General features: G+C 54.0%; 192 protein-coding genes, 7 tRNA genes and 5 pseudogenes (2 of these 204 only partly in view). 138 read left to right on the top strand and 66 right to left on the bottom strand.

Annotation, left to right across the window (positions count from 1 at the left end):
* Together pepB and sseB are read left to right on the top strand one after the other, a co-directional pair.
* Positions 1 to 82, top strand: partial view of an aminopeptidase PepB gene (gene pepB, locus J4728_RS08350; protein WP_208211579.1) — the 3' portion only. Its footprint begins 1,202 nt before the window's first position; only the last 82 of its 1,284 coding nucleotides appear in the window; its start codon lies off the left edge, out of view; its stop codon occupies positions 80 to 82.
* A gap of 106 nt (positions 83 to 188) precedes the next feature.
* Positions 189 to 965 (top strand): enhanced serine sensitivity protein SseB, encoded by a 777-nt coding sequence (gene sseB, locus J4728_RS08355; protein WP_001533245.1) that lies wholly within the window; start codon positions 189 to 191, stop codon positions 963 to 965.
* Positions 966 to 1,001: 36 nt separating this feature from the next.
* On the opposite strand, the gene timP is transcribed toward sseB, so the two are convergent.
* The 3 genes from timP to sseA all read right to left on the bottom strand — a co-directional run bounded on the left by timP (position 1,002) and on the right by sseA (position 3,291).
* Positions 1,002 to 1,118: a small toxic inner membrane protein TimP gene (gene timP / locus J4728_RS24285; protein ID WP_350028759.1), complete on the bottom strand. Its 117-nt coding sequence runs from the start codon at positions 1,116 to 1,118 to the stop codon at positions 1,002 to 1,004.
* A 415-nt stretch (positions 1,119 to 1,533) separates the two neighbouring features.
* The gene (locus J4728_RS08360; RefSeq protein WP_000355343.1) at positions 1,534 to 2,202 is read right to left on the bottom strand and encodes a DUF5066 family protein; all 669 of its coding nucleotides are present in this window, start codon (positions 2,200 to 2,202) and stop codon (positions 1,534 to 1,536) included.
* A 246-nt stretch (positions 2,203 to 2,448) separates the two neighbouring features.
* The gene (gene sseA, locus J4728_RS08365) at positions 2,449 to 3,291 is read right to left on the bottom strand and encodes a 3-mercaptopyruvate sulfurtransferase (protein WP_000205251.1); all 843 of its coding nucleotides are present in this window, start codon (positions 3,289 to 3,291) and stop codon (positions 2,449 to 2,451) included.
* Between the two features lie 208 nt (positions 3,292 to 3,499).
* Between sseA and J4728_RS08370 the strand changes: the two genes are divergently transcribed.
* The 21 genes and pseudogenes from J4728_RS08370 (at position 3,500) to shdA (ending at position 48,536) form a co-directional block, all read left to right on the top strand.
* Positions 3,500 to 8,434 (top strand): alpha-2-macroglobulin family protein, encoded by a 4,935-nt coding sequence (locus tag J4728_RS08370; RefSeq protein WP_208211580.1) that lies wholly within the window; start codon positions 3,500 to 3,502, stop codon positions 8,432 to 8,434.
* Complete coding sequence (gene pbpC, locus J4728_RS08375; protein ID WP_208211581.1) at positions 8,435 to 10,750, top strand: peptidoglycan glycosyltransferase PbpC; 2,316 nt, start codon at positions 8,435 to 8,437, stop codon at positions 10,748 to 10,750. It abuts the gene before it with no gap.
* Between the two features lie 155 nt (positions 10,751 to 10,905).
* A complete protein-coding gene (locus J4728_RS08380) occupies positions 10,906 to 13,284 on the top strand; it encodes a DmsA/YnfE/YnfF family dimethyl sulfoxide reductase (protein WP_001521637.1) in 2,379 nt (792 codons plus the stop codon).
* Positions 13,281 to 13,910: a DMSO/selenate family reductase complex B subunit gene (locus J4728_RS08385; RefSeq protein WP_000077436.1), complete on the top strand. Its 630-nt coding sequence runs from the start codon at positions 13,281 to 13,283 to the stop codon at positions 13,908 to 13,910. Before J4728_RS08380 ends, J4728_RS08385 begins: the two co-directional genes overlap by 4 nt.
* Complete coding sequence (locus tag J4728_RS08390) at positions 13,903 to 14,712, top strand: dimethyl sulfoxide reductase anchor subunit family protein (RefSeq protein ID WP_020839166.1); 810 nt, start codon at positions 13,903 to 13,905, stop codon at positions 14,710 to 14,712. The genes J4728_RS08385 and J4728_RS08390 overlap by 8 nt, the downstream gene beginning before the upstream one ends.
* On the top strand, positions 14,712 to 15,575 hold the full coding sequence (locus J4728_RS08395) for a 4Fe-4S binding protein (RefSeq protein WP_208211582.1): 864 nt from the start codon (positions 14,712 to 14,714) through the stop codon (positions 15,573 to 15,575). Before J4728_RS08390 ends, J4728_RS08395 begins: the two co-directional genes overlap by 1 nt.
* 120 nt (positions 15,576 to 15,695) lie before the next feature.
* Positions 15,696 to 16,127 (top strand): nucleoside-diphosphate kinase, encoded by a 432-nt coding sequence (gene ndk, locus J4728_RS08400; RefSeq protein ID WP_000963846.1) that lies wholly within the window; start codon positions 15,696 to 15,698, stop codon positions 16,125 to 16,127.
* 206 nt (positions 16,128 to 16,333) lie between these two features.
* On the top strand, positions 16,334 to 17,500 hold the full coding sequence (locus J4728_RS08405; RefSeq protein WP_208211583.1) for a bifunctional tRNA (adenosine(37)-C2)-methyltransferase TrmG/ribosomal RNA large subunit methyltransferase RlmN: 1,167 nt from the start codon (positions 16,334 to 16,336) through the stop codon (positions 17,498 to 17,500).
* A gap of 291 nt (positions 17,501 to 17,791) precedes the next feature.
* Positions 17,792 to 18,796, top strand: a complete 1,005-nt coding sequence (gene rodZ / locus J4728_RS08410) for a cytoskeleton protein RodZ (RefSeq protein WP_001090898.1) — start codon at positions 17,792 to 17,794, stop codon at positions 18,794 to 18,796.
* Positions 18,797 to 18,822: 26 nt separating this feature from the next.
* Positions 18,823 to 19,941, top strand: a complete 1,119-nt coding sequence (ispG, locus tag J4728_RS08415) for a flavodoxin-dependent (E)-4-hydroxy-3-methylbut-2-enyl-diphosphate synthase (protein ID WP_208211584.1) — start codon at positions 18,823 to 18,825, stop codon at positions 19,939 to 19,941.
* 110 nt (positions 19,942 to 20,051) lie between these two features.
* A complete protein-coding gene (gene hisS / locus J4728_RS08420; RefSeq protein WP_001107141.1) occupies positions 20,052 to 21,326 on the top strand; it encodes a histidine--tRNA ligase in 1,275 nt (424 codons plus the stop codon).
* Between the two features lie 13 nt (positions 21,327 to 21,339).
* Positions 21,340 to 21,960 (top strand): YfgM family protein, encoded by a 621-nt coding sequence (locus J4728_RS08425; RefSeq protein ID WP_080088690.1) that lies wholly within the window; start codon positions 21,340 to 21,342, stop codon positions 21,958 to 21,960.
* A gap of 10 nt (positions 21,961 to 21,970) precedes the next feature.
* On the top strand, positions 21,971 to 23,149 hold the full coding sequence (gene bamB / locus J4728_RS08430; protein ID WP_023218396.1) for an outer membrane protein assembly factor BamB: 1,179 nt from the start codon (positions 21,971 to 21,973) through the stop codon (positions 23,147 to 23,149).
* Between the two features lie 118 nt (positions 23,150 to 23,267).
* On the top strand, positions 23,268 to 24,740 hold the full coding sequence (gene der / locus J4728_RS08435; protein WP_000249411.1) for a ribosome biogenesis GTPase Der: 1,473 nt from the start codon (positions 23,268 to 23,270) through the stop codon (positions 24,738 to 24,740).
* An 88-nt stretch (positions 24,741 to 24,828) separates the two neighbouring features.
* On the top strand, positions 24,829 to 25,050 hold the full coding sequence (locus J4728_RS08440; RefSeq protein ID WP_000406466.1) for a zinc ribbon domain-containing protein: 222 nt from the start codon (positions 24,829 to 24,831) through the stop codon (positions 25,048 to 25,050).
* A gap of 345 nt (positions 25,051 to 25,395) precedes the next feature.
* Positions 25,396 to 27,588 carry an intimin-like inverse autotransporter SinH gene (gene sinH / locus J4728_RS08445; RefSeq protein ID WP_000252217.1) on the top strand — a complete coding sequence of 731 codons (2,193 nt, stop codon included), beginning with the start codon at positions 25,396 to 25,398 and terminating at the stop codon, positions 27,586 to 27,588.
* A 57-nt stretch (positions 27,589 to 27,645) separates the two neighbouring features.
* Positions 27,646 to 28,605, top strand: coding sequence for a SinI family autotransporter-associated protein (locus J4728_RS08450; RefSeq protein ID WP_086811672.1), 960 nt, complete (start codon positions 27,646 to 27,648; stop codon positions 28,603 to 28,605).
* A gap of 119 nt (positions 28,606 to 28,724) precedes the next feature.
* A pseudogene (ratA, locus tag J4728_RS08455) lies at positions 28,725 to 34,322 on the top strand (DUF823/DUF824 repeat adhesin RatA).
* Positions 34,323 to 34,487: 165 nt separating this feature from the next.
* Positions 34,488 to 41,795, top strand: a complete 7,308-nt coding sequence (gene ratB / locus J4728_RS08460; protein ID WP_208211586.1) for a DUF823/DUF824 repeat adhesin RatB — start codon at positions 34,488 to 34,490, stop codon at positions 41,793 to 41,795.
* Between the two features lie 14 nt (positions 41,796 to 41,809).
* Positions 41,810 to 41,896 (top strand): annotated as a pseudogene (locus J4728_RS08465) (IS1 family transposase); the annotation flags it as partial.
* Positions 41,897 to 42,455: 559 nt separating this feature from the next.
* Positions 42,456 to 48,536 (top strand): annotated as a pseudogene (gene shdA / locus J4728_RS08470) (fibronectin-binding autotransporter adhesin ShdA).
* A 161-nt stretch (positions 48,537 to 48,697) separates the two neighbouring features.
* Here the strand turns inward: shdA and xseA are convergent.
* Complete coding sequence (gene xseA / locus J4728_RS08475; protein WP_208211588.1) at positions 48,698 to 50,047, bottom strand: exodeoxyribonuclease VII large subunit; 1,350 nt, start codon at positions 50,045 to 50,047, stop codon at positions 48,698 to 48,700.
* A 160-nt stretch (positions 50,048 to 50,207) separates the two neighbouring features.
* Between xseA and guaB the strand changes: the two genes are divergently transcribed.
* Both guaB and guaA read left to right on the top strand, forming a co-directional pair.
* The gene (gene guaB, locus J4728_RS08480) at positions 50,208 to 51,674 is read left to right on the top strand and encodes an IMP dehydrogenase (protein ID WP_000944174.1); all 1,467 of its coding nucleotides are present in this window, start codon (positions 50,208 to 50,210) and stop codon (positions 51,672 to 51,674) included.
* Between the two features lie 69 nt (positions 51,675 to 51,743).
* Positions 51,744 to 53,321 (top strand): glutamine-hydrolyzing GMP synthase, encoded by a 1,578-nt coding sequence (gene guaA, locus J4728_RS08485; RefSeq protein WP_000138293.1) that lies wholly within the window; start codon positions 51,744 to 51,746, stop codon positions 53,319 to 53,321.
* 348 nt (positions 53,322 to 53,669) lie between these two features.
* On the opposite strand, the gene leuE is transcribed toward guaA, so the two are convergent.
* Positions 53,670 to 54,314, bottom strand: coding sequence for a leucine efflux protein LeuE (gene leuE, locus J4728_RS08490; RefSeq protein WP_208211590.1), 645 nt, complete (start codon positions 54,312 to 54,314; stop codon positions 53,670 to 53,672).
* A 418-nt stretch (positions 54,315 to 54,732) separates the two neighbouring features.
* Between leuE and J4728_RS23935 the strand changes: the two are divergent.
* A pseudogene (locus tag J4728_RS23935) lies at positions 54,733 to 54,876 on the top strand (hypothetical protein); the annotation flags it as partial.
* A 78-nt stretch (positions 54,877 to 54,954) separates the two neighbouring features.
* Here the strand turns inward: J4728_RS23935 and J4728_RS08500 are convergent.
* Positions 54,955 to 55,146, bottom strand: a complete 192-nt coding sequence (locus J4728_RS08500; protein ID WP_000075924.1) for a YfgG family protein — start codon at positions 55,144 to 55,146, stop codon at positions 54,955 to 54,957.
* 178 nt (positions 55,147 to 55,324) lie between these two features.
* On the opposite strand from J4728_RS08500, the gene J4728_RS08505 reads away from it, so the two are divergent.
* Positions 55,325 to 55,462: a hypothetical protein gene (locus tag J4728_RS08505; RefSeq protein WP_001540598.1), complete on the top strand. Its 138-nt coding sequence runs from the start codon at positions 55,325 to 55,327 to the stop codon at positions 55,460 to 55,462.
* Positions 55,463 to 55,558: 96 nt separating this feature from the next.
* Positions 55,559 to 57,772 (top strand): sensor domain-containing phosphodiesterase, encoded by a 2,214-nt coding sequence (locus J4728_RS08510; protein WP_000773647.1) that lies wholly within the window; start codon positions 55,559 to 55,561, stop codon positions 57,770 to 57,772.
* 35 nt (positions 57,773 to 57,807) lie between these two features.
* On the opposite strand, the gene ppx is transcribed toward J4728_RS08510, so the two are convergent.
* From ppx to purM, 4 genes are all read right to left on the bottom strand, one after another.
* Entirely contained in the window at positions 57,808 to 59,349 is a 1,542-nt protein-coding gene (gene ppx / locus J4728_RS08515; protein WP_208211680.1) for an exopolyphosphatase, read from the bottom strand.
* A gap of 4 nt (positions 59,350 to 59,353) precedes the next feature.
* A complete protein-coding gene (ppk1, locus tag J4728_RS08520; RefSeq protein ID WP_000529555.1) occupies positions 59,354 to 61,420 on the bottom strand; it encodes a polyphosphate kinase 1 in 2,067 nt (688 codons plus the stop codon).
* A gap of 188 nt (positions 61,421 to 61,608) precedes the next feature.
* The gene (purN, locus tag J4728_RS08525) at positions 61,609 to 62,247 is read right to left on the bottom strand and encodes a phosphoribosylglycinamide formyltransferase (protein ID WP_001028589.1); all 639 of its coding nucleotides are present in this window, start codon (positions 62,245 to 62,247) and stop codon (positions 61,609 to 61,611) included.
* Entirely contained in the window at positions 62,247 to 63,284 is a 1,038-nt protein-coding gene (gene purM, locus J4728_RS08530; protein WP_000130477.1) for a phosphoribosylformylglycinamidine cyclo-ligase, read from the bottom strand. Before purM ends, purN begins: the two co-directional genes overlap by 1 nt.
* A gap of 413 nt (positions 63,285 to 63,697) precedes the next feature.
* On the opposite strand from purM, the gene upp reads away from it, so the two are divergent.
* From upp to J4728_RS08545, 3 genes are all read left to right on the top strand, one after another.
* Complete coding sequence (gene upp, locus J4728_RS08535; RefSeq protein WP_000706208.1) at positions 63,698 to 64,324, top strand: uracil phosphoribosyltransferase; 627 nt, start codon at positions 63,698 to 63,700, stop codon at positions 64,322 to 64,324.
* 87 nt (positions 64,325 to 64,411) lie between these two features.
* The gene (gene uraA, locus J4728_RS08540; protein WP_000198335.1) at positions 64,412 to 65,701 is read left to right on the top strand and encodes a uracil permease; all 1,290 of its coding nucleotides are present in this window, start codon (positions 64,412 to 64,414) and stop codon (positions 65,699 to 65,701) included.
* A 94-nt stretch (positions 65,702 to 65,795) separates the two neighbouring features.
* Positions 65,796 to 66,497 (top strand): DnaA inactivator Hda, encoded by a 702-nt coding sequence (locus tag J4728_RS08545; RefSeq protein ID WP_061835882.1) that lies wholly within the window; start codon positions 65,796 to 65,798, stop codon positions 66,495 to 66,497.
* A gap of 26 nt (positions 66,498 to 66,523) precedes the next feature.
* Here J4728_RS08545 and arsC read toward each other — a convergent pair whose 3' ends face one another.
* A complete protein-coding gene (arsC, locus tag J4728_RS08550) occupies positions 66,524 to 66,883 on the bottom strand; it encodes an arsenate reductase (glutaredoxin) (protein WP_000132648.1) in 360 nt (119 codons plus the stop codon).
* Between the two features lie 39 nt (positions 66,884 to 66,922).
* Positions 66,923 to 68,386: a beta-barrel assembly-enhancing protease gene (gene bepA, locus J4728_RS08555; protein WP_000489630.1), complete on the bottom strand. Its 1,464-nt coding sequence runs from the start codon at positions 68,384 to 68,386 to the stop codon at positions 66,923 to 66,925.
* Between the two features lie 207 nt (positions 68,387 to 68,593).
* Here bepA and J4728_RS08560 point away from each other — a divergent pair, with 207 nt between their 5' ends.
* The 4 genes from J4728_RS08560 to J4728_RS08575 all read left to right on the top strand — a co-directional run bounded on the left by J4728_RS08560 (position 68,594) and on the right by J4728_RS08575 (position 73,606).
* Complete coding sequence (locus tag J4728_RS08560) at positions 68,594 to 69,661, top strand: AI-2E family transporter (protein ID WP_000892057.1); 1,068 nt, start codon at positions 68,594 to 68,596, stop codon at positions 69,659 to 69,661.
* A gap of 276 nt (positions 69,662 to 69,937) precedes the next feature.
* A complete protein-coding gene (locus J4728_RS08565) occupies positions 69,938 to 71,125 on the top strand; it encodes a sugar diacid recognition domain-containing protein (protein WP_001533732.1) in 1,188 nt (395 codons plus the stop codon).
* Positions 71,126 to 71,192: 67 nt separating this feature from the next.
* The gene (locus tag J4728_RS08570) at positions 71,193 to 72,461 is read left to right on the top strand and encodes a GntP family permease (RefSeq protein ID WP_000200859.1); all 1,269 of its coding nucleotides are present in this window, start codon (positions 71,193 to 71,195) and stop codon (positions 72,459 to 72,461) included.
* Positions 72,462 to 72,466: 5 nt separating this feature from the next.
* On the top strand, positions 72,467 to 73,606 hold the full coding sequence (locus J4728_RS08575) for a glycerate kinase (RefSeq protein ID WP_208211592.1): 1,140 nt from the start codon (positions 72,467 to 72,469) through the stop codon (positions 73,604 to 73,606).
* A 46-nt stretch (positions 73,607 to 73,652) separates the two neighbouring features.
* Here the strand turns inward: J4728_RS08575 and bcp are convergent, their stop codons facing one another.
* Together bcp and J4728_RS08585 are read right to left on the bottom strand one after the other, a co-directional pair.
* Entirely contained in the window at positions 73,653 to 74,123 is a 471-nt protein-coding gene (gene bcp, locus J4728_RS08580; RefSeq protein ID WP_001068686.1) for a thioredoxin-dependent thiol peroxidase, read from the bottom strand.
* Positions 74,123 to 74,695 carry a glycine cleavage system transcriptional repressor gene (locus J4728_RS08585; RefSeq protein ID WP_000189061.1) on the bottom strand — a complete coding sequence of 191 codons (573 nt, stop codon included), beginning with the start codon at positions 74,693 to 74,695 and terminating at the stop codon, positions 74,123 to 74,125. Before J4728_RS08585 ends, bcp begins: the two co-directional genes overlap by 1 nt.
* Positions 74,696 to 74,840: 145 nt before the next feature.
* Between J4728_RS08585 and dapA the strand changes: the two genes are divergently transcribed.
* The 5 genes from dapA (at position 74,841) to tmcA (ending at position 80,686) form a co-directional block, all read left to right on the top strand.
* Positions 74,841 to 75,719, top strand: coding sequence for a 4-hydroxy-tetrahydrodipicolinate synthase (dapA, locus tag J4728_RS08590; RefSeq protein WP_000494020.1), 879 nt, complete (start codon positions 74,841 to 74,843; stop codon positions 75,717 to 75,719).
* A gap of 16 nt (positions 75,720 to 75,735) precedes the next feature.
* Positions 75,736 to 76,770: an outer membrane protein assembly factor BamC gene (gene bamC, locus J4728_RS08595; RefSeq protein ID WP_000331877.1), complete on the top strand. Its 1,035-nt coding sequence runs from the start codon at positions 75,736 to 75,738 to the stop codon at positions 76,768 to 76,770.
* Between the two features lie 174 nt (positions 76,771 to 76,944).
* On the top strand, positions 76,945 to 77,658 hold the full coding sequence (gene purC, locus J4728_RS08600) for a phosphoribosylaminoimidazolesuccinocarboxamide synthase (protein ID WP_001171630.1): 714 nt from the start codon (positions 76,945 to 76,947) through the stop codon (positions 77,656 to 77,658).
* 130 nt (positions 77,659 to 77,788) lie between these two features.
* Positions 77,789 to 78,652: a neutral zinc metallopeptidase gene (locus tag J4728_RS08605; protein ID WP_023203851.1), complete on the top strand. Its 864-nt coding sequence runs from the start codon at positions 77,789 to 77,791 to the stop codon at positions 78,650 to 78,652.
* A 15-nt stretch (positions 78,653 to 78,667) separates the two neighbouring features.
* Entirely contained in the window at positions 78,668 to 80,686 is a 2,019-nt protein-coding gene (tmcA, locus tag J4728_RS08610; protein WP_208211595.1) for a tRNA cytosine(34) acetyltransferase TmcA, read from the top strand.
* Between the two features lie 26 nt (positions 80,687 to 80,712).
* Here the strand turns inward: tmcA and J4728_RS08615 are convergent, their stop codons facing one another.
* The 3 genes from J4728_RS08615 to J4728_RS08625 are packed head-to-tail and all read right to left on the bottom strand — an operon-like array spanning position 80,713 to position 82,428.
* The gene (locus J4728_RS08615; protein ID WP_000383839.1) at positions 80,713 to 80,913 is read right to left on the bottom strand and encodes a YpfN family protein; all 201 of its coding nucleotides are present in this window, start codon (positions 80,911 to 80,913) and stop codon (positions 80,713 to 80,715) included.
* Between the two features lie 27 nt (positions 80,914 to 80,940).
* Entirely contained in the window at positions 80,941 to 82,068 is a 1,128-nt protein-coding gene (gene dapE / locus J4728_RS08620) for a succinyl-diaminopimelate desuccinylase (protein ID WP_001277825.1), read from the bottom strand.
* A 3-nt stretch (positions 82,069 to 82,071) separates the two neighbouring features.
* Complete coding sequence (locus J4728_RS08625) at positions 82,072 to 82,428, bottom strand: ArsC family reductase (RefSeq protein WP_000631923.1); 357 nt, start codon at positions 82,426 to 82,428, stop codon at positions 82,072 to 82,074.
* Between the two features lie 412 nt (positions 82,429 to 82,840).
* Between J4728_RS08625 and ypfM the strand changes: the two genes are divergently transcribed.
* The gene (gene ypfM, locus J4728_RS08630) at positions 82,841 to 82,900 is read left to right on the top strand and encodes a protein YpfM (protein WP_001386977.1); all 60 of its coding nucleotides are present in this window, start codon (positions 82,841 to 82,843) and stop codon (positions 82,898 to 82,900) included.
* Between the two features lie 101 nt (positions 82,901 to 83,001).
* Here the strand turns inward: ypfM and acrD are convergent, their stop codons facing one another.
* Both acrD and narQ read right to left on the bottom strand, forming a co-directional pair.
* The gene (gene acrD / locus J4728_RS08635; RefSeq protein ID WP_208211597.1) at positions 83,002 to 86,115 is read right to left on the bottom strand and encodes a multidrug efflux RND transporter permease AcrD; all 3,114 of its coding nucleotides are present in this window, start codon (positions 86,113 to 86,115) and stop codon (positions 83,002 to 83,004) included.
* Positions 86,116 to 86,299: 184 nt separating this feature from the next.
* Positions 86,300 to 88,000 carry a nitrate/nitrite two-component system sensor histidine kinase NarQ gene (gene narQ, locus J4728_RS08640; RefSeq protein ID WP_000216817.1) on the bottom strand — a complete coding sequence of 567 codons (1,701 nt, stop codon included), beginning with the start codon at positions 87,998 to 88,000 and terminating at the stop codon, positions 86,300 to 86,302.
* Between the two features lie 185 nt (positions 88,001 to 88,185).
* On the opposite strand from narQ, the gene aegA reads away from it, so the two are divergent.
* On the top strand, positions 88,186 to 90,147 hold the full coding sequence (gene aegA / locus J4728_RS08645) for a formate-dependent uric acid utilization protein AegA (RefSeq protein ID WP_001078920.1): 1,962 nt from the start codon (positions 88,186 to 88,188) through the stop codon (positions 90,145 to 90,147).
* Between the two features lie 447 nt (positions 90,148 to 90,594).
* Here aegA and pbp4b read toward each other — a convergent pair whose 3' ends face one another.
* Positions 90,595 to 91,893: a penicillin binding protein PBP4B gene (gene pbp4b, locus J4728_RS08650; RefSeq protein WP_000673293.1), complete on the bottom strand. Its 1,299-nt coding sequence runs from the start codon at positions 91,891 to 91,893 to the stop codon at positions 90,595 to 90,597.
* 203 nt (positions 91,894 to 92,096) lie between these two features.
* Between pbp4b and nudK the strand changes: the two genes are divergently transcribed.
* The 3 genes from nudK (at position 92,097) to J4728_RS08665 (ending at position 94,198) form a co-directional block, all read left to right on the top strand.
* Positions 92,097 to 92,672, top strand: a complete 576-nt coding sequence (gene nudK / locus J4728_RS08655; RefSeq protein WP_208211599.1) for a GDP-mannose pyrophosphatase NudK — start codon at positions 92,097 to 92,099, stop codon at positions 92,670 to 92,672.
* A gap of 124 nt (positions 92,673 to 92,796) precedes the next feature.
* Positions 92,797 to 93,840 (top strand): DUF1176 domain-containing protein, encoded by a 1,044-nt coding sequence (locus J4728_RS08660; protein WP_001270672.1) that lies wholly within the window; start codon positions 92,797 to 92,799, stop codon positions 93,838 to 93,840.
* Positions 93,841 to 93,967: 127 nt separating this feature from the next.
* On the top strand, positions 93,968 to 94,198 hold the full coding sequence (locus tag J4728_RS08665; protein ID WP_000700635.1) for a hypothetical protein: 231 nt from the start codon (positions 93,968 to 93,970) through the stop codon (positions 94,196 to 94,198).
* A 62-nt stretch (positions 94,199 to 94,260) separates the two neighbouring features.
* Here the strand turns inward: J4728_RS08665 and tkt are convergent, their stop codons facing one another.
* Positions 94,261 to 96,261 carry a transketolase gene (gene tkt, locus J4728_RS08670; RefSeq protein WP_208211601.1) on the bottom strand — a complete coding sequence of 667 codons (2,001 nt, stop codon included), beginning with the start codon at positions 96,259 to 96,261 and terminating at the stop codon, positions 94,261 to 94,263.
* 19 nt (positions 96,262 to 96,280) lie between these two features.
* Positions 96,281 to 97,231 (bottom strand): transaldolase, encoded by a 951-nt coding sequence (gene tal / locus J4728_RS08675; RefSeq protein ID WP_001072435.1) that lies wholly within the window; start codon positions 97,229 to 97,231, stop codon positions 96,281 to 96,283.
* A gap of 271 nt (positions 97,232 to 97,502) precedes the next feature.
* On the opposite strand from tal, the gene maeB reads away from it, so the two are divergent.
* The 18 genes from maeB (at position 97,503) to eutR (ending at position 114,988) form a co-directional block, all read left to right on the top strand.
* Complete coding sequence (gene maeB / locus J4728_RS08680; RefSeq protein WP_208211603.1) at positions 97,503 to 99,782, top strand: NADP-dependent oxaloacetate-decarboxylating malate dehydrogenase; 2,280 nt, start codon at positions 97,503 to 97,505, stop codon at positions 99,780 to 99,782.
* A gap of 415 nt (positions 99,783 to 100,197) precedes the next feature.
* Complete coding sequence (gene eutS / locus J4728_RS08685; RefSeq protein WP_001031445.1) at positions 100,198 to 100,533, top strand: ethanolamine utilization microcompartment protein EutS; 336 nt, start codon at positions 100,198 to 100,200, stop codon at positions 100,531 to 100,533.
* Positions 100,534 to 100,545: 12 nt separating this feature from the next.
* Positions 100,546 to 101,025 carry an ethanolamine utilization acetate kinase EutP gene (gene eutP / locus J4728_RS08690; protein WP_000820751.1) on the top strand — a complete coding sequence of 160 codons (480 nt, stop codon included), beginning with the start codon at positions 100,546 to 100,548 and terminating at the stop codon, positions 101,023 to 101,025.
* Positions 101,003 to 101,692 (top strand): ethanolamine utilization acetate kinase EutQ, encoded by a 690-nt coding sequence (gene eutQ / locus J4728_RS08695; protein WP_000733864.1) that lies wholly within the window; start codon positions 101,003 to 101,005, stop codon positions 101,690 to 101,692. Before eutP ends, eutQ begins: the two co-directional genes overlap by 23 nt.
* Entirely contained in the window at positions 101,689 to 102,492 is an 804-nt protein-coding gene (gene eutT / locus J4728_RS08700) for an ethanolamine utilization cob(I)yrinic acid a,c-diamide adenosyltransferase EutT (RefSeq protein WP_000997656.1), read from the top strand. Before eutQ ends, eutT begins: the two co-directional genes overlap by 4 nt.
* On the top strand, positions 102,489 to 103,505 hold the full coding sequence (gene pta / locus J4728_RS08705; RefSeq protein ID WP_023203843.1) for a phosphate acetyltransferase: 1,017 nt from the start codon (positions 102,489 to 102,491) through the stop codon (positions 103,503 to 103,505). The genes eutT and pta (J4728_RS08705) overlap by 4 nt, the downstream gene beginning before the upstream one ends.
* Before the next feature lie 40 nt (positions 103,506 to 103,545).
* The gene (gene eutM / locus J4728_RS08710) at positions 103,546 to 103,836 is read left to right on the top strand and encodes an ethanolamine utilization microcompartment protein EutM (RefSeq protein ID WP_000387716.1); all 291 of its coding nucleotides are present in this window, start codon (positions 103,546 to 103,548) and stop codon (positions 103,834 to 103,836) included.
* A 112-nt stretch (positions 103,837 to 103,948) separates the two neighbouring features.
* Positions 103,949 to 104,236, top strand: coding sequence for an ethanolamine utilization microcompartment protein EutN (gene eutN / locus J4728_RS08715; protein WP_001522340.1), 288 nt, complete (start codon positions 103,949 to 103,951; stop codon positions 104,234 to 104,236).
* Positions 104,237 to 104,247: 11 nt separating this feature from the next.
* Positions 104,248 to 105,651 (top strand): aldehyde dehydrogenase family protein, encoded by a 1,404-nt coding sequence (locus tag J4728_RS08720; RefSeq protein ID WP_001075640.1) that lies wholly within the window; start codon positions 104,248 to 104,250, stop codon positions 105,649 to 105,651.
* A 10-nt stretch (positions 105,652 to 105,661) separates the two neighbouring features.
* Positions 105,662 to 106,501 carry an ethanolamine utilization protein EutJ gene (gene eutJ / locus J4728_RS08725; protein ID WP_000929676.1) on the top strand — a complete coding sequence of 280 codons (840 nt, stop codon included), beginning with the start codon at positions 105,662 to 105,664 and terminating at the stop codon, positions 106,499 to 106,501.
* Complete coding sequence (gene eutG / locus J4728_RS08730) at positions 106,491 to 107,678, top strand: ethanolamine utilization ethanol dehydrogenase EutG (protein WP_208211605.1); 1,188 nt, start codon at positions 106,491 to 106,493, stop codon at positions 107,676 to 107,678. The genes eutJ and eutG overlap by 11 nt, the downstream gene beginning before the upstream one ends.
* Positions 107,679 to 107,797: 119 nt before the next feature.
* Complete coding sequence (gene eutH, locus J4728_RS08735) at positions 107,798 to 109,024, top strand: ethanolamine utilization protein EutH (protein WP_000512359.1); 1,227 nt, start codon at positions 107,798 to 107,800, stop codon at positions 109,022 to 109,024.
* Positions 109,021 to 110,424 carry an ethanolamine ammonia-lyase reactivating factor EutA gene (gene eutA / locus J4728_RS08740; RefSeq protein ID WP_001097530.1) on the top strand — a complete coding sequence of 468 codons (1,404 nt, stop codon included), beginning with the start codon at positions 109,021 to 109,023 and terminating at the stop codon, positions 110,422 to 110,424. Before eutH ends, eutA begins: the two co-directional genes overlap by 4 nt.
* Before the next feature lie 11 nt (positions 110,425 to 110,435).
* Positions 110,436 to 111,797, top strand: a complete 1,362-nt coding sequence (gene eutB, locus J4728_RS08745) for an ethanolamine ammonia-lyase subunit alpha (RefSeq protein WP_000769990.1) — start codon at positions 110,436 to 110,438, stop codon at positions 111,795 to 111,797.
* 18 nt (positions 111,798 to 111,815) lie between these two features.
* The gene (gene eutC / locus J4728_RS08750) at positions 111,816 to 112,712 is read left to right on the top strand and encodes an ethanolamine ammonia-lyase subunit EutC (protein WP_000372354.1); all 897 of its coding nucleotides are present in this window, start codon (positions 111,816 to 111,818) and stop codon (positions 112,710 to 112,712) included.
* Between the two features lie 9 nt (positions 112,713 to 112,721).
* Positions 112,722 to 113,381 carry an ethanolamine utilization microcompartment protein EutL gene (gene eutL, locus J4728_RS08755; protein ID WP_001111056.1) on the top strand — a complete coding sequence of 220 codons (660 nt, stop codon included), beginning with the start codon at positions 112,722 to 112,724 and terminating at the stop codon, positions 113,379 to 113,381.
* A gap of 12 nt (positions 113,382 to 113,393) precedes the next feature.
* Positions 113,394 to 113,888 (top strand): ethanolamine utilization microcompartment protein EutK, encoded by a 495-nt coding sequence (gene eutK, locus J4728_RS08760; RefSeq protein ID WP_000606266.1) that lies wholly within the window; start codon positions 113,394 to 113,396, stop codon positions 113,886 to 113,888.
* Positions 113,889 to 113,935: 47 nt separating this feature from the next.
* The gene (eutR, locus tag J4728_RS08765; protein ID WP_000753665.1) at positions 113,936 to 114,988 is read left to right on the top strand and encodes an HTH-type transcriptional regulator EutR; all 1,053 of its coding nucleotides are present in this window, start codon (positions 113,936 to 113,938) and stop codon (positions 114,986 to 114,988) included.
* A 199-nt stretch (positions 114,989 to 115,187) separates the two neighbouring features.
* Here the strand turns inward: eutR and J4728_RS08770 are convergent, their stop codons facing one another.
* The 4 genes from J4728_RS08770 to amiA form a co-directional block, all read right to left on the bottom strand.
* The gene (locus J4728_RS08770) at positions 115,188 to 116,465 is read right to left on the bottom strand and encodes a DUF1963 domain-containing protein (RefSeq protein ID WP_000344437.1); all 1,278 of its coding nucleotides are present in this window, start codon (positions 116,463 to 116,465) and stop codon (positions 115,188 to 115,190) included.
* A gap of 128 nt (positions 116,466 to 116,593) precedes the next feature.
* A complete protein-coding gene (locus J4728_RS08775; RefSeq protein ID WP_001194344.1) occupies positions 116,594 to 116,923 on the bottom strand; it encodes a hypothetical protein in 330 nt (109 codons plus the stop codon).
* 20 nt (positions 116,924 to 116,943) lie between these two features.
* Positions 116,944 to 117,843 carry an oxygen-dependent coproporphyrinogen oxidase gene (gene hemF, locus J4728_RS08780; RefSeq protein ID WP_001619258.1) on the bottom strand — a complete coding sequence of 300 codons (900 nt, stop codon included), beginning with the start codon at positions 117,841 to 117,843 and terminating at the stop codon, positions 116,944 to 116,946.
* A gap of 2 nt (positions 117,844 to 117,845) precedes the next feature.
* Positions 117,846 to 118,715: an N-acetylmuramoyl-L-alanine amidase AmiA gene (gene amiA, locus J4728_RS08785; protein WP_000102880.1), complete on the bottom strand. Its 870-nt coding sequence runs from the start codon at positions 118,713 to 118,715 to the stop codon at positions 117,846 to 117,848.
* Between the two features lie 212 nt (positions 118,716 to 118,927).
* Here amiA and J4728_RS08790 point away from each other — a divergent pair, with 212 nt between their 5' ends.
* The 10 genes from J4728_RS08790 (at position 118,928) to cysM (ending at position 127,409) form a co-directional block, all read left to right on the top strand.
* A complete protein-coding gene (locus tag J4728_RS08790; RefSeq protein ID WP_000406008.1) occupies positions 118,928 to 119,353 on the top strand; it encodes a GNAT family acetyltransferase in 426 nt (141 codons plus the stop codon).
* The gene (locus tag J4728_RS08795) at positions 119,340 to 119,789 is read left to right on the top strand and encodes a DUF2919 domain-containing protein (RefSeq protein WP_000842938.1); all 450 of its coding nucleotides are present in this window, start codon (positions 119,340 to 119,342) and stop codon (positions 119,787 to 119,789) included. The genes J4728_RS08790 and J4728_RS08795 overlap by 14 nt, the downstream gene beginning before the upstream one ends.
* Positions 119,790 to 119,850: 61 nt before the next feature.
* Complete coding sequence (locus J4728_RS08800) at positions 119,851 to 120,426, top strand: RpoE-regulated lipoprotein (RefSeq protein WP_080214629.1); 576 nt, start codon at positions 119,851 to 119,853, stop codon at positions 120,424 to 120,426.
* Between the two features lie 94 nt (positions 120,427 to 120,520).
* Positions 120,521 to 121,420 (top strand): porphyrinogen peroxidase, encoded by a 900-nt coding sequence (yfeX, locus tag J4728_RS08805; RefSeq protein ID WP_000084583.1) that lies wholly within the window; start codon positions 120,521 to 120,523, stop codon positions 121,418 to 121,420.
* Between the two features lie 237 nt (positions 121,421 to 121,657).
* A complete protein-coding gene (gene ucpA / locus J4728_RS08810; protein WP_208211607.1) occupies positions 121,658 to 122,461 on the top strand; it encodes an SDR family oxidoreductase UcpA in 804 nt (267 codons plus the stop codon).
* Between the two features lie 157 nt (positions 122,462 to 122,618).
* Entirely contained in the window at positions 122,619 to 123,635 is a 1,017-nt protein-coding gene (gene cysP / locus J4728_RS08815) for a thiosulfate/sulfate ABC transporter substrate-binding protein CysP (protein WP_080214630.1), read from the top strand.
* Complete coding sequence (gene cysT, locus J4728_RS08820; RefSeq protein ID WP_000881746.1) at positions 123,635 to 124,468, top strand: sulfate/thiosulfate ABC transporter permease CysT; 834 nt, start codon at positions 123,635 to 123,637, stop codon at positions 124,466 to 124,468. Before cysP ends, cysT begins: the two co-directional genes overlap by 1 nt.
* Positions 124,468 to 125,343, top strand: a complete 876-nt coding sequence (gene cysW, locus J4728_RS08825) for a sulfate/thiosulfate ABC transporter permease CysW (RefSeq protein ID WP_000852705.1) — start codon at positions 124,468 to 124,470, stop codon at positions 125,341 to 125,343. Before cysT ends, cysW begins: the two co-directional genes overlap by 1 nt.
* A complete protein-coding gene (gene cysA, locus J4728_RS08830; protein WP_208211610.1) occupies positions 125,333 to 126,430 on the top strand; it encodes a sulfate/thiosulfate ABC transporter ATP-binding protein CysA in 1,098 nt (365 codons plus the stop codon). Before cysW ends, cysA begins: the two co-directional genes overlap by 11 nt.
* A gap of 67 nt (positions 126,431 to 126,497) precedes the next feature.
* Positions 126,498 to 127,409 carry a cysteine synthase CysM gene (gene cysM, locus J4728_RS08835; protein ID WP_208211612.1) on the top strand — a complete coding sequence of 304 codons (912 nt, stop codon included), beginning with the start codon at positions 126,498 to 126,500 and terminating at the stop codon, positions 127,407 to 127,409.
* A 130-nt stretch (positions 127,410 to 127,539) separates the two neighbouring features.
* Here cysM and J4728_RS08840 read toward each other — a convergent pair whose 3' ends face one another.
* Genes J4728_RS08840 through ptsJ form a run of 4 tightly spaced genes read right to left on the bottom strand, consistent with a single transcriptional unit; the run spans position 127,540 to position 130,557 of the window.
* The gene (locus J4728_RS08840) at positions 127,540 to 128,079 is read right to left on the bottom strand and encodes a transglycosylase domain-containing protein (RefSeq protein WP_001540567.1); all 540 of its coding nucleotides are present in this window, start codon (positions 128,077 to 128,079) and stop codon (positions 127,540 to 127,542) included.
* 12 nt (positions 128,080 to 128,091) lie between these two features.
* Positions 128,092 to 128,472 carry a YfeK family protein gene (locus tag J4728_RS08845; RefSeq protein WP_000710730.1) on the bottom strand — a complete coding sequence of 127 codons (381 nt, stop codon included), beginning with the start codon at positions 128,470 to 128,472 and terminating at the stop codon, positions 128,092 to 128,094.
* A 58-nt stretch (positions 128,473 to 128,530) separates the two neighbouring features.
* Positions 128,531 to 129,250 (bottom strand): type 1 glutamine amidotransferase, encoded by a 720-nt coding sequence (locus J4728_RS08850; RefSeq protein ID WP_001625560.1) that lies wholly within the window; start codon positions 129,248 to 129,250, stop codon positions 128,531 to 128,533.
* A gap of 14 nt (positions 129,251 to 129,264) precedes the next feature.
* Positions 129,265 to 130,557 carry a transcriptional regulator PtsJ gene (ptsJ, locus tag J4728_RS08855; protein ID WP_208211614.1) on the bottom strand — a complete coding sequence of 431 codons (1,293 nt, stop codon included), beginning with the start codon at positions 130,555 to 130,557 and terminating at the stop codon, positions 129,265 to 129,267.
* Positions 130,558 to 130,639: 82 nt separating this feature from the next.
* On the opposite strand from ptsJ, the gene pdxK reads away from it, so the two are divergent.
* Positions 130,640 to 131,506 carry a pyridoxine/pyridoxal/pyridoxamine kinase gene (pdxK, locus tag J4728_RS08860; protein ID WP_208211616.1) on the top strand — a complete coding sequence of 289 codons (867 nt, stop codon included), beginning with the start codon at positions 130,640 to 130,642 and terminating at the stop codon, positions 131,504 to 131,506.
* Positions 131,503 to 131,742 carry a hypothetical protein gene (locus J4728_RS08865; protein WP_000844541.1) on the top strand — a complete coding sequence of 80 codons (240 nt, stop codon included), beginning with the start codon at positions 131,503 to 131,505 and terminating at the stop codon, positions 131,740 to 131,742. Before pdxK ends, J4728_RS08865 begins: the two co-directional genes overlap by 4 nt.
* A gap of 149 nt (positions 131,743 to 131,891) precedes the next feature.
* Here J4728_RS08865 and crr read toward each other — a convergent pair whose 3' ends face one another.
* From crr to cysZ, 5 genes are all read right to left on the bottom strand, one after another.
* Positions 131,892 to 132,401: a PTS glucose transporter subunit IIA gene (gene crr / locus J4728_RS08870; protein WP_000522253.1), complete on the bottom strand. Its 510-nt coding sequence runs from the start codon at positions 132,399 to 132,401 to the stop codon at positions 131,892 to 131,894.
* A gap of 40 nt (positions 132,402 to 132,441) precedes the next feature.
* A complete protein-coding gene (gene ptsI / locus J4728_RS08875) occupies positions 132,442 to 134,169 on the bottom strand; it encodes a phosphoenolpyruvate-protein phosphotransferase PtsI (protein WP_000623118.1) in 1,728 nt (575 codons plus the stop codon).
* A gap of 48 nt (positions 134,170 to 134,217) precedes the next feature.
* Positions 134,218 to 134,475 carry a phosphocarrier protein Hpr gene (gene ptsH, locus J4728_RS08880; RefSeq protein ID WP_000487600.1) on the bottom strand — a complete coding sequence of 86 codons (258 nt, stop codon included), beginning with the start codon at positions 134,473 to 134,475 and terminating at the stop codon, positions 134,218 to 134,220.
* A gap of 383 nt (positions 134,476 to 134,858) precedes the next feature.
* Positions 134,859 to 135,830, bottom strand: coding sequence for a cysteine synthase A (gene cysK / locus J4728_RS08885; protein WP_000036904.1), 972 nt, complete (start codon positions 135,828 to 135,830; stop codon positions 134,859 to 134,861).
* 163 nt (positions 135,831 to 135,993) lie between these two features.
* Complete coding sequence (gene cysZ / locus J4728_RS08890; protein WP_080205950.1) at positions 135,994 to 136,755, bottom strand: sulfate transporter CysZ; 762 nt, start codon at positions 136,753 to 136,755, stop codon at positions 135,994 to 135,996.
* 231 nt (positions 136,756 to 136,986) lie between these two features.
* Here cysZ and zipA point away from each other — a divergent pair, with 231 nt between their 5' ends.
* The 3 genes from zipA to J4728_RS08905 all read left to right on the top strand — a co-directional run bounded on the left by zipA (position 136,987) and on the right by J4728_RS08905 (position 140,280).
* Positions 136,987 to 137,973, top strand: coding sequence for a cell division protein ZipA (zipA, locus tag J4728_RS08895; RefSeq protein ID WP_000983126.1), 987 nt, complete (start codon positions 136,987 to 136,989; stop codon positions 137,971 to 137,973).
* A gap of 71 nt (positions 137,974 to 138,044) precedes the next feature.
* A complete protein-coding gene (ligA, locus tag J4728_RS08900; protein ID WP_208211618.1) occupies positions 138,045 to 140,060 on the top strand; it encodes an NAD-dependent DNA ligase LigA in 2,016 nt (671 codons plus the stop codon).
* Between the two features lies 1 nt (position 140,061).
* Positions 140,062 to 140,280 (top strand): DUF3820 family protein, encoded by a 219-nt coding sequence (locus J4728_RS08905; protein WP_001519708.1) that lies wholly within the window; start codon positions 140,062 to 140,064, stop codon positions 140,278 to 140,280.
* Here J4728_RS08905 and J4728_RS08910 read toward each other — a convergent pair.
* Positions 140,277 to 141,275: a bile acid:sodium symporter family protein gene (locus J4728_RS08910; RefSeq protein ID WP_000765580.1), complete on the bottom strand. Its 999-nt coding sequence runs from the start codon at positions 141,273 to 141,275 to the stop codon at positions 140,277 to 140,279. The two genes, J4728_RS08905 and J4728_RS08910, sit on opposite strands and share 4 nt — an antisense overlap.
* Before the next feature lie 89 nt (positions 141,276 to 141,364).
* On the opposite strand from J4728_RS08910, the gene J4728_RS08915 reads away from it, so the two are divergent.
* Positions 141,365 to 142,291, top strand: coding sequence for a LysR family transcriptional regulator (locus J4728_RS08915; protein ID WP_001109831.1), 927 nt, complete (start codon positions 141,365 to 141,367; stop codon positions 142,289 to 142,291).
* 61 nt (positions 142,292 to 142,352) lie between these two features.
* Here the strand turns inward: J4728_RS08915 and J4728_RS08920 are convergent, their stop codons facing one another.
* Complete coding sequence (locus J4728_RS08920; protein ID WP_000722926.1) at positions 142,353 to 143,114, bottom strand: outer membrane protein; 762 nt, start codon at positions 143,112 to 143,114, stop codon at positions 142,353 to 142,355.
* Positions 143,115 to 143,369: 255 nt separating this feature from the next.
* Between J4728_RS08920 and xapA the strand changes: the two genes are divergently transcribed.
* The 4 genes from xapA to J4728_RS08940 are packed head-to-tail and all read left to right on the top strand — an operon-like array spanning position 143,370 to position 146,667.
* On the top strand, positions 143,370 to 144,203 hold the full coding sequence (xapA, locus tag J4728_RS08925; protein WP_208211620.1) for a xanthosine phosphorylase: 834 nt from the start codon (positions 143,370 to 143,372) through the stop codon (positions 144,201 to 144,203).
* A gap of 54 nt (positions 144,204 to 144,257) precedes the next feature.
* Entirely contained in the window at positions 144,258 to 145,514 is a 1,257-nt protein-coding gene (locus J4728_RS08930; RefSeq protein WP_000513241.1) for a nucleoside permease, read from the top strand.
* A gap of 58 nt (positions 145,515 to 145,572) precedes the next feature.
* Positions 145,573 to 145,731, top strand: a complete 159-nt coding sequence (locus tag J4728_RS08935) for a XapX domain-containing protein (protein WP_000658727.1) — start codon at positions 145,573 to 145,575, stop codon at positions 145,729 to 145,731.
* A gap of 51 nt (positions 145,732 to 145,782) precedes the next feature.
* On the top strand, positions 145,783 to 146,667 hold the full coding sequence (locus J4728_RS08940; protein WP_208211682.1) for a LysR family transcriptional regulator: 885 nt from the start codon (positions 145,783 to 145,785) through the stop codon (positions 146,665 to 146,667).
* A 243-nt stretch (positions 146,668 to 146,910) separates the two neighbouring features.
* Here J4728_RS08940 and J4728_RS08945 read toward each other — a convergent pair.
* The 4 genes from J4728_RS08945 to J4728_RS08960 form a co-directional block, all read right to left on the bottom strand.
* Positions 146,911 to 146,986, bottom strand: a tRNA-Lys gene (locus tag J4728_RS08945).
* A 4-nt stretch (positions 146,987 to 146,990) separates the two neighbouring features.
* Positions 146,991 to 147,066 (bottom strand) — tRNA-Val (locus J4728_RS08950).
* Positions 147,067 to 147,107: 41 nt separating this feature from the next.
* Positions 147,108 to 147,183 (bottom strand) — tRNA-Val (locus tag J4728_RS08955).
* A 45-nt stretch (positions 147,184 to 147,228) separates the two neighbouring features.
* Positions 147,229 to 147,304: transfer RNA gene (locus J4728_RS08960), tRNA-Val, on the bottom strand.
* 258 nt (positions 147,305 to 147,562) lie between these two features.
* Here J4728_RS08960 and gltX point away from each other — a divergent pair.
* A complete protein-coding gene (gltX, locus tag J4728_RS08965) occupies positions 147,563 to 148,978 on the top strand; it encodes a glutamate--tRNA ligase (RefSeq protein WP_208211622.1) in 1,416 nt (471 codons plus the stop codon).
* Positions 148,979 to 149,031: 53 nt separating this feature from the next.
* On the opposite strand, the gene J4728_RS08970 is transcribed toward gltX, so the two are convergent.
* Together J4728_RS08970 and J4728_RS08975 are read right to left on the bottom strand one after the other, a co-directional pair.
* Positions 149,032 to 149,424, bottom strand: coding sequence for a MerR family transcriptional regulator (locus tag J4728_RS08970; protein WP_000826514.1), 393 nt, complete (start codon positions 149,422 to 149,424; stop codon positions 149,032 to 149,034).
* A gap of 1 nt (position 149,425) precedes the next feature.
* The gene (locus J4728_RS08975; protein ID WP_000472034.1) at positions 149,426 to 149,788 is read right to left on the bottom strand and encodes a MerR family transcriptional regulator; all 363 of its coding nucleotides are present in this window, start codon (positions 149,786 to 149,788) and stop codon (positions 149,426 to 149,428) included.
* 221 nt (positions 149,789 to 150,009) lie between these two features.
* Between J4728_RS08975 and J4728_RS08980 the strand changes: the two genes are divergently transcribed.
* The 3 genes from J4728_RS08980 to J4728_RS08990 all read left to right on the top strand — a co-directional run bounded on the left by J4728_RS08980 (position 150,010) and on the right by J4728_RS08990 (position 152,583).
* Positions 150,010 to 150,085, top strand: a tRNA-Ala gene (locus J4728_RS08980).
* A 42-nt stretch (positions 150,086 to 150,127) separates the two neighbouring features.
* Positions 150,128 to 150,203 (top strand) — tRNA-Ala (locus tag J4728_RS08985).
* A 190-nt stretch (positions 150,204 to 150,393) separates the two neighbouring features.
* Positions 150,394 to 152,583, top strand: coding sequence for a sensor domain-containing phosphodiesterase (locus tag J4728_RS08990; RefSeq protein ID WP_001112946.1), 2,190 nt, complete (start codon positions 150,394 to 150,396; stop codon positions 152,581 to 152,583).
* 52 nt (positions 152,584 to 152,635) lie between these two features.
* Here J4728_RS08990 and nupC read toward each other — a convergent pair whose 3' ends face one another.
* A complete protein-coding gene (nupC, locus tag J4728_RS08995) occupies positions 152,636 to 153,838 on the bottom strand; it encodes a nucleoside permease NupC (RefSeq protein WP_000376347.1) in 1,203 nt (400 codons plus the stop codon).
* Positions 153,839 to 154,180: 342 nt separating this feature from the next.
* On the opposite strand from nupC, the gene J4728_RS09000 reads away from it, so the two are divergent.
* Complete coding sequence (locus J4728_RS09000; RefSeq protein ID WP_000131735.1) at positions 154,181 to 155,422, top strand: Nramp family divalent metal transporter; 1,242 nt, start codon at positions 154,181 to 154,183, stop codon at positions 155,420 to 155,422.
* Positions 155,423 to 155,482: 60 nt separating this feature from the next.
* On the opposite strand, the gene ypeC is transcribed toward J4728_RS09000, so the two are convergent.
* Both ypeC and mgrA read right to left on the bottom strand, forming a co-directional pair.
* Positions 155,483 to 155,809: a DUF2502 domain-containing protein YpeC gene (ypeC, locus tag J4728_RS09005; protein WP_000490091.1), complete on the bottom strand. Its 327-nt coding sequence runs from the start codon at positions 155,807 to 155,809 to the stop codon at positions 155,483 to 155,485.
* Between the two features lie 113 nt (positions 155,810 to 155,922).
* Positions 155,923 to 156,921 carry an L-glyceraldehyde 3-phosphate reductase gene (gene mgrA / locus J4728_RS09010; protein ID WP_000640277.1) on the bottom strand — a complete coding sequence of 333 codons (999 nt, stop codon included), beginning with the start codon at positions 156,919 to 156,921 and terminating at the stop codon, positions 155,923 to 155,925.
* 179 nt (positions 156,922 to 157,100) lie between these two features.
* Here mgrA and J4728_RS09015 point away from each other — a divergent pair, with 179 nt between their 5' ends.
* On the top strand, positions 157,101 to 158,753 hold the full coding sequence (locus J4728_RS09015; protein WP_080214918.1) for an alpha-keto acid decarboxylase family protein: 1,653 nt from the start codon (positions 157,101 to 157,103) through the stop codon (positions 158,751 to 158,753).
* A gap of 19 nt (positions 158,754 to 158,772) precedes the next feature.
* Here J4728_RS09015 and J4728_RS09020 read toward each other — a convergent pair whose 3' ends face one another.
* Positions 158,773 to 160,008 carry an ion channel protein gene (locus J4728_RS09020; protein WP_208211625.1) on the bottom strand — a complete coding sequence of 412 codons (1,236 nt, stop codon included), beginning with the start codon at positions 160,006 to 160,008 and terminating at the stop codon, positions 158,773 to 158,775.
* Between the two features lie 203 nt (positions 160,009 to 160,211).
* Here J4728_RS09020 and glk point away from each other — a divergent pair, with 203 nt between their 5' ends.
* Complete coding sequence (glk, locus tag J4728_RS09025; protein WP_000170376.1) at positions 160,212 to 161,177, top strand: glucokinase; 966 nt, start codon at positions 160,212 to 160,214, stop codon at positions 161,175 to 161,177.
* A gap of 722 nt (positions 161,178 to 161,899) precedes the next feature.
* On the top strand, positions 161,900 to 163,138 hold the full coding sequence (gene alaC / locus J4728_RS09030) for an alanine transaminase (protein WP_000763118.1): 1,239 nt from the start codon (positions 161,900 to 161,902) through the stop codon (positions 163,136 to 163,138).
* 49 nt (positions 163,139 to 163,187) lie between these two features.
* Here alaC and ypdK read toward each other — a convergent pair whose 3' ends face one another.
* Entirely contained in the window at positions 163,188 to 163,259 is a 72-nt protein-coding gene (gene ypdK, locus J4728_RS09035) for a membrane protein YpdK (protein ID WP_010723117.1), read from the bottom strand.
* A 402-nt stretch (positions 163,260 to 163,661) separates the two neighbouring features.
* Positions 163,662 to 164,582 carry a kdo(2)-lipid IV(A) palmitoleoyltransferase gene (gene lpxP, locus J4728_RS09040; RefSeq protein WP_000484428.1) on the bottom strand — a complete coding sequence of 307 codons (921 nt, stop codon included), beginning with the start codon at positions 164,580 to 164,582 and terminating at the stop codon, positions 163,662 to 163,664.
* A 521-nt stretch (positions 164,583 to 165,103) separates the two neighbouring features.
* Here lpxP and J4728_RS09045 point away from each other — a divergent pair.
* A complete protein-coding gene (locus tag J4728_RS09045) occupies positions 165,104 to 165,346 on the top strand; it encodes a YfdY family protein (RefSeq protein ID WP_000639889.1) in 243 nt (80 codons plus the stop codon).
* 275 nt (positions 165,347 to 165,621) lie between these two features.
* On the opposite strand, the gene pgtP is transcribed toward J4728_RS09045, so the two are convergent.
* Positions 165,622 to 167,013: a phosphoglycerate transporter PgtP gene (pgtP, locus tag J4728_RS09050; RefSeq protein WP_000955747.1), complete on the bottom strand. Its 1,392-nt coding sequence runs from the start codon at positions 167,011 to 167,013 to the stop codon at positions 165,622 to 165,624.
* A gap of 435 nt (positions 167,014 to 167,448) precedes the next feature.
* Here pgtP and pgtC point away from each other — a divergent pair, with 435 nt between their 5' ends.
* From pgtC to pgtE, 4 genes and pseudogenes are all read left to right on the top strand, one after another.
* Entirely contained in the window at positions 167,449 to 168,642 is a 1,194-nt protein-coding gene (gene pgtC / locus J4728_RS09055) for a phosphoglycerate transport regulator PgtC (protein WP_000467983.1), read from the top strand.
* Positions 168,639 to 170,652: pseudogene (gene pgtB / locus J4728_RS23940) on the top strand (two-component system sensor histidine kinase PgtB). Before pgtC ends, pgtB begins: the two are co-directional and overlap by 4 nt.
* Positions 170,642 to 171,889, top strand: coding sequence for a two-component system response regulator PgtA (gene pgtA, locus J4728_RS09070; RefSeq protein WP_208211684.1), 1,248 nt, complete (start codon positions 170,642 to 170,644; stop codon positions 171,887 to 171,889). Before pgtB ends, pgtA begins: the two are co-directional and overlap by 11 nt.
* Before the next feature lie 267 nt (positions 171,890 to 172,156).
* A complete protein-coding gene (pgtE, locus tag J4728_RS09075) occupies positions 172,157 to 173,095 on the top strand; it encodes an omptin family outer membrane protease PgtE (RefSeq protein WP_000716009.1) in 939 nt (312 codons plus the stop codon).
* Between the two features lie 156 nt (positions 173,096 to 173,251).
* Here the strand turns inward: pgtE and J4728_RS09080 are convergent.
* Together J4728_RS09080 and J4728_RS09085 are read right to left on the bottom strand one after the other, a co-directional pair.
* Positions 173,252 to 173,326, bottom strand: a tRNA-Arg gene (locus tag J4728_RS09080).
* Positions 173,327 to 173,401: 75 nt separating this feature from the next.
* Complete coding sequence (locus J4728_RS09085; RefSeq protein ID WP_208211629.1) at positions 173,402 to 174,343, bottom strand: formate/nitrite transporter family protein; 942 nt, start codon at positions 174,341 to 174,343, stop codon at positions 173,402 to 173,404.
* 288 nt (positions 174,344 to 174,631) lie between these two features.
* Here J4728_RS09085 and mlaA point away from each other — a divergent pair, with 288 nt between their 5' ends.
* The gene (gene mlaA, locus J4728_RS09090) at positions 174,632 to 175,387 is read left to right on the top strand and encodes a phospholipid-binding lipoprotein MlaA (protein WP_000776787.1); all 756 of its coding nucleotides are present in this window, start codon (positions 174,632 to 174,634) and stop codon (positions 175,385 to 175,387) included.
* Between the two features lie 60 nt (positions 175,388 to 175,447).
* On the opposite strand, the gene fadL is transcribed toward mlaA, so the two are convergent.
* Entirely contained in the window at positions 175,448 to 176,755 is a 1,308-nt protein-coding gene (fadL, locus tag J4728_RS09095; RefSeq protein WP_023139370.1) for a long-chain fatty acid transporter FadL, read from the bottom strand.
* A 370-nt stretch (positions 176,756 to 177,125) separates the two neighbouring features.
* On the opposite strand from fadL, the gene J4728_RS09100 reads away from it, so the two are divergent.
* From J4728_RS09100 to sixA, 4 genes are all read left to right on the top strand, one after another.
* Positions 177,126 to 177,410, top strand: a complete 285-nt coding sequence (locus tag J4728_RS09100; protein WP_000030904.1) for a YfcZ/YiiS family protein — start codon at positions 177,126 to 177,128, stop codon at positions 177,408 to 177,410.
* 177 nt (positions 177,411 to 177,587) lie between these two features.
* Positions 177,588 to 178,898, top strand: coding sequence for an acetyl-CoA C-acyltransferase FadI (gene fadI / locus J4728_RS09105; RefSeq protein WP_001248132.1), 1,311 nt, complete (start codon positions 177,588 to 177,590; stop codon positions 178,896 to 178,898).
* Positions 178,898 to 181,045: a fatty acid oxidation complex subunit alpha FadJ gene (gene fadJ, locus J4728_RS09110; protein WP_208211632.1), complete on the top strand. Its 2,148-nt coding sequence runs from the start codon at positions 178,898 to 178,900 to the stop codon at positions 181,043 to 181,045. The genes fadI and fadJ overlap by 1 nt, the downstream gene beginning before the upstream one ends.
* Positions 181,046 to 181,253: 208 nt before the next feature.
* Positions 181,254 to 181,739, top strand: coding sequence for a phosphohistidine phosphatase SixA (sixA, locus tag J4728_RS09115; protein ID WP_001195800.1), 486 nt, complete (start codon positions 181,254 to 181,256; stop codon positions 181,737 to 181,739).
* 99 nt (positions 181,740 to 181,838) lie between these two features.
* On the opposite strand, the gene smrB is transcribed toward sixA, so the two are convergent.
* Positions 181,839 to 182,390: an endonuclease SmrB gene (gene smrB / locus J4728_RS09120; RefSeq protein WP_208211634.1), complete on the bottom strand. Its 552-nt coding sequence runs from the start codon at positions 182,388 to 182,390 to the stop codon at positions 181,839 to 181,841.
* Positions 182,391 to 182,555: 165 nt separating this feature from the next.
* Between smrB and prmB the strand changes: the two genes are divergently transcribed.
* The 6 genes from prmB to J4728_RS09150 are packed head-to-tail and all read left to right on the top strand — an operon-like array spanning position 182,556 to position 187,102.
* Complete coding sequence (gene prmB / locus J4728_RS09125) at positions 182,556 to 183,488, top strand: 50S ribosomal protein L3 N(5)-glutamine methyltransferase (RefSeq protein WP_001650203.1); 933 nt, start codon at positions 182,556 to 182,558, stop codon at positions 183,486 to 183,488.
* A 35-nt stretch (positions 183,489 to 183,523) separates the two neighbouring features.
* Positions 183,524 to 184,609 (top strand): chorismate synthase, encoded by a 1,086-nt coding sequence (aroC, locus tag J4728_RS09130; RefSeq protein WP_000918457.1) that lies wholly within the window; start codon positions 183,524 to 183,526, stop codon positions 184,607 to 184,609.
* A gap of 3 nt (positions 184,610 to 184,612) precedes the next feature.
* Positions 184,613 to 185,437 (top strand): penicillin-insensitive murein endopeptidase, encoded by an 825-nt coding sequence (gene mepA / locus J4728_RS09135; RefSeq protein WP_000750429.1) that lies wholly within the window; start codon positions 184,613 to 184,615, stop codon positions 185,435 to 185,437.
* Positions 185,437 to 186,246, top strand: a complete 810-nt coding sequence (locus tag J4728_RS09140) for a sulfite exporter TauE/SafE family protein (RefSeq protein ID WP_000368599.1) — start codon at positions 185,437 to 185,439, stop codon at positions 186,244 to 186,246. The genes mepA and J4728_RS09140 overlap by 1 nt, the downstream gene beginning before the upstream one ends.
* Entirely contained in the window at positions 186,246 to 186,794 is a 549-nt protein-coding gene (locus J4728_RS09145) for an elongation factor P hydroxylase (RefSeq protein WP_001089211.1), read from the top strand. Before J4728_RS09140 ends, J4728_RS09145 begins: the two co-directional genes overlap by 1 nt.
* A gap of 32 nt (positions 186,795 to 186,826) precedes the next feature.
* Complete coding sequence (locus tag J4728_RS09150; RefSeq protein ID WP_000559749.1) at positions 186,827 to 187,102, top strand: YfcL family protein; 276 nt, start codon at positions 186,827 to 186,829, stop codon at positions 187,100 to 187,102.
* A 51-nt stretch (positions 187,103 to 187,153) separates the two neighbouring features.
* Here J4728_RS09150 and mnmC read toward each other — a convergent pair whose 3' ends face one another.
* A complete protein-coding gene (mnmC, locus tag J4728_RS09155) occupies positions 187,154 to 189,154 on the bottom strand; it encodes a bifunctional tRNA (5-methylaminomethyl-2-thiouridine)(34)-methyltransferase MnmD/FAD-dependent 5-carboxymethylaminomethyl-2-thiouridine(34) oxidoreductase MnmC (RefSeq protein WP_208211636.1) in 2,001 nt (666 codons plus the stop codon).
* Between the two features lie 159 nt (positions 189,155 to 189,313).
* Here mnmC and fabB point away from each other — a divergent pair, with 159 nt between their 5' ends.
* Together fabB and J4728_RS09165 are read left to right on the top strand one after the other, a co-directional pair.
* Positions 189,314 to 190,528, top strand: a complete 1,215-nt coding sequence (fabB, locus tag J4728_RS09160) for a beta-ketoacyl-ACP synthase I (RefSeq protein WP_000817161.1) — start codon at positions 189,314 to 189,316, stop codon at positions 190,526 to 190,528.
* Between the two features lie 97 nt (positions 190,529 to 190,625).
* Positions 190,626 to 191,282 (top strand): CPBP family intramembrane glutamic endopeptidase, encoded by a 657-nt coding sequence (locus tag J4728_RS09165; protein WP_001142900.1) that lies wholly within the window; start codon positions 190,626 to 190,628, stop codon positions 191,280 to 191,282.
* Between the two features lie 66 nt (positions 191,283 to 191,348).
* Here the strand turns inward: J4728_RS09165 and J4728_RS09170 are convergent, their stop codons facing one another.
* From J4728_RS09170 to J4728_RS09180, 3 genes are all read right to left on the bottom strand, one after another.
* Positions 191,349 to 191,867, bottom strand: coding sequence for a YbjP/YqhG family protein (locus tag J4728_RS09170; RefSeq protein ID WP_208211638.1), 519 nt, complete (start codon positions 191,865 to 191,867; stop codon positions 191,349 to 191,351).
* The gene (locus tag J4728_RS09175) at positions 191,867 to 192,235 is read right to left on the bottom strand and encodes an NlpC/P60 family protein (RefSeq protein ID WP_000118258.1); all 369 of its coding nucleotides are present in this window, start codon (positions 192,233 to 192,235) and stop codon (positions 191,867 to 191,869) included. Before J4728_RS09175 ends, J4728_RS09170 begins: the two co-directional genes overlap by 1 nt.
* Positions 192,236 to 192,403: 168 nt before the next feature.
* Complete coding sequence (locus J4728_RS09180) at positions 192,404 to 192,652, bottom strand: transcriptional regulator (protein ID WP_000433424.1); 249 nt, start codon at positions 192,650 to 192,652, stop codon at positions 192,404 to 192,406.
* 172 nt (positions 192,653 to 192,824) lie between these two features.
* Between J4728_RS09180 and J4728_RS09185 the strand changes: the two genes are divergently transcribed.
* Positions 192,825 to 193,199: a hypothetical protein gene (locus tag J4728_RS09185; protein ID WP_001051266.1), complete on the top strand. Its 375-nt coding sequence runs from the start codon at positions 192,825 to 192,827 to the stop codon at positions 193,197 to 193,199.
* A gap of 179 nt (positions 193,200 to 193,378) precedes the next feature.
* Positions 193,379 to 194,557 (top strand): MFS transporter, encoded by a 1,179-nt coding sequence (locus J4728_RS09190; RefSeq protein WP_001625453.1) that lies wholly within the window; start codon positions 193,379 to 193,381, stop codon positions 194,555 to 194,557.
* Here the strand turns inward: J4728_RS09190 and flk are convergent.
* A complete protein-coding gene (flk, locus tag J4728_RS09195) occupies positions 194,554 to 195,555 on the bottom strand; it encodes a flagella biosynthesis regulator Flk (RefSeq protein ID WP_208211640.1) in 1,002 nt (333 codons plus the stop codon). The genes J4728_RS09190 and flk overlap by 4 nt on opposite strands.
* Before the next feature lie 103 nt (positions 195,556 to 195,658).
* Between flk and pdxB the strand changes: the two genes are divergently transcribed.
* The 9 genes from pdxB to purF all read left to right on the top strand — a co-directional run bounded on the left by pdxB (position 195,659) and on the right by purF (position 204,815).
* The gene (gene pdxB / locus J4728_RS09200) at positions 195,659 to 196,795 is read left to right on the top strand and encodes a 4-phosphoerythronate dehydrogenase PdxB (RefSeq protein WP_000699178.1); all 1,137 of its coding nucleotides are present in this window, start codon (positions 195,659 to 195,661) and stop codon (positions 196,793 to 196,795) included.
* A gap of 67 nt (positions 196,796 to 196,862) precedes the next feature.
* Positions 196,863 to 197,876, top strand: a complete 1,014-nt coding sequence (locus J4728_RS09205; protein WP_208211642.1) for an aspartate-semialdehyde dehydrogenase — start codon at positions 196,863 to 196,865, stop codon at positions 197,874 to 197,876.
* Positions 197,876 to 198,688 (top strand): tRNA pseudouridine(38-40) synthase TruA, encoded by an 813-nt coding sequence (truA, locus tag J4728_RS09210; RefSeq protein ID WP_000016631.1) that lies wholly within the window; start codon positions 197,876 to 197,878, stop codon positions 198,686 to 198,688. The genes J4728_RS09205 and truA overlap by 1 nt, the downstream gene beginning before the upstream one ends.
* A gap of 48 nt (positions 198,689 to 198,736) precedes the next feature.
* Positions 198,737 to 199,396 (top strand): DedA family protein, encoded by a 660-nt coding sequence (locus tag J4728_RS09215; RefSeq protein WP_000364318.1) that lies wholly within the window; start codon positions 198,737 to 198,739, stop codon positions 199,394 to 199,396.
* 149 nt (positions 199,397 to 199,545) lie between these two features.
* Complete coding sequence (gene accD, locus J4728_RS09220; protein WP_000118383.1) at positions 199,546 to 200,460, top strand: acetyl-CoA carboxylase, carboxyltransferase subunit beta; 915 nt, start codon at positions 199,546 to 199,548, stop codon at positions 200,458 to 200,460.
* 67 nt (positions 200,461 to 200,527) lie between these two features.
* Complete coding sequence (folC, locus tag J4728_RS09225) at positions 200,528 to 201,796, top strand: bifunctional tetrahydrofolate synthase/dihydrofolate synthase (RefSeq protein WP_000792287.1); 1,269 nt, start codon at positions 200,528 to 200,530, stop codon at positions 201,794 to 201,796.
* A complete protein-coding gene (gene dedD / locus J4728_RS09230; protein WP_000157036.1) occupies positions 201,786 to 202,460 on the top strand; it encodes a cell division protein DedD in 675 nt (224 codons plus the stop codon). The genes folC and dedD overlap by 11 nt, the downstream gene beginning before the upstream one ends.
* A gap of 311 nt (positions 202,461 to 202,771) precedes the next feature.
* Positions 202,772 to 203,260, top strand: coding sequence for a colicin V production protein (gene cvpA / locus J4728_RS09235; protein ID WP_000262102.1), 489 nt, complete (start codon positions 202,772 to 202,774; stop codon positions 203,258 to 203,260).
* Between the two features lie 37 nt (positions 203,261 to 203,297).
* Positions 203,298 to 204,815: an amidophosphoribosyltransferase gene (gene purF, locus J4728_RS09240; protein ID WP_000334205.1), complete on the top strand. Its 1,518-nt coding sequence runs from the start codon at positions 203,298 to 203,300 to the stop codon at positions 204,813 to 204,815.
* 35 nt (positions 204,816 to 204,850) lie between these two features.
* On the opposite strand, the gene J4728_RS09245 is transcribed toward purF, so the two are convergent.
* Positions 204,851 to 206,278 (bottom strand): sigma-54 interaction domain-containing protein, encoded by a 1,428-nt coding sequence (locus J4728_RS09245; protein WP_000168925.1) that lies wholly within the window; start codon positions 206,276 to 206,278, stop codon positions 204,851 to 204,853.
* 210 nt (positions 206,279 to 206,488) lie between these two features.
* Between J4728_RS09245 and J4728_RS09250 the strand changes: the two genes are divergently transcribed.
* From J4728_RS09250 to hisP, 10 genes are all read left to right on the top strand, one after another.
* Complete coding sequence (locus tag J4728_RS09250; RefSeq protein ID WP_208211644.1) at positions 206,489 to 207,886, top strand: alanine racemase; 1,398 nt, start codon at positions 206,489 to 206,491, stop codon at positions 207,884 to 207,886.
* 90 nt (positions 207,887 to 207,976) lie between these two features.
* Positions 207,977 to 209,398, top strand: a complete 1,422-nt coding sequence (locus J4728_RS09255; RefSeq protein ID WP_000072512.1) for an APC family permease — start codon at positions 207,977 to 207,979, stop codon at positions 209,396 to 209,398.
* Position 209,399: 1 nt separating this feature from the next.
* Complete coding sequence (locus tag J4728_RS09260) at positions 209,400 to 210,503, top strand: alanine/ornithine racemase family PLP-dependent enzyme (RefSeq protein ID WP_000281907.1); 1,104 nt, start codon at positions 209,400 to 209,402, stop codon at positions 210,501 to 210,503.
* 63 nt (positions 210,504 to 210,566) lie between these two features.
* The gene (locus tag J4728_RS09265) at positions 210,567 to 211,973 is read left to right on the top strand and encodes an amino acid permease (RefSeq protein WP_000380346.1); all 1,407 of its coding nucleotides are present in this window, start codon (positions 210,567 to 210,569) and stop codon (positions 211,971 to 211,973) included.
* A gap of 26 nt (positions 211,974 to 211,999) precedes the next feature.
* Entirely contained in the window at positions 212,000 to 212,569 is a 570-nt protein-coding gene (locus tag J4728_RS09270) for a UbiX family flavin prenyltransferase (protein ID WP_000825683.1), read from the top strand.
* A 288-nt stretch (positions 212,570 to 212,857) separates the two neighbouring features.
* Complete coding sequence (argT, locus tag J4728_RS09275) at positions 212,858 to 213,640, top strand: lysine/arginine/ornithine ABC transporter substrate-binding protein ArgT (RefSeq protein WP_000754423.1); 783 nt, start codon at positions 212,858 to 212,860, stop codon at positions 213,638 to 213,640.
* Between the two features lie 237 nt (positions 213,641 to 213,877).
* Complete coding sequence (gene hisJ, locus J4728_RS09280; RefSeq protein ID WP_000731868.1) at positions 213,878 to 214,660, top strand: histidine ABC transporter substrate-binding protein HisJ; 783 nt, start codon at positions 213,878 to 213,880, stop codon at positions 214,658 to 214,660.
* 181 nt (positions 214,661 to 214,841) lie between these two features.
* Entirely contained in the window at positions 214,842 to 215,528 is a 687-nt protein-coding gene (locus J4728_RS09285; protein WP_000965498.1) for a histidine ABC transporter permease HisQ, read from the top strand.
* Positions 215,525 to 216,232: a histidine ABC transporter permease HisM gene (hisM, locus tag J4728_RS09290; protein ID WP_000569771.1), complete on the top strand. Its 708-nt coding sequence runs from the start codon at positions 215,525 to 215,527 to the stop codon at positions 216,230 to 216,232. The genes J4728_RS09285 and hisM overlap by 4 nt, the downstream gene beginning before the upstream one ends.
* 13 nt (positions 216,233 to 216,245) lie before the next feature.
* Positions 216,246 to 217,019 (top strand): histidine ABC transporter ATP-binding protein HisP, encoded by a 774-nt coding sequence (gene hisP / locus J4728_RS09295; protein WP_001522337.1) that lies wholly within the window; start codon positions 216,246 to 216,248, stop codon positions 217,017 to 217,019.
* Positions 217,020 to 217,070: 51 nt separating this feature from the next.
* On the opposite strand, the gene J4728_RS09300 is transcribed toward hisP, so the two are convergent.
* Together J4728_RS09300 and yfcG are read right to left on the bottom strand one after the other, a co-directional pair.
* Positions 217,071 to 217,964 carry a TIGR01777 family oxidoreductase gene (locus tag J4728_RS09300; protein WP_001166274.1) on the bottom strand — a complete coding sequence of 298 codons (894 nt, stop codon included), beginning with the start codon at positions 217,962 to 217,964 and terminating at the stop codon, positions 217,071 to 217,073.
* Between the two features lie 125 nt (positions 217,965 to 218,089).
* Positions 218,090 to 218,737, bottom strand: coding sequence for a GSH-dependent disulfide bond oxidoreductase (gene yfcG, locus J4728_RS09305; RefSeq protein ID WP_000566563.1), 648 nt, complete (start codon positions 218,735 to 218,737; stop codon positions 218,090 to 218,092).
* A 142-nt stretch (positions 218,738 to 218,879) separates the two neighbouring features.
* On the opposite strand from yfcG, the gene yfcF reads away from it, so the two are divergent.
* The 3 genes from yfcF to yfcD are packed head-to-tail and all read left to right on the top strand — an operon-like array spanning position 218,880 to position 220,742.
* A complete protein-coding gene (yfcF, locus tag J4728_RS09310; RefSeq protein ID WP_000043012.1) occupies positions 218,880 to 219,524 on the top strand; it encodes a glutathione transferase in 645 nt (214 codons plus the stop codon).
* A gap of 55 nt (positions 219,525 to 219,579) precedes the next feature.
* Positions 219,580 to 220,131, top strand: coding sequence for a phosphodiesterase (yfcE, locus tag J4728_RS09315; RefSeq protein ID WP_000772458.1), 552 nt, complete (start codon positions 219,580 to 219,582; stop codon positions 220,129 to 220,131).
* A 56-nt stretch (positions 220,132 to 220,187) separates the two neighbouring features.
* A complete protein-coding gene (gene yfcD, locus J4728_RS09320) occupies positions 220,188 to 220,742 on the top strand; it encodes an NUDIX hydrolase YfcD (RefSeq protein WP_000230215.1) in 555 nt (184 codons plus the stop codon).
* 5 nt (positions 220,743 to 220,747) lie between these two features.
* Here the strand turns inward: yfcD and J4728_RS09325 are convergent, their stop codons facing one another.
* Positions 220,748 to 221,767, bottom strand: coding sequence for a LacI family DNA-binding transcriptional regulator (locus tag J4728_RS09325; RefSeq protein WP_000026949.1), 1,020 nt, complete (start codon positions 221,765 to 221,767; stop codon positions 220,748 to 220,750).
* A gap of 252 nt (positions 221,768 to 222,019) precedes the next feature.
* Here J4728_RS09325 and J4728_RS09330 point away from each other — a divergent pair, with 252 nt between their 5' ends.
* The 5 genes from J4728_RS09330 to J4728_RS09350 all read left to right on the top strand — a co-directional run bounded on the left by J4728_RS09330 (position 222,020) and on the right by J4728_RS09350 (position 226,001).
* Positions 222,020 to 222,463, top strand: coding sequence for a PTS sugar transporter subunit IIA (locus tag J4728_RS09330; protein ID WP_000901813.1), 444 nt, complete (start codon positions 222,020 to 222,022; stop codon positions 222,461 to 222,463).
* Between the two features lie 80 nt (positions 222,464 to 222,543).
* Entirely contained in the window at positions 222,544 to 222,816 is a 273-nt protein-coding gene (locus J4728_RS09335; RefSeq protein ID WP_000699818.1) for a PTS sugar transporter subunit IIB, read from the top strand.
* 20 nt (positions 222,817 to 222,836) lie between these two features.
* Positions 222,837 to 224,228, top strand: a complete 1,392-nt coding sequence (locus J4728_RS09340) for a PTS ascorbate transporter subunit IIC (protein ID WP_208211646.1) — start codon at positions 222,837 to 222,839, stop codon at positions 224,226 to 224,228.
* Positions 224,225 to 225,055 carry a transketolase gene (locus tag J4728_RS09345; protein WP_001103265.1) on the top strand — a complete coding sequence of 277 codons (831 nt, stop codon included), beginning with the start codon at positions 224,225 to 224,227 and terminating at the stop codon, positions 225,053 to 225,055. The genes J4728_RS09340 and J4728_RS09345 overlap by 4 nt, the downstream gene beginning before the upstream one ends.
* The gene (locus J4728_RS09350) at positions 225,048 to 226,001 is read left to right on the top strand and encodes a transketolase family protein (protein ID WP_208211648.1); all 954 of its coding nucleotides are present in this window, start codon (positions 225,048 to 225,050) and stop codon (positions 225,999 to 226,001) included. Before J4728_RS09345 ends, J4728_RS09350 begins: the two co-directional genes overlap by 8 nt.
* Positions 226,002 to 226,049: 48 nt before the next feature.
* On the opposite strand, the gene yfcC is transcribed toward J4728_RS09350, so the two are convergent.
* The 3 genes from yfcC to ackA form a co-directional block, all read right to left on the bottom strand.
* Positions 226,050 to 227,570, bottom strand: a complete 1,521-nt coding sequence (gene yfcC / locus J4728_RS09355; protein ID WP_000117932.1) for a putative basic amino acid antiporter YfcC — start codon at positions 227,568 to 227,570, stop codon at positions 226,050 to 226,052.
* A 217-nt stretch (positions 227,571 to 227,787) separates the two neighbouring features.
* The gene (gene pta, locus J4728_RS09360) at positions 227,788 to 229,932 is read right to left on the bottom strand and encodes a phosphate acetyltransferase (protein WP_000086692.1); all 2,145 of its coding nucleotides are present in this window, start codon (positions 229,930 to 229,932) and stop codon (positions 227,788 to 227,790) included.
* A 76-nt stretch (positions 229,933 to 230,008) separates the two neighbouring features.
* A protein-coding gene (gene ackA / locus J4728_RS09365) for an acetate kinase (protein ID WP_000095689.1) crosses the window boundary here: on the bottom strand, positions 230,009 to 230,686 show its 3' portion. It continues 525 nt past the right edge of the window; 678 of the gene's 1,203 nt are visible here — the last part of the coding sequence; its start codon lies off the right edge, out of view — the gene reads right to left on this strand; it ends in the stop codon at positions 230,009 to 230,011.

Below are 230,686 nucleotides of genomic sequence, written 5' to 3' on the forward strand. Positions count from 1 at the left end.
TCGCAAAGCGCCGGTTGAGCAGTGGGCTGCCGGGGCAACCGGTCTGGGTGTGCGCACCATCGCGAATCTGCTGACCGCCTGAACGGTGTTTTTGTAGGCCGGGTAAGCGAAGCGCCACCCGGCATTTTGCCTGATGACGCCGTGCGTCTTATCAGGCCTACAATCCATATACATAATTTGTGATTCCTATGTCCGAAACTAAAAATGAATTAGAAATTTTGCTGGAGAAAGCGGCGACTGAGCCCGCGCATCGTCCGGCATTTTTCCGTACCTTACTGGAGTCCACCGTCTGGGTGCCGGGCAGCGCTGCCGAAGGCGAGGCGATTGTGGAAGACAGCGCCCTGGATTTGCAGCACTGGGAAAAAGAAGACGGCACGACCGTCATTCCCTTCTTTACTTCTCTGGAGGCGCTGCAGCAGGCCGTGGAAGACGAACAGGCGTTTGTGGTGATGCCGGCGCGCACGCTGTTTGAAATGACGCTTGGCGAAACGCTATTCCTCAACGCTAAATTGCCGACCGGCAAAGAGTTTATGCCGCGTGAAATCAGCCTGCTTCTCGCTGAGGAAGGCAGTCCGTTAAGTACGCAGGAAGTGCTGGAAGGCGGCGAGTCGCTTATTTTATCCGAAGTGGCCGAGCCGCCGTCGCAGATGATTGATTCCCTCACTACGCTGTTTAAAACCATCAAACCGGTGAAACGCGCATTTCTCTGCGCGATTAAAGAACATGCGGACGCCCAACCCAATCTGCTGATTGGTATTGAGGCTGACGGCGAGATTGAAGAGATCATTCACGCAGCGGGCAATGTGGCGACCGACACGTTACCGGGGGACGAACCGATCGATATTTGCCAGGTGAGGAAGGGCGAGCAGGGTATCAGCCATTTTATCACCGAGCATATCGCGCCGTTCTACGAGCGCCGCTGGGGCGGGTTCCTGCGCGATTTTAAACAGAACCGCATCATCTGAAGAAAAGAAAGCCGCCCAACAGGGCGGCCTCCTGGCTTACCTGCTCTGGACGTTGAGCGTTACGGGAACAGAGCTACCTGGGTGGCTTCTGTCTGCGTGAAGACACAACGTGCCAGAAACAAGAAGCACGACACAAAAGTATCGTACCTTCATGTTGCGGTCCTTGCGAAGACCGCATCACGGCAGCACCGCTGGCGATAATGCCGTGATAGCAGGCACTACGGTGTGCCTGCGCTTACGGCCATGGGTTATCCTCTCCTGAAGCCAGCGCCCGTTTGCGAGACGGCGGAAAGGGCCGGGAAAGATAATACCTCAAATGTTGAATAGTTTCCCGGTAAATCATATTGACATTTGCTCCCTTAAAAGGGAGTATTAATCCCCTACGGTGTGCCTGCGTTGCTATGGCAACAAAGCCTGCTGGAAAGGCCGCGAACCGGACCAGCACAAAAAAACCGCTCAATTGAGCGGTTTTTTTGTGGCCTGCTTAAACAGAATTTATGTAGATTCGCTTTAAATCAGCCTGAACGGTAGGCCGGATAAGCGTGAGCGCCACCCGACATCATGTCGATTAATCGACGAGCGCGTCCAGTTTTGCCCAAAACGCCTCATGATAATCCTCCAGGTCAAGTAAAGCGGCATCGCGTTGTTCATTCATTTTTTGCTGTGCCTTCCATTGCGGAAGATGTAAATCCTCTTCGGTAAAGCCAATGTCTTTAGCGCCCGAAATAATATTATAGAGATATTCCACCAGAGAAGACTCCGCCAGCCAGAATTCATTACGTTCCATGCGGGCAATAGGGTATTCGCCGTTGGCATCCCGTTCTGTGATATAGATAAAAATGGCCTGATCGCCGACATGATCGATACGAATTAATGCCGGAAGACGGGGATCGTTACTCCAGACAGGCATCAGATCTTCAATATCAATACCTGAGCTATCCATGCCAACGCCGTAATACGCCTCTTCATCAGGGGAGTAAGAATGAATTACTCCCTCTTTATCAATAGATCTTTGTAATGTTTCAATCACAGGCATATTATAATTGCTAAGTAGATCGCGGTCGTAGGCCAGTAGCGCCTTCAGGCTTTCAGGTAACTCAGTGGTTTCCGTATTTTGCGGATCGCGATACTTACGCACTCGCAGACGACTTATTTCCTCGGCAGACATAGGAGTAGGTACCTTATTACGGTTAACCTTTTTAACCAACTCAATTAAATTAGTGAGTGAAATATCCATTTTCCATCCTTAAAAAATTATATTTACAGGAGTTATTTTCCGGTGAAAACCAAAACAGCGGTAATGATACTCCTTATACCGGACGTAAAGTATTTACCGATAAAAAATAGGATTTTATTAAGAGAAAATAATGCCCGTTTGCAGGACAGCGGAAAAGAGCGGAATAAAAACAATGTCTGTAGATCGTTTTACATCAGCCTGAACGGTAGGCCGGATAAGCGTGAGCGCCATCCGGCATGGCGGATATTAAGCGGGTTCAACCGGTAAATCGGTACGCGCGCCCCATTCGCTCCACGCGCCGTCGTAAAGCGTGACGTCAGGCACATCCAGCGTGGCGAGCGCCAGCACCACGACCGCGGCCGTCACGCCGGAACCGCAGCTGGCGATAATCGGTCTGTCGAAACTCACGCCGTGGCTGAAAAAAACCTCATTCAGTTCGTCAGTGGTCTTTAATTCGCCCTCATACACCAGTTCCGTCCACGGGACGTTTAGCGCGCCAGGAATGTGTCCGCGCCTCAGTCCCGGACGCGGTTCATCAGCCTGAGCGTTAAAACGCGCCGCCGGACGCGCGTCAACGATTTGCGCGGTTTTTTCATGGCTTGCCAGCAATACGTCGGTGAGACGCACCACGGCTTGCGGCGTGAATTTCGCCTCAAACTCGCCTCCTTCATGCGCTTCCTCGCCTTCGCGCAATAGCCATTCGTCGCGCTGCCAGCCCGCCAGCCCGCCCGCCAGAATGGACACTTTCTCGGCACCGAACGTGCGCAGCATCCACCATGCCCGCGGAGCGGAGAACAGATTGCCTTCATCGTATATGACCAGGTGTTTATCCTGACGAACACCCAGTTCACGCATGGCTACCGCAAACGCTTCCGGGCGCGGCATCATATGCGGCAGCGGCGATGCGCGATCGGAAAGCGCTTCAATATCAAAAAACAGCGCGCCGGGAATATGTCCGGCGCGATATTCGCCCGCCATATCACGATGTTCCTGTCCTGGCGGCGCCATACGGGCGTCAAGAATCTGTATTTCCGGATCATCAATATGTTCGGCAAGCCAGTCGGCGGCGACAAAAAAGGCGGTGGTCATGGGCATCTCCATTGTTACCTGATTATGGTCAAATTGTCGGACGTTTCCCGAAAAGGGACAAGTAGAAGAGGCTGTTTTGGCTGGCGAAACCACATTTCTGCGTAAAATTTTCGCATCATCACAGTAATACGGACTTACACAATAAAATTTCTCGCGCATAATATCTCATCAACCGTTGCTGACAGGCCGTTAAGGCCAGGGATGAAAGATGAAACATTTACGCGTGGTGGCCTGCATGATCATGCTGGCGCTGGCGGGATGCGATAACAACGATAAAACCGCCCCGACGACTAAAAGCGAAGCGCCAGCCGTAGCGCAGCCCTCGCCCGCGCAAGACCCGGCACAGCTACAAAAGCTGGCGCAGCAAAGCCAGGGCAAAGCGCTCACGCTATTAGACGCCTCCGAAGCGCAGCTTGACGGCGCGGCGACGCTGGTGCTGACGTTTTCAGTTCCTTTAGATCCTGAACAGGATTTCTCCCGTGTGGTTCACGTGGTTGATAAGAAAAGCGGCAGCGTTGACGGCGCATGGGAGCTGGCGCCAAATTTAAAAGAGCTAAGGTTACGTCATCTGGAACCTGAACGCGTGCTGGTGGTCACGGTTGATCCTGCCGTTAAAGCGCTGAATAACGCCACCTTCGGCAAGTCTTATGAAAAAACGATTACCACGCGTGATGTCCAGCCCAGCGTCGGCTTTGCCAGCCGGGGATCGCTGCTACCGGGGAAAATCGCGGAAGGACTGCCGGTCATGGCGCTTAACGTCAACCATGTTGATGTGAACTTTTTCCGCGTTAAGCCCGGATCGCTGGCGTCATTTGTCAGCCAGTGGGAGTACCGTAGTTCTCTCTCTAACTGGGAGTCCGACAATCTGCTGAAAATGGCGGATCTGGTTTATACCGGTCGTTTTGATCTTAATCCGGCGCGCAATACGCGTGAGAAACTGCTGCTGCCATTAAGCGATATTAAGCCGCTGCAACAGGCGGGCGTATATGTGGCGGTAATGAATCAGGCTGGACACTACAACTATAGTAATGCCGCTACGTTGTTTACCCTTAGCGATATCGGCGTGTCCGCGCACCGTTACCATAATCGGCTGGATATCTTTACGCAAAGCCTGGAAAACGGCGCGGCGCAGTCGGGAATTGAGATCGTTCTTCTGAATGATAAAGGTCAGACGCTGGCGCAGGCGACGAGCGACGCGCAGGGACATGTGCAACTGGAGGCTGATAAAGCGGCGGCGCTATTACTGGCGCGTAAAGAGGAGCAGACCACTCTGCTCGATCTCACGCTTCCGGCTCTGGATCTGTCGGAATTTAATGTCGCTGGCGCGCCCGGCTACAGCAAGCAGTTCTTTATGTTCGGCCCGCGCGATCTCTACCGCCCGGGCGAAACGGTTATCCTCAACGGATTACTGCGCGATAGCGACGGTAAAACGCTGCCCGATCAACCCGTTAAGCTGGAAGTGGTAAAACCAGACGGACAGGTGATGCGTACCGTCGTCAGCCAGGCGGAAAACGGGCTATACCGTTTGAATTATCCGCTGGATATCAACGCGCCGACCGGCTTGTGGCATGTCCGCGCCAACACCGGCGATAATTTGCTGCGGAGTTGGGATTTCCACGTGGAAGACTTTATGCCGGAGCGGATGGCGCTCAACCTGACGGCGCAAAAAACGCCGCTGGCGCCTGCGGATGAGGTGAAATTCTCCGTTGTCGGCTATTACTTGTATGGCGCGCCTGCTAACGGCAATACCCTGCAAGGGCAACTTTTCCTGCGTCCGCTGCGCGACGCTGTCGCGGCGTTGCCTGGCTTCCAGTTCGGCAATATTGCTGAAGAGAATCTTTCGCGCAGCCTGGACGAAGTTCAACTGACGTTGGATAAAGGCGGACGTGGTGAAGTGAGTGTTGCCAGCCAGTGGCAAGAAGCGCATTCGCCGCTGCAGGTAATTCTACAGGCCAGCCTGCTGGAGTCTGGCGGTCGTCCGGTCACTCGTCGCGTAGAGCAGGCGATTTGGCCTGCCGATACGTTACCGGGAATTCGTCCACAGTTCGCCGCCAAAGCGGTATACGACTACCGTACGGATACCACCGTTAATCAACCGATTGTCGACGAAGACAGCAACGCCGCATTCGATATTGTTTACGCCAACGCGCAGGGCGAGAAAAAAGCGGTGTCCGGTTTACAGGTGCGGCTCATCCGCGAGCGTCGCGACTATTACTGGAACTGGTCGGAAAGCGAAGGCTGGGAGTCGCAGTTTGATCAAAAAGATCTGGTGGAGGGTGAGCAGACGCTGGATCTGAACGCGGATGAAACCGGAAAAGTCAGCTTCCCGGTGGAATGGGGCGCGTACCGTCTGGAGGTCAAAGCGCCGAATGAGACGGTCAGCAGCGTTCGTTTCTGGGCCGGCTATAGCTGGCAGGATAACAGCGACGGTAGCGGCGCGGCGCGTCCGGATCGCGTCACCCTCAAACTGGATAAAGCGAGTTATCGTCCAGGCGATACCATGAAATTGCATATCGCCGCGCCGGTCGCTGGTAAAGGTTATGCGATGGTGGAGTCCAGCGACGGTCCGCTGTGGTGGCAGGCGATCGATGTGCCGGCACAAGGTCTGGAGCTCACGATTCCGGTGGATAAAACCTGGAATCGCCACGATCTCTATCTCAGTACGCTGGTGGTGCGTCCCGGCGATAAATCTCGTTCCGCGACGCCAAAACGCGCCGTGGGGTTACTACACCTACCGCTGGGGGATGAAAACCGCCGCCTCGATCTGGCGCTGGAAAGCCCGGCTAAAATGCGCCCGAATCAGCCGCTCACCGTCAGGGTGAAAGCCAGCGTTAAACACGGCGAAATGCCAAAACAGATCAACGTGCTGGTCTCCGCGGTCGATAGCGGCGTATTGAATATCACCGATTACGCGACGCCGGACCCGTGGCAGGCGTTCTTCGGTCAAAAACGCTACGGTGCGGATATCTACGATATTTACGGCCAGGTCATTGAAGGGCAGGGGCGGCTGGCGGCGTTGCGTTTTGGCGGCGATGGCGACGACCTTAAGCGCGGCGGAAAACCGCCGGTAAACCATGTCAATATCATCGCGCAGCAGGCGCAGCCGATCACGCTCAATGAGCAGGGCGAAGGGGTCGTAACGCTGCCGATTGGCGACTTTAACGGCGAACTGCGGGTTATGGCGCAGGCATGGACAGCGGACGATTTTGGTCGCGGCGAAAGCAAAGTCGTTGTCGCCGCGCCAGTGATTGCCGAGCTGAATATGCCGCGTTTTCTGGCGGGAGGGGATGTTTCGCGACTGGTGCTGGACGTCACCAATCTGACCGACCGCCCGCAGACGCTGAATATTGCGCTCGCCGCCAGTGGGTTACTGGAACTGCTTAGCCAGCAGCCGCAACCGGTCAACCTGGCGCCGGGCGTGCGCACTACCTTATTCGTTCCGGTACGCGCGCTGGAAGGTTTTGGCGAAGGCGAAATCCAGGCGACCATTAGCGGTCTGAATCTGCCGGGAGAAACCCTCGACGCGCAGCATAAGCAGTGGCAAATCGGCGTGCGTCCGGCCTGGCCTGCCCAAACGGTAAATAGCGGCATTGCGCTGGCGCCGGGAGAGAGCTGGCATGTACCAGAGCAGCATCTGGCAAACGTCTCGCCAGCCACGTTACAGGGACAACTGCTGTTAAGCGGAAAACCGCCGCTCAATCTGGCGCGTTACATTCGCGAGCTGAAAGCATATCCGTACGGGTGCCTGGAACAAACCACCAGCGGGTTATTCCCGGCGCTGTATACCAATGCCGCTCAATTGCAGTCGCTCGGTATTACCGGCGATAGCGATGAAAAACGGCGCGCCGCGGTGGATATCGGCATCTTCCGGATACTACAGATGCAGCGTGATAACGGCGGTTTTGCGCTATGGGATGAAAATGGGGCGGAAGAGCCCTGGCTAACGGCCTACGCGATGGATTTCCTCATTCGCGCGGGCGAGCAGGGATATAGCGTCCCGCCGGAGGCCATTAACCGGGGCAATGAGCGACTGCTGCGCTATCTGCAGGATCCCGGTACGATGCTGATTCGTTATAGCGATAATACCCAGGCCAGTACTTTTGCCGCTCAGGCTTACGCCGCGCTGGTACTGGCGCGTCAGCAGAAAGCGCCGCTCGGCGCGCTGCGCGAAATCTGGGAGCGCCGTAGTCAGGCGGCTTCAGGACTGCCGCTGATGCAATTGGGCATCGCGTTAAACACGATGGGTGATGCCAGACGCGGCGAAGAGGCCATTACGCTGGCTCTGAATACGCCGCGTCAGGACGAACGGCAATGGATAGCGGATTACGGCAGTTCTCTGCGCGATAACGCTCTGATGTTGTCGTTACTGGAAGAGAACAACCTCAGACCGGACGCGCAAAACGCGCTATTAAGCTCGCTTTCTGAGCAGGCCTTCGGTCAGCGCTGGCTCTCTACCCAGGAGAACAATGCCTTGTTCCTCGCCGCGCATTCGCGACAGGCCAGCGCGGGCGCCTGGCAGGCGCAGACCTCGTTAGAGGCGCAGCCGCTGTCGGGCGACAAGGCGCTGACCCGTAATCTGGATGCTGACCAGCTGGCCGCCCTTGAGGTGACGAACACCGGTAGCCAGCCGCTATGGCTGCGTCTGGATAGCAGCGGCTATCCCTCATCTGCGCCTGAGCCTGGCAGCAACGTTTTGCAGATTGAACGACAAATACTGGGGACCGATGGTCAGCGTAAATCGCTGTCCTCGTTGCGTAGCGGCGAACTGGTGCTGGTCTGGTTAACGGTAGTGGCCGATCGCAATGTGCCGGATGCGCTGGTGGTGGACCTGCTCCCGGCCGGGCTGGAGCTGGAAAACCAGAATCTGGCTGACAGCAGCGCCAGCCTGCCGGAGAGCGGTAGCGAAGTGCAAAATCTGCTTAATCAGATGCAGCAGGCGGATATTCAGTATATGGAATTCCGCGACGATCGGTTTGTGGCTGCCGTCGTTGTCAATGAGGGCCAGCCCGTGACGCTGGTCTACTTGGCGCGCGCGGTAACGCCGGGGACGTACCAGCTTGCGCAACCGCAGGTGGAATCGATGTACGCGCCTCAGTGGCGGGCAACCGGCGCGAGCGAGGGGCTGCTGATTGTGACGCCTTAAATGAACGGTTGGCGTGGTAAACGTGGCCGCTGGCTGTGGCTGGCGGGCGCGCCGCTTTTTATTTTCCTGGCGTTATGGGCAGCGGATAAACTCTGGCCGCTGCCGCTCAATGAGGTCCATCCTGCGCGGGTCGTGGTAGCCCATGACGGTACGCCGCTGTGGCGCTTTGCCGACGCCGGGGGGATCTGGCGTTATCCGGTGACGATTGAAGAGGTCTCTCCCCGCTACCTGGAGGCCCTAATCAATTACGAAGATCGCTGGTTCTGGCGGCACCCTGGCGTTAACCCTTTCTCCGTCGCGCGCGCGGCATGGCAGGATCTTACCGCCGGGCGCGTTATTTCCGGCGGCAGTACGCTGACTATGCAGGTGGCGAGACTGCTGGACCCGCATTCGCGCACGTTCGGCGGTAAAATCCGCCAGCTTTGGCGCGCCCTCCAGCTTGAATGGCATTTGTCCAAGCGCGATATCCTGACGTTGTACCTGAACCGCGCGCCGTTCGGCGGCACGCTACAGGGTATTGGCGCTGCAAGCTGGGCCTACTTCGGCAAGCCGCCCGCGCGCCTGAGCTACGCTGACGCGGCGCTGCTGGCCGTATTGCCGCAGGCGCCGAGCCGGCTACGCCCCGACCGCTGGCCTGCGAGAGCCGAAGCGGCACGGAATAAAGTGCTGGATCGGATGGCGGCGCAGGGCGTCTGGCCTGCCGAAACGGTACGCGAGTCGCGTGAAGAGCCGGTCTGGCTGGCGCCGCGTCAAATGCCGCAACTGGCGCCGCTTTTTGCCCGAATGATGTTGAGTAAAAGCCAGAACGACAAAATTGTGACCACGCTGGACGCCGGATTGCAGCGGCAACTGGAAGATCTGGCGCGGGCATGGAAAGGGCGGCTGCCTGCACGCAGTTCGTTGGCGATGATCGTCGTCGATCATACCGATATGAGCGTGCGCGGCTGGGTAGGATCGGTAGACCTTAATGACGACAGCCGTTTTGGTCATGTCGACATGGTAACGGCGATCCGATCGCCGGGATCGGTACTCAAACCCTTTGTGTATGGTCTGGCGCTGGATGACGGCTTGATCCATCCCGCATCATTATTACAGGACGTTCCGCGCCGCACCGGAGATTACCGCCCGGGAAACTTCGACAGCGGATTTCACGGCCCGGTCAGCATGAGCGACGCGCTGGTACGCTCGCTGAATCTGCCTGCCGTTCAGGTGCTTGAAGCCTATGGGCCGAAACGATTTGCGGCAAAACTGCGTAACGTCGGCCTGCCGCTATATTTGCCTGCTGGCGCGGCGCCCAATCTTTCGCTGATTCTGGGCGGCGCGGGCGCGCGGCTTGACGAGATGGCGGCGGCATACAGCGCGTTCGCTCGTCATGGGAAAGCGGCGAAACTACGGTTACAGCCGGACGATCCGCTGTCGGAAAGACCATTAATGTCGCCGGGAGCGGCGTGGATCATTCGACGGATTATGGCGGATGAAGCGCAACCCTTGCCGGATAGCGCACTGCCGCGCATTGTGCCGTTGGCGTGGAAAACCGGCACCAGTTACGGCTATCGCGATGCGTGGGCTATTGGCGTTAACGCGCGCTATATCATCGGTATCTGGACAGGCAGACCCGACGGCACGCCTGTGGTGGGGCAATTTGGTTTTGTCAGCGCGGTGCCATTGCTTAACCAGGTCAATAATCTGTTACTGGCGCATACGGGACGCCTGCCGGAAGATCCGCGTCCGCAGGCGGTAAGCCGCGGCGTCATTTGCTGGCCGGGCGGACAGACTCTGCCTGCCGGAGACAGCAACTGTCGCCGCCGACTGGCGACATGGCTGCTTGACGACAGCCAGCCGCCCACGCTGCTGTTACCTGAGCAGGAAGACATCAACGGTATTCGTTTCCCGGTCTGGCTGGATGATACGGGGCGGCGTGTCGCTGCCGACTGTCCGCAGGCGCGTGCGCATACGTTTATCGTCTGGCCGCGGCCGCTGGAGCCGTGGCTGCCGCCTGCGGAAAGACGTAGCGCCCGCTTGCCCGCGGCGTCCGCTTACTGTCCGCCGCTACAGGGCAATGATGCCGCGCCGTTAATGCTGTCAGGAGTGAGGGATGGCGCGGTGATCAGGCAATTGCCAGGCCAGGAAAACGTTACGCTGCCCGTCTCGACTACCGGCGGTAAAGGGCGTCGCTGGTGGTTTTTAAATGGCGAACCTGTTAATGGCGCAAACAATCGTCTTTCTTTATTACTCAATATCGCTGGACGTTATCAACTTGTCGTAATGGATGAGTCCGGTCAGGTTGCAGCGGTTAATTTTGAATTAATACGTTAACAACTCTTCAGAATAAATTATGAATTTCATTTAATTTAAAGTTAATGAGAATTATTAATTTTTCCGGAATTATCCTTAATGAGGGAGCTTGATAAATATCAAGAGAACCAGCGCATAAAAACGTGAGAATGGGTTTTTATTTGACGAGTCGGATCATGAAAAATATAAAAAGCCAGGGAAATGGCGAACAGCCCGCTATTTCTCGCCGCCACTTTATCCAGGCCAGCTCCGCGCTTATTGCGTTACCGTTTGTCTCCTCGCCAGCTACCGCTCAGGCGCGCGCTGTGACGGCAACTGAAAACAGGCCTGCGGAAAAAGTCGTTCAGACATGCAGCACTTTTGACTGCGGGGGCAAATGCGATATTCGGGCGCATGTTAGTGACGGTATCGTGACGCGAATTTCAACGCGACCGGATAATGCGCTGGATGCGCAAATGCCGGTGATGCGTGCCTGTGTTCGTGGACGCGCATACCGTAAATTTGTTTATCACCCCGATAGACTTAAATATCCCATGAAGCGCGTAGGAAAACGCGGTGAAGGAAAGTTCGAGCGAATTTCCTGGGATGAAGCGACAACCTTAATCGCCGATAATTTAAAATCGATTACTGAAAAATATGGCCCGGCTTCGCGCTATGTTCATGTTGGCACCGCCGTTTCCGGCGGCACCTTTTCCGGCGATAAAATGGCGCGTCGCCTGCTGAATCTGACCGGCGGCTATCTCGAAAGCTACCATTCTGTGAGTATGGGCAACACGGCGGCCGCGACGCCTTATACTTACGGCATTGCCGCCAGCGGCAGTTCGCTGGATACGCTTTTGGACACCAAACTGGTGATTCTGTGGGGCCATAACCCGACGGAGACCATTTTTGGTCATACCAACTATTTCTTGCAGAAGATGAAGCAGAACGGTACGCGGTTTATCGTGGTCGATCCGCGCTATTCCGACACCGTTTCGTCGCTGGCGGATCAGTGGATCCCGCTGCTGCCCACCACCGACAATGCGCTGATGGACGCGATGATGTACGTCATCATCAGCGAGAATCTGCACGATCGCGCATTTATTGCGCGCTACGCTATCGGTTTTGATGAAGACTCAATGCCGGAAGGCGTACCGGCTAACGAATCGCTGGTGGCGTATCTGACCGGCGCCAAAGACGGTGTCGTTAAGTCCCCCGAGTGGGCGGAAAAGATCACCCATGTGCCGGCGCAAACCATTCGCCAGTTAGCGCGTGATTACGCGAATACCAAACCCGCCGCGTTGATTCAGGGGTGGGGACCACAGCGCCACAACTGCGGCGAGCGCACCGCGCGCGGCTCGACCCTACTGGCGACCATTACCGGTAATGTCGGCATCAAAGGCGGTTGGGCTGCGGGTTACGGCGGCTGCGCTAACCGTAAATTTGCCGCGGGTCCGGAGATGCCGGATAACCCGGTAAAAGCCAAAATTTCGGTGATGAACTGGGTGCAGGCCGCAGACGACGCCAGCAAAGTGACGCCGGATATGGGGCTGAAAGATGCCGATAAGCTGGACAGTAACATCCGTATTCTGTTCTCGCTGGCCGGGAACTATCTGGCGAATCAGAACCCCGATCTGCACCAGGCGGTACGCGTACTGGAGGATGAATCAAAGATCCAGTTTATTGTCGCCAGCGATCTGTTTATGACGCCGAGCGCGAAATACGCTGATCTACTGCTGCCGGAAACCAGCTTTATGGAACGCTGGAACATCGGTGAAACCTGGGGCACGGCAAGCTACCTGATACTCTCTGAAAAACTGATTGAGCCTGAATTTGAGCGTCGCTCCGACTACGACTGGCTACGTGAGGTGGCGGCGAAATTAGGCATTGAGAATGAATTTAGCCAGGGGCGCGATGAGAAAGCGTGGATTGAACACATCTGGGAACAGACGCGCCTGGCGATGCCGGACGAAAATCTGCCGGATTTCGCCACGCTGCAAAAGACCCGTCAGCATCTGTTCAAAAGCGCGCCATTTATCGCCTTTGAAGACAATATTCGCGATCCGGAAAATCATCCGTTCCCGACGCCGTCAGGGAAAATAGAGATCTTCTCGAAGCGCCTCTACGACATGCAGCATCCGGAAATCCCGGCGTTATCGCACTACGTTCCCGCGCATGAAGGCCCGGAGGATGCGCTGGCGAAAGATTTTCCTCTCCAGTTAATTACGTGGAAAGGAAAAAACCGCGCCAACTCAACGCAATACGCTAACCCGTGGCTGATTGAAGTGCAGCAGCAGACATTGTGGATCAACCCGCAGGATGCGCAAAAGCGCGGCATTACGCATGGCGACATGGTGCGCATTCATAACTCACGCGGGATTTGCGAAATCCCGGCGGAAGTGACGCCGCGCATTATTCCCGGCGTTGTCGCAATGCAGGCTGGCGCCTGGTGGCAGCCGGATGAAAACGGCGTTGATAAAGGCGGCTGTGCGAACGTCCTCAGCTCGGCCCGTATTACCGCGCTGGCGAAGGGAAATTCACATCAAACCATGCTGGTGGAGGTGGCTAAAGCATGAGTCAGTTTACACATTACCCGCCGGTGAGCGATAAACAACTGGGATTTTTCATCGACTCCTCACGCTGCTCCGGTTGTAAAGCCTGCCAGGTGGCCTGCAAAGACAAAAACAATCTGGAAGTAGGCCGTCGTTTCCGCCGCGTCTATGAAGTCAAGGGCGGAAGTTTCATCCCGACCGGGCAGGGTGGGGTCAGCAATAACGTATTTGCTTATACGCTTTCCATTTCCTGCAACCACTGTGCGGACCCTGTCTGCACCAAAAATTGCCCGACTACCGCTATGCATAAACGCCCGGGAGACGGCATCGTGCGCGTTGATACCGACAAATGCGTCGGCTGTGGCTATTGTGCCTGGTCCTGCCCTTACGGCGCGCCGCAGCTTAACGAGCAGACTGGCCAAATGTCCAAGTGCGACATGTGCGTTGATTTACTGGCGAAAGGTGAACCGCCCGTCTGTGTTGCGACCTGTCCGCTGGAGGCCATCAAGTTTGGCCCGATTGATGAACTGCGCGCGAAGTACGGTAGCGTATGCGACGTTAACGGGCTGCCAGATTCATCCATAACCAAGCCTAATCTGGTTGTCAAAGCGCATCAGGGCGCAGAAAAAGAGGGTAAACGCCATGCATGAGTTACCGCTGCTGATTTTTACGCTCTGTTTGCAAGGGTCTGTGGGCGTGACTCTGTGGCTGGCGTTGGGCCGCCAGTACGCCGTAGAGGGACGCGTGCCTGCACGCGGCGCGCTTCCCGCGATGGTGGGGGCGTTTGTACTGGCCTGCGTAGGGCTGCTTGCTTCCGCGCTGCACATGGGCTATCCCCTGAATGCGCTAAATGCGTTACGTCATGTCGCCAGTTCGTGGCTGAGTCGCGAAATCGTCTTTGCCAGCCTTTATCTGGCGGCGCTGGGACTGGGGGTTGTGCTGCTATTTTTCCGAAAACCAGGCTGGCAGCCGCTGCTGGCGCTGGCGGCAGCGTTTGGGCTGGTGGATGTATTCTGCATGGCGCAGGTTTATATCCATGCCTCGGTGGCGACCTGGCAGCATAGCAACACGCTGGCGCTGTTTTTTGGCACGTCAGGCATTATCGGTTCGGTAGTCATTGCGCTGGCTTATCTGCGCAACGCTGGCGCCGCAATGCGCTGCGCTGTGGTAGTGGTCGCACTGATGGTGCTGATTCGCCTGATCATGCAGCCGCTATGGCTGGCGGATATTAATGCGGTGGATACGACGGTCGTCACTTTCCCGCATCATCCGCTACAGGCGCTGGCGCAGTTGCGCGACATCTATCTTCTCGGCTGGTGTGTCTCAGCGGCGGGAATGCTCTGCTTTGCCGCAGGCGGTCTGCGAAACGCCAGAGGGACGCTGGTGGCGGGCAGCGTATTGCTGCTTATCGGCGAGATTATGCTGCGCTACGTCTTCTTTAGTATTGGCTGATGGTTAACCTGACGATCGATCCGGCGGTAGACGTGACGCAGGCTTGCGTCCGTCGTCGCTTTCGTTTTTCTTCCTGCCGCGCTTGCGCCAATGTTTGTCCGGCGCAGGCGTTTTCGCTGGCGCAGGGGCAGGTCAGCATAGATACGACGCGCTGCATAGCCTGTGGCGACTGTCTGTTTGTCTGTCCTGTTGACGCCATTACCGGTATCAAACCGGTTAAACGCTTTGTGCAGGGGGATACGTTGGTGGGGCCGTTTTCGCTACAGGCGCCAACGGTCGATGAACTGCTTCTCTGGCACAGCCAGTACGGTATTCGCTTTATTGATATTGCGGTGGAGCGATCGGCGCAGTGGCTGATGGCGCTGGCGGGGCTAAATTTAGCGCTGCACCGCTACGGCGAGCCGGGCTGGTCTTTCAAACACGTTGTCGGCGCGGAGATTAACGCCTCGCGGCGCACTCTGTTTCATGTTCCGCGCGACGCCATTACCCCGTGCGCCGTCGAGCCGGGGAAACGGCGTCTCAGACAGGCGTTTTCCGCGTTCAGCGAATGCGTACCCGAAATCAGTCCGCAAGAGTGCAGGATGTGCGGCGCCTGCTGGCGAAGCTGCCCGGAAAACGTTATCCAGTTTGACGACGACACGCTGAAGATAGCGGCGGCGCGTTGTACGGGATGCGGCGGCTGTGCGGCGGTATGTCCGCATCAGGCATTGCGGTTGCGGTTTGACGTGGAACCCGCCCCAACGCGGCATAGTGCGGCGTATACGCTCACCTGCGAAAGCTGCAAACGTACTTTCCATGCTCTCACGCCTGAACACACGCACTGCGTGCTGTGTCAGTCCGCTGAGTTTGCTGTGCGCCTTTAACTTTTGTTGCTAATGCTCATTTTATTTTAAAAAAATGTTACCTATATCCATAGGCAATTGATGGGATGCTCTTTATAATCCGCGCCTGACATAACAACAGAACATATTTCAGAGGTAAACATGGCTATTGAACGGACTTTTTCCATTATTAAACCCAACGCGGTGGCAAAAAACGTTATTGGCAGCATCTTTGCGCGCTTTGAAGCTGCAGGGTTCAAAATTGTTGGCACTAAAATGCTGCACCTGACCGTTGAGCAGGCGCGCGGCTTCTATGCTGAGCACGACGGCAAGCCGTTCTTTGACGGTCTGGTGGAGTTCATGACCTCTGGCCCTATCGTGGTATCCGTGCTGGAAAGCGAAAATGCGGTACAGCGTCACCGCGATCTGCTTGGCGCCACCAACCCGGCGAACGCGTTGGCGGGTACGCTGCGCGCCGACTACGCTGATAGCTTAACTGAAAACGGCACCCACGGTTCGGATTCGCTGGAATCCGCGCAGCGCGAAATCGCCTTTTTCTTCGGTGAAGGCGAAGTGTGCCCGCGCACCCGTTAATCTCCTTCGTCTTTCACGCTGTAAATGCGTTGGCGATAAATTATCGGTTCAAATATTATTTTTGCTAATGCCGCGTGCAGACGTGGCATCCTTACGCCAGAATTTGTACAATGCAGCGCCCCCGGACGAGCAGTAAGCTTACCGGGGCGTTTCTTTTTTCAACCCTCCAGGGGCCATAACGTGTAATAACGAGGCCGGAATAGCATATGTCTGAACAAATTGTCACACCTGAAAGCAGTACCCCGGTAGTTCTTAACAACAAAACAAAAATCAACCTGCTGGATCTCAACCGTCAGCAGATGCGCGAGTTTTTTAAAAACTTAGGTGAAAAGCCTTTCCGCGCCGATCAGGTGATGAAATGGATGTATCACTATTGCTGCGATAATTTTGATGAGATGACCGACATCAACAAAGTGTTGCGCGGCAAATTAAAAGAGGTCGCGGAAATCCGCGCGCCGGAGGTCGTTGAAGAGCAGCGTTCCTCAGACGGCACCATTAAGTGGGCGATTGCTGTCGGCGATCAGCGCGTTGAAACGGTCTATATCCCGGAAGACGACCGCGCTACGCTGTGTGTCTCTTCACAGGTAGGATGCGCGCTGGAGTGCAAGTTTTGTTCAACTGCGCAGCAGGGCTTTAACCGCAACCTGCGCGTATCGGAAATTATCGGTCAGGTCTGGCGTGCGGCGAAAATCGTCGGCGCGGCCAAAGTCACCGGCCAGCGTCCGATCACCAACGTGGTCATGATGGGGATGGGCGAGCCATTGCTTAACCTGACCAATGTCGTACCGGCGATGGAAATTATGCTCGATGACTTTGGTTTCGGCCTGTCCAAACGTCGTGTCACGCTCTCAACGTCTGGCGTGGTGCCTGCGCTGGATAAACTGGGCGATATGATAGATGTCGCGCTGGCTATCTCGCTCCATGCGCCGAATGACACTATTCGCGACGAAATCGTCCCGATCAACAAAAAATACAATATCGAAACGTTCCTGGGCGCGGTTCGCCGCTATCTGGAGAAATCCAACGCCAATCAGGGGCGCGTGACGATTGAATACGTGATGCTTGACCACGTTAACGACGGCACTGAACACGCGCATCAACTGGCGGAGCTACTAAAAGAGACGCCTTGTAAGATTAATCTGATTCCGTGGAACCCGTTCCCTGGCGCGCCGTATGGCCGCAGCTCTAACAGCCGTATCGATCGCTTTTCTAAGGTTTTGATGAGTTATGGTTTCACGACCATCGTACGCAAGACGCGTGGCGATGACATTGATGCGGCATGCGGACAGTTGGCAGGCGATGTGATTGACCGTACTAAACGTACCCTGCGTAAGCGTATGCAGGGAGAGGTGATTGACATCAAGGCTATTTGATAGCAGTTGTGCCACGAGGCATTCATTATACCGTGGCGCAATGTCAGTTGAATAATGTCTGGCGTTGTACTTGTCTGGTCAATAATAACGGTGCGTTTTTGTCGACTTTAAGGCAGTATGTAATGGTGCAACAAGAGTTTAGCCTTGTGTCTTAGCGGTTTTGTCATCTGCGGCCTGACAGGCTTATACTGTCTGACTAAGGTTAACTAACCTGATGTTTCGCGGTGTGGGCGGGCATTACGGCTCGTCGGCGCCTGAATCCTAATTTACACGTACCTGTAGCTGTAGCGAATGAATACTGAAGCCACGCACGACCAAAATGAAGCACAAACCACCGGCGTTCGTCTGCGCAATGCCCGTGAACAACTCGGACTCAGCCAGCAGGCTGTCGCTGAGCGACTTTGCCTGAAGGTTTCTACGGTACGCGATATTGAAGAAGATAAGGCGCCGTCCGATCTTGCTTCAACCTTCCTGCGCGGATATATCCGCTCATATGCGCGTCTGGTGCATGTTCCAGAAGAGGAACTGCTGCCGGGGCTGGAAAAACAAGCTCCGCTGCGCGCCGCTAAAGTCGCCCCGATGCAGAGTTTCTCATTAGGAAAGCGTCGTAAAAAACGCGACGGCTGGTTAATGTCTTTTACCTGGCTGGTACTGTTTGTGGTCGTAGGGCTGACCGGCGCCTGGTGGTGGCAGAACCACAAGGCGCAGCAGGAAGAGATCACGACAATGGCCGATCAAAGCACGGCTGAACTGAACGCAGATAAAGACAGCGGCCAAAGCGTACCGCTGGACACCCGTGACGCGACAAGCCAGGATACGACGCCAGCGCAAACGGCTCCGGCGCCTGCGACGCCGGTTGATTCGACGGCGGCGACGCAAACGCCAGCGCCAACGGCGGCGGCAACGCAAAATACGGTAGTCGCGCCTTCGCAGGCGAATGTCGATACGGCTGCGACATCTGCCGCGCCAGCGGCAACGGAGACGCCGTCCGCGCTGCCGACCAGTCAGGCTGGCGTAGCGGCGCCTGCTGCCGATCCGAACGCGCTGGTGATGAATTTTACCGCTGACTGTTGGCTCGAAGTCACTGACGCCACGGGTAAGAAGCTGTTTAGCGGTATGCAGCGTAAAGATGGTAATTTAAACCTAACCGGTCAGGCGCCTTATAAACTTAAAATTGGCGCGCCGGCCGCGGTGCAGATCCAGTATCAAGGAAAACCTGTCGATCTGAGCCGCTTTATCAGAACTAATCAGGTTGCGCGTCTGACCCTTAATGCCGAACCGACACCGGCGCAGTAACAGACGGGTAACGCGGGAGGTTTTTCATGCATAACCAGGCTCCGATTCAACGTAGAAAATCGACACGTATTTACGTTGGGAATGTGCCGATTGGCGATGGCGCCCCCATCGCCGTCCAGTCGATGACTAACACGCGTACCACTGACGTGGAAGCGACGGTTAATCAGATCAAAGCGCTGGAGCGCGTTGGCGCAGATATTGTTCGTGTTTCTGTACCGACCATGGACGCCGCCGAAGCGTTCAAGCTTATCAAACAGCAGGTTAACGTCCCGCTGGTTGCCGATATTCACTTCGACTACCGCATTGCGCTGAAGGTGGCGGAATACGGCGTTGACTGCTTGCGTATCAACCCCGGCAATATCGGTAACGAAGAACGTATTCGTATGGTGGTGGACTGCGCGCGCGACAAAAACATCCCTATTCGTATCGGCATAAATGCCGGATCGCTGGAAAAAGATCTGCAGGAAAAATACGGTGAGCCGACGCCGCAGGCGCTGCTGGAATCAGCCATGCGCCATGTCGATCATCTCGATCGTCTCAACTTTGATCAGTTCAAAGTGAGCGTAAAAGCGTCCGATGTATTCCTTGCCGTTGAGTCTTATCGTTTGTTGGCTAAACAGATCGATCAGCCGCTGCATCTGGGGATCACCGAAGCGGGCGGCGCGCGTAGCGGGGCGGTCAAGTCGGCGATCGGTTTAGGTCTGCTGTTATCGGAAGGTATCGGCGACACGCTGCGCGTATCGTTGGCGGCCGACCCGGTGGAAGAGATCAAAGTCGGTTTTGATATCCTGAAGTCGCTGCGCATTCGCGCGCGCGGCATCAATTTCATCGCCTGCCCGACCTGTTCTCGCCAGGAGTTCGACGTTATCGGCACGGTGAACGCGCTGGAGCAGCGTCTGGAAGATATCATCACCCCGATGGACGTCTCGATCATCGGTTGCGTAGTGAACGGGCCGGGCGAAGCGCTGGTATCGACGCTGGGCGTGACGGGCGGCAATAAGAAAAGCGGCCTGTATGAAGACGGCGTGCGTAAGGACAGACTCGATAACGACGATATGATCGCGCAGCTTGAATCCCGTATTCGCGCGAAAGCAAGTCAACTTGATGAAGCGCGTCGGATTGATGTGCTGCAGGTTGAAAAATAAGAACGTGATGGGAAGCGGCGCGCTTCCCGTGTATGATTGAACCCGCATGGCTCCCGGTTCGTTCGGGGAAGCGCTGAGGGTTCATTTTTATATTCAGAAAGAGAATAAACGTGGCAAAAAACATTCAAGCCATTCGCGGCATGAACGATTATCTGCCTGGCGAAACCGCCATCTGGCAGCGCATTGAAGGCACACTCAAAAACGTGCTCGGCAGCTACGGTTACAGTGAAATCCGCTTGCCGATTGTAGAGCAGACCCCGTTATTCAAACGCGCGATCGGTGAAGTTACTGACGTAGTTGAAAAAGAGATGTACACCTTTGAGGATCGCAACGGCGATAGCCTGACATTGCGCCCTGAAGGTACGGCGGGCTGTGTACGCGCCGGCATCGAACATGGTCTCCTGTACAATCAGGAACAGCGTTTGTGGTATATCGGCCCGATGTTCCGTCATGAGCGTCCGCAAAAAGGCCGCTACCGTCAGTTTCACCAGCTAGGCGCCGAAGTCTTCGGCTTACAAGGCCCGGATATTGACGCGGAGCTGATTATGCTGACCGCACGCTGGTGGCGCGCGCTGGGCATCGCTGAACACGTTAGCCTGGAGCTGAACTCTATTGGTTCGTTAGAGGCGCGTGCGAACTATCGCGATGCGCTGGTCGCGTTCCTCGAACAGCATCAAGAGACGCTGGACGAAGACTGCAAACGCCGCATGTATACCAATCCGCTGCGCGTGCTGGATTCAAAAAATCCGGACGTACAGGCGCTGCTCAACGACGCGCCCGCTCTCGGCGACTATCTCGATGACGATTCACGCGAGCACTTTGCCGGCCTGTGTAAATTGCTGGACGCGGCGGGAATTGCCTACACCGTCAACCAGCGTCTGGTACGCGGTCTGGATTACTACAACCGCACCGTATTTGAATGGGTAACAAACAGTCTGGGGTCACAAGGCACCGTCTGTGCGGGTGGTCGTTATGACGGTCTGGTGGAACAACTGGGCGGTCGCGCTACCCCGGCAGTGGGCTTTGCGATGGGCCTGGAACGACTTGTTTTGTTAGTTCAGGCAGTTAATCCGGAATTTATTGCCTCTCCTGTTGTCGATATATACCTGGTAGCTGCCGGCGCACAAACGCAGTCTGCGGCAATGACGCTGGCGGAGCGGCTGCGCGATGAAATGCCAGGCGTGAAGCTAATGACAAACCACGGCGGCGGCAACTTTAAGAAACAGTTTGCCCGCGCCGATAAGTGGGGCGCCCGTATTGCACTGGTTCTTGGCGAATCTGAAGTCGCCGATGGGACTGTTGTAGTGAAGGATTTGCGCTCCGGTGAGCAAACGGCAGTGGCGCAGGACAGCGTCGCCGCGCATTTGCGCACTTTATTGGGCTAAGGAGAAGGACAGCGTGGAAATTTACGAGAACGAACACGACCAGGTGGATGCGATTAAACGCTTCTTTGCCGAAAACGGCAAAGCGCTGGCTGTCGGAGTGATTTTAGGGGTTGGCGCGCTGGTTGGCTGGCGTTACTGGAGCAGCCATCAGACGGAGTCCGCGCGTGCTGCTTCTCTGGCGTATCAAAATGCGGTGACGGCGGTAAGCGCCGATAAGCCGGATAGCATTCCCGCCGCTGAAAAATTCGCGGCTGAGAATAAAAACACCTATGGTGCGCTGGCGTTTATGGAACTGGCGCAGCAGTTTGTGGATAAGAATGAACTTAAAAAAGCCGAAGCCCAGTTGCAGCAGGGGTTGGCGGCCACCAGCGATGAAAATCTCAAAGCGGTGATTAATCTGCGTCTCGCTCGCGTTCAGTTGCAGCTTAAGCAAGCTGACGCTGCGCTGAAAACTCTGGATGCCGTTAAAGGCGAAGGATGGACGGCCATTGTCGCTGATTTGCGCGGCGAAGCGTTGCTGAGTAAGGGTGATAAAAAAGGCGCGCGCAGCGCATGGGAAGCGGGCGTCAATAGCGATGCTTCTCCGGCGTTGAGCGAAATGATGCAGATGAAAATCAATAATTTGTCCATCTGAGAGGGACCCGATGCAATTGCGTAAATTACTTCTGCCAGGGTTGCTTTCCGTTACCCTGCTCAGCGGCTGTTCACTGTTTAGCGGCGAAGAAGATGTCGTCAAGATGTCTCCATTACCGCAGGTTGAAAACCAGTTTACCCCGACCACTGTCTGGAGCACCTCTGTCGGTAACGGAATTGGCGAATTTTATTCTAACCTTCATCCGGTAATGGCAGATAACGTGGTCTATGCAGCCGATCGCGCGGGCGTGGTAAAAGCGCTCAATGCGGATGATGGCAAAGAGATCTGGTCTGTGAATCTGGGCGAGAAAGACGGCTGGTTCTCTCGTTCGTCCGCGTTGTTGTCCGGCGGCGTCACTGTCGCGGGCGGTCACGTCTATATCGGCAGTGAAAAGGCCGAGGTTTATGCGCTGAATACCAGCGACGGTACCACAGCATGGCAGACGAAGGTCGCAGGCGAAGCGTTGTCTCGCCCGGTTGTCAGTGATGGAATCGTCCTTATCCATACCAGCAACGGTCAGTTGCAGGCGCTAAATCAGGCGGATGGCGCCATTAAATGGACGGTGAACCTGGATATGCCTTCGCTGTCGCTGCGCGGCGAATCTGCGCCGGCAACCGCGTTCGGCGCGGCTATCGTTGGTGGTGATAATGGCCGCGTCAGCGCCGTGCTGATGCAACAAGGGCAGATGATTTGGCAGCAGCGTATCTCCCAGGCCACTGGCCCAACGGAAATTGACCGTCTGAGCGACGTTGATACCACGCCGGTTGTGGTAAACGGCGTCGTTTACGCGTTGGCGTATAATGGTAACTTAACGGCGCTGGATCTGCGCAGTGGTCAGATTATGTGGAAACGCGAGCTGGGTTCGGTCAATGACTTTATCGTCGACGGCGACCGTATCTACCTGGTCGATCAGAACGATCGCGTGCTGGCGCTGGCCACTGACGGCGGCGTAACGCTGTGGACGCAAAGCGATTTGCTGCACCGTTTGCTGACCTCCCCGGTGCTGTATAATGGTGATTTAGTCGTCGGCGATAGCGAAGGTTATCTGCACTGGATTAATGTTGATGACGGGCGTTTTGTGGCCCAACAAAAAGTAGACAGTTCCGGTTTTCTGACCGAACCGACGGTGGCGGATGGTAAACTGCTCATCCAGGCCAAAGACGGTACGGTCTACGCGATTACGCGTTAATCGTCACGGTTGTGTGTTTTAAAAAACGGCTCCTGGTGTAGGGGCCGTTTTCCTGTTTTTAACAACGGCGTAAAAATGACGCGCGTTGTCTGATGATTTTTTAAATGAGGCTTTAAACATGGTACCTGTGGTCGCGCTTGTCGGGCGCCCTAACGTCGGAAAATCCACGCTATTTAACCGTCTGACCCGCACCCGAGATGCGCTGGTTGCGGATTTCCCGGGTCTGACTCGTGACCGTAAGTACGGTCGTGCGGAAGTTGAAGGCCGCGAGTTTATCTGTATCGACACTGGCGGTATTGACGGCACCGAAGACGGCGTCGAAACGCGGATGGCGGAACAGTCGCTGCTGGCGATTGAAGAAGCGGATGTGGTGTTGTTCATGGTGGATGCGCGCGCTGGCCTGATGCCGGCGGATGAAGCGATTGCCAAACATCTGCGTTCCCGTGAAAAACCGACCTTCCTGGTGGCGAATAAAACGGATGGTCTCGATCCCGATCAGGCGGTTGTCGATTTTTACTCGCTGGGATTAGGCGAAATTTACCCTATCGCCGCCTCACATGGTCGCGGCGTATTGAGCCTGCTGGAACATGTGCTTCTGCCGTGGATGGATGATGTCGCGCCGCAGGAAGAGGTGGATGAAGACGCGGAATACTGGGCGCAGTTCGAGGCGGAACAAAATGGTGAAGAAGCGCCGGAAGATGATTTTGACCCGCAAAGCCTGCCGATAAAGCTGGCGATTGTCGGTCGCCCGAACGTAGGTAAGTCCACACTCACTAACCGTATTCTCGGTGAAGAGCGCGTGGTGGTATACGACATGCCGGGCACCACTCGCGACAGCATTTATATCCCGATGGAACGCGACGAACGGGAATATGTGCTGATTGACACGGCGGGGGTGCGTAAGCGCGGAAAAATCACCGATGCGGTAGAAAAGTTCTCGGTGATTAAAACGTTGCAGGCGATTGAAGACGCTAACGTCGTACTGTTGGTTATCGATGCGCGCGAGGGGATCTCCGACCAGGATTTGTCTCTGCTGGGCTTTATCCTCAATAGTGGGCGCTCACTCGTTATCGTAGTCAACAAATGGGATGGCCTGAGCCAGGAAGTCAAAGAGCAGGTGAAAGAGACGCTGGATTTCCGTCTGGGCTTTATTGATTTTGCCCGCGTTCATTTTATCTCTGCGCTACACGGCAGCGGTGTCGGCAACCTGTTTGAGTCCGTACGCGAGGCTTACGACAGTTCCACTCGCCGGGTGAGCACTGCGATGCTGACCCGTATCATGACGATGGCGGTGGAAGATCATCAGCCGCCGCTGGTGCGCGGTCGCCGTGTGAAACTGAAATATGCCCACGCTGGCGGCTATAACCCGCCGATTGTGGTTATTCACGGCAACCAGGTAAAAGATCTGCCAGACTCCTATAAGCGCTATCTGATGAACTACTTCCGCAAGTCGTTGGAAGTGATGGGGACGCCGATTCGCATTCAGTTTAAAGAAGGGGAGAACCCGTATGCGAACAAGCGTAACACACTGACGCCAACGCAAATGCGCAAACGTAAGCGTCTGATGAAACATATCAAGAAAAGCAAGTAATGCTTTTTCAGTAATATTCCAGGCCTGACAAGCGCTGCGCTATCAGGCCTTTCAAGTAAAAGTGAGTCATGCGCCTGAGGAGAATGTTATGGAAATAACCTGCCCCGTTTGCCATCACGCGCTGGAGCGCAATGGCGATACTGCGCATTGCGAGACATGCGCTAAAGATTTCTCGTTACAGGCACTTTGTCCTGACTGCCGCCAGCCGTTACAGGTTTTGAAAGCCTGCGGCGCAGTGGACTATTTTTGCCAGAACGGTCATGGTTTAATTTCAAAAAAACGGGTTAATTTCGTCATTTCCGATCAATAAAACCGCTGTCGACGTTGCGCCGCAGAGCAGAGGCGCCGACGTCTTATCCGGCTAAGGGCAAAAGCGTTATTCGATACTCCCGTAATATCAGCATAGTATCCTGCCCGGCGGTTATTTTATTCTTTTTATTGATTCAACTATTTATAGGGAATATTATTCCCGAAAATTAATATTAGAAATAAATAACAGCCTTCTTTTTATTTATTATATCAATATTATAAATCTGTTTCATATTAAACTTTTCTTTTTAGGAATATATTTAGGCCTGTTAGTTATGATTCCATCTGAATCATCCATATAATATCTTTTCATAGAGGCGTGTTTATTTAACGACAGGGATATCATATGGTGCGAAGGATTCGCATTCTGGTTTTGCTATTAGTGTCTGGAGTCTCAGTTGCGGCTTCTGGCGCAGATAACTCTGCATCTGCAAATGATGAAAGCCACTCCTCCCTGCCTGATTTAGCCAGCGAATCCGCGAAAAAAGAAGAACAGGAAAATAAAGGAAAGTCCTTTAAAGAACAGGGCGCTGACTACTTTATTAATTCCGCCACCCAGGGCTTTGATAATCTCACCCCGGAAGCGCTGGAATCCCAGGCGCGTAGCTATTTGCAAAACCAAATCACTTCCTCAGCACAGTCATATCTTGAAGGTGTAATGTCACCTTATGGCAAGATCCGTACCAGCCTGTCCGTGGGCGAAGGCGGCGATCTGGACGGCAGTTCGCTGGATTATTTTATTCCCTGGTATGACAACCAGAGCACGCTTTTCTTTAGCCAGATTTCGGCTCAGCGTAAGGAAGACCGCACCATTGGTAACTTTGGGCTTGGCGTTCGCCAGAACGTCGGCAACTGGCTGCTTGGCGGCAACGCATTCTATGACTACGATTTTACGCGCGGTCACCGTCGATTAGGTCTGGGAACCGAAGCCTGGACGGATTACCTGAAATTCTCCGGCAACTATTACCATCCTCTTTCTGACTGGAAAGACTCCGAAGATTTCGACTTTTATGAAGAACGACCCGCGCGCGGCTGGGATTTCCGCATGGAAAGCTGGCTGCCGTTTTATCCGCAGCTTGGCGCTAAATTAGTTTACGAACAGTACTACGGCGATGAAGTAGCGCTGTTTGGCACCGATAATCTGCAAAAAGATCCTCATGCCGTCACTTTGGGGCTGGAATATACGCCGGTACCGCTGGTCACGGTTGGTACGGATTACAAAGCCGGTACTGGCGATAGTAACGACTTTAGCGTTAACGCGACCGTGAACTACCAGATAGGCACGCCGCTGGCGGCGCAGCTCGATCCGGAAAACGTTAAAATTCAGCACTCCTTAATGGGCAGCCGCACCGATTTTGTCGATCGTAACAATTTCATCATTCTCGAATATCGCGAGAAAGATCCGCTGGACGTCACGTTGTGGCTGAAGGCTGACGCCACCAATGAACACCCGGAATGCGTGATTGAAGATACGCCTGAGGCCGCTGTTGGTCTGGAAAAGTGCAAATGGACTGTCAACGCGCTGATTAACCACCATTACAAAATTATTTCTGCCTCCTGGCAGGCGAAAAACAACGCCGCCCGTACGCTGGTGATGCCGGTGGTAAAAGCTAATGCGTTAACCGAAGGCAACAATAACAGCTGGAATCTGGTGCTTCCTGCCTGGGTTAATGCCGATACCGAAGAGCAGCGCACCGCCCTGAACACCTGGAAAGTACGCATGACGCTGGAAGATGAAAAGGGCAATAAGCAGAACTCCGGCGTGGTGGAAATCACCGTCCAGCAGGATCGCAAAATTGAGCTGATCGTCGACAACATTGCCGATACCGATCGCAGCGATCACAGCCATGAAGCCAGCGCGCTGGCCGATGGCGAAGACGGCGTGGTGATGGATCTGCTGATCACCGATTCCTTTGGCGACTCCACGGATCGCAATGGTAACGAACTGGTGGACGATGCCATGACGCCCGTGTTGTACGACAGCAATGATAAAAAAGTCACCCTGGCCCAGACGCCCTGCACCACGGAAACCCCCTGCGTGTTTATTGCCAGTCGTGACAAAGAAGCGGGGACGGTGACGCTTTCCAGCACCCTGCCGGGGACTTTCCGCTGGAAGGCGAAAGCAGACGCCTATGGCGACAGTAACTACGTTGATGTCACTTTTATCGGCGACAACCTGAGCGCGCTGAATGCGGTGATTTATCAGGTCAAAGCTGCCAACCCTGTCAACCTGATCGGCAAAGAAGATAAGCACCCTACGGTCAATAATGCTTACCGTTTCCTGCTGTGGCGCGACAAAAATAAAGACGGCGTATTCCAGATGTCCGAGCAGCTCACGGAAGAAGAGATGGCGCTGTACGACTACCAGTGGGAGTTTACCGGGCAGAGTACAAACGGACATACCGGCGCGCTGGCCAACACCATGAATGAAGATCTTGTCCTGCCAGTAACCAATAAAGAGGCGGCGCAGAAGTTTGCCGCCAATGTGGAAGATGGCGTTCAGGGTTACGGCATACGCGTTACGTATAGTCAGAAATAGCGTCAGCGTTGTGGCTGACCAGCCAGCCGCTGAATTTTGAGAAAAAGGAGAGTCTGAATGCAAGCAACAGTAAAACGGCGGCTGACGAAGGTCGCTTTAGCATTAGTAGTTGCCGGGTATTGCGCCGCGCCAGCGGTGGCGGCAAACGGTAATCTGAAATCGGGGCAGTGGCAGATTGTCTCTGAACAGACGGGCACCATTCAGGGTACGGTGCCGTGGATTACCCGTGCGGCGGATAAAACTGCGGATACCGACAAAGATCACGTAACGGTAACTATCGATCGCGGCGATCGTAAAATTGTGACCGAAGGCGATAAGCAGTTCCACGTTGGCGATAAGGTCACGGTGAACTGGGCGATTGGCGATACGGAAGGCGACCTAGACACCGACAACACGGCAACTAAAGCCACCGTGAAATGGGTGAGCTTTAGCGATCAGAATGGCAGCGACCCCAAAGATCTTGGTACTGGTGACAGTTATGAAATCCAGGCCGCTGATGCGGATCGTTATATCGGTATCAAAATCACGCCAACCACTACCACCGGTGACCCTGCCGTGGCAACCGAACTGCTGTTGAAAGACTTGTCGACCGATGCGGGCGGTGGTTCGGATGATGACGAAATTCCGGAAGGTCCGGTGGTGGATGAAAACGTCCATGTGGTTATTCATGAGAAAGATTCGAATACCAACCTGTTGAAGAATACAGGGACGACACTCAAAACGAATACCACCTATCAGGTATTGCTGTGGAGCGATAAGAACGGCAACGGTACCTATGATGCCGGTGAAAACGTTACCGACCAGTATGACTACCGCTGGAAATTCGTCGGCACCAGTAAAATTGCAGGTACCGGTACCGGCGGTATCGTCAACGAAAGCTGGAACGATAAAGACCTTGTCATCCCTGTCACCAACGCCGAAGCGAAAACGGCGTTCGAGGGAGCAGACGGCGGCGTTACCGTGGGTAGCGACGGTGTCCAGGGCTTTGGTCTGTCCATCGACTACAAACGCAAATAAGTTGTCCTCAACATACCACTCCCCGCGGGGAGTGGTATTTTCCGCGCACTTTGCTTAGCCGCGCGCTAAGCAAAGTGGGTTGAATTACGACAGAGAATGAAAACGGGTGGCTATCGCTCATGGACAGGAATCGGCAAGTGAATAAAGTTGTACATTTCTTACTGACATTACTGATCATGTTTGCAGCGTCGATCGCACCTGCGCAGGCGCTATTGAAGGGCGGAACCTAGCAAGAGCTGAACTCAGTCACCGGTGCGGTTAACGGCACCGCGCCGCTGGCCGACGGCGCTATTATCCCCCTTTACCAGGGAAGTACGCTGCTTGACCCGAGCAAAACCCACGATATTGAATTCAGCGCCATGCCGCGCGATTTTAGCGCGGATGCTACCTCAACCTCGATGCGGGCGGTCAATTCCACCGATACCGAAGGCGATCTCTTTAGCGATCCGCCCACCATCGCCTGGGAAAACCGCCAGCCGCCCGCCATGGGCTTGGTATGGGCCGATGCCGCCACGCCCGACACGCCGCTCTCGCCGCAGCCGGTTCCGAACCTGACCTTTTGCGCCCAAAACCTCGCCGGGCGACAGCTGGTGGCCTGGGCGCAGGTGGAAGATGAAACCAACGTTCCCGCGCTGTGGCTCTTTACGAATACCGGGGTGCCGAATTATGCGACCATTCCGCTGTTAAGCCCGAAAGTGACGCTGAATATCAAACCAGCGGTGAGCGACCCTGTTTCTGTGAGCGGCGATCATGTCGATGCCAGTTTTGAAGCATCGAAAGTTAAGGTCGGAGAAAGTATTACTCTTACTGTCACCACCAAAGCGTGTGATGGCGAACCTGCGATCAATGCGCCGTTTGTGATCCGTCGCGAGGATGCAATAAATCGCCAGGGTGTGGTCAATAACGCTAACCCGGTGCGCGTTGGCAATACCGAGTTAACGACTGCGCAAACAGAATATCATGGTGTAACGGACGGGCAGGGCAACGCCACGGTGGTGGTAACGCAAGAGAACGGTCCGGGGGTAAAAACGCGACTTATCGTCTCTTCGCAAAACTATCCCACGCTGACCGACAATGTCGACGTCATTTTCACCACCATCACCAGTCCAGACAGCGATAAGGCCAGTATGTACGGCCACATGATAGAGAGCGCTACCGCGACGCTGAACGGTATAACCTACACCTTCACCCGCCCGAAGCTGGCGGCGGAAGCGAGCGGCGCTGACAAAAGCGTCGTCGATACCAACGAAACCTGGGCGCTGTTCGACTGGAACGGCGCCGATAACCATTGCAATATTCTGCCGGACGCCGAACAACTGGTGCAGATGCGACATGAGCACAGCACGCTGGCAACGTACACCGGCTGGCCGGCGACGGACGATGCCGAATACTGGTCGTCGACCAAAGATCAGATGAGCGGCTACCACGCTGCCGTACATATGAACAGCGCATCGGTCGTCAGGGCCGCCGACAGCGACACGCTGCTGGTCAGTTGTGTGGATAAAGCCCAGCCTGCGGCGCACCCGCAGATTACTCTCTCCCCACAAGGACCGTATAAAGCGCAGGTGGGGGAGTCGATTGATCTGACGATGACCGTAGTTGACCGGGACACGCAAAAACCGCTGCCTTACCGCTACATGGAGCTGTTTATCGACCCGGCGAAAAACCGCAAAGGGGAACATCAGGACGCATGGGATAACCTGCGGGTCACCGTTGATTCCGAAGGTATGAGCGCCTCGTCGCCGGAGCACTATACCGGCGTGACTGACGTCAACGGCCAGGCGCACCTGACGTTAAAACATAACAGCGGCCTGGGCGTCGAAACGCCCATCCGCATCGTGATGCCGGACGACGAAGGCGGCAACGTCGAGCTGTCCTTTAGCGTAATTTTCACCGTGGTCACCAGCCCGGACGTGGACGGCGCCAACATGTGGGGCCATATGCGCGGCGTGGTGGACGCGGGCAACCTGTACAAACGTCCGCTGCTGGCGGTGGAGGCCAGCCATAAAGACGGCCAATTCAGCGAAAATAACGAAGAGTGGGCGACGTTTAACTCCGTGGCGTCGGCCACCGCGCAGTGCGGTGTCGGCCAGGTGCCGGATCAGTCGTTGCTGGCGCATTTGTACAGCGAACATACGGGCGGACAGATGGAAAGCGAGCACGGCTGGCCGACTGAAGATTATTTCATCGCCGCCGACAGCGACGCCTCCGGGACGGTACACGTCAACCTCGAAAACGGCGATAGCGGCAAATTTACCGATACGCCCAACTACCTGACCTGCTCGGCCAATGAAATGGTGGCGGTGCTGGACGTCTACTTCAACGACGACCCGGTGATCAAAAACGCCGACGCCAAAGTGGGTGAACAGGTTAAGATGAACATCCATTCGCGCAACGCCCTTAACGGCATAGCGATCGGCAATACCGACTTCACCATCACCATGGCGAACGGCAGGCGGCGTGACGGGCTGACGACCGGCTTTACCGATACCAGCAACGGCGAGATGCAGTTTGACGACGTGGGCTACGTTGCCGGGCAGGTTTATCACGGGATCACCGACGCTAACGGCGATGCGACCATTATCCTCACCCAGAAAAAGGGCGTGGGGCTGCTGACGCCGTTAAGCATCGTGCCCGTCAATTCATACATCAATACGCCGGTTTCCCGCAGCGTGAAGTTTACCGTCGCGACCAGCCCGGATACGGCAAAAGCCAAAATGTGGGGCCATATGGCCGACACGATTACCGTGGGCGACTGGACTTTTGAGCGGCCCAAACTGGCGGGTGAAGTGAGCAACCCGCTGCGTACCCAGGACGAGAGCAATGAGACCTGGGCGCGCGTGGCCCATAGCGACGCGGTGGGCAACCCGGATGCGGGCGGCTGCGCGGCGAACCGCCTGCCGCGCATCGACCAGCTTGAGGCGCTGTATAACGCCAACAGCGGCGGCAAGATTCACAGCATTCAGGGCTGGCCGACCTATCTTAACTACTGGTCGTCCACCTACCAGAGCGCCACCACCTGGAAACTGATCGCGCTGACGAACGGCAGTGAATTTGCCAACAGCAACGTCTCGATTTACGCCAGCTGCCTGGCCAGCGATAACCCGGTGGCGGCGTCCATCACCATTGAACCGGTCAATCCGTCGCAGTGGTACGACGGCAGCGACGTCCACGCGGTCAAAGTGAAAAAGGGCGAGACGATGCAGCTCAAGGTGACGGTGAAGGACGCCAGCGGCAACCCGATCCCGGAAGCGCCGTTTGTGCTCACCCGCGGCGACGGTTACGATCGCCGGGGCGAAAAGTATACCGCTCAGGACGGTGACGATCTGCAAGGCATCGTGACGCCCGTGGTGATCGACGGCGAATCGCTGGCATGGACCACCACCAAAATGGGGTCGCAGACCGGCACTGACGGCACCCGTATCATCAGCGTCACCCGCCCGGACACCCACGGCACCCGCACCGCGATTAACGCGACGCTGTATGAAAATGCCGCCGTGAGTGCCAGCATTGACACTATCTTTACCGTCGTCACCAGCCCGGATGTCAGCGTCGCCCGCATGTGGGGGCATATGGCGCCATCGCTGACGGCGGCGGATGGCGCGGTGTACCAGCGCCCGCTGCTGTACGCTGAGCTGTCCAGTACGGACAATACTGCGTCTAAGCAAGAAACCAACGAAACCTGGGCGGTTTTTCATGGGCCAGCCAGTGAAGGGGCCAATCCGGCCCGTTGCGCGGCGGGCTATTACCCTGCCGTTGAGGCGCTGGATTCGCTCTACAGCAAATACCCGAGCCGAACGATAAATACCGCCCAGGGCTGGCCGGTCTACTATTCTTACTGGAGCGGATCGAACTCGACGTCATTTTCCAGCGGGGCAAAACTTGACTTCTATTACGCAGTCGATCTGGCTGATGGTTCGCGTCGGTCAGAAAACAGCGCGACCAGCACTGCCTGGCAGTATCAAATTTGCGCCACGACGCCGCTGCCGCAGGCCACGCAGATTACCCTCACCTCCCCGCAGGCGATGGATGACGCTATTCAGGCGGTGAAGGCGAAAAACAGCGAGTCGATCCCGCTACTCATCACCACTACCGATGCGATGGGCAACCCGGTGCCTTATGCGACTTTTTCGCTTAAACGCGACGCCGGGAAGGCGCGCAACCCTGACTATAATAAATTTGTAGCCACTAACGGCACCAACATGACGGTGACGCCGCTCACCGGTGCGCAGCAACAGTTTTACTATGCCACATCGGTTCTGACCGGCGCCACCGGCGCGGATGGTACGCTGGCCCTGACGCTTGCCGAACCCGGCGGCATAGGGTTGAAAAACCAGCTGACCGCGAATCTGAACGATACGCCGACGGCGACCTCATCGCTGCCGGTGGTGTTCACCGTCCTCACCAGCCCGGACAGCGACAAGGCCAACATGTACGGCCATATGCCGGAGACCTTCACCGCCAGCAACGGTGCGGAGTTTAAGCGCCCGCTGGTGGCAGGCGAGCCCTCATCGGAGGCGCACACGGATACCTATTTCGAAACCAATGAAAACTGGATCATGGTGAATAGTTTTAATACCGGCAATTACGGCGGGTGTCCGATGAACCAGATGGCTGCGATAGATGATTTCACTGCGCTGTACAACGATCACCCAAGCGGCAAGGTGGCGACCGATATTGGATTGCCCGTCGGGAAGCGGTGGTGGGCGGGGGATAGCCTGCTGAAAGGCTCAACCCTTTACTGGCAGTATAAAGATCTCAAGACGGGGAAAAACTACAGCATGTCGGAAAACCCGGGTAACTACTACTTACAACTCTGCCTGACAACATCGCGCAGCGGGCTGAATATCGCGCTCTCTTCCGACGCATGGAACGCCGATAAATCAGCGGCCATGGCGAAAAAAGGCGAAACGATACCGATGACGGTAACGGTGACTAACGACGCCGGGCAGCCGCAGGCCGGGGTGGCCGTACTGTTGACGCGTGAATACTCTTATTCGCGCGGTGAGGTGGATAAGCAATACATTGAACCAGGCGTGATTGGCGAGCCGGTTCCGTTTACAACTTCGCCTGCGAATATGATGCTGACGCCGGTTGCACCTGCGGGTACGGCAGTGGCGTTTAATAACCAGAATGGCCTCAGCACAAAATGGTCTGGCTTCACCGGCGATGACGGTAAGTTGCGGTTTACGTTAACTCAGGATAAATCGCTGGGGTTAAAAACGTCTGTCACGGCGGCGCTTGCGAATCAATTTGATGAGGCGGCGAGCGTAGATGCAATCTTTACGGTACAAACCAGCCCGGATACGCCGTATGCGTCATACTGGGGTCATATGCCGGATACCGTGCAGGTGAACGGCGTTACGCTGCGCCGCCCGTACCTGAAAGCCGAGCTCTCTGCCGCGCCCCGGGATACCTGGCCGTTTAATAATGAAATCTGGGGGACGAACTATTATTATCAGTCCGAACACGTGGAAACGTCGTTGACGCATCTTTGCGGATCGCAGGAAAATATAGCCTCGCTGGACGATCTGAAAGCGTTGCAGAGCGTTATCGGCACGTTGCAATGGCCGACGACATCATCCTGGGACTATGTGTCGCAAGATGAAGGTCAAAGCAATAAGTACTACTGTTCATTTAACGAAACGACCGGCCAGACAACCTGTACTCGTGAAAAAGCGACGACCTCGGGCTTAGGCTCGTGCCGGGTGCCGTAGTGAATGGGTAATGGGGCCGGGAGCGCGTTTGAATGTTGGGTGACGCTTTGCGGCGCCCAACCTGGGTATCCCTTGTAGCTGGCGCTGTTCCGGTAGCGATGTATTTTTACGTTTTTGTATTCATGGAATGAACTGCAACGAAATGGACTTTTCTCAGGTACGTCAGTGAAATCGAAAAAGTGTGTCGGTTTTTTACCCTGGCTGCTGCTATGCGCCCTCAGTTTAACGCCTTTCTTCGCGCAGGCCGTGCGAAGCAGCGGCGCATGGCAGGAACTCACTGAGCAAACTGCGGCTATTAACGGCACTCCGCCGCAGGCCGATAGTGTGACGATCCCGGTGTATCAGGGCAGCGTTCAGTTGCGCTCTGATGCGGCGAATCCTGTTGACTACTCCGCGAAGCCCAGCCAGTTCAGCACCAGTGATGCTGGCAGCGCGCTGGCCTTAACCAATCCGCACGACACCGAAGGCGATATCTTCGCCGTGCCGCCGCTGGTCTGGCAGGCTGAACGCGCGCCCGCCGTTACGCTGGTGTGGGCCGACGCCGCCACGCCGGACACGCCGCTTGATCCACAACCCGTCAGCAATATAAGTTTCTGCGCGCAGAATCTGGCGGGCCGCCATCTGGTGGTCTGGTCGCAACTGGATACCTCAACCGCCATACCGCCGCTGTGGTTGCTTACCCGCACCGGCGTGCCTTATAACACGGCGGTCGAAGTGCTTGATCAAAAGTTTGCCGTGGATATCGCGCCCGCCGTGGGCGACCCGGTAACGCTCGCCGCCGATCATCTGGATGAGTCGCTCAACGCCGCGAAGGTCAAAGCGGGCGAAAGCATCATGCTGACGGTAACGACCAAAGACTGCGGCGGCGAACCGGAGGGCAACGTTGATTTCGTGATTACCCGCGGCGACGCGCAAAACCGCCAGGGCGTGGTAAACAATGCCGCGCCGGTGCGCGTCGGCAACACCGAACTGACCACCACCGCCACGGAATATCACGGTACGACCAACGCCGAGGGCGTGGCGACCGTGGTCGTCACCCAGGCGAACGGCCCGGGCGTTAAAACGCCGCTGATAGCGCACCCGTCGAGCGCGCCAGCGCTGAAAGCCAGCGTGGACGTGATTTTTACCACCCTCACCAGCCCGGACAGCAGCAGCGCCAACATGTACGGTCATATGGCAGAGACGTCCACCGCCACGGTGGACGGCGCAAGCTACACCTTTTACCGCCCCAAACTGGCGGCGGAAACCGACGGTGAAGACCGCACCGCCAGCATCAACAATGAAACCTGGGCGCAGTTCAACTGGGGCCACGCCGACGCGCACTGCGATATTCTGCCGGATGCACGCCAACTGGAAGGGTTAAAAATTGCGCGCGGCGATCTGGCCACCACCCTCGGCTGGCCGGTAGGGCTGACATCCGGTGACGAAGAGTACTGGTCCTCCTCCCAGGGATCGACTGCCACTGACCATATCAGCATTGATATGCGCAGCCGCGCCCTTACGCAGATGCCGGACGCCACGCAATCGCTGGTTAGCTGCGTGGATAAAGCCCCGCCTGCGGTCACGCCGAAATTAGTGATTAGCGCCGATAATTTTGATTCAACGGTCAACGCGGCGAAAGTGAAGGTGGGCGAAGAGATCAACATGAAGATCACCGTCACCGACAGCGCCACCAATAAACCGCTGCCTTATCGCTACTTTAACGTCTACCTGGGCGACGAGCAAAATCGCCAGAATCAAAAGAACGCCGATATTGATAGCGGGCATCAGTGGACGGATGATCCGGTAATTATCACCAATCTGGCAGGCAGCGACGGCCACTATCATGGCGTCACCGACGCCAACGGTCAGTTCTCGCTGGTGTTGACTCAGGATAAGGGTGCGGGCGTATTAACCCCGGTGCGCGTGGTGCTGTTCGACGGCACGGAAGCGACGCAGAACGTGATTTTTACCGTCGTCACCAGCCCGGACGTGGCGCAGGCGCGCATGTGGGGCCATATGCAGGGCGTGGTGGAAGCGGGCAATATCTACAAACGCCCGCTGCTGGCAGAAGAGGCCGCGCAGGATACCGGTTCCGAATTTGAGAATAACGAATACTGGGCGACGTTTAACTCGGTAACGGCGGCGACGAACCAGTGCGGTACCGGCCAGGTGCCGGGGCAACTGCTATTGGATACGCTGTATCAGGCCCATTCCGGCAACGCGATGGAAACGACCTACGGCTGGCCGACGCAGAAACACAGCTATATCGCGGCGGATACTGATGGTTCCACCACCGCGCACGTCAACCTGGCGACCGGCGCGGACAGCACGTTCAGCGGCGCCGAACCGAACTATCTCTCCTGCTCCGGTAACGAGTTGGTGACCAGTCTGGACGTTTACTTTAATGGCGATGAGTCGTTACGCAATGCGGTAGCCAAAGTCGGCGAACAAATCACAATGAATGTCCATTCCGTTAATGCGCTGAACGGGTTAAGCGTGCCCAACGCCAGCTTTATCGTCACCATGGCGCACGGCAAAAATCGCGACAACGCCACCACGGGCTTTACCGATCCCAGCGACGGAACGCTGGTGATGGGCGGAACGCCTTTCGGCTCTTCCCAGGCGTCGATGACGTATCAGGGCATGACCGATGCCGAAGGCAACGCCACGCTGGTGATTGAACAGCCGCAGGGCGTGGGCTTACTGACGCCGCTGAGCGTACTGCCGGTCAACTCACTGATTACCACGCCCGTCAACCGCAGCGTGAAATTTACCGTTGCCACCAGCCCCGATACGCCGGAGGCGCAGATGTGGGGTCATATGGCGGACACGCTCACCGTGGGTGATATGGAATTCCAGCGGCCAAAGCTGGCGGCGGAAGCGACTGCCGCCACCCGTACCCAGGAGCAGGATAACGAAACCTGGGCGCGTGTCAGCCACGCCGACGCGCTGAATAACCCCAACGCCGGGGGCTGCGAGGCCGGCCATCTGCCGCGCGCCGATCAGCTTGCCGCACTGTATGCCTCCAGCGACGGCAATAAAATCCACACCGTATCCGGCTGGCCGACGACGTATGACTACTGGTCTTCCACCTTCGCCAGCGCCGCTACATGGCAGGCGGTATCACTGGCTGCGGGCGGCTATACCGCTTCCGGCGATGCGTCGGACTACGTGAGCTGTCTGGTCAGCAAAAATCCGACGGCGGCGTCTATCACCATTGAGCCGGTGGATGCGGCATTGTGGTATAACGCAAACAGCGAACACGCGGTGAAGGTGAAAAAGGGCGATACGCTCCAGCTTAAAGTGACGGTAAAAGACGCCAGCGGCAATCCGCTGCCGCAAGCGCCGTTCGTGTTAAGCCGCGGCGACGGCTATACCCGCCAGGGGGAGAAACATATCGCCGGTAGCGGCGACGGCATCGTCTCGGCGGTGGTGATTGACGGCGATTCGCTCAACGACAGCGCCACCCAAATCGGCGGTATGACCGGTGAAAACGGCAGCAAAATCATCAACGTCACCCGCCCGGATGCCCAGGGGACGAAAGTCGCGATTACGGCGGCGCTGTACAATAACGCCAGCGCGACGGCCAGCATCGATACTATTTTTACCGTGGTCACCAGCCCGGACAGCGACAAAGCCAAAATGTGGGGCCATATGCCGGAAACGACGACGGCGGCCAACGGCGAGGTGTTTAAGCGCCCGCTGTTATCGGCTGAAATCGCCAGCGGCGTTACCCACGGCGACAATACGGAAAACAACGAAGCGTGGGGAATCGTCGATTTTGAAATGGCGAACGACGCCTGCGGCGCGGGATACGTGCCGACCCTTGCCGATATGCAATCGCTGTACGACGCCAGGCCCGGCGGCGCCATGAATACGCAGCAGGGCTGGCCGCTGGACGGTAAAAACTACCAGGACAGCACCGCCGATTTGAGCCGGAGTACGCAAAACCGCTACGTTAAGTCGATTAATCTGCGCGACGGCGGCGTCGGTTCGCTATTGTGGAATGAACAACTCTATTTTGTCTGCCTGCAAAACGCCCATCCGGCGGCGACGCAGATAACGCTCACTTCGCCTGTGTATAACGACAGCGACGGATTCGCCAAAGCGAAAGTCGGCGAGACCATCCCGGTCATCATCACCACGCGGGATGCCCAGGGCAACCCGGCCGCCGACACGCCGGTTATCTTTACGCGCGGCGACAGCGTCGGGCGCGCGAATCAGGAGGTGAATAGCTCGGCGGCGGCGGATATACAGATAAACCACAGCGACGGGCGTAGCAGCGGCGCTAACTATTACACCGCCACGGGCGCCGACGGCACGCTGACGCTGAATATCAGCCAGGACAGCGGCGCGGGCTTTAAAACGCCGCTGACGGCGGCGATAGAACACAACGGCGTAACGAGCGCGCCGCTGCCAGTCATCTTTACCGTGGTCACCAGTCCGGACACGCCGAAGGCCAACTACTGGGGCCATATGGCGGAAACGCTGACCGACAGCAGCGGCGTGGCGTACAGGCGTCCGCTGCTGGCCAGCGAGTTTAGCGCTACGCCCGGCAAAACGCTGACCATCGCCAACGGCTACTACGACAAAGGCGAAACCTGGGGCATGATAACCGTCGATAAAGCTTGGAACGGCACCGGTGGCGGCTGTGGGCGCGACACGCTACCGACCGTAGCCAACCTCCAGACGCTGTACGGGACATACCCGGATAACGCCATGCGCAGCCGTAACGGCTGGCCGATGACCAGTTCAGGCAACAACAACGTCAGCCGCTACTGGTGGGCGGGGGATTACGTGATATCGTCAGACGGCACGAAGTCGCTCTACGCGGCGGTCAACCTGTTTAACGACGGCAATGATGTCAAAACGACGACCAGCACCTCGATGTACTACATGCAGACCTGTCTTGCCTCGCCGCGCAGCGCCGCCGCCAGCCTGACGCTGACGCTGGCAGGCCAGGATGAAACCACCGGAAGCGCAAAGGCGAAGAAGGGCGAGCAGATGGCCGCCACCATCGACGTGAAAGACGCCGCAGGTCAGCCGATGAAAAACGTGATGGTGAAAATCAGCCGCGGATCTTCGTACAATCGCGCCAACAGCGCCACATCGTCCTCAAGCGTCACAGACGATATTACGCTGCGTAATGTGATGCCGTCCGGCCTGGCGACATACCTGCTGGATACCTCGGCGAAATATCTGTATGCGCAAACTGATGCCCAGGGACAGGTGACATTTACCCTTGCGCAGGACAGTACCGCCGGTTTAAAAACCACTATCAGCGCCGCCACGATGGACGGCAGCAACCTGACAGACAGCAAAGACGCAATCTTTACCGTAGTGACCAGCCCGGACAGCGATAAGGCCAAATACTGGGGCCATATGCCGGAAACCTTTACCAACAGTAAGGGGGTTGAATTTAAGCGACCGCTGCTGCGCGCTGAACTTTCTTCAACGGCGGACACGTCGGGTTATACGGAAAATAACGAGACCTGGTATACCTGGAGCCGTTATCCGAATATGTATCAGGACACCGCCAGCCCGTGCGATCGGCTGGGGTTGCCGACGGTAAATGATTTACAGACGCTATATACCGATTATCCCAATGGCGCACTCACGACAACGCTTGGCCTACCGGTGGCATCAGGAAAATATTGGGGGGCGGGTAACTCAGTACCGGATGCCACGCACTCAGACAGTCAGTTCCAGTATGTCAGACTCAGCGATAATAATACGCTGACAACCAAAGCCAATACCGCCACGGCGCAGCTTTGTCTGGCAAAGCGCCGGGAATTGTCGATAGAACTCACCTCCAGCGCCATGGATGCGGATAAAGGCGCTCCAGTGGCGAAGAAGGGCGAGAGCCTGCCGTTGACCGTCACTGTGAGGGATGGTTCCGGCACGCCGCAGCCCAATACTACTATCCGTTTGGGACGAACGCTTTCGATAGACCGGGCGGGTGTCGTTGATGGCAGTTCCGGCGGAGGCATGGTACTCACATCGGTTGCGCCGTCTACGGGCTCAATGACGTTTAACTGCACGGTATCTTCGTGCACAAGTTATTGGTATGGCATTACGGATGAGGATGGTAAAGCGCAACTCGAAGTGACGCAGGATGATTCCCGTGGCCTGAGAACACCGCTGCAGGCGATGCTTGTCGACGATCCGCTGACAGTTAGCGATATGGACGTCATTTTCACCGTCATTACCAGCCCGGACAGCGATAAAGCCAAATACTGGGGACACATGCCGGAAACCGTGACCAACAGCGCGGGCGTGAAGTTCCGGCGTCCGCTGCTGGCGGCGGAGATGACGTCGAATAGCGGTACTTACCTGGTTAACAATGAAACATGGCCCTTAGTCACCGCAGCGAACACTGAAAAAGCGGGCGCAACCGGCTGTGATGCGGAATACCAGCCGTTGTCGGGCGATCTGCAAACGTTGTATAGCGACAATCCTAACGGCGCAATCGGTACAAATTACGGCTGGCCGGTGGCGGGGAACAAATCCTGGTGGGCGGCGGATCGTGCGCCGAATACCGGATATTACCAATTTATAAACCTGAATAGCGGCGGTAAGGGCACCGCCAGTTCATCGACTGCCACCGGCGCTCAGGTGTGTCTGGTCGAGCCGCGTACTTCTACTCCTGCCAGTATTACGCTGACCTCGACGGCGATGGACAGCGCGAAAAATGCGGCGGTAGTGGCGAAGGGAAGCGCGATGCCGTTAACGGTGACGGTAAAAGATAGCAGCGGTAACCCGGTCGCCAACGTCGGTTTTACGTTGTCACGTGGCGATTCGAAAAATCGGGCAGGTATGGTGATAACGGATGGCGACGTGGCAGCGGATGCCGGAGCAGACGATCTCATGCTTAAAGAGCTGACTCCCGCAAGCGCCAGCCAAAGTATGACCACCACCGGGATTGTCTTTACCGGCACTACCGGCAGCGACGGTACGGCAACGTTTACGCTTAATCAGGATAAAAGCCTGGGGTTGAAAACGCCACTCACGGTGAAAGTGACGGACAATACGACTCTTCACGCATCGCTGGATGTGATTTTTATGGTACTTACCAGCCCGGATACGGATAAGGCGTTGTTCTGGGGAAATATGTCGGATACGACATCCGTCAACGGAAAAACGCTGCATCGTCCGTGGCTTCAGGCTGAGATGCTGTCAGGCGTGACGCCAGTATTTACCAACGGAGTGCATGCAAATAACGAGTACTGGGCGATGGCGCATACGGTGGACAACACGAAATGGGATATTGCCAAACAGTGCGGTAGCCTTAGCAAAGCACCGGATAATAACGACCTGTTGACGCTGTATCATTCAATTAGCTCGTTAGGCTGGCCGACGCAGGGCTATCCCTATTTATCTAAATCAAGCTCGAGCGGCGGCATGTATTGCGGCGTGGATGAGAATACCAGGCAACAAAACTGCGCCATTAAGCCGGCAAACACAGCAGGTTATGCGACGTGCGTGGAGTAACGTATTACGCGTCTGGTACGAAAATAATCTGCTTTTCACGTTCAATTGAGCTTCATGAAAAAGTGAAAGTAGCATTCATTGAAAAGTATATGTTCTGCTAATTGGCGCCACCACCGTTTGCCGCGCGTGTGTAAAAGCGCCGTCTCCCTTCTGCAACCCGGCATCTGGCGCTACGTATATACTCTAAATAATTCGAGTTGCAGGAAGGCGGCAAGCGAGCGAATCCCCAGGAGCTTACTAAAGTAAGTGACTGGGGTGAGGGAACGCAGCCGCAGCACATGCAACTTGAAGTATGACGAGTGTATTTAAAATAACGCCAGGTGTCGCATGATAATCACACCTTTTTGTTTCACGCATTTATTTATTTTAATATATGAAGTTATTAAATGTTATTCACGACATAAATATTTATTAAATGGATGAATGTATTTATATCAATTATAAATCAACCAGAAATTGACCTGGCATTGAAATAAGCCTTGAAATTAGTTAATAATTTGGCTTGGATAATATATTGTTTCAGGTGATTGCAACCATTCATAGAGCTGTATTTTTGTTATTTATTATTTAACTCATTGATAATGTAGCATTTAAAGGCTATTTGTAGCCCAATCAAAATCCAGTTTGCTTCGTGAACGTTATTAAAGGGAAATTTAAAAATTGAACAGGACTTACAGTATTGTCTGGAGCGCCGTGCGAAATATGTATGTCGTGGCTTCAGAACTGGCGCGAGGCCACAGCAAAGTTAAAGCGCAAGTATGCGCGAGTGAAATCCATTCCCTAAACAAAAAGTCCGAATATGGACAAATAATAAAAGCAACGCGCGCGGCGCTGGCTTGCGCCGTGGCTGCAGCGCTCGGATTTTTCAGCCCGCTGGCCATGGCCGACAATCAGGTATCATATGCTGATGCGCAGCCCCACGTTCTGGATGCGTCAACGCCGCCGATGAGCTATTCGGGCACCGATGAAGGCGCGGCGCTATATGTCTCGGGTGTCGCCACCGTCGGCTGGCAGCCCACCACGGTCACAGGGACGGGGCTCGTCATTGAAACAAGCGGAGGCGGAGCTGATGATCCGGATGGCGGTAAGTATGTTTCCAACGCCATTTCGCTGGATCATTACGCTATCCTTGAGCTTACCGACGCGAAGATAACCACTACGGGCATTTATACCCAGGGTATTTCCGCAGCGGATGGCAGCACACTGACGTTAACAGACAGTACGCTAACGATTGACGGCAATTTCGGCGTAATGACGTTGTATACGGGTTCAGAAGCAACGCTGGACGGTACCATCGTTGAGGCAGCTAACAGCAGCAGCGCGCAGGTGCAACAAGGCAGTACGCTGAACGTGCTGGACGGTAGCACAATCACCCTGGCGCAAGGCCAGATAAACGTTGTTGCCGGAAACACCGCGACAGACGAGGGTTCCACCCTGAACCTGTCTGATAGCTCGGTCAGCTCTGCAGGTACGATGAGCACCATCCAGGGTACCAATAAGGCCGCTCTTAATCTCACCAACGCGACCATAACACATACCAATGCCAGCGGCGCGGCGGTACAGGCCAATAACGCCACTACCCTGGATATTACAGGCGGCAACATTACCTCTGCCGGTACGGGCGTGTATATTCTGGCGTCGGACGCCAGGATCGACGGCGCCACCATCAACGCCGACGGCGACGGTATCTTTATAACCAGCAAAAGAAAACTCGACGGGTATGAGGATCTCAACGCGCTGACGGTCAACAAAGTACAGGTTAATTCAGACACGATTGCGCTGCATGTGGACACTGGCACGACGATTAACGCTCCTATCGTGCTGACCGACAGCACATTTGAAGCGCCGGAAGTGATCAAGCTTGGCAGCAAGGCGGTAATTCAGGCCAACAATACGACATTGATCGGTGACGTTGCTCAGAGTGACGCGTCATCGTCATCGCTCTCTTTAAGCCAGGGGTCCACGTTAACCGGTAGTGTAGATGCGATGTTTACTACGCTGTCGCTCGACGACACCAGCCAGTGGAACATGACCGACCCGTCAACCGTCGGCAATCTGACCAACGACGGCGATATTACGCTGGGCAACGCGAGCGGTTCGACAGGTACGCTGCTGACGGTGGACAATACCCTGACCTTACAGGATAACAGCCAGATAAACGCGACGCTGGATACCGCCAACAGCGCGCCAATTATCAAAGCCGCCAACGTCACGCTGGACGGGACGCTGAACCTTAGCTCAACGGCCACCTTTGTCGCGCCCGAAACCGACGAACACTTTGGATCGATCACGCTGATTGATTCACAAAGCGCAATCACTACCGATTTTGACAGCGTAACACTGGATGCTGACACCTCCGCTATGCCGGATTATCTGACGATCAACGCGGGCGTTGATGCGGATGATAATACCAACTACGAGTTGTCTACGGGCTTGAGTTGGTACGCGGGCGCAAATTCTGCGCGCGCTGCGCATGGCACTTTTACCGTTGATGCAGGCAGTACCTTTACCGTCACCAGCGAACTGGACGAAACCACGGCGACCTCCAACTGGAACGGCAGCAAGCTAACCAAACAAGGCGACGGCACGCTGATCCTCAGCAACACCGGCAACGACTACGGCGATACTGAAATTGACGGCGGCATTCTGGCCGCCAAAGACGCCGCCGCGCTCGGCACTGGCGATGTGACGATTGCAGAAAGCGCAACGCTTGCGCTGAGCCAGGGCACGCTGGATAACAACGTGACCGGCGAGGGCCAAATTGTCAAAAGCGGTAGCGATGAGCTGATCGTGACCGGCGATAACAACTACAGCGGCGGTACCACTATTTCCGACGGCACGCTGATTGCTGACCATGCGGATTCGCTGGGTACCGGGGCTGTTGCCAACAGTGGCGTGCTTCAGGTCGGCGAAGGCGAGCTGGAAAACACCCTTTCCGGCAGTGGTTCGCTGGTGAAAACCGGCACAGGCGAGCTGAGGCTAAGCGGCGACAACACTTACTCCGGCGGCACCACCATTACCGGCGGTACGCTGACGGCTGACCATGCGGATTCGCTGGGCAGCGGCGATATCGACAACAGCGGCGTGCTTAAGGTGGGCGAAGGCGATCTGGAAAATACGCTTTCCGGCAGCGGTTCGCTGGTCAAAACCGGTACCGGCGAGCTGACGTTAGGCGGCGATAACACTTACTCCGGCGGCACCACCATTGACGACGGTGTGCTGATTGCTGACAATGCGGATTCGCTGGGCACTGGCGCTATTGCCAACAGCGGCGTGCTTCAGGTCGGCGAGGGCGAGCTGGAAAATACGCTTTCCGGCACCGGTTCGCTGGTCAAAACCGGCACAGGCGAGCTGACGCTAAGCGGCGATAACACTTACTCCGGCGGCACCACCATTACCGGCGGCACGCTGACGGCTGACCATGCGGATTCGCTGGGCACTGGCGCTATCGCTAACAGCGGCGTGCTTCAGGTCGGCGAGGGCGAGCTGGAAAATACGCTTTCCGGCAGCGGTTCGCTGGTGAAAACCGGCACAGGCGAGCTGACGTTAAACGGCGATAACGATTACTCCGGCGGCACCACCATTGACGACGGTGTGCTGATTGCTGACCATGCGGATTCACTGGGGACCGGAGCTGTTGCCAACAACGGCGTGCTTCAGGTCGGCGAGGGCGAGCTGAAAAATACGCTTTCCGGCACCGGTTCGCTGGTGAAAATCGGCACGGGCGAGCTGACGTTAAGCGGCGACAACACTTACTCCGGCGGCACCACCATTGACGACGGTGTGCTGATTGCCGCCAACGTTAACGCGCTGAGCGGCGGTGATGTCGACAACAGCGGTACGCTGATGCTGGATGCCAACGGCGCATTCGAGCTTGCGAACATCACCACCCATACCGGCGCCACTACCGCGCTGGCGGCGGGCAGCACCCTTGGCGCGAGCCAGCTCACCCAGGAAGACGGCAGTACGCTAAGTATTGACCTCGGCGTGGCCACCGACGACGCAGTAATTACCGCTGACAGCGTCACGCTGGGTGGCACGCTCAACATCAGCGGTATCGGTAATGTTACAGACAGCTGGACGCCTGAGGCATACACCTACACGCTGATTGACAGCGACAGCGCCATTACGAGCGATTTCGACGATCTGACCATTGCAGGGATGAACCGCGAAGATGTTGACTTCCTGACTATCGACGGAAAAGTCGATGAAGCAGACAACACCCACTATGATCTGACGGCCTCCCTCTCCTGGTATGCGGACAGAGACAACGCCACTACCGACGCCCACGGCACCTTTACCCTGAGCGACCCTGACGGCAGCTTTAACGTTGCGGCTACACTGACAGACGTTGATGACACGCTGGATCCGGGTAGCAGATGGGACGGTAAATCGCTGACCAAAGAAGGTGCAGGCACGCTGATCCTCTCCGGCGACAACGACTACAGCGGCGGCACCACCATCAATGAAGGTACGCTGGTCGCCGCCAGTACGACGGCGCTGGGCACCGGTCTGGTAGACAATAACGCCACGCTGGTGCTGGACGCAGACGGTGAAGTCAGCGCGGCGGGCGGCATCACCACTCATAGCGGCGCGACGACCCAACTGGCGCTCGGCACCTCGTTGGATCTCGGCGACAGCGCGTTAATTCAGCAAGATGGCAGTACGCTGAACGTTGAGCTGAATAGTGACTCAGTGCAACCGCTGATCACCGGCGGCAGCGCCACGCTTGGCGGCGATTTGGTCGTCAGCGACGCCAGCCTGCAAGCGCGCGCCTCCGATGCGGAGTTCCAGTCCTTTAAACTGATGGATATGGACAGCGATATCAGCGGCGACTTTACCAGCCTGACGATGAACCTCACTGACCAGCCGGACTATCTGACCGTAACCGGGACAATCAATCCTGAAGATGCGTCAGAATATCTGCTTACCGAAGGGTTGAGCTGGAATGCGACCGCCACGTCAGCGACGCCAGCACACGGCACCTTCACTCTGGGCGCAGGCGATAGCTTTGAAGTCACCAGCGTACTGGGCGATAAAACCGGCAACGGCGACTGGGATGGTAAAACGTTGACCAAACTGGGCGCGGGTAAACTGACGCTGAGCGGCGTGAACACCTACACCGGCGATACTAACGTACAGGAAGGCACGCTGTGGCTGGCCGGAGACGGTACGATTGGCGAAGTGGGCAGCCAGCAGGCGGTGAACGTCGCTTCCGACGCGACCTTTGGCGGCAGCAACGGTACAACCGTTAACGGTAAGGTGACCAATGAAGGGACGCTGGTCTTCGGCGACAGCGAGGAGACAGGCGCTATCTTCACCCTCAATGGCGATCTGGTCAACATGGGGACAATGACCAGCGGTAGCAGCGCCAGCACGCCTGGCAATACGCTTTATGTTGACGGCGATTATACCGGTAACGGCGGCTCGCTTTACCTGAATACCGTCCTGGGCGACGATGATTCGGCGACCGATAAGTTAGTCATTACCGGCGATGCCTCCGGCACCACCGATCTGTACATCAACGGCATCGGCGATGGAGCACAGACCACTAACGGTATCGAAGTGGTGGATGTTGGCGGCGTATCGACCAGCGATGCGTTTGTGTTAAAAAATGAAGTTAACGCCAGTCTGTATACCTACCGTCTGTACTGGAATGAAAGTGACAACGACTGGTATCTGGCGTCAAAAGCACAGTCTGATGATGACGACAGCGGCGGTGATGACACGCCTTCGGATGGCGGTGACGATGGCGGTAATGTCACGCCTCCGGACGATGGCGGCGATGTCGCACCGCAGTACCGTGCGGATATCGGCGCGTACATGGGCAACCAGTGAATGGCGCGCAACCTGCAAATGCAGACCCTCTATGACCGCGAGGGCAGCCAGTATCGTAATGCCGATGGCAGCGTATGGGCGCGCTTCAAAGCGGGTAAAGCGGAATCCGAGGCTGTCAGCGGCAATATCGATATGGACAGCAACTACTCCCAGTTCCAGTTAGGCGGCGACATTCTGGCCTGGGGTAACGGCCAGCAGAGCGTTACCGTTGGCGTCATGGCGAGCTACATCAACGCCGATACCGACAGCACCGGTAACCGTGGCGCGGACGGTAGCCAGTTCACCAGTAGCGGCAACGTAGACGGCTATAACCTTGGCGTCTATGCCACCTGGTTTGCCGATGCCCAAACGCATAGCGGCGCGTATGTCGACAGCTGGTACCAATATGGTTTCTACAACAACAGCGTAGAGAGCGGTGATGCGGGAGCTGAATCTTATGATTCAACCGCTAACGCCGTCTCGCTGGAAACTGGTTATCGCTACGATATTGCGCTTAGCAACGGCAATACTGTCAGTCTGACGCCGCAGGCGCAGGTTGTCTGGCAGAATTACTCAGCGGATAGCGTGAAGGATAACTACGGCACCCGGATCGACGGTCAGGATGGCGACAGTTGGACAGCGCGCCTGGGTCTGCGTGTTGAAGGCAAGCTGTACAAAGGCAGCCGTACGGTTATCCAGCCGTTTGCTGAAGCTAACTGGCTGCACACCAGCGATGATGTGTCGGTATCGTTTGATGATGCCACGGTGAAACAGGATCTTCCGGCTAACCGTGCGGAGCTGAAAGTGGGTCTGCAGGCAGATATCGATAAGCAGTGGAGCGTTCGCGCTCAGGTTGCCGGGCAGACTGGCAGCAATGACTTTGGCGATCTGAACGGTAGCCTGAATCTGCGCTATAACTGGTAAGTTAGACAAAACCGGGCGGGTATTCCCAGCCCGGTTTTGAGGCTAATGACAAACCGGTTGATCGTCGGATTATGGCTACACCTTATCCGATGTGGCGCGTAGGTTGGCTGAGGCGAAACCGAAACCTGACATTGCGCTGCCGAGGGGGGGGGAATATTGGATTACGTGCCCGGCGTGACGGATTTGACTTCACTTTCAAGCCAACCGTCCTCCAGTCGCGTGGTCATGATATCGCCTGCTTTGACCTGTTTGATCTTTTTCAGCACCTTGCCGTTCGTTGTCGTCGAAACCGTATAGCCGCGCGCCAGCGTGGCTAACGGGCTGACCGCCTCCAGATGCGTAACCGCGTTGCCAAAGCGTTCGCGCTGTTCGCTTAACCGTGAGCGGATATTCTCCGTCAGACGATATTCCAGCTGTTGGATGCGCGACTGCGCGCGGTGAATGCGCGGCTGCGGATTTTGCTGGCTCAGGCGTTGGCTTACGCGCTGCTGACGCTGAGTGGCCTGCTTAATCCTGGCCTCAAGCGCAAATCCCATCCGTTGGCGTAGACGTTCCAGCGCGGTTTGCTGACGGGCCAGACGCAGTTGCGGATGTTGTTGTTGCAGACGGTGAAAAATCTGCGTGAAACGACGGCTGCGGTTGGCGAGGTAGTAGTCCATCGCCATGCCCAGACGCTGCTGGGCGGACTGGATCTGACGCAACAACTCCTGCTGGTTGCGGCTGACAATTTCTGCCGCTGCTGATGGCGTCGGCGCGCGCAGGTCGGCGACAAAATCAGCTATCGTGACGTCCGTTTCGTGACCGACGGCGCTGACCACCGGAATGCGGCTGGCAAAAATCGCCCGCGCCACGCGTTCGTCGTTAAAACTCCACAAATCTTCCAGCGAACCGCCGCCGCGCCCGATGATCAGTACATCACACTCGCCCCGCGCGTTCGCCAGTTCGATAGCACGAACGATCTGCCCCGGCGCGTCGTCGCCCTGTACCGCGGTTGGATAGATAATAACGGGCAGGGATGGGTCACGACGCTTCAGCACATGGAGAATATCGTGCAGCGCCGCGCCGGTTTTCGAGGTGATCACCCCCACGCAGTGGGCCGGGGAGGGCAACGGCTGTTTATGCTGCTGATCGAACAAGCATTCGGCATGGAGTTTGGCTTTTAGCTGCTCATACTTCTGCTGCAACAAGCCTTCGCCAGCCGGCTGCATACTTTCGGCGATGATTTGATAATCGCCGCGCGGCTCGTACAGCGTAATGTTGGCGCGTACCAGCACCTGCTGTCCGTGCTGCGGACGGAACGTCACCCGGCGGTTGCTGTTACGGAACATCGCACAGCGCACCTGAGCGGTATCGTCTTTGAGCGTAAAGTACCAGTGGCCCGACGCAGGCTGCGTGAAATTAGAAATCTCGCCGCTGATCCATACCTGTCCCATCTCCTGTTCTAACAGCAGACGAACCGTCTGGTTAAGGCGGCTTACGGTAAAAATTGAGGAAGTTTGAGAGGATAACATGTGAGCGGGATCAAATTCTAAATCAGCAGGTTATTCAATCGATAGTAACCTGCTCACGGGGGATCGCAAGCACTATTTGCAAAAAAATGTAGATGCAACCGATTACGTTCTGTATAATGCCGCGGCAATATTTATTAACCTCCCAGGTGAGATATTGCCCATGCTACGTATCGCTAAAGAAGCCCTGACGTTTGACGACGTCCTCCTTGTTCCCGCTCACTCCACCGTTTTGCCGAATACTGCCGATCTCAGCACGCAGTTGACGAAAACTATTCGTCTGAATATTCCTATGCTTTCTGCGGCGATGGACACCGTGACGGAAGCGCGCCTGGCAATTGCCCTGGCTCAGGAAGGCGGCATTGGTTTTATCCACAAAAACATGTCCATCGAGCGCCAGGCGGAAGAAGTTCGCCGCGTGAAGAAACACGAGTCCGGCGTAGTGACCGACCCGCAGACCGTCCTGCCAACCACCACGTTGCATGAAGTGAAAGCTCTGACCGAGCGTAATGGCTTCGCGGGCTATCCGGTGGTGACTGAAGATAACGAGCTGGTGGGTATCATCACCGGTCGTGACGTGCGTTTTGTGACTGACCTGAACCAGCCGGTGAGTGTCTACATGACACCGAAAGAGCGTCTGGTGACCGTTCGTGAAGGCGAAGCCCGTGAAGTCGTGCTGGCAAAAATGCACGAAAAACGCGTAGAAAAAGCGCTGGTCGTTGATGATAACTTCCATCTGCTTGGCATGATTACCGTAAAAGATTTCCAGAAAGCGGAACGTAAACCAAACTCCTGTAAAGATGAGCAGGGCCGTTTACGTGTCGGCGCGGCGGTCGGCGCAGGCGCGGGCAACGAAGAGCGCGTTGACGCGCTGGTGGCGGCAGGCGTTGACGTACTGCTGATCGACTCCTCTCACGGTCACTCTGAAGGCGTGTTGCAACGTATCCGTGAAACCCGTGCTAAATATCCTGACCTGCAAATCATCGGCGGCAACGTCGCCACTGGCGCAGGCGCTCGCGCACTGGCGGAAGCCGGTTGCAGCGCGGTGAAAGTGGGTATCGGCCCTGGCTCTATCTGTACGACTCGTATCGTGACTGGTGTGGGCGTTCCGCAGATCACCGCTGTTTCTGACGCGGTGGAAGCGCTGGAAGGCACCGGGATTCCGGTTATCGCTGACGGCGGTATCCGTTTCTCCGGCGACATCGCCAAAGCCATCGCCGCAGGCGCGAGCGCGGTAATGGTGGGCTCTATGCTGGCCGGTACCGAAGAATCCCCGGGCGAAATCGAACTCTACCAGGGCCGTTCGTACAAATCTTACCGCGGGATGGGCTCGCTGGGCGCGATGTCCAAAGGTTCCTCCGACCGTTACTTCCAGAGCGACAACGCCGCCGACAAACTGGTGCCGGAAGGTATCGAAGGCCGCGTAGCCTATAAAGGTCGCCTGAAAGAGATCATTCACCAGCAGATGGGCGGCCTGCGCTCCTGTATGGGGCTGACCGGTTGTGCTACCATCGACGAACTGCGTACTAAAGCGGAGTTTGTGCGTATCAGCGGTGCGGGTATCCAGGAAAGCCACGTTCACGACGTGACCATCACCAAAGAGTCCCCGAACTACCGTCTGGGCTCCTGATTTTCTTCGCCCGACCTTCGCGTCGGGCGATTTATTTAATCTGTTTCACTTGCCTCGGAATAAGCGTCAATGACGGAAAACATTCATAAGCATCGCATCCTCATTCTGGACTTCGGTTCTCAGTACACTCAACTGGTTGCACGCCGCGTGCGTGAGCTGGGTGTTTACTGCGAACTGTGGGCGTGGGATGTGACAGAAGCACAAATTCGTGACTTCAACCCAAGCGGCATTATTCTTTCCGGCGGCCCGGAAAGCACCACCGAAGAAAACAGCCCGCGCGCGCCGCAGTATGTCTTTGAAGCAGGCGTGCCGGTATTTGGCGTTTGCTATGGTATGCAGACCATGGCGATGCAGCTTGGCGGTCATGTAGAAGGTTCTAATGAGCGTGAATTTGGTTACGCGCAGGTCGAAGTGCTGACCGACAGCGCGCTGGTTCGCGGTATTGAAGATTCCCTGACCGCAGACGGCAAACCGCTGCTGGACGTGTGGATGAGCCACGGCGATAAAGTGACGGCGATTCCGTCCGACTTCGTGACCGTCGCCAGCACCGAGAGCTGCCCGTTCGCCATCATGGCTAACGAAGAAAAACGCTTCTACGGCGTACAGTTCCACCCGGAAGTGACCCACACCCGCCAGGGTATGCGCATGCTGGAGCGTTTTGTGCGTGATATCTGCCAGTGTGAAGCGCTGTGGACGCCGGCGAAGATCATCGACGACGCCGTGGCGCGCATTCGCGAGCAGGTGGGCGACGATAAAGTGATCCTCGGTCTCTCCGGCGGTGTGGATTCTTCCGTAACCGCAATGCTGCTGCACCGCGCGATCGGTAAAAATCTGACCTGTGTATTCGTCGACAACGGCCTGCTGCGTCTCAACGAAGCCGAGCAGGTGATGGACATGTTTGGCGACCATTTTGGTCTGAACATTGTTCACGTACCGGCAGAAGATCGTTTCCTGTCAGCGCTGGCTGGCGAAAACGATCCGGAAGCCAAGCGTAAGATCATCGGTCGCGTTTTCGTTGAAGTGTTCGACGAAGAAGCGCTCAAACTGGAAGACGTGAAATGGCTGGCGCAGGGCACCATCTACCCTGACGTTATCGAATCTGCGGCGTCTGCAACCGGTAAAGCGCACGTCATCAAATCTCACCACAATGTCGGCGGCCTGCCGAAAGAGATGAAGATGGGGCTGGTTGAACCGCTGAAAGAGCTGTTCAAAGACGAAGTACGTAAGATTGGTCTGGAGCTGGGCCTGCCGTACGACATGCTGTACCGTCACCCGTTCCCGGGGCCGGGCCTCGGCGTACGCGTACTGGGCGAAGTGAAGAAAGAGTACTGCGACCTGCTGCGTCGCGCGGACGCTATCTTCATTGAAGAGCTGCGCAAAGCGGATCTGTACGACAAAGTCAGCCAGGCGTTCACCGTCTTCCTGCCAGTACGCTCCGTTGGCGTCATGGGCGATGGTCGTAAGTACGATTGGGTGGTCTCCCTGCGTGCCGTCGAAACCATCGACTTTATGACCGCGCACTGGGCGCACCTGCCGTATGACTTCCTGGGTCGTGTTTCCAACCGCATCATCAATGAAGTCAACGGGATTTCCCGTGTGGTGTATGACATCAGCGGTAAACCACCAGCTACCATTGAGTGGGAATAAGCCGATAATCCTTCCTGTGTTTTCATGAACAGGTAAAAGTGAATTTAACCCTCTGTTTTTGCAGAGGGTTTTTATTTATGTGCATAGATGAGTTTTCTGTGTAGTGCACAGCTTCTGACGGTAAATTTGACGTAATCCTCGGAAAAGTAAACAGTACGAGATCGATGGAGTAAGCAGCAGGAGTTCGAGCGAATGCGGCAACGTTTTGTGCTGTCTCAGCTCACTCATAGTTTTCCTCGAATTGCATGCAGGAAAGCCAGACTACAATGTCCGCTGTGAGCGAGGAGAGGTCGTCCCATCCAGCGTAAGAACGTAAAAAAACCGCCGTGAGGCGGTTTAGTTGTTCAGTTAGGAAGTGACGCTTGCGAGTCGTGCTGCAAATCCAATGAAGAACATACCTACCAGCGTGTTTCCAATGGTTGATAATCTACGGTTGCCTTTCAGACGGCTTAGCAGATAAGAGCCGCAGAAAACGAGGAAGCCGAAATAAACGAGAGTAATCGCGAACATTACCGCAGCAAGAATGATAAACGCCATCCAGGAGTGTTCAGCCTGAACATTGATGAACTGGGCGAAAAAAGAGATATAGAACAGTAGCGTCTTTGGATTCAGTAGAGTAACCAGCATTCCGCGCCCGATGATCCCCTTAGCATTAGCTGAAGATTTCTTTTCCTCACTCGTTTCGATAGCTGGCTTAAAGATAGTGCGTATCGTCTGGACACCGAGATAGAAAAGATAGGCAGCACCTGCGTATTTGATGGCGTTAAACAAGGCAGGGGTTGAGCTTATGACTGCAGCCAGCCCACACCATGCCAGCAGAACCAGAAGTACGTCACTCATGAGAATGGAAAATATTGCAGCAAAGCCTCGTTTGATGCCGCTCATAATGCTTGTTTTAATCACGAACATGGTCTCAGGGCCAGGAGCAAGGACTATCAGTGTCGCACCAAGCAGATACGTCCAGAAATTCACGATACCAAAATCAGCAAACATTTTTACTCCAGCTCTATCGTTTTCAACGAGGTTATTCTAACGTAACAGGCCATAATGAAAACACATCATGGCTACTTTCAATTCAGCCAATGTTCGCTTCTGGCACCAGGCCGACTACGCCTAAAAAGTTTCAGAGCTTACTGGACTCTTTACAAAACAAATTCTGACGTATAGGACTGGTCACCTTATTCTCCTCCCACGATGGTTATCTTCCTGATTTCGCATTGACTCTGGCGGATAGGTCGGAGCCGCAGGTGACCTTTGAGTATACGTTTACGGTAAAGCACTGCATCGACACAATAGCGGGTTTCCTGAAGTGCGTTGAGGTTGAGCCGCATCCGGTTATCGCAGAGATACTCACACAGTTTGAGAGTACCGTACGTCAGTGCCCGCTGGGATTCCAGATTTGCCCTGAACTTGTGCCAGCTACCGGGAGTTTAACCACGCTGAAGGCTATCGGATTTTGTATTCAGTCGAGGGAATCTTAGTAACCGCGCATGTGATCTTATCACCCAGGCTGGATATCCCGCGGTTGCTCTTTAAGCGTCTGATCATGGCCTGAACCCATTGAGTGGGATTGTCTTTTTGCGTTAACGCTAAAGCTTCTTTTTCTTGCGCGGGCTTTTTAACGGATAACAGCTTAACGTTGTCCCGGTGTGGTGACAGAAAGCGATGACTGTTGCGCTTCTTTTTTATCCTGATGGTGCTGCCAGGCGCCGATAGAAGAGTAGACGAAACGTCCAAAGAAGAAGAGAAAACTGATAAGCAGTACGATACGGGTCATGCGAGTGTTAAATCGATGTCGTTTTCGCATACTGTTGGCCTGACTCACAAAGGGTTCCTTAACGTTGGCCCAGCGGTATGGGCGGGATCAGGCTGGGTTCTTCAAGGGTATTATCAAGGCGAAGAACGTAACAAGCCTGCGTTCACTCTACATTAAGGCATACTGCGAACCGATGGTCAATTCCTCTTAATGTAAAATTGCGTCAGTTGATTTATCTTATATTGTTATGGAAGATAATTTTAGTATTTACATTAATAATAAATTAATGATAACAAAGAATAAAAAGGCGAATAAAGGCTGCAGGAGAAAGGTAATAATTGACTTAAATCAAATGTTACTTTTGTTTAATAATTACAATCGATGACTATCGTGTGATGTATATCGCATCATCAATTTAAAGTCAGGTGGGATGCCTGTCTGTTAACGCCCCTTTGGGATTGGGGGGTTCTGCTGAGCATCTATGAAACTAAATAAAACTTATATAAATATCAGAGATAAATGGTGGGGACTACCGCTCATTCTCCCTTCGATTTTACTACCTGTTTTAAGTAGCGCAAATACTTATGCGCTTACCAGCACTGGAAATGTGGTTCTTTTTTACCTGCCGTTAGCTTTTATGCTTAGCCTGATGCTCTTTTTCGGCTGGGCAGCACTGCCGGGCATTGTGCTTGCTATCTTCTGGCGCAGATACCCGCAGACAGGGCTGTATGAAACCCTTTCTGTGACGATGCACTTTATCATTACTATCGTGCTAAGCTGGGGCGGCTATCGTGTCTTTTCCCCCCGGCGAAACAATGTTTCCCACGGCGACGCCCACCTGTTGTTTCAACGAATATTCTGGCAGGTATTTTGTTCAGCAACATTATTTCTGGTCATCTACCAGTTTGCCGCTTTTGTTGGCATGTACGAAAGCAAAGCCAGCCTGATGGGGGTAATGCCCTTTAATATCAACACGCTGATTAATTACCAGGCGTTACTGGTCGGTAACCTTGTCGGCGTGCCATTGTGCTATTTTATTATTCGTACTCTCCGCAATCCGCTGCACCTGCGGGGGTATTATCAGCAATTAAAGCTACAGATTGATAGCAAGGCCACTAAAAAAGAGATCGTTATTTGGCTGGCCGTATTGACTACACTAATGTTTATACTGTGTATGCCATTGACTGATAATAGTTCAATATTTAGTACCAACTATACGCTTTCGTTATTATTGCCGGTCATGCTGTGGGGTGCGATGCGCTATGGCTATAAGTTTATTTCAATTATCTGGGCCGTCGTGCTAATTACGTCGATTCATTATTATCAGCGTTATATGCCCTGGTATTCAGGTTATGATACGCAATTAGCGATTACCTCTTCGAGCTATCTGGTTTTTTCTTTTATTGTTAATTATATGTCTGTACTGGCCACGCGTCAGCGCGTAGTGAGTGGTCGCGCACGGCGGCTGGCCTATCTTGACCCGGTTGTACATCTTCCCAATTTACGTGCGTTAAACCGCGCGCTCCAAAATGCGCCCTGGTCTACGATCTGTTTTTTACACGTGCCGGGCCTGGAGCTATTGGGTAAAAATTATGGCGTCATGCTACGCATCCAGTATAAGCAAAAGCTCTCTCACTGGATTACGCCGATGCTGGCCTCAAATGAGTGCGTCTACCAGATGTCAGGGCACGACCTGGTGCTGCGTCTTAATACAGAGGCGCATCAGCAGCGTATTGAAGCGCTGGATAAACATATTAAGCAGTTTCGGTTTATCTGGGATGGACTGCCGCTACAGCCGCCTGTCGGCGTGAGCTACTGCTGCGTGCGTTCTCCGGTTAGCCACCTTTATCTTCTGCTGGGCGAATTAAGCACCAGTTCCGATCTTTCGTTGACGACTAACGCGCCGGAGGATTTACAGCGGCGCGGCGCAATGCACCTGCAGCGCGATTTGAAGGGCAGAATTGCGATGATGAATCGCCTGCAACAGGCGTTGGAGCACGATCATTTTTTCCTGATGGCGCAGCCTATTTTCGGTGTTCGTGGGGACGTTTACCATGAAATTTTACTGCGACTCAGGGATGACAACGGCGACGTTATCAACCCGGACAATTTTTTACCCGTGGCGCATGAGTTTGGTTTGTCTTCCGCTATCGATCTCTGGGTGATTGAAAACACGCTGCGGTTTATGGCGGCCAGCCGGGAATATATGCCCGCGCATCGTTTTGCCATTAATCTGTCGCCAACATCGGTATGCCGCGCTCGTTTCCCTGCAGAAGTTAAGCAGTTGCTTACGCAATATCAGGTTGAACCCTGGCAACTGGTTTTTGAGGTAACGGAAAGCAACTCTCTCACCAATGCTGAGCAGGCGCAGTTGACGCTGGGACAGCTACAGCAGTTTGGCTGTCAGATAGCGATTGATGATTTCGGTACTGGCTACGCCAGCTATGCGCGGCTGAAAAACGTTGACGCCGATATTCTTAAAATTGATGGCAGTTTTATTCGCAATATAGTGTCAAACAGTCTCGATTATCAGATTGTGGCTTCTATTTGTCATTTAGCGCGAATGAAAAATATGCAGGTCGTCGCGGAGTATGTCGAGAGCGAAGAAATACGAAGCGTCGTGCTCTCGTTGGGGATCGACTATCTTCAGGGATATTTAATTGGCGAGCCGCAGCTATTATCTGAGATTCAGTAAAGACAGACGCCGCGGCGCGGCGTCTGATCCACAATTTACGCGGCGATCTCCGGCGAGCTTTCTTCCTCAATATTGAGACGCCAGCCAGTTACAGCTTTCCAGTACTGCTGTTCTTTTTCCAGATCAAGCAGTACCAGCGCATTCTGGCTGAACCAGTCATGCGGAAAACATAACGTCCAGTGGCTGTCATCGGTCGTTAGCCGCAGCGTCGGCGGCGTGGTGGTCGCCTGCCGCTGGTTGTTCAGTAATACGCCCAGCCGAAGTAGCTGAATTAACGGCAGATACTGTTTTTTCTTAAACAGCGTAAAGCGGGGCATATCATCCAGTTTTATGGCTTTACGATGGTAACGCACCAGCGTCGCCATCATCATTTGCTGCTCCTGATTAAAGCCGGGCAAATCGCTGTGTTGCAGAATATAAGCCGAATGGCGATGTAAACCGCTGTGATTAATATTCAGTCCAACCTCATGCAGCATTGCCGCCCAGCGAAGCAACGCTTCAAGCTGCGGATGCGCCAGTTTTGGCTGCTGGGCCTGCCACTGCTCGTACATCTGCATGGTGGTTTCCAGCACGCGTCTGGCCTGTTCTCTGTCAATGTTGTATTGATTGGCCAGACTTTTTGCGGTACGGCTGCGAACATCCTGATGGCGGAAGCGGCCTTCCATTTCATACAGTACGCCTTCGCGCAACGCGCCGTCGGAAAGGCGAAGCTCGCGGATAGCCAGAGCATCAAAAACGCCGCACAGAATCGCCAGGCCCGGCACAAAGACCGCTTTTCGTTCTTCAGACAGACCCGGCAGGCTGAGCGCATTAAAGGAGCGGTGCTTCAACACTTCTGACTTCAGTTTATCGAGGCGCTCCGGCGTAATGAAGCCATCTTTCTCACCCAGCGCCAGGAGAACTTCATGAGCGGCCTTAATCGTACCGGAAGCGCCCATCGCTACGTTCCAACCCTGAATACGATACTGCCAGGTTAAGGTTTCCAGTTTTTGCGCCGCCGCCATTCGGGCGCGCTGGAAGTTTTCTTTATTGATAACGCCGCCGGGAAAGTAGAGCTGCGCGAAGCTCACGCAGCCCATACGACGGCTTTCAACCAGCCTGGGTTCGAAGTTTTCGCCAATGACCAGCTCTGTTGACCCGCCGCCGATGTCGATCACCAGCTTGCGGCCTTTTTCCGGCTGCGTATGTTCTACGCCCATAAAAATCAGGCGCGCTTCTTCGTTACCGGAAATAATCTCTATCGGGTAGGGAATAACCTTTTCCGCGCGTTTGAGAAAATCAGCGGCATTTTGCGCCTGACGTAACGTATGGGTGCCTACGATACAGACGCTGGAAGGGGAGAAACCTTGTAAGCGTTCAGCAAACAGCGACAGACAGCTAAGCCCCCGTTCCATGGCTTCTTCGCTGAGGTTGTTATCTACGCCCAGCCCGTCCGCCAGATGGACGCGCTGTTTTAAGCGCCCGATAATCTGCATTGCGCCGTCAACCACGCGGGCAATGACCATATGAAAGCTGTTTGAGCCGAGATCGACCGCAGCGAACTCCTGCGGGCGAGGGGATTTATCGTAAATTGGCATAGCGTTAGTCTGGTTGCTCGAGTGATTTGATGTAGTCATAAATTGCCAGCTGCGCCTGGACTTTACGGCGATTGCCGCGCGGTACGTAGCGGTTGCTGAGTTCTTTATCGATAAAACGCGCTTTTACCGTGTCGCTAAACAGAATGTCAATGATATCCAGGACGCGCTGTTTAAGCCGCGGGTCGAGGATAGGCGTAGCGACTTCGATACGGTAGTCAATATTACGCGTCATCCAGTCAGCTGAAGAGAGCCAAACTTGCTTATCACCGCCGTTTTCGAAAATATAAACCCGATCGTGTTCCAGATAGCGATCCACAATGCTAATCGCACGAATATTATCGCTAATGCCTTCCAGTTGCGGAATAAGAGAACACATACCGCGCACCAGCAGATTGACCTGGACGCCCGAACCCGACGCGGCGTATAGCCTGTCGACCAACCCTTTATCGACCAGGTTGTTAAGCTTTAAGGTAATCCCTGACGGTAAGCCTTGTTGGGCATTGGCGATTTCACGATCGATCATCTCATACAGCAGACGCCGTGAGTTTTGTGGAGAAACCATCAAATAATCGAAAGTGACCGGGCGATAGGGGTTTTCAATAAAATTAAAGACCCGGCGCACTTCATTGGTAATGCGCGCATCGGCGGTCAGCAGCGAATAATCGGTATACAGCCGCGCCGTTTTTTCGTTGAAGTTACCGGTGCCGATATGCGCATAACGCACCACGTCATCGCCCTCTTTTCGTGAGATGAGAAAGAGTTTGGCGTGAATTTTCAGCCCGGGCGCAGAGAAAATAACATGGACGCCCGCTTCGGTTAACCGCTTGGCCCAGTGAATATTTGCCTCTTCATCGAAGCGCGCCTGCAACTCCACCACCACGGTGACTTTTTTGCCGTTATGGGCGGCATGGATCATCGAGTCAATAATGCGCGAGTCTTTCGCTACGCGATAAATATTGATTTTGATCGCCAGCACGCTTGGGTCAAACGACGCCTGACGCAGCAGTTCCAGCACATGTTCAAAGGTGTGATAAGGATAATAGAGCAGCACATCACGTTCACGAATCGCGTCGAAACCGTTACGAAACTTCTCTTTATCAAACCAAAGATGGCGTAACCGCGGTAACGGTTTATTGACCAGGTTGGCTTTACCGACATTCGGAAAATTAATAAAGTCTTTAAAATTGTGGTAGCGCCCGCCGGGTACGATTGAGTCATACCGGGAGATCGTCAGTTTTTCCCGCAGCACGTCGACCAGCGCGGCGGGCATATCGCGTTGATAGACAAAGCGCACAGGTTCAGCGGTCAGGCGCTGCTTCAGGCTGGAGGACATCAGCTCCATCAGACTGGATTCCATCTCATGCACCAGGTCATATTCGGCATCGCGGGTCATTTTCATCGAATAGGCATTGAGCGCGTCATAGTCGAAGAACCCTTTAAAAATGTCATCCAGGCAGTAGCGCAGAATATTATCCAGCAGGATCATCGGCTTGCGTCTGCGCGGTGTCTCCGGCGGCAGATTAACGAAGCGTGGGACTTTGTCGGACGGTATCTCCAGCAGCGCATAGTTGATGGTGTCGCCGCGGATAATCTCCACCGCCAGATAGGTGTAATCATCTTTTAAAAACTGAACAAGATCCGTCTCCCGGTTAATGAGAATCGGGGTAATATGCTGGCGCAAATAGTGCTTAAAATAGTGGCGCAACCAGCTTTGTTGGTTCACCGAGAGCTGACGCTCGTTGATCAGAAAGATTTGATTACGCGCCATTTCCAGCAGTAATTCGTTGTACAGGCCGTCGAACTCCTGGTCTGCTTTCAACACGCGAGACTGAATTTTGCCTAACAAATGGCGTGAATGAGAATTTGAACCCTGTTCTTCGCTGATAATAATGCGTCGTTTCAGTTCAGCGAAACGCACTTTGTAGAACTCGTCGAGGTTATTAGAATAGATTCCCAGGAACCGCATCCGCTCAATCAACGGGTTGGATTTGTCCGCCGCTTCCTGTAACACGCGTTCGTTAAATGCTAACCAGCTCAGTTCTTTCTCGATATATAGCTTTTCCTGACCCATTACTACCTATACTCCGTTTTATTCACGGGACACTGCCTGATGATTATGGCGAGCATTACGCGTTAATGTCCAACTGCGCCAGAAAAATATGACAATAAACTGATAGCATAAAGGAAGGGAAAAGAGTAGGCCGGATAGGCATTTATGCCGCCATCCGGCAAGCAGACGCAGTCCTGTCCGATGACGTATTATTCGTCAGACGCATAACCTTGCGGCGGCAGACGACGCCCGTCCAGCCAGGCGGCGTTATCGCGCATCTTTAGACGCCCCTGCGCAAACCAGCTAATCACCAGCGGATAAATCGCATGTTCCTGAGTCTGTACGCGTGCGGTGATATCATCTTCGCTGTCGTCGGCAAAAACCGGCACCTTCGCCTGGAGAATGACCGGGCCGCCGTCGAGTTCGTCTGTCACGAAATGTACCGAAGTACCGTGCTCCTCATCGCCGTTTTCCAGCGCCTGGCGATGGGTATGCAACCCCGGATATTTTGGCAGCAGGGAAGGGTGAATGTTCAGCAGACGCCCGTAGTAATGCGCGACAAACATCGGACTCAGAATACGCATAAAACCGGCCAGCACGACCACATCGGGCGCATACGCGTCTATCTTGCGAATCAACTCGCGATCGAAGGCGTCGCGGCTGTCAAACCGATCGGCAGTCAGCGCTTGCGCCGGAATACCGGCTTCTCTGGCGCGTTCAAGGCCGAACGCGTCGGCCTTATTGCTGAATACTGCCCTGAGGGTGCCTTTAATTTTCTTCGCTTCGCAGGCATCGATAATCGCCTGTAAATTGCTTCCATTGCCGGAAATCAGCACCACAATATTCATTATTCAATAACCACACGCTGTTCGGAATCAGAGGCTTTGATGATACCGATTTTCCATGCGTTTTCACCTTTCTCGTTTAGCAGAGCAAGCGCTTTGTCCGCCTCCGGAGCGGAGAGCGCAATCACCATGCCGACGCCGCAGTTAAAGGTACGGTACATTTCATGTCGGCTGACATTACCGGCGGTTTGCAGCCAGGTAAAGATGGCGGGCCACTGCCAGGACGACTCATTAATTACCGCCTGGGTATTCTCCGGCAGAACGCGCGGAATATTTTCCCAAAAGCCCCCGCCGGTGAGGTGGGCGATAGCGTGTACATCGACGTTTTCAATCAGTTCCAGAACCGATTTTACGTAGATACGGGTCGGTTCAAGCAGATGATCGGCCAGCGGCTTCCCTTCCAGCAGAGTGGTTTGTGGGTCGCAGCCGCTAACGTCAATAATTTTCCGCACCAGCGAATATCCATTCGAGTGCGGGCCGCTGGAGCCGAGTGCAATCAGCACGTCGCCTTCGGCAACCCGGGAGCCGTCGATGATTTCTGATTTTTCGACTACGCCGACGCAGAAACCCGCCACATCGTAATCTTCGCCGTGATACATGCCCGGCATTTCCGCCGTCTCGCCGCCGACCAGCGCGCAGCCGGATTGCAGGCAGCCTTCGGCAATACCGTTGATCACGCTGGCGGCGGTATCGACATCCAGTTTACCCGTGGCATAGTAATCGAGGAAAAACAGCGGTTCCGCGCCCTGAACGACCAGATCGTTTACGCACATTGCCACCAGATCAATACCGATAGCGTCGTGACGCTTTAAGTCCATCGCCAGGCGAAGTTTGGTACCTACGCCGTCAGTGCCGGAAACCAGTACCGGTTCACGATATTTTTGCGGCAACGCGCACAGCGCACCGAAACCGCCCAGACCGCCCATAACCTCCGGGCGGCGAGTTTTCTTCACTACGCCTTTGATTCGATCAACCAGAGCGTTACCCGCATCAATATCGACGCCGGCATCTTTATAGCTAAGAGAGGTCTTATCGGTCACTGCCTGGTTCCCCACGTTTTTTCTTGCGGTAAAAGTTAAATTCGGCGCAATTCTAACAGGGAAAGCAAACGTTTGCGAGCGTGGTCTGCGCCCTGGTTATCCGGGCGATTTTTTTTGCATGGTTTCGGTCGCTGCTTGAAAATTTCCCTGTTGGTAAAAAAGAAAAGGATATCCAGCACTTGGTTTACGACAGGCGGTCGGGACAGGTCATTCACCCTTAAAATTGCTAATATTCAAACGGTTGTTAGCCTTTATCGCCTGTTTCAACGTGAGTGATTTATACTCACTTTTCCGCTATCAGCGCTTTTGGTTGATCCAGGTCAAGCATACATTGTGTTGCGTCAGAGAGGAAAAGCGGTATAATCCGGCGATTTTTTTTGTGGTTGCCAGTCATCTGAGGATAGGAGAAGAGTATGAAGATCGTGGAAGTCAAACACCCACTCGTCAAACACAAGCTGGGTCTGATGCGTGAAAACGACATTAGCACTAAACGCTTTCGTGAACTCGCCTCAGAAGTAGGCAGCCTGCTGACGTATGAAGCGACAGCCGACCTGGAAACGGAAAAAGTCACCATCGAAGGCTGGAATGGCCCGGTGGAAATCGACCAGATCAAAGGTAAAAAAATTACCGTTGTGCCGATTCTGCGCGCGGGTCTGGGCATGATGGAAGGCGTTCTGGAAAATGTACCGAGCGCGCGTATCAGCGTAGTCGGGATGTACCGTAACGAAGAGACGCTTGAGCCAGTACCTTATTTCCAGAAACTGGTATCGAACATTGATGAGCGCATGGCGCTGATCGTCGACCCGATGCTGGCGACTGGCGGTTCTGTCATCGCGACCATCGACCTGCTGAAAAAAGCAGGCTGTAGCAGCATTAAGGTGCTGGTGCTGGTCGCCGCGCCGGAAGGCATTGCGGCGCTGGAAAAAGCGCACCCGGACGTTGAACTGTACACCGCCTCTATCGATCAGGGGCTTAACGAGCACGGATACATTATTCCGGGGCTTGGCGATGCCGGCGATAAGATTTTTGGTACCAAATAAGTGAATAAATAATTAAAAGCCGACTTTAAGAGTCGGCTTTTTTTTGAATAAAACCACTCATAACAAACACACTTAGAGGAAAACACTATGACGCGCCGTGCTATCGGGGTGAGTGAAAGACCGCCGCTTTTACAGACAATCCCGCTTAGTTTACAGCACCTTTTCGCCATGTTTGGCGCGACCGTGCTGGTGCCAGTTCTGTTTCATATCAATCCCGCGACGGTGCTGCTGTTTAACGGTATCGGAACGTTGCTGTATCTCTTTATCTGCAAAGGTAAAATTCCTGCCTACCTCGGATCGAGCTTTGCCTTTATTTCCCCGGTATTACTGTTGTTGCCGCTGGGTTATGAAGTGGCGCTGGGCGGTTTTATTATGTGCGGCGTGTTGTTCTGTCTGGTCTCTTTCATCGTTAAAAAAGCGGGCACCGGCTGGCTGGATGTGATGTTCCCGCCTGCGGCAATGGGCGCAATCGTTGCCGTCATCGGTCTGGAGCTGGCTGGCGTCGCGGCGGGGATGGCCGGATTACTGCCTGCGCAAGGGCAGTCGCCGGACACGAAAACAATTATTATCTCCATGGTCACGCTGGCGGTGACGGTGTTCGGCTCCGTACTGTTTCGCGGTTTCCTGGCGATCATTCCGATTTTGATCGGCGTGCTGGCGGGCTATGCGCTGTCATTCGCGCTGGGAGTGGTCGATACCACGCCGATTGCCCAGGCACACTGGTTTGCGCTGCCGACTTTCTATACGCCGCGTTTTGAATGGTTCGCGATCCTGACGATTCTGCCCGCGGCGTTGGTCGTGATCGCCGAGCATGTCGGTCATCTGGTGGTGACGGCGAATATCGTCAAAAAAGATTTAGTGCGCGATCCCGGTTTGCACCGCTCGATGTTCGCTAACGGACTGTCGACGATCATTTCCGGTTTCTTCGGCTCCACGCCGAATACCACCTATGGGGAAAATATTGGCGTCATGGCGATCACCCGCGTTTACAGTACCTGGGTTATCGGCGGCGCGGCGATTTTCGCCATTCTGCTTTCCTGCGTTGGCAAACTGGCGGCGGCGATTCAGATTATCCCGTTACCCGTGATGGGCGGCGTCTCGCTGCTGTTGTACGGCGTTATCGGCGCGTCGGGGATTCGCGTATTGATCGAATCGAAAGTCGACTACAACAAAGCGCAAAACCTGATCCTCACCTCGGTGATTTTGATCATCGGCGTGAGCGGCGCGAAAGTGCATATCGGCGCGGCAGAATTGAAAGGGATGGCGCTGGCGACCATCGTCGGGATTTGCCTGAGCCTGATTTTTAAACTGATTAGCCTGTTGCGTCCGGAAGAAGTGGTACTGGAGGCAAATGATGCGGAGCCCCCGCATCAGTAACGGGTTGCCGGGCAGCGATGCTGCCCGGTTCTATCTCACGGGAATTATGTGGTAAACTCAGCGCGATTTTATGTCATCCTGGGTTGAGGTATCTCTGAACACACCGGCACAGCTCTCTTTGCCACTTTATCTTCCTGACGACGAAACTTTCGCAAGTTTCTGGCCGGGGGATAACGCCTCTCTACTGGCCGCGTTACAAAACGTGTTGCGCCAGGAACATAGTGGATATATCTACCTTTGGGCGCGTGAAGGCGCGGGCCGCAGCCATTTACTGCACGCCGCCTGTGCTGAACTGTCGCAGCGTGGAGATGCGGTAGGCTACGTCCCGCTCGATAAACGTACCTGGTTCGTGCCGGAAGTGCTCGACGGTATGGAACACCTCTCGCTGGTGTGTATTGATAACATTGAGTGTGTCGCTGGCGATGAACTGTGGGAGATGGCGATCTTTGATCTCTATAACCGCATTCTGGAGTCCGGTAAGACGCGGTTATTGATCACCGGCGATCGTCCGCCAAGACAGTTAAATCTGGGCTTGCCCGATCTCGCTTCCCGTCTGGACTGGGGGCAAATCTATAAACTCCAGCCTCTTTCCGATGAAGACAAACTTCAGGCGCTACAGTTGCGCGCCCGGTTACGGGGGTTTGAACTGCCGGAAGATGTCGGGCGGTTTTTACTCAAACGTCTTGATCGCGAAATGCGCACGCTGTTTATGACGCTGGATCAGCTCGATCATGCGTCGATCACTGCCCAGCGAAAACTGACGATCCCGTTTGTCAAAGAGATCCTGAAACTGTAATACGCCGCGACGGCGGCGTTCAACGGTTAACCGAGGATGTCCAGCACCTGCTCAGGCGGTCGGCCAATGCGCGCCTGACCATTTGCCACCACAATGGGGCGCTCCATCAGTTTAGGGTGTTCAACCAGCGCCTGGATTAACGCCTCTTCACTCAGCTCACTATCCGCCAGGTGAAGCGTTTTATAGAGATCTTCTTTCTGGCGCATCAGTTCGCGCGCGCTGGACATGCCCAACATACGCAGCAGTTCCCGCACGGTGGCGGCATCGGCGGGCGTATCCAGATAAAGCACCACTTCCGGTTCCACGCCGTTAGATTTCAGTAGGTTCAGCGTGTCGCGGCTCTTCGAGCAGCGCGGGTTATGGTAGATTTTAATCGTGTCGGTCATGAGTTCTCCTTGTGACGCCATCCGGCTAATAAACGGCGATTACATTTTCGTGTATGGCTTGAAGCGTTCCTGTAACTGGCGCAACTGGTCGATACGCGCATCGTAACGCGCCTGTTGCTGGCTACCCAGTTTTGCCTGGGCGCTGGCGCTACTGAGCAGTGAAATTGCCTGATCCAGTCGTCCCGCCAGCGCATAACTTTCAGCGCGCGCCGCCAGCTCCTGATCGCGGTTGTTCAGCGCGGCTTCGGCCTGAGCAAGCAGATCCCAGCCGTTACCGTCATCTTTATGGCTAAAGGTGTAGCGATTCAGAATGGTTTCCGCCGCTTTCGGCTGGCCTCCCTGGAGGTACGCATTGGCGAGGTTTAACTGCAGCACAGGATTAACGCGCAGATCGCGGGCATTTTTCAGGCGATTAATCGCGTCGTTGGCTCTTTTCTGCCCCAGGTCAATATCGGTGGCGAGGTCAAGATACCAGGCATTATTCGGTTCCGCGCTTAATAGCGGCTGCAACGTTTTGCGCGCTTCATCGTACTTGCTCGCTTCCATCGCCTGCAACGCCCGGCCATATTGCGCCGCATGTTGCTGACGCACGTTGCCTTTAGACCACTGATCCAGCAGGTCGCTGGTGAGCTGGTTACGTCCGGAATTGTACATTCCCAGGGCGCGCGCTTTGGCGAAATAAAAGTCGGCGGAAGATTGCACCACGACCGGGCGCATCTGGTTGGCACGGTTGCGGGCATCCGCAAGGCGGCTTTCCGGTAAGGGGTGAGTGAGCAAAATTTCAGGCGGACGCGTGGAGTAACGCGCCTGGTCGAGCAGTTTTTCGAGGAAAGAGGGCATCGCCTGTGGGTCAAATCCGGCGCGTTGCAGTACCTGAATACCAATACGGTCGGCTTCTTGCTCATTTTGCTGGGTGAAACTTATCATTCCCTGGCGCGTTCCCGCCAGAGTACCGGTTAGCGCCGCCATACCGGCCTGTGGGCTGGCCATGGCCAGCAAAATGGAACCCAGCGCGCCCACCCAGGTAAGCGGCGCGCTGCGCTTTTGATCTTCCATCGCGCGCGCCAGGTGGCGCTGCGTCACGTGGGAGATTTCATGCGCCATGACTGAAGCTAGCTGGCTTTCGTTATCCGCGTAGCGAAAAAGCGCCGAGTGCAGCACCACATTGCCGCCAAAGAACGCGAACGCGTTGATTTCGTCATTATTGATCAAGAAAAAATGGAAGGGCGTTTTGACGGAGTCGGCGTGCGAGACCAGACGCATCCCCAGCGCGTTAATGTATTGCACCAGCAGCGGATCGTTGATTAACGGCGCGCTACCGCGTAGCTGGCGTACATAAAAGTCGCCCATTTGCATCTCTTGTCCGATAGAAAGCGTGCTTCCTGCCGAGGTTCCCATATCGGGCAGCGTGTCGGCAGGGTCGGCAAATGCGGGCGCGACCTGACCGAGAGCCAATGCTGCAATGAGGGTTGCCACCAGGTTTTTTTTCAACTGCCTGAACATAACCTCTATCCTGTTGTTTTGAGATAGCCCTTTGACCAACGTCGTGAAATATCGTTCCACGCTCCGACACTTCATAAGTGTAACTGTGATGAGCACAGACTCACTATTTTAGTTTCCTGAATCAACGATAAAAAGCGAAGTCTTTTTTGTGACATTTCGATACAATTCGGCATCACAATCCCGCAGTTGAGTTCTGGGAAGGGTTTTATGCTCGAAATGTTAATGCAATGGTATCGCCGTCGCTTCAGCGACCCGGAGGCGATTGCCTTGCTGGTCATTCTGGTGGCTGGTTTTAGCATCCTCTTTTTCTTTAGCGGCCTGTTAGCGCCGCTGCTGGTCGCAATCGTACTGGCCTACCTGCTGGAGTGGCCGACGGCGCGCCTGCAGGCGATTGGCTGTTCCCGGCGCTGGGCAGCCTCCATTGTCCTTATCCTCTTTGTCGGCATTCTGTTATTAATGGCGTTTGTGGTGATGCCGATTGCCTGGCAGCAGGGTATTTACCTGATTCGTGATATGCCCGGTATGCTGAATAAACTGTCCGATTTCGCCGCGACCTTGCCGCGACGCTATCCGGCGCTGATGGATGCGGGCATTATTGATGCGATGGCGGAAAACATGCGTACCCGGATGCTTAACATGGGCGATTCGGTGGTGAAATATTCGCTGGCTTCGTTAGTCGGGCTACTGACGCTGGCGGTATATCTGGTGCTGGTGCCGCTGATGGTCTTTTTCCTGGTAAAAGATAAAGAGCAGATGCTGAATGCCGTGCGCCGCGTGCTGCCGCGTAATCGCGGGCTGGCGGGGCAGGTGTGGAATGAGATGAATCAGCAGATCACCAACTATATCCGCGGAAAAGTGCTGGAGATGGTAGTGGTGGGCGTGGCGACCTGGCTGGGCTTTTTGCTGTTTGGCCTCAACTATTCGCTACTGTTGGCGGTACTGGTGGGCTTTTCGGTCCTGATCCCCTATATCGGCGCCTTTGTGGTGACAATTCCGGTGGTGGGCGTCGCGCTGTTTCAGTTTGGCCTGGGGACGGAATTCTGGAGCTGTTTTGCCGTTTATCTGATTATTCAGGCGCTGGATGGCAATCTGCTGGTACCGGTACTTTTCTCCGAAGCGGTGAATTTGCATCCGCTGGTGATTATTCTGTCAGTGGTGATTTTCGGCGGTCTGTGGGGTTTCTGGGGGGTGTTTTTCGCCATTCCATTGGCGACGCTGATTAAAGCCGTTGTCCATGCCTGGCCGGATGGTCAGGTGACGGATACCTCATCCTGAGCGGTCTATACAAAAGTTGTAAAGCGTGAACAACATCATAGTGCCCTGCCGCCATTTTGCGCACGCCTGATGAGGGACAAGCGCTTAGAAAGCCGCTCTTTTTTTTAATGCCGCACCGTGTTGCGGCATTTTTATTGTCGGAACCTACAAAATTCTCGCTGTAAAGCCGCCAAAATTTGGTGACTTAGCCTAAGCATTCTTCTGAGAAATTCGTTAATAAGTGACATCATTGATGCGAGATTGTTTTTTTAATGTGAAGCGATAACGAAACAGGGAATGAGTGTGTTGAGAAAACATTACTTGAAAGGGTATACCGCGCGGCAAATTGTACAGCGAGCCATGAAAATTATTCCTTACTCGGTAAACGTCATGGATGAGCATGGCGTCATTATCGCGTCTGGCGAACCTTCGCGGCTTCGCCAGCGTCACGAAGGGGCCATTCTGGCGCTGAAGGAAAACCGTATTGTAGAAATTGATTCCGCTACCGCCAATCAGCTTAAAGGCGTGCGATCCGGCATTAATCTTCCCATCTCTTTTCATGAACAGCTTATCGGCGTGGTCGGCATTACCGGCGAACCGGAGGAGGTTCGCGCGTATGCCGAGCTGGTTAAAATGGCGGCGGAGCTGGTGATCGAGCATATGGTGCTGATCGAACAGCGACAGTGGGATAAACGCTATCGCGAAGAGCTGATCAACCAATTGATTTTGCGAGAAAATTCAACAGAGTCGTTGCGCTCTATGGCGGCCTATCTGGGCATTGATCTGGCGGTTCCCAGAGTGGTGCTGATTATTGAACTTTCCCAGCCGGATCGCGAAGCGCTGCGCAATGTAATGGATTATTTCGAGAATCACGCGCGCAACCATTTGGTGACGTTTACCGAATTTAATGAATTAATCATTATTAAGCCTATCACGTTAAAAGAGGGAAAGTGGAATACCCGCCAGGAAATGGGCGAATTGCAGATTTTTAAATCATGGGCTGCATCATCGGGCTTTAGCCGTATTTTGGTTGGGGGTTATTTTGCCGGCGAGACGGGATTGCACCGATCTTTGCTCACTGCGAGAGCCACGCAGGCGATGGCGAAAAGACAAAAGCTGCGCAGCCAGTACATTTTTTATCATGACCATGCGCTTCCCGCGCTGCTAAGCGGGCTGTCTGAAAGTTGGCAAGTGCAGGAGTTATCGCGTCTGTGGCTGCAACTGGCGCAACATGACGCGAAAGGCGTATTGCAACAGACGCTGCGGACCTGGTTTGAACATAATTGTGACCTGACGCAAACGGCCAAAGCATTGCATATTCATGTGAATACATTGCGCTATCGCTTACAGCGCTGCGAGGATATTACGCACATAAAAATCAACGAGTTAAAAAGTACGCTTTGGCTTTATATCGGTATGGAGCTCCAGGCCGAATCTGTACCGTCCGACAAGTTACCGCTGCCAGGTCGAATCGAAATTTGTTGAAAGCTCCAGCGGATTTTTAGGCGGGTTTTTCCATACTGCGCGCTCCATGTTAAGGGAGGCGCAGTATATGACGTCGATATCCACCCTGGGAGCCATTGCCGCATTGGTTGTGGCCATCGTATTAATTTTAAGAAAAGTGTCGCCAGCCTACGGCATGATGGCGGGCGCGCTGGTCGGCGGTTTGATTGGCGGCGCCGATCTTCTGCAAACCGTGTCGCTGATGGTGTCAGGCGCGCAGGGCATCGTTAATGCCGTATTGCGTATTCTGGCCGCAGGCGTACTGGCGGGCGTATTAATTGAGTCCGGGGCGGCGAATACGATTGCTGAGACGATTGTCCGCAAAGTGGGGGAAACCCGGGCATTATTGGCATTAGCCATTGCCACACTATGTTTGACCGCCGTCGGCGTATTTATTGATGTGGCGGTGATTACCGTCGCGCCGATTGCGCTGTCGATTGCGCGTAATGCAGGCCTGTCAAAAAGCGCTATTCTGCTGGCGATGGTTGGCGGCGGCAAAGCGGGTAACGTGATGTCACCCAACCCGAACGCTATTGCCGCCTCTGATGCGTTTCATGTTCCTCTTACCTCTATTATGCTGGCGGGCGTGGTTCCGGGCATCGTTGGGCTTATTATCGCCTATCTGTTAGCGAAACGGCTGAATAATAAAGGCGCGGGCGTCGCCGATCATGAAGTGACTCACCATGATGACTCCGTCGCCAGACCCGGCTTTCTGGTGGCGATTAGCGCGCCGCTGGTCGCTATTTTCCTGCTTTCTCTCCGTCCGTTTGCCGGCATTTCCATTGACCCGTTAATTGCCCTGCCCGTAGGGGGATTGGTCGGTCTGCTGTTGATGGGACGCGCGCGCCACTGTAACCAGTACATGGTCGCCGGTCTGATGCGTATGGCGCCTGTCGCTATTATGTTGCTGGGAACCGGTACGCTGGCCGGCATTATCGCTAATTCCGAACTTAAAGATGTCCTGATTCATGGCCTCACCGCTTCGGGATTGCCGTCCTGGCTGTTGGCGCCCGTGTCTGGCGCCATGATGTCAATGGCGACGGCCTCAACCACGGCGGGAACGGCGGTGGCGTCCGGCGTTTTCTCTCCCACGTTACTTGAACTTGGCGTTTCCGCCCTGGCGGGAGCCGCTATGATCCATGCGGGCGCCACGGTGCTGGACCATCTGCCGCACGGCAGCTTTTTCCACGCGACGGGCGGCAGCGTCAATATGCAAATTCATGAACGTTTAAAGCTAATGCCGTATGAAACGCTGGTGGGGTTAGCCATTACCTTTATTTCTACTCTGATGTTCGGTTTCTTTGGTTTTGCAGGATAATCCCTATGAAAATTGTTATTGCTCCTGATTCATTTAAAGAAAGTTTGTCCGCAATGGCGGTCGCTGAGGCGATAGAAAAGGGGTTCCGCGAAATTTATCCTGACGCCGACTACGTTAAAGTGCCCATGGCGGATGGCGGGGAAGGAACCGTACAATCAATGGTGGAGGCCAGCGGCGGGCGTTATGTCGACCAGTGGGTACAAGGCCCGCTTGGGCAACCGGTGGCCGCGCGCTGGGGAATGCTGGGCGATAGCGATACCGCCGTGATTGAAATGGCGGCGGCATCCGGGCTGCATCACGTTTCGCCTGAATTGCGCAACCCGCTTAATACCACCAGCTACGGCACCGGCGAGTTAATCGTCGCGGCGCTGGAGCGTGGCGTAAAGCGTATTATTCTGGGAATTGGCGGCAGTGCGACGAATGACGGCGGCGCGGGGATGATGCAGGCGCTTGGCGTTATATTGCGCGATAAACAGGGGCGCTCGCTTTCTCCGGGCGGCGAGGCGCTGGCGGCGCTGGCGTCTATCGATTTGTCCGGTTGTCACCCATTGCTGCGTAAGGTATCGATAACCGTGGCGTGTGATGTCAACAATCCGTTGTGTGGTCCCCAGGGCGCATCGGCCATCTTTGGCCCACAAAAAGGGGCGACAGCGGAAATGGTGAACACCCTGGACGCGGCGCTGGAAAACTGGGGCCGACATATTTATCAGGCTACGGGGCGTGAGGTGATTAATGCTCCCGGCGCGGGCGCGGCAGGTGGAATGGGCGCCGCGCTTTTAGGATTGTTCAATGCGGAATTACGCGCCGGCGTAGAGATTGTCGTGGAAACGCTACAGCTTGAGCAGGCGGTTAAAGATGCCGATCTGGTGATTACCGGAGAAGGGCGGCTGGACAGCCAAAGTATTTGCGGCAAGACGCCGATTGGCGTCGCCAGAGTGGCGAAGCGGTATCATAAACCGGTTATCGCGCTCGCCGGTGGGCTGCAACACGATCATCACGTTGTGTATCAACAGGGTATCGATGCAGCGCTGTCGATTTTGTCGCATATCGTTACGCTGCCGGAAGCCTTACACGAGGCGGAATATAACCTGAGCCTGTCGGCGCGCAATGTGGCGGCGATATGGCGTCTGGCGCGGCAAGCCTGACGGCGCATTCCCTTTCCAGGCCGCACATCAGCGCGGCCTGAGGCTTTTACGCGTTTTCTTTCAGCCAGTTCAGCACCACATCATGGTGATTGCTGGTTTTAAAATCATTAAAGACGTGTTCAATCTTACCATCAGCGTCAATCAAAAAGCTGATGCGGTGAATGCCGTCATACGTTTTGCCCATAAACGACTTTTCGCCCCAGACGCCGAACTGTTCACACACCTGATGGTTTTCATCGGACAAAAGGGTAAAGTTCAGCAGCTCTTTTTCAGCGAAACGGGAGAGTTTTTCAGGTTTATCGGTGCTGATGCCCAGCACGTCCACGCCTGCTTTTTTGAGCTCGTCCATGTTATCGCGTAAGCCGCAGGCCTGCACGGTACAGCCGGGTGTCATGGCTTTTGGGTAGAAATAAACCAGAACGCGCTGTCCCTGGAAGTCGGTCAAATTTACTTGTTCCCCGTCTTGATCCGGCAAGCTAAATTTCGGTGCGATATCACCGGCTTTCAGTGGATTCATTACTTAACTCCATCCTGTTCATCATGTTGTGAGTAATTGACGACGTTTATACTGCCTTGCGCATTGAGTTCTGTACATAGTGCTTTAAAGGCTTGCTCAATATTTGCGGAATTTTGCGACGCCGGGCTATGTGCGGTGATTTGAATAAATAATTGCGCAGCTTTATCACCTTCAGCCGGCTGTGTGCGGGAGACCAGCTCCGCAATATTCATTTCATGACTATTAAACAGCGCGGTGAATCGCTCAATTAAATGCGGGGAGTCGGCGACCTCAACCTGAACCCATACCGTCGCGGGCATTGCCGGGCGGGGGCGGTCGGACGTCCGTTTCATCACAATCAGCAGATCCAGCTCCGCGCCTTTTAACGGCAATGTCGATTCAATCAAGGTAATCGCGTTCCACGTGCCGGACAACAGCATAATAAACGTGAATTCATCGCCCAGCATCGCCAGTCGGCTGTCTTCGATATTACAGCCGCAACTGCTGACATGGCGAGTAATGGTATTCACAATACCGGGCCTGTCGGCGCCCAGCGCAGTGATAACCAAATAGTGTTGTGATGACGGTGTCAAACCAGTTATTCCTTTGAGCGGTGAGGTAATCTTAAGGAAACCATAAAAAAAACCTGCATACAACAATCAGAACGGCTTTGGTCGCTTGCTTTTATTGCCATACCAAACGTACCATTGAGAGACTTGTTTGCACAGAGGATGGCCCATGTTCACGGGAAGTATTGTCGCGCTTGTTACGCCGATGGATGAGAAAGGTAACGTCAGTAGGTCTTGCCTGAAAAAACTCATTGATTATCATGTCGCCAACGGTACCTCGGCGATTGTTTCGGTTGGCACTACCGGCGAGTCTGCCACGCTAAGCCATGATGAACATGGCGATGTCGTGATGATGACGCTGGAACTGGCTGACGGACGTATTCCGGTTATCGCCGGCACGGGCGCAAACGCGACCGCGGAAGCGATTAGCCTGACGCAGCGTTTTAACGATAGCGGCATTGTTGGCTGCCTGACGGTAACGCCGTACTACAATCGCCCGACGCAGGAAGGTTTGTTCCAGCATTTCAAAGCCATCGCGGAACACACTGACTTGCCGCAAATTCTGTATAATGTGCCGTCCCGTACCGGTTGCGACATGTTGCCGGAAACCGTGGGTCGTCTGGCGGAAATAAAAAATATTATCGCTATCAAAGAGGCGACAGGGAACTTAACCCGCGTTCACCAGATCAAAGAGCTGGTTTCAGACGATTTTATTCTGCTTAGCGGCGATGACGCGTCTGCGCTGGACTTTATGCAACTGGGTGGGCATGGCGTGATTTCCGTTACGGCTAACGTAGCGGCGCGCGAGATGGCTGACATGTGCAAACTGGCGGCGGAAGGGCAATTTGCCGAGGCGCGCGCTATCAACCAGCGTCTGATGCCGTTACACAACAAACTATTTGTCGAACCCAATCCTATCCCGGTGAAATGGGCATGTAAGGCATTGGGTCTTGTGGCGACCGACACGCTGCGCCTGCCAATGACGCCTATCACGGACCATGGTCGTGACATCGTCAAAGCAGCGCTTCAGCATGCTGGCCTGCTGTAAAGTTTAGGGAGATTTGATGGCTTACTCAGTACAAAAGTCGCGCCTGGCGAAGGTTGCGGGTGTTTCGCTTGTTTTGCTGCTCGCTGCCTGTAGTTCCGATTCGCGCTACAAGCGCCAGGTAAGCGGCGATGAATCCTATCTGGATGCCGCGCCGCTTGCTGAACTTCACGCCCCGGCAGGAATGATCCTGCCGATAACGACCGGCGACTACGTTATTCCGGTCACGAAGGGGAGCGGCGCGGTTGGTAAGGCGTTGGATATCCGTCCGCCAGCGCAGCCGTTAGCGTTAGTGAGCGGTGCGCGTACCCAGTTCTCTGGCGATACCGCTACGCTATTGGTGGAAAATGGTCGTAGCAGCACGCTGTGGCCGCAAGTCGTCAGCGTGATTCAGGCGAAAAATTATCCGATTGAAAAACGTGACGATGCCAGCCAGACCCTGACGACCGATTGGGTGAACTGGAACCGCCTGGATGAAGACGAACAGTATCGTGGACGTTATCAAATCTCGGTGAAGCCGCAGGGCTATCAGCAGGCGGTAACGGTAAAACTGGTTAATCTGGAACAGGCTGGCAAGCCGGTCGCTGACGCGGCGTCGCTGCAGCGCTATAGCACTGAAATGATGAACGTCATTTCCGCCGGTCTGGATAAGACCGCTACGGATGCGGCAAATGCCGCGCAGAACCGTTCCGCCGCAACGATGGATGTGCAGAGCGCCGCTGATGATACCGGTTTACCTATGCTGGTCGTTCGCGGTCCGTTCAACCTCGTGTGGCAGCGCCTCCCGGCCGCGCTGGAAAAAGTGGGCATGAAAGTCACCGACAGCACTCGCTCTCAGGGCAGCATGGCGGTAACGTACAAACCGTTGTCTGACAGCGACTGGCGGGATCTGGGCGCTAGCGACCCGGGCCTGGCATCCGGAGACTATAAATTGCAGGTTGGCGATTTAGATAACCGCAGCAGCTTGCAGTTTATCGATCCTAAGGGGCATACTCTGACGCAAAGCCAGAACGACGCGCTGGTTGCCGTCTTCCAGGCAGCGTTCAACAAGTAATTTAACAGGGCTGGAGTAATCCGGCCCTTTTTTCTGATAAGATACGCAAACGTGTGCGTCGGTACAAAAACGCGATTTAACCGCTATTTCGCACCACAATTACAGGCCGACGTCTCCGGCAGGCGTAGCAGGAAATGAATACTTATCGTTAATTCACACCCAGGAGTGTTAAAGATGCAAAAGCAAGCTGAGTTGTATCGTGGTAAAGCGAAAACCGTATACAGCACGGAAAACCCGGACCTGTTGGTGCTCGAATTCCGCAATGATACGTCAGCAGGGGATGGCGCGCGCATTGAACAGTTTGATCGCAAGGGCATGGTAAATAACAAATTCAACCATTTCATTATGACCAAACTGGCCGAGGCGGGCATCCCGACCCAGATGGAACGTTTGCTGTCTGATACCGAGTGTCTGGTGAAGAAGCTGGAGATGGTGCCGGTTGAATGTGTGGTGCGCAACCGTGCGGCTGGGTCGTTGGTCAAGCGTCTGGGCGTGGAAGAAGGCATGGAGCTTAACCCGCCGATATTCGATCTGTTCCTGAAAAACGACGCGCTGCACGACCCGATGGTGAATAGTTCCTACTGTGAAACGTTCGGTTGGGTAAGTCAGGAAAATCTGGCGCGTATGAAAGAGCTAACCTACAAAGCCAACGACGTACTGAAAAAACTGTTTGATGACGCGGGTCTTATCCTGGTGGATTTCAAACTGGAGTTTGGCCTGTATAAAGGCGAAGTGGTGCTGGGCGATGAGTTTTCGCCGGACGGTAGTCGCCTGTGGGATAAAGAGACGCTGGACAAAATGGACAAAGACCGCTTCCGCCAGAGCCTGGGCGGTCTGATTGAAGCCTATGAAGCCGTTGCGCATCGCCTGGGCGTGAAATTAGATTAATTCCGCTTCTGACCGGGGGGCAACCGCTCTCCGGTATCATCCTTTCCTCATTCTGATAGCGTTTACCTGTGGTAATCCTGCGCCTGACCGCCTACGATCATCTGTATAACAAAGAGAGAATGAGGTGATTATGCGCTGGCAAGGGCGTCGTGAAAGTAACAATGTAGAGGACAGACGTAATCGGCCAGACGGCCCCTCGCTGGGTGGCCCTGGCTTTCGTCTTCCGCGCGGAAAAGGCGGCATCATTCTGTTGGTGGTGGTGTTGGTCGCAGGGTACTATGGGGTGGATTTAACCGGTCTGTTGACCGGTCAGCCGGTTTCGCAGCAGCAGTCGACGCGTTCGATAAGCCCCAATGATGATGAAGCGGCAAAATTTACCTCGGTGATTCTGGCGACGACCGAAGATACCTGGGGGCAACTCTTTCAAAAAATGGGGCGCGGCTATCAGCAGCCAAAACTGGTGATGTACCGTGGTATGACGCGTACCGGCTGTGGTGCGGGTCAGTCCGTGATGGGGCCGTTTTACTGCCCGGCGGACGGCACCGTCTATATCGATCTCTCATTTTACGATGATATGAAAAATAAGCTGGGCGCGGACGGTGATTTTGCCCAGGGTTATGTTATCGCCCACGAAGTCGGCCACCACGTACAAAAACTGTTAGGTATTGAGCCGAAAGTACGCCAGTTACAACAAAACGCGTCGCAAACGGAGGTGAATCGCCTTTCGGTGCGCATGGAGCTACAGGCGGATTGCTTTGCCGGCGTGTGGGGACACAGTATGCAGCAGCAAGGCGTACTGGAGGCGGGCGATCTGGAAGAGGCGCTCAATGCCGCACAGGCTATCGGCGACGATCGCTTACAGCAACAGGGGCAGGGGCGCGTCGTGCCGGATAGTTTTACCCACGGCACCTCAGAACAGCGCTACAGCTGGTTTAAGCGTGGATTTGACAGCGGTGACCCGGCGCAATGTAATACGTTTGGCAAAAACTTTTGATAAACCGGGGCAGGGATGTCTGATATCGATGCGCTACGGGCGTTAACGTCGCAAATGACACAGGAAGGTATTCGCCGTTTACTGGTCATCAGCGGCGATGCGGCGTGGTGCCGGGAACGGGCCGAGGCGATACGCGCTGCATTGCCCGGTGACTGGCTGTGGGTCGCGCCTGACGCGCCCGCCCAGCCGGGCTGTACGCCACAGGCGTTACAAACGCTGCTGGGCCGTGAATTCCGTCATGCGATATTTGATGCCTGGCAGGGCTTTGACGCCGCAGCGTTTGCCGCCCTGAGCGGGACCTTGCAGGCCGGAAGCTGGCTGCTTCTGCTGATGCCGCCGTATGAGACGTGGGAAAGCAGGCCTGATACCGATTCACTGCGCTGGAGCGACTGCGCGCAGCCTATCCCCACACCGCAGTTTGCACAGCATCTTAAACGGACTCTTTCCCGCGATCCGCAAACGCTGCTTTGGCGACAGCGCCAGCCGTTTTGCTGGCCATCTTATCCTTCCCGTGAACGCTGGCGACCCGCCACCGGCGAGCCGCAGCCGGAGCAGGCGGCTATCTTATCGCGTTTACGTGAAATGCCGCCCGGCGTGGCGACGGTGATTGCCGCCCGTGGGCGCGGCAAATCGGCGCTGGCCGGGCAATTCATCTCCCGGATGGCGGGCACGGCTATCGTGACCGCACCGGCGAAAACGGCAACGGATATCCTGGCAGCGTTTGCCGGTGAGCGGTTCTGCTTTATGGCGCCGGATGCGCTGCTGGCGAGCGGGGCAAGAGCCGACTGGCTGGTGGTTGACGAGGCGGCGGCAATCCCCGCGCCGCTGCTGCTGCAACTGGTTTCGCGCTTTCCCCGCATACTACTCACCACCACCGTTCAGGGCTACGAAGGCACCGGACGCGGTTTTTTACTTAAGTTTTGCGCCCGTTTTCCGCAGCTTCACCGCTTTACGCTTCGTCAGCCTGTCCGCTGGGCGCCAGAATGCCCGCTGGAAAATATCGTCAGCGAGGCGCTGATATTCGACGATGAAGCGTTTGCGCAGGCGCCACATGGCGGGATAGCAATCTCGGCTTTTTACCAGCAGGCCTGGGGGGAGACGCCCGCGTTGCCGAGGGCTGTGTATCAGTTACTGTCGGGGGCGCACTATCGTACTTCGCCGCTGGATCTGCGCCGAATGATGGATGCGCCAGGACAGCATTTCTTGCAGGCTACGGCGAATAACCGTGTGGCGGGCGCCCTCTGGCTGGTCGAAGAGGGTGGGTTATCCGCAGAACTCAGTCAGGCTGTATGGTGCGGTTTCCGGCGGCCGCGTGGGAATCTGGTGGCGCAGTCGCTGGCGGCGCACGGTAGCGACCCTTTAGCCGCGACGCTGGTTGGGCGTCGCGTAAGCCGTATCGCAGTGCACCCCGCTCGCCAGCGTGAAGGCATCGGTCAGCAGTTGATTGCCTGCGCGTGCATGCAGGCGGCGCAGTGTGATTATCTTTCCGTCAGCTTCGGCTATACGCCGGAGCTGTGGCGTTTCTGGCAACGCTGCGGCTTTGTACTGGTACGGATGGGCAACCATCGGGAGGCGAGCAGCGGTTGCTATACGGCGATGGCGTTATTGCCGCTGAGCGACGCGGGAAAACGGCTGGCGCAGCAGGAACACCGGCGTTTGCGCCGCGATGCGGACATCCTGACGCAGTGGAACGGCGAGGCGATACCGCTGGCGGTGTTAGATGAACAGGCGCTTAATGATGAAGACTGGCGTGAGCTGGTCGGTTTTGCGTTCGCGCACCGTCCGCTACTGACATCGTTAGGTTGCCTGCATCGTTTACTGCAATACAGCGCATTGCCATTACCGGCGCTGAGAGGGCGGCTGGAGGAAAAAGCCAGCGATGCCGAACTGTGCGCCCGGCTACGCATTTCAGGCCGTAAAGCTCTGCTGGCGTTGCAGCGTGCGCAGGCGGCGCAGGCGCTGATTGCGCTGGATGCCGGACGAACGCAGCGTTTGCGCGACGTAATGCCCGGCGGTGGGGACCATGCCGGATAGCGATACCTGTCCGGCATGATATCCGGTTACTTTTTCGGCTGATCTTTCTTCGGCCAGTCGTCTTCATCGTCCCACTTATCGTTAAAATCGCGATGCGGGGGCAGCTCAGGTTTATTGGCAAGGAATTTCTTATGGTCGATGCGTTTGAGATCTTTGATCACATTCAGCAGTACGCCTACCAGAAACACCAATACCAGAATCCACCAATATTTTGCCAGCCAGTCCATGCTTATTTCCTCTTACCGGAACGCTCATCAGGCGACGAGCTGTTCCATAATGCGTTGATACATACGGGCCAGTAGCTGGAGATCGGCGGCATTCACACATTCATTAATTTTATGAATGGTGGCGTTCACCGGCCCCAGTTCTACCACCTGCGCTCCCATACGGGCGATAAAACGTCCGTCGGACGTACCGCCCGTCGTCAGTAATTGCGGTTTAATTTCATTATAGTGCTCAATGGCGTTTACCACCGCGTCCACCAGCTTGCCGCGTGCGGTCAGGAACGGCTGGCCGGAAAGCCACCAGTCTACGGTATAGCGTAGCTGATGCTTCTCAAGCAGCGCATGTACCCGCTCTTTGATCATCTCATCGGTCAGTTCCGTGCTGAAACGGAAGTTAAACTGCACGAACAGTTCGCCGGGAATGACATTATTGCTGCCGGTGCCTGCCTGGATATTGGCTACCTGCATACTGGTGGCCGGGAAAAAGTCATTGCCCCGATCCCACTCGATAGCGACCAGTTCATTAAGAAAAGGCGCAGCGCGATGAACAGGGTTATCCGCCAGATGCGGATAGGCGACGTGCCCCTGAACGCCATGAATAGTGAGGTTACAGGTGAGAGAACCGCGACGTCCGTTTTTGACGACATCGCCCACAATTTCGGTACTGGAGGGTTCGCCGACCAGACAGTAATCCAGCCGCTCGTTACGGGCCATCAGCGCTTCAACCACCTTTACGGTGCCATTTTTTGCGCTGGCTTCTTCATCAGAGGTAATCAAAAATGCGAGGCGGCCCCGGTGATGAGGATGCTGCGCAACAAAACGTTCAGCAGCCACCACCATGGCCGCCAGTGAACCTTTCATATCCGCCGCGCCGCGACCGAACAACATTCCGTCGCGAATCGTAGGCTCAAACGGCGGATTGATCCAGCGATCGACATCGCCAGCCGGTACGACGTCAGTATGCCCGGCGAACGCCAGCGTTTCGCCACGCCCACGCCATGCCCAAAAATTTTGCGTGTCGCCAAAATCCATATGCTCAATGGTAAAACCGATTTTACGCAGGCGTTCAATCATTAATGCCTGACAGCCTGCGTCATCCGGACTCAGGGAGGGGCGACGAATAAGTTGCTGTGTCAGCTCAATAACCGGGCACGACATAGACTACACCTCATCAAAAAATTGCTGATAACGGGATTCACTGAAACCAAGCAGCATAGGCTTCCCGGGCGCGCAGAGCAATGGGCGTTTGATGATTGCCGGCTGTTCAACCATGAGAGCAGCGGCGGAGTCGGCATCGGTAATCCCGCTGCGGTCGCCTTCATCCAGTTTGCGCCATGTTGTGCCGCGCGTATTCAGTAACGGCTGCCAGCCGAGTTCGGCAATAAAGGTATTAAGAAGAGGGAGGTCTATGCCATCCACACGGTAATCGTGAAAACGATAATCAATGCCATGCTCCTCCAGCCAACGGCGCGCTTTTTTGATCGTGTCGCAATTCTTAATGCCATAGAGGGTAATCATATTGAATCCTTTAACGCGAAATTCGAATAAATAATCAATAGTATCGTCTGCGGGATAATAAGTGTGGCTGTTAATGGTTATTTATCCAGCGCTGATCGGCAATCAATATAACATTGTTGAGTGAATGTGAATAATGATTCCAAAACGTTCCAGATGTGGCTTGTTTATAATTCGCGAGGAAAATCCTATTTTGCGCACATGCAATTGATTGTTTTTTAACCCGATTTGATAAAGTAGTAGAAAAGGTATTAATGTTGCTAAATATTGCAGTAAGTCACATAAAATTTACGGCTACAGCGCCATAGTAATATCATAGACAGCATAACCAGAGGATATCGCAACAATCGGTTAAATGAACTTCTCTCTATACCGCTAACTACGTAGAATACCCATAATAATAAGAGAGGCTATTATGATTGAACGTGAACTGGGGAACTGGAAAGATTTTATCGAAGTCATGCTTCGTAAATAAATGCCTGGAAGGCACCGCGCTCCCATAGGGGATAAGAAAAGGCGACTCAACGAAAGTCGCCTTTTTTGTGCCCGACACCTCGTATCAGGCTGGCCGGGAGCTTATTCCGGGCGCGGCTTCAGCGGGAAGCGGCGGCGTATCAGCACGAAAAACAGGGGTACAAAGAAGATAGCCAGAATGGTTGCTGAGATCATTCCCCCCATCACGCCGGTTCCGACAGCATGTTGGCTACCCGAGCCTGCCCCGGTGCTGGTGGCCATCGGCAATACGCCAAAGATAAACGCCAGCGAAGTCATCAGTATCGGTCGCAGGCGCTGGCGGCTGGCGTACAGCGTGGCGTCTAACAGCGCGTGTCCCTTCTGATTCATTTCGTTGGCGAATTCCACAATCAGAATCGCGTTTTTCGCCGAGAGGCCGATAACGGTCAACAGCCCCACCTGGAAGTAAACATCGTTTTCCAGCCCGCGCATCCAGGTAGCGAGTAGCGCGCCAATGACGCCGAGCGGCACAACCAGCATCACCGAGAAGGGCACCGACCAGCTTTCATACAATGCCGCCAGACACAGGAAGACGACTAATAGCGAAATAGCGTACAGCGCGGGCGCCTGCGCGCCGGAGAGCCGTTCCTGGTAAGACATGGCTGTCCATTCCAGGCCAAAACCGCCCGGTAGCTGATGCACTAACGACTCCATGACATCCATCGCCGTCCCGGTACTGACCCCCGGCGCGGCCTCTCCGACAATTTCTACCGCCGAATAGCCGTTATAGCGTTCCAGACGCGGCGATCCGGTTTCCCAGCGCGAGGTGGCGAAGGCGGAGAAGGGGACCATGCCGCCGTCTTTGTTACGGACATACCAAAGATTAATATCATCCGGCAACATACGATATTTCGCTGCGGCCTGAACATAGACCTTCTTCACGCGGCCCCGGTCCATAAAGTCGTTGACGTAGCTCGATCCCCAGGCTGTTTGCAGGGTGTCGTTGATATCGTCAATCGATACGCCCAGCGCCTGCGCTTTTCGTTGGTCAATATCAATTTGCAGTTGCGGGCTGTCGTCCAGGCCGTTGTGGCGCACGCGGGTCAAGGAACTGTTTTTCCCGGCCAGCTCAATGAGTTGATCTCGTGCGGCCATCAGCGCGTCATGGCCTGCTCCGGCGTGATCCTGTAATTCCATATCAAAACCGGCGGAGCTGCCCAGACCGCTAATTGCCGGCGGGCTGCTGGCGAAGACGCGAGCTTCTTTAATCTGGTTAAATGCTTTTGTCGCCCGCTCAATAATGGCGAACGAGGAGCCGGTGGTGGGATCGCGCGCGTCCCAGTCTTTCAAGCGAACAAACATGCGCGCGACGTTTTGCCCATTCCCGCCAGGGCCGGAACCGACCGTCGAGAAGACCGACATAATGTTGTCTTTCTCATGGGTGAAGTAATAGTTTTCAACCTTTTCAACGACTTTCAGGGTCTGCTGTTGCGTAGAACCGCTCGGTAGCTGGATAGACGTGGTGAACATGCCCCGATCTTCTTGCGGTAGAAAGGAGGTGGGGAGACGCAAAAACAGGAACACCATGCCGCCAAGCAACAGAACATAAATCAGAATCCAGCGCAGGCTGTGATGCAAAATTTTCGCTACGCCTTTCTCATAACGTTCGGCATTACGATTGAAGGTACGGTTAAACCAGCCGAAAAATCCGCGTTGCCCGTGCTGTTCGCCTTTGTGCAGCGGTTTTAATAACGTTGCGCACAGCGCCGGTGTCAGGATCATGGCGACCAGCACCGACAGCACCATTGCCGAGACAATGGTGATAGAAAACTGACGATAAATCGCCCCGGTGGTACCGCCAAAGAACGCCATCGGCACGAATACCGCAGATAGCACCATCGCGATACCGACCAGCGCCCCCTGGATTTGCCCCATGGATTTGCGCGTCGCTTCACGCGGCGTGAGTCCTTCTTCGCTCATGATACGTTCGACGTTCTCCACCACCACGATGGCATCGTCGACCAGGAGCCCGATTGCCAGCACCATCGCGAACATGGTTAATGTGTTAATACTGTAGCCGAACGCGTAAAGCACGGAGAAGGTGCCCATTAATACTACCGGCACGGCGATCGTCGGAATCAGCGTGGCGCGAAAGTTTTGCAGGAACAGGTACATCACCAGGAAAACCAGCGCGATAGCCTCCAGCAACGTTTTGACCACATCGATAATCGAGGCTTTGACAAAGGAGGTGGTTTCATACGCGATCTTGTATTCCAGGCCGTGGGGAAAGTACTGCGCCAGCTCGTTGAGGCGATCCAGCACCAGCTTCGCGGTCGCCATTTCATTCGCGCCGGAGGCCAGCTTAACGCCAAGACCGGAAGCCGGATTGCCGTTAAAACGGCTGAGGTAGTCATACTTTTCCGCCCCCAGCTCCACGGTGGCGACATCGCCCAGTTTGACCTCGGAACCGTCCTGATTAACGCGCAGGGTGATATCGCGAAATTGTTGCGGCGTTTGCAGCAGTGACTGCGCATTAATGGTGGCGTTCAGCGCCTGTTTGTCGACCGAAGGCGTACCGCCAAGCTGCCCGACGGCGATTTGCGCATTCTGCGACTCAATTGCATCGGTCACGTCTTTCGTGGTCATCTGAAAACTATTCAATTTGGCCGGATCGAGCCAGATACGCATAGAGTACTGTGAACCATAAGCGTCAATATCGCCGACGCCGTTGACGCGGCTGAGCGGGTCCTGAATATTACTGGCGACGTAGTCGGCGATATCCTGCTTGTCCATAGAGCCGTCGGTAGAGACGAAAGCGATGGTCAAAATATTGGTATCGCCCGTTTTGCGTACCGTGACGCCTTGATCCTGTACCGCCTGCGGCAGTTTACGCATCGCGGACTGTAACTGGTTTTGCACCTGCTGAACCGCCTCATCAGGATCGGTTCCCGCAATAAAGCTCAGGGTGATGGTCGCCTGTCCGGTGCCGCTACTTTGTGATGACATGTACATCAGATTATCGAGGCCCGTCATATTCTGCTCAATAACCTGGGTTACGGTATTTTCCAGCGTTTGCGCCGACGCTCCCGGATAATTCGCGGTAATACGTACGTTGGGCGGCGCCAGATCGGGATATTGTTCAACAGGTAAAGAGAAAATGGCTAACGCCCCTGTCAGACACAACAGGATAGCCAGCACCCAGGCAAAAATGGGGCGATCGATAAAAAAATTCGCCATTAAAGGGAAACCTCGTGTTTCTACATATCGTTATAGATTTGAACTGCTTCACTGTAGCGGCAAGCTACGAGCCAAACGTGGAGAAATAAAGGAGATAATGTAAATTATCATGCGCTTTTACAGCATACTTTTTGTGCCAACGCCGGAAAGCCTGACATCTGGCCTTCCGGCGATTTGCCGTTCTTTACGTTAACTGACTCTCTTCCTTGTTGGAGGAGCGAAAACTGATACTGACCAGTGTGCCGCCGCCGGAGGGTTGCGAAAAATTCAGCGTGCCGCCAAGGCGCTCCGCGCGCTCACGCATTATATTCAGACCATAGTGTCCGGCAGGCTCATGCGGTTCGCCGATACCAATGCCATTATCGCGAATATAAACGGTATGATCGCCGTCAGGCGCGGTGACGCAGCTCACGGCGATTTCGCTCGCGTTGGCGTGTTTAATGGCGTTCAGGACCGCTTCGCGCACAATTTGCAACAAATGCACCTGCATTTGCGCATCCAGCGCCAGCGTGGGTAAACGGCAATCCAACGTGAGTTTGGCCGGGGTCTGACTCTGTAAATCTTCCAGCATCTCATGCAATGCGGAGGGTAAATCGGCCTGCTGTAACGTCAGACGGAACGTGGTGAGTAGCTCGCGAAGCTGACGGTAGGCGTCGTTCAGCGCTCTGGAAAAATCCGCCATGATGCTTTGCGCGCCGGCGTTATCCTCAGGAATAGCGCGCTTCAAAAGCGTTAACTGAATACGTAAATAAGAAAGTACCTGCGCCAGCGAATCGTGTAGCTCACGGGCAATCGTCGCGCGCTCTTCCATTAACAAAAGTTGCTGAAAGTGTTTTTGCGCCTGATTAAAGTACAAACCACGCCCCAGCATCGTGGAGACGCTGTTCAGCAGCGGCGTAGAGGCATTAACGTTGGGGCTTTGCCAGTGGAGTTCGCCATAGACCGTGTCCTGCATCGTCACTGGCAGCATTTGCATCGGCAGGTCGGGGCTTTGCGTGCCTTCGCTAATCCGCCAGTTATCGCCCACGGTTAACTCCAGATACCAGGCGGCGTCATGTTCACGGACAATTTGCAAAATATGGCGAAAACAGTGGACGTCGATTTGGCTGGTATTCAGCGCCTGAGAGCACTGGTATAACACCTCCAGGCGGCGGTGCGCTTCGTGCAGATCGTGCGTTTTTTCTTCCACCGAGGCTTCCAGCGAACGGTAAAGTTTATGCAGCTCGCTCGACATCTGGCTAAACGTTTTCGCCAACAATCCCAGCTCATTGGGTAAGCTGGTATCCAGCGGCAGCGGGGCGAACTGACCATGTTCAATACGCTGACTGGCGGTGACCAGTTGATTTAGCGGGCGAACGACCTGCTGGCGGATACGTCGTAGGGTAAAAAAGACCAGCGTAAATATGCCGATACCGCCCGCCAGCGATATGGCGACGACCAGCATGACTTTACGCTCGGCGTAATGCTGTAATGCCAGAACGAAGAGATCAATTTGATTGACGTAATTGTTGATATTGGTCTGATACCAGGCAATGTCGCCGTCCTGTAGGCGGCTATTCATCTCCAGCCAGTTGGCGTGCAGGCGCGCATAGCGAGTTTTTACCGCCTGCGGCACATACCAGGCGTTGAGATTTTGCAGTACCGGCGAGTTGAGCGCGTGCTGGAAAAGTTGACGATGCGCATTAATCTGCGGGCTACGGCTTTGCAGATCGTAACCCAGCCGATAGCTCTGCATTCGTAGCGAACCGGCGATATTGATCGCTTCGGCATCCCGTAAACTGCTGGTCAGCGTCAGTAATGCGCTGCCGGTGGACAGAATAGACAACAGCACAATATAGAAAAAAGCCTTAGCCAGACTGGCCGAGACCGGGCGTTTAACCGTCACACTGGTACTCCCCGCATTTAGCTGAACCGCAATTTCATTTGCTTTGAAATAAATTGATCTGCCACAGGTTCTGGACAGATAGTTGTGCTTCCTGGGCAGATGAACATTGCCGACCCCGCCTTCGTCAGTTAATAACAATGCTCATATAAAGAATAAGGTTTTTGCAACCAAAACAGAAGGACGCCATGAATCGTTTTATTATGGCCAATAGCCAGCAGTGTCTGGGATGCCATGCCTGCGAGGTCGCCTGCGTAATGGCTCACAATGATGAGCGACATGTCCTGACGCCACAGCGCTATCAGCCCCGAATTACTGTCATCAAACATCAGCACCAGCGCAGCGCGGTCACATGTCACCATTGCGAAGATGCGCCCTGCGCCCGTAGCTGTCCGAACGGCGCGATCGCGCATATTAACGACAGCGTGCAGGTCAATGCGCAGAAGTGCATCGGCTGTAAATCCTGTGTCGTCGCCTGCCCATTCGGCACCATGCAGATGGTATTGACGCCCGTCGCGCCAAACCAGTTCAAAGCCAGCGCGCATAAATGCGATCTGTGTCAGGGACGTGAACAGGGTCCGGCCTGTGTGGAAAATTGCCCGGCGGATGCGCTGCAACTGGTCACCGAAGACTCGTTGACCCGTCTGGCTAAAACGCGACGGCTGCGTACCGCCCGGCAGGAGATTCGCCCCTGGCATACCGTGGATACACAACACAGTGGGACAGCAAGCAGCAAAGTCGAGCGTATGCAGGCGACGCCGCCGCGCGGCGAACCGGATAAACTGGCGATTGAAGCGCGTAAAACCACCTTTGAGGAAATTTATCTGCCGTTTCGCGCCGCGCAGGCGGAGCGTGAAGCGTCCCGCTGCCTCACATGCGGGGAACACAGTATCTGCGAATGGACCTGTCCGCTGCATAACCATATTCCCCAGTGGATCGAACTGGTGAAAGCCGGCGATATTGATGCGGCGGTAGAGCTTTCCCACCAGACCAACTGTCTGCCGGAAATTACCGGGCGCGTCTGTCCGCAGGATCGGCTATGCGAAGGCGCGTGTACACTCCGCGATGAGTATGGCGCGGTTACCATCGGCAACATTGAGCGCTATATCTCCGATCGCGCTCTGAGCAAAGGCTGGCGTCCCGACCTGTCGGACGTACAGAAGAGCGATAAGCGCGTGGCGATTATCGGCGCGGGGCCGGCAGGTCTTGCCTGCGCTGACGTGCTGGCGCGCCATGGCGTAAGCGCCACCGTCTACGATCGCCATCCGGAAATCGGCGGTTTACTCACCTTTGGTATTCCGGCTTTCAAACTGGATAAATCTCTGCTGGCGCGCCGTCGGGAAATCTTCAGCGCGATGGGGATTCGTTTCGAGCTTAACTGCGAAGTAGGGAAAGATATTTCTCTGGAGACGCTGCTGGAGAGTTATGACGCCGTCTTTGTTGGGGTTGGAACCTATCGTTCCATGAAGGCTGATTTACCGAATGAAGATGCGCCGGGGGTATATGATGCGTTGCCATTCCTCATCGCCAATACCAAACAGGTGATGGGGCTTCCGGCGTTGCCTGACGAGCCGTTTATTGATACTGCGGGCCTTAACGTGGTTGTGCTGGGCGGCGGTGACACCGCAATGGACTGCGTACGTACGGCGCTGCGTCATGGCGCTGCTAACGTCACCTGCGCTTATCGCCGCGATGAGGCCAATATGCCGGGGTCGAAAAAAGAGGTGAAAAACGCGCGGGAAGAGGGCGCGAACTTTGAATTTAACGTTCAGCCAGTTGAGTTGGTGCTGGATACGCACGGGCGCGCCAGCGGTATTCGCTTTTTGCGTACGCGGCTTGGCGAACCGGATGGTCAGGGGCGACGCCGCCCGGTACCTGTACCGGACAGCGAGTTCGTGATGCCGGCGGATGCGGTCATTATGGCGTTTGGTTTTCATCCGCATGGTATGTCGTGGCTGGAATCGCATGGCGTGAAGGTGGATAACTGGGGACGTATTGCCGCCAGCGTCGAGAGCGAGTTTCGTTACCAGACGTCCAACCCGAAAATTTTCGCCGGCGGCGATGCGGTGCGCGGCGCCGATCTGGTGGTGACGGCGATGGCAGAAGGCCGACATGCTGCGCAGGGGATACTCGACTGGTTAGCTAAATAAGCGTATTTGTAGGCCGGTTAAGGCCTGGAACGGTTAAATGATTGAGTGATAAAAAATCTTAAACTTATTGGCTAACCTTACTCCGTTTGCAGAAATGTTGACGCTCGCAGGGCTGAACGCCCTGCGATAAACATTTTCCCGTCGGGTCGACGTTTAACGGGCCTGATAAGGTCAATCTTAGTATTGAAAATAGAGTGTAAATTGAAGGAAGGGACGCTATCAGAATCCCTTCTTAGAGCCTATCTCATTAGGGCTATTTTACTTGCCATTTTGGACCTGGGCAGTGCTCGCCAAAACGCGTTAGCGTTTTGAACGCCGCTTGCGGCGGCCCGAAGGGCGAGCGTAGCGAGTCAAACCTCATGTACTACGTGTACGTGAGGTTTTTGCGCGCTGTCCGTGTCCAAACTGGCTGCGCCAATAACGCCTGGTGGGATAGGCTCTTAATTTTTATTTTAAGGAACCATATATCTGGTCAACAATCCAGCCATACGTCGCCGCAGGTAATAATCCACTGACAAAAACATTTGGATTCACTTTAGGATTTGCTACCGGCGAGTGCGGCCTGTTACCTAAAATCACAATCGCCATATGATTAACCGGATCGATAGACGTCAGCGTTCCGGTCCATCCGGTATGTCCATACGTTTGCGGACTGGCTAATACCCCGAACGTGGGGGTCATTGAGGCGTTGCCGTTAACGCGCCACCCCAGACCAAAGGTAGCGTCTTCTGGCGAGCGGCGAGTAAACTGCGCAACCGTTTTGTCGTCGAATAGCTTCACGTTACCGTAGCCGCCCCCATTGAGCATGACTTGCATTAACACAGCCATATCATGGGTGTCAGAAAACAGTCCGGCGTGTCCTGAAACGCCGCCCATTGAGTACCAGGCTTTTTCATCATGCACCTGGCCCCATAGTGTATTGGTGCGAATATTGGGGAAATGAATCACGCCGTCACGCGTGTTGCCATGTAGTTCCGTTGCGGCGATTTGCGGCGGCGTGAAGCCTTTCATCAGCGGGTTAAAGACGGTATGTTTTAATCCGAGCGGTTTATAAATGGTGGTTTCGACGTAGCGATCTAATGGCATTGCCGTTATCGATTCAATGATAAAACCAAGAATCATATAATCCACGTCGCTGTAGATATGCTTCGACCCAGGTTGATATTCCAGCGGTGTCTTTTTAATCATCTCCAGAGTAGTGCTTTTACTCTGTGAGAATAATTTACCGGCGACGTTTTTATTAGGATATTGTGGGTCGGCAGGAAAGCCCGCGACGTGATGAAGAATATCAATAATGCGGAGTTTATCTTTGCCTTTTATTTTATCCCCAGGCATATCCTTAAAGCCGGGGATATATTTTGATACCAAATCATTGACATCTATTTTTCCTTCATACACTAGTTTTTGCAATGCGAAATTAGTGGCATACATTTTTGTGTTTGAAGCCAGGTCATACATCGTGTTAGTGGTCGCCCGAATGGGATGGGCTAACAGCGTGGAACCGTCATATTTTTTGGCATAGCCCCAGGCTTTTTGTAGAACAATATGATTATCTTTTATCACCAGAAGATTGATGCTGGGATATCCGGCATCAATTTGATTTTGAATCCAGCCATCAAGTCGGTGAAGTTTTTGGCTATCAAACCCCACCTGATCAGGGCTCGCGGTGGTCAATACCGGATACTCAACGGCAAAAGCTGAAAGGGAAAACGTCAGTAGAACCGTCGCAACGAGAGTAAATTTCATGATGATTCCCTCAGTCTCACTCCGGCCGTCAAATCATATCGCGAGCATGGACTCTGCGGCCCGGAGAAGCAGAATATGGTCATGGCAGTGACAGAAAAATATGGCTGTACATCCGTTCAGTCGGCATTAAGGATTAACCCTTCAGCAGACAAAACCGACCTCACGGCGTAATATTAATGCTCTTTTTACACCCTGGAGCCAGCATGTCGCAAACCATTACGCTTATTAAGGATAAAATTCTTTCTGATAATTATTTTACTCTGCGCAACATTACCTATGACCTGACCCGTCGTAATGGCGAGGTTATCCGTCACAAGCGTGAGGTTTACGATCGCGGGAATGGCGCAACCATTCTGCTTTACAACTCAACTAAAAAAACCGTGGTTCTGGTTCGCCAGTTTCGCGTGGCGACATGGGTCAATGGTAATCAAGACGGTATGTTAATTGAAACCTGCGCTGGCCTGCTTGATAACGACGAGCCGGAGGTCTGTATCCGTAAAGAGGCCATTGAAGAGACAGGGTATGACGTTGGTGAGGTACGCAAGATATTTGAGCTGTATATGTCGCCAGGCGGCGTCACGGAGCTGATTCATTTCTTCATTGCCGAATATCATGATAGCGAGCGTGCCAGCATCGGCGGCGGCGTGGAGGACGAAGAGATTGAGGTGCTTGAACTGCCGTTTTCCCGGGCGCTGGAAATGGTGCGCTCAGGCGAGATTCAGGACGGTAAGACCGTGTTATTGCTTAACTATTTACAGACGTCTCATCTAATGGACTGAAAAAAAAGAAATATATTTCTTTACACAAAAAAGACCAATCCGATAAATCTGATTGAGAACCCTGAGGCGCGCAAGGAAGATACCGCCTTAGCTGTGTTGTTCTGAATCTGGGGTTGTTCCGTTCATGCGCTACCGCGTTATTCTTTTTTGTCTGTTTGGCCTGTTGCCGGTCCAGCTACTGTGGGCTGCGCCAGCGCAACGGACTTTTTCCGACTGGCAGGTCACCTGCAATAACCAAAATTTTTGCGTAGCGCGCAATACTGGCGAACATCATGGGCTGGTGATGACATTAAGCCGCAGCGCCGGGGCGCGTACCGATGCGGTACTGCGTATCGATCGCGGCGGTTTGGCGCCGCCCGACGCTAAAGAAGCCGCAATTGCGCCTCGCTTATTGCTGGATGGCAAACCGCTTTCGTTCAACAGTCCACACTGGCGCGTGTCGCCCTGGCATCTCATGACCGGCGATCCTGCCACCATCACCGCATTTTTACAGACGATTCAGGATGCGCAGGCCATCACCTTAAAAAACGGCGTTCAGACGCTTTCGCTGGCGGGATTAAAAGCGGCATTACTGTTTATCGACGCGCAACAAAAACGTGTGGGCAGCGAAACCGCCTGGATTGAAAAAGGAAACGAACCGCCGCTCAGCGTGCCCCCGGCACCGGCATTAAAGGGGATCGCCGTTATTAATCCAACGCCCGTACCGCTGAGTGAGGAAGAACGCGACGATCTGCTGGACTACGCAGCATGGCGGGTAAACGGCATTCGTTGTTCGCTTGACCCGCTGCGTCGCGAGACGCAGGTCAGCGCGTTGACGGATGATAAAGCGTTATTGATTGTTAACTGCGAAGCCGGCGCCTATAACACTATTGATCTCGCCTGGGTAGTTTCACGCAAAAAAACGCTCGTCTCGCGCGCCGTACGTTTGCGGCTGCCGTTTAATCGCGGCGTCGAAAGTAATGACATGGAGTTGATGAACGCCTTCTTTGACGAGAAAACGCGCGAGCTGGTGACGTTGGCGAAAGGGCGGGGGTTAACCGACTGCGGTGTCCAGACGCGCTGGCGTTATGATGGCGATCGTTTTCGTCTGGTGCGTTATGCCGAAGAACCGAGCTGCGATAACTGGCACGGGCCGGATGCCTGGCCTACGCTGTGGATCACGCGTTGAATCCTGGTTGTTATCCCCTTTTCAGAATAGGGATACACCTATTGAGGTTTCATTTATGGTATAGAGATTGCTACGTTACGGTAGGATTGTTACTTTACCCGAGAGCCTCACCACAGCAGGAAATAGTATGAAAATAAATAATGGCCCCGTATTATGCCCCCATTGTGGCTGCCTGAGCGCTTATTATGAAATAGATCGGCTGGCGGCGATAAGAGAAAAAGTGAATAAAGAAGGCGGATCAGCGGCGTGGGATTCAACATTGCAGGCGCATAAAAAAAAGGCCTTTTGCCTGATGTGCCATAAATCCATTGATGAGGTCGTTATCGGGCAGTCAGATGCGCCTGAGTCTACGAAGTAATTTTGCACAGCCTACAGAACAGGTCTGCAGACTGTGCAACGTCTGTGTTGCTAACGCTCGCCTTAGCCTTTGATGTTTAGCACCCGGCGGGCTTTTTCTACAATATTTTCCACGGTAAAGCCAAAATACGGGAACAGTTTGTCAGCCGGGGCGGATTCACCGTATCCCGTCATGCCGATAATTGCGCCTTTTAGGCCAACATATTTATACCAGTAGTCGGCTATACCGGCTTCCACCGCGACGCGGGCGGTCACGTGCGCCGGTAGTACTGATTCGCGATATGCCTCGTCCTGCGCATCGAAAATATCCGTTGAAGGCAACGACACCACGCGAACGTTATGCCCCTCGCCAGTCAATTTTTCCGCCGCCTGGAGGGTAATTTCCATTTCCGATCCGGTAGCGATCAGAATGATATCCGGCTTGCCGCCGCTATCTTTCAGAATATAACCGCCGCGGGCAATTGCTTTCACCTGTTCCGGCGTGCGTTCCACCTGCGCCAGATTCTGCCGCGAGAGAATCAGCGCCGTCGGCCCGTGCTGACGTTCAATTGCCAGCTTCCAGCCGACCGCCGCCTCAACCTGATCGCAGGGACGCCAGGTGCTGAAGTTTGGCGTTAAGCGCAGGCTCGCCAGTTGTTCCACGGCCTGGTGCGTCGGGCCATCTTCGCCCAAACCGATGGAGTCGTGGGTATAGACCATAATCTGCCGGGCTTTCATTAAGGCCGCCATACGCGCCGCGTTACGCGCATATTCGACAAACATCAGAAACGTGGCGGTATACGGTACAAAGCCGCCGTGATGGGCGATGCCGTTGGCAATGGCGGTCATGCCGAATTCGCGCACGCCATAGTGGATATAATTACCTGCCGGATCCTCTTTCAACGAGGTCGAACCTTTCCAGATAGTCAGGTTGCTTGGCGCCAGATCCGCCGATCCGCCTAACAGTTCCGGCAACAGGGGACCATAGGCATTGAGCGTATTTTGCGATGCTTTACGGGTGGCGATTTTGGCCGGATTAGCCTGCAAGTCGTTAATAAATTTTTGCGTGGCGGATTCCCATGTCTCCGGCAGTCCGCCGCTCATCCGGCGGGTAAACTCTGCGGCCAGCTCAGGATAAGCCTTCTCATAAGCAGCAAACTTTTCCTGCCACTGCTGCTGCGCTTTCTCGCCTTTTTCACGGCCATCCCACGCGCGGTAAATTTCTTTTGGGATCTCAAACGCCGGATGATGCCATCCCAGCTTCTGGCGAGTCAGCGCCACCTCTTCTTCGCCCAGCGCCGCGCCGTGCGACTCCTCCTTCCCGGCTTTATTCGGCGAGCCAAAACCTATCACCGTCCGACAGATAATTAGCGAAGGTTTATCTTTTACGCTCTGGGCTTCGAGAATGGCTTTTTTCACCGCCTCCGGATCGTGCCCATCAATGTCATGCACGACATGCCAGTGGTAGGCTTCAAAACGTTTGGCGGTATCGTCGGTAAACCAGTCTTCGGTTTCGCCATCAATGGAGATGCCGTTGTGATCGTAAAAGCCGATCAGTTTGCCCAGTCCCAGCGTACCAGCCAGCGAACACACCTCATGCGAGATCCCCTCCATCAGACAGCCGTCGCCCATAAATACATAGGTGTAGTGGTCGACAATCTCATGGTCCGGCCGGTTGAACTGTGCGCCTAACGTACGCTCGGCAATCGCCAGCCCGACGGCATTCGCCAGCCCCTGGCCCAGCGGCCCGGTGGTGGTTTCAACGCCGGGCGTATAGCCAATCTCCGGGTGACCTGGCGTTTTAGAGTGCAGTTGACGGAAGTTTTTTAGCTCCTCCAGCGGCAGGTCATAGCCGGTTAAATGCAGCAGACTATAGAGCAGCATGGAGGCGTGACCGTTGGAAAGGATAAAACGGTCACGGTCATACCAGGTCGGATCGGTGGGGTTATGTTTAAGAAAATCGTTCCATAGCACTTCAGCGATATCCGCCATCCCCATCGGCGCGCCGGGGTGCCCGGAATTGGCTTTTTGAACGGCATCCATGCTCAGCGCACGAATCGCATTGGCAAGGTCTTTACGGGACATAAATCACTCCATGCAAGGTTTATAGTTTGGCGGCAAGCAGGTCTTCCAGTTTGCGCTGGTCAATGGCAAAAAGACGGATACCTTCCGACAGCTTCTCTACGGCCATCGCGTCCTGATTATGTTCCCAGCGGAACTCCGCTTCCGTCATTGGCGTAGGACGGTGGAACATCTGCGAGGAAGGCACCAGTTTACGGATTACCGGTTCTTCTTTTTCTTTCAGCTCTTTAAGCAGGTTAGGGGAGATAGTCAGTCGATCGCAGCCGGTTAGCGCGAGGATTTGCTCAGTACGGCGGAAACTTGCACCCATCACGATGGTTTCATAGCGATGTTGTTTAAAGTAATCGTAGATATTGCGTACCGATTTCACGCCGGGATCTTCCTCCACGACATACGGCTCCAGTGGACTACGCGCCTGATACCAGTCGTAAATTCGGCCCACGAACGGAGAGATTAAATAGACGCCCGCTTCGGCGCAGGCGCGCGCCTGGGCAAAAGAGAACAACAACGTCAGGTTGCAATTAATGCCTTCTTTTTCGAGCTGTTCGGCGGCGCGAATACCTTCCCAGGTCGCGGCGAGCTTGATCAGAATGCGTGATTTATCAACATCCTGCTGCTGGTAGAGATCCACCAGATGGCGTGCTTTCTCGATACTTTTTTCTTTATCGAACGATAACCGCGCGTCGACTTCAGTGGAGACGCGACCGGGAATACTTTTCAGTATTTCCGCGCCAAAATTAACCGCCAGTTTATCGCTGGCTGCTGCAACCTGCTGTTCCTGCGTACCGCCGTGTTTTTTTCCCCAGGCAATCGCATCCTCAATCAAATGACCATACTGCTCAAGCCCGGCGGCTTTTAACAGTAAAGAGGGATTTGTCGTGGCATCCTGCGGCTGGTAGTGGCGGATGGACTCGATGTCGCCGCTGTCGGCGACGACGGTAGTGAATTGTTTGATGCCGTCTAGCTGGTTCATAGGAAATACTCCTTGAAAAGTAAAGTGTTAGATGAGTGTGTTGATTCACACTTCTGAAAGATTGATACACTACATAACCAAAAAGCATAGCAGACAGGCATGGTATTGCTGGTATAAGCAGGTAACATGGCTGTTATAAGTTGATAACAAACTCTTGCGCCGCGTCGTGATAGTTTGCAGACCTTCAAAGTTTGTGTTGCGCAGTACGGTGATAATGTGCGGCGCACCAGGCCGCGTCACTTTTTGAACGATACGTGAAAGGAACAACAAAATGGATGAGCAGTTAAAACAAAGCGCCCTTGATTTCCACGAATTTCCGGTACCCGGTAAAATTCAGGTTTCTCCGACTAAGCCCCTTGCCACCCAACGCGATCTGGCGTTGGCTTACTCGCCAGGCGTGGCGGCGCCCTGCCTGGAAATCGAAAAAGATCCGCTGGCAGCCTACAAATACACCGCGCGCGGCAACCTTGTCGCGGTCATTTCCAACGGTACAGCGGTGCTGGGGTTAGGCAACATTGGCGCGCTGGCCGGCAAGCCGGTCATGGAAGGCAAAGGCGTTCTGTTTAAAAAATTCGCCGGCATCGATGTGTTTGACATTGAAGTCGATGAGCTTGATCCGGACAAATTTATCAATGTGGTCGCAGCGCTGGAGCCGACCTTTGGCGGCATTAACCTCGAAGACATTAAAGCGCCGGAATGTTTCTATATTGAACAGAAACTGCGCGAGCGCATGAACATCCCGGTTTTCCATGACGATCAGCACGGAACGGCGATCATCAGTACGGCCGCCATTCTTAATGGTCTGCGAGTCGTAGAGAAAAATATTTCCGACGTACGGATGGTCGTCTCCGGCGCAGGGGCGGCGGCAATCGCTTGTATGAACCTGCTGGTCGCGTTGGGGATGCAAAAGCACAACATCGTGGTGTGCGACTCTAAGGGCGTTATTTACAAAGGCCGTGAGCCGAATATGGCGGAGACCAAAGCGGCCTATGCGGTAGACGATAGCGGCAGGCGCACGCTGGATGAGGTCATTGACGGCGCGGATATTTTCCTCGGCTGTTCAGGCCCGAAAGTGCTGACTCAGGAGATGGTGAAGAAAATGGCCCGCGCGCCAATGATTCTGGCGCTGGCCAACCCGGAACCGGAAATTCTGCCGCCGCTGGCGAAAGAAGTGCGCCCGGACGCCATTATCTGTACCGGTCGTTCCGACTATCCGAACCAGGTGAACAACGTATTGTGCTTCCCGTTTATCTTCCGCGGCGCACTGGACGTCGGCGCGACGGCGATCAACGAAGAGATGAAACTGGCGGCGGTCCGTGCGATTGCCGAGCTGGCGCACGCCGAACAGAGCGAAGTGGTGGCCTCGGCCTATGGCGATCAGGACCTGAGCTTTGGGCCGGAATACATTATTCCGAAACCGTTTGACCCGCGTCTGATTGTCAAAATCGCTCCAGCGGTCGCGAAAGCGGCAATGGATTCCGGCGTGGCGACGCGCCCGATTGCTGACTTTGATGCCTATATCGATAAACTGACCGAGTTTGTCTACAAAACCAACCTGTTCATGAAGCCGATCTTCTCGCAGGCACGCAAAGATCCGAAGCGCGTAGTGCTGCCGGAAGGGGAAGAGGTGCGCGTGCTGCACGCAACCCAGGAGTTGATAACCCTGGGGCTGGCGAAGCCCATCCTGATCGGACGTCCGAGCGTGATCGAAATGCGTATCCAGAAACTGGGGCTACAGATCAAAGCGGGCGTTGATTTCGAGATCGTGAATAATGAATCCGATCCGCGCTTCAAAGAGTACTGGAGCGAGTATTACCAGATCATGAAGCGTCGCGGGGTAACTCAGGAACAGGCGCAGCGTGCGATGATCGGCAACCATACGGCCATTGGCGCGATCATGGTGCAGCGTGGGGAAGCGGATGCGATGATCTGCGGCACCATCGGCGACTACCATGAGCATTTCAGCGTCGTGAAAGCCGTCTTTGGCTACCGTGACGGCGTGCATACGGCAGGGGCGATGAACGCCTTACTGCTGCCAAGCGGCAACACTTTTATCGCCGATACTTATGTTAACGAAGATCCCACGCCGGAACAGTTGGCGGAGATCGCCGTAATGGCGGCGGAAACCGTTCGCCGCTTTGGTATTGAGCCGAAAGTCGCGCTGTTGTCGCACTCTAACTTTGGTTCCTCAAATTCGCTGTCCGCCAGCAAAATGCGCGAAACCCTTGAGCGGGTACGCGAACGAGCGCCCGATCTGATGATTGACGGTGAGATGCACGGTGATGCGGCGTTGGTGGAAAGTATTCGTAATGACCGGATGCCGGATAGCCCGCTGAAGGGAGCCGCCAATATTCTGGTGATGCCGAATATGGAAGCCGCTCGCATTAGTTACAACTTACTCCGCGTCTCCAGTTCCGAAGGCGTCACGGTCGGCCCGGTCCTGATGGGCGTGTCTAAACCCGTACATGTATTAACGCCGATCGCCTCTGTACGCCGTATCGTGAATATGGTGGCGTTAGCGGTAGTTGAAGCGCAAACCACGCCGCTTTAATAACGCATTACTCTCTCTTCTGGCGCAGGTTCTCCTGCGCTTTTTTATGCGCCGCTGGGCTTCGCCATGGCATGAAAGGCTCAGGTGGGGATATTCTGGAACCTGTTGCGTTACCCCTACTTATTTCACTGAATCTGTACTATGCACAAATCGAGTGATACGCATTATTTTTATCAATGGTAGTAATACAAAGAATAGTCGGTGAGTATTTATTGCGGAACAGGCTTAAATTCAGAATGACGCCTGAAAATGTGATGCACCACGATATTTATCGTTAACACCTTCGACAGAAGTCCCTTTTATTTTCTTTCTCTTAGTGATCTACCTCACCTTTTACATCACCTTGCCGAATTTTGTTATTTACTCCGACAAAAAATTGCCACGATGACGGCAGTTTCAGTGGAGACGGTGAGCAATGAATAAAGAACGCATTATTCAGGAATTTGTGCCGGGCAAACAGGTCACGCTGGCGCATCTCATTGCGCACCCTGGTGAAGAACTGGCGAAAAAGATCGGCGTTCCCGATGCTGGCGCTATTGGCATTATGACTTTAACGCCGGGGGAAACGGCGATGATCGCTGGCGATTTAGCGATGAAGGCTGCGGATGTACACATCGGTTTTCTCGACAGATTTAGCGGCGCGCTGGTGATTTATGGCACCGTCGGCGCAGTAGAAGAAGCGCTATTACAGACGGTCAGCGGACTGGGGCGATTATTAAACTTTACCCTGTGTGAGTTAACAAAAAGTTAATTGGTGGCGGTAATGAAACGTATTGCTTTTGTCGGCGCGGTCGGTGCCGGAAAGACAACGCTTTTTAACGCGTTACGGGGAAATTACTCCCTCGCCAGAAAAACGCAGGCCGTGGAATTTAATGATCATGGCGATATCGATACGCCGGGTGAATATTTTAGCCATCCCCGTTGGTATCACGCCTTAATTACCACGTTGCAGGATGTGGACACGCTGATTTATGTCCACGCGGCAAACGATAAAGAAAGTCGCTTACCTGCCGGGTTATTGGATGTTGGAACCCGTAAACGACATATCGCCGTTATCAGCAAAACGGACATGCCGGATGCCGACGTCGCCGCTACGCGGCAGTTGCTTTGCGAGATTGGATTCCGGGAGCCGATTTTCGAGCTCAACGGCCACGACCCGCAAAGCGTGCGGCAGTTGGTGGATTATCTGGCGGCTCTCAGTGAACAGGAGGAAGAGGCAGGTGAAAAAACTTATCACAGCTAACGATATTCGTGCGGCCCACGCCCGCGGCGAACAGGCGATGTCGGTAGTGCTGCGCGCCAGCATTATTACCCCGGAGGCTCGCGAAGTGGCGGAACTACTGGGCTTCACGATTACCGAATGCGACGAGTCCGTTCCGGCATCCACATCGGCGCAGGCGTGTAAAAACGAAAGCCAGCGCATTCGGGAAGCCATCATCGCGCAGCTCCCGGAAGGGCAGTTTACTGAAAGCCTGGTGGCGCAGTTGATGGAAAAAGTGCTGAAGGAAAAGCAGTCGTTGGAACTGGGGACGATGCAGCCGAGCTTTACCTCCGTCACGGGTAAAGGCGGCGTGAAAGTCATTGACGGCAGCAGCGTGAAATTTGGCCGCTTCGACGGCGCCGAACCGCACTGCGTCGGCTTAACCGATCTGGTTACAGAGCAGGACGGCAGCAGCATGGCCGCCGGGTTTATGCAGTGGGACAACGCCTTTTTTCCGTGGACGCTGAACTACGACGAAATCGACATGGTGCTGGAGGGCGAACTGCACGTACGCCATGAAGGCGAAACCATGATTGCCAAAGCCGGAGATGTCATGTTCATCCCTAAAGGCTCCAGCATTGAATTTGGCACGCCAACGTCCGTGCGCTTTCTGTACGTCGCCTGGCCTGCAAACTGGCAATCCGTATGAACGATTTCATCACCGAAACGTGGCTCAGAGCGAATCATACGCTCAGCGAAGGATCGGAAATCCATCTGCCCGCTGATGCACGACTGACGCCCTCGGCCCGGGAGCTGCTGGAAAGCCGCCGCCTGCGCATTAAGTTTCTGGATCCGCAAGGCCGGCTGTTTGTCGATGATGACGAACAGCAGCCGCAGCCGGTACATGGCTTAACCAGTAGCGATACGCACCCACAGGCCTGCTGTGAACTGTGCCGCCAGCCGGTGGTGAAAAAGCCCGATACGCTGACCCATCTGACGGCGGACAAAATGGTCGCCAAAAGCGACCCGCGCCTCGGCTTTCGCGCCGCGCTCGACAGCGCCATCGCGCTGACCGTGTGGCTACAAATCGAACTGGCGGAACCCTGGCAGCCGTGGCTTTTCGATATCCGCTCGCGGCTGGGCAACATTATGCGCGCCGACGCTATAGATGAACCACTGGCGGCGCAGTCTATCGTCGGGCTGAACGAGGATGAGCTGCATCGGCTTTCCCACCAGCCGCTGCGCTATCTCGACCACGATCACCTGGTGCCGGAGGCCAGTCACGGTCGCGATGCGGCGCTGCTTAATCTGCTGCGAACCAAAGTCCGCGAAACGGAAACCCTCGCCGCACAAGTGTTTATTACCCGTAGTTTTGAGGTCTTGCGCCCGGACATTTTACAGGCGCTGAACCGTCTCTCCAGCACGGTTTACGTGATGATGATTTTGAGCGTGGCGAAACATCCGCTGACGGTCGCCCAAATTCAACAACGGTTGGGAGAGAAGCCATGATCATTGAACGCGCCCGCGAACTGGCGGTACGCGCCCCCGCCAGAGTCGTCTTTCCTGATGCGCTGGACGAACGCGTGCTGAAAGCGGCGCATTACCTGCAACAGTACGGTCTGGCTCGCCCCGTTCTGGTCGCCAGTCCGTTTGCGCTGCGTCAGTTTGCCCTGAGTCATCGTATGGCGATGGATGGCATTCAGGTCATCGACCCACACAGCAACCTGAGTATGCGCCAGCGTTTTGCGCAACGCTGGCTCGCCCGTGCCGGAGAAAAAACGCCGCCGGACGCAGTGGAAAAGCTTAGCGACCCGCTAATGTTCGCTGCCGCCATGGTGAGCGCCGGTGAGGCTGATGTGTGTATCGCAGGCAACCTGTCGTCAACGGCGAACGTGCTGCGCGCAGGGCTGCGGGTGATTGGCCTGCAACCCGGGTGCAAAACATTGTCGTCTATTTTCCTGATGCTGCCGCAGTATGCCGGCCCGGCATTAGGGTTCGCCGATTGCAGCGTAGTGCCGCAGCCGACGGCGGCGCAGCTGGCGGATATCGCTATCGCCAGCGCCGACACCTGGCGGGCCATTACCGGCGAAGAGCCGCGCGTGGCGATGCTGTCATTTTCAAGCAAAGGCAGCGCCCGTCACCCCAATGTCGCCAACGTGCAGCAGGCGACAGAGCTCGTTCGCGAACGTGCGCCGCAACTGCTTGTGGACGGTGAATTGCAGTTTGACGCCGCTTTCGTCCCGGAGGTCGCCGCGCAAAAAGCGCCTGACAGCCCGCTGCAAGGCCGCGCCAACGTGATGATTTTCCCGTCGCTGGAGGCGGGCAATATTGGCTACAAAATCGCTCAGCGTCTGGGAGGCTATCGCGCTGTTGGGCCGCTAATTCAGGGGCTTGCCGCGCCGCTTCACGACCTCTCCCGAGGCTGTAGCGTGCAGGAAATTATCGAACTGGCGTTGGTGGCAGCCGTGCCGCGCCAGGCTGACGTGAGCCGCGAACGCAGCTTACACACACTGGTTGAATGAACGGTCCCGTTCTGGACCCCTTTAATGAGAGGAAAACACGATGGAAGCATTAGGAATGATTGAAACCCGGGGCCTGGTTGCGCTGATTGAGGCCTCAGATGCGATGGTAAAAGCCGCACGCGTGAAGCTGGTCGGCGTGAAGCAGATTGGCGGTGGCCTGTGTACGGCCATGGTGCGTGGCGACGTGGCGGCGTGCAAAGCCGCAACCGATGCTGGCGCCGCTGCGGCGCAGCGCATTGGCGAGCTGGTCTCTGTACACGTGATTCCACGCCCGCACGGCGATCTGGAAGAAGTGTTCCCGATCAGCTTCAAAGGCGACAGCAACATTTGATGGTAGGCCGGATAAGACGCGCAGCGTCGCCATCCGGCATGAATGCGCGCCATTGCCTGATGGTGCGCAGATTCAAGGCCTACGACCCAACGGGCAATCCATGGAGGCGGATATGAAACTGGCAGTCGTCACAGGACAAATCGTATGTACCGTCCGCCATCAGGGACTGGCGCATGACAAATTGCTGATGGTGGAAATGATCGATGCCCAGGGCAACCCCGACGGGCAGTGTGCCGTCGCCATCGACAGTATCGGGGCGGGAACCGGAGAGTGGGTACTGCTGGTCAGCGGCAGTTCCGCACGCCAGGCGCATCGCAGCGAATTATCACCGGTCGATCTGTGCGTCATTGGCATCGTCGATGAAGTGGTGGCTGGCGGGAAAGTGGTTTTCCATAAATAGGATTGAACATCATGAATCAACAGGATATTGAACAGGTGGTGAAAGCGGTACTGCTGAAAATGAAAGACAGCAGCCAGCCGGCCAGTACTGTTCATGAGATGGGCGTTTTTGCCTCCCTGGATGACGCAGTGGCGGCAGCAAAACGGGCCCAGCAGGGGCTGAAGAGCGTGGCGATGCGCCAGCTTGCCATTCATGCCATTCGCGAAGCGGGCGAAAAACACGCCCGAGAATTAGCGGAACTTGCCGTCAGCGAAACCGGCATGGGACGCGTTGACGATAAATTTGCCAAAAACGTGGCGCAGGCGCGCGGCACGCCGGGCGTCGAGTGTTTATCTCCGCAGGTGCTGACCGGCGATAACGGCCTGACGCTGATTGAAAATGCGCCGTGGGGCGTGGTGGCCTCGGTCACGCCGTCCACCAATCCGGCGGCGACGGTGATTAATAACGCCATCAGCCTGATTGCCGCAGGCAACAGCGTCGTGTTTGCCCCGCATCCGGCGGCGAAAAAGGTCTCTCAGCGGGCAATCACTCTCCTCAATCAGGCGGTGGTCGCCGCCGGTGGCCCGGAAAATTTGCTGGTCACCGTGGCGAACCCGGATATCGAAACCGCCCAGCGGTTGTTCAAATATCCCGGTATTGGCCTGCTGGTGGTGACTGGCGGCGAAGCGGTGGTGGACGCGGCGCGTAAACATACTAATAAACGCCTGATCGCCGCCGGTGCCGGTAATCCCCCGGTGGTGGTGGATGAGACCGCCGACCTGCCGCGCGCTGCACAATCCATCGTCAAAGGCGCGTCGTTTGATAACAACATCATCTGTGCCGACGAAAAAGTGCTGATTGTGGTGGATAGCGTCGCCGACGAGCTGATGCGTCTGATGGAAGGTCAGCACGCGGTGAAACTGACCGCCGCTCAGGCCGAACAGCTCCAGCCGGTGCTGCTGAAGAATATCGATGAACGCGGCAAAGGCACCGTCAGCCGTGACTGGGTCGGTCGTGACGCGGGCAAGATCGCCGCAGCCATCGGCCTGAACGTCCCGGATCAAACGCGCCTGCTGTTTGTGGAAACGCCCGCCAACCATCCGTTTGCCGTTACTGAAATGATGATGCCGGTACTGCCGGTGGTGCGGGTCGCCAACGTCGAAGAAGCCATCGCCCTGGCGGTTCAGCTTGAAGGCGGTTGCCACCATACGGCGGCGATGCACTCGCGCAATATCGACAACATGAACCAGATGGCGAACGCCATCGACACCAGCATTTTCGTCAAAAACGGGCCGTGCATTGCCGGGCTTGGATTGGGCGGAGAAGGCTGGACCACCATGACTATCACTACGCCAACCGGCGAAGGGGTGACCAGCGCGCGTACCTTTGTGCGGCTGCGTCGATGCGTGCTGGTGGATGCGTTTCGCATTGTATAAGGGATGACTCATGGCGCACGACGAACAACTCTGGCTCACCCCAAGACTGCAAAAAGCGGCGGCCCTGTGTAACCAGACGCCCGCCGCCAGCGATACACCGCTGTGGCTGGGCGTCGATTTGGGCACCTGCGACGTGGTGTCGATGGTGGTCGACGGCAACGCCCAGCCGGTGGCGGTATGCCTTGACTGGGCCGACGTTGTGCGTGACGGCATCGTCTGGGATTTCTTCGGCGCCGTCACCCTCGTGCGCCGCCATCTCGACACCCTTGAACAGCAGCTCGGCTGCCGCTTTACCCACGCGGCGACCTCGTTTCCGCCAGGCACCGACCCGCGTATTTCGATCAACGTGCTGGAGTCTGCCGGGTTAGAAGTCAGCCATGTACTGGATGAACCGACGGCGGTAGCGGATCTGCTGGCGCTTGATAATGCAGGCGTGGTGGATATTGGCGGCGGCACTACCGGCATTGCCATCGTCAAACAGGGCAAGGTGACTTACTCCGCCGATGAAGCCACTGGCGGGCACCATATCTCCCTGACGCTGGCGGGCAACCGCCGTATTCCCCTGGAAGAGGCGGAACAGTACAAGCGCAGCAATGAGCAGGAGATTTGGCCGGTAGTGAAGCCGGTGTACGAAAAGATGGCGGAAATCGTTGCTCGCCACATTGAAGGGCAAGGAATTGCTGATTTATGGCTGGCGGGCGGTTCCTGTATGCAGCCGGGCGTGGAGGCGTTATTTCGCCAGCGTTTCCCGGAGTTACAGGTGCATTTACCGCAGCACAGCCTGTTTATGACCCCGCTGGCGATAGCTAACAGCGGGAGAGCGAAAGCGGAGGGACTCTATGCAAGCTGAACTACAGACGGCGCTGTTTCAGGCATTCGACACCCTGAATCTGCAACGGGTGAAAACGTTCAGCGTACCGCCGGTCACGCTGTGCGGACTTGGGGCGCTCGGCGCCTGCGGCCAGGAAGCGCAAGCGCGAGGCGTAAGCCATCTGTTTGTGATGGTCGACAGCTTCCTGCATCAGGCGGGAATGACCGCGCCGCTGGCACGCAGCCTGGCGATGAAAGGCGTGGCGATGACGGTCTGGCCGTGTCCGCCAGGCGAGCCGTGCATCACCGATGTTTGCGCGGCGGTGGCGCAACTGCGTGAGGCGGCGTGCGACGGCGTAGTGGCCTTTGGCGGCGGTTCGGTGCTGGACGCGGCGAAAGCGGTCGCCCTGCTGGTGACTAACCCTGACCAGACGCTGAGCGCCATGACCGAGCGCAGTACATTACGCCCGCGTCTGCCGCTGATTGCGGTGCCGACCACCGCCGGAACCGGTTCTGAAACCACCAACGTGACGGTGATTATCGACGCGGTCAGCGGGCGCAAGCAGGTGCTGGCGCACGCGTCACTAATGCCGGACGTGGCGATTCTTGATGCTGCCGTGACCGAAGGCGTTCCGCCAAACGTGACGGCGATGACCGGTATCGATGCGTTGACGCATGCGATTGAGGCCTACAGCGCGCTCAACGCCACGCCGTTTACCGACAGCCTGGCGATTGGCGCGATAGCGATGATTGGCAAATCGCTGCCGAAAGCCGTGGGTTACGGCCACGATCTGGCGGCGCGTGAAAATATGTTGCTGGCCTCCTGTATGGCGGGAATGGCCTTTTCCAGCGCCGGTTTGGGGCTGTGTCATGCGATGGCGCATCAGCCAGGAGCGGCGCTGCATATTCCGCACGGCCAGGCCAACGCCATGCTGCTGCCAACAGTCATGGGCTTTAACCGGATGGTTTGCCGCGAGCGCTTCAGTCAAATCGGTCGGGCGTTAACCAATAAGAAATCGGACGATCGCGATGCGATTGCGGCGGTGTGCGAGCTGATTGCCGAAGTGGGACAGAGCAAACGGCTGGCTGACGCTGGCGCCAAACCCGAACACTACAGAGCGTGGGCGCAAGCCGCGCTGGAGGATATTTGTCTGCGCAGTAACCCACGCACCGCCACACAGGCACAGATTATCGACCTGTACGCGGCTGCCGGGTAATGCCTGTAGGCCGGATAAGGTGCTCGCACCGCCATCCGGCAATAACACGGCGTTAATGCCGGAGGCGACGTAAACGTCTTATCCGGCCTACAAATCATAAATGGCAGGGAGTAAGGGCTATGGGAATTAACGAAATCATCATGTACATCATGATGTTCTTTATGCTGATTGCCGCCGTGGACAGAATCCTGTCGCAGTTCGGCGGGTCGGCGCGCTTCCTCGGTAAATTTGGCAAGAGTATCGAGGGGTCTGGCGGCCAGTTTGAAGAGGGCTTTATGGCGATGGGCGCGTTGGGACTGGCGATGGTCGGTATGACCGCGCTGGCGCCGGTGCTGGCGCATGTACTGGGGCCGGTTATTATCCCGGTATACGAAATGCTGGGCGCGAACCCATCCATGTTCGCGGGTACGCTGCTGGCCTGTGATATGGGCGGATTCTTCCTCGCCAAAGAGCTGGCCGGCGGTGATGTCGCGGCGTGGCTATACTCAGGGTTAATACTTGGGTCGATGATGGGGCCGACCATTGTGTTCTCCATTCCGGTGGCGCTCGGCATTATCGAACCGTCTGACCGCCGCTACCTGGCGCTTGGCGTACTCGCGGGTATCGTCACCATTCCCATTGGCTGCATTGCGGGGGGACTGATCGCCATGTACTCAGGCGTGCAGATCAATGGTCAGCCAGTGGAGTTTACCTTCGCGCTGATCCTGATGAACATGATCCCGGTCTTGATCGTCGCGGTGCTGGTAGCGCTGGGGCTGAAGTTCATCCCGGAAAAAATGATCAACGGTTTCCAGATTTTCGCCAAATTTCTGGTGGCGCTGATCACCATCGGTCTGGCGGCTGCGGTGGTTAAATTCCTGTTGGGTTGGGAGTTGATTCCGGGACTCGACCCGATCTTTATGGCGCCAGGCGACAAACCCGGCGAAGTGATGCGCGCCATTGAAGTGATCGGCTCTATCTCCTGCGTGCTGCTTGGCGCGTATCCGATGGTGCTGTTACTGACCCGCTGGTTTGAAAAACCGTTGATGAATGTCGGTAAACTGCTGAACGTAAATAATATTGCGGCGGCAGGCATGGTAGCGACCCTGGCGAACAATATCCCCATGTTCGGCATGATGAAGCAGATGGATACCCGCGGCAAAGTGATTAACTGCGCATTTGCCGTCTCTGCGGCGTTCGCGCTGGGCGACCATTTAGGCTTCGCCGCCGCCAACATGAACGCCATGATCTTCCCGATGATTGTCGGCAAGCTGATCGGCGGCGTGACGGCGATTGGCGTGGCGATGATGCTGGTGCCGAAAGATGACGCCGCCCAGGTGAAAACCGAAGCGGAGGCGCAATCGTGAACACTCGCCAGCTACTGAGCGTCGGTATCGATATCGGCACCACCACCACGCAGGTGATCTTCTCGCGCCTGGAGTTGGTTAACCGTGCGGCGGTGTCGCAGGTGCCGCGCTACGAATTCATCAAACGCGACATTAGCTGGCAAAGCCCGGTCTTCTTTACGCCCGTGGATAAGCAGGGCGGTCTGAAAGAGGCCGAACTTAAAGCGCTGATTCTGGCCCAGTATCAGGCCGCAGGCATCGCGCCTGAATCGGTGGACTCAGGGGCTATCATTATCACCGGCGAAAGCGCCAAAACCCGCAACGCCCGTCCGGCGGTCATGACGCTCTCGCAGTCGCTGGGCGACTTTGTGGTCGCCAGCGCCGGGCCGCATCTGGAATCGGTCATTGCCGGTTACGGCGCCGGAGCGCAAAGCTTGTCTGAGCAGCGGATGTGTCGGGTGTTGAATATTGATATCGGCGGCGGCACGTCTAACTACGCGCTGTTTGACGCGGGAAAAGTCAGCGGCACCGCCTGCCTTAACGTCGGTGGTCGCCTGCTGGAAACCGATGCTCAGGGGCGCGTGGTTTATGCCCATCAGCCGGGGCAGATGATTATCGATGAGGTGTTCGGTTCGGGTACTGATGCTCGCGCCTTAGCTGCCGCACAGTTGGGACAGGTGGCGCGGCGGATGGCGGATCTCATCGTCGAGGTTATCACTGGCGCGCTCTCGCCGCTGGCGCAATCGCTGATGCAAACCGGGCTGCTGCCCGCCGATATTACGCCAGAGGTGATCACCCTTTCCGGTGGGGTAGGTGAATGCTACCGCAACCAACCTGCCGATCCGTTCTGCTTTTCTGATATCGGGCCGCTGCTGGCGACCGCGCTGCATGAGCACCCGCGTCTGCGCGAGATGAACGTGCAGTTTCCGGCGCAAACCGTGCGCGCCACGGTGATTGGCGCGGGGGCCCATACGCTCTCGCTTTCCGGCAGTACTATCTGGCTGGAAGACGTCCAACTGCCGCTGCGCAACCTGCCGGTGGCGATCCCGCAGGATGACGCCGATCTGGTGAACGCCTGGCGGCAGGCGCTTCTCCAGCTTGATCTCGACCCGCAAACCGACGCTTACGTGCTGGCGCTTCCCGCCACGCTTCCGGTGCGTTACGCCGCATTACTCACGGTCATCAACGCGCTGACGGCTTTTGTCGCGCGTTATCCCAATCCACATCCCCTGCTGGTGGTGGCCGAGCAGGATTTTGGTAAAGCGCTGGGCATGTTATTGCGCCCACAGTTACCGCAACTTCCGCTGGCGGTCATCGATGAGGTGGTCGTGCGGGCGGGAGACTATATCGACATTGGTACGCCTCTTTTTGGCGGATCGGTTGTGCCGGTGACGGTGAAATCACTCGCATTTCCTTCCTGAGGGAACGACTTATGAAACTAAAGACCACATTGTTCGGCAATGTTTATCAGTTTAAGGATGTAAAAGAGGTACTGGCTAAAGCCAACGAACTGCGTTCGGGGGATGTGCTGGCCGGGGTTGCCGCGGCAAGTTCGCAGGAGCGCGTAGCGGCAAAACAGGTACTGTCGGAAATGACGGTGGCGGATATCCGCAACAATCCGGTGATTGCCTATGAAGAGGACTGCGTGACGCGCCTGATTCAGGATGACGTCAACGAAACGGCCTATAACCGGATTAAAAACTGGAGCATCAGCGAACTGCGCGAATACGTACTGAGCGATGAAACCTCCGTGGACGATATCGCGTTTACCCGCAAAGGGCTGACCTCCGAAGTGGTGGCGGCAGTGGCGAAAATCTGCTCCAACGCCGACCTGATCTACGGCGGCAAGAAAATGCCGGTGATCAAAAAAGCCAATACCACCATCGGTATTCCGGGCACCTTTAGCTGCCGTTTGCAGCCGAACGATACCCGTGACGATGTACAGAGTATCGCCGCGCAAATCTACGAAGGGCTTTCTTTCGGCGCAGGCGATGCGGTGATCGGCGTTAACCCGGTGACCGATGACGTGGAGAACCTGACCCGCGTGCTCGACACCGTTTACGGCGTTATCGATAAATTCAATATTCCGACCCAGGGCTGCGTGCTGGCGCACGTCACCACCCAGATCGAAGCGATTCGTCGCGGCGCGCCGGGCGGACTGATTTTCCAGAGCATTTGCGGCAGCGAGAAGGGCTTAAAAGAGTTCGGCGTCGAGCTGGCCATGCTCGACGAAGCGCGGGCTGTGGGGGCGGAGTTCAACCGCATCGCCGGGGAAAACTGCCTGTACTTTGAAACCGGGCAAGGGTCTGCGCTCTCCGCAGGCGCGAACTTTGGTGCCGACCAGGTGACGATGGAAGCGCGTAACTACGGGCTGGCGCGCCACTACGATCCGTTCCTGGTGAACACCGTGGTGGGCTTTATCGGGCCGGAGTATCTCTACAACGACAGGCAGATTATCCGCGCCGGTCTCGAAGATCACTTTATGGGCAAGCTGAGCGGCATATCCATGGGCTGCGACTGCTGCTATACCAACCATGCCGACGCCGACCAGAACCTTAACGAAAACCTGATGATTCTGCTCGCCACTGCCGGCTGTAACTACATCATGGGGATGCCGCTCGGCGACGACATCATGCTCAACTACCAGACCACCGCTTTCCACGATACCGCCACCGTCCGTCAGTTGCTGAATTTACGGCCATCGCCGGAGTTTGAACGCTGGCTGGAAACGATGGGCATTATGGCAAACGGTCGTCTGACCAAACGGGCGGGCGATCCGTCACTGTTCTTCTGATGACGCGGGGATAACACCATGGATCAAAAACAGATTGAAGAAATTGTACGTAGCGTGATGGCGTCAATGGGACAGGACGTACCGCAGCCCGTCGCGCCGTCAACGCAGGAAGGCGCAAAGCCGCAGTGCGCCGCGCCGACGGTGACCGAAAGCTGCGCGCTGGATTTAGGTTCCGCAGAGGCAAAAGCCTGGATTGGCGTCGAGAATCCGCATCGTGCGGACGTGCTGACCGAACTGCGTCGCAGTACTGCGGCACGCGTCTGTACGGGGCGTGCCGGGCCGCGTCCGCGCACCCAGGCGCTGTTGCGCTTCCTGGCGGATCACTCCCGTTCGAAAGATACCGTGCTCAAAGAAGTGCCGGAAGAGTGGGTAAAAGCGCAAGGGCTGCTGGAAGTGCGTTCGGAGATCAGCGACAAAAACCTGTACCTGACGCGCCCGGATATGGGGCGTCGCCTGAGCCCGGAAGCCATTGACGCGCTGAAGTCGCAGTGCGTGATGAACCCGGATGTGCAGGTAGTGGTCTCCGATGGCCTCTCTACGGATGCGATCACCGCCAACTATGAAGAGATCCTGCCGCCGCTGCTTGCCGGTCTGAAGCAGGCCGGGCTGAACGTCGGCACGCCGTTCTTTGTGCGCTATGGCCGCGTGAAGATTGAAGATCAGATTGGCGAAATTCTCGGCGCGAAGGTCGTCATCCTGCTGGTGGGCGAACGTCCGGGGCTGGGGCAGTCGGAAAGCCTCTCCTGCTACGCCGTCTATTCCCCGCGCGTGGCGACCACCGTCGAGGCCGACAGAACCTGTATTTCAAACATTCATCAGGGGGGGACGCCGCCAGTAGAAGCTGCCGCCGTGATTGTGGATTTGGCCAAACGGATGCTGGAGCAGAAAGCGTCCGGCATCAACATGACCCGTTAAGGAGACATCATGCCTGCATTAGATTTGATTCGACCTTCAGTGACTGCCATGCGCGTGATTGCCTCCGTGAATGACGGCTTTGCGCGGGAACTTAAATTACCGCCACATATACGTAGCCTCGGACTCATCACGGCAGATTCTGATGATGTGACCTATATTGCCGCTGATGAAGCGACAAAACAGGCGATGGTGGAAGTGGTCTATGGCCGCTCCCTCTATGCCGGGGCGGCTCACGGGCCATCGCCTACCGCCGGTGAGGTGTTGATTATGCTGGGCGGCCCGAACCCGGCGGAAGTGCGCGCCGGTCTGGATGCGATGGTCGCCAGTATTGAAAACGGCGCGGCGTTCCAGTGGGCGAACGATGCGGAAAATACCGCGTTCCTGGCGCATGTGGTTTCGCGTACCGGCTCGTACCTCTCGTCTACCGCAGGTATCGCGCTGGGCGATCCAATGGCCTACCTGGTGGCGCCGCCGCTGGAAGCGACATTCGGCATTGACGCGGCGATGAAATCCGCTGACGTTCAACTGGTGACTTACGTGCCGCCGCCGTCGGAAACCAACTATTCGGCCGCGTTCTTAACGGGAAGCCAGGCCGCGTGTAAAGCCGCCTGCAACGCCTTTACCGACGCCGTGCTGGATATCGCTCGTAACCCTGTCCAGCGTGCGTAACGGAGGTTGCCAATGATCAATGCCCTGGGATTACTGGAAGTGGACGGAATGGTCGCCGCCGTCGATGCGGCGGATGCCATGCTGAAAGCGGCCAACGTGCGTTTGCTCAGTCATCAAGTGCTCGACCCTGGCAGGCTCACTCTGGTGGTGGAGGGCGATCTGGCGGCGTGTCGTGCGGCGTTGGATGCCGGAAGCGCCGCCGCGCAGCGCACAGGCCGTGTGATTAGCCGCAAAGAAATTGGTCGCCCGGAAGAGGACACCCAGTGGCTGATTGGCGGGTTTGCGCGTGCGACAACGCCGACTGAGAAAGCGCCCCAGGTACCCGCAACGCCTGAGTTCGCCGAAGCGTTACTGGCGCTGCTGGCATCAGTACGCCAGGGAATGACGGCGGGAGAGGTGGCCGCGCATTTTGGCTGGCCGCTGGAGCAGGCCAGAAACGTGCTGGAACAACTCTTTTCTGACGGAGCGTTGCGTAAACGCAGTAGTCGCTATCGCATCAAAAATTAATCTGTCGGAGGGCCGGGCGTCCTGGCGGGCGTCCGGCATAGAAGATCATGAAAAAGACCCGTACAGCGAATTTGCACCATCTTTATCATGAAGCGTTACCCGAAGACGTTAAACTTACGCCCAGAGTCGAGGTGGACAATGTTCATCAGCGACGGACGACGGATGTCTATGAACATGCTCTGACTATCACCGCCTGGCAGCAGATCTACGATCAGTTACACCCGGGTAAATTTCATGGCGAGTTCACGGAAATCCTGCTTGATGAGATTCAGGTGTTCCGTGAATACACCGGCCTGGCGCTGCGTCAGTCGTGTCTGGTTTGGCCAAACTCTTTCTGGTTTGGTATTCCGGCGACGCGCGGCGAACAGGGATTTATCGGCGCGCAGGGGCTCGGCAGCGCCGAGATTGCCACCCGACCGGGAGGCACCGAGTTTGAACTGAGTACGCCGGATGATTACACCATTCTGGGCGTCGTTATCTCGGAAGATGTTATTTCCCGTCAGGCCACGTTTTTGCATAACCCGGAAAGGGTGCTGCATATGCTACGTAACCAGTTAGCTCTGGAGGTAAAAGAGCAGCATAAAGCGGCGCTGTGGGGTTTTGTGCAGCAGGCGCTGGCCACCTTCAGCGAGAGTCCTGAAACCCTGCATCAACCTGCGGTGCGTAAGGTCTTGAGTGATAATTTGTTGCTGGCGATGGGCACGATGCTGGAAGAGGCGAAGCCGATTCATAGCGCTGAGAGCATCAGCCATCAGGGATATCGTAGGCTACTGTCGCGGGCGCGGGAATATGTGCTGGAAAATATGTCGGAGCCGCTGACGGTGCTCGACTTATGTAACCAGCTACACGTAAGCCGTCGCACGCTGCAAAATGCGTTTCACGCCATTTTGGGCATTGGCCCCAATGCGTGGCTGAAACGTATTCGCTTAAACGCAGTACGCCGGGAACTGATTAGCCCGTGGTCGCAGAGCGCCACGGTCAAAGATGCCGCGATGCAGTGGGGATTCTGGCATCTGGGGCAATTTGCCACCGATTATCAGCAATTATTTGCCGAAAAACCGTCGTTGACGCTGCATCAACGGATGCGGCAATGGGCTTGATATTGATGGGTAGGCTCTCCGGTTGCTGATAACGTGCGCGTGTCGGGAATTGCCCGGTGGCGGCTGGCGCCTTACCGGGCCTACGGATTCGCTGCCGTCTGTGGTTGGTAGCCCGGACAAGGCGCGTCAGCGCCGCCTCCGGGGAACCGCGCGCACAACGTGCAAAACAGTTTTGTCATTAGATCATGAGGATGAGCGTTTATGTTTGCTGATAAGACGTTGCCGTTGTTTGGCAGGAGGGGCAGATAAACCCATAAAGCATTCCTTCCGCATATTCCTCTTCCTCGATATCTTCATAGCTTAGCTGCGCAAGAAACATCATCGTTTGCGCGCACGTTGGGCACGTGGGATAGTCTGCATCCTGAACCCATGCGGGATGGCCGCCGAGCTGTGAGAAGGTGGTGGGTAAAAATATTTCAGCAGCGAATAGCGGCAAACGGGATTCCCCGGGGTGCAGAACATCAAGCGGTAGCGTTATCCAGTCAGAGGAATTCTCCACCGCCAGCGTCGAGAGCGCATTTTTTTCGCACCATCGCGGCTGGCCTTGTGGATCGACGGTGGCGAAAACGGTGTTATATGCCGTACAACACTGACAGGTCAGAATACGAATTTGACCGGGCCAACCCTGCGTGCTGAGGCCGACGGCGCTCGGCGCAACCTCAAACAGATTGATTAGCGGCAGGGAACAGTGTGGGCAGTTTTCACCATATTCTGCGACGGCGCGAAAAACGGCAGGCTGTTCAGGTGCCTGTTTTACCAGATGGGTACATTGCGTAAAGTAAAGATCGCGCCTGCGGCCATTTTCAGTGAGCTCCCATCCCGCCTGGTGAGCATAGCGATGAGGGAGGATATGAAGTGAAGCACTCCACGCAGGTGGTTCCTGGCGCCAGCGGTTAAAATGCTCAACGACAACCTCATCGCCAATCCAGGCCAGGGCGCAAAGAATGCCGTCACGGTTTTCGTCATCGGTTTCCACCTTCTGCAAAAGCGCGTCGCGTACGTCAGGCGGCGCACGGTGAAAAGGTAGGGGTGAAGAGAGCTCCAGTTCTTCTTCATTTATTACCTGGCGCAGGAAATTATCCAGATTGGCCCGGGTAAATGCCGCCAGGCACAGCGCAATTTCCTGAGCTTCCTCCTGCCATCCGGAATCAAATAATTCTTCTGCATAATCGACCATGTCGCGGCTTTCATCATCGGAGAGCTTTTTGTAAAGCTCATCGGTCGGAATGGGGCAGGGAATCCACTCGATTAACGGATCGTGTTCCCGGGGTTCATGAACGAGTTTAAGCATTTCAACAGGGTTGGTAATGCCACTGAACGCGTCGATCGTTTTTCTGTTTTTCCGGATATATTCTTCCTGCTCTTGCCGATAACGCGCCTGGACGCAGGGCATACAATAGCCCTCCGTGCGGGCAGCCGTTGCTGGCAGGATGAAGTGTGAGCATTGCGGGTTTTTACAAGGAATACGCTCGTCCATGCGGTAGTGCTCCACTGCAAATTCTACGAGTGCTTACTGTACTGTTTTACTAATGATAACGGCAGCGGGCGGTTATCCGAATTCTTTATCTACAATGAACTCGTTTATTTCTACGAGCCTGCTTTTATTCAACGGCCAACCGGATAGGCGATAAACAAACCGGCTATCGTCAAAATACATGACAGTAGGCATAGCAAGATACAGTTAACGCTTTTACGCGGAATATGAATAATAAAGCAGAGTAATGCTATCAGGGCCATGACCACAGGGATGGTCACCATATTGATAACCAGAAGCACGATCAGACCGAAGCTCACCCCTCCGCTATGAGGGATGAATATTCTTTCTTCAAAATATATTTCTAGTGTAATGGCAAGCAGGCAGCCAATAAAACTTATACCCAGATGGGGATGCCATTTGGCGTCACTGGTTACTACTTTCCGTGTATTTGTTTGCATTGTTTTACTTTATAAATAAGTTAAATCCAGTCGCGTACCTGAATAAACTCGCTCAGCGCCGCTTCCGGGCTACCCGCTTCTGGCTGCCAGTCGTACTCCCAGCGCACCAGCGGCGGCATCGACATCAGGATAGATTCAGTGCGCCCGCCGGTTTGCAGACCAAACAGGGTGCCTCTGTCCCACACCAGATTGAACTCCACGTAGCGTCCGCGGCGATAAAGTTGAAAATTACGCTCCCGCTCTCCCCAGACCATCGCTTTGCGTCGTTCGACAATCGGTAAATACGCCTCGGTGTAGCCGTTGCCGACCGCCTGCATAAAGGCGAAGCAGTAGTCGAAATCCGGCGTATTCAAATCGTCAAAAAACAGGCCGCCGATACCGCGCTGCTCGTTACGATGCTTGAGGAAAAAGTAGTCGTCGCACCACTTTTTATAGCGCGGATACACATCGTCACCAAACGGCTGGCACAGGTCGCGGGCGGTGCGGTGCCAGTGAACGGCATCCTCTTCAAAGCCGTAGTAGGGCGTTAAATCGAACCCGCCGCCAAACCACCATACCGGATCGGCGCCCGGTTTTTCGGCAATAAAAAAGCGCACGTTAGCATGGCTGGTGGGAATATACGGATTGTGCGGATGCACCACCAGCGATACGCCCATCGCTTCAAAGCTACGCCCGGCGAGTTCTGGCCGATGCGCGGTGGCGGACGCGGGCATTGCATCGCCGTGAACGTGAGAGAAATTAACGCCCGCCTGTTCGAAAATCCCGCCGTTGCGTAATACCCGGCTGCGTCCGCCGCCGCCCGCTTCGCGTCGCCAGCTATCTTCGACAAAGTTTGCGCCATCCACAGCGGATAACGTTTGGCAAATATCATCCTGCAGGCGTAGCAGAAACTGTTTTACGTGATGTGCATCGGGTTTCATGATTACCGTTTCTTCGTGTGTGCTTTCTGATTATCAAACCAGTGAAAATAACTGATGATGCCGTTGGCGATCGCCGTAGCGATTTTCTGGCGAAACGCCGTCGTGCCCAGCAGGCGTTCTTCTTCCGGATTGGTAATAAACGAGGTTTCGACCAGTACCGACGGAATTGACGGTGATTTTAGCACCACGAAAGCCGCTTGTTCGGTAGTGCGGCTGTGTAATTTATGTATGGGTTTGATTTTCTTGAGAATATGCGAACCCAGCGTCAGACTGTTTTTAATCGTATCGGTTTGCACCAGATCAAACAAAACTTGTTGTAATAGATGATCCCGGTCAGTGGCTTTTTTACCCGCCACTTCGTCCGCGCGGTTTTCACGCTCGGAGAGATACTTCGCCATGGCGCTACTGGCCCCGCGGTTGGAAAGCGCAAAAACGGAAGCGCCCGCCGCTTTCGGGTTGGTAAAACCATCGGCATGAATGGACATAAACAGATCCGCGCCGTGCTTATGGGCGATTTCCACCCGATCGTACAGCGGAATAAAGGTATCCCCTGTCCGGGTTAAACGCGCATCGATTCCGTGATTTCGCAAAATAGCGCGTACGTTTTTGGCAATTGCCAGTACGACGTGTTTTTCCTGAGAACCGTTGCGGCCAATCGCGCCGGTATCGATGCCGCCGTGTCCGGGGTCGAGCATCACCAACCGTTTACTGCCGGTTTTTTTGGTTTTGGGTTTGCTGTGACCATTACTGGTTTTTAGCGTTTCTTCTTTGGCTATTGCGTGCGACATACCTGACAGCGTCAGGGCCGCCAGACCTGTTTTGAGTACCTGGCGGCGCGATGTGAGAGTTTTTAGGAGTTTAAAAGTGCTCATACGGCCTGAGTTGTGAAAATTAAGTTCAAGATGTTATATCGTATCGCGTAATCCGTTACGACGGTTGGTGATGAGAATTGTTTTACTTTTCATTTCAATACGTGACACATCGCCATTATGCCATTTTTTCCGCTACATCGCGTCAGATATTGGCTGAATCAGATGTTTGCGCCATAATCTTGGTTTTTCCACCCGAAAAGGCAACGAATACCATGGAAATACGCGTTTTTCGCCAGGAAGATTTCGAAGAGGTGATTACCCTCTGGGAGCGTTGCGACCTGCTGCGTCCATGGAACGATCCTGAAATGGATATTGAACGCAAGGTGAATCACGATGTCAGCTTGTTCCTCGTTGCGGAAGTTAGCGGCGAAGTCGTCGGTACGGTAATGGGCGGTTATGACGGGCATCGCGGCTCGGCGTATTACCTGGGCGTTCACCCGGAGTTCCGCGGGCGCGGCATTGCGAATGCGTTGCTTAACCGGCTGGAAAAAAAACTCATCGCCCGCGGGTGTCCGAAAATCCAAATTATGGTGCGCGATGATAACGACGTTGTGCTGGGCATGTATGAACGTCTGGGGTATGAGCATTCTGACGCCCTAAGTTTGGGTAAACGCCTGATTGAAGATGAAGAGTACTGAGTTTCATCCAGCCGATTATGATGTACACGGACGTTTACGCCTGCCGTTTCTGTTCTGGTGCGTACTGCTACTTCAGGCGCGCGCCTGGGTACTCTTTGTCATTGCCGGTTCATCCCGTGGACAGGGTAATACTTTGTTAAACTTTTTTTATCCCGACCATGACAATTTTTGGCTGGGGCTGTTGCCCGGCGTTCCGGCGGTAGTGGCGTTTTTGCTCAGCGGGCGGCGTGAAGCGTTTCCTGGTGTGTGGCGCTGGCTGCGCGGACTCCTGATTCTTGCTCAACTGGTGTCGTTGTGCTGGCTGCCGGTGATGTGGCTGGGTGGCGACCCGGTCAACGGCGTCGGGCTGGCGCTGCTGCTGGCGGACATCGTCGCGCTGATCTGGCTGTTAACCAATCAACGTTTGCGTGCCTGTTTTTCCCTTGAGAAAGAATAACGGCACTTTTTGGCGAACCCGTACTCCAACCAACGTTAATTAATAAAAGAAAGGAAGTGAGATGAAATCGCTGCGTTTGACTTTACTCGCACTGCCGCTGGCGCTGACTGGTTGTTCGACGCTCTCCTCGGTCAACTGGTCTGCCGCAAATCCATGGAACTGGTTTGGTTCCTCGACAGAAGTCACTGAGCAAGGCGTGGGAGCGCTGACCGCCGCCACGCCGCTGGAAGAGCCGGCTATTGCAGAGTCATTAGATGGCGATTATCGCCTGCGTAGCGGTATGAAAACCGATAACGGCAACGTGGTGCGCTTTTTCGAAGCGATGAAGGGCGACAGCGTCGCGATGGTGATCAACGGCGAGCAGGGAACCGTGAGCCGTATTGATGTGCTGGACAGCGATATCCCAACCGCCGCGGGGGGCAAAATCGGTACGCCGTTTAGCGACCTTTACAGCAAAGCGTTTGGTCACTGCGAGCCGGTTTCCAGCGATAGCCATACCAGCGTCGAATGTAAAGCCGAGGGAAGTCAGCATATTAGCTATGTTTTCTCCGGCGAGTGGAGCGGACCGGAAGGCTTAATGCCTCCTGATGACGTCTTAAAAAACTGGGACGTGCGCAAAATTATCTGGCGTCGTTAATTTGCGCCTGAACAAACCGCTTCGCTTAAAAACAAGGTAAAATAGCCTCCATTAATGCCACGACTGCGTGGCATTCTCATTTTCAGGAGGAATCATGTCTCAGGTTCAAAGTGGCATTTTGCCGGAACATTGCCGTGCGGCAATTTGGATTGAAGCCAATGTAAAAGGCGACCTGGACGCCCTGCGCGCGGCCAGCAGAACATTTGCCGATAAACTGGCGACCTTCGAAGTCAAATTTCCGGACGCCCATCTTGGGGCCGTTGTGGCGTTTGGCAACAATACCTGGCGCGCCCTGAGCGGCGGCGTCGGGGCGGAAGAACTGAAAGATTTTATTCCTTATGGTAAAGGGCTGGCGCCGGCCACGCAGTATGACGTGCTGATCCATATCCTTTCCCTGCGCCACGATGTGAATTTTTCTGTTGCCCAGGCGGCGATGGAAGCCTTCGGCGACTGTATCGACGTGAAAGAAGAAGTTCACGGCTTCCGTTGGGTGGAAGAACGCGATCTGAGCGGCTTTGTCGACGGGACAGAGAACCCGGCGGGCGAAGAGACGCGCCGTGAAGTGGCGGTGATCAAAGATGGCGTGGATGCCGGCGGCAGTTATGTGTTCGTGCAGCGTTGGGAACACAATCTCAAGCAACTTAACCGGATGAGTATTCACGATCAGGAGATGATGATCGGGCGTACCAAAGAAGCCAATGAAGAGATTGACGGCGATGCGCGTCCGGCAACGTCTCACCTGAGCCGCGTCGATCTGAAAGAAGATGGCAAAGGACTGAAGATTGTGCGCCAGAGCCTGCCATACGGCACCGCCAGCGGTACTCATGGTCTCTATTTCTGCGCTTACTGCGCACGTCTGCACAATATCGAACAGCAGCTTCTGAGTATGTTCGGCGATACCGACGGTAAACGCGACGCAATGCTGCGCTTCACCAAGCCGGTGACTGGCGGCTACTATTTTGCGCCGTCGCTGGATCGCCTGTTAGCGCTATAAGGTAAAACCCTGTCGGATGGCAGCGCAAACGCTTTATTCGACCTACGATTGGTAGGACTGATCAGCGCAGCGCCATCAGGCAGAACAGCATAAAAATACCCATCCCCGCCTCCGCGGGGATTTTTTTACCTAATATTTACCTGAATTAGTGAGCTATTCCTCAGCACTTATTTGTTATTACTGTATTTTCAGTGTTAATGGAGTGTAAGACTCCATATTCAAAAGGAGACATTGAAAATGGGTAAACTCACGGGCAAGACAGCATTGATTACGGGCGCATCGCAGGGCATTGGCGAAGGGATCGCTCGCGTATTCGCACGCCACGGCGCGAACTTAATCTTGCTGGATATCTCCGATGAGATTGAAAAGCTGGCGGATGAGCTGGGCGGGCGCGGACATCGTTGTACTGTCGTTAAAGCCGACGTCAGAGATTTTGCTTCGGTGCAGGCGGCGGTTGCGCGCGCCAAAGAGACTGAAGGTAGAATTGATATTTTGGTGAATAACGCTGGCGTGTGCCGTCTGGGCAACTTCCTCGATATGAGTGAAGAAGATCGCGATTTCCACATTGATATTAATATTAAAGGTGTCTGGAACGTCACCAAAGCCGTCCTGCCGGAGATGATCAAACGTAAAGATGGCCGCATTGTGATGATGTCTTCCGTCACGGGAGATATGGTGGCGGACCCGGGTGAAACGGCCTATGCGCTGTCAAAAGCCGCCATTGTCGGTTTAACCAAATCGCTGGCGGTAGAGTATGCGCAGTCCGGTATTCGCGTGAATGCCATTTGCCCCGGTTATGTAAGAACGCCGATGGCGGAAAGCATTGCCCGTCAGTCTAATCCTGACGATCCGGAATCGGTATTAACGGAAATGGCAAAAGCCATTCCGCTACGCCGCCTTGCCGATCCGCTGGAAGTAGGGGAACTGGCGGCATTTCTGGCTTCCGATGAGTCCAGCTATCTTACCGGAACGCAAAACGTCATTGATGGCGGCAGTACCCTGCCTGAAAGCGTAAGCGTAAGCGTAAGCGTAGGCGTCTGATTGATGCCGGTCTCCTCCCCGCGCCGCGTGGGGAGGGATTCTCTTATTCCCTTTTCAACTTTCAAATCATCAAACGGTATATAAAACCGTTACTCCTTTAGCGCTGGTTATAAATATGATGACCATAAGAAAGTCATTAAATTTATAAGGGTGCGCAATGGCCGTTAACTTACTGAAAAAGAGACCCCTGACGCTGGCAGCAATGCTATTACTGGCAGGGCAGGCGCAGGCAACGGAGCTGCTGAACAGCTCATACGATGTCTCCCGCGAGCTGTTTGCCGCCCTTAACCCGCCGTTTGAGCAACAATGGGCGAAGGATAACGGCGGCGATAAGCTGACGATTAAGCAGTCTCATGCCGGGTCATCAAAACAGGCGCTGGCGATTTTGCAGGGACTGAAGGCAGACGTCGTGACCTACAATCAGGTGACCGACGTACAGATTCTCCATGATAAAGGCAAACTGATCCCTGCCGACTGGCAAAGCCGTCTGCCGAACAACAGTTCGCCATTCTATTCCACGATGGGCTTCTTGGTGCGCAAGGGGAACCCCAAAAATATTCACGACTGGAGCGATCTTGTACGTTCCGACGTGAAGCTGATTTTCCCTAACCCGAAAACCTCCGGCAACGCCCGTTACACGTATCTGGCGGCATGGGGCGCGGCGGATAACGCGGACGGCAGCGATAAAGCCAAAACCGAACAGTTTATGACCCAGTTCCTGAAAAACGTCGAAGTGTTTGATACCGGCGGCCGCGGCGCTACGACTACCTTTGCCGAGCGTGGTCTGGGCGATGTGCTGATTAGTTTTGAATCGGAAGTGAACAACATCCGCAAACAATATGAAGCCCAGGGATTTGAAGTGGTGATCCCGAAAACGAACATTCTTGCTGAATTCCCGGTCGCCTGGGTGGATAAAAACGTGCAGGCCAACGGCACAGAAAAAGCCGCCAAAGCTTACCTGAACTGGCTGTATAGCCCGCAGGCGCAGACCATCATTACCCATTACTACTACCGCGTGAGTAACCCGGAAATCATGGGCAAGCAAGCAGATAAATTCCCGCAGACCGAACTGTTCCGCGTGGAAGACAAGTTTGGCACGTGGCCTGAGGTGATGAAAACGCACTTTGCCAGCGGCGGCGAGCTGGACAAACTGTTGGCGGCGGGGCGTAAGTAATGCTTGCCGTTTCTTCCCGACGCGTGCTGCCCGGCTTTACGTTAAGCCTCGGCACCAGTTTGCTGTTTGTCTGCCTGATCCTGCTGTTGCCGTTGAGCGCGCTGGTGATGCAGCTCTCACAGATGAGCTGGTCGCAATACTGGGATGTCGTGACCAACCCTCAGGTGGTGGCTGCTTATAAAGTGACGCTGCTGGCGGCATTTGTGGCGTCGATTTTTAACGGCGTGTTTGGCCTGCTGATGGCGTGGATTTTAACCCGCTACCGTTTTCCTGGGCGCACGTTGCTGGATGCGCTGATGGATCTGCCATTTGCGCTGCCGACAGCGGTGGCGGGTCTGACGCTGGCCTCGCTGTTCTCAGTGAACGGTTTCTACGGTCAGTTTCTCGCGCAGTTTGATATCAAAGTGACCTATACCTGGCTCGGTATTGCGGTGGCGATGGCCTTTACCAGTATTCCATTTGTGGTGCGCACCGTCCAGCCGGTACTGGAAGAGCTGGGGCCGGAATATGAAGAAGCGGCACAAACGCTGGGGGCCACCCGCCTGCAAAGTTTTCGCAAAGTCGTGCTGCCTGAGCTGTCGCCTGCGCTGATTGCCGGCGTGGCGCTCTCTTTTACCCGTAGTCTGGGCGAGTTTGGCGCGGTGATTTTTATCGCCGGAAATATCGCCTGGAAAACAGAAGTGACCTCGCTGATGATTTTTGTGCGCTTGCAGGAGTTTGATTACCCGGCCGCCAGCGCCATTGCCTCGGTGATCCTTGCGGCATCCTTGCTGCTGCTGTTCTCTATCAATACCTTGCAAAGTCGCTTTGGTCGACGTGTGGTAGGTCATTAATGGCGGAAGTGACTCAATTGAAGCGATACGACGTCCCCCGCATTAACTGGGGAAAATGGTTTTTGATTGGCGTCGGGATGCTGGTTTCGGCGTTTATCCTGCTGGTGCCGATGATTTACATCTTCGTGCAGGCGTTCAGCAAAGGGTTAATGCCGGTACTGCAAAATCTGGCCGATCCGGACATGCTGCACGCCATCTGGCTGACGGTGTTGATTGCCTTGATCGCAGTGCCGGTGAATCTGGTGTTCGGCATTCTGCTGGCGTGGCTGGTGACGCGCTTTAACTTTCCCGGACGTCAGCTACTGCTGACCCTGCTGGATATTCCCTTTGCCGTCTCGCCGGTGGTGGCCGGTCTGGTCTATCTGTTGTTTTATGGCTCCAACGGCCCGTTGGGCGGCTGGCTGGATGAGCATAATTTGCAAATGATGTTCTCCTGGCCGGGGATGGTACTGGTCACTATTTTTGTCACCTGTCCGTTTGTGGTGCGCGAACTGGTGCCAGTGATGCTCAGCCAGGGCAGTCAGGAAGATGAGGCGGCGATTTTACTGGGCGCATCCGGCTGGCAAATGTTTCGCCGCGTGACATTGCCGAATATTCGCTGGGCGCTACTCTACGGCGTGGTGTTAACCAACGCCCGCGCGATTGGCGAGTTTGGCGCGGTGTCGGTGGTGTCCGGCTCGATTCGCGGCGAAACGTTATCGCTACCGTTACAGATTGAATTACTGGAGCAGGACTACAACACCGTCGGCTCCTTTACCGCCGCCGCATTGTTGACGCTAATGGCGATTATTACCCTGTTTTTGAAGAGCATGTTGCAATGGCGTCTGGAGAATCAGGAAAAACGCGCGCAACAGGAGGAAAATCATGAGCATTGAGATCGCCAGAATTAAGAAATCGTTTGGTCGTACTCAGGTACTAAATGATATCTCGCTGGATATTCCTTCCGGCCAGATGGTTGCCTTGTTGGGGCCGTCAGGTTCCGGCAAAACGACGCTGCTGCGCATTATTGCCGGGCTGGAGCATCAGTCCAGCGGCCATATTCGTTTCCACGGTACGGACGTTAGCCGCCTGCACGCGCGTGAGCGTAAAGTCGGTTTTGTGTTTCAGCACTATGCGCTGTTTCGCCATATGACGGTGTTTGACAACATTGCTTTTGGCCTGACGGTGCTGCCGCGACGCGACCGTTCAACTGCGGCGGCGATTAAAACGAAAGTGATGCAATTACTGGAGATGGTGCAACTGGCGCACCTCGCGGATCGCTTCCCCGCCCAGCTTTCCGGCGGACAAAAACAGCGTGTGGCGCTGGCGCGCGCGCTTGCCGTAGAACCGCAAATTCTACTGCTGGATGAACCCTTTGGCGCGCTGGATGCCCAGGTACGTAAAGAGTTACGTCGCTGGTTGCGCCAGCTACATGAAGAACTGAAATTCACCAGCGTCTTTGTCACCCACGATCAGGAAGAAGCGACGGAAGTGGCGGATCGGGTGGTGGTGATGAGTCAGGGCAATATCGAACAGGCTGATGCGCCGGATCGGGTGTGGCGTGAACCGGCAACCCGCTTCGTACTGGAGTTTATGGGCGAGGTGAACCGCCTGACAGGCACCGTCCGCGGCGGGCAGTTTCACGTTGGCGCGCATCGCTGGCCGTTGGGTTATACGCCCGCGTACCAGGGGCCGGTCGATCTGTTCCTGCGTCCGTGGGAGGTGGATATTAGCCGCCGCACCAGCCTGGATTCTCCGCTACCAGTACAGGTCATTGAGGCCAGCCCGAAAGGTCACTATACACAGTTAGTGGTACAGCCGCTGGGGTGGTATCACGATCCGCTGACGGTGGTGATGGCGGGTGAGGATGTTCCGGTTCGCGGCGAGCGTTTGTTTGTTGGACTGCAAAAAGCGCGTCTGTATAACGGCGACCAGCGTATTGAAACGCGTGAAGAGGAACTTGCTCTGGCGCAATCGGCCTGATAGGTTAATTTGTATAGTTATCGCCCGGTGGCGCTACGCATACCGGGCTTTTTTACGAGCTGAAAACGTGAATACATTAGAACAAACCATCGGCAATACGCCGCTGGTCAAATTACAACGTCTGGGGCCGGATAACGGCAGTGAAATCTGGGTCAAGCTGGAAGGCAATAATCCGGCAGGATCGGTGAAAGATCGCGCGGCGCTATCGATGATTGTCGAGGCGGAAAAGCGCGGGGAAATTAAACCGGGCGATGTCCTGATTGAAGCGACCAGCGGCAACACTGGCATTGCGCTGGCGATGATCGCCGCGCTGAAAGGTTATCGCATGAAGCTGTTGATGCCAGACAACATGAGTCAGGAGCGTCGGGCGGCAATGCGGGCCTATGGCGCGGAACTGATTCTGGTCACTAAAGAGCAGGGAATGGAAGGGGCGCGCGATTTAGCGCTCGCTATGTCTGAACGAGGCGAGGGCAAACTGCTCGATCAGTTTAATAATCCTGATAATCCCTACGCCCACTACACGACCACCGGCCCGGAAATCTGGCGGCAAACGTCAGGTCGCATCACCCATTTTGTCTCCTGCATGGGCACGACCGGCACCATTACCGGCGTGTCGCGTTTTCTGCGCGAGCAGGAAAAACCGGTCACCATCGTTGGCCTACAGCCGGAAGAGGGCAGCAGTATTCCGGGCATTCGCCGCTGGCCAGCGGAATATATGCCGGGCATTTTCAACGCCAGCCTGGTGGATCAGGTGCTGGATATTCATCAGAATGATGCCGAAAACACCATGCGTGAACTGGCAGTTCGTGAAGGCATTTTCTGCGGCGTGAGTTCCGGCGGCGCGGTAGCGGGCGCGTTACGCGTCGCACGAGCCACGCCCGGCGCGATAGTGGTGGCGATCATCTGCGATCGCGGCGACCGTTACTTGTCTACCGGCGTGTTTGGTGAAGAGCATTTCAGCCAGGAGGCAGGGATTTAAACTAACAGGTTTAGCTGGTTGGGATATACACAGGCAACGGCGCCTTTGACAAGCGGGAATATCCTGCCGATTTTCTATGTGCGCCAGCGCATTACCGCCGCCTTTTATAATAAAAGCTCGTCTGTTGTTCTTATTGTTGTATTTGTTCCTGGCAAAGCGTCATGTAATGCTTGCTGCTTTCTACCAGCCTGGCTGAACCAGGCCGGTAAAGTGACGGCGCTTTAAACATATAAATCAGTTGTACTTGTTGCTGGCAGGTCATCTCTGTCACTGGTACGTGAAATAACGTTAACGCCGCATTTTTCGTACCGTAAACCGCGTTACCCTGCGAATCCCGGCCATAATACGCTTGCGCCAGCATCATGGCATACAGCTCGTCGTCGCGGTACAGGCTGTCCAACCAGAACACCCAGATCGCGGTCCTGAAATGCCCATCCACGCCAGCTTGGGTATAGAGCAATCTGGCAGTATAAGATTTGGGATGTATTTTGGCCGCAGCGCGGCGCAAAAAACGCGTCTGCGGCGATTCGGACAACCAGAAAGAGGCGCTCTGTAATGCGGTCTGGGCTATGGGACGAATTTCCAGATAATAGTAAACGATTAACCCTACAGCAAACGCTAACAGAAGCGCGATAACGCCTTTAAAAAACCACAGTAACACGCCTGGCATTATGATTTTTTCTTACTCAACATTCTTATCCGTTTCCGCAATAAGCGCATGTAAATAAGGCTGCGCGTTTTCATCGCTTTTACCGGGAATTTTAACGATATAGGGCTTTCCGGTGATGGACGACGACGACGCGACTTTATCGATAAACTGTTCGGCGGTGTCGATACGATTGCGTGTGTTACCCAGTTTTAAGCGCAGGTGCGATACGGCTTCCTCGCAGTTATGCGCATCACCGTTACGAACGAAGGTCAGATCCTTTTTCTGCGCCAGCGCATTAAGCATGGCGTTAATGCGCGCTTCTTCATGGGCGTTTAGCTTCGCCCAGGCGGGGAGGGTCAGCAGGAGCGCAACGACGGCGCAGACAATTTTCTTCATGGTAAAATCCTTTTTCATGCGATAATCACTGCACCTCAGACCGTTAGCCGGGTAATAAGTTGCACTCCTGGTGGGGTTATTTCTGTGAGTGCGCCAGCGTGAGTTCATCCAGAAAACGCCACAGCTTTTCATTCATCTGCTGGTAATTCCATGCGCGCATCTCGGCGACCGAGCGGATAAAACGCTTCCCTTGCGCGTCGGCCAGCTCCTGCTGCGAATGTTGGATTAATCCTTCAACCGCCTCAGCGGTAAATTCCATATGACACTGGAAGCCGTAGACAAAATTGCCGTACTGCACTATCTGACGTGGACAGCCTTCGCTTTTGGCCAGCACGGTCGCCTGATCGGTGAGTCCTGGCATATCGTTGTGCCAGTGGCCGACGGTTAACGGGGAGCCAAAGTGGGCGATAAGCGGATGCCGCAGACCGGCTTCAGTGAGCGTAATAAGGTAGTGACCAATCTCTTTTTCCGGACTTTGGCACACAGCGGCGCCCAGCGCCTCGCCAATGAGCTGCGAACCAAGACAAATGCCGATAACCATTCGCCGGGCCGTAATCGCCTGATTAATTAAGTGCTGTTCGGCGCGAGAGTCAAAGTATGGGCACTCTTCGCGGGTGGTGCGCGGCGACTGCGGACCGCCAAATACCACGAGCATATCGAACTCATCGGCATTGGGCGGTAGCGCTTCTCCGGCATAGACGCGCGACCATGAAATGGTATAACCGCGATCTTCAGCCCATTTCAGATAAGCGCCAGCGGATTCAAACGACTCATGGACAACAAAATGAACTCGCACGTTATTTTCTCCTGTTAGCGATTTAGCGCCTGATGGATATCAGCCGCCAGCGTGTTGATCTCGCCATCATTTAATGTCGACAGCGTGATACGTAGACCGTGAGACGGCGCGCTTACGCCAAAGGCTTCTCCCTCACGTACCAGCCAGCCGGATTTTGCCAACGTAAACGCGGTAGCCTGGCTATGGGTGTCCAGTGGGAGCCAGGCATTCACGCCGTCGCCGGGAGAAATGGCGATGCCATATTGCTGTAGGGCGCGGGCCAGTTTTTGTTGCCGGGCGGCGTAAAACAGCCGCGTTTGCGTCAGCCTGTGCTGATACTCAGGGTCGGTCAGGCAGGCGTAGACCAGATCCTGTAACAGATGGCTGACCCACTGACTACCGGCATTTAGCCGCAGCCGAAGTTTTGCCGAGGTCGCGCTGTCGCTGGCGACAATAGCAAGACGTAAATCGGGGCCGAGGGCTTTGGAAACGGAGCGTATCACCGCCCAGTGTGGCGTTGTCTGCGCAATAACCGGCTGCCAGGGCGACGAAGAAAGCAGGGCGAAGTGATCGTCGATAATGACCAGTACCTGAGGGTAACGCGCCAGCATATTTTGCAGCGCAGCGGCGCGGCGAGCGCTCAGGCTACAGCCGGTAGGGTTGTGTGCGCGCGGCGTTAAGATCACTGCCCGCGCGCCCTGATTTAGCGCCTGCTCCAGCTTTTCAGGCTGCATTCCTTCGCTATCTACGCTGACCGGGCTGGCGCTAAAACCGGCATAGCGCAGCATATTGATACTGCTTAAAAAACAGGGATCTTCCACCGCGACGCTGTCGCCCGGCAGCAGATGCGCGCAAAGCAGTCTTTCGATAGCGTCGATAGCTCCGCTGGTGATATCAATTTCGCCTGCGACGGGGGTGGCATCCCGTAGCCAGCGCGCCGCCCAGGCGTGTAGTTCAGGGGAAACGGGCGCATCGCCGTAGAGATGCGGCGTGCGGCTGAGACGAGCAAAATAACGGCTAAGGTCAGGCAGACGCTGCGGATCGGGATTGCCGCCGGAAAGGTCGTGCAGAGGCGTATGCGGATCGCCGCCTTCCAGCGCTACGGGAGACGGACTGCCTTTAATCACCGTCCCATTGCGGCCTAAACTTTGCGCCAGTCCCGCCGTTATCAGCCGTTTATACGCCGCTGCGACGGTATTGCGGTTCACCTTTAATTCGCTTGCCAGCTCCCGTACCGGCGGGAGCGAATCCTCCGCCCGTAACGTGCCGGCGATAATGTGTTGACGGATACTGTCAAAAATTTCGTTAGCGGTTTTTCCGTCGATCATTATTGACCTATGACAAAATGAATTTTAGCATATGACAATGATAATGAGGCGGTAGCCTGCTGTCCAGCGAGAGGAAAATTTTATGGGACAAGAGAGTGATATTCAGTCAGTGCTCTTCGACGACAACCATCGGGCATTACAGACCGATATCGTCGCCGTCCAGTCACAGGTCGTGTACGGCAGCGTAGGCAACAGTATCGCTGTTCCGGCTATTAAAGCGCAGGGACTACGCGTGACGGCGGTCCCGACGGTGCTATTCAGCAATACGCCGCACTATAAAACCTTTTATGGCGGCATTATTCCCGCCGAGTGGTTTGCAGGCTACCTTACGGCGTTGAATGAGCGCGATGCGCTACGTGAATTAAAAGCGATTACCACCGGTTACATGGGCAGCGCAGACCAAATTGTATTGCTTTCGAAGTGGCTAATGGCGATCCGGGCTTCGCATCCGGAGGTGTGTATTCTTGTTGATCCCGTCATTGGCGATACCGACAGTGGAATGTATGTGCAGGCGGAAATTCCGCAGGCTTATCGCACATATTTGTTGCCGCAGGCGCAGGGGCTAACGCCGAACGTATTTGAGCTGGAGATGCTGAGTGGTAAACCGTGCCGCACGCTGGAAGAGGTGGTGGCGGCGGCGCAATCGCTGCTTTCCGATACGCTGAAATGGGTGGTTATCACCAGCGCGCCGGGCGAATCTCTGGAGACCATAACGGTTGCCGTCGTTACCGCGCAGGTCGTGGAGGTCTTTGCCCATCCGCGGGTGGCGACGGAGTTAAAAGGGACGGGAGATCTCTTCTGCGCCGAGCTGGTCAGCGGTATTGTGCAGGGAAAAAAACTGACGACCGCGGCAAAAGATGCGGCGCAGCGCGTGCTGGAGGTGATGACCTGGACACAGCAGTGTGGCTGTGATGAGTTAATTCTGCCGCCGGCAGGGGAGGCGCGATGAAGAGTTATCGGCTGGTCGTTCGCCAGCAGGGACGTATCGTGGGGCATTTTGAAACGAGCGGGCTGGACGCGCTGGAAGATATCTGCGTGGCGCGAGCGATGTTTGGCATCACTGGCGGCTATCAGTGCGAGTTGCAAGTGTCCGATTCCGAACGCAGGATGCTGGAGAGTGGCCCGGATGGGATGAAGATCCTGATGCGCGAGAAGTGCTTTCGCCCGGTGACGTCGCAGTTGTAACCCGTGGATTGGCGCTGAAATGTTCGCAACCTTGTAGGCCTGATAAGCGTAGCGCCATCAGGCAGTGCGCCGCACCATCGCCGGATGGCGGCGCAAGTACAGGCAAAAAAAATGGCGCCCAAAGGCGCCATTCTTCACTGCGGCAAGAATTACTTCTTAATGCGGATGACCGGAGTTTCACCCACGGTCACGCTACCGGACAGTTTGATCAGTTCTTTGATTTCATCCATGTTGGAGATAACAACCGGAGTCAGGGTAGACTTGGCTTTTTCTTCCAGCAACGGCAGATCGAACTCGATGACCGGATCGCCAACTTTCACGCGCTGACCTTCTTCAGCAATACGCTTGAAGCCTTCGCCTTTCAGCTCAACGGTGTCGATACCGAAGTGAACGAACAGCTCAATGCCGCTATCGGATTCGATAGAAAACGCATGGTTGGTTTCAAAGATTTTGCCGATGGTACCGTCAACAGGGGCGACCATTTTGTTACCGGTTGGTTTGATAGCGATGCCATCACCAACGATTTTTTCAGCAAAAACTACATCCGGCACGTCTTCGATGTTGACGATCTCGCCAGAGAGCGGGGCAACAATCTCAATAGTTCCGGTGTCTTTCTTATCATCAGAAACCAGAGATTTTAGTTTATCGAACAAACCCATGATCTTCTCCTAAGCAGTAAATTGGGCCGCATCTCGTGGATTAGCAGATTGTTTTTTCTTCAATGAACTTGTTAACCAGCGTCATTAACTCGTCCGTTGTCGGTTGAGCAAGAGCCTGCTCTGCTAACACCTTCGCATCTTCGAAGTTCGTGTTACGGATAATCTTCTTAATGCGCGGGATAGAAATGGCGCTCATAGAGAATTCGTCCAGACCCATCCCCAGCAACAGAAGTGTAGCACGTTCGTCGCCTGCAAGCTCACCACACATGCCAGTCCATTTACCTTCTGCATGAGAAGCATCAATAACTTGCTTGATCAAGTTCAGTACGGACGGTGACATTGGCTGGTAAAGGTGTGAAATCATATCATTACCACGGTCAACTGCCAGGGTGTACTGCGTTAAATCATTGGTGCCGATACTAAAGAAATCAACTTCTTTGGCTAAATGACGCGCAATTGTCGCCGCAGCCGGTGTTTCCACCATCACGCCAATCTCAATGCTTTCGTCAAATGCTTTACCTTCGTCACGCAGTTCCTGTTTGTAGATTTCAATCTCTTTGCGCAGCGCGCGAACTTCTTCAACAGAGATGATCATCGGGAACATAATGCGCAATTTACCGAAAGCGGAGGCACGCAGAATCGCGCGAACCTGGTCACGCAGGATCTCTTTGCGATCCATGGCGATACGCACGGCGCGCCAGCCCAGGAACGGGTTCTCTTCTTTCGGGAAGTTCATGTACGGCAGCTCTTTGTCGCCGCCAATGTCCATGGTACGGACGATAACCGCCTGCGAGCCGCACGCTTCAGCGACCGCTTTATAGGCGGCAAACTGCTCTTCTTCTGTCGGCAGCGCGTCGCGATCCATGAACAGGAATTCAGTACGATACAGACCAACGCCTTCCGCGCCGTTACGCTCAGCGCCTTCAACGTCGCGAACGGTACCGATGTTGGCGCAAACTTCAACCTGATGTCCATCCAGCGTGATTGCCGGCAGATCTTTCAGTTTTGCGAGTTCCGCTTTCTCGGTCGCAACCTGCTCCTGGACGGCGCGCAGTTGCTCAATAACATCGTTGGTCGGGTTGACGTAAACCTGGTTGTTTACGGCATCCAGAATCAGATAGTCGCCGTTTTTCACCTGAGAGGTGACGCTACCGGTACCTACGATCGCTGGCAGTTCCAGAGAACGCGCCATGATGGAGGTATGAGACGTGCGTCCGCCCGCGTCGGTGATGAAGCCCAGCACTTTCTGCAGGTTCAGCTGTGCGGTTTCTGACGGCGTCAGGTCAGCGGCAACCAGGATAACTTCTTCCTGAATCGCGCTCAGATCGATAATGGCCAGACCCAGGATGTTGCGCAACAGGCGCTTACCGATATCACGTACGTCAGCCGCACGCTCTTTCAGGTATTCATCATCCAGTTCTTCCAGGGCAGTGGCCTGACCTTCGATAACTTCATGTGCGGCTGCGTCAGCCGTCATGTGCTTATCTTTAATCAGGGCTATGATTTCCTGCTCCAGCTCCTCATCTTCGAGCAGCATAATATGCCCTTCAAAGATGGCTTCTTTTTCTTCACCGAACGTTTCACCAGCTTTTGTCTTGATCGCTTCCAGTTGCGCAGATGCCTTGGCACGACCGCTCAGAAAACGTTCAACTTCCTGATCAACCTTGTCGGCAGAAATTTTTTTCCGGTCAATGACGATTTCGTCTTCTTTCAGCAGCAGTGCTTTGCCGAAAGCGATACCCGGGGATGCTAAAATGCCTGAAATCATAACCCTACCTTACTTGTGACTGATTTTTAAAAGAACCCGGAAAAAAACTTACTCGAGTTCCGCCATCAGTTTGACCAGATGTTCAACCGCTTTCTGCTCATCTTCACCTTCTGCGGAGATGGTGACGACGGTGCCTTGAGTCAGGCCCAGAGTCTGCAGTTTAAACAGGCTTTTCGCGCTGGCGCTTTTGCCGTTGGAAGTCACAGTAATCTCAGAAGTGAAGCCTTTTGCTTCTTTAACAAACTGAGCAGCAGGGCGGGTGTGCAGACCGTTCGGAGCGGTAATGGTAACTTCTTGCTGGAACATTGTATTTCCCCAACTTATAGGTTTAGTGTTGTGGAACTAAAGTCTAGCCTGGCGGCTCAACTTTAGCCTGTATTGTTAGCGCCGGCGTAAACGGGACGCGACACAAAAGGTGTTCTACGCAATCCGTTGCTGGCAACTTATGGCCGCTGACGTTTCGCTCGTCATTAAACATTATGCCGCGAAAGGAAGAGTTGAACCAAATCATAAAATCGATTCAGCTAACGCTTTTCCTGTAACGATTAATTTCGCGCATCAAAATAATTAGTCTGGTTAAATACCAGTTCCGGCAGGGTGAATCAATGCCAGGTGAGGTGAAAGTTTGAAGCAGGCCACAAAAAAGCACCCAAAAAGGTGCTTTTTTACGCGTTTTTAACATGCTGGCATCACTGTTGCAGTTCTTTCTCAGTAAAGAGATCGGCGAACAACGCGGTGCTCAGATAACGCTCACCTGATGAGGGTAGGATAACCACAATATTCTTATTGGTAAAGCTTTCATCTTCCTGCAGCTTAAGCGCTGCAGCAACCGCGGCGCCGGAAGAAATTCCTGCCAGAATACCTTCCTCTTCCATCAGACGGCGCGCGGTAGAAATGGCTTCTTCATTGGTGATGCCAACCACTTTATCAATCAGTTTCAGATCCAGGTTGCCCGGGATGAAGCCTGCGCCGATACCCTGAATTTTATGCGGGCCCGGTTTGATCTCTTCACCAGCCAGCGCCTGGGCGATAACCGGGGAGTCAGTGGGTTCTACCGCAACGGTGATAAGATCGGTTTTACCCTTCGTCCCTTTGATATAACGCGTGACGCCGGTTAACGTACCGCCAGTGCCGACGCCGGAGATAAACACATCCACCTGACCATCGGTGTCTTCCCAGATTTCCGGGCCGGTGGTTTTTTCATGGATTTCCGGGTTGGCAGGGTTGCTGAACTGCTGGAGCAGGAGATATTTTTGCGGATCGCTGGCGACAATTTCTTCGGCTTTCTGAATAGCGCCTTTCATCCCTTTCGCCCCTTCGGTCAGCACCAGATTCGCGCCTAATGCTTTGAGTAGCTTGCGGCGTTCAATGCTCATGGTTTCCGGCATGGTCAGGGTGAGTTTGTAACCGCGCGCGGCGGCGACATACGCCAGCGCAATACCGGTGTTGCCGCTGGTCGGCTCCACCAGTTCCACGCCAGGTTTCAGTACGCCACGCTTTTCGGCATCCCAAATCATATTGGCGCCGATACGGCACTTGACGCTGAAGCTCGGGTTGCGCGACTCCACCTTCGCCAGAATGCGTCCATTACCGATACGGTTCAGTCGAACCAGCGGCGTATGACCGATAGTCAGCGAGTTATCTTCATAAATCTTACTCATGGCCTGTCCTTAACTGTATGAAATTGGGATACCTTCCCAGCATACCTTCCAGCCAGATATGGGGAAGTAAGGATTTCGCATATCTATATGCTGATGGGAAATAATGGTTATCAGTATGGAATAAGAGACAGCATAAGCCATCTCTTATTTATACATTTTTACGTTATTTCCATAACGCGTGCTTAGCACGCCAGCAATCAACCCACATTGCCGTCGCGCCACAGACGGCGACAGGCATAATGAAAAGGTTAAGCACCGGAATCATCGTAAAGAGGCTGGTGAGCGCGCCAAATTGCATATTCGCGACCTTCTGCGTGCGCAACGCGGCGCGCATCGTTTTAAACGGCACTTTGTGGTTATCAAACGGGTAGTCGCAATACTGGATCGCCAGCATCCAGGCGCTGAACAAAAACCACAGTACCGGCGCGATGGTTTGGCCAATGCCAGGAATAAAATAGAGAACCAGCAGCACAATAGCGCGCGGCAGATACCACGCCAGCTTTTGCCATTCACGTTTCATAATGCGCGGTACATCTTTCATGATGCCGAGTATGCCGGTATCTGGCGGCGTGGCGCCGGTTAACCGCGCCTCAAGCTGTTCGGCTAAAAGGCCGTTAAACGGCGCGGCGATCCAGTTGGCGAGGGTAGAGAAAAAATAGCCAAAGACCAGTAGAACAGAGATAACCGCAATCGGCCACAGCAGATAGCTCAGCCATTGCAGCCAGTCCGGCACATGACTCATCAACGAAGGTATCCAGGCGTCAAGCTGGGTAAACAGCCACCAAAATGCGCTGCCCATCAGCACAATATTGACCAGCAAAGGTAAAATAACAAAGCGGCGGATTCCCGGTAGGGTGACTAACTTCCATCCTTGCGAGAAATAATAGACGCCGCTACGTGGTACGGTTGTGGATGATGAAACCATATTCAGGACATACTCCTTTTTCTTAAAGCCCTGGGTAAACGTGGGATATCTTACCCGGTTATCAGACGGTGGATAGTTCGGAAATGTTCGAAAAAACAGCAAAAAGCACATTTTCCTTCATCTTTATGCTGCGAAAGCCAACAGTACACTTGCACTTGACGTAATCGGCAAATACTCTTAGTGAGTAAATGTTTGCCGTGGTGGCAAGGTGTTAGAACAACAGAGAATATAATGATGCAGGATTTGCGTCTGATATTAATCATTGTTGGCGCGATCGCCATAATCGCTTTACTGGTACATGGTTTCTGGACCAGCCGTAAAGAACGATCTTCTATGTTCCGCGATCGTCCACTAAAACGCATGAAATCGAAACGCGACGACGACTCGTATGACGACGATGTCGAAGAAGACGAAGGCGTGGGTGAAGTTCGTGTTCACCGCGTAAATCATGCCCCCGGCCAGTCGCAGGAGCATGATGCCCCTCGTCAGTCGCCGCAACACCAGTACCAGCCGCCTTATGCGTCTGCGCAACCGCGTCCAGCGGCGCCGCCGCAGCCGCAAGCGCCGATGCAACAGCCGGTTCAGCAACCGGTCCAACCTGCGCCGCAGCCTCAGCAGGTTCAGCCATCTGCGCCGCCGGTACAGCCGCCGCAACAGCAGCCTGCACCGCCGTCGCAAGCGCCGCAGCCTGTTGCGCAGCCCGCGCCGCCGCCATCAGCGCAAACCTTCCAGCCTGCGGAACCTGTGGTTGAGGCGGAACCGGTAGTGGAAGAAGCGCCGGTTGTGGAAAAACCGCAGCGTAAAGAGGCGGTCATCATTATGAACGTCGCGGCCCATCATGGCAGCGAGCTTAATGGTGAAGTGTTACTGAACAGTATTCAGCAGTCAGGCTTTAAATTTGGCGATATGAATATTTTCCATCGTCATTTGAGCCCGGACGGCAGTGGCCCGGCCTTGTTCAGTCTCGCGAATATGGTCAATCCGGGAACGTTCGATCCTGAAATGACGGACTTCACTACGCCTGGCGTCACTATCTTTATGCAGGTACCGTCTTACGGCGATGCGCTGCAGAACTTCAAGCTGATGCTGCAATCCGCGCAGCATATCGCTGATGAGGTCGGCGGCGTCGTGCTGGATGACCAGCGTCGGATGATGACGCCGCAGAAACTGCGCGAATATCAGGACCGCATCCGCGAGGTGATGGACGCTAACGCCTGAGGTTAACGCAGGTGTGACATTTTTAACGTAACCCCCGCCTGTCGGGGGTTTTTTATCATTGATGGTGTGATATGGAACCAATCGAACAACAACTGACAGAACTGCGAACCACGCTTCGCCATCATGAATATCTGTATCATGTGATGGATGCGCCCGAGATTCCCGACGCCGAATATGACCGCCTGATGCGGGAACTGCGAGAGCTGGAGGCGCAACGTCCGGACCTTATCACGCCGGATTCGCCCACGCAGCGCGTTGGCGCGGCGCCGCTGACGGCATTCAACCAGATTCGCCATGAAGTACCGATGCTGTCGCTCGATAACGTATTTGATGAAGAAAGCTTCCTGGCGTTTAACAAGCGAGTGCAGGATCGTCTAAAAAGCACGGAAAATGTCATCTGGTGCTGCGAGCTAAAGCTGGATGGCCTGGCGGTCAGCATTCTGTATGAAAACGGCGTGCTGGTGAGCGCTGCGACGCGTGGCGACGGCACCACCGGTGAAGATATCACTTCAAACGTGCGCACGATTCGCGCCATTCCGTTAAAGCTGCACGGCGATAACATTCCGGCGCGTCTTGAAGTTCGCGGAGAGGTATTTTTACCGCAGGCCGGGTTCGAAAAGATCAATGAAGACGCGCGCCGTACTGGCGGCAAAGTGTTTGCTAACCCGCGTAACGCGGCGGCGGGCTCGCTGCGTCAGCTCGATCCGCGTATTACGGCGAAGCGACCGCTAACATTTTTCTGCTACGGCGTCGGTATTCTGGAAGGCGGCGAGCTGCCGGATACGCATCTGGGACGTTTGCTGCAATTTAAAGCGTGGGGGTTACCGGTCAGCGATCGCGTGACGCTGTGCGATTCTCCCCAGGCGGTACTGGATTTTTATCACAACGTCGAAAAAGATCGCCCCACGCTCGGTTTTGATATCGACGGCGTGGTGATTAAGGTCAACTCGCTGGCTTTGCAGGAACAGCTGGGCTTTGTGGCCCGCGCGCCGCGCTGGGCGGTGGCGTTTAAATTTCCTGCTCAGGAGCAGATGACTTTTGTGCGCGATGTTGAGTTTCAGGTCGGGCGCACTGGGGCGATTACGCCGGTGGCGCGTTTGGAACCGGTTCAGGTGGCTGGTGTGCTGGTCAGCAATGCCACGTTGCATAATGCCGATGAAATTGAACGGCTTGGCTTGCGTATTGGCGATAAGGTGGTTATCCGTCGGGCAGGCGATGTGATCCCTCAGGTGGTCAACGTGGTTCTGTCCGAACGCCCTGAAGAGACGCGTCCGATTGTGTTTCCAACGCACTGTCCGGTGTGCGGATCGGACGTAGAGCGCGTTGAAGGCGAAGCCGTTACCCGTTGTACCGGCGGGCTGATTTGCGGCGCGCAGCGTAAAGAGTCGCTGAAACATTTTGTGTCGCGCCGGGCGATGGATGTAGACGGGATGGGCGATAAGATCATCGACCAACTGGTGGAAAGGGAGTATGTCCATACGCCAGCGGATCTGTTCCGTCTGACGGCGGGTAAACTGACCGGCCTGGACCGAATGGGGCCAAAGTCCGCGCAAAATGTTGTTAACGCGCTGGAAAAAGCCAAAGCGACGACCTTTGCGCGTTTTCTCTATGCGCTGGGCATCCGTGAAGTGGGTGAAGCGACGGCGGCGGGGCTGGCAGCTTATTTCGGCACGCTGGAGGCGCTGCAGGCTGCCACCATTGACGAGTTGCAGAAAGTACCTGACGTGGGGATTGTGGTCGCTACGCACGTCTTTAACTTTTTTGCCGAAGAGAGTAATCGTGACGTGATTGGGCAGCTACTGGCGGAAGGGGTTCACTGGCCCGCGCCGGTAGTCATTAATGTGCAAGAGATTGATGGCCCGTTTGCCGGTAAAACCGTGGTACTAACCGGTAGCCTGAGCCAGATGTCTCGCGATGACGCTAAAGCGCGTTTAGTGGCGCTGGGCGCGAAAGTGGCAGGCAGCGTATCGAAGAAAACCGATCTGGTGATTGCCGGTGAAGCGGCGGGTTCCAAACTTGCCAAAGCGCAGGAACTGGGTATTACCGTGATTGATGAAGCGGAAATGATCCGCTTACTGGGTGCCTGAGATGGAAAAAGAGCAGCTGGTTGAAATCGCCAACACCGTGATGCCGTTCGGCAAATATCAGGGACGTCGATTGATCGACCTTCCGGAAGAGTATTTGCTGTGGTTTGCCCGTAAAGATCAGTTTCCGGCGGGTAAACTGGGGGAGTTGATGCAAATCACGCTGCTGATTAAAACCGAGGGGCTGACGCAACTGGTGCAGCCCCTGAAACGCCCGCTTTAAGCTTTCGCGGCGCGGCTTTCCTGCTGCGCCTGTAACTTCTCGGTCTGGCGTTTGTAGCGCCGTGCCAGCCCCGCACAGACCATCAGTTGGATCTGGTGGAAGATCATCAGCGGTAATACCATCATACCCAGCACTGACGTCGGAAACAGAATATTGGCCATCGGGATCCCGTTGGCCAGGCTTTTTTTCGAACCGCAGAAAACAATAGTGATTTCGTCGGCTTTATTGAAGCCGCATTTACGGGCGACAAAGACGTTAATGGCGATGACGATCGCCAACAGTATGAGGCTGACCACGACGATAAACAGCAACGATCCCCAGCCGACTTTGTGCCAGATGCCGTTGACCACCGCTTCGCTGAACGCCGAGTAGACCACCAGCAAAATAGAGGTCTGATCTGTTTTCGCGATCCACTTTTTGTTGCGCGCGACCCAGTTGCCGATCCACGGGCGAGACAGGTGTCCCAGCACAAAAGGCAGCAGCAGTTGCAGCATAATTTTGCCCACCTCTTCCAGACTGCCCTGCGCGCCATGAATATTCATTACCAGACCGACCAGCAGCGGCGACAGGAAAATGCCCAGCAGACTGGACGCAGACGCTGAGCACACCGCGGCCGCGACGTTACCGCCCGCGAGTGAAGTAAATGCAATCGCCGACTGCACGGTGGCGGGCAAAATGCACAGATACAGAAAGCCGCTGTAGAGCATAGGGTCGACATTGACAGGCGCCCACCAGGCAAACAGTACGCCGAGGACAGGAAAGAGCACAAAAGTGCTGCACATGACCCAAAGATGCAACCGCCAGTGGCTGCCGCCAGCGATGATCGCTTCACGTGAAAGCTTCGCGCCATGCATAAAAAACAGCAGAGCGATGGCCGCTGTCGTAATGCCTTCAACGACAGGCACAAAGCTGCCTTCCGCCGGGAAAAAAGAGGCCAGTAGTACCACGGTGATAAGTGTCAGCGTGAAAGGGTCAAGGATTCGAAAAAGTTTCATAAAAACTCCTGAAAGTCGGTGCAGCTATTTTGCGTTTTTCGCTTTGAGAAATAAAATTGATTTATTGCATCTATATATGAATCTAGTCGATGAACTATTCACTGCGTCAACTGCGTATTTTTATTACCGTCGCCCAGGCCAAAAGTTTCAGTCGGGCAGGGGACAGGATTGGACTGAGCCAGTCTGCGGTCAGTCATAGCGTAAAAGAGCTGGAGCGGCAAACCGGCGTCAGACTGCTGGATCGCACCACGCGTGAGGTGGTGCTGACCGAGGCGGGGCAACAACTGGCGACGCGTCTGGAGCGGGTGCTTGATGAACTGAACAGCATACTGCGCGATGCAGGCAGAGTAGGGACACAATTAACCGGCACCGTGCGCGTTGCCGCGAGCCAAACCATTTCTGCGCATCTTATTCCGCAATGCATTGCCCAAAGTAATTCACTTTATCCCGCTATTGATTTTGTATTGCACGATCGTCCGCAGCAGTGGGTGCTGGAGAGCATCCGCCAGGGTGAAGTGGATTTTGGCATCGTTATCGATCCCGGCGCAGCGGTGGATTTACAGTGTGAAGCCATCTTATCAGAGCCTTTTTTACTGTTGTGTCGCCAGGATCATCCGCTGGCGCATCAGGAATGGGTGAGCTGGCAGGATCTTAAACAGGCCTCGCTGGTCTTACAGGATTATGCTTCCGGCAGTCGACCGCTGATTGATGCGGCGCTGGCCCATTTTGCTATTGAGGCGGATATCGTGCAGGAGATTGGTCACCCGGCCACGCTGTTTCCAATGGTGGAAGCGGGAATCGGCATCAGCGTGCTGCCCGCGCTGGCGTTACCGCTCCCGCAGGGCAGCCACTTGCAGGTTAAACGGCTGACGCCCGTAGTTGAAAGGCAGCTCATGCTGGCGCGACGAAAAAACCGATCGCTCTCCACGGCGGCGCAGGCGTTGTGGGACGTGGTGCGTACCCAGGCCAGCGAATTAACCGCCGCGAGGGCGAAAGATCCGCTGTATCAGCTATAAATATCTATCTGTCCGTGTGTGAGGTGCGGTCTTGCCCTGCCATTTTTGACAGGGCAGTGTGTTAAAACAGGTATTTGATGGAATAAATAATGCCATCCTGCAGGAAGGATTCTCCTAACTTATTATCAGCGTAACGATATTGTACTCCTGCGGTCAGGTGAGGAGTCGCATTCCACCACAGCGCTACTGCGCCATTAATGCCATCTTTCCCGCCATTGCCCGCAGCGTAGGACGCATCGCGGTCAAACTCATACTCATTCCAGTTCGTTACGCTGAATTTCTCACTACCCAACGAGAAGCTATAGCCAGCCACCCAACCTAATACATAACCATTATCGCCTGTGTAGTAGGTCTGATCGGTATAACGTTTGGCAAAGAAGGGTTTAAACCAGTAACCGTTACCTGTGAAGTTATAGCCTAAACCATAGAGAAACATGTCATCATGGAAATTAGCGCGATGAGGTGAACCGTACGTCCCGTAGGCATGGAGATAGAGGTTTAATCCTGTATCGCCCAGATAAATACGGTTGGTATTTTTAAAGGTGTAACGCTGTTCGCTGCCTGGTTTAGCGTGGCGGCCATTGTAAAAATTTTCCCAGTCGAAGAACCCGTACATTTCTCCCCAGCTAAAATTCGCTCCGCCTTCCAGTTCCAGGTACCCAAAATCATCTTTATGGGATTTTTTACTGGTTTTTTCCGTGGTGTCTGATGTCCAGTCGAGGTAATGGAGGCCGATATCGGCGAACCCGCCTTTAAATTCCGCATGGGTGAGTGCGGGAATAATGAGTAAAGAAGAAAGCGTCAGAGTAAGAATTTTTTTCATAGCATATTTCCCTATGCCGATAATTATTAATGGGTTAATTAAAAAGAGGCAATTTATAAATATGAAAGCGGCATATTGTTAATATGAATTGCAAGCAAAAACCAATACTGTTTTCCCTCTGTATTAATACAGAAGCGATCTAAATCTATCGATATTAAATGGCTATTGATGACACGTGAAAAGTGTATTGGTCAGCAAGGGGCGATGGTCGTTATAAAAAGGAGTCAAATTAAATCCGATAGAACAAGGAAACTTATGCCTCACGCTCTTTTTTCTCATAATCCTGAGTATTGTATTGATATTATTCATGCACATAAACCGGCATTTCCCCCGCGAGTCGCGTTTATTTTAGGCTCCGGGTTGGGTGCTCTGGCGGATCAAATCGAAGATGCGGTAGCCATTTCTTACGAGAAATTGCCGGGATTTCCCGTCAGCACCGTACACGGCCATGCTGGTGAACTGGTGCTCGGCCATCTGGCGGGTGTTCCGGTGGCCTGTATGAAAGGCCGCGGACATTTTTATGAAGGGCGTGGAATGGCGGTGATGACCGATGCCATTCGCACGTTGAAATTACTGGGCTGTGAAGTGTTGTTCTGCACCAATGCGGCAGGATCTCTGCGTCCGGAAGTGGGGCCGGGTAGCCTGGTTGCGCTTAGCGATCACATTAATACGATGCCCGGTACGCCGATGGTGGGGCCAAACGATGATCGTTATGGCGATCGCTTCTTCTCGCTGGCTAATGCTTATGACGCAGATTATCGCGCCATGCTTCAGTCCGTTGCGGCAGAGGAGGGATTCCCCCTCACTGAAGGCGTATTTGTTTCTTACCCGGGTCCGAACTTCGAAACGGCGGCAGAAATCCGCATGATGCAGATTATTGGCGGCGATGTGGTCGGAATGTCCGTTGTCCCTGAGGTGATTAGCGCACGTCATTGTGGCCTCAAAGTTGTTGCCGTCTCAGCGATCACCAATCTGGCGGAAGGGCTGGGCGATGTAAAACTCTCCCATGCGCAAACGCTGGCGGCGGCTGAACTTTCCCGGCAGAACTTTATCAATCTGATTTGCGGCTTTTTACGTAAGCTGGCCTAAACACAATGACTACGGCCCCGTATTGGGGCTTTATCTCACGGCAAGGAATAAAAAATGGGTATTACGTCCCGCTTAAAAGTCATGTCGTTCTTGCAATATTTTATCTGGGGGAGCTGGCTGGTTACCCTGGGCTCTTACATGATCAACACTCTGGATTTTACCGGCGCGAATGTCGGTATGGTCTACAGCTCAAAAGGACTGGCAGCGATTATCATGCCGGGCATTATGGGGATCATTGCTGATAAATGGCTGCGCGCTGAGCGAGCCTATATGCTTTGCCATCTGGTTTGCGCGGGGGCGTTATTATACGCCACCACCGTTACCGATCCCCAGACGATGTTCTGGGTGATGTTGGTTAATGCGATGGCGTATATGCCAACGATTGCATTATCCAATAGCGTTTCGTACTCCTGTCTGGCGAAAGCAGGTCAGGATCCGGTAACGTCATTTCCGCCTGTGCGCGTTTTCGGCACAATAGGTTTTATTGTTGCGATGTGGACGGTGAGCCTGATGGGGCTGGAACTGAGCAGTGCGCAATTATACATCGCTTCTGGCGCATCGTTATTGCTGGCCCTGTATGCGCTGACGTTACCGAAAATTCCGGTAGCCGAGAAGAAGGCGAACACCACGCTTGCCAGTAAGCTCGGACTGGATGCTTTTGTTCTGTTTAAAAATCCACGCATGGCAATCTTCTTTTTGTTTGCGATGATGTTGGGGGCGGTGCTGCAAATTACCAATGTCTTCGGTAATCCGTTCCTGCATGATTTTGCCCGTAATCCTGAGTTTGCCGACAGCTTTGTGGTGAAGTATCCCTCTATCTTGCTTTCAGTTTCGCAGATGGCGGAAGTGGGCTTTATCCTCACCATTCCGTTCTTCCTTAAACGCTTTGGTATTAAAACGGTAATGCTGATGAGTATGCTGGCGTGGACGCTGCGTTTCGGCTTCTTTGCCTTTGGCGATCCATCCCCGTTTGGCTTTGTGCTACTGCTGCTGTCGATGATTGTTTATGGCTGCGCATTTGATTTCTTCAACATCTCAGGGTCAGTATTTGTAGAGCAGGAGGTGGACTCAAGTATTCGCGCCAGCGCGCAGGGGTTGTTTATGACCATGGTTAACGGCGTGGGGGCGTGGATTGGGTCTCTTTTAAGCGGTATGGCCGTGGATTATTTTTCTATTGATGGCGTAAAAGATTGGCAAACCATCTGGCTGGTCTTTGCCGCCTACGCTCTGGCATTGGCCGTTATTTTTGCATTGTTCTTTAAATATCAGCACCATCCAGAAAAACTGTCGACCAAATCATTAGCACATTAATTTTATTTGACTGGCGAGAGGATGTTCGCCAGTCCATTTTTATGAACAAGGACACAGTATGAAAGAAATTATTCTCTCCTCCGGTATTGGATTTGGTATTGGCGCATTTTTTACTTTATGCCGTATACCTATTCCTGCACCAAATGTTTTACCCGGGGTTTTATCTATTGTATTTATGTATATTGGGTATCTTGTCGTTAAATCTATTTTTTACTAGGTAATATGGTAAATTCCAGACGTTATCCCTTATTCCTGGAGTGCGATAGTGATGGAACGAGCCCATCGTATTGATCTAAAGCTATTACGTTATTTCCTCGCTGTTGCAGAAGAATTGCATTTTGGCCGGGCTGCTGCCCGGTTAAATATGTCACAACCTCCCTTGAGTATCCATATCAAAGAACTTGAACAGCAACTGGGTACATTGCTGTTTATTCGTCATTCCCGCAGCGTTGCATTAACCCATGCCGGGAAAGTTTTAATGGAGGAGTCACGTCGCTTGTTAGCCAATGCAAATCAGGCGCTGGCGCGAGTGGAGCAGATTGGTCGCGGTGAAGCGGGGCGCATTGAATTGGGTGTGGTTGGTACGGCGCTGTGGGGAAGAATGCGTCCTGCGATGCGTCACTTTTTGGAAGCAAATCCCAATGTTGAAGTACTTTTTCGCGAAAAGTCTCCCGGTATGCAAATGGCGTTGTTAGAGCGTCGGGAACTTGATGCAGGGATCTGGCGTATGGCTATCGAACCGGCAGTCGGTTTTACCAGCATACGTTTGCATGAATCTGCATTCATGGTTGCAGTTCCGGAAGATCACGATCTGGCATCCAGAGATTCTGTGCCGCTGGCGGCGTTGCGCAATGAATATTTTGTTACGTTGCCTTCCGTACATTCTGATTGGGAATTTTTACAACGTGTATGCCAACAGGCAGGCTTTTCGCCAATGATTATTCGGGAAGTGGTTGAGCCGCAAACGGTGTTGGCGATGATCAGTATGGGGATTGGGATTACGTTGATGGCTGATGGCTATGCGCAAATGAGCTGGCCGGGTGTGGTGTTTCGTCCGTTAGAGGAACGTATTCCGGCGGATTTGTATATTGTGTATGACCAGCAGCAGGCAACGCCAGCGCTGGAGAAACTGGTGGCGGCGTTGACGGTATGATGTCTGTGCCGGATGGCGACTAACGTCTTATCCGGCCTACGTGTGCGGTGCTGTCTGTGCCGGATGGCGACTAACGTCTTATCCGGCCTACGCGTGCGGTGTCGTCTGTGCCGGATGGCGATTAACGTCTTATCCGGCCTACGTGTGCGGTGTCGTCTGTAGGCCTGATAAGCGCAGCGCATCAGGCAAGACCCGAACATATCGCAGATAGCAAAAAAGCGCCTTTAGGGCGCTTTTTTACATTGGTGGGTCGTGCAGGATTCGAACCTGCGACCAATTGATTAAAAGTCAACTGCTCTACCAACTGAGCTAACGACCCGAAGTGGTGGGTGATGACGGGATCGAACCGCCGACCCCCTCCTTGTAAGGGAGGTGCTCTCCCAGCTGAGCTAATCACCCACTTCGGTACTTCACAATAAGAAATTTAGCTGGCGAGAAAGTGGTGGGTGATGACGGGATCGAACCGCCGACCCCCTCCTTGTAAGGGAGGTGCTCTCCCAGCTGAGCTAATCACCCACTTCTCAATTTCTTATCTACACGGCGGAGACTACATAAAGTAGTTGGTGGGTGATGACGGGATCGAACCGCCGACCCCCTCCTTGTAAGGGAGGTGCTCTCCCAGCTGAGCTAATCACCCCCGCTGTGTGGAGTCGCATTATAGGGAGAGTTGAAAATGAGTCAACGCATTTTCTAAAGTTTTTGTTTGTTCGTCGTAAAATTAAACAAAACGATCGTGAATTACCCCGCACTGCATGATTTCTATACGGAAATAGCAAAGCGCAGCGTTCTGACCGGATCAACATTGAGGAATCAAGCCACAGTGATAGAATACAAGGCTATTCATCTTTCCAGGATTTGCCGGTTGTCGGCATCTTTATAAACGTAAGGCCATTTCATGAAAATCAAAACTCGCTTCGCGCCTAGCCCGACAGGTTATCTGCACGTCGGCGGCGCGCGTACTGCTCTTTATTCCTGGCTTTTCGCACGTCACCACGGCGGTGAGTTCGTGCTGCGTATTGAAGACACCGATCTTGAGCGTTCCACGCCGGAAGCCATTGAAGCCATCATGGATGGTATGAACTGGCTGAACCTGGAATGGGACGAAGGCCCATATTTCCAGACCAAACGTTTTGATCGCTATAACGCGGTGATTGACGAGATGCTGGAGGCGGGAACAGCCTATAAATGCTACTGCTCTAAAGAGCGTCTGGAGCAACTGCGTGAAGATCAGATGGCGAAAGGCGAGAAGCCGCGTTATGACGGGCGTTGCCGTCACAGTCACGAACATCATGCCGACGATGAGCCATGCGTGGTGCGCTTTGCCAACCCGCAGGACGGTTCCGTTATTTTTGATGATCAGATCCGTGGGCCGATCGAATTCAGCAATCAGGAGCTGGACGATCTGATCATTCGTCGTACCGACGGTTCCCCAACCTACAACTTCTGTGTGGTGGTGGACGACTGGGATATGGAAATTACCCATGTGATTCGTGGCGAAGACCATATCAACAATACTCCGCGCCAGATTAACATTCTGAAAGCGTTAAACGCGCCGGTGCCGATGTACGCGCATGTGTCGATGATTAACGGCGACGACGGTAAAAAGCTGTCTAAACGCCACGGTGCGGTGAGCGTGATGCAGTATCGCGATGACGGTTATCTGCCGGAAGCGTTGCTGAACTATCTGGTGCGTCTGGGCTGGTCCAGCGGCGATCAGGAAATCTTCACCCGCGAAGAGATGATCAAGCTGTTCTCCCTCGGTGCGGTGAGCAAGTCTGCGAGCGCGTTCAACACCGATAAACTGCTGTGGCTGAACCACCACTATATCAATACGCTGGCGCCGGAATATGTGGCGACGCATTTGCAGTGGCATATCGAGCAGGAAAATATCGACACCCGTAACGGCCCGCAGCTTGCTGAACTGGTGAAGTTGCTGGGTGAGCGCTGCAAAACTCTGAAAGAGATGGCGCAGAGCTGCCGCTACTTCTATGAAGACTTCAGTGAGTTTGACGCCGATGCGGCGAAAAAACACCTCCGCCCGGTGGCGCGTCAGCCGCTGGAAGTGGTGCGCGACAAGCTGTCGGCGATTACGGACTGGTCAGCAGAAAACGTCCACCACGCGATTCAGGCAACGGCGGATGAGCTGGAAGTGGGGATGGGTAAAGTAGGGATGCCGCTGCGTGTGGCTGTGACCGCTGCCGGGCAGTCGCCTGCGCTGGATGTCACCGTACATGCGATTGGTAAAACCCGCAGCATTGAGCGTATCAACAAAGCGCTGGGCTTTATCGCCGAGCGTGAAAGTCAGCAGTAACGCCAGCTGAAACAGAATAAACGGCAGGGCAGACGCCTGCCGTTTATTCTTTGTTAGTCCGCCTCATTGATACCTAAACGCGTCAGAAATCCGCGAATACCTTCCCGCGATAAAAACAGCGCCAGTTTTTCCTGTTCCTGAGCAGACATATTTTCAACGGCATCAATAATTTGTCGATAAGCGTGACTGTGCGCCGCGTTCGCATATTCTGCGAAAGCCTCTTCCGCCTGATAAAACGCAGGCAGTTTGCGAAAAGCCGGAATATTGAGAATAAACTCCCGCACGCTGGCATCAATATGGATGAGTCTTGCGCGTCCGCCTTTGACGCCGGGAAATTTTTCGGTTTTCCAGTGTTGTTCTCTGATCCAGCGATTGACGGTTTGTCTGGCCACGCCGAGGCATTCAGCCAGCTCTTCAGTGGTCATTTTACTGCGTAATCTTTTCATATTATTTGCTATCGCGTATCCCTAAGCGTTGTAACAAACCGGTAATCCCTTCACGCACGAGGAGAGAGGTAAACTGTTTCTGCTCGGATGAGGTCATCTCTTTGGCAAGCGTCATGAGCAGCGCTTCAAGCGATGCGTTGCTGGCAGGCGTAAATGTGTCTGCGTGATGGTCAACTGAACGTTCAGCGCTGCGGATATATTCACGAACCTGTTCGTTTACATGAACCAGACGGGCTTTACCGCCCTGGACGCCAGGTTTGGGCGATGTTGCCCAGCCTTCTTTCCGTACCCATTTATTGATGGTTTGTCGGCTGTAACCGGTGAGATTAGCGAGTTCTTCTGGCGTCATCCGTTCCTTGAACATAACGATTCCCTGAATAGTCGTGGGGTTAATTAGTGGTTCATTTTATAGCACCATTTTAGTCGAAACCGTGACGTGTTTAACTACTGAATGCGAGTTGTGCCGCAATGTCCTTTATTTGAATGCTTTTTCAGCGATTGAATTCGGCAAGTTCATTTTGCCGTTGACACATGCCGAGGGAATTCATATGATGCCGCCCGTCAACTCGACAAGCTTTACGTAGTGGGGCTATAGCTCAGCTGGGAGAGCGCTTGCATGGCATGCAAGAGGTCAGCGGTTCGATCCCGCTTAGCTCCACCAAATTTACTCCCGATAAATTTGGCGTATACGTAAAAGCACTATGGGGCTATAGCTCAGCTGGGAGAGCGCTTGCATGGCATGCAAGAGGTCAGCGGTTCGATCCCGCTTAGCTCCACCAACATTCAAACCCTCGCTGAAAAGCGGGGGTTTTTGCTTTTTGACACAAAATTTATGGCCTCTGATCTGCTCTTCAGGTGCGTTTGTTTGCCGCTGCTTTTGCGGTCAATATGAGCTTTTGTTAGATTGCTTCATAATGCGAATATACTTATTATTCATGCGCCTTATATAATGATGTGAGCATTAAAGCAATGCCGGATAAGTGTAACGTATTAAAAAATATAAAAATATTCTTACTGGCCTTCTGCCTGACCGTTCCGGCTATTCTGTTATCTCGTCTCATTTCTCCCCGCGCCACAATTGATTCCAGCTATATCTTTCTGGCCTGGCTACCGCTCTGCGTCATGTTTTCCGTGCTGTTTTTATTTGGCCGCCGTGGCGTCGCGCCGATGGTAGGCGGAATGATGTTGACTAATGAATGGAATTTTCATTTACCTCTGCCACAGGCGATGGTGTTGCTATTTTGCCAGACGTTTCCCGTGTTGCTGGTTTGCGCTATCGTACGCTGGCAGTTGGGCGCGCGCTGGCGCTACGGAATACCCAACCAAGGCATCTGGCTACGCGTTTTCTGGTTAGGGTTAATGACGCCGTTTGGCATAAAAATCAGTATGCATCTGGCGGGGCACTACCTGGCTTTCCCGGTGACCATCTCTACCTTCTTTGGCACCGGCACCGCTATTTTCTCGATTGTCGATTTATTGAGTCTGATTTCTGCCGCGCTTATTTTTACCCTCTTTTTCTATTATCCGCTGCGGATGATAGTCAGCCCGCACTATATGCGTATTTTCTGGCGGAGGGATGTCGCTCCTTATCTCGCCAAAGAAAAACGCCTGTTTACGCTTCTCTGGTTTGCCACTCTGGCGACGCTATTAGCGGTGCTGTGTACGCCTTTCGAGACAAAGTATATTGCTGGCTATCTGGTGCCAGTTCTGTTCATTGGATTTACCATCGGCGTGGGGAAAATCAGCTATCCGCTGTTGAATTTTAGTTGGGCTCTCACTGCGCTATTCCTGCTTAGCTATAACCGCAATTTTCTGCAGGGCGTGGGTTCAGAATATTCGCTGGCATTTATCCTTTCAGTTCTCATTTCTTTTAGTATTTGTTTGTTGTACATGGCGCGGATTAATCAGCGTAGCGAATGGTTGAATCGACAATGGCACTCGCAGGCATTGACCGATCCGTTGACGCAACTGCCTAACCTGCGTGCGCTGGAGCAGTTTCTTTTACAGGATGCCGGGCAAAGCGTGTGTTATTTACGCATGGAAAACCTGGAATTTCTGAGCCGTCATTACGGTATGCAGATGCGCGTGCATTGCGAACGCGAGGTGTTTCGCATGTTGCAGCCGCTGCTGCTGGAAAAGGAGAAAATTTTCCATCTGCCGGGCAGTGAATTATTGCTGGTGCTGACAGGACCGGAGACGGAAGCCCGCCTGCAATATATGCTCAACGTGCTTAATAACCGCAAAATTTACTGGAACAATACCGGTCTGGACATGGAATACGGCGCATCGTGGGGAACATTCGATGGTCGCCAGGAAACCTTGCAACCGCTGTTGGGGCAATTAAGCTGGCTGGCGGAGCAATCCTGTTCGCACCGTCGGGTGCTTGCACTGACCCAGAGTATTGAAGCCGCTTCCGGGCAGACGACGGAACGGGTGCTGCGGTTGCAGAAAATCCGTCAGGCGCTGGAGCGCGGCGCGCTGGTTTTGTATGCGCAACCCATTCGCGACGCGCAGGGAAAAGGGTATGACGAGATTCTGACGCGGCTTCGGTGCGACGACGGTATCATGATGCCGAATCAGTTCATTCCGCTTATCGCCCAGTTTAACCTGAGCATACGGTTTGATATGCAGGTGATGGAAGCGCTCCTGCAATGGCTGTCCGCGCATCCTTCAGCGGAACAGGGGGCACGTTTTTCGGTTAATTTGATGCCGTTGACGCTGCTGCAAAAAGAGACGGCGTCGCGCATTATGCAGCTTTTTAAACGCTATGGCGTCCCGCCTGCTTCGGTCATCATCGAAATTACTGAAGAACAGGCCTTCTCTCATTCCGAAATCAGTATGCACAATATCAATCAACTGCGTAAGTTCGGCCTAAAAATCGCCATTGATGATTTCGGCACCGGTTATGCAAACTATGAACGGCTAAAACGCCTCAAGGCGGACATCATTAAAATCGACGGTTGTTTTGTAAAAGATATTCTGACGGACTCCCTGGATGCGATGATTGTGAAATCCATCACTGATTTAGCGAAAGCGAAATCGTTGAGCGTCGTGGCTGAGTTTGTTGAAACGCCTGCGCAGCGCGATCTGCTATTGCAGCTTGGCGTACACAGTTTGCAGGGATATCTGATTGGCCGCCCGCGCCCGTTAGGCAAATAAGCGGCATAAAAAAACCGGGGATAGCTCCCCGGTTTCTGCATTAAACCCAGACTTACAGTACCAGCGCCGCGATAGAGGCGGACAGTACGCTCACCAGCGTAGAACCGTAAACCAGTTTCAGACCAAAACGGGAAACCACGTTGCCTTGCTCTTCGTTCAGGCCTTTAATCGCGCCCGCAATAATACCGATGGAAGAGAAGTTCGCGAAGGACACCAGGAAGACGGAGATAATGCCTTCAGCGCGTGGAGAGAGGGTAGAGGCGATTTTCTGCAGATCCATCATCGCCACGAATTCGTTGGAAACCAGTTTGGTCGCCATGATACTTCCTACCTGCAGCGCTTCACTGGACGGTACGCCCATTACCCATGCGACCGGGTAGAAGATGTAACCCAGAATGCCCTGGAAGGAGATGCTGTAGCCGAACCAACCGGTAACCGTTGCGAACAGCGCGTTCAGCGCCGCGATCAGCGCGATGAAGCCGATCAGCATCGCCGCGACGATAATCGCCACTTTAAAACCTGCCAGAATGTACTCGCCCAGCATTTCGAAGAAACTTTGGCCTTCATGCAGGTTCGACATCTGAATATTTTCTTCGCTGGCATCAACGACATAGGGGTTGATCAGCGACAGAACGATAAAGGTGCTGAACATGTTCAGAACCAGCGCTGCGACCACATATTTAGGGTCCAGCATGGTCATATACGCGCCCACGATAGACATGGAAACGGTCGACATTGCGGTCGCCGCCATGGTGTACATGCGGTTACGGGACATTTTGCCGAGGATATCTTTATAAGCGATAAAGTTCTCAGACTGGCCGAGGATCAGCGAGCTGACGGCGTTAAAAGACTCCAGTTTGCCCATACCGTTTACTTTGGACAACAGGAAACCAATAGCGCGGATGACCACTGGCAGAACGCGGATATGCTGAAGAATACCGATCAACGCGGAAATAAAGACGATCGGGCACAATACTTTCAGGAAGAAGAACGCCAAACCTTGATCGTTCATACTGCCAAAGACGAAGTTTGTCCCTTCGTTGGCAAATCCGAGCAGTTTTTCAAACATCTCGGAGAAACCTTTTACGAAGCCAAGGCCAACATCCGAGTTCAGGAAGAACCAGGCCAGTAATACTTCGATAACAAGTAACTGAATGACGTAACGAATGCGAATTTTTTTACGGTCGCTGCTAACCAGCAGTGCGAGTACCGCAACAACGGCAAGCGCCAGGACAAAATGAAGGACGCGGTCCATATTTGCTCCAAATATGAGGCAGGTTTAATTTTCGTGCACATTCTATGCAACAGCCGTAAAGAAAACGAGATCCAACACACACTATAATAAGGACCTGTGACGAGATTCAAAATTAGTGATCTGTAATACACTTTTACTGTACTGAATATGAAAATGAAAAGTTATATCAGTGTGCTAATCTTGTAATGTTAAGCCAAACTGTTCTGATGCAGGTCGTCATCGTATCGGTCTATCGTTTCACACTATCAAAGTAATCACCCGTACCCATTGAAATGCACTTGATAATCATTATCAATAAACATAGCATGAAACATAGCAAAGGCTATGTTTTTGAGGCAAAAGATGACTGACAATCGCGTAGAGAATAGCAGCGGACGGGCGGCGCGCAAGCTAAGGCTCGCATTAATGGGACCTGCGTTCATTGCCGCGATTGGTTATATCGATCCCGGTAACTTCGCGACCAATATTCAGGCCGGCGCCAGCTTTGGCTACCAGCTACTCTGGGTGGTGGTCTGGGCGAACCTGATGGCGATGCTGATTCAAATCCTCTCGGCAAAACTCGGAATCGCCACGGGCAAGAACCTGGCGGAGCAAATTCGCGACCATTATCCGCGCCCGGTAGTCTGGTTTTACTGGGTACAGGCGGAAATCATCGCGATGGCCACCGATTTAGCTGAATTTATCGGCGCGGCAATAGGTTTTAAGCTGATCCTGGGCGTCTCTTTATTACAGGGCGCGGTATTGACCGGTATCGCGACGTTTCTGATTTTAATGTTACAACGCCGCGGTCAAAAACCGCTTGAAAAAGTCATCGGCGGTTTACTGCTTTTTGTCGCCGCCGCTTACATTGTGGAACTGTTTTTCTCTCAGCCTGATATGGCGCAGCTCGGCAAAGGAATGGTTATCCCGGCGCTACCGAACCCGGAAGCCGTATTCTTAGCCGCCGGCGTGCTTGGCGCGACGATTATGCCGCACGTGATTTATCTGCACTCGTCATTAACACAGCATCTGCACGGCGGAACGCGGCAACAACGGTACTCAGCAACGAAATGGGATGTCGCTATTGCTATGACGATTGCCGGTTTTGTCAATCTGGCAATGATGGCGACCGCCGCGGCGGCGTTTCATTTTAGCGGCCACACCGGCATCGCCGACCTCGATCAGGCATACCTGACGCTGGAACCGTTACTAAGCCATGCGGCGGCAACGGTGTTTGGTCTTAGTCTGGTAGCGGCAGGGCTTTCCTCCACTGTGGTAGGGACTCTGGCGGGGCAGGTGGTGATGCAAGGGTTTGTCCGTTTTCACATTCCGCTGTGGGTACGGCGCACCATTACCATGCTGCCCTCATTTATTGTGATTTTGATGGGGCTGGACCCTACCCGAATTCTGGTGATGAGCCAGGTGCTGCTGAGTTTTGGTATTGCGCTGGCGCTGGTGCCGCTCCTGATTTTCACCAGTAACGCTACGCTAATGGGCGAGCTGGTGAACACGCGGCGGGTAAAACAGGTTGGCTGGATAATTGTCGTGCTGGTCGTCGCCCTGAATATCTGGTTGCTGGTTGGAACGGTGATGGGATTGTCATAAAGACAGAAAGATAGCAGGCCCGATGCGTGAACGTCATCGGGCTATTATTCAGCAGGAGGCTTAGTGATGATGTTTGTGACCCCGGCCTCGCCCGCGATGATCGTCGCGATCGCGCCAGCCTTCCCGATAACCGCGTTCATACGCTTTACGCTTATCCCAGCCGCGATGATAGCCGTTGTCATGGCGCCACCAGCGATTTTTACGCCATTCATAATGGTTGTGCCAGTAATCACGGTCGCGCCAGCGACCACCGTCCCAGTAGTTACCGTAATCATCGCGATCGCCAATCTGTAATTTTATTGAGGGCAACAGGGTGATTTCGCCCGCATTCGCGGCAAGCGGTGTAAAAGCCAGCAAGGCTGCCGCCAGAATCAGTGACCTGAACATACTTTCTCTCCTTCACGATCGAGCCGTCGCCGGCCTGTTAATGCAATATTACAAAGCAGTAAAGATTTGTTTCATCGCCTTAACTCTTAAATCATGAAGGAGAGCATTTTTTGCTAAAACCGGCCCTCCAGAATAGCGTCAATTTCTGCACATTCCGCCGCCGAAAAACGGCGATTGGCCAGCATTCCTACGGCGTCTTCGATTTGCGACGGTTTGCTGGCGCCAATCAGTACCGAGGTAACGTTATCGTTACGCAGCACCCAGGCGAGCGCCATCTGAGACAATTTTTGGCCCCGTCGTGCGGCCAGTTCATTCAACCGGCGAACTTTTTCCAGTTTGTCGGCGGTAATCTGTTCTGGTTTAAGGAAACGGCTTCCGCTCGCCGCGCGGGAATCTTCCGGAATGCCATTCAGATAACGGTCAGTGAGCTGCCCGCCCGCCAGCGGCGAGAAGGCAATACTGCCGACGCCTTTTTCCTGCAACAGCGCCAGCAGCCCGTCCTCTACCCAACGCTCAAAAAGCGAATATTTAGGCTGATGAATCAGGCAAGGCGTGCCGAGATCCTCCAGAATATCGATAGCTTGTCTGGCCAGATCGGCAGGATAGTTAGAGATCCCCACGTACAACGCTTTGCCGTGGCGCACAAGGTGATCTAACGCTTTCATCGTCTCTTTAAGCGGCGTTTCGGGATCGGGACGATGGTGATAAAAGATATCGACATACTCCAGCCCCATACGTTTCAGGCTTTGATCGAGGCTGGCGATAAGGTATTTCCGTGAACCCCAGTCGCCATAAGGGCCATCCCACATGGTGTAGCCCGCTTTGGTGGAGATGATCAATTCATCACGCCACGGTAAAAAATCTTCCTGCAGAATGCGGCCAAAATTGCATTCTGCGGAGCCCGGCGGCGGCCCATAATTATTGGCGAGATCAAAGTGGGTAATGCCCAGATCGAACGCGCGTTGCAGCAGCGCCCGGCTATTTTCTACCCGTGTCGCATCGCCGAAGTTGTGCCATAACCCCAGTGAAATGGCGGGAAGTTTGATGCCGCTGCGCCCGCAGCGACGATACTCCATTGTGTGATAACGATTTTCATCGGGCTGATAAATCATGACCTTTCCCCCTGTGGCGTGAATAAATAGTGTATACGGTTACACTCGCCAGGCGGTATCCGGCTTTTACTGTTTGCCGCTGTAAACATTGTTTTCCAGGCTTTCATCCCCACCGTGCTGGACAGCCATCGGCATTCCTTAATACTCAACATAATGTCAACGTCAGAAGGAAAGCTGTCATGCAAAACCCCTATACCGTGGCCGACTATTTGCTGGACAGACTGGCAGGATGCGGCATTGGCCATCTTTTTGGCGTACCGGGCGATTATAACTTGCAGTTTCTTGACCATGTGATTGACCACCCGACCCTGCGTTGGGTGGGATGCGCCAATGAGCTGAACGCCGCTTATGCCGCGGACGGCTATGCGCGCATGTCGGGCGCTGGAGCGCTACTCACTACCTTTGGCGTGGGAGAACTTAGCGCTATTAACGGTATCGCGGGCAGTTACGCGGAATATGTCCCGGTCTTGCATATCGTCGGCGCGCCCTGTAGCGCTGCGCAGCAGCGTGGCGAATTGATGCACCATACCCTCGGCGACGGCGATTTTCGTCATTTTTATCGCATGAGTCAGGCGATATCTGTTGCCAGCGCAATATTGGATGAACAGAACGCCTGTTTCGAGATTGACCGCGTATTGGGTGAAATGCTTGTCGCACGCAGGCCAGGATACATCATGCTGCCCGCCGACGTGGCGAAAAAAACGGCCATCCCGCCTACGCAGGCGCTGGCGTTGCCCGTGCATGAAGCGCAAAGCGGCGTGGAGACGGCTTTTCGTTACCACGCCCGTCAGTGCCTGATGAACAGTCGGCGCATTGCGCTATTGGCCGACTTTCTTGCCGGGCGTTTTGGTTTACGACCACTGTTGCAGCGCTGGATGGCGGAAACGCCCATCGCTCATGCGACACTACTGATGGGGAAGGGGCTTTTTGATGAACAGCACCCGAACTTCGTTGGCACCTATAGCGCTGGCGCCAGCAGCAAAGAAGTGCGTCAGGCCATAGAGGACGCCGATAGGGTTATCTGCGTCGGCACCCGTTTTGTCGATACCCTTACGGCCGGATTTACCCAACAATTACCGACGGAACGCACGCTGGAGATTCAGCCTTACGCGTCGCGCATCGGCGAAACCTGGTTCAACCTCCCGATGGCGCAGGCGGTGTCTACGCTGCGCGAACTGTGCCTGGAATGCGCTTTTGCGCCGCCGCCGACGCGTTCCGCCGGACAGCCAGTGCGGATTGATAAGGGAGAACTGACCCAGGAAAGCTTCTGGCAAACCTTACAGCAGTATCTCAAACCCGGAGATATTATCCTTGTCGACCAGGGGACCGCCGCCTTTGGCGCTGCCGCGCTGTCGCTTCCTGACGGCGCGGAAGTTGTGGTTCAGCCGCTGTGGGGGTCTATCGGCTATTCCTTGCCCGCCGCGTTTGGCGCGCAAACTGCCTGCCCCGATCGGCGGGTGATTCTGATTATCGGCGATGGCGCGGCGCAGCTCACGATTCAGGAGATGGGCTCGATGTTACGCGACGGGCAGGCGCCGGTTATCCTGCTGCTCAACAATGACGGTTATACCGTAGAGCGCGCCATTCACGGCGCGGCCCAGCGGTATAACGACATCGCGAGCTGGAACTGGACGCAGATACCACCGGCGCTAAACGCGGCGCAACAGGCGGAGTGCTGGCGGGTGACGCAGGCTATCCAACTGGCAGAGGTCCTCGAACGTCTGGCGCGCCCACAACGTCTGTCATTTATTGAAGTGATGTTGCCAAAAGCCGATCTGCCGGAATTACTGCGTACCGTGACCCGGGCGCTGGAAGCCCGCAACGGGGGATAATGGCCCCCGCTGCGCCGGATTAGGGTTCGTGACGGTTGGCGGCCAGCAACGGTTTTCCCGCCAGCAATAGCCAGGCGGGGAGCATCACAATGCAGAGCAGCGGCAGCAGATTGGTATCCGGTACGACGACTGCCGCCATAAACAGACTGAGCCAGCCGTCGCGCGTCACTACCAGCACTAAGCCAAGAATCGCGCAGGAGACGGTAATCGCCGCGGGTACGGCCTCAACATGGGCATGGAGCATGAGCCCCAGCGCCGCGCCGATAAACACAGCCGGAAAAATGCGCCCGCCGCGAAAGCCGCTCGCCGCCGCGATGACCAGCGCGGTGAGTTTGACGACGGCTAAGGTAAAATAATCTCCCGCGCCCAACGTCTGGCTAAACGCCATTTGTTGCATTTCGTCCAGGCCTTTAAACAGGGTAAGCGGCCCGCCAATGACGCCCAGAATACCCAGTATAAAACCGCCAATGCCGAGAATCAGGACCGGATTTTTCAGTCGGTGCAGCAACTCATGCAGACGCGGAAGGCACCAGACGGCGACCATCCCGGCGGCAATGGCGATCGCCGCGACGATCGCTCCGCTGGCAATGTCCACCAGCCGCATCTGCGTGTAATGGGCGATGGGTAACGAAAAATGCGGATGAAAGAACAGACTGGTGGTGAGTGACCCCGCCGCTGCCGCCATTAACGGCGCAAACAGGCGATCCCACATGGGAATATCGTTAGAGCCGCTAAGTGTTTGCGAAAAAATCAGCGCTGCGGCGACGGGCGTGCCGAACAGCGCGCCGATGGTGCCCGCTGAGGCCAGAATCGTCCAGTCTAACGCCGTGATACGCGGAAACAGGCGGGAGCCGAAAGCCGCCGCCAGCGCGATATTTATTGTCATTATCGGATGCTCTGGCCCCAAACTTACCCCACCAGCAAGGCCGATGATTAAGGCGAGAAGCAGCCCGGGTAGCGCAGATGGCGAGACCGGCATACTGATTAACGGTTCGATGGCCGGATCGGGGCCAGCGTGTCCGGGACTGTAACGGATAATCAAACCCACCACGATCCCGGTTAGCGTGAGCATACCCACTATCCAGAACGGCGAATCATAAGCGATGCCGATGCTGGTGGGCAGTCGTTGCCAAAGAAATTGCTGAAAAACCGACGCGACTTTCATCGCAGCGATTAAAACCAGGCTTGACGCTACGCCAATAATCAGCGCGGGGAGCGACAGCAGCAGCATCGTTCGGGCACGCGGGTGGAACATAATCTCTTCCTTACACGGGGTCGTATACCTATTTTGCACAGCCTGCCCGACGGCATTGCTGCAATTGGTGCTGAAACAAGAAAGTAATTCTGTGATGAAGATCTATATTTATAGGCAGTCAGCCTGATGGCCGTTGTTGTTATGCCCCCATGAATTTACAGTGTGACAAAGACTTATTTTGACTTTAGCGGAGCAGTAGAAGAATGACAAAGTATGCTTTAGTAGGAGATGTAGGCGGCACGAATGCGCGTCTTGCCCTGTGTGATATCGCCAGTGGAGAAATCTCGCAGGCCAAAACGTATTCCGGCCTGGATTATCCCAGTCTTGAGGCCGTGGTGCGCGTTTATCTCGATGAGCATAGCGTCAGCGTGGAAGATGGTTGTATCGCCATAGCCTGCCCGATTACCGGTGACTGGGTAGCGATGACTAACCATACCTGGGCTTTTTCTATTGCGGAAATGAAAAAAAATCTCGGCTTTAGCCATCTGGAAATCATCAACGATTTCACCGCCGTGTCGATGGCGATCCCGATGCTGAAAAAAGAGCATTTAATTCAGTTCGGCGGCGGCGAACCGGTAGACGGCAAACCTATTGCGGTGTATGGCGCGGGAACCGGCTTGGGCGTGGCGCATCTGGTGCATGTGGATAAGCGTTGGATTAGCCTTCCGGGCGAAGGCGGGCATGTCGATTTTGCGCCTAATAGCGAAGAAGAAGCTATGATTCTGGAAATATTGCGCGCCGAAATTGGCCACGTTTCCGCCGAGCGCGTGCTGTCTGGCCCGGGGCTGGTGAATCTTTACCGGGCGATTGTTAAGTCCGACAACCGTCTGCCGGAGAATCTGCGCCCGAAAGATATTACCGAACGCGCCCTGGCGGATAACTGTATCGATTGTCGCCGCGCGTTGTCGCTCTTTTGCGTCATCATGGGGCGATTTGGCGGCGATCTGGCGTTAACCATGGGGACATTTGGCGGCGTTTATATCGCTGGCGGTATTGTCCCGCGCTTCCTGGAATTTTTTAAAGCGTCCGGCTTCCGTGGGGGCTTTGAAGATAAAGGCCGCTTTAAAGATTATGTACACGGTATTCCGGTTTATCTGATTGTCCATGATAATCCTGGCTTGTTAGGTTCCGGCGCGCATCTGCGCCAGACATTAGGTCATATTCTATAAGCCAGGTGGCGGCATAAACGCCTTATCCGGCCTACAATAGTGTGTCATCTGTAGGCCTGATGAGCGCAGCGTCATCAGGCAATTAAACATTCTCTTGTCAGTCTCAAACCGCGTGCCTCACGCGGTTTTTTTCATTGCCTTTCCTGTGCATGAATGCTTCAACTGTCTGAATTATTTCACTTTACTCTTGCTGAGCGAAAGGTCAAACACCAGCGCGTTGAGTCATCATGTCATGGCGGTTAGTCAGGCGAAAACAGGGATTTATTTTACTATACGTATCCGGTTCGCTGCCTTATTTACGGTTTCATCGCGGCATCTTGCTGGAAAGGATCCTCATTTTCGGGGAAATGTCCCTGAAAAATACCGCAATATGACATGATCGAATACCATTATCATTAGTAAGGATTTTGGTTAAAGAGGAAAAACCACAAAATCAAAAGGGGATTATTTGAGATAAGGTTTATTGACAGGAAATTATCGTCGGCTGTAACACATTAGGTAAATTCAATGATATTAAGTTGTTAATAATATGATTTGTTTGATGCTATAACTGACATGCTTAAAAGGTAAATTTTTACGCTTGTTCCTCTTTTTTCGTCGCTAAAAAATATTTTCATTAGCCTCTCGACAGGAAGAAAATTTTCAGGCTATTTTCTAAAGGAGCCACCATCGTGGCAGCGTCGCTCGGACGGTCCGGGCGCTAACGTTAATCTGAGGATATTATGGCTGACTTCCGCCCTGAACGTCGCTTTACGCGTATCGATCGCCTTCCGCCCTATGTTTTTAACATCACCGCTGAACTCAAAATGGCTGCGCGTCGGCGCGGTGAAGATATTATTGATTTCAGTATGGGTAATCCTGATGGCGCAACCCCTCCCCACATTGTCGAAAAACTTTGCACCGTCGCGCAGCGTCCGGATACGCACGGTTATTCCACGTCTCGCGGCATACCGCGTTTACGCCGCGCGATTTCTCACTGGTATCAGGAACGTTATGATGTCGATATCGATCCGGAAACCGAAGCGATTGTGACCATCGGTTCCAAAGAGGGACTGGCGCATTTAATGCTGGCGACGCTGGATCATGGCGATACGGTACTGGTGCCGAACCCCAGTTACCCGATTCATATCTATGGCGCCGTTATCGCCGGGGCGCAGGTGCGTTCGGTTCCATTGGTCGAGGGGGTGGATTTCTTCAACGAGCTGGAGCGCGCTATTCGCGAAAGTTATCCGAAACCGAAAATGATGATTTTGGGTTTTCCATCTAACCCTACGGCTCAGTGCGTCGAACTGGAATTTTTTGAAAAAGTGGTCGCTCTGGCTAAACGTTATGATGTGCTGGTAGTGCACGATCTGGCGTATGCCGATATCGTGTACGACGGCTGGAAAGCGCCATCCATTATGCAGGTGCCCGGCGCGCGCGACGTGGCGGTTGAATTTTTCACACTGTCGAAAAGCTATAATATGGCGGGCTGGCGTATTGGGTTTATGGTGGGCAATAAAACCCTGGTCAGCGCGCTGGCGCGCATTAAAAGTTATCACGATTATGGCACCTTTACCCCGCTTCAGGTGGCGGCTATCGCCGCTCTGGAAGGCGATCAGCAGTGCGTGCGCGATATCGCCGAGCAGTATAAACGTCGTCGCGATGTGCTGGTGAAGGGGCTGCATGAGGCGGGCTGGATGGTTGAAATGCCGAAAGCCTCAATGTACGTCTGGGCGAAAATCCCGGAGCAATATGCGGCGATGGGATCGCTTGAGTTTGCCAAGAAGCTGCTGAATGAGGCGAAGGTTTGCGTTTCTCCAGGGATAGGCTTTGGTGATTATGGCGACACCCATGTACGCTTTGCATTAATAGAGAATCGCGACCGCATTCGCCAGGCCGTCAGAGGGATTAAAGCGATGTTCCGCGCCGATGGCGTGCTGCCGTCACATCCAAAACCCGTTGAAGCGAGCACGGAGTAGAAAAGCAAACAGGAGCCCCATGGCTCCTGTTTTTCTTTGCATTGTACTTTTAAATCATCAGGGCGAAAGTACCGGCCCAAACGATGACCATAAATGAAATGCCCATAAAGAAATATTTCACGTTTCATCTCTCCGCGTACCTGTCGTACGCCTAAATGAACTTACACTTACCTGATTATAGAGAGTTGATGCCGGACAATACGAAATTGAGAATTATTCGTGTTTCGACCGCCTGCATCACCTCAGAATTCTGCGCGTCATCGCTCCAGACGGCGCTAATGTACGCCTAAAAATGAGGTGAAACAAGAGGCATTTTCTTATTTACTTTTAGTAACTTACAAGTGTCGGGAATCGGCGACAGTTTAATTTCTGACAGTGATGAATCGCTATTGAGCGACGCCGCCGACACAGTAAAAAATCGCCTGTAAACAGGAGACTTATCGCTAAAAGCAGGAATGAGTAATTTACGATATGAATATTATGACAATGCGAAATGCCAAAATAAAAGGCCTTGCGGCCTTTTTCAGATGTAGAGTGACGCTTCCCCCAACGGGCGAGTCTTGAAACGGCGATGGATCCAGAGATATTGCTCCGGGGCGCGCATGATCTCTTTCTCAATAATTTTATTCATATAGGCAGCGGCTTGATTTTCATCTGCCGGGTAACCTTCCATTTCAGGGGTAATATACAGACGATAACCCGAGTTATCGGATTTCCTTACCATTGTAACGGTCAACATGGCGGCGCCAGACAGCCTGGACAGTACATAGGTGCCGTTGGTGGTGGCGACGTTTTCAACCGCGAAAAATGGCGCAAAGGAGCTGCCTTTAGGGCCGTAGTCCTGGTCGGGAGCAAACCAAACGGCTTCCCCTTTTTTTAGCGCGCCCACAATGCCGCGCAGATTGTTTCTGCCGATCATCGCTTTATTTGAGCGCATACGACCGCGCGTCTGCACCCACTCCATGAGCGGATTGTTATGCGGACGATAGGTCGCCATCATCGGCTGGCAGAGACCCATTACCCGGCCTCCCAATTCCAGCGACATAAAATGCACGCCAACGACCATTACGCCGCGATTTTGCGCCTGCGCACGGGTAAGGTTGTCCAGCCCGTCCACATCAAACCATTTGCGAACCCGGTTATCAGGCCAGAACCAGGCCATGCCCGTTTCAAGCAGCGCCATGCCAAGAGAGTGGAAATTCTCGGCGATCAGTTTTTCCCTTTCTTCCCGGGAGAGGGTCGGAAAACAGAGTTCAATATTTTTCTGGGCGATTGACTCACGTCGCTTCAGGAAGGGGCGCGCCAGTTTACCGGTGCGGGTGCCCAGAAAACGCAAAACCGGGTAGGGAAGCTGCACCAGTAACCAGAGGACGCCAACGCCAAACCACGTCAGCCAGTAGCGCGGGTGCAAAAACGCGCGTGAAAATTTGCTTTGAGGAAACATAAAATACCTTCTGTAGATACGAAAATAATGTATCGCAGAAGAGTCATTATCCGCAGCGGTACACTCTGAAATACGCATCATCCTTCAAGTTGCGTTCGCTTATCCGAAGCACTTACTTGAGTAAGCTCATCAGGGTAACTTGAATGATTTACGTATAGTTAGGCCATCATGTACGACAATGGTTCCCGTAAGGAGTGTAAAACTAAGTCAGTACTAAACCACGAGGGCATGAACGCCAGGCAGGCTAATGTACCACCAGTTATTTACTCGCGCCCAGAAATTCTTTATCAAGAAGCGTAAATATTTCTCCCGTAGCAAAAATAAGCTAATCATTATTTTTAATGCATTGTTTTTACAGTGATAATTTTATTTCAGACGAAGGTCATTGAAAAATGATTAAAAAAATAAAATGTGAGATAAATGTTATGGAAATGACGGGCTGATAAGGTTTATCTTAAAGGAGAAGTGAGAGGGACCGTAAGGCTATATGGAAGCCTTGCCATAGACAGGAGGTATTATAGATGATCTATTTATGGACATTTCTTGCAATAAGTATACTTGCCGTGAGTGGCTATATCGGTCAGGTGATGGGGGCTTTTTCTGCGGTTTCTTCTTTTACGGGAATGGTTATCCTTGCCGCGCTGATTTATTTACTCAATGTATGGTTGCAGGATGGCGATGACATCGTTAGCGGATTATTGCTTTTTCTCGCACCGGCATGTGGGTTAATTATTCGCTTTATGGTGGGATACGGTAAGCGTTAGTCAGTACATACCCTTCATACTTCAAGTTGCTGATGTGTTGGCTACGGATTACTCGGCCCATCGATGGGCCTCGCTCTGACGGGCCGTCGCACGTGACGTTCAAATCTGCTCCCGGCAGATTTGTCGCTCACCCCAGTCACATCGTTATCTATGCTCCTGGGGACTCACTCCCTTGCCGCCTTTAAGCAACTCGAATTATTTTGGGTATATACGATGCCAGTGAATAGATAGCGCCGACAATGTCGGCGCTTCTGTTCCCCAGGAAGGCTAATCGTTTATTGCGCGTCCGCAAGCTGCAGTGAGTCCTGATTATGTAACGCATTCTGGCGCTGGCGTTCCAGTTCCAGCGCGCCGCGATGGGAGAGGTAACAGAATAGAATGCAGCACACGATGCCGCCCATCAGAAGATAAAATCCGCCGTACCAGCCAAGTTTATCCACCATTACACCAAACAGGCTGGTGCCCAACGAGGCGCCGAAAATATAGCTCATGAACCCACGTAAACCGACGGCGGAACCTACGGCAAAGCTGGGGACTATCTCCATTGTCTGTACGGACGCGAGGAACTGCGGGACGTAAATCAGACAACCTACAATGGCGGCGAAAATCGTTACCATCAGCAAAGATTCACTTTTCCAGTATCCGATCAGACAGACAAAAATCAGCGCCATGCAAATCATGGCTAACGGCATTCTGCGGCCCTTAAACAGTTTATCTGACAGCCAGCCTGCCAGTAGCGTGGAGGGAATCGCCGCCCACTCGAAAAAGAGAAACGCGACGCTCATCTGTTCTTTTGAAAAGTGTTTTACTGTCAACAGATAGATAGGCAACCAGCTAATCATGCCAAACCGCACCATATAGACGAAGACATCCACCAGCGAAATATACCAGGCATTTTTATTGCGCAGCACATAAGTACAGAAGATTTGCCATGCGCTCATATTTTCCGGCGCTTTTGCCGTATTCTTCGTTTTCAGTACGACTTTTTCTTCCGGCATCATCTGTTCCAGGGAGGGAAGACCTTCTTCGCGCGGCGAACCTTTTCCCAAGACCAGAACAATTAAGGCAAAAATGACGGCGACGCAGGCCGGAACGATATAACTGGCGCTTTGCCAGTGTTCGCTGCCCAATATCGCAAAAGCCGCACCGACGATAGGCGCGACGATCCCGCCGCCAACGTTATGCGAGATATTCCAGAAGGCGCCTACGCGTCCGCGCTCCCGACGAGGGAACCAGTTTGCAATAGTAATAAACGAGGGGCCGACGCCCATGCCCTGAAAAAGGCCATTGAAGACCACCAGAGCGGCAAATATCCAGAATGCGCTACTGAATCCCAGCCCAACGTTAACAATCGCGCAGAGTACCAGACCGCACGCCATGAAGACTTTTGGGCTGGCTTTATCCGCCAGACTGCTCATTACGCCTTTACTGATTCCGTAAGCAATAAGCATACAGCTACTCAGCAGGCCGATTTGCGTAGCGCTGAGATCCAATTGCTCTTTTAAATAAGGCGTCGATAATGTGAAGTTGTTTCTGACTATATAGTAAGCGAGATATCCCAGAAATACGCTTAACAATGCCTGTATACGATATCGACCATATGTGGCCTGGACTTTTTCCGGTGGGACTTTATGCGCCGATTGCCCTGTTTTTAATATTGTTAACATGGAGTCACCTGTATTTTATAGTGAGATGAACATCAGGAGGTTTTGTCGGTAGAGTGAAAGGAGTGACAATAAAATTCAAGTCGAAGAAATGTGTCAAAATTGACTCAATTGGGTGAATTTAAAGGTTATTTTTGACCCATCCTGAAGGGTGTGATGAAACTTTAATTATTGGCATGGCCGTTTTATCGTTAGCATGTGCGGATATTAACAAATTTGCTGCCAGTGATCTGATACGCTTTATTGATGTTTTCGGGCGACGGACCCGTTATTATTCAAATAACGTTGTTCTGGATGCCAACAGAAATAAAAGGGTAAGTTTTGTCTCAATATTTTCTTTATGTGATATCGATATTTATGAACGGGATCACAAATCGACTTTTCTCATGCTGTAGTCGTTTCGCCAGAGTGGGCGCTTTTACGCTATGGCTGGCGGCAATGTTCGGTTCTTGCCAGGCGTACAGCCGCGAGCTGGTGATGGCAACGACCTTTTCACCCAGCGCGACCGCCTGGATTATCCAGCGCTGGCAGACGGAGCCGGGTTCCGTCATGATTCGTACGCTCAACCGTACCAGCGGTTCTTTAGAGCAATTACTTGATACGGCGAATGCGGAAAATGTCGATCTGATCCTGACGTCATCCCCCATGCTGTTGCAACACCTTCAGGAGCACCAAAAGCTGGCGCTATTGGATAGCGCGCCTGCCGCCAGCCAGAAGCTGGTGCCGCGTTCTATCCGCTCAACTTCAGTGGCGGTAGCGGTATCCGGATTTGGGCTATTGATCAATCGTTCAGCGCTCGCTGCGCGCCATCTTCCGCCGCCTGCCGACTGGCAGGATATGGGCCTGCCCAGTTACCAGGGCGCTCTATTAATGAGCAGTCCGTCACGTTCAGACACCAATCATTTGATGGTGGAGTCGCTGTTGCAGCAAAAAGGCTGGACGGCAGGATGGGCGACGCTGCTGGCAATCTCGGGTAATTTGGTCACGATTTCCTCTCGCAGTTTCGGCGTAGCGGATAAAATCAAAAGCGGGCTTGGCGTTGCCGGGCCGGTCATTGATAACTATGCTAATTTGCTACTTAACGATCCTAATCTTGCTTTTACCTATTTCCCGTATTCTGCGGTGTCGCCCACTTACGTCGCGGTGTTGAAAAACAGCCGTCATGCAGACGAAGCGCGTGCTTTTATTCATTACTTATTAAGTCCGAAAGGGCAAAGGATACTGGCTGACGCGAATACCGGTAAGTATCCCGTCGCACCGCTTAGCGCCGATAATCCTCGCGCCGCGCAACAACAGCGTTTGATGGCCCAGCCGCCGTTGAACTATCGTCTGATCCTGAAGCGTCAGCAACTGGTACAACGCATGTTTGATACCGCGATCAGTTTTCGTCTCGCGCAGCTTAAAGATGCATGGCGAGCGTTGCACAGCGCAGAAACGCGGCTTAAACGCCCCTTACCTGAAATCAGAGCCTTATTGACCAGCGTCCCGGTGGATGCGGCAAGCAGCGAAGATGAAACCTGGCTGGCGCAGTTTGATAATAAAAGCTTTGCCGAACAAAAAATGATGGAGTGGCAGATCTGGTTTCTGAACAATCAGCGGCTGGCGATTCACAAACTGGAAGAGCTGAAATGAAGGGGAGATTATTGCAACGGCTTCGTCAGCTCAGTATCAGCAACAGTTTACGGGGCGCATTTTTAACGGGCGCATTACTGACGCTGATTGTCAGTATGGTCAGCCTTTATTCCTGGCATGAGCAAAGTTCGCAGGTTCGCTATTCGCTTGATGAATATTTTCCTCGCATCCACTCCGCTTTTTTAATTGAGGGGAACCTGAATCTGGCCGTGGATCAACTCAATGAATTTTTGCTGGCGCCGAACACGACGGTACGTTTGCAGTTACGTACACAGATTATTCAGCATCTGGATAAGATTGAGCGTCTCAGTCAGGGGCTTCAGCTTGCTGAGCGCCGGCAACTGGCCGTCATTTTACAGGATAGCCGGACCTTGCTGGCGGAGCTGGACAACGCCCTCTACAACATGTTTTTGGTGCGGGAGAAAGTCAGTGAGCTTTCCGCTCGCATCGACTGGCTCCATGATGATTTCACCACGGAGCTAAATTCGCTGGTACAGGATTTTACCTGGCAGCAAGGGACGCTACTCGATCAAATTGAGGCGAATCAGGGCGATGCAGCACAGTATTTGCAACGTTCGCGCGAGGTGCAGAATGAGCAGCAGCAGGTATATACCCTGGCGCGAATTGAAAATCAGATTGTTGATGACCTGCGCGACAGATTGAATGAGCTCAAGTCCGGCAATAATGACGGGATGCTGGTGGAGACCCATATTCGCTATCTGGAAAACCTAAAAAAAAACGGCGGATGAGAATATTCGTGCGCTGGATGACTGGCCCAGTACGATCACGCTACGGCAAACCATCGACGAACTATTGGAAATCGGGATGGTAAAAAATAAGATGCCCGATACCATGCGCGATTATGTTGCGGCGCAAAAAGCCTTACTGGACGCCAGCCGCGCCAGAGAGGCTACGCTAGGGCGCTTTCGCACGCTGCTTGAGGCGCAGTTAGGTAGTAGTCACCAGCAAATGCAGACGTTCAATCAACGCCTGGAACAGATTGTTCGCGTTAGCGGCGGGCTTATTTTAGTGGCGACGCTCCTGGCGTTGCTGCTGGCCTGGGGACTCAACCACTATTTTATCCGTTCCCGGCTGGTAAAGCGTTTTACCGCGCTTAATCAGGCTGTGGTACAGATAGGGCTGGGGAGAACCGACTCGACTATCCCGGTTTACGGGCGCGATGAGCTAGGACGGATAGCCCGTTTGCTACGTCATACGCTGGGCCAGCTCAATATGCAACGCAGGCAGCTTGAACAAGAGGTCGCCGAGCGCAAAGAGATAGAAGCCGACCTGCGCGCCATGCAGGATGAGTTGATTCAGACGGCGAAACTGGCGGTAGTCGGCCAGACCATGACCACGCTGGCGCATGAAATTAACCAGCCGCTGAATGCGCTTTCAATGTATTTATTTACGGCGGGACGCGCGATTGAACAAGGTCAGAGCGGACAGGCGAGAAATACGCTCACCAAAGCGGAAGGGCTCATTAACCGGATTGACGCCATTATCCGTTCGCTGCGGCAGTTTACCCGCCGGGCGGAGCTGGAAACGCCATTGTATCCCGTTGATCTGCGCCAAACCTTCGTGGCGGCATGGGAGTTATTAGCCATGCGCCACCAATCCCGGCAGGGAGCGCTTTCACTGCCAACCGACACCGTATGGGTTAGCGGCGATGAAGTGCGTATTCAGCAGGTTCTGGTGAATGTGCTGGCGAATGCGCTTGACGCCTGTTCGCATGATGCGGCTATCGCGGTGACGTGGCAGACGCAGGGAGAGGCGCTGGAGGTTTATATTGCAGATAACGGCCCTGGCTGGCCTGTGGCGTTGTTGCCCTCTTTACTCAAGCCGTTTACCACCAGTAAAGCTGTCGGGTTGGGTATTGGGCTGTCGATTAGCGTGTCGCTGATGGCGCAAATGAAGGGCGATCTGCGTCTGGCGTCGACGCTGACGCTGACGCGTAACGCTTGCGTAGTGCTGCAATTCTCGGTAACGGATGTCGATGATGTTGAATGATGAATGTTCTATTTTGCTGATTGATGATGACGTTGATGTACTTGACGCCTATACCCAAATGCTTGAGCAGGCAGGCTACCGCGTGCGTGGCTTTACCCATCCTTTCGAGGCCAAAGAGTGGGTAAAAGCGGATTGGGAGGGGATCGTTTTGAGCGATGTGTGTATGCCGGGGTGTTCCGGTATCGATCTTATGACGCTGTTTCATCAGGATGACGATCAACTGCCAATCTTATTGATTACCGGACATGGCGATGTACCGATGGCGGTTGATGCGGTGAAAAAGGGCGCCTGGGATTTTCTGCAAAAACCCGTCGATCCGGGCAAGCTGTTGATATTAATTGAAGACGCGCTACGCCAGCGCCGGTCGGTCATTGCACGGCGGCAATATTGCCAGCAGACGTTACAGGTTGAACTGATTGGGCGCAGCGAGTGGATGAATCAGTTTCGACAACGGTTACAACTACTGGCGGAAACGGATATTGCCGTATGGTTTTACGGTGAGCATGGCACTGGACGTATGACTGGCGCCCGTTATCTCCATCAACTGGGGCGTAACGCGAAAGGGCCGTTTGTACGCTATGAACTCACGCCAGAGAATGCCGGGCAGTTGGAGACATTCATCGACCAGGCGCAAGGAGGCACGCTGGTGTTGAGTCATCCCGAATATCTGACACGCGAACAGCAGCACCATCTGGCGCGTTTACAAAGCCTGGAGCATCGGCCTTTTCGTTTGGTGGGCGTTGGCAGCGCTTCGCTGGTGGAGCAGGCGGCAGCTAACCAGATTGCGGCCGAGCTTTACTACTGTTTCGCCATGACCCAAATCGCCTGCCAGTCTCTTTCTCAGCGACCGGATGATATCGAGCCGTTATTTCGCCATTATCTTCGAAAAGCCTGCCTGCGACTCAATCATCCAGTGCCGGAAATAGCGGGGGAATTACTGAAAGGAATAATGCGACGCGCCTGGCCAAGCAATGTGCGCGAACTGGCTAATGCGGCAGAGCTTTTTGCTGTTGGCGTGCTGCCACTGGCGGAAACGGTCAACCCGCAGTTGCTTCTTCAGGAGCCGAGCCCGCTTGACCGGCGCGTTGAAGAGTATGAGCGACAAATTATTACCGAAGCATTAAATATTCATCAGGGACGAATTAATGAAGTGGCGGAGTATCTGCAAATTCCCCGTAAAAAACTTTATCTGCGCATGAAAAAATATGGTCTAAGTAAAGAACATTATAAATTCTGATATTACAGTTACTTTCAATCTGGCTGACAACAACAGCAACGATGTCGTTAGCCAGATAACGTCACATCACCGTAATGGTAAATCATTCCATTATGATTATAGATTGCTTATTATTCACCTGAGCATCAAATTCTATTTCTTAACTTCAATATAAGGTAAAAATGCGTCAAGTTCTCTGGCGTAATAAATGTACTCTTGTCCGACGATTTGACAAGATGAAAACTTCATCACCTCTCCAGATTACATCTGAATATGAGGACAAGAGAAATGAAAAAACATGCTATTGCAGTAATGATGATCGCCGTATTTTCTGAGTCGGTTTATGCGGAGTCTACCTTATTTATTCCGGACGTCTCTCCTGATAGCGTCACGACATCCCTTTCCGTGGGAGTGTTAAATGGTAAATCCAGGGAGCTGGTTTATGATACCGACACCGGGCGGAAGATTAGTCAACTGGACTGGAAAATAAAAAATGTCGCCACGTTGCAGGGGGATTTATCATGGGAACCCTATTCGTTCATGACGCTGGACGCCCGCGGCTGGACATCTTTGGCGTCGGGATCGGGTCATATGGTTGACCATGACTGGATGAGCAGTGAGCAGCCAGGCTGGACCGATCGTTCAATTCATCCGGACACCAGCGCCAACTATGCTAATGAATACGATTTGAATGTGAAAGGTTGGTTATTGCAGGGCGATAACTACAAGGCGGGCGTGACAGCGGGCTATCAGGAAACCCGTTTTAGCTGGACGGCAAGAGGCGGGTCTTATATTTATGATAATGGTCGGTATATTGGTAACTTTCCTCATGGCGTGCGCGGCATAGGTTATAGCCAGCGTTTCGAAATGCCCTATATCGGGCTGGCGGGTGATTATCGTATTAATGACTTTGAGTGTAATGTACTGTTTAAATACAGCGACTGGGTAAATGCGCATGATAATGACGAACACTACATGCGCAAACTTACCTTCCGTGAAAAAACGGAAAATTCACGATATTATGGCGCGTCTATTGACGCCGGATATTATATTACCAGTAATGCAAAAATCTTTGCTGAGTTTGCTTACAGTAAATATGAAGAAGGTAAGGGCGGTACGCAAATCATAGATAAAACCAGCGGTGATACGGCGTATTTTGGTGGCGATGCCGCAGGTATAGCTAATAATAACTATACGGTTACCGCGGGGTTGCAGTACCGCTTCTAGACCACATCAGCATGTCATCGGTCATAACCGGCCGATGACGACTTTTTGCTGAGCGTATGGCATGTCCGGTGATATTGCATAGGGGCAATAAAAGTAACATGAAAGGGGAACCGCTCGAAAGGTTATGCAGCAAGAAGAGAATGTCCTGGGTATCAATGGTGTCCCCTGCAGGAATCGAACCTGCAACTAGCCCTTAGGAGGGGCTCGTTATATCCATTTAACTAAGGGGACAACGCGGCGCCAGTATAGCGTTTTTTATTCGCCGGAGTAAGTGTAGCGCCGCCTGACTGGTTAAACCGTCGCCACTCAGCGCTGTTTTTCCGCTTTTTTCCGCTCCCGTTCCAGGCGCTCGCCGCGTAGCCTCGCTTCTTCCTTACGTTTATTGCTCATATCGTTGCGGATCTGCGCGTGGCTCATTAATGCGAAAATAAAGGTGCCGCCGCAGATATTTCCGGCAAGTGTGGGAAGGGCGAAGGGCCAGAGAAAGTCGCTCCAGGGCAGCGTGCCGTTGAAAACCAAATACAAAATTTCAACGGAACCGACGACAATATGGGTGGTATCGCCCAGCGCGATAAGCCAGGTCATCAAAATAATGACCACAATTTTTGCCCCGCCTGCAGCAGGAAACATCCATACCATTGTGGCGATGATCCAGCCAGAGATAATCGCGTTGGCAAACATCTCCGTTGGGCTATTTTTCATGACCTCCATACCAATTTTGACAAAGGCGTCGCGGGTCTCTTCATCAAATATAGGCATATATTCAAATGCCCACGCCGCAACCCCGGTGCCAATAAGGTTGCCCAATAAGACTACGCCCCATAAGCGCATCAGCAGACCAACGTTACTCAGAGTGGGATTTTGCATTACCGGCAATACGGCGGTAACGGTATTTTCAGTAAATAATTGCTGGCGGGCCATGATGACAATGATAAAACCAAAGGTATAGCCGAGATTTTCCAGTAAAAAGCCGCCGGGAACGCCTTCAAGCTGCACGTGGAAAATTCCTTTCGCCAGGAGTGATGCCCCCATAGAAAGTCCTGCGGCAATGGCTGACCAGAGCAAAGCCATCGCATCGCGTTCCATCTCTTTTTCACCATCCTGGCGAATATGTTCATGAATCGCCATGGCGCGGGAAGGAAGACGATCTTCATCCACTTCAATCTCTTTACCGCTTTGTTTTTCTTCGCTTTCAACTTCCAGGTCACTGTTTTGCCGGTTAATTTTATCGTCGTTAAGGCTATCCATGATGATCTCTGCTGATTAACACATATTAATAAAGCGTAGCGGTTTTTCATTTACCCAGGCCGGGGCATTCTCCGAAAAAATAAAAATGATCACGCTCGTTTTTATCTGTTTCGTTAGAATAGGGCCGTCACGTTGTTGCGTTACCAGGCTATGCTCAGAGCAATGAGATCGCGCATATAGACATCGTTTGACGTGCTGTTAAAATCGCTCACACCTAAACAGGCGGATACGGTAGCGTTCCGTCATGGATGGCAATCAGCGATAGCCATAATTCACAGGGAGACATCTATGAAGCTTCGCCTGTCGGCGCTGGCGCTGGGAACCACACTGCTGGTCGGGTGTGCGAGTTCCGGTACAGAACAGCAGGGGCGTTCAGACCCATTTGAAGGGTTTAACCGCACCATGTACAATTTCAACTTTAATGTGCTGGACCCGTATGTTGTTCGGCCGGTCGCGGTCGCCTGGCGTGATTATGTTCCACAGCCTGCGCGTAACGGTTTAAGTAATTTCACCGGCAATCTCGAAGAACCGGCGATCATGGTGAACTATTTCCTGCAGGGCGATCCTTATCAGGGTATGGTGCATTTCACCCGTTTCTTCCTGAACACCTTATTAGGGATGGGCGGCTTTATTGACGTCGCGGGAATGGCGAATCCTAAGCTGCAGCGCGTTGAACCGCATCGCTTTGGCAGTACGCTGGGCCATTATGGCGTGGGGTATGGGCCTTATATGCAACTTCCGTTCTACGGCAGCTTCACGCTGCGTGAAGATGGCGGGGATATGGCGGATACCTTGTATCCGGTGCTCTCGTGGTTGACCTGGCCAATGTCCATAGGAAAATGGACTATCGAAGGGATAGAAACCCGCGCGCAGTTGCTGGACTCCGATGGTTTGCTGCGCCAGTCTTCCGATCCTTATATTATGGTGCGCGAGGCGTACTTCCAGCGTCATGACTTTATCGCCAATGGCGGAAAACTCAAGCCGCAGGAAAACCCGAACGCGCAGGCGATTCAGGACGAACTCAAAGAGATCGACTCGGAATAAACGGCAGTAAATAAAAAGGTGAGCGCAATGCTCACCTTTTTGATCCGTTTCAGAAAGAGATTAGAACACGTAGTTAAAGTTAGTACCGAACAGCCAGGCTTTCCCTTCAGATTCAAACTGATAAGGGCCTTCATTAATTTTCACGCTCTGACCATGCATATAAGAGACGCCAACGTCGACAGACGCATCTTTGTTAAAGGCGTAAGTCGTACCGGCGCTCAGCCAGAAACGGTCCTGGTCCGGAATAGAGATAGAACGGTTTTGCGCTGGTACCGGGCTGTCATCGAAGGCGATACCGGTACGGAACGTCCAGTTGTCATCGTAGTAATAGGTGGTGCCCAACGCAATGCGGTAAGCGTCTTTAAAGCCTTCATGCTTCTCAAAGAGCGTATCGCCGGCGGTCGATTTTGCCTTCAATTCCTGGAACTGGCTCCAGCTGGTATAGGCCAGGCTATAGTGGATGGCCCACTGTGGCGCCACACGGTTATAACCGGACACTTCCCACATTTCCGGCAGATTCAGCGTCAGGTAGCCTGACTGCGTCGCGCCGCCGGTTGCCGTTGGGATAGGCAGGTTAAAGCGGTTTATAGCGATGGGAAGATCGCTACTGTAGTTGCCTTTAAAGTCAATTTTGACTTCCGAGCGGTAGGTCAGCGCGTAGCGGTTATTTTTATCCAGTTCATAAAGGATACCGGCATTCCAGCCAAAGCCCCACTGATTACCGTTCAGGTGGGCAATCTTGGTGTCGCTGGGAATCTGACCCGCGACCGGCGCCAGCGCCGGATTCTGTGCCGCGACCAACTGGCCTAAATCGCCCGCAAAACGTTCGATTTTCGCACGCGCGTATACCGCATCAAAGCCGAGGCCGAAGCTCCAGGCCTCATTTAAGCGATAAGCGCCGCTTAAATTCAGGTTCATGGTTTCAAGATCGGTCGTACCGCCTACCGAGCCGCCGGCGTATGTGTCGTTAAACTCTGTCGCCAGACCATAGTTAGAGGTAATAGAAGCCCCCCAGCCAAACTGGTCGTTAATCGGGGCGACAAAATGGACGTTCGGCACCCAGGCCGTCGGCGCGATGTTATCCGCATCTAACGTCCGACGAGATGGCGATGTCCCGCTAATATTAACATCAGGATCAATATAAACCGCGCCCGCTGAAAACGTCGGGCGGTCAAACATGGTAATTAACGCCGGGTTGCGGCTAACGTTACCCGCATCATCTGCGATTGCGCCTTCACCCGAATAGGCCCGGCCAAGGCCAGAGGAAGAAAATTCGTTTAACTGAAAGCCTGCAGACCAGGCCTGGGTGGAGATGATTGCCACTGCGACTGCGAGAGCAGACTTTGTAAACAGGGTTTTCTGGCTCATGACCATAACCTCATTGATTATTTTTATACAAACTATGTTACATGCTGTAACAGGAGCGCGAAGTGTAGGGTCTGCGGTACGACTTAGAAATCAGACCAGTGGCGAGAGTATAGGTCTGACCAGCTAGAATGTTGCAAGTATGTTTATAAGTTTTTTCAATTGTGATCTTAGAAACGAGATCTGGCTGGCAAAATCGGCGGGCTTAACGGTCACCCGATCGCGCGATTTTTGTTTTAGATCATTTTTAAGTGTGATTTCGGTCACTTAACGCGTTTCCCACCATTAACGACTGGAGAGGTGAATGCCGGGAGCGTAAAATATCCCCATCGTTTATCTGGCACCCTGGGTGCAAATACAGAGGAAATCTACAATGAGTAAATGCAGTGCTGATGAAACCCCGGTTTGCTGCTGTATGGACGTTGGAACCATCATGGACAACTCCGATTGCACCGCGTCATACAGCCGCGTATTCGCTACCCGCGCAGAGGCTGAAGAGACGCTGGCGGCGTTAACCGAAAAAGCGCGTAGCGTGGAGTCTGAGCCTTGCCAAATTACGCCAACCTTTACCGAGGAATCCGAAGGCGTTCGTCTGGATATTGATTTTGTTTTCGCCTGCGAAGCAGAAACGCTGATCTTCCAGCTCGGCCTGCGTTAATCCGTTCATTCACGACGCCTCCGTCATCATCTGGCGGAGGCGTTTTCTTTTTTTGTCGCTTCCCTTCACTGTGCCTTAGCTCCCACTTTCTTTTCTCTCTGCTTGGCTAAATGTAAAAAATTGGTTAAGACTGTGATCAGGTCAGACCACTAATTTATTTTTTTACAGGGGAGTACTATGCGTCAGGCTTTACCGTTGGTCACCCGCCAGGGCGATCGCATTGCTATTGTCAGTGGGTTACGAACCCCCTTCGCTCGTCAGGCCACTGCATTTCATGGTATTCCCGCTGTTGATCTCGGCAAGATGGTGGTAGGCGAGCTGCTGGCGCGCAGTGAAATTCCAGCCGATGCCATTGAGCAACTGGTTTTTGGTCAGGTAGTACAAATGCCGGAAGCGCCCAACATTGCGCGCGAAATTGTGCTGGGTACGGGGATGAATGTTCATACCGATGCCTATAGCGTAAGCCGCGCCTGCGCCACCAGTTTTCAGGCGGTAGCGAATGTGGCGGAAAGCCTGATGGCCGGCACGATACGCGCCGGTATCGCTGGCGGCGCAGATTCGTCGTCGGTACTGCCAATAGGCGTGAGTAAAGCCCTGGCGCGGGTACTGGTTGATGTCAATAAAGCCCGGACGACCCGCCAACGGCTGACGCTTTTTTCTCGTCTGCGCTTACGCGACCTGCTGCCCGTTCCTCCCGCCGTTGCTGAGTATTCCACCGGTCTGCGCATGGGCGATACCGCCGAACAGATGGCGAAAACGTATGGTATTACGCGTGAACAGCAGGACGCGCTGGCGCATCGTTCACATCAGCGCGCCGCGCAGGCATGGGCGGAGGGCAAACTGGCGGAAGAAGTGATGACGACCTATGTGCCGCCGTATAAAAACCCCTTTGCAGAAGACAACAACATTCGCGGCACCTCCACGCTGGCGGACTACGCTAAACTGCGTCCCGCTTTTGACAGAAAACATGGCTCCGTGACCGCCGCCAATAGTACACCGCTGACCGACGGCGCTGCCGCCGTTATTCTGATGACCGAATCCCGCGCTAAAGAGCTGGGGCTGCGCCCGCTTGGTTATCTGCGCAGCTACGCCTTTACCGCTATTGATGTCTGGCAGGACATGCTATTGGGGCCGGCCTGGTCAACGCCGCTGGCGCTGGAGCGGGCCGGGTTGACGATGGCCGATCTGACGCTTTTCGACATGCATGAAGCGTTTGCCGCTCAGACTCTGGCGAACTTACAACTGCTGGGCAGCGAACGATTTGCCCGTGAGGTGCTTGGTCGTGCGCAGGCGACAGGGGAGGTGGATGACGCTAAATTCAACGTGCTCGGCGGCTCAATCGCCTACGGGCATCCTTTTGCCGCAACGGGCGCACGGATGATAACCCAAACGTTGCATGAATTACGGCGTCGGGGCGGAGGTTTTGGCCTGGTCACGGCCTGCGCGGCTGGCGGTCTTGGCGCGGCGATGGTTCTGGAGGCGGAATAATGACTACCACATCAGCTTTTATGCTTAACGTGCGTCTGGATAATGTCGCGGTTGTCGCTATTGATGTCCCTGGAGAAAAGGTGAACACCCTGAAAGCGGAGTTTGCCACGCAGGTACGCGCCATCCTGAAGCAGATCCGGGAAAACAAAGCGTTGCAGGGCGTTGTTTTTATCTCAGCCAAAGCAGATAACTTTATTGCTGGCGCTGATATCAACATGATAGGTCACTGCCAAAACGCGCAGGAAGCGGAAACGCTGGCGCGTCAGGGGCAACAACTGATGGCGGAGATCCAGGCGTTGCCTGTTCCGGTTATCGCTGCCATTCATGGCGCCTGTCTGGGGGGCGGCCTTGAAATGGCGCTGGCCTGCCATCGGCGCATCTGTACCGATGACGTTAAAACCGTTCTTGGACTGCCGGAGGTACAGTTAGGGCTTTTACCGGGATCGGGCGGAACGCAGCGACTTCCACGGCTGGTGGGGGTCAGTACCGCGCTGGATATGATCCTGACAGGTAAACAGCTTCGCGCCAGACAGGCGCTTAAAGCCGGGCTGGTTGATGATGTGGTGCCGCAAACTATTTTACTGGAAGCGGCTGTCGAGCTGGCTAAAAAAGAACGTCTGGCGCAACGGACATTACCGGTCCGTGAACGTATCCTGGCAGGGCCGCTGGGGCGCGCGCTGTTATTTCGCCTGGTGCGTAAAAAGACGGCGCAAAAAACGCAGGGTAATTATCCGGCGACGGAGCGGATCATTGATGTGATTGAAACCGGACTGGCGCAGGGCAGCAGTAGCGGCTATGACGCGGAAGCGCGCGCTTTCGGCGAGCTGGCGATGACGCCGCAATCGCAGGCGCTGCGCGCTGTTTTTTTTGCCAGTACCGAGGTGAAAAAAGATCCCGGTAGCGATGCGCCGCCCGGCCCGCTGAACAGCGTGGGCATCTTAGGCGGCGGGTTAATGGGCGGCGGTATCGCCTGGGTTACGGCCTGTAAAGGCGGTTTGCCAGTACGAATTAAGGATATAAATACTCAGGGGATCAATCATGCTCTGAAATACAGCTGGGATCTGCTTGAAACAAAAGTACGCCGCCGCCATATCAAAGCCAACGAACGCGATAAACAGTTGGCATTGATATCAGGTTCGACCGATTACCGTGGTTTCAGTCATCGTGATCTGGTCATTGAAGCGGTGTTTGAAGATCTGCCGTTAAAACAACAGATGGTGGCGGAAGTGGAACAAAATTGCGCTGCTCACACCATTTTTGCCTCCAATACTTCTTCCCTGCCGATTGGCGATATTGCGGCGAATGCGGCCAGACCGGAACAGGTGATTGGATTGCACTTTTTTAGCCCGGTCGAAAAAATGCCGCTGGTTGAGGTTATTCCTCATGCGTCTACTTCCGCGCAGACCATCGCCACGACCGTTAAGCTGGCGAAAAAACAGGGTAAAACCCCGATAGTCGTCAGTGATAAAGCCGGGTTTTATGTTAACCGAATTCTTGCGCCGTATATCAATGAGGCGATTCGGATGCTGACTGAAGGCGAACGCGTCGAACATATTGACGCCGCCCTGGTAAAATTTGGTTTTCCGGTGGGGCCAATCCAACTTTTGGATGAGGTAGGAATCGACACGGGCACTAAAATTATTCCTGTGCTTGAGGCGGCGTATGGAGAACGTTTTAGCGCGCCTGCAAATGTTGTCGCTTCAATTTTGAATGACGATCGCAAAGGTAGAAAAAATGGTCGCGGTTTCTATCTTTATGGCGAAAAAGGGCGTAAAAGCAAAAAACAGGTTGACCCTGCTATTTATAAGCTTATTGGCGTGCAAGGGCAGAGTCGACTGTCTGCGCAGCAGGTGGCAGAGCGCTGTGTCATGTTAATGCTTAACGAAGCGGCGCGCTGTTTCGACGAAAAAGTGATTCGCAGCGCGCGCGATGGCGATATTGGCGCCGTGTTTGGTATCGGTTTTCCGCCGTTTCTCGGTGGCCCGTTCCGCTATATGGATGCTCTTGGGCCGGGTGAAATGGTGGCGACATTACAGCGCCTGGCCGCACTTTACGGTCCTCGTTACGCGCCTTGTGAACAATTAGTGCGCATGGCGGAGCGCAGGGAGCATTTCTGGACGAATGGGGAAACTGACCAGGGAAATTGAGGTCAAAGAGAATATGAATCCGCACTGAATGCCTCCTTAGTGGCGAAATAATAATCAAGGATTGACTATACTTACGCCATTGAGGTAAAAAACAGCGTTTCATTCAGTGAATGGATAAGGCACAATGCCGGCCACCGCATTTTTGCCGCAGCCAATAGGGGCATGTGGTAAGCGTGTTGGTGAAACTGGTTAACAAAAGCGGTGCAATATGCAAGTTTTTATCATGCGTCACGGCGACGCAGCCCTCGATGCCGCCAGTGATTCGGTTCGTCCCTTGACCCCTTGTGGGTGTGACGAGTCTCGCCTGATGGCGAACTGGCTGAAAGGTCAAAAAGTGGATATCGAACGTGTTCTGGTGAGTCCGTTTCTTCGGGCCGAACAGACGTTAGATGTGGTCGGCGATTGTATGAATCTGCCGGCTCAGGTGGATGTCCTGCCGGAGCTAACGCCCTGTGGCGATGTCGGTCTGGTCAGCGCCTACCTCCAGGCGCTGGCCAATGAAGAGATCGGATCGGTGCTGGTGATTTCTCACTTACCTCTGGTCGGATACCTGGTATCTGAGCTTTGTCCGGGCGAAACGCCGCCGATGTTCACGACGTCCGCAATTGCCAACGTTACGCTTGATGAAAGCGGCAAGGGGACATTCAACTGGCAAATGAGTCCCTGCAATCTGAAAATGGCGAAAGCGATTTAATCTTTGCTGCTTGATGGCGCTTCGCTTATCAGGCCTACGACAGCGTTGGCTGTTCGTAGGCTGGATAAGGCGCTTGCGCCGCCATCCGGCAATTCTGCATCAGGGTAATTCGGGCGGTTGCCACTCTTCCACTTCAATCAACACCAGCAGCGCGGCGTCGCCGCCGTACTCTTTCGGGGCCTGATGAAAGGCCATCACATGCGGATGCTGCGCCAGCCATAACGGCGTTTGCTGTTTCAGAATATGTTTACCGTGTCCATGCATGACGCAGGCGCAAAAAATATGTTCCCGACGGCAGGCGGCAATCAGCGCTCCCAGTTCCTGCTTGGCCTGAAGCTGCGTTAAGCCGTGTAAATCCAGAAACAGTTCCGGCGAATAGTCGCCGCGGCGCATTTTTTTTAGCTCGAAATGGCTGACATCTTCACGGACATACTTTACCGGCCCTTCCGTATTGAGCAGCGGCTGGAACTCATCAGAAAAATAGTGGCTGGCGTCCGCCTGTTCCTGAATTAACCTTCGGGTAGGGACTTCCGTGATTTTCTTGCGCAGCGGCCGATGGACGATAGTATCCTGTTTAATCTTTCGGGTGCCGAGCATCAGCTGACGGAACAGCGCCTGGTCCTCCTCGCTGAGCGATGTTTTCTTTTTCATTCGTGGGTCTCGTCTGATCTTTTGCCTTAGTTTACCCGACCCGGAGGATATCCGAACGGTCAAAACGGATTTTTCGTATTCTCCCGCCGCGTCAATGCTGATTTATCCCTGTCTTCGTGGCAAACTAGCCGCCGAATTTAATGCGAGCATGCCCTGGAGGAATACGTGGATAAAATTTTCGTCGATGAAGCAGTAAGTGAACTGCATACCATTCAGGACATGTTGCGCTGGGCGGTAAGCCGCTTTAGCGCGGCGAATATCTGGTATGGACACGGTACCGATAACCCGTGGGATGAAGCGGTACAACTGGTGTTGCCGTCTCTTTATCTGCCGCTGGATATTCCGGAAGATATGCGGACCGCGCGGCTGACGTCCAGCGAAAAACACCGCATTGTTGAGCGAGTGATTCGTCGCATTAACGAGCGTATCCCGGTCGCCTACCTGACCAATAAAGCCTGGTTCTGCGGCCACGAATTTTATGTCGATGAGCGCGTGCTGGTGCCGCGTTCGCCCATTGGCGAGCTGATTAATAACCACTTCGCCGGCCTTATTAGCCAACAGCCGAAATATATTCTGGATATGTGTACCGGCAGCGGCTGCATCGCCATCGCCTGTGCTTATGCTTTCCCGGACGCAGAGGTTGATGCGGTCGATATTTCGCCGGATGCGCTGGCTGTCGCCGAGCATAACATTGAAGAACACGGTCTTATCCATCACGTGACGCCAATCCGTTCCGATCTGTTCCGCGATCTGCCGAAAGTTCAGTACGATCTGATTGTCACTAACCCGCCTTATGTCGATGCGGAGGATATGTCCGATCTGCCGAACGAATATCGCCACGAACCTGAGCTGGGGCTGGCGTCCGGCACTGACGGCCTCAAATTGACCCGTCGTATCCTGGGAAATGCGCCGGATTATCTGTCCGATGACGGCGTTCTGATTTGTGAAGTCGGAAACAGCATGGTACATCTGATGGAGCAGTATCCGAATGTGCCGTTCACCTGGCTGGAGTTTGACAACGGCGGCGATGGCGTCTTTATGTTGACCAAAGCGCAGTTGCTCGCGGCCCGTGAACATTTCAACATTTATAAAGATTAAAACACGCAAACGACAACAACGATAACGGAGCCGTGATGGCAGGAAACACAATTGGACAACTCTTTCGCGTAACCACTTTCGGCGAATCACACGGGCTGGCGCTTGGGTGTATCGTCGATGGCGTGCCGCCCGGCATCCCGTTAACGGAGGCCGATCTGCAGCACGATCTCGACAGACGCCGCCCCGGCACCTCGCGCTATACTACCCAGCGCCGCGAACCGGATCAGGTAAAAATTCTCTCCGGCGTGTTTGATGGCGTGACGACCGGCACCAGCATTGGCCTGCTGATTGAAAACACCGATCAGCGCTCGCAGGACTACAGCGCGATTAAAGATGTTTTTCGTCCGGGACACGCGGATTACACCTATGAGCAGAAATACGGCCTGCGTGATTACCGTGGCGGTGGACGTTCTTCCGCGCGTGAAACCGCGATGCGCGTAGCGGCAGGGGCGATTGCCAAGAAATACCTGGCGGAAAAGTTCGGCATCGAAATCCGCGGCTGCCTGACCCAGATGGGCGATATTCCGCTGGAGATTAAAGACTGGCGTCAGGTTGAGCTTAATCCGTTCTTTTGCCCCGATGCAGACAAACTTGACGCGCTGGACGAACTGATGCGCGCGCTGAAAAAAGAGGGTGACTCCATCGGCGCGAAAGTGACGGTGATGGCGAGCGGCGTGCCGGCAGGGCTTGGCGAACCGGTATTTGACCGACTGGATGCGGACATCGCCCATGCGCTGATGAGCATCAATGCGGTGAAAGGCGTGGAGATCGGCGAAGGATTTAACGTGGTGGCGCTGCGTGGCAGCCAGAATCGCGATGAAATCACGGCGCAGGGTTTTCAGAGCAACCACGCTGGCGGCATCCTCGGTGGTATCAGTAGCGGGCAACACATTGTGGCGCATATGGCGCTGAAACCTACCTCCAGCATTACCGTGCCGGGACGCACGATCAACCGGATGGGTGAAGAAGTCGAAATGATCACCAAAGGGCGCCACGATCCGTGTGTGGGGATTCGCGCAGTGCCGATCGCAGAAGCCATGCTGGCGATCGTGCTGATGGATCACCTGCTGCGCCATCGGGCACAGAATGCGGATGTAAAGACAGAGATTCCACGCTGGTAAGAAATGAAAAAAACCGCGATTGCGCTGCTGGCATGGTTTGTCAGTAGCGCCAGCCTGGCGGCGACGCCGTGGCAGAAAATAACCCATCCTGTCCCCGGCGCCGCCCAGTCTATCGGTAGCTTTGCCAACGGATGCATCATTGGCGCCGACACGTTGCCGGTACAGTCCGATAATTATCAGGTGATGCGCACCGATCAGCGTCGTTATTTCGGCCACCCGGATCTGGTTATGTTTATCCAGCGGTTGAGTCATCAGGCGCAGCAACGGGGGCTCGGAACCGTCCTGATAGGCGACATGGGGATGCCTGCCGGAGGCCGCTTTAATGGCGGACACGCCAGTCATCAGACCGGGCTTGATGTGGATATTTTCTTGCAGTTGCCGAAAACGCGCTGGAGCCAGGCGCAGCTATTGCGCCCGCAGGCGTTAGATCTGGTGTCCCGCGACGGTAAACACGTCGTGCCGTCGCGCTGGTCGTCGGATATCGCCAGTCTGATCAAACTGGCGGCACAAGACAATGACGTCACCCGTATTTTTGTCAATCCGGCTATTAAACAACAGCTTTGCCTCGATGCCGGAAGCGATCGTGACTGGCTACGTAAAGTACGCCCCTGGTTCCAGCATCGCGCGCATATGCACGTGCGTTTACGCTGCCCTGCCGACAGCCTGGAGTGCGAAGATCAACCTTTACCCCCGCCGGGCGATGGATGCGGCGCTGAACTGCAAAGCTGGTTCGAACCGCCAAAACCTGGCACCACAAAGCCTGAGAAGAAGACACCGCCGCCGCTGCCGCCTTCCTGCCAGGCGCTACTGGATGAGCATGTACTCTGATGGACAATTTTTATGATCTGTTTATGGTCTCCCCGCTGCTGCTGGTGGTGCTGTTTTTTGTCGCCGTACTGGCAGGATTTATCGATTCTATCGCCGGGGGCGGAGGGCTGCTCACTATCCCTGCGCTGATGGCCGCCGGGATGTCGCCGGCAAACGCGCTGGCGACCAATAAATTACAGGCGTGCGGCGGCTCCCTCTCGTCTTCGCTCTATTTTATTCGCCGTAAAGTGGTAAACCTGGCCGAGCAAAAGCTCAATATTCTGATGACGTTCATTGGCTCGATGAGCGGCGCGCTGCTGGTGCAGCACGTGCAGGCGGATATTTTGCGCCAGATCTTGCCTATCCTGGTGATTTTCATCGGCCTCTATTTTTTATTGATGCCGAAGCTGGGCGAGGAAGATCGCCAGCGCCGCCTGTATGGATTACCGTTCGCGCTGATAGCCGGGGGATGCGTCGGGTTTTACGACGGCTTTTTCGGGCCTGCCGCCGGGTCGTTTTACGCTCTGGCGTTTGTCACCTTATGTGGCTATAACCTGGCGAAATCCACGGCACATGCCAAAGTGCTTAACGCTACCTCCAACGTTGGCGGCCTGCTGTTATTTATCATCGGCGGCAAAGTGATCTGGGCGACGGGCTTCGTGATGCTGGTTGGTCAGTTTTTAGGGGCGCGAATGGGGTCGCGTCTGGTGTTGAGCAAAGGCCAAAAGCTTATCAGACCGATGATCGTTATTGTCTCGGCGGTAATGAGCGCCAGGTTACTTTATGATAGCCACGGACAGGAGATCCTCCACTGGTTGGGGATGAATTAATGAACAGTACGCACCATTACGAACAGTTAATTGAGATTTTTAACGGCTGCTTTGCCGAAGAATTTAATACCCGTCTGATTAAAGGCGACGACGAACCGATCTATCTTCCTGCTGACGCGCAGGTACCGTACCACCGCATCGTCTTTGCGCATGGGTTTTACGCCAGCGCGCTGCATGAGATTTCTCACTGGTGTATCGCCGGTAAGGCGCGCCGCGAACTGGTTGACTTTGGTTACTGGTACTGCCCGGATGGACGCGACGCGCAGACCCAAAGTCAATTTGAAGACGTCGAGGTGAAGCCACAGGCTTTCGACTGGTTGTTTTGCGTGGCGGCGGGGTATCCCTTTAACGTCAGTTGCGACAATCTGGAAGGCGATATTGAGCCGGATCGCGTGGCGTTTCAGCGCCGGGTTCATGCGCAGGTAATGGCGTATCTGGAGCAGGGCATTCCTGAACGTCCGGCCCGCTTCATCAAAGCGCTACAGAATTACTATCACACGCCCGAACTTAAGGCGGAACAGTTCCCGTGGCCGGAAGCGCTTAATTAAAGCCAGCGCCACGTTTACAATGAGGAAAGAAGATGATCGCGGAGTTTGAATCACGCATTCTGGCATTAATTGACGATATGGTAGAGCACGCCAGCGACGATGAGCTTTTTGCCAGTGGATACCTGCGTGGCCACCTGACGTTAGCCATTGCCGAGCTGGAGAGCGGTGATGACCACTCCGTTGAGGCGGTCTATGCCAACGTTAGCCAAAGTCTGGAGAAAGCGATCGGCGCCGGCGAACTGTCGCCGCGCGATCAGGCGTTAGTCAAAGCGATGTGGGACAATTTGTTCGACAAGGCAAAACAATAACGCCGTGGGCCGGAAGGCGACGCTTGCCGCCTTCCGCTATTGACTGACCCATTACTTCACCGCTTTTCCCTTCAATAACTTTCTCACCCATAACCGATTCGGATTTAACGCCGCCAGCGTACCGGCATCCAGTGGAATCGGCTCGTTACTCATCTGCGCCGCCAGAATTTCTGCGCATAATGGCGCTGAGCACAAACCACGCGATCCCAGTGCGCCAAGCACAAATAAACCCGGATACACAGGCGCAGGCGCCGCCGACGTTTTGTTATCGGCTAAATCGGCGTAATGCGTCAGCGTGGCGTGGTAATCCGGGACATTGCCCACCATCGGCAGATGGTCGCGGGTGGCGCAACGCACGCCGCAACGGGCGCTGTTGCCGCTAACGTCAACCTCTGTGGCCCATTTCGCATCCGGAAAACAGTCAAGCAGACGCTGTCGGTTCTGACGCTGATCTTCTTCGCGCCAGACGGTGCTTTCGTCACCCCGGTGATAGCTGGCGCCAATACAGTGCTGCTGATTATGCGGATTTTGCGGCGTCAGATAGCCGTCGTAGCATAACACCTGACGCAACGCCGAGAGGGCGGGGGTGGTGGGAATATGACTGACCTGCCCCCCGACGGCATACACCGGCAGCGGCTGGGTCTGATCAAAACGGTTAATCTGATGGCCGTTCGCCAGAACGACGGTCTCATGGCTGGCGGTTTCACCTGACGTAAAGCGCAGTTGCCAGCGCGACTCCTGCGCAACGAGCGACGTGAGCGTATGGCGAAAGCGCGTTTGTAAACCCTGTTCGGTCGCCAGTGCGATGACTGCGCGAGTTAATTGTTCCGGGCACAGCCAGCCGCCTGCCGGATAGGTAATTCCTCCGTAGCGTGTCGTCACGCCAACCGCCTGTTCCGCCTCTTCGGCATTGAGCGCCGAGGCCAGTCCGGCGGGCAGCGCCAGGGACAGCATCTGGGCAATTTTCTGCTGGCTTTTCTCATCCCATCCGAGCTGCGTCACGCCGCACCAGTCATGATCAAAAGAGACGGGCAGGGCATCATACAGGCGACGGGCAAAGGTGAATGCGGTCGGGAAAAAGCGATTAATGGCGGCGTCATGTTTGCTAAGGAGTGGATAAAGCGCACCCTGTCGATTACCGGAGGCGCCCTGGGCGGGCTGGTCGTCCGCGCAATAGAGCGTCACCTGCCAGCCGCGACGCAGTAACGCCAGTGATAACAGCGCGCTGGCGATGCCGCCGCCAATGATCGCCGTTTCACGTTTTTCGCTTCCGCTGCGGTAAAACCAGGGCGCGGAAAGGGTCGGCATGAGGTGTTGTTCCATCACTCCACAAAGCATCTCGCGTTTACGTCCGAAGCCTTTGCGTTTTTGCATGGTAAAACCGGCTTCCTGTAATCCCCGACGGACGAAACCCGCCGAGGTAAACGTCGCCAGCGTTGCGCCGGGCCGCGCCAGCCGCGCCATCGCGTTAAACAGGTTTGGCGTCCACATATCCGGATTTTTCGCCGGGGCAAAACCGTCGAGGAACCAGGCGTCGACTGTTTGATTCAGCGTGGCGTCCAGTTGGTCGGTCAGCTCATTAATATCGCCAAACCACAAATCCAGCGTCACCCGGCCCCGATCCAGCAATAGGCGGTGGCACCCCGGGAGCGGCAGCGGCCATTGCGCCTGCAGCTGCTCTGCCCAGGGCGCGAGCTCCGGCCAGTGTTGGTGCGCCAGCGCCAGATCGTCGCGCGTTAACGGGAATTTCTCAAAACTGATGAAATGTAACCTTTGTAGCGTCGCCTGTGGGTGCGCAGAACGAAAGCTGTCAAACGCCTGCCACAGCGTCAGGAAGTTAAGTCCGGTGCCAAAACCGCTTTCCGCGACTATAAATAATGGATGTGAATGTACGGGAAATCGCTCCGCAAGACGATTGCCGCCAAGAAAAACGTAGCGTGTCTCTTCTAGTCCATTGTCATTAGAAAAATAGACATCATCAAAATCTCGGGAAACAGGTGTACCCTCAGCGTTAAATTCGAGTGTGGCGGGTTGTATGGCGTATTGTTTCACGTAAGTTACTCGTCTGACGGGCGGTATCGCGATCTTAACGATGTGTGCCTGACGGCGCAAATTTCCGTACTAAATGGCTGATCGGACTTGTTCGGCGTACAAGTGTACGCTATTGTGCCAATCGAAACTTAAAAATAGTGCGAATTACAGAGGTATTGAATGAAACGTGCAGTGATTACTGGCCTGGGCATCGTTTCCAGCATCGGTAATAACCAGCAGGAAGTCCTGGCATCTCTGCGTGAAGGACGTTCAGGGATCACTTTCTCTCAGGAGCTGAAGGACGCCGGCATGCGTAGCCAGGTATGGGGCAACGTAAAACTGGATACCACTGGCCTCATTGACCGCAAAGTCGTGCGCTTTATGAGCGACGCCTCCATCTATGCTTATCTGTCTATGGAGCAGGCAGTGGCCGACGCCGGTCTGGCGCCGGAAGTCTATCAGAATAACCCGCGTGTCGGCCTGATTGCAGGTTCCGGCGGCGGCTCCCCGAAATTCCAGGTCTTTGGCGCAGACGCCATGCGTAGTCCGCGTGGTCTGAAAGCCGTTGGCCCGTATGTGGTGACGAAAGCAATGGCATCCGGCGTTTCCGCCTGCCTCGCTACGCCGTTTAAAATTTATGGCGTGAACTACTCCATTAGCTCCGCTTGCGCGACCTCCGCACACTGTATCGGCAATGCGGTTGAACAGATCCAACTGGGCAAACAGGACATCGTTTTTGCTGGCGGCGGCGAAGAGCTGTGCTGGGAAATGGCCTGTGAGTTCGATGCGATGGGCGCACTGTCCACCAAATATAACGATACGCCTGAAAAAGCGTCCCGTACCTATGATGCGCACCGTGATGGGTTTGTCATCGCGGGCGGTGGCGGTATGGTTGTTGTCGAAGAGCTGGAGCACGCTCTGGCGCGCGGCGCGCATATCTATGCGGAAATCGTCGGCTATGGCGCAACATCCGATGGCGCAGACATGGTTGCTCCGTCTGGTGAAGGCGCAGTACGTTGCATGCAGATGGCGATGCACGGCGTAGACACGCCGATCGACTACCTGAACTCTCACGGTACCTCTACTCCGGTAGGCGACGTGAAAGAACTCGGTGCAATCCGTGAAGTGTTTGGCGATAACAGCCCGGCTATCTCCGCGACCAAAGCGATGACCGGCCACTCGCTGGGTGCGGCTGGCGTGCAGGAAGCCATCTACTCTCTGCTGATGCTGGAGCACGGTTTTATCGCGCCGAGCATCAACATCGAAGAGCTGGATGAGCAGGCTGCGGGCCTGAACATCGTGACCGAAACGACCGAGCGTGAACTGACTACCGTAATGTCTAACAGCTTCGGTTTTGGCGGCACCAACGCCACGCTGGTGATGCGTAAGTTGTAAGCCTGACTATTACGTTGTAGTATCAACAATGAAACAGGTCGCTAATGCGACCTGTTTTTTCATTCAGGGAACAACAAATTATATGGATATTATATAAATGCCAACTAATACATTAGATAAAATTAGGCATAGTTTGAGTTGTGTGGCTGTTTTATTTGGTTTGTTCGGCATTTTTGTTTTTGCCTCATTTTCGCCTTCCTATGCCTGGCTTTATTTGGGAGGTCTGGCTGCGCCTTTTATATATAGTATTGTTTTTGTCTATGCGATTGCCGCCTGGAGTATTTATTCAAAGTATTACCCGTTTTTATCATTGGGTCGCTTATCATTCGTGGAGTGTTTTGTTCCGGCGCTGGCCCTGGTGTGCCTTACCGTTCTCTACAATGCTTTTAGTGGCCCGGAACCCTGGATGGCCGAGTTATCAAGGCAATTTTTTCTTCATAAATTTCTTAACACGCTGGCGATGTGCTTTCTGGCTCCTGTGGCGGAGGAAATTATATTCAGAGGGTTTTTATTAAACAGCAGTATCGGTTGGGGTCGGTACTCAAGAGCTTCCGGTATTATTATTACTTCACTCGCTTTTGCATTTATGCATACACAATATCTCTTTGCGGTGACTTTTGTTTATCTGTTTGTTTTTTCATCGATATTATGCGTTGTTCGAATGAGAAGCCGTGGGCTAATGATACCGATAACACTTCATATTTTAAATAATGCCTGGGTTGTTTTCGGCTTACTGTTTTCAGCGACGGAATAAGAGCCTGATGAAATAGGCGCTTTAACCTCTCCGGTACGAACAAGAGACCGATGGCGATTCCCTTTTTTAATGCTTCTTATATTCCGGCGCGACTTTTGCTGACCAGGCCTCAGCCTGGGTGATGGCGCCTGCGTCATAAATCGGCTGTTCATAACCCCTGTCAGCATCCCGAACGCGGTAAATTTTCCAGCGTCCCTCTTCCCAACGGGTATAAATTTCCAGGTGGATGGGCGTTGACTCTGTGCCCAACAGAACATCCACTTTTTCTCCGCCGAGGAAAGGGTGTGCCTTCCCAACCCGTAACTGTGGAATCCACTCTGGCGCATAGTCCTGCGCATACATAAAATAATCTGCCCCCACAATCTCCTGTTCATAAAGGGACTGTATTAGCGCCAGGCGAAGAATAACCTCTTTAGCAACGTAACGTTGCATTAAGGCGGTGGTGTCGTCAGGGGGATTCACATCGTTCGTGAACGTCGTCATCCATGAGGTATAGAACTGCTTCACGGCCTGCGTACTGTCGTGATGAGGCGCAGAGCAACTACAAAGCAACAGGATAAGCGCGACAAGGGAGAACGTTTTCATTAATTCTTCCTGTAGATGGTATATGAGGGCCTGGCTGCCCGGTAGCCCGGGCCGGCCCACATATCGCGTTGTTTAAAATCTGAATACCACTCTGTGCCATCGTATATCGCCATGTGGCCGCTCGGGTTTCCGCCAGCGTAAGGTTGAATAATGATGACGTCACCCTCGCGCGGCATTTCATAGGTACCAATAGCGGTGAATCCGGCGCTTCTTAACATTGGGCCATAATCTTTCGCATGATACGTATGCCCCAGCGTGATACCGCCCGCCTGAATTGCCTTTCGGGTAAATTCCGCACACCGGCCTTGAGAATGAGAACCTGCATGCGTTTTGGCATAATTAACCGCCACTCTTTTATCCCAACTCATAATGATTCCTGTTAATAAAATACGTAATAGCAATTACGTAATGCTTTAACAGTATTTGATTCGGGAAGCATGACAGATAGTGCTATTACTATTTCCAATAGAATAAGTTTAAATATTTATTAATTGTTGGGATTGATAAGTTAAGGCCAATTTATTCAGCATTAACTATTATTCTGCGGTATCGGCATCATTTTTTATTTGCATATCATCATAGCGCGACGGCCAGATCTCTTTCGGCGTGATGCCCAGCGCGTCCGCAATAATCCGTTCAGCTCTCGGCCAGGAACGGGTAAAGACATTGCGCAGTGAATCAGGTGATAAACCGGCCTGACGAGAAAGATCTCTGAGCGTAATACCTCTTTTTTCAAGTGCACTTTTAATATCTGCACGATGCCAGTCTTGGCTTTTTGGTTCCATTCTGTAATCCTAAGAAGATGTGTTATCGGCACCGATATTTTTAAGGTAAAAATTAGCGCGAGAAAAAGAAAGTTACTTTCTTTTTCACTCTGAGAATAGTGCCAGAAAGAAAGCAAAATTTCGCGAAAAAGAAGAAATATTTTTATTTCATCAGGAGAAAGGAAAGAAACCGATGGCAAAGGAATGGTTCACGGTTAAGGAATGTCTTGGCTTACCGGGGTTTCCGGGAAGCGAGCCTGCGGTTCGCGAACGTTTGTATAAGTACAGCGAAGGGAAAGAGGGGGTCAGGCGTAAGCGTGTTAAATCAAAGGCCGAGGAGTTTCATATATCTGTTTTCCCTCTTTATGTTCATCGTTATCTTGACGACAGCGGAGAGGAACCGACGCCAGAACCCATTTCCTTACAGGAAGCGGAGCCTGAAGATATCTGGGAGATGATGTTCAGGTTACTGACGCCAGAACAGCGCAAGCAGGTGACCGGACGGTTTAAGGTGAGAGGGATGAAAGCGGTCTTTCCCTTTCTGTTTGATGACACGCCGCCACGTTGATACCCTGGCTGCAATTTCAAGGTTGACAAGTTTCGCGTCTCACAGGCAGACTTCACTCTCTACATTATCCTTCCGATAATGCGTAAGCGTTTAACGTTATCCAACGCACCTTAATCCTGACGTTCAGGTAGAGGGGGGCGTGGCCTTTCCCCGCCTTACTCTGCATTCTGGAGTAATGCATGACAGCAGTTAGCCAAAAAACAACGACCCCGTCTGCGAATTTTTCGCTGTTCCGCATCGCCTTTGCGGTTTTCCTGACCTATATGACGGTCGGCCTGCCGTTACCCGTCATCCCGCTTTTTGTCCATCACGAACTGGGCTATAGCAATACGATGGTTGGGATCGCCGTGGGCATTCAGTTTTTTGCGACGGTACTGACGCGCGGCTATGCCGGACGGCTGGCGGATCAATATGGCGCTAAACGATCGGCGTTACAGGGGATGTTTGCCTGCGGGCTGGCGGGCGCCGCCTGGCTCCTGGCCGCGCTGTTGCCGGTTTCCGCGCCGGTAAAATTCGCGCTGCTTATTGTCGGGCGTTTGATCCTCGGATTTGGCGAAAGCCAGCTGCTGACCGGAACCCTGACCTGGGGACTGGGGCTGGTTGGCCCAACGCGTTCCGGTAAGGTGATGTCGTGGAACGGGATGGCGATTTACGGCGCGCTGGCGGCCGGTGCGCCGTTGGGCTTGCTGATCCATAGCCACTTTGGCTTCGCGGCGCTGGCGGGGACGACGATGGTTTTACCGCTGCTGGCCTGGGCATTCAACGGCACCGTGCGTAAAGTGCCTGCGCATACGGGGGAGCGACCTTCACTGTGGAGCGTGGTCGGGCTTATCTGGAAACCGGGTCTGGGTCTGGCATTGCAGGGCGTGGGTTTTGCCGTCATCGGTACGTTTATTTCACTTTATTTTGTCAGCAATGGCTGGACGATGGCGGGATTCACCCTGACCGCGTTTGGCGGTGCGTTTGTACTGATGCGCATATTGTTCGGTTGGATGCCGGACCGCTTTGGCGGCGTGAAGGTCGCCGTTGTCTCATTGCTGGTTGAGACGGCAGGACTGCTGCTCTTGTGGCTGGCGCCGACGGCCTGGATAGCGCTGGTAGGCGCGGCGCTCACCGGGGCAGGGTGTTCATTGATTTTCCCGGCGCTGGGCGTGGAGGTTGTGAAACGCGTACCTTCTCAGGTACGCGGTACGGCGCTCGGCGGTTACGCCGCGTTTCAGGATATCTCCTACGGCGTTACCGGCCCGCTGGCGGGCGTGCTGGCCACGTCATGCGGCTATCCTTCCGTATTCCTCGCGGGAGCGATCTCCGCGGTGGTTGGCATCCTGGTGACGATATTATCGTTCCGGCGTGGTTAAGAAACCAGCCATAAAAGCGCCAGTACAATTATTAGCGCGATAAACAACAGGCTTGGCCGCGCAGACAGATTTTTTACGGTTTCAATCATCGGCGCGAACGGGCGGTAGATGGGTTGAATAGAGAGCGGTTCAAGCTCATCCGCCTCTCGCTCTACGCGACGCAGGAAAATATGGTTAAGTAAATCCTGTACCTGTGCGGTGGTCAGCACCGTTTGCGGCTGAATTTGATAAGTGTGTTGGGCATACTCTTTGATCGCTGTGAGCTCGTCTGGCTCAAGCGGTTGTTTTAACGCAGCCTGCAGCGTATGTAGCGTAGGCGCGTGTTGTAGTGACAGCGTCTGCCGCGCCTGTAGCCATGTCGCCAGATGAGTAAACTGTTTTGCCGGAATGAGCTCGCCGCTTTTCACGCCGGAGAGTTCCAGCATTGATTGCCAGATAAGTTTGTTTGACTCGCCGGTCGCGGCTGCCAGCTTCGTCACCAACTGATTCAACGTATTATGTTCAGCAGGCAATAATGGCCGATCCGTTGCCGGACGTTGCTGCGGCTGCGGAATGGAAAGCTGCCCCTGTTGCAGGAGCGTCAGCACGTTTTTAAGTTGATCGGGCGTAAGCTGGCTAAGCGCGGTTTGACCGTATTGTTGACGGATAAAATCGCTGACGGCCTGACGATTATTCCCGACGCCAAGCAGCTCTGTTAGCTGTGAAAGCACCTGACGATTGGCATGATTTTGCTGCGCTACGCCCAGACGCTGGGTAAGATTCTGTTCAGCGGCGGGGAAGTGGCGCGACAGTAGCGGCGCGTCATTTTTTATCCCCAGATCGTGTTTCATTCCGGCCCATACTTCCGCGCTTTGCTGCTGGGTCAGTGAAATCAGGCGCGTGATCAGCCTTTCCAGTACCGTACGCTGTTGCATGGAAAGCGGCTGCTCGCTCGCAGCGGAAAGAGGATTACGCCCTTCGCCTGGAGGCTGTGCAGGGGCGCCGGAGATGGGATGCATAATTAATTATCCTTTAACCATAAATCTGAGCAATATATGCCTGGCGGCCAGATTATGGCACACTTGTCCGGTTAACTCTCGTTCTCAAACAGGTACGACAGTCGTGAAAATTCTCGTTGATGAAAATATGCCTTACGCCCGCGAATTATTTAGCCGCCTGGGTGAGGTAAAGGCAGTGCCGGGTCGCCCGATCCCCGTTGAAGAATTGAACCATGCCGATGCGTTAATGGTGCGTTCGGTCACGAAAGTGAATGAATCGCTGCTGAGCGGCACGCCGATTAACTTCGTTGGTACTGCTACGGCAGGCACCGATCATGTGGATGAGGCATGGCTGAAGCAGGCGGGCATCGGTTTTTCAGCCGCGCCCGGCTGTAATGCTATCGCCGTGGTGGAGTATGTGTTTTCCGCGCTGTTGATGCTGGCCGAACGTGACGGCTTTTCGTTACGCGATCGCACTATAGGGATTGTCGGCGTGGGTAACGTCGGAAGCCGGCTACAGACCAGGCTTGAAGCGTTGGGTATCCGCACGTTGCTGTGCGATCCGCCACGCGCCGCACGCGGGGACGAGGGTGATTTTCGTACGCTGGATGAGCTGGTGCAGGAAGCGGATGTCCTGACTTTCCATACGCCGCTCTATAAAGACGGACCGTACAAAACGCTGCATCTGGCCGATGAGACGCTGATCCGTCGACTGAAACCCGGCGCCATTCTCATTAACGCCTGCCGCGGCCCGGTGGTGGATAACGCCGCATTGCTGGCGCGACTCAATGCCGGGCAGCCGCTGAGCGTAGTGCTTGATGTGTGGGAGGGCGAACCGGATCTTAACGTCGCGCTACTGGAAGCCGTGGATATCGGCACGTCGCATATTGCCGGCTATACGCTGGAAGGCAAAGCGCGCGGCACCACCCAGGTCTTTGAGGCGTATAGCGCGTTTATCGGTCGCGAGCAGCGTGTCGCGCTGGAGACATTACTGCCTGCGCCTGAGTTTGGTCGTATTACGCTTCATGGCCCGCTGGATCAACCGACGCTGAAAAGACTGGCGCATTTGGTGTATGATGTGCGCCGCGACGATGCGCCACTGCGTAAAGTCGCTGGAATTCCGGGTGAATTTGATAAATTGCGTAAAAATTATCTTGAGCGCCGTGAATGGTCGTCTTTATACGTGATGTGTGACGACGAAACGGCAGCCGCCTTGCTGTGTAAGCTAGGTTTTAACGCTGTTCATCACCCGGCACATTAATGTCTTCTTAATGCTCCCTGTCGAATAATGCGACAGGGACGCTTATGTATTTCTGGAGTAAATCACCATGTCTGAAGGCTGGAACATTGCCATTCTGGGCGCAACGGGCGCCGTAGGCGAAGCCCTGCTTGAAACACTGGCTGAACGCCAGTTCCCGGTCGGTGAAATTTATGCGTTGGCGCGTCATGAAAGCGCGGGCGAGCACCTCCGTTTTGGTGGCAAGTCGGTCATTGTCCAGGATGCGGCGGACTTTGACTGGACGCAGGCGCAGTTGGCGTTTTTCGTTGCCGGCGCAGAGGCATCGGCTGCCTGGATAGACGACGCGACTAATGTAGGTTGCCTGGTGATAGATTCCAGCGGTCTGTTCGCGCTGGAGCCTGATGTGCCGCTGGTCGTGCCGGAAGTTAACCCGTATGTACTGGCGGATTACCGTAACCGTAACGTGATTGCGGTCGCCGATAGTCTGACCAGTCAACTGCTGGCGGCGCTCAAGCCGTTAATCGATCAGGGGGGACTGTCGCGCATCGCCGTCACCAGTATGTTATCAGCGTCCGCACAGGGGAAAAAAGCGGTCGATGCGCTGGCCGGACAGAGTGCGAAGCTGCTTAACGGCATACCGATTGATGAAGATGATTTCTTTGGCCGCCAGTTAGCGTTCAATATGCTGCCGCTGCTGCCGGATCGTGAAGGCAGCGTGCGCCAGGAACGTCGTATCGTCGATGAAGTGCGTAAAATTTTACAGGACGATGGCGTGATGATCTCCGCCAGTGTCGTGCAGTCGCCGGTGTTCTATGGCCATGCGCAGATGGTGAGCTTTGAAGCGCTCCGTCCGCTGGCGGCGGAAGAGGCGCGCGAGGCATTTTCCCGCGGTGAAGATATCGTACTGTCAGAAGAGACGGATTACCCGACGCAGGTGGGCGACGCTTCCGGCAATCCACAGCTCTCTATTGGCTGTGTGCATAATGATTACGGTATGCCGGAACAAATTCAGTTCTGGTCAGTGGCGGACAACGTGCGTTTCGGCGGCGCGCTGATGGCCGTTAAAATTGCGGAGAAGCTGGTGCAGGAGTATCTGTACTGATGTCCGGACAGCAATCATCGCCGGTCTATAAAATTGCGCTGGGTATTGAGTACGACGGCAGCAAGTATTATGGCTGGCAGCGTCAGAATGAAGTGCGCAGCGTGCAGGAAAAGCTGGAAAAAGCGCTCTCGCAGGTGGCAAATGAACCTATTAACGTGTTCTGCGCCGGGCGTACCGATGCCGGCGTTCACGGCACCGGGCAGGTTGTCCATTTCGAAACGACCGCATTGCGCAAAGATGCGGCATGGACGCTGGGGGTAAATGCGAATTTGCCTGGTGACATTGCCGTGCGCTGGGTGAAAACTGTACCGGATGATTTTCACGCGCGATTTAGCGCTACGGCTCGCCGTTATCGCTATATCATCTACAATCATCGACTGCGTCCTGCGGTATTAGCAAAAGGCGTGACGCATTACTATGAGCCGCTGGATGCAGAGCGGATGCATCGCGCGGCGCAGTGTCTGCTTGGCGAAAATGATTTTACCTCGTTTCGCGCGGTGCAGTGCCAGTCGCGCACGCCGTGGCGTAATGTGATGCACATCAACGTTACCCGCCACGGCCCTTATGTGGTGGTCGATATCAAAGCGAATGCCTTTGTTCATCATATGGTCAGGAATATTGTCGGCAGCCTGCTGGAAGTAGGCGCTCACAACCAGCCGGAGAGCTGGATCGCAGAGCTGTTAGCGGCCAGGGACAGAACGCTGGCGGCGGCAACGGCGAAGGCGGAGGGGCTATATTTGGTTGCGGTGGATTACCCTGACCGGTTTGACCTTCCAAAACCGCCAATGGGCCCGCTATTTCTGGCGGACTAATCCGAATCGTACACCCGAAACGTGTCGGGTAGAAAGGCAAAGACAAATATGGACCTGATCTACTTTATTATTGATTTTATTCTGCACATCGATGTGCATCTGGCGGAGCTGGTCGCGGAGTACGGCGTCTGGGTGTACGCTATTTTGTTTTTGATTCTGTTTTGTGAAACCGGCCTGGTCGTCACGCCGTTCCTGCCGGGCGACTCGCTGCTGTTTGTCGCCGGGGCGCTGGCTTCGCTGGAAACCAACGATCTCAATGTGCATGTCATGGTGGCGTTAATGCTGATCGCCGCAATTGTCGGCGATGCGGTAAATTACACGATTGGTCGACTGTTCGGCGAAAAACTGTTCAGTAATCCGAATTCGAAAATTTTCCGCCGTAGTTATCTGGATAAAACCCACCAGTTTTATGAAAAACACGGCGGTAAAACTATCATTCTCGCTCGCTTCGTGCCGATCGTCAGAACCTTTGCGCCGTTTGTGGCAGGGATGGGGCACATGTCCTATCGGCATTTTGCCGCCTATAACGTCATCGGCGCGCTGCTGTGGGTGCTGCTCTTTACCTACGCCGGTTATTTCTTCGGTACGATACCGTTGATTCAGGATAACCTTAAGTTGCTGATTGTGGGGATTATCGTGGTTTCGATATTACCTGGCGTCATTGAGATTGTCCGGCATAAGCGCGCTGCGTCGCGTGCCGCAAAATAGAAAGTAACTCAGCGGTTCGACCACTTTTTTATCCAAAGTTTCGGGCTGTTATGTTTTAATGTGCAACATTCATGGTCTGTTGGGGGCAAAAATGGCATTATGCGCCCCTTATAATAAAGCTGACTAAGGTTCAGGCAGAAAGGTCACCAATGAGCTGGATTGAACGAATTAAAAGCAACATTACTCCCACCCGCAAGGCTAGCATTCCTGAAGGGGTGTGGACCAAGTGTGATAGCTGCGGTCAGGTTTTATACCGCGCTGAGCTGGAACGTAATCTTGAGGTCTGTCCTAAGTGTGACCATCATATGCGCATGTCGGCGCGCAATCGCCTGCATAGCCTGTTAGATGAAGGTTCCCTTGTGGAGTTGGGTAGCGAGCTGGAGCCAAAAGACGTGCTCAAGTTCCGCGACTCCAAAAAATATAAAGACAGACTGGCGTCCGCGCAGAAAGAAACCGGCGAGAAAGACGCGCTGGTGGTCATGAAAGGGACGCTTCACGGTATGCCGGTTGTCGCCGCCGCGTTTGAATTCGCGTTCATGGGCGGCTCAATGGGGTCTGTCGTTGGCGCACGCTTCGTTCGCGCCGTTGAACAGGCGCTGGAAGACAACTGTCCGTTAGTGTGTTTCTCTGCTTCCGGCGGCGCGCGTATGCAAGAAGCGCTGATGTCGCTGATGCAGATGGCGAAAACCTCGGCGGCGCTGGCTAAAATGCAGGAACGTGGTCTGCCCTACATTTCGGTATTGACCGATCCGACAATGGGCGGCGTTTCCGCCAGTTTTGCGATGCTGGGCGATCTCAACATCGCCGAGCCAAAAGCTCTGATTGGCTTCGCCGGCCCGCGCGTTATCGAACAGACCGTTCGCGAAAAACTGCCGCCAGGATTCCAGCGCAGTGAGTTCCTGATCGAAAAAGGCGCTATTGATATGATAGTCCGCCGCCCGGAAATGCGCCTGAAGCTGGCGAGCATTCTGGCGAAGCTGATGAATCTGCCCGCGCCGAACCCGGACGCCCCGCGTGAAGGCGTGGTGGTGCCTCCGGCGCCGGATCAGGAGTCTGAGGCCTGATAACTGAAAAGGGCAGGGCCGCAGGCTCTGCCCTTTTGCTTTTCACCGTAAAGAAGCAGCGGAAACAATGAAAAACAAATCTATACCTCAAGCTGCGTCGCCCCTGGCCTCGTGGCTTTCTTATCTGGAAAACCTGCACAGCAAGAGTATCGATTTAGGCCTTGAGCGCGTAAGCCAGGTGGCAGCGCGTCTGGACATCCTCAAGCCTGCGCCGTTCGTTTTTACCGTTGCGGGAACCAACGGCAAAGGTACGACCTGTCGCACGCTGGAGTCGGTGTTAATCGCGGCGGGATACCGTGTGGGCGTCTATAGTTCGCCTCATCTGGTACGTTACACCGAGCGCGTGCGCGTGCAGGGGAAAGAATTAGCGGAATCCGCGCATACCGCGTCCTTTGCGGAAATAGAAACGGCGCGCGGCGATATTTCATTGACCTATTTTGAATATGGTACGTTGTCGGCATTGTGGCTGTTTAAACAGGCTAACCTTGACGTGGTGATTCTGGAGGTCGGGTTGGGCGGGCGCCTGGACGCCACGAACATTGTGGATGCCGATGTAGCAGTAATTACCAGCATCGCGCTTGACCATACTGACTGGCTGGGGCCGGATCGCGAAAGTATCGGCCGCGAGAAAGCCGGGATTTTTCGTGCGGAAAAACCCGCTATCGTTGGCGAACCGGAAATGCCGGCAACCATCGCGGATGTCGCGCAGGAGACCGGCGCGCTGTTGCGGCGTCGCGGCGTTGACTGGCGTTATGAGGTGGCAGCGACCCACTGGGCGTTTACCGATGGCGACGGCACGCTTGCCGGACTGCCGTTGCCGCAGGTTCCTCAGCCGAATGCCGCCACCGCTCTGGCCGCGCTGCGCGCCAGCAGGTTGAATATTGACGAGCAGGCGATTCGCGACGGTATTGCGCAGGCTACCTTGCCGGGACGTTTTCAAATCGTGAGTGAGTCGCCGCGCGTTATCTTTGATGTCGCCCATAATCCCCACGCGGCGGAATACCTGACGGGTCGTCTGAAAATGTTGCCGAAACGCGGGCGCGTGCTTGCGGTGATTGGTATGCTGCATGATAAAGATATCGCCGGCACGTTAGCCTGGTTGAAAAGCGTGGTTGACGACTGGTATTGTGCTCCGTTAGAGGGGCCGCGCGGCGCGACGGCGGAACAACTTCTGGAACATCTGGGAAAAGGGAATGTCTATGATAGCGTCGCGCAGGCATGGCAGGCCGCTATCGACGCGGCGCAGCCAGAAGATACCGTGCTGGTGTGCGGATCGTTCCACACCGTCGCACATGTTATGGAAGTGATAGACGCGGGGAGAATCGGTGGCGAGTAAGTTTCAGAATCGTTTAGTCGGCACGATTGTGTTAGTCGCGCTGGGGGTTATTGTGCTTCCCGGTCTGCTGGACGGACAGAAAAAGCATTATCAGGATGAATTTGCTGCGATTCCACTGGTACCGAAGCCTGGCGACCGTGATGAGCCGGATATGATGCCTGCCGCAACGCAGGCGCTGCCGACACAGCCGCCGGAAGGGGCGGCTGAAGAGGTGCGGGCGGGAGATGCGGCCGCGCCGTCGCTGGACCCGTCGCGCATGGCGTCTAACAATGTCGAGCTTGATCCGATACCGGTGGAGACGCCTAAACCGAAGCCGGTTGAAAAGCCGAAGCCGCAGCCTAAACCGCAACAGCCGGTTGTCGCCGCTTCCACGCCGACGCCCGCGCCGCAACCGGCTACCGACGATAAACCTGCGCCGACCGGCAAAGCCTATGTCGTACAGTTGGGCGCGCTGAAAAATGCGGATAAAGTCAACGAGATAGTCGGCAAGCTTCGTTCCGCCGGGTTCCGGGTTTATACTTCCCCCTCAACGCCGGTACAGGGTAAAATAACCCGTATTCTCGTCGGGCCGGATGCGTCGAAAGATAAGATGAAAGGATCGCTTGGCGAGCTCAAGCAGATTTCCGGGTTAAGCGGCGTGGTGATGGGATATAGCCCGAACTAAGGCGCGTTTTGCCTGAGCGCGCAGCGTTAAGGCCTACGGTGTTCACCTGGTAAATAGCCGAAGTTCTGTAGGCAGGATAAGGCGTTTACGTCGCCATCCGGCAGAAGGAATAAACCTGGTATCCTGCGCTTATCAGGCCGATGGCAGCTCTTCTGGTCGTTCCCGAAGAGATAAAAAGTGTGATGGCGTTGAATATTTTTTCAGCGCCATTTTTATTTACGCGTGGGAAGGAAATCCCTACGCAAACGTTTTCTTTTTCTGTTAGAATGCGCCCCGAACAGGACGACAGGGCGTAAAATCGTGGGACATCTATGGTCTGGATTGATTACGCCATTATCGCGGTGATTGCTTTTTCCTGTCTGGTTAGCCTGATCCGCGGCTTTGTTCGTGAAGCGTTATCGCTGGTGACGTGGGGTTGTGCTTTCTTTGTCGCCAGTCACTACTACACTTACCTGTCTGTCTGGTTTACGGGCTTTGAAGACGAACTGGTTCGTAATGGGATTGCTATCGCGGTACTGTTTATCGCGACGCTTATCGTCGGCGCTATCGTGAATTTTGTGATAGGTCAGCTAGTAGAAAAGACCGGCCTGTCGGGAACTGACCGGGTGTTGGGGATCTGTTTCGGCGCACTGCGAGGCGCGCTGATTGTCGCCGCCATTCTGTTCTTCCTTGATACCTTTACCGGCTTGTCGAAAAGCGAAGACTGGAGCAAATCGCAGCTCATCCCGCAGTTCAGCTTCATCATCAGATGGTTCTTTGACTATCTGCAAAGCTCGTCGAGTTTCTTGCCCAGGACGTAACAGGTTCTGAGATGTGGCTTAACGAGGAAAATGACGTATGTGCGGTATTGTCGGTATCGCCGGTGTTATGCCGGTCAACCAGTCGATTTATGACGCGTTAACAGTGCTCCAGCATCGTGGTCAGGATGCTGCCGGTATCATCACCATTGATGCGAATAACTGCTTCCGCTTGCGTAAGGCAAACGGGCTGGTGAACGATATTTTTGAAGCTCGCCACATGCAGCGTTTGCAGGGCAACATGGGGATCGGCCATGTACGCTACCCTACCGCAGGCAGCTCCAGCGCTTCGGAAGCGCAACCTTTTTACGTTAACTCGCCGTATGGCATCACGTTGGCCCATAATGGCAACCTGACTAATGCGCACGAGCTACGTAAAAAGCTGTTTGAAGAAAAGCGCCGTCATATCAACACCACCTCCGATTCCGAAATCCTGCTCAATATTTTCGCCAGCGAGCTCGACAACTTCCGTCACTATCCGCTGGAAGCCGACAATATTTTTGCCGCGATTGCCGCGACTAACCGTCAAATCCGCGGCGCCTATGCCTGCGTGGCGATGATTATCGGCCACGGCATGGTGGCTTTTCGCGATCCGCACGGCATTCGCCCGTTAGTGCTGGGCAAGCGTGACGTTGGCGATGGTCGTACGGAGTATATGGTCGCTTCTGAAAGCGTGGCGCTGGATACGCTGGGCTTTGAGTTTCTGCGCGATGTCGCGCCGGGCGAAGCTATCTATATTACCGAAAAGGGGCAACTGTTCACGCGCCAGTGCGCGGATAACCCGGTCAGTAATCCCTGCCTGTTCGAGTACGTTTATTTTGCTCGCCCGGACTCCTTTATCGACAAAATCTCCGTCTACAGCGCTCGTGTGAATATGGGCACCAAACTTGGCGAAAAAATCGCTCGTGAATGGGAAGATCTGGACATCGACGTCGTGATCCCTATCCCGGAAACCTCCTGCGATATCGCACTGGAAATTGCCCGTATTCTCGGCAAGCCGTACCGCCAGGGATTTGTCAAAAATCGTTACGTGGGACGTACCTTTATCATGCCGGGCCAACAGCTACGCCGTAAATCCGTGCGCCGTAAGCTCAATGCTAATCGCGCGGAATTCCGCGATAAGAACGTCCTGCTGGTGGATGATTCCATCGTGCGTGGCACCACATCAGAGCAGATCATCGAGATGGCCCGGGAAGCCGGCGCGAAGAAGGTTTATCTGGCGTCCGCCGCGCCGGAAATTCGTTTCCCCAACGTCTATGGCATTGATATGCCGACCGCCAATGAGCTGATCGCGCATGGTCGCGAGGTGGATGAGATTCGGCAGATCATCGGCGCAGACGGGCTTATCTTCCAGGATCTGAACGATCTGATCGAAGCCGTACGCGCGGAAAACCCGGATATCCAGCAGTTTGAATGTTCGGTATTTAACGGGGTATATGTCACCAAAGACGTAGACCAGCAATACCTCGACTTCCTGGATTCATTACGTAATGACGACGCCAAAGCGGTGCTGTTCCAGAACGAAATGGAAAACCTGGAAATGCATAACGAAGGCTAATGGCTTTGCCAGCGGCGCAATGCCGCTGGCCGATGTCAATTACGCACCACGCCGAAGCGAATAGCGTATTTTTGTACTTTGTACTGTAACGTGGTGCGCGATACGTTAAGGCTGCGGGCCGCGGCGGCAATATTCCCCTGATGCGTATCCAGCGCGGTTTCTATTAAATGCCTTTCGTAGTTAGCAACCCGTACCTCCAGCGACCCTTCATACTGCGGATCGGGTGACGAGGGAAGGGGATTTTCCGGCGCGGTTTCCGGTACGCCTAAATTTAACTCGTCCTGTTCAAAAATGATGTGTTTGAGCAGCCCGTCTTTTTCCTGCATGATCATGCTGCGTACAATCGCGTTTTCCAGCATCCTGACATTACCCGGCCAGGCGTGATTGAGCAGATCAGCACGCGCCGTCTCGCTTAATCCGTGAATGTCCTGCGGCACGTCATTACGGTATTTATCAATAAAATAATTCGCCAGTAAGGGAATATCTTCCGGGCGGGCGCGCAGCGGCGGTAACGTCAACATTCCGACGCTCAACCGATAAAAAAGATCTGCCCGCAGACGTTCTTGTTGAATTAATTTGACGGGCGCTTCGTTCATGGCGGCAACGATCCTGACATCAGAGTGGAGTTGCTGTTGTCCGCCGAGCCGCCAGAAGGTTTTATCCTGCAAGAATCGCAGCAGCTTACTTTGCATCTCTATCGGCATGGCGTTCAGCTCATCAAGAAAGAGCGTTCCCCCGTTTGCCAGTTCCAGATAGCCCTGGCTATTTTCCGCGCCAGTATAGGCGCCGCGCACGGTGCCGAAAAGCGTACTTTCGATAAGCGTAGGCGGTAGAGCGCCGCAGTTCAGGGCGATAAATGGCTTATTCGCCCGCTTGCTGCATTGATGTATCAGGCGGGAAAATAGCTCCTTACCCGTTCCCGTCTCCCCGACAATCGTCACCGGAATATTACTGGCGGCCAGCCGTTTGGCTTTGGCGATATTACTGAGCATTTCCGGATTTTCGGTAATAATGGCATGGTGCTTCTCATGGTGATCGGCATACAGCAGTTGGTTCAGTTCTACCACCTGCTCCTGGAGCCGCCTGACGCCGGACATATTCCTGCCGATTTCGATAACGCCGACCATGCCGCCATCGCTTGCATAGAGCGGCGCGGTGGTGTGCTGATAGTCAACGGCCTGGCCTCGCGCATTGTAATAAATTTGATAATGGCCAATGTATTCCACGCCTTTTTTTAACGATGAAAGCATCGTACTTTGCGTCTCTTTCATGCCCGGATAGACATCCAGCATATGTTTTCCCATTGCCCGTTCAATACTATAGCCGTCCAGATCCGCGCTTTCCTGATTGTAGTAAACGTATTCACCACGCTCATTAATGACGGCCAACGGCTGATGAATCAAATCGAAAAAGCGGGAAAACATCCTGAGCGCCGAGGCCAGCTCCTGATTGGTGGATGCCATATATGCATTCCTCATATCTATTGTTCATGTTGTCATTATAAAAGTGACGAATTTTCGTCGTTGTGATGAATAGCAAACTCAATGACGAAAATGAGAAAAAGCTTATTTTTATAAGTAATTGATTATTTTGATAAAAAATAGTGGCATGCCTTTTGCTTTATCCCTGTAAAGAATGCGGATTTTTACCATAAACATTAAGCAGAGGGCGTTATGACTGACTCGATTATGCAGAATTACAACCAGCTACGTGAGCAGGTAATCAACGGCGATCGCCGTTTCCAGCACAAAGACGGTCATTTGTGTTTTGAAGGGGTCGATCTGGACGCTCTGGCGCGCCAGTACCCCACGCCGTTCTATGTGTTTTCTGAGCCGGAGATTATTCGTAACATTCATGAAATCCAGCAGGCATTTGCGGCGCATAAAAATACCAAAACCTTCTTTGCGTCAAAAACCTGCTCGGTCATGGGGGTGTTGAAAGCCATTCGTGACGCCGGAATTTGCGCGGAGGCAAACTCACAATATGAGGTTCGCAAGTGCCTGGAGATAGGCTTTCGCGGCAATCAGATCGTCTTCAACGGCGTGGTGAAAAAGCCTGCCGATCTGGAATATGCCATCGCTAACGATCTGTATCTTATTAATGTTGATAGCCTGTATGAGCTGGAACATATTGATGCCATCTCTCGCAAGCTGAAGAAAGTCGCCAATGTTTGCGTCCGCGTAGAGCCGAATGTTCCCTCGGCGACGCATGCGGAACTGGTTACCGCTTTCCATGCGAAGTCAGGTCTCGACCTGGAACAGGCGGAAGAAACCTGCCGCCGCATTCTGGCGATGCCTTATGTGCATTTGCGCGGCTTGCATATGCATGTGGGTGATCAGGTGCCGGAGTCAGAGCCTTTCGCAAAAGCGACTAAAGTGCTGGTGGATGAATCCCGTCGCCTGGAAGAGGTGCTCGGTATTAAATTTGATTTGATCAACGTGGGCGGCGGAATTCCGGTTCCCTATAAATATGACGATGAGAATGGCGACCCGTTAAAAGATAATATGTATGCCGGTATTACCGCCCAGGATTTTGCCGATGCGGTCATTCGCGAAGTGCATAAATGGCGTACCGATGTGGAAATATGTATTGAACCTGGACGTAAAGTGACCGGGTCGGCGGCGGTGTTACTGACGGAAGTCTCCTGCGAAAAACGTAAAACAAATTACGATCTTAACGGCAATGTGGAATGCCACGTTGAATGGAAATTTGTCGACGCCGGTTACAGCGTACTCTCTGACAGCCAGCATTTTGACTGGTTCTTTTATGTCTATAACGCCTCTCGCATGACGGCAGCGCACGACGCCTGGATAAAATTAGCCGGGCCGCTGTGTGATGGCGGAGATTATTTCCACATGGGAGTGAAAGGCGAAGAGTTTTTACTGCCGAAGGAGACTCATGTTGGCGATATTGTCGCATTTCTTGATGCCGGGGCATACACCATTGAAAGTCAAACCGTTTATAACAACCGTCCGCGCACGGGCGTGGTGATGATCGATAAAAATGGTGACACGCGTCTGATTCGTCGGGAAGACAGTTACGAAGATATGGTCAAGTACGACATTTATTAATACTGTTTTGGGCTTCAGTTTCATGCTGAAGCCCGTCGTCAGATGATAAGAAGAGGGCAGTGATGCCTGAATGCATAACAGGAGATGGCCATGAGTAACACGAATTCTGGCTTACTTGGCATCAAAGACATTGTCTTTATGAATGTCATCGCTATTCTGAGTTTGCGGCAAATCCCTAACGTGGCGCCTTACGGGGCATCGGCCATGTTGTTATGGGTGATCGCCGCATTCTGTTTGTTTTTTCCTTTAGCGATGGTATGCGGCGAGCTGTCAACCGGCTGGCCGAAAGATGGCGGGATATTTGTCTGGATTAAAGAGGCATTTGGTAAACGTATTGCATGGATTGTTGTGGTTTGTTTTCTCTTTTCCTGCGTACTGTTTTTCCCATTAATGCTGCAATTCGGCTTTACCGCGTTGGGCTATATGATCGGCGGCGGCCTGGCGGAAAATAAAGCATTTATCGGTATTGGTTCCGCGGTAATTTTCTGGCTATTAACGCTGATGAATATCCGCGGGATGGAATGGACAAAAATTATTAATAGCATCAGCGCCTGGTGCGGCGTATTTATTCCCTCCGCCATCCTCATTTTACTGGCGGTGGTATGGCTATGTACCGGACACCAGATGCAGACGGACTACACTACAGCGAAAAACTGGATTCCGGATCTCGGACACTGGGATACGATCGTTTTCTTATCCAGCATGATGTTTGCGTTTGCCGGACTGGAGGTCGCCCCGATGATTGCCGGGCGTACCCGTAATCCACAGCGTGATTTTCCGCGAGCGATGGCCGTCTCCGCTGCCGTTATCGTTGGGATCTATATGGTCGGTACCTGGGCGCTAAACACGCTTTTACCCGCCGGGAAAACCGACATTGTGGCAGGCGTCATGCAGGCTATGCATGCTGCTGCGGACACGCTGCATATGCCGTGGTTAATTCCTGTTATGGCCATCTGTATGTTTTTTGGCGCTCTCGGGCAGATTAACTCCTGGCTGGTGGGGCCGATTTATATGCTCCAGGAAGCCTCGCGTGAAGATAATCTGCTGGGGGACCGAATCGGCAAATTACATCCGGTGTGGAAAACGCCCGCCTTTGCCTTGACTGTACAGGCGATTATTGTCACGGTCCTGTGTTTTTCGACTTTTATTTCGCCAAGCGTTGCGGCGGCTTACTGGATGTTAACGGCGCTAACGACCATCACCTATTTTATTCCTTATCTGGTGATGTTCCCGGCGTTCTGGCGTTTACGTAAGACCCAGCCGGATACGCCAAGAAGTTTTAAAATTCCGGGCAAGGTTTTACCGGCTATTTTACCCGCGCTGGGCTTTCTTTCTATCGCCTTTGCCGTTGCGCTGTTATTTATTCCGCCTTCTCAAATTGATATGGGCGGATATTTCCAGTACGCCGGGAAAATTATTGGCGGAGCCGTGCTGGCGGTTGTCGTCGCGGAGTACATTTACCATCGGGCGCAGAAACGTAATGCCCGTTTAAGCATGGCGGGAGGAAAATAAAATGTATATGCCAGTTCTGGAAATAAATCTACGCAAGCTGGAAGAAAACGCCCGCACGGAAAAAGCTCTGCTGGCAAGCAGCGGTATTGACGTGATGGCTGTCAATAAAGTTTTTGACGGCTGCGTGGAAACCGCGCAGGCGGTGTTCAACGGCGGAATTACCGTTATCGCTGAATCACGAACCTATAATTTGAAAAAAATACGCGAGACAGGATGTACGACCTGCCTGTTACGCAGTCCGTGTCTGAGTGAAATCGAAGATGTGGTGCGCTACGCGGATATTAGTTTAAATAGCGAGCCGGTGGTATTACGGGCATTATCGCAAGAAGCCCAACGCCAGGGGAAAACGCATCAGGTATTACTGATGGTGGATATGGGCGATTTACGCGAGGGTATCTGGTTTGGTGAATATCAACGCATTCTTGAGACCGTGACTCTGATTACTGGTCTGCCCGGTCTGGAATTATATGGACTGGGCACCAACTTTAATTGTTACGGCACCGTGTTGCCAACGGTAAAAAATGGCGAGGATTTTCTGGCGCTGGCCGCCCGGCTGGAAGCTGACAGCGGTATTCCTGTCCGGCGGCTTTCTGCGGGAAACTGCACCAGCTATCACCTGCTGGATAAAGGTATCTGGCCGCAGGGACTGAATCATCTGCGCATCGGCGGACTGCATGAATTCGGCATTGAATATGTGGACATGAAATACCTGAATGAATTTCACCACTCCGCAAAACCGGTCGATAAAGCCTGTTCCGATATGTATATCCTGGAAGCGGAAATCATCGAACTGAACAGTAAACCTACCGTCCCGGTCGGGGAGCTGGGCGTCGATGCCTTTTTGCAAAGTAAAACCTTTGTCGATCGTGGCATACGCCGACGCGCATTGCTGGCGTTTGGTCGCCAGGATGTGCCGTCGGATAACTGTGTGCCATGCGACGACGCTATCACTATCTTAGGACAAACCAGCGATCATACGCTGGTGGATATTGAAGATTGTCGTCAGTCGCTAAAAGTAGGCGATGTGGTTCGCTTTGAGCTGGATTATACGGGCCTGTTAATGGCCTGCCAGACCAAAGGCGTCGCCTGGAGGTTTACGCGTTAACGCATAACCGCCGCGGCTATGTCGCGGCGGCATCTTTGACCTCACACAAGACAGGGAGTAACGATGGATACCCTGCAACAACCACCGCCAGCAGAGCCCGAAGGCGGTCTGCGGCGTAACCTGAAGAAGCGGCATCTGCTGATGATGTCGTTGGGCGGCACGATTGGCACCGGCTTATTTATCGGCATTGCCGAACCGTTAAGCAGCGTCGGGCCGGCGGGAACCTTACTGGCCTATCTGTTTGCCGGAAGCATTATGCTGGCGACGATGATGTGTCTTGGCGAATTATCATGCGCCTTTCCTCACTCCGGTTCATTTCAACATTACGCGCTGATGTTTATGCCGTCACCTTGCTGGAGCTATACCATTGGCTGGCTTTACTGGTTTAGCTGGGTCTTTTCCCTTGCGGCCGACCTCACTGCCGCAGGGTTTATTGCTCACCAGTTTTTCCCCGCGGTTCCGGTATATATGTTCTGCCTGGCGATTCTGCTCATCCTGACGGCCATCAATCTCACCTCCGCAAAAAGTTTTGGCGAATGCGAATACTGGCTTTCGGCCATTAAGGTTTTCGCGATCGTGCTGTTTATTTGCGCGGGCGGGGTCATGATCTACTCGCTAATGGGCCATAGTGACTGGCACCCGACGTTAAAAACAGACGGAATGTGGTTTCCCCACGGTTGGGAGCAAATTGTGGTCTGTATGACGATCGTGATTTACTCCTTCCAGGGGGTGGAACTGGTAGGAAATGCGGCAGGAGAGACCGAGTCGCCGCACATTATTTTACCGAAAGTGATCCTGGGGATCGGTCTCAGAATCATTTTGTTTTACGGCCTGGCGATTGCGGTGCTGGCGCTGGTCTATCCGCATGAACTGACGCCAAATGGACAAAGTCCCTTTGTATGGGTATTCTCCCACGCGGGCATTCCGGGGGCGGATACGCTGATGACGCTGGTGATCTTTTCCGCCGCGGTTTCTGCCGCTAACTCGGCCATTTACGCCAGTTCGCGTATGCTGTGGTCTATGGCGGGCGATCGCTTTGCGCCAGCCTGCTTTGGGAAAACGAACGGCGGCGGCGTGCCGGTGTATGCTATTTTAATCACGGCCTTGCTGGCGTTGGTGTCGTTGCTGACCCGCTATATTCCCGCACAGCAATTTTATTTATATCTGATCGCCAGTACCGGGCAGGTGGGTTGCCTGGCATGGATAACCATCGGATGGTGCCAGTATCGCTTCCGACAATCGGTGCGTAATGGAACGTACGCCAGCGATTTGCTACGCTATCGATCGCCGCTTTTCCCCTGGACGGCCCGATTTGTCATTATCACCAATTTTGCCATTATGGTCGGCACCTGGTTTAGTGAGCAAGGGGTAGTGATAATGTTGGTTGAGCTGGCTTTTATGATAGGGATTCTTTTGTCATGGTATCTCTTCAGACCCACTTTGAGCCGATTACGTAACACAGTGGGATGAACGGCGCTCGTAAACGGTAAGAGAACATGAAACGACTCATTGTAGGAATTAGCGGCGCCAGCGGAGCGATTTATGGCGTGCGCTTATTACAAATTTTGCGCGATGTCGATAGCGTGGAAACGCATCTGGTGATGAGCCAGGCGGCCCGGCAAACGCTGGCGCTGGAGACCCATTTTTCGCTGCGCGAGGTGCAGGCGCTGGCCGATGTGACGCACGATGCGCGCGACATTGCCGCCAGCATTTCCTCCGGCTCTTACCCGACGGCGGGAATGGTTATCCTGCCTTGTTCGATTAAAACGCTGTCGGGGATTGTCCACAGTTATACTGACGGACTGCTTACCCGCGCGGCGGATGTGATATTAAAAGAGCGGCGACCTCTGGTGCTGTGTGTGCGCGAAACGCCGCTGCATATCGGGCATTTGCGTTTAATGACCCAGGCCGCTGAGATAGGCGCGGTGATTATGCCGCCGGTTCCGGCTTTTTATCACCTTCCTCAGACGTTAGATGATGTTATAAATCAAACGGTTAACCGAGTGTTGGATCAGTTTGGCATCCCCCTTCCGCACGACCTTTTTGTTCGCTGGCAGGGCGCATAGCGTTGTCTGTTTAGCGTGCATTATTGTCCCTGTTGCCCTGTTTCAGGGCAATTTTGTAACCGCGATCATATCCTCAACATTTAATTCGTTAAAAGCCGCCGAAACGCTGCGGTTCAACCGTCATACCTGCTATCTTCAACATCAGGACAATATTGCAACGTTTTATTAACAAATTTAACGTCGAATCGTTTTGCTGACGTGAAAATGGCATAAGACCTGCATGAAAAAGTCTGCAAACACACAACACCACGTAAAACATAAGAAAATGACGCCACTTGAGGGGTATGTATGAAGAAGACCGTTCTCGCTTTGTCTTTGCTGATAGGTCTGGGCGCGACGGCGGCCAGTTACGCCGCGCTCCCGCAAACGGTTCGTATTGGAACAGATACCACCTACGCGCCTTTCTCATCAAAAGATGCCAAAGGCGAGTTTATTGGCTTTGATATCGATCTCGGTAATGAAATGTGTAAGCGTATGCAGGTGAAATGTACCTGGGTCGCCAGCGACTTTGATGCGCTTATTCCCTCACTAAAAGCGAAAAAAATTGATGCCATTATTTCATCGCTCTCTATTACCGATAAACGCCAGCAAGAAATTGCGTTTTCCGACAAACTTTACGCGGCGGATTCACGCCTGATTGCGGCAAAAGGGTCTCCCATTCAGCCGACGCTGGAATCGCTGAAAGGAAAGCATGTCGGCGTGCTGCAAGGGTCCACGCAAGAGGCTTACGCCAATGATAACTGGCGCACAAAAGGTGTGGATGTGGTGGCTTATGCCAACCAGGATCTTATCTATTCCGATTTAACCGCCGGTCGTCTGGATGCCGCATTACAGGATGAAGTCGCCGCCAGCGAAGGTTTCCTGAAGCAGCCAGCGGGCAAAGAGTATGCGTTTGCCGGTCCTTCCGTGAAGGATAAAAAATATTTTGGCGACGGGACGGGGGTTGGGCTGCGTAAAGACGATACCGAGCTAAAAGCCGCGTTTGATAAAGCGCTGACCGAACTGCGCCAGGACGGAACTTACGACAAAATGGCCAAAAAGTACTTCGATTTTAATGTCTACGGCGATTGAGGGAAGGGGATAACGCGCCGCGCTGGGGAACTATCACGGTGCAAAATAGATGTTTTGCACCTTTTTGGTGCATAAGCCGTTGCGGAACAGGCGCATAAATGCATACTTAATCGATTTTTATGCAAAATAAACCGGCTGACAAGGTAGAATGCTTTGCCTTGTCGGCCTGATTAATGGCACGATAGTCGCATCGGATCTGTAAAGATCTCCTGGAAAGACAGTCTGTTGAGGATAGTTATGAAAAAACTGGCGTTATCCCTTTCTCTGGTGCTGGCATTTTCCAGCGCTACCGCAGCATTTGCCGCTATTCCACAAAAGATTCGTATCGGTACCGATCCTACATACGCACCGTTTGAATCCAAAAATGCACAAGGTGAATTGGTCGGCTTTGATATCGATCTGGCCAAAGAGCTGTGCAAACGTATCAACACACAGTGTACGTTCGTGGAAAACCCGCTGGATGCGCTGATTCCGTCTTTAAAAGCGAAGAAAATTGATGCCATCATGTCCTCGCTGTCCATCACTGAAAAGCGCCAGCAGGAAATCGCGTTTACCGACAAGCTTTACGCCGCTGATTCCCGTCTGGTGGTGGCGAAGAACTCTGATATTCAGCCGACCGTCGCGTCGCTGAAAGGCAAGCGCGTCGGCGTGCTACAAGGGACGACGCAGGAGACCTTCGGCAATGAGCACTGGGCGCCGAAAGGGATTGAGATCGTCTCTTACCAGGGGCAGGACAACATTTATTCCGATCTGACGGCTGGCCGTATTGATGCGGCGTTCCAGGACGAGGTCGCGGCCAGCGAAGGTTTCCTTAAACAGCCCGTCGGAAAAGACTATAAATTCGGCGGCCCGGCGGTGAAAGATGAGAAGTTATTCGGCGTAGGAACCGGTATGGGGCTGCGCAAAGAAGATAACGAGCTGCGCGAAGCGCTGAACAAAGCCTTTGCTGAAATGCGTGCTGACGGTACTTACGAAAAGCTGGCGAAAAAGTACTTTGATTTTGATGTTTATGGCGGTTAATCACCGTCGGTGCAGATAAAGCCCAAAGAATGTTGACTGTCTGCATTGCCTGATGGCGCTGTGCCTTGCCCGGCCTACGGAGCATCGTAGGCCGGGCAAGGCACAGCCGCCATCCGGCGTGATGTGAGGCAAAAATGCAAAAGAGGCTTCTTACTTCACCACACACAACAGGACAGGCTGCATGTTGTACGGGTTTTCAGGCGTAATTTTACAGGGCGCGATCGTCACGCTGGAACTGGCGCTCAGTTCCGTGGTGCTGGCCGTGCTTATCGGTCTCGTCGGCGCGGGGGCGAAGCTTTCGCAAAACCGGGTAACGGGGCTTATTTTTGAAGGATACACCACCCTGATTCGCGGGGTGCCGGATCTGGTCTTAATGCTGCTGATATTTTACGGATTGCAAATCGCGCTTAACGTGGTGACCGATTCGCTGGGTATCGACCAGATAGATATTGATCCGATGGTGGCCGGTATTATCACCCTTGGTTTCATCTACGGCGCCTATTTTACCGAAACCTTTCGCGGCGCGTTTATGGCGGTGCCGAAAGGCCATATCGAGGCGGCGACGGCCTTTGGTTTTACCCACGGGCAAACCTTCCGGCGGATTATGTTCCCGGCGATGATGCGTTACGCCCTGCCGGGGATCGGCAATAACTGGCAGGTGATACTCAAAGCGACGGCGCTGGTGTCGCTGCTGGGCCTGGAAGATGTCGTCAAAGCCACGCAGCTTGCCGGTAAAAGTACCTGGGAGCCTTTCTATTTTGCCGTGGTCTGTGGACTTATCTACCTGGTATTTACCACCGTTTCCAATGGTGTGCTGCTCTTACTTGAGCGTCGCTATTCCGTGGGCGTGAAGAGGGCCGATTTGTGATTGAGATCATTCAGGAGTACTGGAAATCCCTGCTGTGGACGGATGGCTATCGTTTTACCGGCGTGGCGATTACGCTGTGGCTGTTAATTTCATCGGTGGTGATGGGCGGTCTTCTGGCTGTGATTCTGGCGGTAGGTCGCGTTTCCAGTAATAAATTCATCCGTTTTCCCATCTGGCTGTTTACGTATATTTTTCGCGGCACGCCGCTGTACGTACAGCTACTGGTGTTCTATTCGGGGATGTATACGCTGGAGATAGTCAAAGGCACCGATCTTCTTAACGCGTTTTTCCGCAGCGGACTGAACTGTACCGTACTGGCGCTGACGCTGAATACCTGCGCGTACACCACGGAAATTTTCGCCGGGGCGATTCGCTCGGTACCGCACGGTGAAATTGAAGCGGCACGGGCCTATGGCTTCTCGTCATTTAAAATGTATCGCTGCATTATTTTGCCGTCGGCATTACGCATCGCCTTGCCTGCCTACAGCAACGAAGTGATTTTAATGCTGCACTCTACGGCGCTGGCGTTTACCGCGACGGTGCCGGATTTGTTGAAAATCGCCCGCGATATTAACTCAGCGACTTACCAGCCGTTTACCGCGTTTGGCATTGCCGCCGTGTTGTATTTACTCATTTCGTATGTCCTGATAAGCCTGTTCCGTCGGGCGGAAAGACGCTGGTTGCAGCACGTGTCCTCTAAATAATTCGAGTAACATGATGTCAGAAAATAAATTACACGTTATCGATTTGCACAAACGCTACGGCGGTCATGAAGTGCTGAAAGGGGTATCGCTGCAGGCCCGCGCCGGAGATGTGATTAGCATTATCGGCTCGTCCGGTTCCGGTAAAAGCACTTTTTTGCGCTGCATTAACTTCCTCGAAAAACCGAGCGAAGGCGCGATTATCGTGAACGGTCAGAACATTAATCTGGTGCGCGACAAAGACGGGCAGCTCAAAGTGGCGGATAAAAATCAGCTACGCTTGTTGCGTACCCGCCTGACGATGGTGTTTCAGCACTTCAACCTCTGGAGCCACATGACGGTGCTGGAAAATGTGATGGAAGCGCCGATTCAGGTACTGGGATTAAGCAAGCACGACGCGCGCGAGCGGGCGTTGAAATATCTGGCGAAGGTGGGGATTGATGAGCGCGCTCAGGGCAAATATCCCGTCCATCTCTCCGGCGGCCAACAGCAGCGCGTTTCTATTGCGCGCGCGCTGGCGATGGAACCTGAAGTTTTACTGTTCGATGAACCCACTTCGGCGCTCGATCCTGAACTGGTCGGCGAAGTGTTGCGCATCATGCAACAACTGGCGGAAGAAGGCAAAACGATGGTGGTGGTCACGCATGAAATGGGCTTCGCCCGCCATGTCTCTTCGCACGTTATTTTTCTGCATCAGGGGAAAATTGAAGAAGAGGGCGATCCGGAGCAGGTGTTCGGCAATCCGCAAAGCCCGCGTTTACAGCAATTCCTGAAAGGCTCGCTGAAATAAAAGAAGCCCGGCGGCGCATCGCTTACCGGGCAGGATACGGCGCTTTGGGAACTAGCGAATCACATCCGCCAGCGCCTCTTCTAAATCATACCAGCGAAATGCGAATCCGGCGGCTTCAAGCCGTTTTGGCAGCGCCCGCTGTCCGCCCAGCACCAGCACTGACGACTCTCCCATCAATAAGCGAATTGCCGTCGCCGGAATGCGAATAATCGCCGGGCGGCGCAGCGCGCGACCCAGCGCATGAGCAAAATGCTCATTATGGACGGGATACGGCGAGACCATATTGAAGGGACCGCGAAGATCGTTATCCAGCAGCCACAGAATGCCGTTGACCATATCGTCGATGTGAATCCAGGCCAGATATTGTCGACCATTACCCACCGGACCGCCGAGTCCGAGGCGAAACGGCGGAACCATTTTCCCCAGAATCCCGCCTTGCGGCGCCAGGACAACGCCGGTACGCAGCAGGCAGACGCGGGTCTGGTCGCTCTGCGCACGACAGGCAATCTGTTCCCAGCGGGCGCAAAGTTTATGCGTAAATTCGTTGTGCGGCGGCTCATCTTCAGTGACGACAACGTCGCCCAGATCGCCGTAATAGCCCGTGGCGGAGCCGGATATCAACACCGAGGGCGGCGTAGCGCTGGCATGAATTAAATCCACCAACTTTTGCGTGATAGCCCAGCGGCTTTGGCACAACCGTTCTTTTTGTTGTGACGTCCAGCGCTTGTCGGCAATCGGTTCGCCCGCCAGATTGATGATGGCATCAATCTCATTGAGGTGCTCACGTTCCGCCAGCCCTTTCCATAATGTCACTCTGGAATCGAGAATCTGACGCGCGTTATCGGGATTGCGCGTAACGACCGTCACCTGGTGCCCCAGTGTTAACAGCCGGGGAATGAGATGACGCCCTATCAGGCCCGTACCGCCGGTAATCAGAATCTGCATATGACCTCCAGAGTAGGGAGGATTTCCTCTTCCCTAATGTCAGGTTTTTAATACGAATAAGGGTGCCGGACGCAGGTTTTTTCCGTGTATACACCTCTACATCATACATGATGTATGCTACCGCGTTACGCTTTCGTACTGTTACAGTGCAGTTGCGCTTGTAACAGTGCGCGCGCTGTCGCAGGACGCGTGCGAATGCGTTCAAACCAGTTATACACCGCCGGGTAGGTATCAAGATCGATTCGCTGACGCTGATGTGCGTTAACCCACGGCCAACTGGCGATATCCGCAATACTGTAGTGGTCGCCGCCCAGCCACGGGGAGGTTTCCAGGCGTTTATTCAGGACGTTGTATAAGCGTTGCGTTTCAACCTGATAGCGTTCAATTGCATAGGGGATGGCCTGCGGCGCAAAGTGGTTAAAGTGATGATTCTGGCCCAGCATCGGCCCTAACCCGCCGACCTGCCAGAACAGCCATTGCAGCGTGGTATGGCGTTCACGCAGCTCCCCGCTAAGCAGTTTGCCGCTTTTTTCCGCCAGGTAGAGAAGAATTTCGCCGGATTCAAAAAGACTAAGCGGTTGACCGCCGTCTGCCGGGGCGTGATCGACGATGGCAGGAATTTTATTATTGGGAGAGATAGCCAAAAAATCAGGGCGAAACTGATTGCCCTTGCTGATATCTACTTTTAGCAAACGATACGCCAGCTCCGCCTCTTCCAGAAACAGCGTTATTTTATGCCCGTTGGGCGTGGGGGCGTAGTAAAGGTCAATCATTTTGGCTCCTGCATGTGCGTAAAGAGTCTGGGCTGAATTAAGTATAGAAAGCCTCCTGATGTGTGTGAGTTTTCATCAGGTGACAGCAGGCGAAAGACGCTATATTTTGGGAAGAAACCTAATACGCCCTCAAGAGGACATTATGAGTAAGCCTGTTATTGTGCTGTGGTCGGATGCGAACTTTTTCTCTCCCTACGTCTTGTCCGCCTGGGTGGCATTACAAGAAAAAGGGCTTTCCTTTACTCTGAAAACTCGCGATCTGGACCAGGGAGAACATCTGCAACCTGGCTGGCGAGGATATGCGCTGACGCAGCGCGTACCGGTGCTTGAGGCCGACAATTTTGAGCTGAGCGAGTCGTCCGCTATTGCGGAATACCTGGAGGAGCGTTTCGCGCCGCCGCAGTGGGAGCGTATCTACCCGCACGATTTACAAAAACGCGCCCGCGCGCGACAGATTCAGGCGTGGCTACGCAGCGATTTACTGCCGCTTCGCGAAGAACGGCCTACCGACGTGGTGTTTGCCGGGGCGAAAAAAGCGCCGTTAAGCGAGGCTGGAAAAGCCAGCGCGGCAAAACTGTTTGCGACGGCTGAAGCGCTATTGGGGCAGGGGACGCAAAATTTATTTGGTGAATGGTGCATTGCCGATACCGATCTGGCATTGATGATCAATCGTCTGGCGCTGCATGGCGATGACGTGCCGACATCGCTGGCGGCATATGCGACATTCCAGTGGCAGCGTGCTTCCGTACAGCGTTTTATTGCGCTTTCCTCGAAGCGTTCAGGCTGAAAATCTATTCATATTCCAGTATCATAACGCCGTTTTTCACAACGAGGAGTGAGCGATGAAACTGATGTTCGCATCGGACATTCATGGTTCTTTACCCGCCACGGAACGCGTGCTTGAGCGGTTCGCGCAAAGCGGCGCGCGTTGGCTGGTGATATTAGGCGATGTCCTTAACCACGGGCCGCGAAATGCGCTGCCTGAAGGCTATGCGCCCGCCCAGGTCGCCGAACGCCTGAACGCGGTGGCGACGCAAATCATTGCCGTGCGCGGCAACTGCGATAGCGAAGTGGATCAGATGCTGCTGCATTTCCCGATAACTGCGCCGTGGCAGCAAATATTGACGCAAGAGAGGCGGCTATTTTTAACGCATGGGCACCTCTTCGGGCCGACGAATCTGCCCGCTCTGCATACTGGCGATGTGTTGGTTTATGGTCATACGCATCTGCCGGTGGCGCAACAGCAGGAAGGACTGTATCACTTTAATCCTGGGTCAGTGAGTATCCCGAAAGGCGGGTATGCGGCAAGCTACGGTATTCTGGATGATAATGTGTTGAGCGTAATCGCACTCAATGATCAAAGTATCATTGCGCAGGTTGCAATTAACTCGTAATTTACCTCACAAACGTAAATGCGCCGTAAGAGCGCCAGAAATAAGAAGGTTTCCTGATGGTGGAACAGCGTCGTTTGGCAAGTACGGAATGGGTGGATATTGTGAATGAAGACAATGAAGTCATTGCACAGTCCAGCCGGGAACAGATGCGTGCGCAACGCTTACGGCATCGTGCGACGTATATCGTCGTTCATGATGGTATGGGTAAAATTCTGGTGCAGCGTCGTACCGAAACAAAAGATTTTTTGCCCGGTATGTTAGATGCTACCGCAGGCGGCGTGGTCCAGGCTGATGAGCAGCTACTGGAATCTGCCCGCCGCGAAGCGGAAGAAGAGTTGGGTATTGCAGGCGTGCCGTTTGCCGAACACGGTCTGTTTTACTTTGAAGACCAACATTGCCGGGTTTGGGGCGCGCTGTTTAGCTGCGTTTCCCACGGGCCTTTCGCGCTTCAGGAAGATGAAGTCAGCGAAGTGTGTTGGCTGACTCCGGAGGAGATCACCGCGCGCTGTGATGAGTTTACGCCAGATTCGCTCAAAGCGCTGGCGCTGTGGATGACCCGCAACGCCAAAAACGAAGCCGCGCTCCAGGAGAAACCGGAAGAGACGGAATAAGCGTTTTAGCAGCTTTCCCGCATACATAAACTGGAGGCGATGGATTTTCGATCGCTCCAGTTTCCCTGATTTAACCTTTCCAACAGCGCCCGTCCGGCTTCACTGCCAATCTTACGGTGCGGTACGGCCATGGTGGTTAACGGCGGCTGGCAGACCCGGCTGACATCGCTATCGCCAAACCCGACCACCGCTAAATCGTCCGGAACTTTGATCCGCCGTCGTTGGCACTCGTATAACGCGCCGCAGGCCAGCTCATCCGATACGCATACCAGCGCGTCCAGCTCCGGCCACGCCAGTAAAAACTCCGGCAGTTGCGACGCGCCGGTAGAAAAATTGGGTGGCAAGGCGGCATTAATCACCCGGTTTGGCGACATATGGTGGCGAAGCATCGCTTTGTACCAGCCGTGCAGATGTTGCTGAAAAATCCACTGCTCCTGATTGGCGCATAGTAGCCCGATATTCTGATAACCGCGCTGAATCAGCATTTCCGTCAGCTCATACATTGCCGCAACGTTATCAATACCGATATTCATATCAATAGGATCGCTGCGAATCGCGCCCATCTCCATCACCGGGATAGAGGCATTTTTCAGCCACTGGCGCACGGTAGTGCTATGTTCGACGCTAAGCAGAATCGCCGCGGCAATGTTGGAGGCCAGCAGCGTTTCGAGCAGCTTCTCCTCTTGTTCCACGCGATGCTGCGATTCCGCCAGCATAATCTGGTAGCCTGCGGGCTGTAAAATTTGTTGCAGCCCGGCGAACATTTCAGAACACCCCGCTTCCGCAAGGTTCGGTACGACCATCGCGATGGTGTGCGAGGAGGCAGACGCCAGCGCGCTGGCGGCGAGATTAGGCATATAGCCCAGCTCATGCACTGCCGCTTCGATTTTTTCCCGGAGTTTATCAGAGACCTGTTCCGGCGTGCGTAAGGCTCGTGATACGGTCATCGTGCCTACACCGGCAAGTTGGGCTACATCGGCGATAGTCACTTTACCGGTACTGCGCCGTTTACGGGGTATCGACATACAAATTCCTGCGTCATTACAACATGTTGAGATGCTTTTTTATTGTCGTTCTTTGCTTCGCATGACTGGCAGTATACGCCTTAAATCCGCTTTTTTGCTGTGATTTCACACCATGATTTTAATTTGATAGCGCTATCACAATTCTGAGTAATAGTCGCTGGTAGCGCTATCTTTGTGATAACGATCGCAGCTAATATCGAATGGCTTGAATAAAGTTTGTTCATAATTTCATACACCGTGGGGGCGAATAACATGCTGGGAACCTGGTTATCTGACGCAACCATCACGCTACAGGAGAGCGTGGAAACGTGGCCGCAGGCGCTGGAAATTTGCGGCAAACCCCTGCTGGATGCAGGTGTTATCGCACCGGAATACCTTACGGCGATTGTTCAGCAGCACCAAAAGCTTGGGCCGTATTATGTATTAGCGCCAGGGTTAGCGATGCCGCATGCGAGGCCGGAAGAGGGGGCGAAAGGGTTAGGTTTATCGTTACTGAAACTACAGCGCGGCGTTTCATTTGGCGCAGACGAATTCGATCCGGTTGACATCATTATTATGCTGGCGGCGCCTGATAAGCACAGTCATATCGAAATGATATCGGCGCTGGCGGAATTATTTTCCAGTGATGTAGATATGGAAAAATTACATCAGGCAAAAAACCTGGAGGACATTAAAACGATTATTGACCGTTTTTGATTTTATTCCATTTTCTTGCGGTAAATAACATTACGCCCGTGCGTGATGCAGACCAACTCTACTTTTAAAAGGTGACAATAATGAAAATCATGGCAATTTGCGGTTCCGGCCTGGGTAGTAGTTTTATGGTAGAAATGAACATTAAAAAAGTATTAAAGAAACTCAATATTGACGCTGAAGTAGAACACTCCGATCTCTCATCGGCCACACCCGGGGCTGCCGATCTTTTTGTAATGGCCAAAGATATCGCGGCCAGCGCCAGCGTACCGGAAAGCCAACTGGTGGTGATCAATAACATCATCGACATCAACGAACTGGAAACGCAGTTGCGCGCATGGTTCGCTAAACAATAATTATTGCTGGCGAGGTGGATATGTTTATCCTTGAAACGCTGAATTTTGTTGTTGATATTTTAAAAGTGCCCTCGGTGCTTGTAGGGTTAATTGCGCTGATTGGTCTGGTGGCGCAGAAAAAAGCGTTTTCCGATGTGGTAAAAGGCACGATTAAAACCATTTTAGGTTTTATTGTGCTTGGTGGCGGCGCAACCGTACTGGTGGGTTCATTAAACCCGCTAGGGGGGATGTTTGAACACGCTTTTAATATTCAGGGCATTATTCCTAATAATGAAGCGATAGTCTCAATCGCGCTGGAAAAATATGGCGCGTCCACGGCGTTAATTATGGCATTTGGTATGGTGGCCAATATTGTCGTGGCGCGCTTTACGCGTCTTAAATATATCTTTTTGACCGGGCATCACACCTTTTACATGGCCTGTATGATTGGCGTAATCCTGACCGTGGCGGGGTTTGAGGGCGTAGGGCTGGTCTTCACCGGATCGCTAATCCTGGGGCTGGTGATGGCCTTCTTCCCGGCGTTGGCCCAACGTTATATGAGGCGGATTACCGGTACCGATGACATTGCGTTTGGTCACTTCGGTACCCTGGGATATGTGCTTTCCGGCTGGATTGGCAGCCTGTGTGGTAAAGGCTCCCGCTCCACGGAAGAGATGAACCTGCCGAAAAACCTCAGTTTTTTACGCGACAGTTCTATCTCGATTTCGCTGACCATGATGATTATCTATCTGATCATGGCAGTCAGCGCAGGGCGTGAGTATGTCGAAGCGACGTTTAGCGGCGGGCAAAACTATCTGGCGTACGCCATCATCATGGCAATCACCTTCGCCGCCGGCGTGTTCATCATTCTGCAAGGCGTCCGTCTGATTCTGGCGGAAATTGTTCCGGCCTTTACCGGCTTTTCAGAAAAACTGGTGCCAAACGCGCGTCCGGCGCTGGACTGCCCGGTGGTGTATCCCTATGCCCCTAACGCGGTACTGATTGGCTTCCTGTTCAGTTTTCTCGGCGGGCTGGTGGGGCTGTTCCTGCTTGGACAGATGAAGCTTGTGTTAATCCTGCCAGGCGTTGTGCCGCACTTCTTTACCGGCGCGACCGCAGGCGTCTTTGGCAATGCCACCGGCGGTCGCCGCGGGGCGATGATCGGCGCATTTGCTAATGGTCTATTAATCACTTTCCTGCCAGTGCTGTTACTGTCGGTTCTCGGCGCGATCGGCTTCGCCAATACCACGTTCTCGGATGCTGACTTTGGCGTAATCGGTATTTTGCTGGGCAACCTGGCGCGTTATCTGTCGCCGATGGCTATCACGGGGCTGGTGGTGGCGCTATTCGCGCTACTGGTGGCGTACAACGTATTGGCCAAAAACAAAAAAGCGAATGCCGAAGTGCAGGAAAATAGCGGAGCGAAAGAATGAATGTAACCGAAATCACCCAACTGGCGCGCGATATTCGCGTCGCCACGCTCAAATCCTTAAACCATCTTGGCTTTGGTCACTATGGCGGCAGCATGTCGGTAGTGGAGACTCTGGCGGTTCTGTACGGCGCGGTGATGAAAATCGACCCTGCCGACCCGGACTGGCCGGAGCGCGATTACTTCGTACTGTCGAAAGGCCATGCGGGCCCCGCGTTGTACAGTACCCTGGCGATTAAAGGCTATTTCCCGCGCGAAGAGCTGAATACGCTTAACCAGAACGGCACCCGTCTTCCCAGCCATCCGGATCGGCTAAAAACGCGCGGCGTGGACGCCACGACCGGCTCACTGGGACAGGGCATCTCTATTGCGGGCGGTATGGCGTTGTCGCATAAACTGGCGCGGCGACCCAATCGGGTATTTTGCATTGTCGGCGATGGGGAGCTGAATGAAGGGCAGTGCTGGGAGGCGTTTCAGTTTATTGCCCACCACCGCCTGAATAATCTGACCGTTTTCATTGACTGGAACAAACAGCAGCTTGACGGCGAGCTGGAGGAGATTATCAATCCGTTCGATCTGGAAGGGAAATTCCGCGCGTTTGGTTTCGATGTCGTCACCGTCAAAGGCGATGATATCGCCGGACTACTGGCGGTTGTTCAGCCTGTGCCGCCCGCCGATGCCCAGCCAAGGGTAGTGATCCTTGACAGCATTAAAGGGCAGGGGGTGCCATGCCTGGAGCAGTTAACGAATTCTCACCACTTACGCCTGACGGATGGCATGAAGCAGACGCTCAATGAGGCCATTCATCAACTGGAGGTCATGCATGATTAAGCTTGCGCCCGCAGGGCTTAAAGACGATATCGAAATGCGCAAAGTTTACGCCGGTTTTGTCGCCGGGCAGATTGAGGCCGGAAGCCCAATTATTGCGCTTGAGGCTGATTTAATGAGCTCAATGGCGATGGACAGCGTGGCGCGTGACTACCCGCAGCATGTCATTAACTGCGGTATTATGGAGGCGAATGTGATTGGCACTGCGGCGGGGCTGGCGCTGACCGGTCGTAAACCGTTTGTGCATACCTTTACCGCTTTTGCCAGCCGTCGCTGTTTTGATCAGCTCTTCATGGCGCTGGATTATCAGCGTAACAACGTCAAAGTGATCGCCTCCGATGCCGGAGTGACGGCGTGCCATAACGGCGGCACCCATATGTCTTTTGAAGATATGGGGATTGTTCGCGGGCTGGCGCACTCCGTAGTACTGGAGGTGACGGATGCGGTGATGTTCGCGGATATTTTACGCGAGCTAATGGACCTGGACGGTTTTTACTGGCTGCGTACCATCCGTAAGCAGGCGCGGAGTATCTATGCGCCAGGCTCTACCTTTACCATTGGCAAGGGCAACGTACTGCGCGAGGGCGATGATATTACGCTTATCGCCAACGGCATTATGGTGGCGGAGGCGCTGGAGGCGGCGCGCCAACTGGAGCAGGAAGGCGTGAGCGCCGCAGTCATTGATATGTTCACCTTAAAGCCTATCGATCGCATGTTGGTGAAAAACTACGCGGAAAAAACGCGGCGTATCGTCACGTGTGAAAACCACAGCATCCATAATGGACTGGGGTCAGCGGTGGCGGAAGTGTTGGTGGAAAACTGTCCGGTGCCGATGCGCCGTGTTGGCGTCAAAGAGCGTTATGGGCAGGTAGGAACGCAGGATTTCTTACAAAAAGAGTACGGACTCACCGCCGCAGCGATTGTAGAAGCCGCGAAATCACTGCTTTAATCATGGAGATATTGCCGGATGGCGCTGATGCTCATCCGGCATTTCGGATTAATGATATCCCATCATCTGCGCGCCAATGACGACCACGCTGGACATAATAAACAGTAGTCCCAGCAGCGACGCCCCCACTTTCAGCCAGTTGCGAAAATCGACCCGGCACACGCCCAGCGTGGCCATCAGCGAGGCCGATGTCGGATAGATAATATGGCTGAAGCCATCGCCAAACTGGAAGGCCAGAACAGTCACCTGACGGTTAACGCCGACCAGATCGCCGAGCGGCGCCAGTAATGGCATGGTTAACGCCGCCTGACCCGAACCGGACGTGACAAAGAAATTAAATACCGCCTGGAAGAGCAGCATAAACCAGGCGGCGATAGCATTATTAAGCCCGCTGATGCCATGCGCGATACTGTTAAGCAACGTATTGAGTACGCTGGGTTCCCCGGCTTCGCCGTTGCCGACCAGCAGCAGAATGCCTTTGGCAAACCCCACCAGCAAGGCGGGCGCGATCATCATCCTCGCTCCTTCGGTGAATGAGGACGCCATCACGTTGACCGTCATACCGTTGAGGCGGAAGATAACGCCGATGAGGCCGATCACCACGCCCATGGTGAAAAACTGGCTGGCGATCTCCGGAATAAACCAGGCGTGGACAATCACGCCCCAGACGACCCAAATCATTACGCCGGTCAGGACCAGCAGTACCAGCCAGTCGCCGAAGGTGAAAGGGCGCTGGACGACTTCATCCTGCTGTTCGCGGAAATAGCGATCGGATTCGTGGACGCGGGAAAGCAGCGGATTCTTTTTCACGCGTGAGGCGTAGACCAGCGTAAAAACCAGCCCAATCAGCGTGGCGACAATCCAGACCACAATACGCAGCCCGGAGCCGGAAAGTACCGGCACGCCGGCAATCCCCTGGGCGACGACTACGCAAAACGGGTTCATCCACGAACTGGCAAAGCCAATTTGGGTGGCGATATAGGTCACCAGGACGGTGGTAATGCTGTCATAGCCCAGCCTGACCATCAGCGGGGCTATGATAATTGCAAAGGCGACCGCCTCTTCGCCCATGCCAAATACGGCGCCCCCTAACGAAAAGAGGACAAATAGCACCGGAATAAACAGGACTTCGTTGCCCCGCGTGTGGCGAATAAGCGCCAGAATGCCGTTATCCACGGTGCCGGTACGCATCACGATGCCGAATGCGCCGCCAATCACCAACATAAACATAATGATGCCGACGGCAGTGCCGAATTTCGATCCGGATGTTAACCCTTCAAACGGAAAATTCATCAGCCCTGGTCTTTCATCGCCGGTAGTGAAAAATTGTACGCGATGATACTGCGCTTCCCCGGCCTCATTGGTCACAATGCGAAAAGAGTGCGGGTCGACGACTTTGCGGGTTTTTGTCTGACCATCGACCTGATACTGCACTTCCTGGCTATCAAACATCCCAACGGGTACGACCCAGGTGGCGATACTGGTTAAAATGGCGACAAAAAAGATGATGACCAGCGTATCGGGCATTGCCCATTTTCTGGCTGTTTTTGATTCTGTAACGACAGACATGACAGACTATCCCTGTTGCAAAGCAAAGAGGCTAAGTATGAGAAGAAGGGAATAGTTATTCATTGATGCAGCGCAGTTAAGCAAAAAATTCCGCTTTGCAGGGTAAATAGCAGAATGCCGGATGGCGATGCTAACGCGTCTTATCCGGCCTACAACGGTATCTCACCTGTAGGCCGGACAAGGCGTTCACGCCGCCATCCGGCATTAGCTTTTACTGTTACTGCTGCTGTTGGGAAGCCTGGATCGCCGTCAGGGCGATGGTATAGACGATATCGTCAACCAGTGCGCCACGGGACAGGTCGTTCACCGGCTTGCGCATACCCTGCAGCATCGGCCCGATGGAGATCAGGTCGGCAGAACGCTGTACCGCTTTGTAGGTGGTGTTACCGGTGTTCAGATCCGGGAAAATGAACACGGTAGCGCGACCCGCAACCGGCGAGTTCGGCGCTTTGGATTTCGCTACGTCAGCCATGACCGCGGCGTCGTACTGCAACGGACCGTCGATCATCAGGTCAGGACGTTTTTCCTGCGCCAGACGCGTCGCTTCACGTACTTTCTCTACGTCGCTGCCCGCGCCAGAGGTGCCGGTGGAGTAGGAGAGCATTGCCACACGCGGTTCGATGCCGAAGGCAATGGCGGAATCCGCAGACTGAATCGCGATTTCTGCCAGCTGCTCTGCAGTCGGGTCTGGGTTGATTGCGCAGTCGCCGTAAACGTAAACCTGTTCCGGCAGTAGCATAAAGAACACAGAAGAGACCAGGGAGCTACCCGGCGCCGTTTTAATAAGCTGCAGCGGCGGACGGATGGTGTTGGCGGTGGTATGAACCGCGCCGGAAACCAGGCCGTCGACTTCGTCTTGCTCCAGCATCAGCGTGCCGAGCACCACGTTGTCTTCCAGCTGCTCGCGGGCAACCGGTTCGGTCATGCCTTTGCTCTTACGCAGCTCAACCAGGCGAGCGACATAGCTTTCACGCACCACTTCCGGATCGACGATTTCAATACCTGCGCCCAGCTCAACGCCCTGAGATGCCGCGACGCGGTTGATTTCATCCGGGTTGCCCAGCAGAACGCAAGTGGCGATGCCGCGTTCAGCGCAGATTGCCGCCGCTTTGACGGTACGCGGTTCATCGCCTTCCGGCAGCACTACGCGTTTACCGGCTTTACGCGCCAGCTCAGTGAGTTGGTAGCGGAACGCCGGCGGAGAGAGACGACGGCTACGCTCGGAAGTGGCGGTCAGCGACTCGATCCACTCAGCGTTAACGTAGTTCGCGACGTATTCCTGAACTTTCTCGATGCGCTCATGGTCATCAACCGGGACTTCCAGATTGAAGCTTTGCAGGCTCAGCGAAGTCTGCCAGGTGTTGGTGTTTACCATAAAGACCGGCAGACCGGTGGCGAATGCGCGTTCGCACAGTTTAGAAATGCGTGCGTCCATTTCATAGCCGCCGGTCAGCAACAGGGCGCCGATTTCTACGCCGTTCATCGCGGCCAGGCAAGCTGCGACCAGTACGTCCGGACGGTCAGCGGAGGTCACTAACAATGATCCTGCGCGGAAATGTTCCAGCATATGCGGAATACTACGCGCGCAGAACGTAACGGATTTAACGCGGCGGGTTTTGATATCGCCTTCGTTAATGATGGTGGCGTTCAGGTGACGCGCCATATCGATAGCGCGGGTCGCAATCAGGTCGAAGCTCCACGGCACTGCGCCCAGAACCGGCAGCGGGCTGGATTCCTGCAGTTTAGCAGGATCGATTTTGATCACCTGCGCTTTGGAAGAGTCGTCAAAAATCTCCGACAGATCCGGGCGAGTACGGCCTTGTTCATCAACCGGCGCATTCAGTTTGTTGATGATAACGCCGGTGATGTTGGTGTTTTTCGCGCCGCCGAAGCTGCTGCGCGTCAGTTCGATACGCTCGTTCAGCTGTTCTGGCGTGTCGGTACCCTGAGACATGACAAAAACGATTTCCGCATTCAGCGTTTTCGCGATTTCATAGTTCAGAGACTGAGCGAACTGATGTTTACGGGTCGGAACCAGACCTTCAACCAGCACCACTTCCGCGTCTTTGGTATTCGCATGGTAGTTCGCGATGATCTCTTCCATCAGCACGTCTTTCTGGTTGCTGGAGAGCAGAGATTCAACGTGGCTCATCTTCAGCGGTTCAGCCGCCGGCAGGGTAGAGTTCGCGCGAACGATAGTGGTGGTCTGGTCAGGCGCATCGCCGCCAGCGCGAGGCTGGGCGATAGGCTTAAAGACGCTCAGACGAACGCCTTTGCGTTCCATAGCACGGATGACGCCGAGGCTGACGCTGGTCAGGCCGACGCTGGTTCCGGTAGGGATCAGCATAATAATACGGGACACGGTTTATCCTCTTTCGTTACCGTCTTTTGGGGACGGGTTACAAAACAGCACCGCCAGCGAGGCTGGCGGTGTGAAATCAGGCAGTCAGACGGCTCGCGTCCTGCGCGATAACCAGTTCTTCGTTGGTTGGGATCACCACCGCCGGACGGGTACCTTCTTTGTTGATGAAACCAGATTTGCCGAAGCGGGCCGCCAGGTTACGTTCGTGGTCGACTTCAAAGCCCAGCACGCCCAGTTTACCCAGAGACAGTTCGCGAACCATCGCGGCGTTTTCACCGATACCGCCGGTGAACACGACTGCATCCAGACGACCGTCCATCAGAGCGGTGTAAGAACCGATGTACTTCGCCAGGCGGTGGCAGTAAACGTCCATCGCACGTTTTGCGTCTTCTTTGGTGGCGTAGTTGTCTTCAACATAACGGCAGTCGCTGGTCACTTCAGTCAGACCCAGCAGACCGGACTCTTTGGTCAGCATTTTGTTGATCTGATCCACGCTCATACCCAGAGTGTCGTGCAGGTGGAAGATAATCGCAGGGTCGATATCGCCGGAACGGGTACCCATGACCAGGCCTTCCAGCGGGGTCAGACCCATAGAGGTATCCACGCATTTACCGTTACGGATAGCGGAAACAGAACCGCCGTTGCCCAGGTGGCAGGTGATAATGTTCAGTTCTTCTACCGGCTTGTTCAGCATTTTTGCCGCTTCCTGAGTTACATAGAAGTGGCTGGTGCCGTGTGCGCCATAGCGACGAAC

The sequence above is a fragment of the Salmonella sp. 32070601201500089SM genome, from assembly GCF_017573605.1.
Classification (GTDB): Bacteria; Pseudomonadota; Gammaproteobacteria; order Enterobacterales; family Enterobacteriaceae; genus Salmonella; species Salmonella enterica.

Excerpts from the sequence above, each read along its gene's own strand:
- ptsI (WP_000623118.1), bottom strand. The coding sequence starts at position 134,169 with ATGATTTCAGGCATTTTAGCATCCCCGGGTATCGCTTTCGGCAAAGCA.
- J4728_RS09345 (WP_001103265.1), top strand. The coding sequence starts at position 224,225 with ATGAATGTAACCGAAATCACCCAACTGGCGCGCGATATTCGCGTCGCC.
- fadJ (WP_208211632.1), top strand. The coding sequence starts at position 178,898 with ATGACTACCACATCAGCTTTTATGCTTAACGTGCGTCTGGATAATGTC.
- xapA (WP_208211620.1), top strand. The coding sequence starts at position 143,370 with ATGCCTCACGCTCTTTTTTCTCATAATCCTGAGTATTGTATTGATATT.
- J4728_RS09285 (WP_000965498.1), top strand. The coding sequence starts at position 214,842 with ATGTTGTACGGGTTTTCAGGCGTAATTTTACAGGGCGCGATCGTCACG.
- yfcE (WP_000772458.1), top strand. The coding sequence starts at position 219,580 with ATGAAACTGATGTTCGCATCGGACATTCATGGTTCTTTACCCGCCACG.
- pgtA (WP_208211684.1), top strand. The coding sequence starts at position 170,642 with ATGTTGAATGATGAATGTTCTATTTTGCTGATTGATGATGACGTTGAT.
- ptsH (WP_000487600.1), bottom strand. The coding sequence starts at position 134,475 with ATGTTCCAGCAAGAAGTTACCATTACCGCTCCGAACGGTCTGCACACC.
- J4728_RS08940 (WP_208211682.1), top strand. The coding sequence starts at position 145,783 with ATGGAACGAGCCCATCGTATTGATCTAAAGCTATTACGTTATTTCCTC.
- J4728_RS08845 (WP_000710730.1), bottom strand. The coding sequence starts at position 128,472 with ATGAAAAAGGATTTTACCATGAAGAAAATTGTCTGCGCCGTCGTTGCG.
- J4728_RS09020 (WP_208211625.1), bottom strand. The coding sequence starts at position 160,008 with ATGTTCCACCCGCGTGCCCGAACGATGCTGCTGCTGTCGCTCCCCGCG.
- J4728_RS09245 (WP_000168925.1), bottom strand. The coding sequence starts at position 206,278 with ATGGCATCCACCAATCAGGAGCTGGCCTCGGCGCTCAGGATGTTTTCC.
- nudK (WP_208211599.1), top strand. The coding sequence starts at position 92,097 with ATGTCGCAAACCATTACGCTTATTAAGGATAAAATTCTTTCTGATAAT.
- J4728_RS09165 (WP_001142900.1), top strand. The coding sequence starts at position 190,626 with ATGCCAACTAATACATTAGATAAAATTAGGCATAGTTTGAGTTGTGTG.
- tkt (WP_208211601.1), bottom strand. The coding sequence starts at position 96,261 with ATGTCCCGTAAAGACCTTGCCAATGCGATTCGTGCGCTGAGCATGGAT.
- arsC (WP_000132648.1), bottom strand. The coding sequence starts at position 66,883 with ATGACCGACACGATTAAAATCTACCATAACCCGCGCTGCTCGAAGAGC.
- nupC (WP_000376347.1), bottom strand. The coding sequence starts at position 153,838 with ATGGACCGCGTCCTTCATTTTGTCCTGGCGCTTGCCGTTGTTGCGGTA.
- J4728_RS09255 (WP_000072512.1), top strand. The coding sequence starts at position 207,977 with ATGAGTAACACGAATTCTGGCTTACTTGGCATCAAAGACATTGTCTTT.
- ppx (WP_208211680.1), bottom strand. The coding sequence starts at position 59,349 with ATGCCAATTTACGATAAATCCCCTCGCCCGCAGGAGTTCGCTGCGGTC.
- J4728_RS08570 (WP_000200859.1), top strand. The coding sequence starts at position 71,193 with ATGACGTCGATATCCACCCTGGGAGCCATTGCCGCATTGGTTGTGGCC.
- pbp4b (WP_000673293.1), bottom strand. The coding sequence starts at position 91,893 with ATGAAATTTACTCTCGTTGCGACGGTTCTACTGACGTTTTCCCTTTCA.
- hisJ (WP_000731868.1), top strand. The coding sequence starts at position 213,878 with ATGAAAAAACTGGCGTTATCCCTTTCTCTGGTGCTGGCATTTTCCAGC.
- J4728_RS08775 (WP_001194344.1), bottom strand. The coding sequence starts at position 116,923 with ATGCAAACAAATACACGGAAAGTAGTAACCAGTGACGCCAAATGGCAT.
- J4728_RS08975 (WP_000472034.1), bottom strand. The coding sequence starts at position 149,788 with ATGTTCAAGGAACGGATGACGCCAGAAGAACTCGCTAATCTCACCGGT.
- alaC (WP_000763118.1), top strand. The coding sequence starts at position 161,900 with ATGGCTGACTTCCGCCCTGAACGTCGCTTTACGCGTATCGATCGCCTT.
- J4728_RS09085 (WP_208211629.1), bottom strand. The coding sequence starts at position 174,343 with ATGGATAGCCTTAACGACGATAAAATTAACCGGCAAAACAGTGACCTG.
- J4728_RS08920 (WP_000722926.1), bottom strand. The coding sequence starts at position 143,114 with ATGAAAAAAATTCTTACTCTGACGCTTTCTTCTTTACTCATTATTCCC.
- timP (WP_350028759.1), bottom strand. The coding sequence starts at position 1,118 with ATGAAGGTACGATACTTTTGTGTCGTGCTTCTTGTTTCTGGCACGTTG.
- eutN (WP_001522340.1), top strand. The coding sequence starts at position 103,949 with ATGAAACTGGCAGTCGTCACAGGACAAATCGTATGTACCGTCCGCCAT.
- maeB (WP_208211603.1), top strand. The coding sequence starts at position 97,503 with ATGGATGAGCAGTTAAAACAAAGCGCCCTTGATTTCCACGAATTTCCG.
- aegA (WP_001078920.1), top strand. The coding sequence starts at position 88,186 with ATGAATCGTTTTATTATGGCCAATAGCCAGCAGTGTCTGGGATGCCAT.
- J4728_RS09190 (WP_001625453.1), top strand. The coding sequence starts at position 193,379 with ATGACAGCAGTTAGCCAAAAAACAACGACCCCGTCTGCGAATTTTTCG.
- cysK (WP_000036904.1), bottom strand. The coding sequence starts at position 135,830 with ATGAGTAAGATTTATGAAGATAACTCGCTGACTATCGGTCATACGCCG.
- argT (WP_000754423.1), top strand. The coding sequence starts at position 212,858 with ATGAAGAAGACCGTTCTCGCTTTGTCTTTGCTGATAGGTCTGGGCGCG.
- eutK (WP_000606266.1), top strand. The coding sequence starts at position 113,394 with ATGATCAATGCCCTGGGATTACTGGAAGTGGACGGAATGGTCGCCGCC.
- J4728_RS08935 (WP_000658727.1), top strand. The coding sequence starts at position 145,573 with ATGAAAGAAATTATTCTCTCCTCCGGTATTGGATTTGGTATTGGCGCA.
- yfcG (WP_000566563.1), bottom strand. The coding sequence starts at position 218,737 with ATGATTGACCTTTACTACGCCCCCACGCCCAACGGGCATAAAATAACG.
- aroC (WP_000918457.1), top strand. The coding sequence starts at position 183,524 with ATGGCAGGAAACACAATTGGACAACTCTTTCGCGTAACCACTTTCGGC.
- mlaA (WP_000776787.1), top strand. The coding sequence starts at position 174,632 with ATGAAGCTTCGCCTGTCGGCGCTGGCGCTGGGAACCACACTGCTGGTC.
- folC (WP_000792287.1), top strand. The coding sequence starts at position 200,528 with ATGAAAAACAAATCTATACCTCAAGCTGCGTCGCCCCTGGCCTCGTGG.
- J4728_RS09335 (WP_000699818.1), top strand. The coding sequence starts at position 222,544 with ATGAAAATCATGGCAATTTGCGGTTCCGGCCTGGGTAGTAGTTTTATG.
- J4728_RS08795 (WP_000842938.1), top strand. The coding sequence starts at position 119,340 with ATGAAGAGTACTGAGTTTCATCCAGCCGATTATGATGTACACGGACGT.
- J4728_RS08930 (WP_000513241.1), top strand. The coding sequence starts at position 144,258 with ATGGGTATTACGTCCCGCTTAAAAGTCATGTCGTTCTTGCAATATTTT.
- pbpC (WP_208211581.1), top strand. The coding sequence starts at position 8,435 with ATGAACGGTTGGCGTGGTAAACGTGGCCGCTGGCTGTGGCTGGCGGGC.
- J4728_RS08360 (WP_000355343.1), bottom strand. The coding sequence starts at position 2,202 with ATGGATATTTCACTCACTAATTTAATTGAGTTGGTTAAAAAGGTTAAC.
- eutH (WP_000512359.1), top strand. The coding sequence starts at position 107,798 with ATGGGAATTAACGAAATCATCATGTACATCATGATGTTCTTTATGCTG.
- cysP (WP_080214630.1), top strand. The coding sequence starts at position 122,619 with ATGGCCGTTAACTTACTGAAAAAGAGACCCCTGACGCTGGCAGCAATG.
- J4728_RS08790 (WP_000406008.1), top strand. The coding sequence starts at position 118,928 with ATGGAAATACGCGTTTTTCGCCAGGAAGATTTCGAAGAGGTGATTACC.
- J4728_RS08865 (WP_000844541.1), top strand. The coding sequence starts at position 131,503 with ATGAAGAGTTATCGGCTGGTCGTTCGCCAGCAGGGACGTATCGTGGGG.
- tmcA (WP_208211595.1), top strand. The coding sequence starts at position 78,668 with ATGTCTGATATCGATGCGCTACGGGCGTTAACGTCGCAAATGACACAG.
- fabB (WP_000817161.1), top strand. The coding sequence starts at position 189,314 with ATGAAACGTGCAGTGATTACTGGCCTGGGCATCGTTTCCAGCATCGGT.
- eutB (WP_000769990.1), top strand. The coding sequence starts at position 110,436 with ATGAAACTAAAGACCACATTGTTCGGCAATGTTTATCAGTTTAAGGAT.
- J4728_RS09140 (WP_000368599.1), top strand. The coding sequence starts at position 185,437 with ATGGACAATTTTTATGATCTGTTTATGGTCTCCCCGCTGCTGCTGGTG.
- sixA (WP_001195800.1), top strand. The coding sequence starts at position 181,254 with ATGCAAGTTTTTATCATGCGTCACGGCGACGCAGCCCTCGATGCCGCC.
- dapE (WP_001277825.1), bottom strand. The coding sequence starts at position 82,068 with ATGTCGTGCCCGGTTATTGAGCTGACACAGCAACTTATTCGTCGCCCC.
- J4728_RS09205 (WP_208211642.1), top strand. The coding sequence starts at position 196,863 with ATGTCTGAAGGCTGGAACATTGCCATTCTGGGCGCAACGGGCGCCGTA.
- ispG (WP_208211584.1), top strand. The coding sequence starts at position 18,823 with ATGCATAACCAGGCTCCGATTCAACGTAGAAAATCGACACGTATTTAC.
- J4728_RS09015 (WP_080214918.1), top strand. The coding sequence starts at position 157,101 with ATGCAAAACCCCTATACCGTGGCCGACTATTTGCTGGACAGACTGGCA.
- J4728_RS08720 (WP_001075640.1), top strand. The coding sequence starts at position 104,248 with ATGAATCAACAGGATATTGAACAGGTGGTGAAAGCGGTACTGCTGAAA.
- J4728_RS09185 (WP_001051266.1), top strand. The coding sequence starts at position 192,825 with ATGGCAAAGGAATGGTTCACGGTTAAGGAATGTCTTGGCTTACCGGGG.
- purN (WP_001028589.1), bottom strand. The coding sequence starts at position 62,247 with ATGAATATTGTGGTGCTGATTTCCGGCAATGGAAGCAATTTACAGGCG.
- J4728_RS08385 (WP_000077436.1), top strand. The coding sequence starts at position 13,281 with ATGAGTCAGTTTACACATTACCCGCCGGTGAGCGATAAACAACTGGGA.
- J4728_RS09175 (WP_000118258.1), bottom strand. The coding sequence starts at position 192,235 with ATGAGTTGGGATAAAAGAGTGGCGGTTAATTATGCCAAAACGCATGCA.
- J4728_RS08510 (WP_000773647.1), top strand. The coding sequence starts at position 55,559 with ATGAAACTAAATAAAACTTATATAAATATCAGAGATAAATGGTGGGGA.
- mgrA (WP_000640277.1), bottom strand. The coding sequence starts at position 156,921 with ATGATTTATCAGCCCGATGAAAATCGTTATCACACAATGGAGTATCGT.
- yfcD (WP_000230215.1), top strand. The coding sequence starts at position 220,188 with ATGGTGGAACAGCGTCGTTTGGCAAGTACGGAATGGGTGGATATTGTG.
- J4728_RS09340 (WP_208211646.1), top strand. The coding sequence starts at position 222,837 with ATGTTTATCCTTGAAACGCTGAATTTTGTTGTTGATATTTTAAAAGTG.
- yfeX (WP_000084583.1), top strand. The coding sequence starts at position 120,521 with ATGTCTCAGGTTCAAAGTGGCATTTTGCCGGAACATTGCCGTGCGGCA.
- accD (WP_000118383.1), top strand. The coding sequence starts at position 199,546 with ATGAGCTGGATTGAACGAATTAAAAGCAACATTACTCCCACCCGCAAG.
- J4728_RS08800 (WP_080214629.1), top strand. The coding sequence starts at position 119,851 with ATGAAATCGCTGCGTTTGACTTTACTCGCACTGCCGCTGGCGCTGACT.
- J4728_RS09170 (WP_208211638.1), bottom strand. The coding sequence starts at position 191,867 with ATGAAAACGTTCTCCCTTGTCGCGCTTATCCTGTTGCTTTGTAGTTGC.
- J4728_RS09300 (WP_001166274.1), bottom strand. The coding sequence starts at position 217,964 with ATGCAGATTCTGATTACCGGCGGTACGGGCCTGATAGGGCGTCATCTC.
- J4728_RS08970 (WP_000826514.1), bottom strand. The coding sequence starts at position 149,424 with ATGAAAAGATTACGCAGTAAAATGACCACTGAAGAGCTGGCTGAATGC.
- J4728_RS08440 (WP_000406466.1), top strand. The coding sequence starts at position 24,829 with ATGGAAATAACCTGCCCCGTTTGCCATCACGCGCTGGAGCGCAATGGC.
- J4728_RS08605 (WP_023203851.1), top strand. The coding sequence starts at position 77,789 with ATGCGCTGGCAAGGGCGTCGTGAAAGTAACAATGTAGAGGACAGACGT.
- J4728_RS09045 (WP_000639889.1), top strand. The coding sequence starts at position 165,104 with ATGATCTATTTATGGACATTTCTTGCAATAAGTATACTTGCCGTGAGT.
- crr (WP_000522253.1), bottom strand. The coding sequence starts at position 132,401 with ATGGGTTTGTTCGATAAACTAAAATCTCTGGTTTCTGATGATAAGAAA.
- J4728_RS08390 (WP_020839166.1), top strand. The coding sequence starts at position 13,903 with ATGCATGAGTTACCGCTGCTGATTTTTACGCTCTGTTTGCAAGGGTCT.
- eutT (WP_000997656.1), top strand. The coding sequence starts at position 101,689 with ATGAACGATTTCATCACCGAAACGTGGCTCAGAGCGAATCATACGCTC.
- fadI (WP_001248132.1), top strand. The coding sequence starts at position 177,588 with ATGCGTCAGGCTTTACCGTTGGTCACCCGCCAGGGCGATCGCATTGCT.
- J4728_RS08395 (WP_208211582.1), top strand. The coding sequence starts at position 14,712 with ATGGTTAACCTGACGATCGATCCGGCGGTAGACGTGACGCAGGCTTGC.
- yfcF (WP_000043012.1), top strand. The coding sequence starts at position 218,880 with ATGAGTAAGCCTGTTATTGTGCTGTGGTCGGATGCGAACTTTTTCTCT.
- J4728_RS08450 (WP_086811672.1), top strand. The coding sequence starts at position 27,646 with ATGCAAGCAACAGTAAAACGGCGGCTGACGAAGGTCGCTTTAGCATTA.
- lpxP (WP_000484428.1), bottom strand. The coding sequence starts at position 164,582 with ATGTTTCCTCAAAGCAAATTTTCACGCGCGTTTTTGCACCCGCGCTAC.
- eutM (WP_000387716.1), top strand. The coding sequence starts at position 103,546 with ATGGAAGCATTAGGAATGATTGAAACCCGGGGCCTGGTTGCGCTGATT.
- glk (WP_000170376.1), top strand. The coding sequence starts at position 160,212 with ATGACAAAGTATGCTTTAGTAGGAGATGTAGGCGGCACGAATGCGCGT.
- zipA (WP_000983126.1), top strand. The coding sequence starts at position 136,987 with ATGATGCAGGATTTGCGTCTGATATTAATCATTGTTGGCGCGATCGCC.
- J4728_RS08990 (WP_001112946.1), top strand. The coding sequence starts at position 150,394 with ATGCCGGATAAGTGTAACGTATTAAAAAATATAAAAATATTCTTACTG.
- eutR (WP_000753665.1), top strand. The coding sequence starts at position 113,936 with ATGAAAAAGACCCGTACAGCGAATTTGCACCATCTTTATCATGAAGCG.
- eutC (WP_000372354.1), top strand. The coding sequence starts at position 111,816 with ATGGATCAAAAACAGATTGAAGAAATTGTACGTAGCGTGATGGCGTCA.
- pdxK (WP_208211616.1), top strand. The coding sequence starts at position 130,640 with ATGGGACAAGAGAGTGATATTCAGTCAGTGCTCTTCGACGACAACCAT.
- J4728_RS08370 (WP_208211580.1), top strand. The coding sequence starts at position 3,500 with ATGAAACATTTACGCGTGGTGGCCTGCATGATCATGCTGGCGCTGGCG.
- J4728_RS08565 (WP_001533732.1), top strand. The coding sequence starts at position 69,938 with ATGAGTGTGTTGAGAAAACATTACTTGAAAGGGTATACCGCGCGGCAA.
- tal (WP_001072435.1), bottom strand. The coding sequence starts at position 97,231 with ATGAACCAGCTAGACGGCATCAAACAATTCACTACCGTCGTCGCCGAC.
- J4728_RS09180 (WP_000433424.1), bottom strand. The coding sequence starts at position 192,652 with ATGGAACCAAAAAGCCAAGACTGGCATCGTGCAGATATTAAAAGTGCA.
- bamB (WP_023218396.1), top strand. The coding sequence starts at position 21,971 with ATGCAATTGCGTAAATTACTTCTGCCAGGGTTGCTTTCCGTTACCCTG.
- eutP (WP_000820751.1), top strand. The coding sequence starts at position 100,546 with ATGAAACGTATTGCTTTTGTCGGCGCGGTCGGTGCCGGAAAGACAACG.
- dapA (WP_000494020.1), top strand. The coding sequence starts at position 74,841 with ATGTTCACGGGAAGTATTGTCGCGCTTGTTACGCCGATGGATGAGAAA.
- ucpA (WP_208211607.1), top strand. The coding sequence starts at position 121,658 with ATGGGTAAACTCACGGGCAAGACAGCATTGATTACGGGCGCATCGCAG.
- sinH (WP_000252217.1), top strand. The coding sequence starts at position 25,396 with ATGGTGCGAAGGATTCGCATTCTGGTTTTGCTATTAGTGTCTGGAGTC.
- ligA (WP_208211618.1), top strand. The coding sequence starts at position 138,045 with ATGGAACCAATCGAACAACAACTGACAGAACTGCGAACCACGCTTCGC.
- xseA (WP_208211588.1), bottom strand. The coding sequence starts at position 50,047 with ATGTTATCCTCTCAAACTTCCTCAATTTTTACCGTAAGCCGCCTTAAC.
- J4728_RS09100 (WP_000030904.1), top strand. The coding sequence starts at position 177,126 with ATGAGTAAATGCAGTGCTGATGAAACCCCGGTTTGCTGCTGTATGGAC.
- cysW (WP_000852705.1), top strand. The coding sequence starts at position 124,468 with ATGGCGGAAGTGACTCAATTGAAGCGATACGACGTCCCCCGCATTAAC.
- hisP (WP_001522337.1), top strand. The coding sequence starts at position 216,246 with ATGTCAGAAAATAAATTACACGTTATCGATTTGCACAAACGCTACGGC.
- J4728_RS08915 (WP_001109831.1), top strand. The coding sequence starts at position 141,365 with ATGAACTATTCACTGCGTCAACTGCGTATTTTTATTACCGTCGCCCAG.
- uraA (WP_000198335.1), top strand. The coding sequence starts at position 64,412 with ATGACGCGCCGTGCTATCGGGGTGAGTGAAAGACCGCCGCTTTTACAG.
- J4728_RS08660 (WP_001270672.1), top strand. The coding sequence starts at position 92,797 with ATGCGCTACCGCGTTATTCTTTTTTGTCTGTTTGGCCTGTTGCCGGTC.
- hemF (WP_001619258.1), bottom strand. The coding sequence starts at position 117,843 with ATGAAACCCGATGCACATCACGTAAAACAGTTTCTGCTACGCCTGCAG.
- purF (WP_000334205.1), top strand. The coding sequence starts at position 203,298 with ATGTGCGGTATTGTCGGTATCGCCGGTGTTATGCCGGTCAACCAGTCG.
- acrD (WP_208211597.1), bottom strand. The coding sequence starts at position 86,115 with ATGGCGAATTTTTTTATCGATCGCCCCATTTTTGCCTGGGTGCTGGCT.
- eutJ (WP_000929676.1), top strand. The coding sequence starts at position 105,662 with ATGGCGCACGACGAACAACTCTGGCTCACCCCAAGACTGCAAAAAGCG.
- pgtE (WP_000716009.1), top strand. The coding sequence starts at position 172,157 with ATGAAAAAACATGCTATTGCAGTAATGATGATCGCCGTATTTTCTGAG.
- J4728_RS09350 (WP_208211648.1), top strand. The coding sequence starts at position 225,048 with ATGATTAAGCTTGCGCCCGCAGGGCTTAAAGACGATATCGAAATGCGC.
- mepA (WP_000750429.1), top strand. The coding sequence starts at position 184,613 with ATGAAAAAAACCGCGATTGCGCTGCTGGCATGGTTTGTCAGTAGCGCC.
- pgtC (WP_000467983.1), top strand. The coding sequence starts at position 167,449 with ATGTTCGGTTCTTGCCAGGCGTACAGCCGCGAGCTGGTGATGGCAACG.
- ptsJ (WP_208211614.1), bottom strand. The coding sequence starts at position 130,557 with ATGATCGACGGAAAAACCGCTAACGAAATTTTTGACAGTATCCGTCAA.
- cvpA (WP_000262102.1), top strand. The coding sequence starts at position 202,772 with ATGGTCTGGATTGATTACGCCATTATCGCGGTGATTGCTTTTTCCTGT.
- smrB (WP_208211634.1), bottom strand. The coding sequence starts at position 182,390 with ATGAAAAAGAAAACATCGCTCAGCGAGGAGGACCAGGCGCTGTTCCGT.
- J4728_RS09325 (WP_000026949.1), bottom strand. The coding sequence starts at position 221,767 with ATGTCGATACCCCGTAAACGGCGCAGTACCGGTAAAGTGACTATCGCC.
- J4728_RS09270 (WP_000825683.1), top strand. The coding sequence starts at position 212,000 with ATGAAACGACTCATTGTAGGAATTAGCGGCGCCAGCGGAGCGATTTAT.
- eutG (WP_208211605.1), top strand. The coding sequence starts at position 106,491 with ATGCAAGCTGAACTACAGACGGCGCTGTTTCAGGCATTCGACACCCTG.
- J4728_RS09150 (WP_000559749.1), top strand. The coding sequence starts at position 186,827 with ATGATCGCGGAGTTTGAATCACGCATTCTGGCATTAATTGACGATATG.
- ypeC (WP_000490091.1), bottom strand. The coding sequence starts at position 155,809 with ATGTTCAGGTCACTGATTCTGGCGGCAGCCTTGCTGGCTTTTACACCG.
- rodZ (WP_001090898.1), top strand. The coding sequence starts at position 17,792 with ATGAATACTGAAGCCACGCACGACCAAAATGAAGCACAAACCACCGGC.
- J4728_RS08840 (WP_001540567.1), bottom strand. The coding sequence starts at position 128,079 with ATGCCAGGCGTGTTACTGTGGTTTTTTAAAGGCGTTATCGCGCTTCTG.
- sseA (WP_000205251.1), bottom strand. The coding sequence starts at position 3,291 with ATGACCACCGCCTTTTTTGTCGCCGCCGACTGGCTTGCCGAACATATT.
- pgtP (WP_000955747.1), bottom strand. The coding sequence starts at position 167,013 with ATGTTAACAATATTAAAAACAGGGCAATCGGCGCATAAAGTCCCACCG.
- gltX (WP_208211622.1), top strand. The coding sequence starts at position 147,563 with ATGAAAATCAAAACTCGCTTCGCGCCTAGCCCGACAGGTTATCTGCAC.
- J4728_RS09250 (WP_208211644.1), top strand. The coding sequence starts at position 206,489 with ATGACTGACTCGATTATGCAGAATTACAACCAGCTACGTGAGCAGGTA.
- bcp (WP_001068686.1), bottom strand. The coding sequence starts at position 74,123 with ATGAATCCACTGAAAGCCGGTGATATCGCACCGAAATTTAGCTTGCCG.
- fadL (WP_023139370.1), bottom strand. The coding sequence starts at position 176,755 with ATGAGCCAGAAAACCCTGTTTACAAAGTCTGCTCTCGCAGTCGCAGTG.
- J4728_RS08615 (WP_000383839.1), bottom strand. The coding sequence starts at position 80,913 with ATGGACTGGCTGGCAAAATATTGGTGGATTCTGGTATTGGTGTTTCTG.
- bamC (WP_000331877.1), top strand. The coding sequence starts at position 75,736 with ATGGCTTACTCAGTACAAAAGTCGCGCCTGGCGAAGGTTGCGGGTGTT.
- J4728_RS08770 (WP_000344437.1), bottom strand. The coding sequence starts at position 116,465 with ATGGACGAGCGTATTCCTTGTAAAAACCCGCAATGCTCACACTTCATC.
- guaA (WP_000138293.1), top strand. The coding sequence starts at position 51,744 with ATGACGGAAAACATTCATAAGCATCGCATCCTCATTCTGGACTTCGGT.
- J4728_RS08405 (WP_208211583.1), top strand. The coding sequence starts at position 16,334 with ATGTCTGAACAAATTGTCACACCTGAAAGCAGTACCCCGGTAGTTCTT.
- J4728_RS08905 (WP_001519708.1), top strand. The coding sequence starts at position 140,062 with ATGGAAAAAGAGCAGCTGGTTGAAATCGCCAACACCGTGATGCCGTTC.
- pta (WP_023203843.1), top strand. The coding sequence starts at position 102,489 with ATGATCATTGAACGCGCCCGCGAACTGGCGGTACGCGCCCCCGCCAGA.
- purC (WP_001171630.1), top strand. The coding sequence starts at position 76,945 with ATGCAAAAGCAAGCTGAGTTGTATCGTGGTAAAGCGAAAACCGTATAC.
- J4728_RS08505 (WP_001540598.1), top strand. The coding sequence starts at position 55,325 with ATGGAAGATAATTTTAGTATTTACATTAATAATAAATTAATGATAACA.
- guaB (WP_000944174.1), top strand. The coding sequence starts at position 50,208 with ATGCTACGTATCGCTAAAGAAGCCCTGACGTTTGACGACGTCCTCCTT.
- cysZ (WP_080205950.1), bottom strand. The coding sequence starts at position 136,755 with ATGGTTTCATCATCCACAACCGTACCACGTAGCGGCGTCTATTATTTC.
- eutS (WP_001031445.1), top strand. The coding sequence starts at position 100,198 with ATGAATAAAGAACGCATTATTCAGGAATTTGTGCCGGGCAAACAGGTC.
- J4728_RS08625 (WP_000631923.1), bottom strand. The coding sequence starts at position 82,428 with ATGATTACCCTCTATGGCATTAAGAATTGCGACACGATCAAAAAAGCG.
- J4728_RS09265 (WP_000380346.1), top strand. The coding sequence starts at position 210,567 with ATGGATACCCTGCAACAACCACCGCCAGCAGAGCCCGAAGGCGGTCTG.
- J4728_RS09000 (WP_000131735.1), top strand. The coding sequence starts at position 154,181 with ATGACTGACAATCGCGTAGAGAATAGCAGCGGACGGGCGGCGCGCAAG.
- yfcC (WP_000117932.1), bottom strand. The coding sequence starts at position 227,570 with ATGTCTGTCGTTACAGAATCAAAAACAGCCAGAAAATGGGCAATGCCC.
- sseB (WP_001533245.1), top strand. The coding sequence starts at position 189 with ATGTCCGAAACTAAAAATGAATTAGAAATTTTGCTGGAGAAAGCGGCG.
- der (WP_000249411.1), top strand. The coding sequence starts at position 23,268 with ATGGTACCTGTGGTCGCGCTTGTCGGGCGCCCTAACGTCGGAAAATCC.
- truA (WP_000016631.1), top strand. The coding sequence starts at position 197,876 with ATGTCCGGACAGCAATCATCGCCGGTCTATAAAATTGCGCTGGGTATT.
- J4728_RS09260 (WP_000281907.1), top strand. The coding sequence starts at position 209,400 with ATGTATATGCCAGTTCTGGAAATAAATCTACGCAAGCTGGAAGAAAAC.
- J4728_RS08575 (WP_208211592.1), top strand. The coding sequence starts at position 72,467 with ATGAAAATTGTTATTGCTCCTGATTCATTTAAAGAAAGTTTGTCCGCA.
- flk (WP_208211640.1), bottom strand. The coding sequence starts at position 195,555 with ATGCATCCCATCTCCGGCGCCCCTGCACAGCCTCCAGGCGAAGGGCGT.
- amiA (WP_000102880.1), bottom strand. The coding sequence starts at position 118,715 with ATGAGCACTTTTAAACTCCTAAAAACTCTCACATCGCGCCGCCAGGTA.
- upp (WP_000706208.1), top strand. The coding sequence starts at position 63,698 with ATGAAGATCGTGGAAGTCAAACACCCACTCGTCAAACACAAGCTGGGT.
- J4728_RS09145 (WP_001089211.1), top strand. The coding sequence starts at position 186,246 with ATGAACAGTACGCACCATTACGAACAGTTAATTGAGATTTTTAACGGC.
- bepA (WP_000489630.1), bottom strand. The coding sequence starts at position 68,386 with ATGTTCAGGCAGTTGAAAAAAAACCTGGTGGCAACCCTCATTGCAGCA.
- leuE (WP_208211590.1), bottom strand. The coding sequence starts at position 54,314 with ATGTTTGCTGATTTTGGTATCGTGAATTTCTGGACGTATCTGCTTGGT.
- J4728_RS08910 (WP_000765580.1), bottom strand. The coding sequence starts at position 141,275 with ATGAAACTTTTTCGAATCCTTGACCCTTTCACGCTGACACTTATCACC.
- J4728_RS09330 (WP_000901813.1), top strand. The coding sequence starts at position 222,020 with ATGCTGGGAACCTGGTTATCTGACGCAACCATCACGCTACAGGAGAGC.
- J4728_RS09215 (WP_000364318.1), top strand. The coding sequence starts at position 198,737 with ATGGACCTGATCTACTTTATTATTGATTTTATTCTGCACATCGATGTG.
- J4728_RS08380 (WP_001521637.1), top strand. The coding sequence starts at position 10,906 with ATGAAAAATATAAAAAGCCAGGGAAATGGCGAACAGCCCGCTATTTCT.
- ppk1 (WP_000529555.1), bottom strand. The coding sequence starts at position 61,420 with ATGGGTCAGGAAAAGCTATATATCGAGAAAGAACTGAGCTGGTTAGCA.
- J4728_RS08560 (WP_000892057.1), top strand. The coding sequence starts at position 68,594 with ATGCTCGAAATGTTAATGCAATGGTATCGCCGTCGCTTCAGCGACCCG.
- cysT (WP_000881746.1), top strand. The coding sequence starts at position 123,635 with ATGCTTGCCGTTTCTTCCCGACGCGTGCTGCCCGGCTTTACGTTAAGC.
- eutL (WP_001111056.1), top strand. The coding sequence starts at position 112,722 with ATGCCTGCATTAGATTTGATTCGACCTTCAGTGACTGCCATGCGCGTG.
- J4728_RS08665 (WP_000700635.1), top strand. The coding sequence starts at position 93,968 with ATGAAAATAAATAATGGCCCCGTATTATGCCCCCATTGTGGCTGCCTG.
- cysA (WP_208211610.1), top strand. The coding sequence starts at position 125,333 with ATGAGCATTGAGATCGCCAGAATTAAGAAATCGTTTGGTCGTACTCAG.
- ndk (WP_000963846.1), top strand. The coding sequence starts at position 15,696 with ATGGCTATTGAACGGACTTTTTCCATTATTAAACCCAACGCGGTGGCA.